This window comes from Martinezella tropici (assembly GCF_008370325.1).
GTDB classification, from domain to species: Bacteria; Pseudomonadota; Alphaproteobacteria; order Rhizobiales; family Rhizobiaceae; genus Rhizobium; species Rhizobium tropici_B.
The window spans coordinates 114153-343793 of the sequence record NZ_VNIP01000008.1; the positions used below are offsets into that span (position 1 = coordinate 114153).

A 229641-nucleotide genomic window follows, 5' to 3' on the forward strand; every position below is an offset into this window, starting at 1 on the left:
GGTCGTGTCGTAGATTTCGGCATTGCGCGAAAAGGCACTTTCGGCCTTGGGAATGACGAAGGGCGCTCGCGACATGCTTTCGACGCCGCCCGCGATCATCAAATCCGCCTCGCCGGCGCGGATGGCGCGAGCGGCTGCGATGACGGCGTCCATGCCCGAGCCGCAAAGCCGGTTGATCGTCGTGCCGGGCACTGAGATCGGCAGGCCGGCCAGAAGGCTTGCCATGCGCGCAACATTGCGATTGTCTTCGCCGGCCTGGTTGGCGCAGCCGTAGATGACATCGTCGATGGCTTCCCAGTCGACCGAGCCGTTGCGCTCGATTAGCGCCTTCAACGGCACGGCACCGAGATCATCGGCACGAACGGAGGAGAGCGATCCGCCGAAGCGGCCGATCGGCGTGCGGATATAGTCACAGATGAAGGCTTCGGTCATGGTCTTCTCCCTACTGCATAACGCGCAAAGGCGGCGAATTACGATGTCGGCATGCGAAATATTATAAGCTTAAAGCATTGCGCGCGAATCTGAAAGATCGCAACGGGCTTTACAGCGTCGGCACGACGAGATCGGCAACGGCACGGTCTGTATGGAGCGGAGCGCCTGTCATCGCCTGCAGCTCGTCCATAGTCATGGCAGCGAGTTTTTCACGCACGATGAAACCTTCCTTTGCAATGTCGATGACCGCATGGCTCGTATAGACCCGGGTGATGCAGCCGACGCCGGTCAGCGGGAAGGTACAGGCCTCCACCAGTTTCGGCTTTCCGTCCTTCGTCACATGTTCTGTGATGACGAAAACCTGCTTGGCGCCGTGCACGAGGTCCATGGCCCCGCCAACGGCAGGCACGCCTTTGGTGCCGACGCGCCAGTTGGCGAGGTCGCCATTCTGCGCCACTTGATAGGCGCCGAGGATCGCGACATCCAGATGGCCGCCGCGCACCATGGCGAAGCTATCGGCGTGATGGAAGAAGGACGCGCCCGGCTTCAGCGTGACAGCCTTCTTGCCGGCATTGATCAGATCCCAATCTTCCTCGCCCTCCGCCGGCGGCTCGCCGAAATTCAGAATGCCGTTTTCGGTGTGGAAGATCGCTTGGCGGCCGGGAGGCTGGTAACGGGCGACCATTTCGGGAAAGCCGATGCCGAGGTTCACATAGGCGCCATCCTGGATATCCTGCGCCGCGCGCCAGGCGATCTGCGCGTTGGAGAGCTTGATGTCTTCGCGTGTGTCGATAGTCATACGTATGCCACTCCGGCTCGAATGAGATTTTCTTCCTGTTGCGGATCGGCGACTTCCACGACGCCATTGACGAAGATGCCGGGGGTAACGATGTGCTCGGGATCGAGCTCGCCGGCGGCGACGATTTTCGAGACCTGCGCGATCGTCTTGGTCGCGGCCATGCACATCAGCGGATTAAAGTTGCGACCGGCCTTGTTGTAGATGAGATTGCCCTGCACGTCGCCGACATGGGCTTTGACAATGGCGAAATCGGCCTTGAGCCAGCGCTCCTGAACATAGTGGCGGCCATCGAATTCCGCTGTGGCCTTGCCGTTGGCGAGTTCGGTGCCATAGGCAGTCGGAGTGTAGAAAGCCGGAATGCCGGCGCCGCCGGCACGGATGCGTTCGGCAAGAGTCCCCTGGGGCACCAGTTCCAGCTCGATGTCGCCCGCCAGATAGCGATCGGTGAAGGCGCGCGGATCCGACGAGCGCGGGAAGGAGCAGATCATCTTCCTGACCATGCCGGCATCGATCATCGCGGCGATGCCGATACGGCCGTTGCCGGCATTGTTATTGATGACGGTCAGATTTCTTGGGCCTTTGTCGATCAGCGCATGAATGAGTTCGATCGGCGCGCCGGAGCCGCCAAAGCCGCCGATCATGACGGTTGCGCCTTCGCCGATGTCCGAGACGGCGGCCGCCGTGCTCGCAATTGTCTTGTCCATGCGGAAACTCCCGTTTGCCGTTGCGGGCGGACTATGGCGCCCCGTCCTCTTCCTTCGAATAGATCAGCATGCACCGGACGGCAATAATTTTGTGCGTTATTTGACATTTGTTCATATATCGCACAAAATGGCATCGAATTGAGGATGTGAGATGCGCGAAACGGATTTCGTCAGCGGCTTTGCCAAGGGATTGAAAGTCATCGAAGCCTTCGGCGAGACACGGCAGCGTCTGACGATTGCCGAAGCATCGAAGCTGACGGCGCTTGATCGTGCCACCGTGCGCCGTTCGCTGCTGACGCTCTCCGAGCTCGGCTATGCTGTTTACGATGGCAAATTCTTCACGTTGACGCCGAAGATCCTGAGGCTCGGCCACGCCTATCTGGCCGCGACGCCGCTACCCACCATCATCCAGCCGCATCTCGATCAGCTTGCCGAACGCGCCGGGCAGAACGCTTCCGCTTCGGTGCTGGATGGAACCGAGGTGGTCTATATCGCCCGCGCCTCCCAGCGCCGGGTGATGTCGATCAACCTGACACCGGGCAGCCGCCTCCCCGCCTTCTGCGCCTCGATGGGCCGCGTTCTGCTTGCCGCTTTGCCGGAAAGCGAGGCGCGTTCGGTGCTTGAGCGGACCGATCTCAAGGCGAACACGCCGAATACCAAGATTGATCCGGAGGAGCTGATGGCGGAATTCCGCCGGGTGAGAGGCCAGGGCTATGCCGTCATCGACCAGGAACTGGAAATCGGCCTCTGCTCGATTGCCGTGCCGGTGGAAAACGATCGCGGCCAGACCGTGGCGGCAATCAATATCGGTGCTCCGGCTGCTTATGTTCCTGGGTCCGACATGGCAGAGAGGTTTCTGCCGCTACTGAAGGAGACGCAGAAGGCACTGCGGCTGGTGCTGCCGTAACCATCACATTCCCAGCCTCTCCCGCTCCTCAATGCGCCAGGCGCGGGGCGTCTGTCCGGTCTGCTTGACGAAGAAGCGGGAAAAATAAGCGGGGTCGGCAAAGCCTAGGCGATAGCTGATTTCCTGCACCGTCGCGAAGGTGAAGACGAGTTCGCGCTTGGCTTCGTCCAGCAGCTTGCGTGTGATCAACTCGTGCGCGCCGTGCCCCGTCCGGCTGCGCACGATGCGGCTGAGATGGGCCGGCGAGATGCCGAGGCTTTCGGCATAGAAGGCGGCCGGCTTGTGCGAGCGAAAGTGGCGCTGGATGAGGCCCTGCAGCATCTCCATCCGGCGTTCGCCCCCATCGCCGGCATTTGATCCCTCATCGGCTTTCTGGGCGATGCGCGCCGTCAGCAGCAAGGCGGACGTCAGATAGGCATCGAGCAGATCGTTGCGGCCGTTGCGGTGGCTGGCGAACTCCTCGCCCAGGCGTTTCAGTGTGCTGGCAACATGGGCGGCATCTTCGTTGCGGGTGTCGAGCAGGGTCAAATGCGGATCGGCAAGCCATGCACCCAGCCGGCTGCGATCGCCCGGCGCCGCCTTCAGGTGCGAGATCAGCACCGTGATGACGAAGCCGTCAATATCGCGCGAAAACCGAAAGCCGTGATTGATCTTTGGCGGTACGGTAATGACGGCAGGCGGTGTAATGGCGTGGGGAATTCCGTCAAAGATTGCGTCGCCGGATCCGGCATCTATGTACAAGATCTGAAAAAAGCTCTCATGCCGGTGCGGGCGGATCTCCCAATGATGAAGGCTGCTGCGGGAGGGGATTGTCTCGCAATGCAGCCAGAAATCAGGCTTTCGGCCGGTATTTTCGCCATAGAGCCCATAGGTCGGCACAGTCTTCGTCACAGCTCTCCTCCCTCGTCATGTTCGATTTGTGCAATTTCATGACCGAAATGTCCATTGCGGACCTGCCACGCGCCGAAGAGACTTGAAGCAAGATAGACGCATGGGAGGAGACGATGCGCACTCAAGTCGCCATTATCGGTTCAGGGCCGTCCGGGTTGCTGCTTGGCCAGTTGCTGACGGAGGCCGGCATCGACAACGTCATTCTCGATCGCGTCGGCAAGGATTACATTCTTGGCCGCGTGCGCGCCGGCGTCCTTGAGGAAGGCACCGTCCGGTTGCTGGACGAGGCGAAGGCGAGTGCCCGCCTGCATGCCGAGGGCTTGCCGCATGATGGCTTCTCGCTGGCCTTCGACGGCCGCGATCACCGCATCGACCTTCATGGTCTCACAGGCGGCAAGCGGGTCGTCATTTACGGCCAGACGGAGATGACCCGCGACCTGATGGCTCGCCGCGAGGAAAGCGGTGCTGCGACCATCTATAGCGTTGCCAATGTCCAGCCGCACGGTTTCGATGGCGATACGCCCCATCTGACCTATGAGAAGGACGGCATTTCCCATCGCATCGATTGCGATTTCATCGCCGGCTGCGACGGCTTTCATGGCGTCAGCCGCAAATCGGTTCCGGAAAAGGCGGTTCGCAGTTTCGAGAAGGTCTATCCCTTCGGCTGGCTCGGCGTGCTGGCCGAGGTGGCGCCCGTCAATCATGAGCTGATCTACGCCAATCATCCCCGCGGTTTTGCTCTTTGCTCCATGCGATCGATAACGCGCAGCCGCTATTACATTCAGTGTCCGCTCGACGAGAAGGTCGAGGACTGGAGCGACGACCGTTTTTGGGATGAGCTGCGGCGCCGGCTGCCGGCCCATCATGCCGAGGCTCTGGTCACGGCACCGTCCTTCGAGAAATCGATCGCGCCGCTGCGCTCCTTCGTGGCCGAACCGATGCGTTTCGGTCGTCTCTTCCTCGTCGGTGATGCCGCGCATATCGTGCCGCCAACCGGCGCCAAGGGTCTCAATCTGGCGGCGAGCGACGTGCACTACCTGTTTTCTGGTCTTGCCGAGCATTATCAGGATCGTTCGAATGTCGGCTTGGATGCCTATTCCGCGCGAGCGCTTGCCCGTGTCTGGAAGGCAGTCCGCTTCTCTTGGTGGATGACGACGATGATGCATCGCTTTCCCGATACCAGCGATTTCGACCAGAAGATCCAGGAAGCCGAGCTTGATTATCTCACCCATTCGCGCGCCGCTTCGACCGCGCTCGCGGAGAACTATGTCGGCCTGCCGTTCTGAAGCAGGGCAATCGCATACGGATAGGTAAGCCCCTCATCCGTCCTCTTACAGTTCGCTCCGCTTCACTGTTCGAGTCCACCTTCTCCCCGCAGGCGGGGCGAAGGGGCTTGGCGAGGTCGCTCCCTCGCCCCGTCAAAACGGGGAGAGGGCTGGGGTGAGGGGCATCTTTCAGTTCATACGAAATCGCCCTGCTTTGTAAGCCCGCGTCAAAGCTTCTTGGCAACCTCGCTTGCCGCTTCCCGGATCGTCTGCATCAGGATCGACAATGGAAGGGTGGGGATGGCGTCGGTACGCATGGTCAATCCCACCGGTCCCTTCGTCTCGCTGGTATCGATCGGCAGGAGCGCCAGCAGCCCGTCATCGACATCGCCGGCAACGACGCCAGCCGAAATGATCCAGATGGCGTCGCTCGCGCGTACGAAAGCGCGGCCGAAGGAATCGGAAACGGTCTCGATCTGGTTGGGCAATCCGCCGGCACCATTGGCGATCAGGAAGCTTTCGACGAAGGGCCGGATGATCGAGCCTCGCGTCGGCATCAGGATCGTGTAGCGATTGAGATCGGCAAACAGTGATCGCCTGTCGGACAGCAGCGGATGGCCTGCCCTGACGGCGAAGACCACCTGTTCGGAATAGAGGTGCTCGAAGGAAAAGCCGGTCATCTTGTCGGGGCTTGCCAACCGGCCGACGACGAGGTCGAGATCGCCGATACGCAACTGCTCAAGAAGCACGGCATTCTCGCCGGTGACGATCTTGATGCGGCTCCAAGTCTCCTCCTTCAGAAACAATTCCATCGCCCGCGGCATGATCCGCGTGGACACCGTCGGCAACGCGCCGACGCGGATCGGCGGCGCTTCGCCGGAGCGCTCCTGCGACACGGAGTCCAGACCTTGCCTAAGGGCTGTGAGTGCCGCGCCTGCATGGCGGAGAAAGACTTCGCCGTAGCGGGTGATGCGGATGCCGCGCCCGTCGCGTTCGAAGACGGCAACGCCAAGCGCCTCTTCCAGCTCGCGGATCGTCTTCGTCACCGCCGGCTGGCTGATATTCAGCAGGCCGGCCGCCTTGATCACGCTTTTCTGGCGCGCAACCTCGACAAAGGTCTGCAGATGGCGGAACTTGATGCGCGCGTCGAGCATGCTCACTCATAACCCCGGAGTTATCGTAGAGCAAAGAAATATCATTTTACCTAACCAGATTATACATCCAATCTCACGGCCGAGGAGATTTCCAGTGCAGTTTGCCCGCATCAACGACGTCACGATCCACTATCAGATCATCGGCGGTCCCGCTGACAAGCCGGTGCTTGTCTTTGCCAATTCGCTCGGCACCGATTTCCGGATCTGGCGCGATGTGATCGTGCGTCTGGCAGGCGATTTTGCCATCGTGCTCTACGACAAGCGCGGCCACGGTCTCTCCGATCTCGGCCAGATGCCTTATTCCATCGAGGATCATGCCACCGATCTTGCCGGCCTGCTCGACTTCCTCTCGGTCAAGAGCGCCGTCATCTGCGGCCTGTCGGTCGGCGGACTGGTCGCGCAGTCGCTCTATCAGCGTCGCCCGGATCTGGTGCGGGCGCTGATCCTCTGCGACACCGCCCATAAGATTGGCACTGCCGAAAGCTGGAATGCCCGTATCGCACAGGTCGAGGCTGACGGCATCGAATCGATCGTCGATGCCGTCATGGAGCGCTGGTTCACGCCCGCCTTCCGCCGCCCGGAAAACATTGGCTTCGCAGGCTATTGCAACATGCTGATCCGCCAGCCGGTCGCAGGTTACGTTGCCACTTGCGCCGCGCTTCGCGATGCCGATCTGACGGAAGCGGCGGCCAAGATTGCGGTGCCCACCATCTGCATCGTCGGCGATCAGGACGGCTCGACGCCGCCCGATGTGGTGCTCTCGACGGCCAAGCTCATTCCGAATGCGCGCTATGAAGTGATCAAGGACGCCGGTCATATCCCCTGCGTCGAACAACCCGAGGCGTTGACTGAAGTCATCCGTGCCTTCGTCGACGTCGTCCTGCGTGGAGAACAAGCCTGATGAATGACCCCACCGCGCCGTCCGAGCGCTATCTGCAGGGCATGGCGACACGCCGCGCCGTGCTCGGCGACGGCCATGTCGACCGCACCCAGCAGGGGTCGACCGAGTTCGATCGGCCTTTCCAGGAACTGATCACCGAAGCGGCCTGGGGGCATGTCTGGTCGCGCCCGACGCTGAGCCTGCGTGAACGGTCCATCGTGACCATTGCCCTGCTCGCCGCGCTCGGTCAGGATGACGAGGTGGCCATGCATGTGCGCGCTACGCGCAATACCGGCGCGACCCGCGACGATGTTTGCGAGGCGCTTTTGCATGTGGCGATCTATGCTGGCGTGCCGGCGGCCAACCACGCGATCAAGATCGCCAAGCAGGTTTTCGAACAGATGGACGCCGAACAGGCGGCATGAAGCGAGGCAGACATGTCCGATAGAAGCAACAGCAAGCCCGAGACTGGCGCCTTTTTCGCGAGAGACCGCGCCTGGCATCCGCCAGCTTTTGCGCCCGGCTACAAGACCTCCGTGCTGCGGTCGCCGCAGCGCGCATTGCTCTCTCTCGACGGCACGATATCCGAGATCACCGGGCCGGTTTTCGGGCATTCCATACTGAATGAGCTCGATAACGACCTGATCCATAATTTCGCCAAGCCCGGTGAGAGCGCCATCGGCGAGCGGATCATCGTCCATGGCCGTGTGCTCGACGAGCGCGGAGGGCCGGTACCGGGCGTGCTGCTCGAATTCTGGCAGGCCAATGCCGGCGGGCGCTATCGCCACAAGAAGGAAACCTATCTTGCCGCCATCGACCCGAATTTTGGCGGTTGCGGCCGCGCCATCACCGATGGCGATGGACACTATGCCTTCCGCACCATCCGGCCCGGCGCCTATCCCTGGCCGAACGGCGTCAACGACTGGCGGCCGGCCCACATCCACTTCTCCGTCTTCGGCCATGGCTTTGCGCAGCGGCTGATCACGCAAATGTATTTCGAGGGCGACCCGATGATCTGGAAATGTCCGATCGTCGGCACGATCCCCGACAAACAGGCGATCGAGCAGCTGATTGCGCCGCTCGACTGGGGCAACACGATCCCGATGGATGCCCGCGCCTATAAATTCGATATTGTGCTGCGCGGTCGGCGGTCGACCCTGTTCGAAAACCGGCTGGAGGGCAATTGATGGTACAGGATCTCGGCTACCTCAAGGAAACGCCGTCGCAGACGGCAGGGCCTTACGTCCATATCGGCCTGACGCCGAATTATAGCGAGATCGGCGGCGTTTACGAAACCGATCTCGGCTCCGTCATGGTCAACGACAAGACGCTCGGCGAGCGCATCACGGTGATGGGAAGAGTGATCGATGGCGCGGGAGCGCCGGTCAAGGATGCCGTGCTCGAAATCTGGCAGGCCGACAGCGCCGGGATTTACAACAGCCCGTCGGAACTGCGCGGCACGGCCGATCCGAATTTTACCGGCTGGGGGCGTTGTCCGACCAGTTCGACCGACGGCGTTTTCCGTTTCGGGACGATCAAGCCGGGACGCGTTCCCTTCAAGGACGGCCGCAAGATGGCGCCGCACATCACTGTCTGGATCGTGGCGCGAGGCATCAATATCGGATTGCACACACGCATGTATTTCCCAGAAGAGACCGAGGCCAACGCCGAGGATCCCTTGCTTGCGCGCATCGAGCACAGGGATCGCCTCGCAACGCTGATTGCCGAGAAGGAAGGCTCCGTCTACACCTTCGACATCCATTTGCAGGGCGACAAAGAAACGGTTTTCCTCGATATATAGGCCATGAGCGTTTCTCCCTTCGACCATCCCTTTCTGTCCGGCCTCCTCGGTGACGAGGAGATCGCGACGTATTTCTCGGCCGAGGCCGATATCCGCGCCATGCTCTCTTTCGAAGCGGCGCTTGCAGAGGTCGAGGCGCAGCATGGCCTGATCCCGCAGGATGCGGCTGCCCATATCACAGAAGTCTGCACCGCCTTCGAGCCCGATCTCCGGAGCCTGAAGACGGCAACGGCATCGGATGGCGTCGTCGTGCCGGATCTTATTCGGCAGCTGCGCAAGGCAGTAGGCGAGGAAGCCGACAAACATGTCCATTTGGGCGCCACCAGCCAGGACGTCATCGACACCAGCCTGATGTTGCGGCTGAAGGCAGCGGTTTTCATCCTGAGCGGACGTCTCTTTGCGGTATCGTCAGCTCTTTCCAAACTGGAAGAGCGTTTCGGATCGAACAGATTGATGGGCCACACCCGGATGCAGGCCGCGATCGCGATCACCGTGTCCGACCGGCTGCGGGCATGGCGCCATCCGCTTGATCAATATCGCGACCGGCTGACGCAGGAGACTTTTCCGCTGCAGTTCGGCGGGGCGGCCGGTACGCTGGAAAAATTCGGGCCGAAGGCGGCCGAAATCAGGAGCTCGCTGGCACAAACGCTTGGGCTGACGGATGAGCCGCAGTGGCAAACCCAGAGAGGACGCATTGCCGAGCTTGCCGGGCTCTTGTCCATGATCTCCGGCAGCCTCGGCAAGATCGGCCAGGATACAGCGCTTCTGGCGCAGGCGGGCGACGAGATAGAGCTTGCCGGCGGCGGCGGATCCTCCGCCATGCCCCACAAGCAGAACCCCGTCGCCGCCGAAACGTTGGTCACGCTTGCCCGCTTCAATGCCGTGCAGCTTTCGGGCATTCATCAATCGCTCGTGCACGAGCAGGAGCGCTCCGGTGCCGCCTGGACATTGGAGTGGCTGCTTTTGCCGTCCATGGTGGTAGCAGCGGCTGCGTCGCTTCGCCATGCGCTGCAATTGATCGGCTCGATCAAGCGCCTGGGAACTGCAGCGGAGTAGGATATTTACAGCTAATCATAACCAGATAAGCATGGATGGGAGCATTTATTTCATTTTACATCACCTTTTCCTATGAGAAATTGGTGATGATCGGAATTTAAACGATCAAGGGCGGCATAAGAAACGGCTGCCGGGAGGAGAAAAATGAAACGGTTTGTCTTGGCCGCGATCGCGGCCGTTGCTCTTGGCGGCGCTGCCTATGCCGACACTATCAAGGTCGGCGTCATCGGTCCGTTTTCCGGTCCGTTTGCGTTGCAGGGCAAGAATTTCAAGGCCGGCATCGACGCCTATATGGCGGTCAACGGCAAGAAGGTCGGCAATGACGAGGTTGAGGTGATCTACCGCGATTTGCCTGCGGCTGATCCCGCCCAATCGAAGTCGCTCGCCCAGGAACTCGTCGTCAAGGAGAAGGTCCAGTATCTCGCCGGCTTCTACTTCACGCCGGATGCCATGGCTGTGACGCCAATCCTGAAGCAGGCCAATGTGCCCATGGTGATCTTCAATGCCGCGACCTCGGCGATCGTCACCAAGAGCCCGCTTGTCGTGCGCACATCCTTCACCACCTGGCAGACCTCGACCCCGATCGCCAAGGTCGCCTTTGATGCCGGCGTGAAGAAGGTCATCTCCGTCGTCAGCGATTACGGTCCGGGAGTCGATGCCGAGAATGCCTTCAAGGCTGGTTTCGAGAAACAGGGCGGCGAAGTGGTGCAGGCGATCCGCATGCCGCTTTCGACCAATGACTTCAGCCCGATCATGCAGCGCATCAAGGACTCCGGCGCGCAGGGCGTCTTTGCCTTCCTGCCGTCCGGTCCGACGACACTCGGTTTCGTCAAGGCCTATAATGAGAATGGTCTGAAAACGGCTGGCATCAAGCTGTTCGCGCCGGGCGACCTGACGCAGGAATCCGATTTGCCGGCGCTCGGCGACGCAGCTCTCGGCATGCAGACGACCTTCCACTATGCTGTCTCGCATGACTCGCCGGAAAACAAGGCCTTCGTCGCGGCCGCCGGCAAGGCGATCGGCAATCCCGCTGAGCTGACCTTCCCGGCCGTCGGCGCTTTCGATGGCATGCATGTCATCTACAAGATGATCGAAGCGACCGGCGGCAAGCAGGATGCGCAGAAGGCTGTCGATGCCGTGAAGGGCCTGTCCTGGGTCAGCCCGCGCGGGCCTGTTACCATCGATCCGGAAAGCCGGCATATCACGCAGAACATCTATCTGCGTGAAGTCGCCAAGAGCGATGACGGTAAGTATTACAACAAGGAAATCCAGACCTTCGAAAAGCAGGGCGATCCAGGCCTTGCTGCTGCGAAGTAAGCGTTCCAAGCTTCACACGCCTGAGTGGAGACACCCGTTCAGGCGTGTGACGACGGCGGTCGCGCTACAACAACCGGACCAGCGATTTCAATGCAAACCGTGCTCAGCATAGCAGTCGATGCCCTCGCTTATGGCATGGTGCTGTTCGTCATCTCCATTGGCCTCTCCGTCACCATGGGGCTGATGCGCGTCGTCAATCTGGCACACGGCGCTTTTGCCATGATCGGCGGCTATATCGCCTCCTATGCCGCGCATGATCTGGGACTTGGCTATGCTGCCGCCGTATTGCTGGCCGTGGTCGGCACCGTCATCATCTCGATCCCGATCGAGCGTCTGCTTTACCGGCGCATCTATGGTGCGCCTGAGTTGACGCAGGTGCTGATGACGATCGGGATTACCTTCTGCATCATCGGTATCGCCAATTATGTCTTCGGCCCGACCTTGAAGACCATTCCCTTGCCAGGCAGCCTACAAGGCTCCGTCGATCTTGGCTTCCGTACCATCGGCACGCATCGCATCTTCGCGATCGTCTGCGGCCTCATCGTCGCTCTGGCCTTGTGGTACACGATCGAGAAGACTTCCTTCGGCGTGAAGCTGCGCGCTTCGGTCGATAATGCCGCGATGGCGGCCGCGCTCGGCGTCAGGACGGAAATCGTCTATGCGGTCAGCTTCGCCATTGCCGTTGGGCTGGCCGCCTTTGGCGGCGTCGTCGGTGCGGAGCTTCTGCCGGTCGAACCCTATTATGCCCTGCGCTATATGGTGACGTTCCTTGTTGTCGTTTCCGTCGGCGGTGCCGGCTCGATCTCCGGCGCATTGCTTGCCTGCCTCATCCTTGGCTGCATCGATACGACGGGGCGTTATCTCATGCCGGAATATGGGGAATTCTTCTTCTATCTGGCCGTCATTGCCATCGTCTGCGTCTTCCCGCGCGGCTTTGCCGGGAGAATGAAGTAACATGGCTTTGACCCTTGAAAGAGAGGCCGCACCGATCGTGAGCAGACATCGTACATTCGGGCAGGATCTGATTGCAGTTGCGGTCATTATTCTCGTGGCTGCCGCCGGCTACCTGTTGTTTCCGGATAACCTCGCTCTTCTCACCCGTCTGATCGCGATCGCGCTTCTCGTTCTGTCGCTCGATCTCGTCACCGGTTATTGTGGCGTGGCGACCCTCGGCCACGCGGCGCTGTTCGGTGCCGGTGCCTATGCCGCCGGCATCGCATCCGCCCATTACGGCATCAACGATCCATTGCTGATGACGCTTGCCGGTATCGTCGCCGGAGCCGTTGCCGGCCTGATCTGCGGCGTCGTCATATTGCGAGCGCATGGACTGCCGCAACTCGTGCTGTCGATCGCGCTGGTTTATCTCTTCCACGAATTCGCCAACAAGGCATCGAGCTGGACGGGCGGCAGTGACGGGTTGTCGGGCATTTCAGCCGATCCACTGTTCGGCACGTTCGAGTTCGATCTTTACGGGCATACGGCCTACCTCTATGGCGTCGCGCTGCTGCTGATCGCGCTCGTGCTGCTGCGCTTTCTCGTGCGTTCGCCCTTTGGCATGCTCTGCCGCGGCATCCGGCAGGATCCCTTGCGCATCCGCGCCATGGGTGCTTCACCGAAAGTGGCGTTGATCAAGATGTACATGATCTCCGGCGCCGTTGCAGGCATCGGCGGCGCCTTGGCCGCGATCTCGACGCAGGTCGTCGGCCTCGACAGTCTCTCCTTCACGCAATCGGCCGAGGCGCTTGTCATGCTTGTCCTCGGCGGCACCGGTTCGCTGTTCGGTGCGCTTGTCGGCACGCTGATCTTCATGCTCTTCGAGGATTACGTCTCCGCCGCCAATCCCTTCCACTGGCTGACCATCGTCGGCGCGCTTCTGATCCTCGTCGTTCTCTTCGCGCCCAAGGGTATTTACGGCACGGCCGCCGCCTATGTCGCCCGCCGCAGGGAGGCGCGGACATGAGCGCGATTTTCGAGGTCAGCAATCTGAAAAAGGCGTTCGGCGGTCTGACGGTGACCAACAATGTCAGCCTGTCGATGGCGCCGGGAGATCGCGTGGCCCTGATTGGCCCGAACGGCGCCGGCAAGACCAGCTTCGTCAACCTCGTGACGGGCAATCTGCCGGCGGATTCCGGCGAGGTCCGCATCAGCGGGCAGAACGTCAACAAGGTCAATGCCATCGGCCGTGTCAGGCGCGGGCTGGTGCGCTCGTTCCAGGTGACACGGCTATTTCAGGATATGACACCGGCCGAGCATGTCGGCATGGCGGTGCTGCAGCGGACCGGCCGATCCGGCCGCATGTTCGGCAACTTCCTCGCCATGCGCGACGTCATGGCCGAGACGGAGGAATTACTCAGCACGCTCGGTCTCGCATCTCTCGCGCATCGCAAGGTCAGCGAGATTGCCTATGGCCAGCAGCGATTGCTCGAGATCGCCGTCGCCATGGCCCTCAAGCCGAAGGTGCTGCTGCTGGATGAACCCGCCGCCGGCGTGCCGCAGAGCGATACGGGCCGCATCGAGCAGGCGCTGGCCGATCTGCCCGCCGATCTCGCGGTGCTGATGATCGAGCACGACATGGACCTCGTCTTCCGCTTCGCCAAGCGCGTGGTGGTACTGGCTGCCGGCACGATCATATTCGACGGGTCGCCGCAAGACGTGACACAGGATGCGCGTGTGCGCGAAGCCTATCTCGGGAGCTACGCCAATGCCGGCCACGCCGCTTGAAGTGGAAAATCTATCGGCCGGCTATGGACCGACGCGGGTGCTGGAAGGGGTTTCCTTTTCCGTGCCGGCCGGCGGCCGGCTGGCCGTGCTCGGCCGCAACGGCATGGGCAAGAGCACGCTGCTTGCGACGCTTGCCGGCCAGACCCGACGCTATGATGGCCGCATCCGGCTGGGCTCTGCCGATATTGCCGGCCTGCCGAGCGCCCGGCGCGCCCATCAGGGGCTCGGCTACGTGCCGCAGACGCGGGATGTGTTTCCGACGCTGACGGTGGAGGAAAATCTCTCCGTTGGGCTGAAGGGGCGGCCGAAGAGTGCCTTGCAGGAAGCCTATGACATGTTCCCGCGCCTGAAGGAGCGTCGCAGAAATTTAGGCAGCCAGCTTTCCGGCGGCGAGCAGCAGATGTTGTCGACGGCCCGCACGATCCTCGGCCGCCCTTCCGCCCTGCTTCTCGACGAGCCGCTGGAGGGGCTCGCGCCCGTCATCTGCGAAGAACTGATGGCCGCCTTCGCCAAGCTTGCCAAGTCAGGCGACATGACGATCCTGCTGGTGGAGCAACGCATCCAGAGCGCACTGGATTTTGCAAGCGATGTGATCATTCTGGAGCGCGGTCGGCTTGCTTGGAAGGGGACGCCCGAAGCTCTGGCGGCGGATCATGGCGCGGTCGAGCGTCTGCTCGGCGTCGGTGGATTGCATTAGCGCATCTACTCCGGCTGTGCTCCAATGGAGCGCGGCCTTATAATGAAACCCTATATCTTCTCCACCAGCCGCCTGCGGTTGCGGCGACTGTTCCGCTTGTCGTAAACAGTTCTCCTGCTTGTTTTGAGGAGGTGCAAGATGGACCGATTTACCGGCGGCTGCTTGTGCGGCAAGGTGCGGATTGTCGCATTGGGGCGCCCCTATCGGGTCGGCATTTGTCATTGTCTCGACTGCCGTAAGCATCACGGCGCGCTTTTCCATGCCTCCGCGATCTTTCCCGAGGATGCGGTGACGATCGAAGGCGAGACACGCGACTACGCCGGCCGATTTTTCTGCCCGCACTGCGGCTCGCCCGTTTTCTCGCGAAGTGCGGACGAAATCGAAGTGAACCTCGGGTCTCTCGATGCTCCTGATCAGTTGAAGCCGACCTACGAACTCTGGACCGTCCGCCGCGAATCCTGGCTGCCGCCGTTTCCGCTGGCGAGACGATATGATCACGATCGCGAGGGAACGGGCCGCTTCGAGGATTAGATCGGGCTCGCCGCAGGTGTTATGCTGACAAAAATCGTACCCGGCCGCCGGCACCGGTAATTCATGTTGACGACAAAACGTTGACGATTTATCGATATATTATCATCGTTATTCTGCTGGAGGCGGATTTGTCGGAGAACATTTCGGGTCGTTGGGATTTCTGGATCGACCGCGGCGGTACCTTCACCGACGTCGTCGGGCGTGATCCGTCCGGCGCTCTCCATGCCCGCAAGGTCCTCTCGGAAAATCCTGAGGCCTATCGTGATGCGGCCGTTCATGGCATTCGTCTTCATCTCGGTCTCGGCAAGGGTGAGCCGGTTCCCGAAGGTGCGATCGGCGAGGTTCGCATGGGCACCACCGTCGCCACCAATGCGTTGCTTGAGCGCAAGGGCGAACGCCTTGCGCTGGTGACGACGAAGGGGTTCCGTGATGCGCTGCGCATCGGCTATCAGGAGCGCAAGAAGATCTTCGCGACCGAGATCGTCAAGCCGGAAGCGCTTTATGAAGATGTCGTCGAGATCGAGGAACGGGTGCTTGCCGACGGCACCGTCGAGCTCGCTCTGGACGAAACGGCCGCCGAAACGGCGCTGCGTGACCTCCTCGCCAAGGGCTATCACTCCGTCGCCATCGTCTTCATGCATGCCTATAAATTCCCGGCGCACGAGGCTGCCGTTGCCAGGATCGCAAGATCGATCGGCTTCGAGCAGGTCTCTGTCAGCCATGAGGTCTCGCCGCTGATCAAGCTCGTCGGCCGTGGCGATACGGCCGTCATCGACGCCTATCTGTCACCCGTGCTCGGCCGCTATATCCGCCAGGTCTGCGATGAGCTCGATGTCGAGCGCACCGGCGCGCGCGTCATGTTCATGATGTCGTCGGGCGGATTGACGGCGGCCGATATGTTCCAGGGCAAGGATGCGATCCTCTCCGGTCCGGCCGGCGGCGTGGTCGGGCTTGCAAAGACCGGTGAGCAGGCAGGCTTTGCCAATGTCATCGGTTTCGACATGGGCGGCACCTCGACCGATGTGGCGCATTTCGACGGCGAATACGAGCGCGCCTTCGAGACGGAGGTGGCCGGTGTTCGCGTTCGTGCGCCGATGATGCTCATCCATACCGTGGCCGCAGGCGGCGGCTCGATCCTGCATTTCGATGGCGAGCGTTTCCGCGTCGGCCCGGATTCCGCCGGCGCTTTTCCGGGGCCGGCCTGCTATCGCAACGGCGGGCCGCTGGCCGTCACCGACGCCAATGTCATGGCCGGCAAGCTGTTACCGGAATTCTTCCCCTCGATCTTCGGTCCCAACCAGGACCAGCCGCTCGATGTCGAGACGGTGCGCGCCAAGTTCGCCGCCCTTGCAGCCGAGATCGGCGATGGCCGCAGCCCGGAAGACGTCGCCGATGGCTTCATCCGCATCGCCGTTGCCAACATGGTCGAGGCAATCAAGAAAATCTCGGTGCAGCGCGGCTATGACGTGACGCGCTATGCGCTCAATTGCTTTGGCGGTGCCGGCGGGCAGCATGCCTGCCTGGTGGCCGATGCGCTCGGAATGAAGAGCATACTTTTGCATCCGATGTCCGGCCTTCTGTCCGCCTATGGCATGGGGCTTGCCGATATCAGGGCAACGCGCCAGAAGGCGCTGGGTGTTTCCCTTGATGACGCCGCACCTGCCGCCATCGCGGTACTCGGCAACGAATTGCGCGGCGAATGCGTGCCCGAGCTGGAAGCGCAGGGCGTCGCAACGAGCGACATCAAAACGGTCCAGCGCGCCCATATCCGCTATGCTGGCACCGATACGCTGCTGGCGGTCGAGACGACCTTTCCGGAAGCCGACGATCCCTCGCGACTGCGCAGCCAGTTCGAAACGCTGCACAAGCGTCGTTTCGGTTTCGTTGCCGAAGGCAAGCCCTTGGTCGTGGAGGCCGTGGAAATTGAAACGATCGGCGGCGCGGCTGCCGATATCGCAGTGGAACTCGAGGCCGCTGCCGAAGGTGAGGCACAAGCCGCACGGCGCACCTCCTTCTACTCAAGCGGCGAAAGCCACGACGCGGCCATCGTCCTGCGCCAGGCGATCAAGCCCGGCCAGACCGTGACCGGCCCGGCCATCATCATCGAGCCGAATCAGACGATCGTCATCGAGGACGGCTGGCAGGCGCAGCTGACGATCAAGGATCATATCGTCCTCAAGCGCATCAAGGCGCTGCCGGAGCGCAACGCCATCGGCACCAAAGCCGATCCTGTCATGCTGGAGATCTTCAACAACCTCTTCATGTCGATCGCAGAGCAGATGGGCATGACGCTGCAGAACACCGCCTATTCGGTCAATATCAAGGAACGGCTGGATTTCTCCTGCGCCGTCTTCGATGCGGAAGGCAATCTGGTTGCCAACGCGCCGCACATGCCGGTTCATCTCGGCTCGATGGATGCGTCCGTCGCGACCGCGATCCGCGAAAACGCCGTCATCCATCCCGGCGACGTCTTCCTCATCAACGCGCCCTATAATGGCGGCACGCATCTGCCCGATCTCACGGTCTGCACCCCGGTCTTCGACGACGCGGGTGAGAAGATCCGTTTCTGGGTCGCCAGCCGCGGCCACCATGCCGATATCGGCGGCATTTCGCCAGGATCGATGTCGCCGCTTGCTACCCATATCGAGGAGGAAGGCGTCTATATCGACAATTTCAAGCTGCTCGATCGCGGCCGTTTCTGTGAGGAAGAGCTTACCAAGCTGCTGACGGGAGCGCGCTATCCGGTGCGTACGCTCGCGCAGAACATCAACGATCTCAAGGCACAGGTCGCCGCCAATGAGAAAGGCGTGGCCGAGCTGAAGAAGATGATTGTCCACTTCGGCGAAGATGTCGTCGATGCCTATATGGGGCATGTTCAGGACAACGCGGCGGAAAGCGTGCGCCGTGTCCTCGACCGTCTGTCGGATGGCGAGTTCAGCTACGAAATGGATCAGGGCTGCAAGATCGTCGTCAGGATCTCGATCGACAAGGACAAGCGCGAGGCGACGGTCGATTTCACCGGTACGTCGGCGCAGCGCCCCGACAATTTCAATGCGCCGCGGCCGGTGACCCGCGCTGCCGTGCTCTATGTCTTCCGCGTTCTCGTCGAGGCCGATATTCCAATGAATGCTGGTTGCCTCAGGCCGATCCGCATCATCATCCCCGAAGGTACGATGCTGACGCCGGAATATCCGGCCGCCGTCGTTGCCGGCAATGTCGAGGTCAGCCAGGCCGTGACCAATTGCCTGTTCGGCGCGGTCGAGGCACTCGCAGCAGCCCAAGGGACGATGAACAATCTGACCTTCGGCAATGATGCCTATCAATATTATGAGACGATCTGCTCCGGCGCGCCAGCAGGGCCAGGCTTCAATGGCGCTGATGCGGTTCATACGCATATGACCAATTCGCGCCTGACCGATCCTGAAATCCTCGAGACGCGGTTTCCGGTCGTGCTGGAGGATTTCCATATTCGCCCGAATTCCGGCGGGCGCGGCAAGTGGAATGCCGGCAGCGGCACGCAGCGCACCATCCGCACCCGCGAAAAGCTGGAATTCGCCATTCTATCGGGCCATCGGCGCGTAGCGCCCTTCGGCGTCAAGGGCGGCGAAGCCGGACAGACAGGCCGCAACTATGTCCGTCGCAACGATGGCAGGATCGAGGAGCTAATCGGCTCGGCCCATACGGTTCTCGAGGCGGGCGAGGCCTTCACGGTCGTCACCCCCACGGGTGGCGGGTATGGAAAGCGAGACGAATAGCAATGTAATGCTGGAGCCGAGCGTCAATCGACCGCTCGGCCTGTTGATCTGCAGGGCCTTGATCCGGTTCGAAGGAGTTTTCAGGTGACGTCCGAGGAAAAGAGTGAACGACGCGAATTGATCGTCTCGTCAGCCCATCTTGCCGGCGGTAGCTCGCCGGCCCTGTCGGAGCTGGAATACGGGTCGATCCTCTTTTCCCATGCCTTCAATCGATGGCTGGTGCGGTGCATGGCCGCGGCCGGCGTGCCCGGCCTTTCGCCGGTCGAGATCCTGATCATTCATTCCGTGCGGCATCGCGACCGGCCGAAAACGCTCGCAGATCTTTGCCTCGTCCTCGATATCGAGGACACGCATGTCGCCAACTACGCCATCAAGAAACTGGAGGCGGCGGGGCTTGTCAAAAGCGGCAAGGCCGGCAAGGAAAAGACGATCCGGGTCACCGACAAGGGCCTGGATGCACTGAAGCGCTATACCGAAATTCGCGAGCGCTTGCTGGTGGAGGCGACGAAGGTCTCCGGCCTGTCGCAGGATGGCCTGTCCGATATCGCCTCGCATCTCAGGGCATTGTCCGGATATTACGAACAGGCGGCGCGGTCGGCCGCAACGCTGTAAGCAGACGACCGCCGCGATTCTTGGTCCTTTCAAAGGCCTCTTTCCGTCAAGATCACGATCATGTGCCTGACCCTCGAACCGGAGCGTCAAGCCCGGCCCCTTATCTATTCTGTCAAGCCATACCTATATTAGGTCTATCCGATCCGTCGGCGGTGTTCGTTCGCCCAACGATCTGTATCGATCGAACGATATTAGATCCAGTTTTTACCACCGCACGACTTTTGGAAATTGCTGGCTTCGCACAATAGCAAAAGTGTGCTTTTTTTGACCGAAAGGGGAATGGTGTAAAAACTTCCATGAACAACGATAGTTTCGAGCTGAAATTTTGGGGCGTGCGGGGAAGCATCCCTGTATCGGGACCGGAATTTGAGCGGTACGGCGGCAATACGTCGTGCATTGAGTTACGGCATGATGGCAGGCATATCTTATTCGACGCCGGGACGGGGTTGCGCGAAGCGGCGGCCTATCTGGCCAAGGAAGGGGTCCGCGACATCGATCTCTTCTTCACGCATTCGCACTATGACCACATCATCGGCCTGCCCTTCTTCAATGCCATCTATGATCCGAGGGTCAGTGTCGATCTCTGGTCTGGCCATCTTGCCGGCAAGACGACGACCCGGCAGTTGATCGGCCAGTTCATGCGGCCGCCATGGTTCCCCGTCGAACCCGATATCTGTCGTGCCGAGATGAGCTTTCGTGATTTCGCCGCCGGTGATACGCTGAAGCCGCATCCCGGCATCGTGATGCACACGGCCAGGCTGAACCATCCGGGCGGCTGCATCGGCTACCGCATCGAATGGTCGGGCCGGGTCATCGCCATGGTCTACGATACCGAGCATATGGCCGGCAAGCTCGATGAGGCAGCGCTCGCCCTGATGGCCGATGCCGATCTCGTAATCTATGACGCGACCTATCTCGAAGCCGAGATGCCCAAATATCTGGGCTTCGGCCATTCCACCTGGCAAGAGGGCATCAAGCTCGCCAAGAAGGCCGGCGCGAAGCGGCTGGCCCTGTTTCACCATGCTCCCGGCCGCACCGACCGCGAGCTGGACGACATGCAGCGCGATGCGCAGCAGAGCTTCCCCGGCGCATTCGTCGCCTTTGACGGGCAGTCGCTGCAGCTCTGAAGCTTGCCGCGACGGCTGCGCTCGCTGGAATTGCGCTAGAGCTTTTCCGCTTTTCTTCGAATCGCGGAAAAGCTCTATCTTATTGTTCCTTTACGCATTCCGGACGGAAAACCGGTGCGCACTTTTCCTGGAAATGCTCTAACTGATGAAATTGCCGACCGGCCGCCATTCGATGGCGGCATGGCCGGCCGTTTCAGCAAACAATGCCTCGACGAAATCCCAGGCGAGATCATCGTGGGCGAGATGGTGGGTCATCACGCCGATCGGTTCGTCATTGCCATCGAAGCGGTTCTGAAGCTCCTCCACCAGGCGTCCGATCACTTCAGCATGCGGCAAGCCTCCACGCACGTCATGCCATCGCATGATGTCGATATGCGTGTTGATTAGGCTGATGGGCGCCTGCCTCGCCAGCCCGAAGACCGAGACGGCACGATAGCCGAAAGGTTCGAGATGCGGCAGCAGCGCATCGTCGATCCGGTTCCATGGCGGCACCAGCAGCGGAACAAATTGTGAGGGGTACAGGGCTTTCAGCTTGTCGAAGCCGCGATGAAGCTCATCAAGCACGATAGCCTTTGGCCGGTGCAGGCCGAGCTCCTGCTTCTTGGTATCATCGGGAGCATAGTTCTGGTGCGTCCAGCCATGCACTGTCGCTGTGATGCGGCTTTCGCCCTCCAGCCGTTCGGCCAGAGCCTCGCCTGTCGGTCCCGGAATGATCGCGAGCGCCATGGGCACGTCGAACCGATTGGAAAGTGATAGAAGCCGATCGAGGGCAGGGGTCGGCTCGATGGCGTCGTCGTCGCGGAACCATAGCTTTGCCTTTCGCCCGGCAGCGCTCCAGCGCCGCAACTCCTCGCGCAAGGGCTGCCACTCGGCTCTATCGTTCATAATGAATATCTCCCAGATAGTTTCGAAGAATGGTTTCTAGCCGCTTCGATGCGGCGCTCAAGGAACGTTCCTGGTGAACGAAGCTGTAGGCTGCGTCCGCCATGGCCTGTCGCTGATGCTGATCGCCGAGAAGCTGCGAAATCGCATCGGCATAGGCCTCCAGATCGCCCTCGGGCGTCAGCAATCCGGTTTTGCCCGCCATCACCACTTCCGGCACGCCGGCCGTCGCCTGCGCGATCACGGGTAGGCCCGCCGCCTGTGCCTCGAGATAGGCAAGGCCATAGGCCTCATTGCAACCGGGCCAGACATAGAGGCCGGAGCTCGCAAGCTCCTCGGCGATCTCCAAGGTGGAGCGTTCCCCGCGCCACTCTATCCGTCTCTCCTCGAACGTGGAAAACAGTGATCTCACCTCGGTCCGCATCGGCCCATCGCCGATGATGGTCAAGGTCCAATCCTGATCGCGGATGAGATCTAGCGCTTTAGCAAGTATGGTGTAGCTGTCGAACTTGTCGCCCTTGCGCAGCATTGCCACGGTAATCAGCCGTCGCGGATCGGAGGACGAGCGGGCGAAGGGCGCGGTATCGATGAAGGGCAGGAAACGTTCGTAGCGGCCATCCGGGATCGCATCCTCAAGGCCGATCCGATCCCTTTCGGTAAAGCAAAGATTGACGGCGGCAAGCCGTACGGCATCGGCGATGAGGCGCTGGTTTTCACCCCAGCCGTTTTCATCATGGCGGCGGGAATAGGATGCCTCCGCCGTGACATAGGGAATGCCGAGCCTTCTCGCGATCGATGGGCCGATAAGGTCGGGGGTCTTGTAATAGGGATGGTAAGTGAACCAAAGGTCGGGCGCCCTCTCGTCCTGCCAGCGCTCGAGCAGGCAATCTACTTCGCCTTCCGCCTGCCGGGCGATCTCCATGCGTGGATCGGCTTCCGGCGTCGGTGTGAAGCTTCGCAATTCGGAAGCGACGTCGACCTGATGTCCTGCGATTTCCAGCGCCGAGATGATCTGGCGCGCCATCAGCCGATCGCCTGACGGAACCGGGTGGCCGGGGGATTTCAAGGGGGCGTAAAAGGCGATTTTCATACTGCCGGCACGTGGTTGACGATTAAGTGATGGTACGAGCCCGAATTGTGAGAGAATTGCCCGAATTCCGACCGGTTGCGTGACAATAAGGTCCCTGCTTCAAAAAGCCGCATCCTCGACAGTGTGCGGCGTTGCGGCTACTGCATAATTCCTTAAATCGGAATCGATTTGAGGATAAAATTATGCAGCAGATTAAAAGTGCTACAGCGACCTTTGCGCGTCATATATGACGGGCGGCGCTGTAGATGAATAGGCGATAGCCGTTTTTCCACCTGTTGTGAACGGGCAATATACATTGGGTTTGATGACCATCGAGGCAAGAAAGCCAATAATGTCCGATCGCCTCGTGCGAAAGCTGCGCCTTGGCTCCGGTTTGATCGTGTTCGCCTTCGTGATCATGCATCTGGCCAATCACGCCCTCGGGCTGATTTCACTCGGCGTGGCAGAACACGCACAGCACTGGTTCATGGCCGTCTGGCGCAATCCCGTGGGAACCGTGCTTCTTTATGGAGCCCTGATCGTCCACATTCTGCTCGTGCTGCGGATGCTTTACGGGCGCCGCACGCTCGTCATGCCTGCCGGCGAGGCCTTCCAGATGGTCACGGGCCTGCTGGTGCCGCTGCTCCTGATCGATCACATCGTCGGCACCCGCATCGTGCATGAGGTTTACGGCTATCACGACACCTACAGCGCCATCGTGCGCAGCCTCTGGGTAACATCGCCGGTCAACGGTGTGCGTCAGTCGCTGTTGCTTCTGATCGTCTGGCTTCACGGCTGCATCGGTGTTCATTTCTGGCTGCGCTACCGTGCCTGGTACATGGCGATTGCGCCCGTAATGCTGTCGCTCGCCATCGTCCTGCCGGTTCTTGCCCTGCTCGGCTTTGCCGCAATGGGCAAGACCGTGACGCACGAGGCTGCCCGGGAAGACGAACGCGGCTACCGAGGCGGCTACTATAGCGACATGCGAAGCTATGGCGAGAAGGGGTCTGTGCCGGGCAGTCAGATGGCCGAGACCCTATGGCCTTACCGTGCCGGGTTCTATGGGGTCTTCAGCCTGTCGATCGTCGCTCTCTTCGGCTTCCGCGCGCATCGCAGATTGCGTGAGCGGCAATATCAGATCGCCATCCGCTATGCGGGCGGCGAGGTCGTGCATGCGCCGCGCGGCTTCAGCGTGCTCGAGGCAAGCCGCCTTGGCGGCATCCCGCATTATTCCGTCTGCGGCGGCAAGGGCCAATGCTCCACCTGCCGTGTTCAGATCATCGAGGGGGCGGAAAACCTGCCGCCGCCGGAGCCGCTGGAGCAGAAGACATTGAACCGGATCGGCGCCACGCCGGATGTCAGGCTTGCCTGCCAGCTGCGCCCCACCGGCAATGTCAGCGTCCTCCCGCTCCTGACACCGATGGCCGAGGCGACGATCCCCGTCTATAGCCAGACCGCCAGCCCCGGCCGCGAGCGCGAGATCGTCGTCTTCTTCTGCGATCTGCGCCATTTTACCTCGCTGACGGAATCGCGTCTTCCCTTCGACATCGTCTTCCTGCTCAACCGCTATTTCGCCATCGTCGGCCGCATCATCGAGGAGAATGGCGGCCGTATGGACAAGTTCATCGGCGATGGCGCCATGGCGCTCTTCGGCCTGCGCACCACGCCGAAGGAGGCAAACCGTCAGGCATTGAAGGCCGCGGCCGCGATCATACAGGAGATCGACAAGCTCAGCGCGGAATTGGCCGACGAACTGGCCGCTCCACTTGAAATCGCCATCGGGCTTCATAGCGGCTCGGCCGTAGTCGGCTCGATGGGGTATGGCAGCGTCAAGAACGTGACCGCGATCGGCGACACGGTCAATGTCGCCAGCCGCCTGGAAAGCGCCGCCAAGGAATTCAATAGCGCGCTCGTCTTTTCCGAGCCGGTGGCCCGACTTTCGGAGGTCGATATGGAGGGCATCGAAAGCCGCGAGATTGCCGTGCGCGGCCGCGGCGAGCCTCTGCGGGTCTATATCGTTTCGAAGGAAACGAGCGGCCGCTTTGCCTGACGTTCCGGACAGGGCACCGGCAGCGCATCGGCCGATCTTCTCCGTTTGCAACGGAACGGTCCTGGTGTAGGGATGCTCGACATGTTCGACCGCAAGATGCTCACAAGAAAATACTGGCGCCGCGCCCTTCGCAGGAAACGGGATCAGATCGCCACTCGCCTGTTCGACACGCGCCTGGGTCGGGACATTCTCGTCAGCGCGCTCGGTCCGCGCGTCAAGACGATGACGGTGGACTGCGGCGACCATGTCCTGAGCTTCTCGCCGGCCGATTACATCGGCCGCAAGGTGTTTCGCAAAGGGCATTTCGAGCGCGATCATGTCGACCGGCTGCTGAGCGTGCTGCGCGAGCACGGCCTGGTGCGCAAAGGCTCTGTTCTTCTGGAGCTCGGCGGCAATATCGGTACGCAAACCTGCTATTTTGCCCTCAGCGGCGCCTATGACCGCATTGTCAGCGTCGAGCCGGATCCGCGCAATTTCCGGCTGCTGACGATCAACATCGCCGATAACGGCCTGCAGGAGATGGTAACGGCGGTCAATTGTGCCGCTGGCGATCGCGGTGGGCAGCTCGACTTCTATCTTAATCACAAGAATCACGGCAAAAGCAGCGCGTTGCGCCAAAGCGCAAGCGACGAGAAAATCTCGGTTCCCGTCCTGCCCGTTCCCGATATTCTGGAGCAGGCCGGTATCCATCCCGCCGATATCGGCCTGATCTGGATGGATATCGAAGGCTATGAGCCGGTTGCCTGCCGGTCGATGCAGGCACTGATGGCACGCAAGGTGCCGCTCTATATGGAATTTACCCCTACCTTCTATGGCAAGGATCAGGCCAAGGCTTTCGTTGCCGATCTCGCCAGGCACTACGGCGAATGCCTTGCATTTTTCGAAGATGGCGAGCAGACCATGAAAGTCGTCGAACTGCCCAGCGAAGGCGAGCAGTTCGATGTTCTGTTTCTGCGCTGAAATTAGCGACGCCGATAGATGAAATAGCGCCCTTGCTTGACGGCCGCGGGCAGGGGCAGTGCCTGAAGATCCGGATGATCGAGAGGAAGTCCGCTGACGGCAATCCCGCCTGCAGCGAGCACACCGGCCATGATCCCGGGCAGCCAGGTCAATGTCACCGCATCCTTGTCCTCGTAGCCAGTGCCGATATCGGCATGGGCAAGCGAGGCCCTCGCGCCGACGAAGCCTCTGGCCGTATCCTTGATTTCACCGAGGATGAGGTTGTCGGCCGACGGCATGGACGGGCCGTAGGCATTGGCCGCCCGATCGAATGCGATGATGCGGCGATCGGGGAAAAGTTCGCGCAGGTGGTCGAAGGTGCGGCCATTGCCGAGGCCCAGTTCCAGCACGGGACCATCAAGCGTTCTGACCTCGTCGGCAACGGCATTGAGGATGTCGCGCTGTGCGCTCAGGCGGCGAATGAAACTATCCAGGCGGCTCATAGTATTTCAAATATCCTTGGCGTCTTGTGCCTCTTCCTCGACCGGAGTAGCACGGCCCGCATCGCGGCGTCGACGGCCCGCTGGTTTTTCGGCGCTTTTGCTGTAGGGATAGATTGTCGCGGCGCTCACTGAAGGGGGAAATATCATGGTCGAGCCACCCAAAGATGATTTCTTCCATAAACTCACGGGCTTCACTCGTTTCGAGGGCGTGACTGACAGCGCCAATTATCAGCCGCTGCCGGACGACTGGATGATTGCGATCGCCGATATCGTCAGCTCGACGAAGGCGATCGCCGCCGGCCATTACAAATCCGTCAACATGGCGGGCGCCAGCGTGATATCAGCCGTGCTCAACGCAATGGAGAGAGGCGATTATCCCTTCGCCTTCGGAGGGGATGGTGCATTGGTGGCGATCCCCCCGTCGGGCGAGGAGCGGGTTCGCCGTGCGCTGGCGGCCGTCCGGGCCTGGGTGATGGAGGAATTGCAGCTCGATCTGCGCACGGCCCTGGTGCCGATGACGGTGATCCGCGGCGAGGGCCTGGACGTGCGGGTCGCACGCTTCAGCCCGAGCGACCATGTTTCCTATGCCATGTTTTCCGGCGGCGGGACGAGCTGGGCGGAACAGCAGATGAAGGCGGGGCAATTCATCGTCGAGGCGCTGCCGACAAAGGCGGAGCCGGATCTGACCGGCCTTTCCTGCCGTTGGAACCCGATCAAGGCGCAAAATGGCGAGATCGTCTCCATCATCGCCATTCCCGGCGATGCCGGCAACGACGTAAGGTTTCAGCGGCTGGTCGCCGATATCATTGCCATTTCCGCAGAGCAGAACCGCGACGGCCATCCTGTGCCGGTCGAAGGACCGACGCCGGTATTGAGGTTCGGCGGCGCGGATATCGAAGCGCGCGCCGTGGCCGCTCCCGCCGATCGCTGGTGGCGGAAGCTGGCCATCGATGCGCAGATCGTCCTCGTCTGGATTCTCGACAGGTTCGGCATCAGGGCCGCGACCTTCGATGCCAAGATCTATCGGCGGGACCTTGCGGCAAATTCCGATTTTCGCAAATTCGATGATGGGCTGAAAATGACCATCGACGTCGATGCCGGGCATCTCAAGCGCATCGAGGCGCGTCTGCTGCAGGCGGAGGCCGAAGGTGTCTGCCGCTTTGGGCTACACCGGCAGGACAGCGCGCTGATGACCTGCTTCGTGCCGACCCCACTCATGCGCGACCATATGCATTTCATCGACGGTGCGAGCGGCGGGTATGCAATGGCGGCAATGGCCCTGCGTGAAAAGAGGCCGCCCGCGCTTGCTGCGGGTGGGTGATTTTCGCGCGATGGAGCGGTGACGCGACTGGCGGGCTCAGGTCGCAGTCGCGATTTTTATCGATCCGCTTCGTTTTTACCCATTGTTTCAGCGTCGTATGCGCCTTATCTCAAAGAGAACAAAACGAGAGTCGTTGCTTGCGGCGATTGTCTTTTGCTGCATTTCATATGCGGGGGCGCGGGAGAAATGCAGCCGAACTTTCTGGCGTTGACAAGACCTGACGAAGGAAAGCATCGACGCTGTCGCATGATGATTTTGTCCGACCTCAAGCCGATAGGCCGGGGGTTGCGGAGATGGCGGCATTCCATGGCCGGGACGAAACATCAGGCATTTCAAGATGGACCGCGGGGATAATGACTATTCATTCGAGTGTTTCCGATATTCTTCTCGATAAAGTGGCGGAATGGCTGACGCAGGCGGCGCTGACCGGCGAAAACCTGGAGACCATCGTGCGGGGCTTCTGCGAGCGCATGGCGGCGACGGGAATGCCGCTCATTCGCGTGCATCTGACCTTTTCCATGCTGCATCCGCTTTATGACGCTCTCGGATTTACCTGGCGACGCGCCGGCGGTCTGACGATCGAAGGCTATCGCCATGTAAACGATAAGCCGGAACGCTTCGTGCAGAGCCCCTATTACTATCTCCTCTCCAATAATCTCCTCCATCTGCGTCGTCGGATCGATGTGGATGGGGCGGTGGAGTTTCCGATTTTCGAGGACCTGCGCAAGGAGAAAGTGACCGACTACATGGCCTTCGTGCAGACCTTCGGAGCGGGCTCTGTCCAGGGCATGATGGGCTCCTGGTCCACCGACAGCATCGGCGGCTTCAGCGAGGAGATGATCGGCGCGCTGATGCGCATGCAGAATCATCTCGCCATGGCGGCCAAGATGGCGGTTCTGGGTAAGCTCGCCAACAACATGCTGACCACCTATCTCGGCGGCGATGCCGGCAAGCGCGTGCTGAACGGGCAGATCCGCCGCGGCGACGGCGAGACGATCCGCGCGGCGCTGGTCATGGGCGACATGCGGCAATCCACTGTCTATGCCGAGAAGGAAGGGCGGCAGGCCTATATCGATACGCTGAACGAGTTCTTCGACGCGATCGCAGCGCCCTTCAACCGCAATGGCGGCGAGATCATGAGCTTTCTCGGCGATGGATTCCTGGCGGTCTATCCCTGCGGCCGCCATAAGGATCCGTCCAAGGTGGCCTGCGAGGCGGCGCTATCGGCCGTCTTCGAGGCGCAGCGCCGCGTTGCTGCCCTCAACAAGGATCGCCAGTCGCGCAATTTGAGCGAGGTGCGTTACGGAATAGGCCTGCACGTCGGCAACGTCATGTTCGGCAATGTCGGATTGAAGGACCGGTTGACGTTCTCGGCCTTCGGTGCCGCCGTCAACGAGGTGGAGCGGCTGCAGTCCCTGACCAAGAAATATGGAACGGAGGTTGTCGCAAGCCAGGCCTTTTCCGGCTACACCGACTGCGAGTGGGGAACGCTCGGCGAAGAGAAGCTGCGCGGCGTTCGTCAGCGCTTTACCGTCGTCTCTCCGATGGCAGCCGCCATTGCCAACGGTACGGTGGAAGTTTTCCACGATACTGCGGCCGATGGGCTCTCCGAAGCCGAGCAGGTTATCCTCTTGCACAGGGATGCCAAGAAGTTCGAAGGCCGTGTTCAAGTCGAAAATCTGACGCAGTGACCTCGGCCGCCGCCTGGTTCAGCATAGGCCGATATATCACTGGAAAGACGACAGATTTTTTACAGTCTTTGTAGCGCTTTGACCAGCTAGACACCCGTTATGCCCTACGTTAGTGTGCCGCTTAAGGCCACAAAGGTCATGTGAGCGGGAAGTAATATGTATGGCGTCAGGGACTGATCTACTGCGTATTGAGAACCTCGACGTCTCATTTTCCCTTTACGGGGACAATCTGCGTGTCGTCAAAAACGCCGGTTTGAGGGTGCTTCCCGGCAAGGTCACGGCGCTCGTCGGCGAGTCCGGCTCCGGCAAATCCATTATCAGCCAGTCGATCATGGGCATCCTGCCGACGCCGGCAACGGCGACGGGGCGGATCCTTTTTACCGACCCGCTCGACGGCGAGACCACCGATCTTCTCCAACTACCGCGTGACGGCGTCGCCATGCGCAGGCTGCGCGGCGCGCGCATGGCCAAGATCTTCCAGGAGCCGATGACGTCGCTGTCGCCGCTGCATACGGTGGGCAACCAGATCAGCGAAGTGCTCCGCATTCACAGCCCCGGCATCAGCAGGTCGGAGCAGCGCGAGAAGACTGAGGAAATGCTGAGCCTCGTCGGCTTTCAGGATCCCTACCATACTTTCGACATGTATCCTTTCCAGCTCTCCGGCGGCATGCGCCAGCGTGCGATGATCGCCATGGCGCTGATCTGCAATCCGGCGCTTCTGATTGCCGATGAACCGACGACCGCGCTTGACGTCACTATCCAGGCGCAAATTCTCGGGCTGCTGCGCAACCTCCAGCAGACCTTCAACATGGCAATGCTCCTGATCACCCATGATCTCGGCGTTGTCGCCAACATGGCCGACGAGGTCGTCGTCATCTATCACGGCGAAATCATGGAGGCCGGGCCGGTCGAAACGATCTTCCGCCAGCCGCAGCATCGCTATTTGAAGGCCCTGATGTCGGCGGTGCCGCATTTCGACATGAAGCCGGGCGAACGGCTGAAGTCTCTTCGGGATGTCCCTGTCAATCTCGGCACCTTCTCCGGCAAGAAGAAGCTGATCGCCCACGGTGCGCCGGCTGCCGGCACGGCACCCGATGTTCTGCTCAGCGTGCGCAACCTGACCAAGACCTATACGTCGAAGGCCGGCGGCCTGTTCGGCCGGCGGGACAGCACGAAGTTCCGTGCGGTCGATAATGTCAGCTTCGATATCCGCCGCGGCGAATGTCTTGGCTTGGTCGGCGAAAGCGGCTGCGGCAAGACGACGGTGAGCAAGATCCTCATGCGCGGTGTCACCGCCGACAGCGGTTCCGTCAGCTTCGACGACGGCAGCGGCAAGATCGACGTGCTGTCCGTCAAGAGCGACGAGTTGATGGATCTGCGCACGAAGATACAGATGGTCTTCCAGGATCCGGTTTCGTCCCTTTCTCCGCGCATGACGATCCGCAATATTCTGAGCGAGCCCCTGGAGATCCATGGGCATGGCGACAGCGCCGAGCGCAAGGAGAAGGTCGAGGCGCTGATGCAGGCGATCGGCCTCGACAAGCATTTTCTCAGCCGCTACCCGCACAGCTTTTCCGGCGGCCAGCGCCAGCGCATCGGCATTGCGCGCGCCTTGGCACTTGGGCCGAAGCTTCTCATCCTGGATGAGCCGGTCTCGGCGCTCGATGTGTCCGTTCAGGCGCAAATCCTGAACCTCCTCAAGGATTTGCAAAAGGAACTCGGCCTGACCTACCTGTTCATCTCGCACAATCTTGCCGTGGTCGATTACATGGCCGACAGGATCGCCGTCATGGCGCGGGGGCGCATCGTCGAAATCGCGCCGCGCGAAATCATCCTGCGCGATCCCGTTCATCCCTATACGCGCTCGTTGCTTGCCGCCGTCCCGTTCCCCGATCTCGACAGGCCTCTGGATTTCTCCGCCCTGAACAGCGAGGGACCGGCCGCCAAACAGAAATGGGGGCCGCAGTTCTCGGAAAGCACGGACGGGGAGCTTGCCTATGCGGATCTGGGCGGCGGCCATTTCGTTCGCGCCCGCCGGGGCGTCGAAGCCCAGGAGCTGCGCAAATGGTAACGCGGCGAACCTTTCTCGGCCTGCTGGCTTCCACCATGTTGCCGCCGCCTCTTGCCGCGGCGGAAGTCGACAACGAGCCGGACTATCTCGCCGATTGGCTGCGGGCCGGTCAGATGCCGCATCTTGCGAAGCGGCTGCCGAAATTTCCGCGCGTCGTCAACGTCGCCGCCATGGGGCGCACGCCAGGCCGCTACGGCGGCTCCATCCGCACCATCATCGGAAGTCAGAACGATATCCGTCTCATGACGATCTACGGCTATACGCGCCTTGTGGGTTATGATCGCACCCTGACGCTGCAGCCGGATATTCTGGAATCCTTTTCCGCCGTCAACGATACTGTCTTCACCTTCAAGCTGCGTGACGGACACAAATGGTCCGATGGGCATCCGTTTACCGCCAACGACTTCCGTTACTGGTGGGAGGACGTCATTCTCAACAAGGAGCTGACGCCGGGCGGTGGCGCGCTCGAATTGCGTCCGCATGGAAGCCTGCCGAATTTCGAGATGCTCGACGAGCTGACCGTGCGCTACACCTGGGATGATCCCAATCCGGATTTCCTGCCGATCCTTGCCGCTCCGCAGCCGCTCGTCATTGCCGGGCCGGCCCACTATCTCAAGCAGTTCCATAAGAAATACCAGGACAAGATTCGTCTTTCCTCGCTGATGCAGGAGAACAGGGCGAAGAAATGGCAGGATCTGCATATCAAGATGGGCCGCTCGTACCGCCCGGAAAACCCCAATCTGCCGGTGCTCGATCCCTGGAAGAACACGACGCCGCCGCCGGCCGAGCAGTTCGTGTTCGAGCGCAATCCCTATTTCCACCGTGTCGACGAGAATGGCCGGCAGCTGCCCTATATCGATCGCATGATCCTGGACATTAGCTCGTCATCGATCATTCCGGCCAAGACCGGCGCTGGAGAAAGCGACCTGCAGGCGACCGGCATAGATTTCAACGACTATACCTTCCTGAAGGAGGCGGAGAAGCGCGATCCGAGCAAGCTCAAGGTCAATCTCTGGAAAGCGGCGCGTGGGTCGCGTGTCGCCCTGTACCCCAATCTGAACAGCGCCGACGCTGTCTGGCGCGACCTCTTGCGCGATATTCGGGTGCGCAGAGCGCTGTCGCTTGCGATCGATCGTCACGAGATCAATATGGCTGTCTTCTACGGTCTCGGAACAGCAAGCGCCAACACGGTATTGCCCGACAGCCCGCTTTTCAAACCTGAGTATGCCTCTGCCTGGATCGAACATGATCCCGACCAGGCCAATGCTCTTCTGGACGCTGCCGGCCTTGGCAAGCGGGATGAAGACGGTGTCCGCTTGCTACCAGATGGCCGGCGAATGGAAATCACTGTCGAGACACCGGGCGAAAGTACGCTCGATACGGACGTCTTGGAATTGGTTACCGATCATTGGCGCAAGGTCGGCATTGCACTTTTCACGCGCGTATCGCAACGCGATATTTTCCGCAGCCGCGCCATGGGCGGCCGCATTCTGATGTCGCTGTGGTACGGCCTCGACAACGGCGTGGCAACGGCCGACATGAATCCGGGCGAGTTGGCACCGACGACCAACGACCAGATGCAATGGCCGCTCTGGGGCATGTACTATCTGTCGCGCCAGACGCAAGGCGTGGCTCCGGACCTGCCGGAGGCAGCCGAGCTGATCAGGCTGCTGGGCGAATGGGAAGAGGCTGCCTCCTCCTTCGAGCGGGCCGAGGTCTGGCACAAGATGCTGAAGATCTATACGGACCAGGTTTTCTCCATCGGTCTGGTCAACGGCACTTTCCAGCCGATCGTGCATTCGGCCCGCATGCAGAATGTGCCGGAAAAGGCGCTCTACGGCTTCGATCCGACCTGCCTGCTCGGCGTCTACATGCCGGACACCTTCTGGATGAAGGAGGATCGTCCGAATGCTTAGATATATCCTCTGGCGCATCGCGGTGATGCTCCCGACCCTAATCGTCATCTCGATGCTGGTCTTTACGATCATCCAGCTGCCGCCTGGCGACTTCTTCGATAGCCAGATCGCGGAACTGCGCGCTCAGGGCGACACCGCGAATCTGCAGGACATGGAGAATCTTCGCCACGAATACGGGCTCGACCAGCCCTTGCCGCTTCAATATCTGCACTGGGCCGGAGGCATGCTGCACGGCGATTTCGGCTATTCCTTCGAATATCAGCTGCCGGTCTCGGAGGTCGTCGGCGACCGGCTCTGGCTGACCATCCTCGTGTCGATGACGACGATCCTTTTGACCTGGTTGATCGCCTTCCCGATCGGCATCTATTCCGCCACTCATCAGTATAGTTGGGGCGATTACGGGCTGACCTTCTTCGGGTTGCTCGGTATCGCCATTCCGAACTTCATGCTGGCGCTGATCCTGATGTATTTCGCCAATGTCTGGTTCGGCGTATCGATCGGCCATCTGATGGATCAAAAATATCTGTCGCAGCCGATGAGCTGGGAAAAGGCCCGCTCGATCCTGTCGCACCTGTGGATTCCGGTCATCATCGTCGGCACGGCCGGGACGGCGGGCATGATCCGCCGCCTGCGCGCCAATCTGCTCGACGAGATGCAGAAGCAATATGTGGTCACCGCCCGTGCCAAGGGGCTGCATCCGTTAAGGGTGCTGGTGAAATATCCGTTGCGCATGGCGCTGAATTTCTTCGTCGCCGATATCGGGTCGATCCTGCCGTCGATCATTTCAGGCGCTGAGATCACCGCCATCGTGCTGTCTCTGGAAACGACCGGCCCGATGCTGATCCGGGCCTTGCAGAGCCAGGACATGTATCTCGCCGGCTCTTTCCTGATGTTCCTGGCCTTCCTCAACGTCATCGGCGTACTGATCTCCGATATCGCCCTTGGCTTTCTCGATCCCCGCATCCGCTTGCAAGGCAGGAGCACAAAGTGAGCGTATCCCTGCCAAAGCCCGGTGCCCCTCTGGAGCACTATGTCTCGAATGCGGATTTCGATCCGGATCAGTTCGAAGCCATGTCCGCAGGCCAGCAACGCTATTACATGGCGTCGCAAAAGAAACTGATGTGGTGGAAATTCAAGCGCCACAAGCTTGCCCTGGCATCCGGCATCTTCCTTTTGCTGGCCTACGGCATGATCGTGATTGCGGAATTCCTGGCGCCCTACGAGCTGCATACTCGCAATGTCGACTATATCCACTCGCCGCCGCAGATGATCCACCTGTTCGACAAGGGCAATTTTGTCGGCCCCTTCGTCTACGGCCGCAAGATGACGCTCGATATCGACACGCTGCGTCGGATCTACACCGACAATCCTTCCGACGTGCAGCCGATCCGCTTCTTTTGCCGTGGCGATGCTTATCGCTTCTGGGGACTGGTGGATTCGAACTTTCATTTGGTTTGCCCGGCCGTCGGCGGCCAAATGTACCTGCTCGGCACGGACAGGCTGGGTCGCGACGTGTTGTCGCGCATCATCTATGGCGCGCGCATATCTCTGACGATCGGTTTGATCGGTATCACGATCAGTTTCGCGCTCGGCATCGTCATCGGGGGGCTCGCCGGCTATCGTGGCGGTCTTTTCGATCTTCTCGTGCAGCGTGTGATCGAGGTGCTGCAGTCGCTGCCGAGCCTGCCATTGTGGATGGCGCTGGCGGCGATCATGCCGGTGAGCTGGAGCCCGATCATCGTCTATTTCGGCATCACGATCATCCTCGGCATCCTGGACTGGACCGGCCTTGCGCGCGCCGTGCGCTCCAAGCTCTTATCCCTGCGCGAGGAGGACTACGTGCTTGCCGCGCAACTGATGGGTGCAAGCACGCCTCGGATCATCGGCCGTCACCTCGTCCCCGGCTTCATGTCGCACCTGATTGCTACTGCGACGATTTCGGTTCCGAGCATGATTCTCGGCGAAACTGCCCTAAGTTTCCTTGGATTGGGCCTTCGGCCGCCGATCACGAGCTGGGGTATCCTGCTGACCGAGGCCAAGAACGTCAGCGTGATCGCCTTCTATCCATGGCTTCTTTTTCCGATGATCCCCGTGATATTGGTTATTCTGGCGTTCAACTTTTTAGGAGACGGGTTGCGCGATGCCGCCGATCCCTACAAATAGCAGGGTGAATGGCGAAGACAGGATTGCAATTCGAGGAGCGGTCGCGGATGTCGTTTGCCGACAAACCGCGTATGACTTTTACCCCCAGAGGTTTTGCCAATGAAGCGGCGCTTAGAAGATGCTCGAATCCTCATGTACAGCCACGATACGTTCGGTCTCGGCCACCTGCGGCGATGCCGGACGATCGCGCATGCGCTCGTGGAGGATTATCGCGGGCTGAACGTGCTGATTATCTCCGGCGCGACGATTGCCGGGGCGTTCGATTATCGGTCTCGCGTGGATTTCGTCAAAGTTCCGAGCGTAATCAAGCTGCGTGACGGCGAATATACGTCGATGGCGAGCCATGTCGCGCTGCAGGAAACGCTGAAGATGCGGCAGTCGATCATCCGCCATACGGCGGAAACCTTTCAGCCGGATGTTTTCATCGTCGACAAGGAGCCTTTGGGCCTGAAGGGCGAGGTCGAGGAGACGCTGACCTATCTCAAGGCGCGCGGCACGACACTCGTCCTGGGCATGCGCGATGTCATGGATGCGCCGCACCTGCTGGAGGCGGAGTGGAAGAAAAACAACGTGCTGCAGAAGATCGATCAGTTCTATGACAGCGTCTGGGTCTACGGTCCGCCGGATTTCCATGACCCGCTTATCGGGCTCGACGTGCCCACGGGCGTGCGCCGGAAGATGGAATTTGTCGGCTTCTTGCAGCGCAGCGTTTCCACCCTGGGCACGAAATCCGAACATGTGCCCGACGAGGACTATATCCTGGTGACAACGGGCGGCGGCGGCGATGGCGCCGATCTGGTCAGCGATGTCGTCGGCGCTTTCGAACAGGACAGCTCCCTGACGCAGAAGACGCTGATCGTCCTCGGTCCCTATATGCCGGCCAAGGAGCGCGGCCAGCTCCTGGAGCGCGCCAGCAAGATCGACTGTCTGCAGGTGATCGAGTTCGACAACAAGATGGAAGAGCTGATCGCCGGCGCCAAGGCCGTCGTCGCCATGGGCGGTTACAACACCTATTGCGAGATCCTGTCTTTCGACAAGCCGGCGTTGATCATTCCGCGCACCCGCCCGCGCGAGGAACAGTTGATCCGCGCCCAGCGTGCCAGCGAGCTCGGCCTCGTCGATATGCTGCTGCCGGAGGAATCCGCCGATCCGAGGCAGCTTGCCGCCGCCCTGAAGCGCCTGCCGAACCGCGCGCCGCCTTCGGCGAGCAGCAGCAACATGCGCCTGGAAGGATTGGTGCATATTTCGCGCACCATCGGCGAGTGGTTCGATGATCGCGAGCGCTATACGCCGCTGTCGATCGTTGCCGAATAGATCATCGGAAGCTGTCGATGCGGAAGAAAATACTGGTGGTCCTCAAGGGCTATCCTCGCCTGTCTGAAACCTTCATTGCGCAGGAACTGCTTGGCTTGGAAGAGGCCGGCTTCGACCTGACGCTGATTTCGATGCGCAAGCCGACGGACAAGAAGCGCCATCCCGTCCATGACGAGATCAAGGCGCGTGTCGTCTATCTGCCGGAATATCTGCGCAACGAACCGCTAAGGGTGCTGCGGGCCTTCTTTGCAGGCATCGGCAAGCCGGGCTTCAGGCCGCTCGTGAAGCAATTCTGGGCCGACCTGAAGCGGGACATCACCCCAAACCGGGTGCGGCGCTTCGGCCAGGCATTGGTTCTGGCGCATGAATGGCCCGATGGCGGCGAATGGCTGCATGCGCATTTCATCCATACGCCGGCTTCGGTAACTTCCTATGCCAGCATCATGACAGGCATTTCCTGGACTTGCTCGGCGCATGCCAAGGATATCTGGACGTCGCCGGACTGGGAGCTTTCGGAAAAGCTCGGTCGAGCCCGCTGGACGGTGACCTGCACGCGCACCGGTTTCGAGCACATGCGCGATCTGATCCAGACGGATGACAAAGTCTATCTGAGCTATCATGGCCTGGATCTCGATCGCTTCGCTCCCTTCGCCGGCGATCATTCCGATCGGGATGGCACGGACGCCTCCGATCCCGCCCTCATTCTCAGCGTCGGGCGCGCAGTGGAGAAGAAGGGATACGACGTCTTGCTGAAGGCGCTGGCGCTGTTGCCCGGCGATCTCAACTGGCGCTTTACCCACATCGGCGGCGGCGATGGGCTGGCAAAGCTGAAGACATTGGCCGACACGCTCGGTATTGCCGATCGCCTCACCTGGAAGGGCGCGCTGGCACAGGAGGATGTGCTTGCCCATTATCGTCAGGCCGATATCTTCGCGCTTGCTTGCCGCGTTGCGGCCGATGGCGATCGCGACGGCCTGCCGAACGTGCTCGTGGAAGCGTCGAGCCAGCGTCTTGTCTGCGTTTCCACCAATGTCTCTGGCGTTCCCGAATTGATCGAGGATGGCGAGAACGGCCTTGTCGTTCCATCCGAGGATCCGCAGGCGCTCGCCGTGGCGCTGGAAACGGCCATTCGCAACCCGGCGCTGCGCCATAAGCTCGCGGAATCGGCCGAAAGGCGGGTGCGCGAGCATTTCGACTATCATGCCAGCATCCGGCAATTGACGCGGCTATTCGAGGAGCAGTGGCAAAGGGAAGATCAATGGCGGAAATCCGCATGACGGCCCCGCATTCCCAACCCTTGCGCGTTTTCTTCTACGTTCAGCATCTGCTCGGCATCGGCCATCTGGCGCGTGCCAGCCGCATTGCCAGTGCCTTGGCGAAGGATGGCTGCCATGTGACCGTCGTCACCGGCGGCATACCGGTGAATGGCTTCCCCGCAGCGGATGTCACCTCGGTCACATTGCCTGCCGTCGTCGCCAGCAGCGCCGGGTTTTCCGGCCTGGCCGATCAGGCTGGCAATCCCGTCGGCGAAGATTTTCTGTCGCGCCGCCGCGATCTGCTGCTGGATGCGTTCCGGCAGGCTGCACCCGATGTCGTCGTCATCGAGGCCTTTCCCTTCGGCCGCAGACAGATGCGTTTCGAACTCCTGCCGCTGCTCGACGCCGTTGCCAAGGCAGATCCGAAACCGAGGCTTTACACCTCGGTGCGCGATATTCTGCAGCAACAGAAAAAGCCGGGCCGGGACGAAGAGACGGTCAGCCTGCTTCGCGATCACTTCGATGGCGTGCTCGTTCACGGCGACCCGCATTTCGTCCGGCTGGAGGAAACCTTTCCCTTGACCGAGGCGATCGCCGATAAGATTGCCTATACCGGCCTTGTCGCGCCTGCCTTGCCGCCGGAGCCTGCCGAAACCTTCGATATCGTCGTATCGGCCGGCGGCGGCGCCGTCGGGCGTGATCTCATCCGCTCATCGCTGGAGGCGGCGAGCCGCGTGGCGACCGATCGCCGCTGGCTTTTGATCGCCGGGCCGAACCTGCCCGAACAGGATTATGACGATCTCGCCAGGAACGCGCCCGGCAATGTCGAGCTTGTTCGCTTCCGCAAGGATTTTCCATCTCTGCTGCGGGGGGCGGCGCTGTCGATCTCGCAAGCCGGCTATAATACGGTCGGTGATCTTCTCGTCGCCGGTTGCCGCGCCATTCTGGTTCCCTTCACGGCTGGCGGCGAAACGGAGCAATCCGTCAGGGCCGAGCGGCTGGAAAGACTGGGCTTGGCATTGGCCCTGCCGGAGGCGGGGCTGACGACCGAATTGCTGGTCGCAGCCGTGAAGACCGCGCTGTCGCGGCCCAAGCCGAGCAGCCCGGACATCGATCTCGGCGGTGCCGCCAGAACCTCGGCTATCCTGCGCCAAATCACATAGAGGAAGGCGCGGCTGATATCGGAGGCATCCTGTCGTTTTATCCTCCTGGATTCCTGCAATCTTGTGATATAAATCGAAAAATCGATGAATCGGGAGGAGCGTGGACGAAGGACCGGGCGGTTCCCCTTTTCACAATGGGGCCACGTATCCGCAACGAAATCTTCCCGCATCTCTGCAACATCGGTGCCGGCATCAGGCCGGCGCTGGGCGTTGAATCTGAAAGCCTGCAGTAAGCAATGGAAAAAAGCCTAGCGCGTTACATTTGGTCGAACACCCGGCTGGAGCAGATCTGGATACTGCTGGTCGTTGCGGCGTCGATGATCCCGTACTTTCTGTCCTTCGACCTGCCCAAGCAGATCGTCAACGGGCCGATCCAGGGCAAGGGTTTCGAGCATCCTGGCGAGACCCAGACGTTCATGCACATCGCTTTCGATGTGCCGCTGCTCGGCCATATCGAGGTTTTTCAGGGCATTCAACTGACCCGCATGTGGATGCTCGTTGCGCTGAGCATGGTGTTCCTGGCGCTCGTCGTCCTCAACGGCCTCTTCAAGCTCTATATCAATACCTATAAGGGGCGGCTGGGCGAGCGCATGCTGCGGCGCATCCGCTTCGAGCTGATCGATCGCGTGCTGCGGTTCCCCCCGATCCATTTCAAGCGGGTGAAACCGGCGGAAATCGCCACCATGATCAAGGACGAAGTGGAGCCGATGGGCGGCTTCACCGGCGATGCCTTCGTGCAGCCCGCCCTTCTCGGCGGCCAGGCAGTGACGGCGCTCGTCTTCATCATCATGCAGAATTTCTGGCTCGGTATGATCGCCGCCGCCATTGTCGCGGTGCAGGCAATCGTCATTCCCCGCATGCGCAAGCGGCTTCTGGAGCTTGGCCGCCAGCGCCAGCTGACGGCGCGCGAGCTTTCCGGCCGTGTCGGCGAGATCGTCGATGGCATCGGCACCATCCATGCCAACGACACCACCAATTTAGAGCGCGCCGATATCGCCCATCGGCTCGGATTGATCTTTTCGATCCGCTACGATCTCTACCAGTGGAAGTTTTTGGTGAAATTCATCAATAATTTCCTCGCGCAGGTCACGCCCTTCCTGTTCTATCTGATCGGCGGTTTCCTCGCGTTGCAGGGCCGATTGGACATCGGTCAGCTCGTCGCCGTCATCAATGCCTACAAGGACCTCCCCGGACCGCTGAAGGAACTGATCGATTGGGACCAGTCGCGTCAGGACGTTCAGGTCAAATACAATCAGGTGGTCGAGCAGTTCAGCGTCGACCATTTGATCGATCCGAAAATCCAGGTCCTCTCGCATGCGCCCGCCGGGCGTATCACTCATTCCCTCGTTGCCACCAACGTGACCGTCGTCGACGATAGCGGCGCGCGCGTGCTCGATCATGTTTCGGTCGAAATCAATCCCGGGGAAAGGGTAGCGATCGTTGGCGACAGCGGTGCGGGCGGCGAATATCTGGCAGAGGCATTCGGGCGCCTGATCTGGCCGGACAGCGGCCGCGTCTCGATCGATGGCCGCGATATCCTCGAATTGCCGGAATCGATAACCGGGCGACGCATTGCCTACGCCTCGTCGGAGACTTTCTTCTTCCATGGCACCTTGCGCAGCAATCTGCTTTATGGCCTCAAGCATGCGCCACTCATCGCTCCCGTCTATACCGACGACGAGGCTACCAAAGCCAAATGGCGTGTGATGGAAGCGCGCCGTGCCGCCAATCCGGAATTCGATCTCAACGGCGACTGGGTCGATTATGCGGCTGCTGGCGCCACCGGGCCGGATGATATCTATTCGGTGATCCGCCCGGTTCTCGATGCTGTTGCCATGTCTCAGGATATCTTCGACATGGCGCTGCGCTCGAATGTCGATGCGGCAGCACACGAAGATCTGACGTCGCGCATCGTCGAGTTGCGTCAGGCACTGCGGTCGCGGCTTGAGGAAGAGAAGCTCGAGGACCTCGTCGTCCCCTTCCAGTTCGACGCGTACAATCCGCAGGCGACGGTCGGCGAAAATCTGCTGTTCGGCACGCTGAAGCGGCCGCAGATGACCAATCGCAAGCTGGCTGCACATCCTTATTTCCGGCAGATATTCGCCGAAACCGGGCTCGTGTCAGACCTCTACGACATGGGCCTGGAGATTGCCGAAAACGCGGTCGAGCTTTTCACCGACCTGCCGCCGGATCATCCGTTCTTCCAGCAGCTGACCTTCATGACGGCGGAGGATATTCCGACCTACGAGGCACTGCTTCAGAAGCTGAACGGCAAGGGATATGAGGCGGCGACCGACGATGAACGCGCGGCCATCATCCGCCTGAGCTTCTCCTATATCGAACCGCGTCACCGCTTCGGTCTTCTGACCCAGATTCTGATGGAAAAAATCGTCCAGGCGCGGGCGAAGTTCTACGAGAACATCCCGGCCGATCTTACCAAGGTCATCGAGCGCTATGATCCGGAACGCTTTACCGCGTCGGCGACCTTGATGGACAACGTGCTGTTCGGCCGCATCGCCCATCAGCAGGCCAATGCCCCGGAGCGCATCCACCAGATCATGTATGATGTCTTTGGCCGCCTCGGCATGCATGACAGCGTCCTGTCGATCGGCCTGGATTTCGATGTCGGCTCGGGGGGCAAGCGCCTGACGAATGTGCAGCGCCAGAAGCTCAATCTCGGCCGCGCGCTGTTGAAACGTGCGGATTACATCATCTGCAACCGTCCGCTGCCGGCGCTCGATCATCGCGTTCAGGACCAGATTGCGAGAGCCATCCTGGGCGAATTCGACAGCGACGGATACGCGCCGGCAATCATCTGGGTATTGTCCAATCCGAGCTTTGCCGAATTGTTCGACCGTGTTCTGGTCTTCGATCATGGGAGCCTTGTCGAAAGCGGCTCTACAACCGATCTTTTAGAGAAAAACGGTATGTTCAAAGAACTGTTATCGTAATATCCTATCTCGACAGTGGCGTCTGGGGCCGAACACTGGGGGTACCGAAGCTCATGCTTCTAAAAGACGAAGTTGAAATGCTGAAGCGAGTGCCGATTTTTTCGCGCATCGCGCCCGCGAAATTGAAACTATTGGCGTTTACGTCCGATCGCGTCAGCTATAATGCTGGCCAAACCCTGTTTCATCAGGGTGATCAGGGAGATGCCGCCTACGTTGTTCTTTCCGGAACTGCTGATATTCTCGTCGATAGCCCGGCCGGCGAGATCAAGGTTGCCGAAGTCGACGTGAATTCCATCGTCGGCGAAATCGCTATCCTCTGTGACGTCTCCCGCACCGCCACGGTAAAGGCTACCTCCAGGCTTGAGGCATTGAAGATCAGCAAGGAGCATTTTCTGAAGCTGCTCAGCGATTTTCCGGAAATGGCCGTCGAGATCATGCGCGTGCTTGCCGACCGTCTCAACCATACGACCTCGGAACTGACCGCCGTCCGCAGCCGCCTCAACCAGCCGCAGTCGATGGCCACGCATTGAGATCGAGGTGTCGAGCGGCTCGACCTATGGCGTCGCGTCCTTGACGAGGCCGTAGGTCTCCCGCCGGCCTGTGGCTTGCGCCATGGCTTGGTCGATCTCATGATGACCCAGCCTGCCTCTGATCCTGGTCCAGAGCAGTTGCTTCACGACTCACAAAGCAACATCTAAGGCGAACGGTGGGCTTGCTCATCCGTCCAGGCAAAGTCGACCTTATTTCAAGGATGATGGTTGGCAGATGGTGCTGGGCACGCTACGGACCGGCGCCGAAAAAGGCGAGCCGGGTAAGCGCCGTATAGTGCGATTCCGACACCATCAGAGCGACGAAGACAAGCACCAGGACCGGCGGAACCAGGATGGCGTAGATCAACGCCAGCCGTTCCCAGGCCATGTGCATGAAAATGGCGACGATCAGCCCCGCTTTCAGGATCATGAACAGCAGGATCAGGGACCATCTGAGATAGCCCTGAATGCCGAGATAGTCGACAAGGTAGGAGAAAGTGCTGAGGACGAAAAGCAGTCCCCAAACCACCATGTATAGTTTTATCGGATGCTGCTGCCCGGAATGTGCCTGCGCCTGTGTCATGATGCCATCCTCACCACAGATAGAAGAACGCAAAGATGAATACCCAGACCAGATCGACGAAGTGCCAGTATAGTCCCGTGATTTCGACGATCTCATAACTGCCCTTGCGGCTGGTGAAGAACCCCCGCCTTTCCTGGTCGAAATCTCCCCTCCATACCTTGCGTGCCATGATCAGAAGAAAAAGGACTCCGATCGAGACGTGGGTGCCGTGGAAGCCGGTGATCATGAAGAAGGACGAACCGAACTGCGCCGCTCCCCATGGGTTTTCCCAGGGGCGGACTCCCTCCCTGATCAGCTTGGTCCATTCGAATGCCTGCATTCCGACAAATGTCGCGCCGAGAGCCGCCGTCGCCAACATCAATGCGGCGGTCTTGCGGCGATCGCGGCGGTATCCGAAGTTGACGGCCATGGCCATCGTGCCGCTGCTGCTGATGAGGACGAAGGTCATGATGGCAATCAGGATCAGCGGGATTTCCTTGCCTCCGATCGTGAGCGCAAAAACCTCGCTGGGATTGGGCCAGGCGACGATGGTCGACATGCGCGCCGTCATATAGGCCAGCAGGAAGCAGCCGAAAATGAAGGTATCGCTCAGAAGGAAGATCCACATCATCGCCTTGCCCCAGGAGACGTTCTTGAACGCTCGCTGGTCCGACGACAGGTCAGCCGCGACGCCGCGCAGTCCCACGGGCGGCAGAAGTGGATCACTTGTCGGTCTTTCTATGGATTCGGTCATCATCGAGGCTCCTCAACTGACCAATTGACGGCAGAGATCGACGAAACTATTTGCCCAGCCGGCAAAGAGCGCAAAAAGGATCAGCCAGACAACGAGCATGAAATGCCAATAAATGGTGCAGAGATCCACGCTCAGGCGGACTTTCGCCACCGCGGTGCTGGTCCGGGCGCGGATCGTCGTCCGCCCGAGCACGAAAAGCCCGCCCAGAATGTGCAGGCCGTGCAGTCCGGTGATCATGTAGAAGAAGCTGTTCGATGGGTTATCGGCGAGCACGTAGCCTGCCGCAACCAATTGCCGCCACGCCAGAACCTGTCCAGCCAGAAAGAGAACCGCCAGTGCGAAGGCCACCGCAAGAGCAGTGTTCAGCATCTCGCTGCGGTCGAGGCGGGCTTCGGTTTTCGCCCACTGCAGCGCGACGCTGCTGGCGGCAAGGGCGGCCGTATTCACCCAAAGCAGCCGAGGGATCGGAATGCTCCACCAGTCGGTGCCGCTGAGGCGCGTAAGATAGGCGCTGATGAGCAGCGCGAACAAGGCGCCGACGACGGCAAGAAAGATGCCGAGCCCGACTTTCGCCGTGGTCGCCGATGATCCACGCATGTCGGGCGCATCGCCTGCCAGGCCCGTTTCCAGCCAGGGCTTCGAGGTCAGCCGCTGCCTTGCCATCCACCAGGCGATGATGCCGGCAATCCCCGCCATGAAGATGAGAATGGCGCTCATGACAACGCCCTTTCTGACGGCCCGCTCGAGGCCGGCTGGTTTTGCGGCAGGAAGTCCTGATCCGCTCCGGGAACACTGTAGTCATACGGCCAGCGGTAGACGATCGGCAGCTCCTTGCCCCAATTTCCGTGGGCTGGCGGCGTTTGCGGCGTCTGCCATTCCAATGTCGTTGCCCGCCATGGATTGCCGCCCGCCTGCCTGCCCCAGCGAAGACTCCAGGCGAGATTGAACAGGAACAGAAGCTGCGCGGCGCCGACGACCAGCGCAGCAACGGTGATGAACATATTCAGCGTATGCGCCGACGGCGGAATGAAGGCCGTTTCGCCCAGCTCATAATAGCGGCGCGGCACGCCCATGAGGCCAAGGTAGTGCATCGGGAAAAAGATCGCATAGGCGCCGAGAAAGGTGATCCAGAAGTGGATTTGGCCCATTGTTACGTTCAGCATGCGACCGGTGATTTTCGGATACCAATGATGAATTGCGCCGAAGATCACCAGGATCGGCGCAACCCCCATCACCATATGGAAATGAGCAACCACGAACATGGTGTCGGATAGCGGCACGTCGACGACGACGTTACCGAGAAAGAGGCCGGTCAGTCCGCCATTGATGAATGTGACGATGAATGCCAGGGCAAACAGCATCGGCAATGTCAGATGGATATCGCCGCGCCAGAGCGTCAGCACCCAGTTATAGACCTTGATCGCCGTCGGGATGGCGATGATCAAGGTCGTGGTCGCAAAAAAGAACCCGAAGTTCGGGTTCATGCCGCTGACATACATATGATGGGCCCACACGACGAAGCTCAGGGCCGCAATGATGACGATCGCCCAGACCATCATCCGGTAGCCGAAGATGTTCTTGCGCGCATGGGTGCTGATCAGATCCGAGACGATGCCGAAGGCAGGAAGGGCAACGATATAGACCTCCGGATGCCCGAAGAACCAGAACAGATGCTGGAATAGGATGGGACTGCCGCCTCCTTGCTGCAACTGCTGGCCCATCTCGACGATGGCGGGCATGAAGAAGCTTGTGCCGAGCAAGCGGTCGAATAACATCATGACAGCGGCGACGAAGAGCGCCGGGAAGGCAAGAAGCGCCATGACGGTCGCGGTAAATATACCCCATACCGTCAGTGGCATTCGCATCAGCGTCATGCCGCGGGTGCGTCCCTGCAGCACCGTGACGACATAGTTCAACCCGCCCATGGTGAAGCCGATGATGAACAGGATCAGCGATGACAGCATCAGAATGATGCCCCAGTCGCGCCCTCCCGGTGTACCCGACAGAAGAGCCTGCGGCGGATAGAGTGTCCAGCCGGCGCCCGTCGGCCCGCCGGGCGCGAAGAAGCCAACGACCAGCACGATGACCGCAAGCAGATAGAGCCAGTAGCTCAGCATGTTCGCATAGGGAAACACCATGTCGCGCGCGCCGAGCATCAAGGGGATCAGATAGTTGCCGAAGCCGCCGAGGAACAGCGCCGTCAGCAGGTAGATCACCATGATCATGCCGTGCATGGTGATGAACTGATAATAATGCTCCGCATCGATGAAGGAGAAATAGCCGGGAAAGCCGAGCTGCAGCCGCATCAGCCAGGACAGCACCAGCGCCACCATGCCGATCGAGATGGCGGTCAAAGAGTACTGAATAGCGATGATCTTGGCATCCTGGCTGAAGACATATCTCGTCCACCAGCTTTTCGGATGATAAAGCTCTACATCCTCGACTTCAGCAGGCCGGATGACCTGCTCGATGCCGGAACCAATCTCGACCATATTCCTTCCTCCCTGTTTCCTCCGATGCGGTATTCCTCCTCAGCTGCGCATGGCACTTACTTTTGCGCCGAGGCCAGCGATTTCGAGAAAGTCGGCTGTTGCTGCAGCCAGGCTTGATAGGCTGTGTCGGTATCGACGATGACGGTGCCGCGCATCTGCGGATGACCAACGCCGCACAACTCCGCGCAGAGAACCTCGAAGGTTCCCGTTCGCGTCGGTGTGAACCAAAAATAGGTCACCGTGCCGGGAATCATGTCCATCTTTGCCCGGAATTCCGGTACGTAGAAATCGTGCAGAACGTCGATCGAGCGCAGAAGCATCTTCACCGACTTGCCGGCCGGTATATGCAACTCACCGCCTTCGACGATGACGTCGTCCAAACCCGCAGGATCATTCTTGTCCAAACCGAGCGGGTTGTCCGGAGTAACATCGCGCGTGTTCGCGCGCCCAAGGCGCCCGTCCGCGCCCGGCAGCCGGAAACTCCATTGCCATTGCTGACTGACGACTTCGACCTCGCTGGCACCGGCCGGGACCGTGACGAACTGATTCCACACGAACAGGCCCGGTGCGAGCATCGCAGCCACACCGATTGCGGTTCCTCCGGCGAGCCACCATTCCAACCGCTTGTTTTCGGGCTGGTATGCCGCCTGGCTTCCTGTGCGGTGTCTGAAACGGAAGACACAATAGGCTATGAACAGCACAACGGCTGCGAAAACGAAGCCGGTGATCCAGAACGTGATGACAATCGTGTTGTCGATATAGCTCCAATTCGACGCGATCGGCGTCCACCACCAGGGGCTCAGCAGATGGAATGCAATTGATCCCACCACCAGCAGAACGAGAATCAATACGACAGCCATCGTCTCCTCCCTGACTCGGCCGAGAACGTTTCCACAATCTGATCGCGAAACGTTTTAGTATTATCTCATGAACAAATCACCCGGGCAATTGCGGCAAAAGTAGTGGTTTAATCCAGCGGAACCGCATGGAGTGCACCAACGCCGCGGCCGGATGGTGGCAACTCGCTATTTGGAGTATTGCTTCAAATAGGCGATCAGATTGGTAATCTCGGTATCGTCCTTCAGCCCGACGAAGGTCATTTTCGTACCCTTCACCTTCGCCTTGGGGTCGTGCAGATAGTCGCGGAGCGAGGTCTCGTTCCAAACAAGGCCGCCCTTGCCCGCCTCCTGCATGGCCGGCGAATAGGCAAAATTAGGGTGTGTTCCAGCCGTCCTGCCGAACAGACCGTTGAGCGAGGGGCCGATCTTGTTCTGGTCCGTTTCGGCGATATGACAGATGGCGCATTTCTTGAAAACGGTGGCTCCCGCCGTGACGTCACCTTCCTGTGCAAAGGCGACAACTGGTAAAGCAACGGCGGGAAGCAGACAGTTCAGAAGAAAACGGTAAGACATGGCAATCCTCTTTCTCTCCATCGCTGTTCCAATCTATACGTCGAACCGCAACCGGTGGTCATAAACCTATCAAATCTCGTTGCCTTTGTCGCCTATTCCTTAAATTAGATAGTCGTCATTCCTTGCGCCGGAGCAATCGACGATTTCGAACGTGGAGATGTTGAAGACGATGCCCGCCCATGGCGGTAAAGTCTTGCCATGGAGGGGCGCGTAGTCGGCTCGTGACGGTGGAACACTGAACCGGGGCTTCCAAGCAGTCTGAAGTGCCTGGAAGCTGACATTGGTTCTATAGAGGTCTGACCCGCTAACATTGATTCACATTAGTGCTAGCGGTGCTCATGATCCATTCTCGATCCGCCTTCTCACCCAGGACGAAGGCGGAACCTGTTTCAAAGCTTGGACTGACACCAGCTGGACGGTCGCTAGATACTGCCGCCTTATGCAGCAGATCTAATCGATATCAGGCTCGTGTCCGTAGTTAAGCGTGGGCATGCGGATGATGAACATCCCAGACTACCCAGAGTGATGCACCGGCAATGAGCACGCCGAGAACGGTATCCGTCCACATCGCGCTTGCATTGGGGGCAAAACTAAGCAGCCAGGGAGATGCAATCAGCCAAAGACCGAGTACCAGACTGGCCCATTCCTCCCATTCAGCGAATACTGAAAGCGCAGCAACCGCAAACACGCCCAACAGGGCGGCAACGATCCATGCGTTCCAAGTGGGTATCATCTCAGCTGTGAAACCGAAGATCCACGGGGAGACAAACAGACACGCCGCCAGGAGCAGGTTTACCCAATCCAGCATTCTTTTTCTTTCCATCAGAGAGATTGCCATAACAACTTCCTCCCAATAAGAAGCCTAGTGTTGGCTACACTTAGCGTGAACTTCACGCCTAAGTATATATGTGGTTACTATCGTTTCAATTTCAAGATAACGCGTGAGCGATACTTTCGGCATTGTGTCCAAAATTTCAGCTGTAATGGATGCTGCCATCTCCAGCTCCGCTTTCAAGAAGCGAACAGGCGGGGAAAAATTCCGCCGTAACGTGACACATGGCCGTGATTTCCTCGCCTGTTGCTCTGGATGACGCAGATCGCTGAATTTTGGATGAACACTGTCTTCAGCATCCGTTCTGGACACGAGGCCTACAAAGGAGCCGTTCAACCGCGGTCACGTCCGCATCGAAGGAGGGGTCAAAATGATCCGCAAGTCCATTATCCGCACGCTTCTTGCTTTCGCCGTCGGCGCTATCGTCATCACCCCGGCAATGGCCAACGACGTGCGCATCGAACAGTATGGCTGGCAGAACTCCGCCGGCGGCGCGCAGAACGGCCACAGGAACCGTGTTCGGTTTTATCAGGATGGACGCTACAATACCGCCATCGGCCAGCAATACGGCAATCGCAATCTGTCGGCCGTCGGGCAAGAGGGCGACAACAACTACGGAGCCACCTATCAGTACGGCAACCGCAACGTGGCCGGCATCGGACAGTTTGGCTCAAATCATACCGCTATTCTGACGCAGGATGGCAACGGCAACATCGCAGCCGGTGTCCAGGTCGGGCATGGTTGCAATGCCGATGTGAGCCAAGGCGGCAACGGGAATGTTGCCGCGTTCGTCCAGACCTGCCCTTGACCTTTACGCAACGGGCCGGGACCTGTGGTTCCCGGCCTCGTTCTTGCCACGACAAGGAGGCAATCCATGGTTAACTCAGGCAGACGCTTTCCCATCACCGCAGCGATGACGCTCGCCGGATTGATCGCCGCTGGCGCGAGCGCTGCCGTTCTCGATACCGACAGCTCGGGCACGGCGCCAATTCGCTGCGAAATTCGCGAGAAGATTCAAGGTGATACAATATTCTTGGAGCCGCTTGTACATTCCGACAGGGAAATAAGCGGCACCTACGATATCAGCGTATCCGGCGGAGGGGAGGGAGGCTCCTCGAACGTCCAGCAGGGCGGTGAATTTTCAGCGGTGGCCGGCCGCACGACGTCGCTCGGTCGAATAAGTGTCAGCGCGGGCGGCGCCCTTTACGATGTGAAGCTCAAGGTGACGGCCCCTGGCGCGAATGTCAGCTGCAGCAAACAGGTGACTGGCGTCTTTTAAAGATATTCTAGGAAAAGCGCGCAGCGGCTTTCCGTCCGGAATCGCGCGGGAGTATGCAGTGGAGCCATTCAGCGATTTCCTGAACCGCTGGATGGTTCTTTTTGTCTGGTTGCTGCAATCGAACCCCAAGCCCATGGATGGTTTGGGCTCCTTCCGTCTTCCTTTATCTGCGCAGTTAAATGGCTGCTGAACAATGTCTTCTGACCTGGTTCAGCTTGGTTTTGCCAGAGTGGCGCATCGGCTGATGACGGCCGGATCAGGAGAGGCAATCATGAATAGCAAGCTCGCCAACACTCTAGGAATCGCCACCGTTGCTGTATTGCTTGGCATTTCGGCGCAGGCAAGCCCTGCCATGGCTGGCGGCTCGATCGCATTTTACCTTTCGCCTCGGACGACACAGGATGCCGAAGCGATGGACCTCGGTTTGCGGGCCTATTCGCTCTACAACGGGCTGCGTGGGGGCGCTCATATCCGTCAGCTCGGCCGAAACAATCTTGCCGGCATCGGGCAGAATGGACGAGACAATCTCGGTATCGTCCGCCAGGAAGGCAGTGGTCATTCCGCGACCCTGCAGCAGAACGGCAGCGACAACTCCTATGGCATCTTCCAGTTTGGAAGAAATACCGACACGCAAGTCGTGCAGAACGGCGACAGGCAAAGTGGGGCGGCGCTGCTGTTTGGTTGGTAGAATCTCGTCGATGAACTGCTCTTGTCCCGAACGCCAAGACACGACTTCTCACTGGGGCTTCCCAAGCTCTTCCAAAATCCCGACCGGGCTGACATCAACTTCTGTTCTGGCGTCGTGCCGCTTTATTCTGGGTCACGCTGTGTCTCGGTAGAGAACGCCGATCTTTCAGGAGGTGCAAAAACAGATTCCGTTTTCTCCCGCGCTGAACGAGATCAATGTCACTGACAAGCTTTGCGCCACCCGCGCGTCGCTCCAGGGTGATCTTGCGGCTATGGAAGGCTTCCAGCTCGGCGCGATGCGCCACGCTTATGATGGTGATCTTCGGCAATTCACGGATCACCATCTCCATCATCTTGTCCTGGCTCTTCTCATCGAGTGCCGATGTTGCTTCATCGAGCACGATGATATCGGGATCGTGCAGCAGGAGACGCGCAAATGCGAGCCGCTGCTTTTCGCCGCCCGACAATGTCTGGTCCCATGGGGCCTCTTCCTCGATCTTGTCGTTCAGATAATCGAGTGCCACTTTATCAAGAGCTGTCTTGATCTCATCCATTGTCCAGCTGTCAGCGGCGCGGGGATAGGCGACCGCCCGGCGAAGTGTCCCGGAAGGAATGTAAGGCCGCTGCGGCAGCATGAACAAACGTCTGTCGGCGTGGAAGTTGACGCTGCCGCCACCCCACGGCCAAAGACCTGCGATGGCCCGCACGAGCGTGCTCTTTCCTGTGCCGGATTCTCCGGCTACGAGCACCCGCTCTCCGGGTTCGATCACGACTTGAGTTTCCTTGACCACGGCGGTGCCGTCGTCCAGCGACACGGAGAGATCGTTCAGGCTGAGCATGGCATCGCCTTCGGCTTCACCATGCTTGATGCGGCCCAGCGTGTCGCTCTTTTCCGCGCGCTCAAGCCCGTCGAGCGACATCATCAGCGAAGCGACGCGCCGTGCACAGGCGTTCCAATCGGCGAGGCGTGGGTAGTTGTCGACCAGCCATCCGAATGCGCTCTGAACGATGGCGAAGGCGGAAGCTGCCTGCATGACCTGTCCGAGCGTCATGCTGCCTTCGAGAAATTTAGGCGCGCAAAGCAAAACCGGCACGACAGGCGCGAACAGGCTCGACCCCTGCGACACTAGTGTAGTGCGCATATGTTGGTGCGCAAGGAGCGCCCATTGCCTGAGCACGTTGGCGAAGGTCTTGTCGAGGTCGTTACGCTCCTCCTCTTCGCCGCCGAGCAATGCGATGCTCTCGCCGTTTTCCCGCACATGCGTCAGCGTGTAGCGAAATTCGGCTTCTGCCTGATTTTTGACTTCGGAGACGTGGACGAAATGGCGGCCAATGACCGCCATCGAGCTGGAGGTGATCGCGGCATAGAGCACCGCGGTGATGACGAGGAAGCCAGGAATAGTGATTGTCGAACCTGCGATTGCCAGGGTCAGGGCGCCGCCGATCGTCCAGAGCACCACGATGAAGGTCGAGGCTGACAGAAAGGCGGAAATGACACCGGCGATGAAATCCACCGGCGCTTCCGTGGCAATCCGCAAATCCTCCGCGATGCGCGCCTCCGGGTTCTTGTGATCGCCACCGATAAGGTTCAGCTGATAGTAGCGGCCGTTTGCCAGCCAGCGCGCGATGAGCGCAGTGGTGAGCCAGGACCGCCAGCGGCGCTGAATTGCCATTCGCAGCGATACTTGGACAACGACAAGAGCCACGCTTCCGAGTACGAGGGGCAGGAACATAGCGCTTAGAAAATATACGGTATGGGCGTTGCGCTGCTCTATCGCGTCAAAAATTGCGCGATTCCAGATGTTGATCCCATACTGGAAGCAGACATTGGTGCCGATCAGGATCAATAGGCCCATTGAGCACGGCCACGCGAGCCCATCACCGCCGTGGCCCCAATAACCTCGCGCGCTCATCCAGAAGCGCCTCAGCAAATACCTTTTACGCGCCTGCTCTGCTTCTTCGGGTGTCAACTCCGGATCGGGTTCAATGAAACTTGGTGGGGGCTCGACCTCGATAGTCGATGCCTTCCCTTGGCGCGACCTCTTGGCACCATGCTGTTTGGTACCGTCGACCGATTTCTGTTTGGATTTAGCGCCGGTCATAAGCACGACAACGGCTTAAAAATCAAAAAGTTTCATGAAGGCCAGTGTTGGTTTGGCATCGAAGGGTTCACCGGCAGGCCGTCCCGCAAAATGACAGTGCGGCTGTTTGGCGACCTGGGGGAACCGTCCATCGCAAATGGCGTTTCAGTATCAGGAGGAATTCACCATGTGCCCGCAAAAGCCAATGACTGCACCGGTCTGCGCGCCCGGATTCGGGTTGCCGAACCCCATACAATATTACCCTCAGCAATTGCCCCCTCTCGCCCCTTCAGAAAGCGAGAAAGAGGCGTATGAGCAGGGAATCAAAGCTGGAAAGCGTGAGGCGGAAAACAAAGAGAACCCCTATCCCGCCGGGAGCGAACGGGCCAAAGCTTATGAGCATGGCTACCTTGATGGTCAGAAGATCCGATTCGCAGATATGTTTTAGCGATGGACGATTTAGGGCGCGCTGCACGAAAGGTGAGCATGGAACGGGCACGGCACATCTAAGGCGACTTGCCCGCCGTTCGACGCTTGGTCGTTGCCTCGATTTAGATTTCAGCGATCCGGGAAATCGAACCCGCTAAAGTAGTGTTGGGGCACCGACAGACGCGCTTTGCGGACTCAAAACTATTTTTATCGATACTTGGCGCAGGTTACCATGCTATCAATCACCGTAATCAGGGATTTTACTAGCTTTTCAGAATAGCAATCGGAATCTTTTAACACAGCGCAAAGTTGATTTTGAATACTCTGCTGGAAGGTTGTGAATTTCAGTAAAAGCTGCGAACATGAAAGTAGTTTCTCTTCTGACGGTTTCTTCATGGACAAAAAGCCGGATGCGCTCGATGTTGACGTTGGATCACGCATTCGACTGCGCCGGGAAGAATTGTCCATTGCGCCGGGTGTATTGGCCGAGAGGCTTTGCATAAGTCCTCGGCAGCTAGAGAAATACGAATGCGGCATCGAAAAAATCGGTGCCGATCGCCTTCTGCGCATTTCGGAAGTGCTCGGTATCCCGGTCACGTTTTTCTTCAGAAGCACATCGGATAACGCCCTTCCTTCGACGGAGAGGCTAGCTAATTTTCGTTTTACTAAACATCATGAGAGCGCTCTGCAGACGGCTTTATCCGCGCTTGATGACAAGCGGTTGCGGGCAAGGGTGCTCGCTTTTGTGCAATCAACCGACCGAACCCGACAACGAGCGCTGATCTAGAAGATGAAATTTCATTTAACGACACTCGGCAGTTGCGCCCTTTATGATGAGAAGGGTGATCGCATGAACGTGCCAAAACAGGCGCTGCTCATGCTTGCCTATCTCTACGATTGCCGACGATCGATGCCACGGAAGGATCTGGCGGCTTTTCTCTGGCCTGGCGACCTTCAGGCTGCCGGCGCCAATTTGAGGTCGACCCTTCTGCGTTTGGCGACTGCGACGTCCAAATCATCCAGGCCGCTGGTCAGCGGTGTTGCGACGAGCCTCGCATTGAACGTCGATGCATTGCAGTGCGATCTGGATGCCGTCGAAAATGCGTCGGGCGTTGCCAGGCTTAGCGCGCTCGCCGATGCCGTTGCCAAGAATTTTTTGCCCGCTTACGGCAATGGCTCCGGATCCGTGGCCGTCTGGGTACGCGACGTCCGGGCACGGCTTGCGGGGGAGCTGCGAGCGGAATTCTTCAAAACAATGAGCCAACCCTCCTGGACCCAAAATCGCGGCGAATTGAAGCGCGCAGCCATGCTTCTGCTGGACAGGGACCAGACCGATGATGAGGTCAGGGTGGCGCTCGGCGAGAAAATCACGTCTTACAGTCAGTTGATTGTCGGACCGAAGGATCCGAATTCAAACCATCCGGCTCAAGATATGCTTCCGGTTGCCGCCGACAGCCAAATACCGCGTATCGCCTTGCTTCCGCCTGAGACGCTGGAGGATTCGGAGCGAGCCGGATCGGTCGCAAATGCGGTTATCGAGGACCTGACGATCAGTCTTTGCGTCGATCGAAGCGTATCCGTAGTCGCTCCCTATACCGCCGAGCAGATCCGCTCCTCAAATGACAAGGCCGGGCTCCTCAAGCAGCATAATGTGGTCTACGCGCTCGATACGAAGAGGACAGGCGACAGCCTTTTCGCGCAGCTGATTTTCATGCCGCGGGACGAAATTGTCTGGGCAACGCGCGTCCAGCTGGATAGCGCGGCCATAACGGAACATCGCAACGCGATCGCCACTGCCATCCAGAATTCCCTCATCGAGCGTGTGGGCGCCTTCCACCACATAGTTTCCGATTTTAGCTGCAAGCCTCAGGCCTATTTTGCCTATCTCGAGGGCGTGCAATGCCTATCTCGCTTAGGCCTTCAGAATGTCCGCCGCGCGCGCAAGCATTTCAAGCAGGCTCTCGAGCATGAGCGGGGTTTTGCCGCGGCTCTTGCAGGCATCGCTAGAACCTTGACGATGGAATGGGTCCTGACGGCCCGCGGTGATGGCGAGCTGTTGCATCAGGCGGAGAAAATGGCGGCGGATGCAATCCGTGATGACAGCCAGTTCGCCGGAGGCTTCAAGGAAATCGGCGTAGCCCGGCTCTACCGTGGCAATATCGACGGCAGCCTCGAGGCCTTGTCGAATGCTGAAGACCTTAGCCCGCACTATGCGGATGTGATTTGCAGCCACGCCGACAGTCTCACCCATGGCGCCAATCCGAAAGCGGCATTGGCGAAGGTTGCAACCGCGCTCGATCTCAATCCGCTTGCCCCGGACTACTATTATTGGACCGCAGCAGGAGCCAGCTATTTCCTTGGAGACTATACCGAAGCATTGGCCTATTTGGACAAAATGAGAGATCCAGGACCTGCAAGCAGGCTCGCGGCGGCAAGCTGGGCAATGCAGGGGGATCTTGCGAAGGCCAAGATGTATCGACAGCGCGCCTTGCGCGACAATCCGAATTTCGATCTTGAGGCATGGCTTGCCATGATTCCAAACAAGGAAAAGTGGCAGACGGAGCATTATAGGGAGGGCCTACTGAAGGCCGGTTTTTGAAAGGAAGAGATAATGGCAGGCGCAGTTTTGATTGGGATTAAGGGCGAAAAGGGACTTTGGCTGGTTGACCTCGAAAAAGGGACTGCCGTCCGGTACACGCGGCGGTTGTCTGGCGATTTGGCGAAGGCTGAATCGTGGCGGGCCAAAGGGGTCAGAGTGGAGAAAGATGTCGATTTCGCTGTGGCGTTAAGGTCGGCAAGCTCCGCGGCCTCAGGCCTTTATGAGGGCTAGGCGCTCGTTTAACCGTGTCGAACAATTTTAGGATGTGCCCACCCGACGAAACCTTGTCTAGGGTTTGGCCGTATCTGGAGCGGCTTGGCATAACTCGTGTTGGCCGCCAGACCGAGCTCGATCGCATAGGCATTCCCGTTTGGTGTGCCTACGCCCCGAATTCCAAGGCGATCGTCATCGCTCAGGGAAAAGGTCTGGACGACGTCTCTGCGAAAACATCCGCCGTGATGGAAGCGATCGAGCGATCGGTCGCGACCCGGCCTTTCTGTTCAGCGTTGATGGCAAGTCAGGATGATCTTGCCTCCGGCGGGCATGCGGTTGATTGCTTGGATGATCTGCTGGCGATTGGCGCGGAACCGGTAGAGACCGGTGAACAGATCAGCTGGTCTCAAGCCCGCGATCTGGCGAAGAACGCCCCGATATTCGTACCTTTCGAGGCCATTCATCTTGACCGGACGCATGTCAACCCACGCTTTTGGGTATCATCGGACGGATTGGCGTCGGGGAATACTTGGCACGAGGCAGTCCTGCACGGGTTGCTGGAGCGGGTAGAGCGGGATGCTTGCGTCCTTTGGAACGTCGGCGAGCCGGCGGATCGGTACGCACGCCGGATAGATCCGCAAAGCATCGAAGATGAGGGTATTCGCGAGATGTTGGAGAAGATTTTCTCGGCAGACTTCGATCTCGCCCTTTTCGATGTGACGAGCGATCTAGCCGTTGCCTCCATCGTCGCGTTGCTGCGGCCGAAAGGCGATGACGGCTCGCTGAGATATGTCGACTTGACCATGGGCGCCGGAGCATCCTTGCTCCCCGATGTGGCCGCATCCCGGGCAATTTCCGAGGCCGTGCAGTCGCGGATGACGTTCATCGCCGGTGCCAGAGATGATCTTGTCCCGGAGCTGTTCTCACGCCGCGCCGATCCCGCCCATCTGCAAGCGTTCCAGGCTCGATGCACGACGAAGCTGAACGAACTGCCGACGACGTCGGCCGAGTCTACGCAAGATGCGCTCGACCAGCTTGTCGAAACTCTGTCGGGATGCGGTATTGACCAGCTTTATGCAATCGAGCTGGCACCCGAATGGTTGCCGGCATCGGTCGCAAAGGTTTTCGCGCCGCAACTCGAACATCCGGACGGGGATCGCCGAATTCGTTTCGGCAGCCGCGCATTGTCAAAGGGTTTCCTGTGAAAGTGATCTTCGTAGGTCCGAGCCTGCCCGATGCCAAAGCATATGCCGACAGCACGATGGTCATACGACCGCCGGCATGCCAAGGCGACATCGTTAGAGCACTTGAGGACGGCGCGGCCGCCATCGGCCTTATCGACGGTCAGTTCGAGTTCGTCGCGCCGGTGTGGCACAAGGAGTTACTTTTTGCCCTCTCCCAAGGGATCCCCGTGTTTGGGGCAGCCAGCATGGGAGCGCTCCGCGCCGTCGAGTGCCAGGCTTACGGCATGGTCGGCATTGGCCGGATCTTTGGCGACTATGCTTCCGGGTGCCGCGAGGAGGATGCGGACGTCGCTCTTCTTCATGGCCCAGCGGAATTGGGCTACCCCGCTTTGTCGGTGCCGCTGGTCAATGTCGATGCGACAATCGAAGCCGCGATTGGCCAAGACCTTATCGGCAGGCAAGAAGCTCTGCGGCTCTCTCAGGCAGCCCGGCATATATTCTTCAAGGATCGGACCTGGAAACGCGTTGCCGAAGCCGCCGGTATGGATACAACGCAGGTGAGGGCACTTGTCGCAAAAGCGTGGACCGACCAGAAGCGTCAGGATGCGATCGAGCTTCTGCGCGCAATTGCCGAAGCGCTGTTGCAGGCGCGCGTGCCGGACTGGTCTTTCAATGCGACGCCGCTGTGGCGCAAGCTCTTTCCACAACTTTATCGCATGTAGCTGATTCTGAATACAGTTTTTGCGTGTGCAACGCTTTTGCAACGCCCGTCATCAATCGAAATATGCCAATCTCGCTCTATCAGATCGTTTTGGCGGGGTTTTTAACAGTGAGCGATTTTGGGGAACAGGAACGTCCGGGCGAGATCTTGGCGCTTGTAAAAATGATGCAGTATGCCGGTGGAATCGCGAGTGATCTCAATGCACCGCAGGCCGTGTTCCTAATAAAGGAAGCGCAAGCTGCCCTTCTTTCGATTTTGGAGAGCGAGTTCCCGATGCTCTCCGGCGGGCATCTGAACGGGCTTGTCGGTGATACGCATGGTCACTGCTAGCAGGTTCTCGTCTTTCTAATGTCATTGATTGATACAGCTCTGACACACAGAAACGTCAAGAAAGCCGGCTTGCTCCGAAGAATGCTGACCAGGGTGGGGTGGCCCGCGAGAAAAGTAGGCTCTGCCAACACGGCAGGTATCGTAGCGGATTTCAAGGAACCTCAGGGGAATATGAGGGTCGCACTTATGATGTTTGGAGCAATTATTATTGCATGGCTCGCGATTGCCTGCGGCATCTGCCGTTCGTTGAACTGGCTCTGACTTTGGCCGTGAACAGGCGTTGTGAAATGATCCCGATCACGCCTGCAAAGACAATCGTCTGTCGGGCGTTTATCGGGCTTATCGGCGTCGAGCCTCATAATGCTTCACATTGCCGGGTGGAATGGCCCATTCCACAAGTTCTATGGGCGCACTCGATGGCTGAAAAAGCCTGGAGCAATTCCCAGAAAAGTGCATAGCGGTTTTCCGTCCGGAATTGCGCAGAAACAAAACGCTCTAAGGGAAACTCAACCGGCATTGAGCAGTCTCTGCTCATGCCGAGCTTACGTGGAGCTGCTAGCAGTCTCGCGGTGGAGAGGATCATGGAAAGGTTGAAACGTCTTGCACAAGGCGGTTTGTCGCAAAACGAGCTCGAAGTCATAAAGCGAGTATTTGACTTAGTGACGCGGCAGAGCTGGTTCGACGATACTCAATACAGCCGCGAGGGGTTTGCCGCTGCGCTGGTCAGCTTGTTTCGATGCGGAATGAATAATCCGACGCAGCTGGAAAGGATCGCGATGTTTTGGGCATTGAGCGACTTTTCCAAGAGCATGTCGAACGCCCAACGGACCAAACTGAGGTCGCTCTACGGCCGATACGAGGCAGAGCGGCAAGTCTGCTATTGATTGGATCTGAACTTCGAGGCTCGCTTTGCAAGCTGTAGGTGGAGATCGACAACCGTTCAGCGATGCGGTGTTATTTTCCAGCAATTACAGCATTGCTGTAATTGCTGGATTTTCGTCTCGCGAGACGTTATATTTGCGGTCACCTAACGCGATCGCGGAGAATATCCTTTGGCACGTCAAATCAGTTCTTATACGACGAGCGATCTGTCGCGCAAATCCGGCGACATCATCGCCGAGGCGCTTCGTCATCCCGTCACGATCACACAGCGCAACAAGCCTCGACTCGTGTTGCTCAACATCGAGGATTACGAACGCCTCATGCGTCAGTCCGATGCTCGGGCAGCCGGCACGATCGATACCATGTCTGACACTTTGCTTGCCGAATTCGAGTCCGCCGTCGAAGCTTATGCGGATAGCGACGAGGCGAGCCGGTGAGCGGCTACGACGACATTCAAACCGCAGCCGTTATCCACTATCCCTATCTTTGGAGCCGTGAAGCTGGAAAGGGTGAAAGCGCGGGCCGTAAGACCGCCCGGTTGTCGTAGGCGTGCGCATACCTCGCGGAGACGGTGATCTCGTATTGTTTTTCCCAATCACGACCAAACAGCCCGAGGCTTGGCGCTTCGCCGCCGAGATACCGGCGACGGAGAAACGTCGCGCCGGCCTTGATGTCGACCTCCGTCTCTGGATCATCCTTGAAGAGTTTAACAGCGACGTCATCGGCCGTTCCTTCTATCTCGAACCGGAGCCACCGATCGGTCGCTTCAGCAAGGCTTTCTTTTTGGCCATTCTGCGCGAGTTCATTGCTCGTCGAAAATCCTTGACCGAGGTCAGTCGCTTTCGCTGACGCAATCTTGTCATCTAATCTTCGCGACCTGCAGGTGCGAGTTCTTAAATCCCCGACCCGTCGAGCTGCTGGGTGTCATCACCTTCCCAGGGCGAGGGCATCGAGGTGCGATTGAGATTGGCCGAGGGCATCGGCATCCAGCACTTCAATTCCGGCTCGGCATATTCGACGATGCGGCCGGGCGAGGAATCAGAGGCGCGCCAGCCTTCCGTGCCGAACTGATCGCCATTCGACCAATATGCGAGGTCAACTTCTGCCGGCCCCTGTTCGGACGAGCGGATCGTGACAAGGATCCGACTGCCGTCTTTCGGTGCGCTTGCCATATGGCGCCAGCGGTCTGGCTCGTCCATCGTTTTTCCTCCTGCCTTGCTGCGGGTTGCAAGTGTCGCCTCGCCATCAAGGATGGTCAACTCAAACTTTGCGCAACTAGGGACCTCGAACGATCGCCATGATTGCTCGCTTTCGGTAGGAAAATCTCGTGTCCATCTGACGATGGAAAGAGATGGCTCGGTTCGTCTGAGCGCCCGCTCGGCGAAGCTATCGCAATCACCATGGAGGTGGAAGGCAAGCGATCCGGAACTCTTATCATCACCCGCGCGTGACAGAACGGTTGGATTCGACGCTCGCATGTTCCCATGACTGATCTTCGCGAAACAATCTTCGCGAGATTTCATCTGCTGGGACCGGCTTGCCGACCATATATCCTTGAAGCTGATCGCAGCCGGCGGCGCGTAGTATCGCTGCTTGATTGGCGGTTTCGATACCTTCCGCGGTCACTGGAATTCCGAGCGCCGTCGCAAGGGAGATTGTTGCACGAAGAACGTCAACCCCGTTTCCCCCATCTTCCACGCTGGATACCAGCGAACGGTCTATCTTCATGCGGTCAAACCCAAATTGCCGCAATGCGCCGATGCTGGCATAACCACACCCGAAGTCGTCAAGCGCAAACCTGATGCCGATGCCTTTGAGCTGATTGATCGACCGCCGCGCCTGATCCGGATTGGTAATGAGAACACCCTCCGTGATTTCCAAGGTGAGACGGGTCGGATCGAAAGCAAAGTCCTGCAGGACAGCGATCACCTGCCCACCGAAATCCGGATTGCACAGTTGGATTGGCGACACATTGACCGATAGCGTCAGGCCGCCCCAGTTTTTCGCGCAAGCGATGGAGGTTCGGAGCATATGGATGCCGAGAGCATCGATCAGGCCGGATTTTTCCGCAAGCGGGATGAATATTTCGGGGCTGATGCTTCCCGCCGGACTGCGCCAGCGCGCCAGCGCTTCGAGACCGGTGGTCATGCCCGTTGCCGCGGAGACCAAGGGCTGGAAGACGGGTTCGATTGCGCCGCTGTTGATGGCCTGTCTCAGCATGCCTTCCATTTCAGCGATCCGCTGACGATCCTGATCGAGGCCGGGACTGTATTCGACCGCGTGACCCTTGCCGTTTTCCTTGGCGCGATAAAGCGCCATGTCGGCTCTGCGCAGAAGCTCAAGGGGCGCTACGTTTCCCGCACAGATCGCCGCTCCGATACTGGCGTCCGCCTCGATTGTCCGCCCATCGATCTTGAAGGGTTCCGCAAACAGCGCGAGAATAGATTTCTCTACCTCGCCGCACGTGGCATGCCCAACCTGCACCAGTGCGAATTCATCGCCACCAAGCCTTCCGGCGGCGAGAATTTCGGGGTGGCACGTCGGTAGCGCCTGGGCGATCATGCGGATCAAATCGTCCCCGACGGCATGCCCCCAGGCATCGTTGACCGCTTTGAAGCCATCGAGATCGATTAGATAGAGCGACAGCGGCGTCGTGACCGATGCGTTCATGCTATCCAGCGCGTTAAGAAGCCCATGTCTGTTGAGCAGACCGCTCAGACTATCGTGGCTGGCTTCAAAGTGGGCAGTTTGCGCGAGCTGACGCAGACGCCGCGCCTCAGACGCGCCGGCCAAAAGAACGCCGCCGAGGAAAAGGACAAGAATGACGACGGCCATCGCGATATAAGGGAAAACCTTGGACAGCGCCGCAGTTCCCGGCGCTTTGCCGGGCCAAACGAGATAAGCGATTGCGGCGCCATCCATATCTTTGATCGGCCAGTTGAGGAGGTCGTGTTCGGGCGCGAGCGTAAGATGCAATCCTTCGAGCTCGTGTTCGTCCGATAGCGTGTCCAGGACGTCAGGCGTCAGGTCCTTGGTGAAGCTCAACACGCTTAGCTTCGGAAGCACGACGCCGGGTGTGTACGGTTGGATGGCTTGTGACGCCACGAGAGTAATGCCGTTTTCCGTCTTCACGAAATTCACGATCGGATCCTGGCCCGGGCCGGCGGCGGCTTCGATTTGACGGTCGAACGCATGGCCGAAAAGATCTTGGGGCTGGATCGGTTTGCCCTTGATATAGGCGGAAAGTGCAGCGCTATCCGGGCCGATTACGATCGCGCCATCATATAGCGGATAGTTCGCGCTGACCTTTCCCCAGTTTGCATAGGCCCAGTCAGCGGCGGTTGCAGCGCCGATGGCGTTGTAGGCATCGTCCCATACGGCGTTATCTCTGATGGTAGCGCTAAGGCGCGACACCAGCGCCGCAATTCCGGCTTCGGCCGCGCGGCCAGCCCGGGCATCGTCGATATCATTCATCGAGCGCGTCATGGTTGCAACAACATGCGCCACCAGGCTTGTCAGCAAGAGAGCAACAACAAGGAAGCACGCAGTTACGGCAAATACGGAAGAGGTCTGAGCGCGCACATGCCCAGCCGCGAGATGGAGCGACATGAGAAGTCCGAGATGTGAATAGGGAAAGACCATGTCGGAGGGACTGCAGGAGACATCATGTCCGCAAGGCGCTGCATCACATGAACTATCACGTGATCGTGTAAGCGCGATTAAAGGGCGTGGTTAAAAACATACTGCCGGAATTTCCGCCTGCAACCGACTGATGAAGACGGACATCGTTTCGTATCGGAAATGGAATAAAGACCGGCGAAGCGAAGCACGGCATTGCAAATTCGGATCTATCAACGGCTAGAAAATCCACCTCTTCCCTGGCTAGAGCATTCCCGCTTTTCTTCGAATCGCGAAAACGCTCTATCTTCTTGTTTCCCAACGCATTCCGGACGGAAAACCGCTGCGCACTTTTCCTGGAAATGCTCTACCAGGTCTACCGAGTCCGAGAACTCGGTAGAATATTCAACGTCGTCAGAGCTTCGGGGTCAACATATCGAAGCGGTCGCGAATAGTGGCGCAGGTATCACCTCCGAGCCGGGCGATTGCGTCAATCCCTGCCGGGTCGATATGCAGCCTCTCATCCACAATGCCTTCGGCATAATGGGCGAACAAAATTTCACCCATGATGATCTGCCGGGATTTACCCAATTCCAGTGTCACATGCCGCCGGCACTCGAAAGCGGCCGGAGCCTCCAGAATGTAGGGGGAGGCGACTTTGGTACCGGGCATCGCTGTCAGGCCTGCCTCCTTCAATTCGTCCATCCCCCGCGGAAATTTCGCGCCGCAGACATGCATCGCCTCGGCGATCGCAAAGGAGACGATGTTGACGGTGAAGACCTCGGTCATGCGGATGTTGTGACCAGTGTCTTTGAACGACATGTCGGGATTGTTTTCGACACCGATCGCAAGAATTGGCGGGTCGGCCGACAGGCAGTTGAAGAAGCTGAAGGGCGCGGCGTTGATCCGTCCCTGTTCGTCGACCGTCGTCACGAGCGCGATCGGACGGGGGATGATCGAACCGATCATCAGCTTGTACCGCTCGCGCGCGGACAGCGTGGCAAAGTCGAAGCTTGTGCGGGCCGCGCCGTCGGTCGGCCGTGCATTCATATTCATTCGGTCATTCCTTTGATGCGCGCGGCATAGGGTGCCAGGAGCTCGCGGATATCGTGCTCCGCCCGAGCTTCGAGCATGGCACGGCCTGCGACAGATTCGAGATGATGGTCCATCAGGTGCGATGCTTTCGGCGCATCGCCGCGCTCCAGCGCCGCGATGATCTCAGCGTGTTCGTCAACGCCGCAATCGGCCGAATGCGGCCGTCCATACATGGCAAGGATGAGCGAACAACGCGACACGACCTCGGTGACGTAGCGGATCAGAAGCTGATTGCCGGTCATCCGCGCCAGTAGGAGATGGAATTCGCCCGCAAGACGGATCGACTCCTTCTCGTCCACGCCCGAAACGCTGCGCTCCTTCTCGTTGAAGGCTTTCAGCTGCGTCATCTGGTCGGCTCTCAGCCTGCCGGCCAGCAGGCCGGTGACCGTTTGCTCCAGCCCCCGGCGGACCATGAAGATATCCCGCCCTTCCTCGAGCGTCGGGTTGGCGACGAATGCGCCTTTGTTCGGTTTCAAGTCGACCAGTCCTTCCACGGCAAGGCGGCCCAGCGCCTCCCTTGCAATGGTGCGGCTAGTGCCGAAGGTTTCCCCAAGCGCATCTTCAGGAAGTTTTGCGCCAGGCCTGAGCTTCTGTTCGATGATCGCTTGCCTCAGTGCCTCCTGGACGGCTTCCGTCCGCGACGCGGGCATGGGCTTCACCGTGATGTCCTCAATAGCCGGCGGCCCCTTGCCCTTCGCGGTCGGGTCGTTGACCGACCGCGACGTCGCACCACTCTGCGCATGCTTCATTTCACTGGCCCTTCTTCATTCTTGCCCAGGCTTCGAGGATGCCTGTAGCTTCTTCCTCGAGATGCTGTTCGGACGGCATGTCGCGATCGCCGATCAGGGCGCCCGAGGCGGCGCGCACTTTATCGACGTCGATCGGATGGCGCTCGGTCTTCGTCAGCTTCTCGAATGCCGTTCCGGCCTGCGCCATGGACGATGCGTAGAACAACCGCGAAATGCCTGCAACTTCCATCGTCGCCACGCACATTGCGCACGGCTCGCAGGAGGTGTACATGTCCGCGCCGGTCAGATCGACGGATTTCAGCGTCCGGCATGCGTCCTTGATCGCTTCGATCTCGCCATGAGAGGTCGGGTCGAAATGAGCAAGCGAGTGGTTGAGACCTTCGCCGACGATTTTGCCATCTTTGACGACGACCGCGCCAAAGGGTTCGGTTCCCGGTTCACTCAGGGCGCGGCGCGATATGTCCACCGCCCGTTTCATGAATTCCTCGCGATAACTCATCAGGTATTTTCCTCCTTGTTGTTCATGCATGCTGCGGCAGAACCCAGGCATGGTCGGGTTGCCAGGTAAGAAAGACTTCGCGACCCGGAGCGAGGTCGAGGGCATCGAGTTCGTGCTGCTGTTTCTGCACGCGGAATTCAGAGCCCTCCGCTTCGACGAAGACCGTCTGCGTGGAGCCGAAGAACTCGATGCCGATGACATTGCCCCTGATCTGGTTGGCAATGTCCGGTCGTGCCTTGTTCCGCAACGCTATCCGGTCGGCTGCGATAACAAAACTTGCTCGGCCGGCGGCCGGCAGCGTGCCGGCGGGCACTTCGAAACGCCCCGCGTCCGTATCGATTGCGCCATGGTCGCCGCTGCGTCCCGCGACGGTCCCGGTCAGGATATTGTTCATTCCCATGAACTCGGCAACGAAGGCATTGGCCGGTTCGCGATAGACGTCCTGTGGTCGACCCGATTGCTGGATCAGGCCGTCGCTCATCAGCACGATGCGGTCGGCGAGCGCAAAGGCTTCCGATTGCGCGTGCGTAACGTAGATGAAGGTGATGCCGAGTTCCTTGTGCAGCCGCGAAAGTTCCGTCTGCATTCTGACCCTCAGATGTGCATCGAGCGCCGAGAGCGGCTCGTCGAGCAGAAGGACCGGCGGCTGGGTGACCAGCGCACGAGCGATCGCCACGCGTTGGCGCTGGCCACCGGAAAGCTGGCTGATATCGCGCTCGGCCATGGCCGAAAGCCCCATGCGATCCAGCCATTGCATGGCACGCCTGCGTCGCTCGATCGGGCCGAGCTTCTTCATGCGCAGCGGAAACTCGACATTCTCGACGACGTTCAGGAACGGAAAAAGCGCAAGGCTCTGCCAGACCATCGGTGTCTCGCGCTGGAAGGCCGGAACCCCATTCATCGGCCTGCCGCCGATGGAGATTTCGCCTGACGTCGGCTCTTCGAGCCCGGCGATCAGCCTCAGCGTCGTGGACTTGCCGCAGCCGGACGGTCCCATCAGGGCGATGAACTCGCCGGACCGGATATCGAGGTCGATGCCTCGCACGGCATGATGGCCGGGATACTGCATGTCGAGCTTTTTCAGGGATAGGAAGGCATCCGTCATGGCATCATCCTTCATTATTGGCGCGGCGACCCGGGCGGACACCGACGAAGCGTTGGGCGATGAGCACCAGCGTGATGCTGATGAGGAGAACGATGGTGCCGATGGCATTGATCTTGGGATTAACCTGACCCTGCAGGAGATTGAGGATGCGCACCGGCAAGGTCTCGACCGTCCCGCCCACGAACCAGGCGATCAGGAATTCGTCGAACGAAACGGCTGCAGTCAGGAAGAAGGATGCGATCAGCGCTGGCTTGCAGAACGGCACGACGACGCGAAACAGCGTTACAAACGGCGAGGCGCCGAGGTTCCAGGCCGCGGGCTCCAGATCGCGCGGAAAGTCTCGAAGCTTCAATCGCACGATCGCCATCGAGAACGATGTGGCAATCGCCACATGGCAGGCGACGATCGCCGTCTTGCTGCCGAACAGGCCGAGGCGCGACAGAAAAGCAAGCATGGCCATGCCGAGGATGCTGGCCGGTACGGCCGGCGGTATCGCGACCAGCAGGTCGAACAGAGCCTTGCCGCGGAAGACATAGCGATAGTCGAGATAGGCGGCTGCGAAGCCGAGAAGCGTGGACAGCATGGCGGTCGATACGGCAACCGTCACGCTGTTGAAAAAGGCCGACTGGATCATGCCGTCTTCCAAAGCCGCGCGATGCCATTCGAGGCTGAAACCACCCCAGGGAATGGTCGGGAAACGGTTGTGGTCGAACGAGAAGATGATGATCACCAGCATCGGCGTGGCAATGAATGCGAAGAACATCGCCAGGAAAACATACTGCGCGCCGCGCGATAGCAGGGTCGTGGATCTGGTCGACATCAGCGGGCTCCTTTCCGGCCGCGTCGCTCTCGTCCGAGCCAGTTGAGGGCAAGAAGAACGACAACGAGGATCGCCAGCATGCTGACCCCGATCACCGAGGCGCGCGGCCATTGTGATCCGGATTTTACGGTATCGACGATCAGGATCGAAAGGGTCGGCGGCTTGCTGCCCGTCAGAAAGACCGGGCTGATGTAATCGCCAAAGGACATGAGAAAGGCTGTCGAGGCTGCCAGGAGCACGGCGTTGCGGATCGACGGCAGCAGGACATGCCAGATGATCCGGACGCGCCGACATCCAAGATTGGCGGCCGCCTCGATCAAGGCCCTGTCGACACCGGAAAAGGCGAGGACGAGGATGAGAACCGCAACCGGCAGGGTCGCGGTGAGGAGGCCGATCTGCAGCGAGAACTGCCCGCCGAGCAGCGGCAGCTCGATGCCGAAGACAAGCCGGGTCAGGCTGTTGACAATGCCTCCGGGGCTGAGCACGATCTGCCAGGCATAGATGCGCAGCAGGTAGCTCGAGAAAACCGGGACGACGAGTGCCGCGACCGCAAGGTCCCTGAGCCGGCGGGATAAGCGATAAGCGATCGTATAGGCGACAGGCAGTGCGACCACCAGCGTCAGCGCGGCACAAAGCGCCGAGACCTCGGCCGTATAGACAAGAGCTCTCTGGAAGGGCGTGGACGAAAGCACCTTCTGCCAGTTGTCGAAGGAAAAGGCCGGCTGCAGCTTGAACGATCGCACCGTCCAGAAGGTGACGACCACAAGGAAAACGAGCGGGGCCGCGAAGAACACGGCCTGCCAGGCGATGACGGGAACGCCCAGGATGACGGGCACCGCCGCAGGCGAACCGGCCGTGCGCCGGGCAGGGCTTGCGTCCCCGCCTGACATCGCGACCACTTTCGCTTGGGTTGGACTTAAATGCATCTTGAAGCGCTCCCTTCCCCGGTCAGGCGGACTTGAACTCGCTCCAGACATCGTTCCAGTCCTCGATGGACTGCTGCGTCGGAAGCTGGCGAAGGGCGATCTTCTTGGCCTTGTACTCGTCCATGACGTTCGGCTTGTTCAGTTCGAGGCGCAGGATTTCTGCTTCCTTTGGCATGGTCTTGGCAAGCAGTTCCCAGCCTTTGATCGAGGGGATCGACTTCTTGTTGTCGACCTTTGTCGCCATCTTGACCTGTCCCTCCGGCGAGGTCGTGTACTGGATGAATTTGCGGGCCAGATCCTTCTTCGGCGTGCCCTTGACGATCGAGAGCGATTCCGTCCACTGCAGTCCGCCTTCGTCCGGAATGATCGTGTCGACCGGCACTCCGTTCTGGCGAAGGCCAAGTGTGATCCATTCGCCGATACCCGGGATGAGCTGAGCGCGGCCGTTGGTGAGCGAGGAGAAGATGTCGGCGATGGTGTAGAAGCCGGATGCCTGCGGCTTTAGCGAGAACAGCTTTTCCCTCAGCTTGCCGAAATGGTCCTCGGCAATGTCGAAAGGCGGTCGGTTGCCGTTCGAAAGGCTGATCGCGCCCATCGACGTCAGATACCAGTCGAAAAAGCCGACTTTGCCTTTTGCCTTTTCCGTCCACATCGCCGCGTAGGACTTGACCTCATCGGCGGTAAATTCCTTGATGTTGTAGGAAAGGCCGAGATAGCCGAAGTCGGTCATCACGCCGTAGAGCTTGCCGTCGAACCAGTGCAGCGGGAATTTCTGGAATTCCGGCCAGTAGTCCTTGAGCGGATAATCGTCCGGATTCATCTCCTCGATGAAATCCGCCTCATGCAGCAGATGCATGTATTCGGCGTCGGCAAGCACAACGTCGAATGAGCCGGGCGGCGACTGATTGATGACGGCGAGCATCTGGTCGCCGCCGACATATTCCTTGATCTGGACCTTGACGTTGTTCTCCTTCTCGAAGTCGGCGATCAGATACGGATCGGCATTGCCAGGCCAGGACAGGTAATTCAGGACCTGCGGATCGCTCGCACGCGCCGGCGACCAGGAGTTGGTGGCCGCGAAAGCAGCACCTGCGGCACCAGCCTTGAGGAAACCGCGGCGGCTGATGTCGCGGGACATAAATGAAAAATTGCGCATTTCTGTCTCTCCTTATTGCATGCGATAATCGCATGCAATAACAGAAGCAAGTGCCATGCCAAACTATCAAAATGAAAAATATGATAGCGATTGGAATGGCATAGCGCTATTGAAGCGCTGCTCAAAGATTCAGATTTTCCCATTTGCGCCTGAATATGCGGCACAGGCAATCAAAATATGCATACAATAATTGCATGCACTTTGTTCCATTCAGCTGGCTGATACGGTGTATGGTTGCTTCAACGCCTCGCGCACGGTCGTCGTCGGCTACATTCCTCTTGCCGGTGTTGCGGCCGGGATTGAGATGATCGTGCCGATCAATCTCGATCATACGATGAAAGGAAAGCGGCAAGCCTGCGTGAACGGCCGAACCGCTCCCAATCCGGATTTCTAAGGCCTCAGATCAATCCTCGCTTGGCGAGATTGCGCATCAGATGCGAAGCTCCGAACGTCCAGGGTACGCATTCGGTCGACAGCAGCACGCGGTTGCGCAGCGCGCCGAGCTTGTCGTTGGAAATGGTGACGATGTCTCCGACCTTGTGGGTGAAGCCTTGACCGGGCGTGTCGCGGTCCTCGACGGGCGCAAAAAGCGTTCCCATGAACAGGACGAAGCCGTCCGGATATTGGTGATGGCGGCCGATGGTCTGGGAGACGAGGTCGAGCGGATCGCGGCTGATTTCCTTCATCGATGAGCGCCCATGCAGCACATAGCCGTCCTCGCCTTCGACCTTCAGGTCGAGATCGGCGTTGCGAACGTCGTCGAGAGTGTAGGTTTCGTCGAACAGGCGGATGAACGGCCCAATCGAGCAGGAGGCATTGTTGTCCTTGGCCTTGCCGAGCAGCAGCGCGGACCGGCCTTCGACATCGCGCAGGTTGACGTCGTTGCCGAGAGTGGCGCCCTTGACCTGGCCACGGCTGTCGACGGCAAGCACGATTTCCGGCTCGGGATTATTCCATTTGGAGATCGGATGCAGGCCGACATCCGCACCTTGCCCGACCGAGGACATGACCTGCGATTTGGAAAAGACTTCGGCATCCGGCCCGATGCCGACTTCGAGATATTGCGACCATACGCCCTCCTCGATCAGCGCCGCCTTGACCTTGGCGGCTTCGGGGGAGCCGGCCTTGAGATTGCGCAGGCTATCGCCGATCAGCGCGGTCACCTTGCCGCGGATCGCTTCGGCAAGGTCCGGATTGCCGGCCGCACGCTCTTCGATGACGCGCTCCAGCATCGAACGGGCGAAGGTGACGCCGCAGGCCTTGATCGCCTGCAGATCGATGGGTGCGAGAAGATGGACGGACGAAAGATCGGCGTTGCCGGCCAGCAAGTCGTCGAGCTTGGCGACGGCTTCGCCTTTCTGCGCGCGAAGGAAGGCAACCGGATCGTCCATCTCCAGCAGGTCGCGCATGGTCGGCGCTTCTTTCGACGTGATATCGAAAAGCGTGCCGTTTCGGACGGTGACGAGGGCAGGGCCTTGCGCATCCGGGCGCCAGATGCGGCCGACGAATGTTCCGGTGGTGAATGTATCTGAGCTCGCCATGTCGTTCGTCTCCTCCAAACTGCGAGTGTTTCTACTGCATAATTCCTTAAATCGAAATCGGTTTAAGGATAAAATTATGCAGTAGATTTAAAGCGCTGTAGCGCAGTCGATCATGCTTTTCCATCCGTTATCGCGGTAGCATTCGCTCGCGTTTTGGACTTTCACTTTCTTCAATTCAGCCAAAGACATAAGGCCCCGCGGCAGCGCCGCGGGGCCTTTGGGCCGCAAGCCGGGAGAGAGTAGCTTTAAGCGGCCTGAACCTTGCGATTGCCGCGCGCCCATTCCGGCAGCCAATCGCCATGGGCTACCAGCAGCTCGTCGACCAGCGACCAGATCTGGTCGAGATCGAGCTCGGCTGCCGTGTGCGGGTCCATCATCGCGGCGTGATAGATGTGTTCGCGATTTTCGGTCATCAAGGCTTTGACTGTCAGCTCCTGCACATTGATGTTCGTGCGGATGAGGGCCGTCAGCTGTGGCGGCAGGTCGCCGACATAGGTCGGCTGGATGCCGGAGGCGTCGACGAGGCAGGCAACTTCCGCCGCGCAATTGAACGGCAGCGACGTGATGCAGCCATTGTTGCGGACATTGCCGTAGATAACGGAAGGTTCGCCGGTCCAGACCGAATTGATAATCGACGAGGCATATTCCTTCGATTGCTTGACCTCGATCTTTTCCGCCGTGCGATATTCCTCCGCCTGGCTCTTCCAGCGGGCCACCTGCTCGATGCAACGCTTCGGATACTCGTCGAGCGGGATACCGAACTTCTCGATCAGGTCCTCGCGGCCTTCCTTGATGAAGTAGGGCGTGTATTCGGCGAAATGCTCGGAGCTTTCGGTGACGAAATAGCCGAGCCGGGTCAGCATCTCGTAGCGCACCTTGTTCGGGCAACGCGGGTTCCAGCCCGGCTTCGGCGCGCGTCCTTCGCGATAGGCGCGCACGAGATCGGGATAGAGATTGCGGTAGGAACCATCAGGCTGGCGATGCTCGAATTCGAGATAGAAGGCCATATGGTTGATGCCGGCGGAACGATAGCGGATCTCGTCGTAGGGAATGTCGAGATCGTGCGCCAGTTCCATCGCCGTACCTTGCACGGAATGGCAAAGACCGACCTGCTTGATCGTCGGGTACTTTTCGCCGATCGCCCATGTGTTGATCGCCATCGGATTTACATATTGCAGCATGATCGCGTTCGGGCAGACGGCGAGCATGTCCTCGCAGATCTTCCAAAGGTGCGGAACCGTGCGCAGGCCACGCATGATGCCGCCGACGCCGAGCGTGTCGGCGATCGTCTGGCGTAGCCCATACTTCTTCGGCACTTCGAAATCGGTGACGGTGCAGGGCTCGTAACCGCCGATCTGGAAGGCGACGACGACGAAATGAGCACCGTCGAGCGCCTTGCGCTGGTCGGTAAAGGTCTCGACCGTGGCGGAAGCACCGAGCGTCGAGGCGAGCTTGCGGGCGACGATCGCGCTTTCGTCCAGCCGCTGCGGATTGACGTCCATCAGCGCGATCCTCGCGCCGGCAAGTGCCGGACGCTGCAAGACGTCGCCGATGATATTCTTCATGAAGACGGTCGAGCCGGCTCCGATGAATGTGATCTTGGGAGTGCCTGTCATGTCAAAATCTCCTGAATGCTATGAAGCCACCTCGAACGCCGCTCTGACAAGGCGTTCGGTGTAAGCGGTCTTGGGATGCAACAGAACCTCTTCGACCGGCCCTTCCTCCATGATCTTGCCGTGCTGCATGACGATGACGCGGTGGCAAAGGGCGCGGACGACCTTGAGGTCGTGGGAAATGAATAGGTAGCTCAGACCTTTCTCGTCCTGCAGCTTTCGCAGCAGGTCGATGATCTGGGCCTGGACGGAGAGATCGAGCGCGGAAGTCGGCTCGTCGAGAAGGATGAATTCCGGCTCGAGCGCGATAGCGCGGGCAATCGCAATGCGCTGGCGCTGGCCGCCGGAAAATTCATGCGGAAAGCGCGAGAGAATGTTGGCCGGCATGCCGGCGCTGACGAGCGCTTCCTTGACGCGCTCCAGCCGCTCGGCCTTGTTGGCGCCGAGGTTGTTGACCACCAGCCCCTCGCAAATGATCTGGCCGATGGTCATGCGCGGATTGAGCGACGAGAACGGGTCCTGGAATACGATCTGCATGCGCGAACGCAACGGCCGCATTTCGGCGCGCGAGCGGCCATGGATTGCCTGCCCGTCGAAGAAAATCTCGCCGCTATCGGCATCGATCAGCCGCACCAGCGCTTGGCCGAAGGTGGTCTTGCCGGAACCGGATTCACCGACCAGGCCGAGCGTTTCGTGTCGGCGCAGATCGATATTGAGGCCGTCGACGGCGACGAGTTCGCGCATGTCGGGCTTGAAGAAGCTGCCGTGACGCAGCATGAACGCCACCTTGACGGATTTGCCTTCGAGGACGGTGTCGCAGTTCGGCGGCAGCGGCTTTGCCTGTCCGCGCGGTTCCGAGGTCAGCAGGTGCTGCGTATAGGGATGCTGCGGATTGGCGAAGAGCGCCTCTGTCGTGTTGTGCTCGCGCATTTCGCCATGCTGCATCACATAGACATAGTCGGAGAACTGACGCACGACCGTCAGGTCATGGGTGATCAGGATGACGGCCATGCCGAGCTGCTTCTGCAGATTGCGGATGAGGTTGAGGATCTGTGCCTGGACGGTGACGTCGAGCGCCGTCGTCGGTTCGTCGGCAATCAAGACGTCCGGATCGTTGGCGAGCGCCATGGCGATCATCACGCGCTGGCGCTGCCCGCCGGAGAGCTGATGCGGATATTGCTTCAGCCGCGCTTCCGGATCGGGAATCTGCACCTGTTTCAAGAGGTCGAGAGCCCGCTTCTCAGCGTCGCGGCGGCTGACCTTGCGATGAACCCTTATCGCTTCGACGATCTGGCTGCCGATGGTGTAGATCGGATTGAGCGAGCTCATCGGCTCCTGAAAGATCATCGAGATGCGGTCGCCGCGCAGCTGCCGGCGCGCGCGTTCGGAGAACTTCAGCACGTTCTTGCCGTCGTAATGGACGACGGATTTGTCCGAAACCACGGCGCGCTTGGTCAGCAGCCCCATCACTGTGCGGGCCGTCACCGATTTTCCCGAGCCGGACTCACCAACGATGGCAATGGTTTCGCCGCGATAAAGCTGGAAGGTGATGTCCTTGACGGCATCGACCATGCCGTCCTCGACCTTGAACTTGACGGCGATGTTGCGGGCGTCGATGACAGGCGAGGCTGTCTTGTTCGCGGCATCGAGCCGCGTGTCGGGGGCGAAGGAATTGACGAGTGCAAGAGCCATATCCGTTCTCCTCTCAATAGGGATCGATCGCGTCGCGCAGGCCGTCGCCAAGGGCATTGAAGGCGAAGACGGTGACGAGAACGAAGGCGACGGGGGTGAGGATCCAGGGGTAGGAGCCGATGACGGAATAGGTCGACGTATCCTGCAGCATCAGACCCCAGGAGATCAGCGGCGGTTTGACGGCAAAGCCGAGGAAGCCGAGGAAGGATTCCAGCAGCACTACGCTCGGGATCGCGAGCGTCACGGTCACGATTACGTGGCTCATGACATTCGGGAAAATATGCTGCAGGATGATGCGCCGATCGGTCGCGCCGACCGCCATGGCCGCGCGGACATAATCGATGCGCGCCAGAGCCAGCGTCTTGCCGCGCACCTCGCGTGACATCTGCGCCCAGCCGAGCGCCGACATGACGACGATGACGAAGGCGAGGAAGACATTGGTTGGAGCCGTCACCGGGATCAGCGAGGTCAGAGCCAGGTAGAGCGGCAGCTGCGGGAAGGCCAATACCACTTCGACGAAACGCTGGATCCAGGCATCGAGCGTGCCGCCGAAATAGCCCGATATCATGCCGACCGCAGTGCCGACGACGGTGACGATGGCAACGACCGTCAAGGCGATCATCAAAGAGATGCGCGAACCGTAGATGGTGCGCGACAGCACATCCCGGCCGAATTTGTCCGTGCCGAGGAAATGGACGGGACCGCCGTCCGTGGCGCCGAAGAGATGCCGGTCGCCGGGGATCAGGCCAAAGAGACGGTAAGGGTCGCCCTTGACGAAGAGGCCGAGCAGGCGAGGGTGATCGTAATCCGGTCCGACGATCGGCTGGAAGGTTACGGGATCGAGATCGCTGGTCTCGGCGAGGGCGTAGACCCGAGGCTGGAGGACGAAATTACCATCCTTGTCGTGAAAGCTGATGACCTGCGGCGGCGCGAAGCCGGTGTCCGTCGCCTTCGGATCGAGCGGTGCGACGAATTCCGCGAAGATCGCCATCAGCAGGAGCAGAACGACGAGGGTCAGGCCGCCCATGCCGGTCCAGGAGCGCTTCAGGCGACGCCAGACCAGCGCGATGTAGCTCTCGTTGCCACTCTTCTGCTTGATCTTCTCTTCGGGCGGCGGCGGGGAATTGCTGAAAGCAAGCATCAGTGGATCCCTCCCTGTTGACGCACGCGCGGATCGAGCAGGGCAAGCAGCACGTCAGCGATGATGTTACCGATGATGAGGGTTGCCGAAAGCACCATCATGAAGGTTGCGGTCACGTAGACGTCGCCGACGGCCATCGAACCGACGATCGCCGGTCCGACGGTCGGCAGCGTGAAGATGATCGCGGTCTCGATTTCGCCGGTCAGCATGTAGGGCAGGACGACACCCTGATACATGATCAGGGGATGAAGCGCATTCGGCACAGCATGGCGCATGACGACGGCGCCGCCGGAAAGGCCCTTGGCGCGCGCCGTTTCCACATATTGGGCATTCAGCGTGTCCAGCAGGTTACCGCGCATTATGCGCATATTGTAGGCAAGGCCGCCGAACGTGGCGATCGCAACGACCGGCCAGACATGCTTGACGAGATCGACGAATTTGGCCCAGGACCATGGCGCGCCGCCATATTGCGGCGAGAAGAAGCTGCCGATCTCCGAGACGTTGAGCTGGAAGACGAGGATGTAGACGATGATCAGCGCCATCAGGAAGCGCGGCACCGTCATGCCGAGGAACGAGACGCCGGCGAGCAGATTGTCGATCCAGCTATATTGCCGCGTTGCGGCCCAGATGCCGAAACCGATGCCGAGAATCGATGCCAGGATGTGGCACACGAGCGCCAATGCCAGGGTGCGCGGCAGGCGCTCGCCGACGACATCGGCCACCGGCTTGTTGTAGACCATGCTGTAGCCGAAATCGCCTCTGGTGACGATGCCGCCGATCCAGTTGAAGTATTGGACGACCATCGGCTTGTCGAGACCGTGCTCGCGGCGATAAGCCTGCGCCTGCGCATCTGCCTGTTCGAAGGACGCGCCGCCCTGGTTTATCAGCTGCGAGCGGATGTAATCGGCATAGTCGCCCGGCGGTGCCTGTATGATGGCGAAGGTCACCACGCTCAGGATCAGGAGCACGGGAATGGCGGATGCTATGCGAACGAGCAGGAATCGTAACATCGGACGGTTCGCTTCTCTTGATGCTGTCGACAATCTCGATCCGATGAGGACGATATGTGCCAGCGGTTCATGTTTGCCCGGCGATGGCTGATCGCTGGAATGCTTCAGGTTTCGATGGCAGCCGGGGTCATGCCGGCTGCCATCGGGTCGGTTGGAACCTTATTTGATCGGGCCGGCGCCGCCCGGAGCGCCCGGTAGTTCCTCGGGGAACAGCTCGTATTTGCCCTGCTTGTCTGCCGCCACCCAGAGCCGCTCGCGGATGATGGAATCTTCAGCCCAGTTGAACAGGAAGATCGGCGTACCGGGAGGAACGTTGGAGAAGCGCTTGTTGATGATGAGAGCTCCCGGATATTCGGTCAGACCGATATTGTAGAGATGCTCCGTCGAGATCTTCTGGAACTGCTTCATCAAGGCCACGCGCTCGTCATTGTCCTTCGATGCGGTGAACTTGTTGACGACATCGACCATGTCCTTTTCGAAGGGCATCAGATCCAGCTGTCCGCTTTCCGGGGCGCGGTGATTCCAGCTCGTGCGCGGGCCGACGGGCGCTAGCTGCTCGGTGTTCTGCACGACCGAGGCAAGCTCCGTGGTATTGCGTCGTACCATCCAGTCGAAGCGGCCGCTGTAGTTGGCATCGTCGCGCTTGGGGCCGACCAGCGCATTGATGATGACGCGCAGCCCGAGCTTTTCCATCTGGCTGACGACGCCCTCGGCAAGGCTCTTGTCGGTGGTGTAATCGCTGCTGACGAGAAGGGTGATCTCCACATCCTTGCCGCCATTGACGCCGGCCGGGAAGTTGACGATGCCATTGCCATCGGTGTCCTTCAGCCCGGCTTTTGCCAGTTCGGCCTTCGCTGCGGCGAGATCGAACGGGTAATAGACGGTGGATTTGCGATCATAGAAGCTGCTGCCGGAAGCCAGGCCCCCCGGATAGATCGCCGTGAACGGTCCCTTGACCAGCGACTCCCCGAGCGCCTTGCGATCGAGCGCCATCGTCACGGCCTTGCGGAAGTCCTCGTTGCGGTTCAAGTCACGTACTGCCTGAGCACGGTCGTCCGGATTGCCCCAGCCATTGGCGGAGAAATTCATCTGCAGGTTATAGCCGATGAGGCGGGGACCGAAGGCGAGGCGAGCCGGGGCATCCGGCTGCGCGGCGCGCTTCAGCGAGGCGACGAAATTTTCCGGCTGCTCGAGATTCGACAGGTCGCCGGAGCCGGCAACGGCCTGCACGTCACGGTCCGCCCAGGTCGAGAGCTTGTAATGCAGCTCGTTGAAGTAAGGAAGCTGATTGCCCTTCTCGTCGACCTTCCAGTAATAGGGGTTGCGGCGCAGGACGATGATGTCGTCGGAACGATATTCGACCGGCACCCAGCCACCCATGACTGGCATGTTCATATATTCCGGCGGGAACGCGTTCTTGAACTGATCGTAGGTGTTCTTGGAATATTTCGGGTGCTGCGGCTTCAGGATATGCGACGGGCCTGGGCAGAAGCTCGGATAGGCCATCGTGTAGAGATATTGCTTCGGGAAGGCATCCTTGAAGGTCCATTCGACCGTATAGTCGTCGATCTTCTTCAGCGTCGTTCCCTCGCCGAATGCTTCCGGCGATGCGCCGCCGCCAAGCGGCGAGACATTCGGGTCGATGACCTCGTCATCCCAGTAGAACATGATGTCGTCGGCGTTGAAGGGGGCGCCATCGGACCATTTCGCGCCTTCGATCAGGTGCATGGTGAGCTTGTGGCCGTCCGGCGACCATTCCCAGCTCTTGGCAAGGTTCGGCAGCGGTTCGGTATCCTTTGCCTCGACCTGGAAGAGCGGAGCCGTGCGCGTCAGGCACTCCGAAAGAGCGATGTCGATGCCGCCCCAGCCCTGGGTCTGACCGGCACCATAGTTCCAGCCTTCGGGCCTGCCGCCGATGACATGACGCAGCGTGTCGCCATAGACGCCGATGCCGTCAGGCATATTGCCGGTCTTGAAAACAAGCGGCTCCTTCGGCAGTCGATCCTTGACGGGTGGCAGCTTGCCGGCCTTCACGAACTTCTCCGTGACCCAGGCGGGTTCGTGGTATTCCGGCAGCGCCTTGAATTCCAAAATGGAATTGCGCTCGACATATTTGATCTTTCCTTCCGCCGGAAAGACTGGCGGAACGGGCGGCACTGTCGGTTCGGCCGCGTAGGCGCTGATGGCGATCGCGGATGTGGCAATCGTCAATGCGGCCAGAAGGCCGATCGGTCGAAAATGTCTCATCTTCTTCTCTCTCCCAATATCGCGACCGTTCCAATCGAGGTGTCGCGCTCCTCCGGTAAAACGGAAGACGATTGACCTACGGCGGGAAATATCCCCTGAGATCCCCGCCGCAGTACCTATCTTCCGATCTGTATGTTCGTCAGCCGGCCTGCTTCAGCGCGGCTTTCTCCGCCCGCAGTTCCTCGATCGAACGGACATTGCGGCTTGCCGCACCCTTCCAATCGCGCGTCTTGACCTTGCCGCGCGACAGGCGCTCCTTCGCCTCATCAACGGCATGCGCGTATTGCGGCAGCCAGCGCGCCTCGGCGAGGACCATTTCGTCGACCATCTGCCAGACCTCCTCCGGTGTGGCGATGGCACCGACCAGCGGGTCGTGCAGAACGGCAAGCTTCAGCAGTTCGATATCGCCGCTGATGGCGGCATGGACCGACATGCGCTGGACGTTGATCGACGAAATGCAGGTGGCGGCACACGCCTCGGGCAGCGTGATGCCCGCCACCATGTTGATGCCGAAGCGATCGACGAAGCCGGGCGATTCGATGATGGCATCGCTTGGCAGATTGGTGATGACGCCATTGTTCTTGACGTTGAAATGGCCGCGATAGACGCGGTTGGTTTCCAGCGCCTCGAGAATATGGCTCGCATGCTCGTTCGAGCGTCTGCTAGCGTCGATCGGCTGCGAGGCACTGTCGAGGATCTGCTGGAATTCCGTCTCGAACCAGTTGCGCGTCTCGGTGGAGTGACGCAGGTAGCCGCCGGTCTCGCCATGGATCCAGTCCGACATGTCGATCCACTTGTTGATCTCGTCCGGGCGCTTGCGATACCAGGGCAGGTATTCGGACAGGTGACCGTTGCTTTCCGTCGAATAGACGCCGAAACGCTTCAGCACATCGATGCGCAGCTTTTCCTGCTGCGAATAGACCGGATGCGCCTCGAAGGCCGCAATCAGCTCGTCCTTGCCGATCTTGCGGCCGTTGAGGCGCAGATCGACGAACCAGGTCTGATGGTTGATGCCCGAGCAGATATAGTCGAGCTCGCGCTTGTCCTTGGCGCCGAGCACTTCGGCGATCTGTTCGGCGCCATGCTGGACGCCATGGCAAAGGCCGATCGTATCGACCTTGCCGTATTCGATCGCCGCCCAGGTGTTCATCGCCATCGGGTTGGCATAGTTCAGGAACTTGGCACCGCTCTCGGCGACCTCGCGGATATCCTTGCAGAAGTCGAGAATGACGGGGATGTTGCGCTGGCCGTAGAGAATGCCGCCGGCGCAGATCGTATCGCCGACGCATTGGTCGATGCCGTATTTCAGCGGGATGCGGATATCCTCGGCATAGGCCTCCAATCCACCGACGCGGACACAGCTGATGACGTAGCGCGCGCCTTCCAGCGCCTTTCGGCGATTTGTGGTGGCGGTGACGCGCGTCGGCAGCTTGTTGGCCTCGACGATCCGGTCGAGGATCGCCTTGATCATCGTCAGATTGTGCTCACTCAGATCCGTCAGCGCGAACTCGACATCGCGGAATTCCGGCACGCAGAGAATGTCGGTAAACAGCTTTTTCGTGAAACCGACGCTGCCTGCGCCGATAATAGCGATTTTGAAACTCATGATCCTCACCTTCAAGTCGGTAGAACAAGCAGCGGCAGGGGAGAAAACGGGCATTTCGCCCTATGATCGCAACGGTTGCGAAATAGGCCGAAATCGTGTCTTTTTCTTCAATCGCCGATCCTCAACGGCGGTCAAGCGCTGTTTTCTGGCGGGGATTATGCCTATAATCACCCAGCCGAACAGAGAACTATTATGCTTTCAAGGGTAATTTTGTGCTGCAGGAATTGATCGATAACGGACAGGTTATGCGGACGGTTTCGCTGCCGCGCGGCCGTCACCGGCTGCATGCCATGCCGACCAGCGCCGGATACGAAATCCGGCACGACGAACCCTATGATTGGGACGGCCGCCGGCGCGGCCAGACGCCGTTTACCGTGCTTCAGCACACGATCAGCGGCACTGGTCGATTGCGCTATGAAAACCGCAACTATCGTGTGAATGCGGGCGATACGCTGCTGGTGCTCGTGCCGCACAATCATCGCTACTGGCTGGAGAAGGGTGAGCGCTGGGAATATTTCTGGATCTCGATGAATGGTGAGGAGGCGTTGCGCATCCATCGCCTGATCCTGGCCGCTGCCGGTCCTGTGTTGAAGCTGCAGCAGGCGACCATCGATCAGCTGGCCGATTGCGGCCTGCGGCTCGTCAAGGGCGCCACGACGCCCGCCTCGGCTTCGGCGATCGCCTATGAGGCGGCCATGGCGCTCTATGACGACGTCTTCGGCTCGCATGCCTTTGCTGCCGACCGCTCCGTCATGCAGATTGTCATCGACTACATTAACGCCAATCTCGACAAGCCGCTACCGGTCGAAGAGCTTGCGAAGGTGGGTGGCCTCAGCCGCGCGCATTTTTCGCGCGTCTTCGCCGAGAACGAAGGCGTGCCGCCGGCGGAATTCGTATTGCAGCAGCGCATGCAGCGTGCGGCGAAGCTGCTGACGAAGGCTGCCTTCATCCCGGTCAAGGAAGTCGCGATCATGTCGGGCTTCGATGATGCCAATTATTTTTCCAAGGTGTTTCGCCGCATCTACGGCATCAATCCGACGGAGTTCCGCACCACCGGCATGTATGCCGCGGTGCGCAGCCCGGTCGAGGAGGCGAAGAACGGGCGAAACCGATAAGTCGCGCGCCGGCTGGGGTCGCCGCCGTTTGCCTGCCCGGGAAAAGCGACCTCAGGAAAATCGAAATCCGCCAACCGGTCGCATTGCCTGTCCGTGGCGAGCCTGTATACATATCGCCCCGCGGCGCTTGTGCCTTCCTCGCCGTGCGCCTGATTTCCAAGCAACATCTGTTCGTCCCCGCTGCGACGGGCTAAATCGATAGGATTGAATATGCGTTCTGTTGTCGCCTTCAACGAATCCTGGACGTTTCATGAAGGATTTTCGCCCGGAGATGTCGGCCGCCCGCAGGAAGGGGAAAGCGTCACTCTGCCGCACACGGCAGTCGAACTGCCCCTCAACTATTTCGACGAGAAATCCTATCAGCGCGCCTTCACCTATCAGAAGATAGTGAAGTGGGACGAGACATTTGCCGGGCGCGAGATATCGCTGATCTTCGATGCTGCCATGGCGGACGCCGTCGTCTATCTGAACGGTGAAGAGATCGTCGCGCACAAGGACGGCTATACGCCCTTCGAGGCGCGCCTGACCGGCCGCCTGCATCAGGGCGAAAACCTGATCACGGTCAAGATCGACGGCAGCGAGAACCCGGAGATTCCGCCTTTCGGCGGTCGGATCGATTACCTGACCTATGCCGGCATCTATCGTGATGTCTGGTTGAAGCTGGCCGATCCCGTCTCGGTTGCCAACATCAAGGTCGAGACCGGCGACGTCCTTTCCGACCGCAAATCCGTGACCGTACGCTGCGACATATCCAATCCGCAAAGTCTCGCTTTCAAGGTTACGGTGACCGTTACATTGCGATCCGCCGATGGCGCGGCCATCGCCTCGGGGCAGGCGGTCACCTCCGGCGAAAGCGTAGCGCTCAACTTCGATGGCCTTGCGGACATCTTGCTCTGGGATCTCGACAATCCCGTCCTCTATTCGGCCGAGGTGGCACTTGCGAGTGATCACGGGGCGGATCGTCATGCCACGACGTTCGGCTTCCGCACGGCAAGCTTTACTGCCGAAGGTTTTCTGCTCAACGGAAAGAAGCTGAAGCTGCGCGGGCTCAACCGCCATCAGGCCTTTCCCTATGTCGGCTATGCGATGGGTCGTTCCGCCCAGGAGCGTGATGCCGAAATCATGAAGCGGACGCTGAAGTGTAACATCGTGCGCACCTCGCATTATCCCCAGTCGAAGTGGTTCCTCGACCATTGCGACCGCATCGGCCTTCTGGTTTTTGAGGAAATCCCCGGCTGGCAGCATATCGGCGATGAGGAATGGCAGCAGGAATCGATCCGCAACGTGCGCCGCATGATCGAGCGCGACTGGAACCACCCCTCGATCGTCATCTGGGGCGTACGCATCAACGAGTCCCAGGATTCCCACGATTTCTACGCCGAAACGAACCGCCTGGCGCGCGAGCTCGATCCGACGCGCCAGACCGGCGGCGTTCGTTATATCACCGAGAGCGAGATGCTCGAGGACGTCTACACCATGAATGATTTCATCCTCGGCAACGAGGAGCTGCCGGGTGCCAACCGGCCGCGCATGCCGCTGAGGCCGCAGCAGGAAAATACCGGCCTTTCCAGGGACGTGCCCTATCTCATCACCGAATTCGGCGGCCATATGTATCCGACGAAAATCTACGATCAGGAGCAGCGTCAGGCCGAGCATGTGCGCCGGCATCTGGAGGTCCTGAATGCCGCCTACGGCGACCCATCGATATCGGGCGCCATCGGATGGTGCATGTTCGACTACAACACACATAGCGATTTCGGCTCCGGCGACCGGATCTGCTACCATGGCGTCATGGATATGTTCCGCGAGCCGAAATTCGCCGCTTATGTCTATGCCAGCCAGTGCGAACCCACCGAAGAGATCGTCATGAAGCCGGTGACGATCTGGGCGCGCGGCGAGCGGAATATCGGCGGCGCTCTGCCGCTGATCGTGCTCACCAATTGCGATGAGGTCGAACTGCGTTACGGCTCGCTGACCAAGCGCCTCGGCCCGGACCGGGAGACTTTCCCGCACCTGCCGCATCCTCCCGTCGTCTTCGATCACCGTTCCTTCACACCGGACGAACTCGGTGTATGGGGGATGGAGTGGGAAGACGTGCATTTCACCGGCTATATCGGCGGCAGAAAGGTTGTCGAGCAGCATATGGTCGCCAATCCGCTGCCGACGTCGCTTCAGGTCGAAGCCGATGCCGATACATTGCGCACAGGCGAGCGCGATACGGATACGGTGCGCGTCATCGTGCGTGCGCTCGATCAGGCCGGCTCGCGTCTGCCTTTTCTCAATGAGGCCATCACGATCAAGGTCGAAGGTCCGGCGAAGGTTATCGGGCCGGAAACGGTGGCATTCCAGGGCGGGACCACGGGCTTTTGGTTGCAGGCGACGGGCAAGGCAGGCGCCATCAAGCTCGAGGTTGCCTCACCGCGCTTTGCCAGCCAAAGCCTGAGCTTCATCGCGAAATAAGCAAGCTGCCGGCTCCCGTCGTCATGCGGCGGAGCCGGCAATTTCTCCTGGGATTTGCGGGATCGATTGCAGCAGCGTCTGCCGTGCCGAAGCGAGATGCTGGCGGCAGGCGGCATTGATCCTTTGCTGGTCGCGCGATTGCAGCGCTTCGATATAGTCGAGATGCTCCACTACGGCGCGGGCATTGCGCTCGCGTGCGAAAGCCTTGTTCCACTGATAGTGATAGTGAAAAATGATGGCGATGACGTCGTAGAACTCGGTGATGAAGCGGTTCTTCGAGGCGCGATGGATGAGAAGGTGAAATCTTTCGTCGAGGCGCGAGAAATCGCGATAATGCGCGTCGAAATCTTTGAGTAGCTCGCGGTGTTCCTGCTCGATCGCCTTGAGATCCTCCCAGGCGCGATGATTGGCAGGCAGGCGGCCGAATTCGGCTGCGGAATGCAGCTCGAACATTTCCCGCACGTCAGCAAGTTCGAGCGCGAATTCGCTGGTGAAGCCCTTGAGAATCCAGTGGCTGTTCGGCCGCTTCTCGATCAGGCCGAAGCGGCTGAAACGGATAAGAAATTCACGAACGACCGACGTGCCGGTGCCGATTTCGCGCGCCAGCTCCAGCTCGTTGATCTGCATGCCGGGCTGGGCTTCGTCGGACATTATGCGCACCATGAAGCTGCGCTCGATGATATCGTGCAGTGAATCGGTTTCTTCCTTGGGGAAGAAATCAGCATCCGTCGGCAGGCGCAGCACCGTCTTCTGCCGCTTGTTCCAGAGAATGATGCCAGCGTCGCTGAGACGCATCAGGATCGCCCGCGCCGTGCTGCGGCTGACGCCGAGTTCGGCCGCGATTTCAGGCTCGCTCGGCAGCTCGGTATGGAGCTTCAGGCTGGCCGCATAGCGATTGTAGGCTTCCTTGAAGAGCGTGTTTTGCCTTGCCATTTCCCCCTCGCGTATCATCGCCGCTCTTTACCGGCGGCGCTGTCTGAACCATGTCCCGATGGCAGTCAATTGCAGGAGTTATGTCGAAACTGCTGTTTCCGCCATCTCCCGTGACGGTCCCCATGATTTCCTCGTTGACACCAAAATGTTTATTGTAGATAAAAAACAAAATCAATGGCGATGGATGTCGAGAGCCTCCGTTAATGCCACCGAAATTGAAATGATCGTCATCACAAGGGAGAGGTGATGCAGAGAAGAACAATCGGCAGGACGGGCCTCGAGGTCACGGAGATCAGCTTCGGTGCTGCGGCGCTGGGCGGTCTCTATCGTGCCTGCCCTCGCGATCAGGCGATGAAGACCTTGCAGGCGGCCTGGGATAGCGGCATCCGCTATTTCGACGCGGCACCCTGGTATGGCTTCGGCCTTGGCGAGCGCCATGTCGGCGATTTTCTGCGCGATCAGCCGGAAGACAGTTACGTACTGTCGACCAAGGTCGGTCGCCTCATGCGGCCGGTGCCGAGCGACAAGGTGCCGAATTACGGCTACGTCGATCCGCTGCCTTTCGATGCCGACTATGACTATTCCTATGACGGTATCATGCGCTCGGTCGAGTTCAGCTATGCTCGCCTCGGTCTCAATCGCATCGATATTCTCTATGTCCACGATATCGGCGGCTATACCCACGGCAAGGCACTCAACGAGCGTTACCTCGGGCAGCTCCTGGGATCCGGGTTGAAGGCTCTGGAGGCGCTGAAATCATCCGGCGCGATCAAGGCCTATGGTCTTGGTGTCAACGAGGTGCCGGTCTGCCTGGACGTCATGCATGCGGCCGATATCGACTGCATTCTGCTTGCCGGTCGCTATACGCTGCTGGACCGCTCGGCCGTTGCCGAGCTGTTGCCGCTTTGCGAGAAGAAAGGAACATCGCTGGTCGTCGGCGGTGTCTTCAACTCCGGCATTCTGGCGACTGGCCCCGTGCCCGGCGCGCATTTCGACTATCTGCCGGCAACGCCGGATATCCTGGCCAAGGTTGGGGCTATGGAAGACATCGCCCGCAAGCATGGTGTACCGCTTGCCCAGCCGGCGCTTCAGTTTCCGCTGCGCAGCCCTTGCGTAGCCTCGGTGCTGATCGGCACGGCGAAACCGGAAAGTCTTGTCCGCAACATGCAGCTCGTGGAGCCCCGGCTTCCCGACAGTTTCTATGCGGAGTTCGAAGGATTGACCCTGGTGGCGCCGCCGTTGGGAGACGAGGCGGTCCGGGTCTAGCAATTCCAGGAAAAGTGCGTAGCGGTTTTCCGTCCGGAATTGCGTTGAAATAGCAGGTGGAGCGTTAAACCGCTCCAGCAGATTGGGAGCTTCGAGCCGTCGGAGAGACGGCTTCGTAGAGGAGGAAAGCCTGTTTTGGCGTCGGTGGCTTTTCCGCCGCGCGATGCGTGACGCCGCAAGGCGTCGCGATACCAGCCGTAAGCGTTCAGCGGCAGGTGTGCAGGAGAGAGAGCGCGTTGAGAGGAGAAGCAGATGAAAATTGCCAAGTCACTTTTGTCCCGCCGCAGTTTTGCCGGCCTTGCCGGTGCTGCCGTCATCGCCATGGCGATGCCCATGCAGTCCTTCGCGGCCGACGTGACAATCCCGATCATCGTCAAGGATACGACGTCCTTCTATTGGCAGATCGTTCTTGCCGGCGCTCGCCAGGCAGGCAAGGATCTCGGCGTGAAGGTGCCGGAGCTCGGCGCTCAATCGGAATCCGACATTAACGGTCAGATCAGCATTCTCGAAAATGCCGTTGCCGGCAAGCCGGCAGCGGTCGTGATCGCGCCAACCGAACGCAAAGCGCTCGGCAAGCCGGTGGATGAAGCCGCCAAGTCCGTACCGGTGGTCGGTATCGACTCTGCCGCCGATTCCAAGGCCTTCGTATCCTTCCTGACCACCGACAACGTCCAAGGTGGCCGTATCGCCGCCGATGGCCTTGCCGCCGCGATCAAAGGAATGACTGGCAAGGAAGAGGGCGAAGTCGCCATCATCACCAGCCTGCCGGGCGTCGGCTCGCTCGACCAGCGCCGCCAGGGCTTCCTGGAGGAGCTCAAGAGCAAGTATCCGGGCCTCAAGGTTGTTGCGGATAAATATGCAGACGGCCAGGCAACCACCGGTCTCAACATCATGACCGACCTGATCACGGCCAATCCGAAGCTCGTCGGCGTCTTCGCTTCCAACCTGATCATGGCGCAGGGCGTTGGCCAGGCGATCGCTGAAAACAAGCTCGGCGACAAGATCAAGGTCATCGGCTTCGACAATGACGACAAGACCGTCGGCTTCCTGAAGTCGGGCGTTCTTGCCGGGCTCGTGGTGCAGGACCCCTATCGCATGGGTTACGATGGCATCAAGACGGCGCTCGCCGCTTCCAAGAAGGAAAAGGTCGAAGCCAATGTCGATACCGGCGCCAATCTCGTCACCAAGGCGAATATGAGCGATCCGAAGATCGATGCTTTGATCAATCCTAAGGTCAAGTAAGGCTTGAGGCCGCGCCCGAGAGATCGGGCGCGGCCTTTCGTCCAGCCGCCCTCTAGGCGGTCGCGCAGCGATGCGAGGAAGGAGACCTCATGACGAGCCTTGAAGAAATCAGCCATCGACACGACGACACCGTCAAAACGGAAGCAAACCGCATTCCAGCGGGCTCGCCCATCCTCGAACTGAAAGGGTTGCAGAAGCGCTACGGCTATGTCGAGGCGCTGAAACCGGCGACGATCACGTTTCTGGCCGGTGAAATCCATGCCATCGTCGGCGAAAACGGTGCCGGCAAATCGACGCTCATCAAGCTTCTGACCGGCGTCATCACCAGGACGTCAGGCGAAATCTTCTGGTGCGGCCATCCCGTTGCGCTCGCAACGCCCAATGAGGCGATCGCCCGCGGCATCAATGCCGTGCATCAGGAAGTGGTGCTCTGCCCGCACCTGACGGTCGCAGCCAATCTTTTCCTCGGCGACGAGGTCAATCGTTTCGGCCTGATGCGCAAGAAGCAGATGGTGGCCATGGCGCAGACCGTGCTCGACGATCTCGGTTTCGGGCTGCCGGCCGGCGAACTATTGGGTTCGCTCACGATTGGCCAGCAGCAGCTGGTCGCGACCGCGAGAGCTGCGATGCGCGGCACGCAGTTCCTGATTTTCGACGAGCCGACCGCCTATCTCACACGTCAGGAATCGGCGCAATTATTCAAGCTGATCCGCCGCCTGCAGAGCGAGGGCGTGACGATCGTCTACATCAGCCATCGCATGGAAGAGGTGTTCGAACTCGCCGATCGGGTCTCCGTCCTGCGCGACGGCACGCATGTCGGCACCCGCGCGATTGCCGAAACCAACGAGGACGAGCTGATCAAGCTGATGATCAATCGTTCCATCGAGCAGATCTACCACAAGGAAGAGATTCCGATCGGCGACACTATCCTCGAGACACGCGGCCTCTCCGGCCCCGGCTTCGAGGATGTTTCGCTGACTGTCCGCGCCGGCGAGATCGTCGGGCTCTATGGGCTGATCGGTGCCGGGCGCAGCGAATTCGCCCTCGGTCTTTATGGGCGTCAGCCGCTCTCCGCAGGGGAAATCTACTGGCAGGGGCGCAAGGTCAATATCCGCAGCGAACGCGACGCGATGGAACTCGGCATCGCTCTTGCGCCGGAAAGCCGCCGCGATCAGGGGCTCTGCCTCAACCTGCCGATTGGTCTCAATATCAATCTGCCGGTGTTCAAGCGGCTGAGCCATGGTCCGATCATCAACAACAAGAGCGAGGCTGCGAATGCCGACAAGCAGATCCGCGATCTCAGCATCAAGACACCCAGTAGGCGGGTTCTGGTCTCCGCCATGTCGGGCGGCAACCAGCAGAAGGTCGTCATCGGCAAATGGCTAAGCTACGGCGCCAAGCTGTTTATCTTCGACGAGCCCACGGTCGGCGTCGATGTCGGGACTAAAGCGGAGATCTACCGGCTGTTCGCCAAGCTGCTTCGCGCCGGCGCCGGCATCATCGTCATCTCATCCTATCTGCCCGAGGTCTACGAGCTCGCCGATCGCCTGCACGTTTTCCGCCAAGGCCAGCTGGTCGCCAGCCATGATTTCCATGCGGCAACGCATGAGGAAGTCCTCGGCGAGGCGATCGGCGTCTGAACAACAAACAAGTCGAAAGAGGGAGAACAAGAAAATGGCCGCGAATACGACAGAAGGCCCGACGGTTGCGCCGCGGCGCAAGATGAACATCCTCTTCAGCTTGACGCTGATCCTGCTCCTGCTGGCGCTCTGGATCCTCTTGGGCTTCTGGACCGACAAGTTCTGGACTCCGCTCAACATCACCAATCTGATGCGTCAGGGCTCGATGACGGCCATTCTTGCGCTTGGCCAGACCTTCGTCATCATCACGGCGGGCATCGACCTCTCCGTCGGCGCGATCGTTGGCTTTTGCACCGTCATCATCGCCTGGCTGCTCCAGGCCGGGTTTCCGGTATGGGCCGCGATCCTCATTACCCTGCTATTCGGGGTCCTGATCGGGGCGTTCCACGGCTTCGGCATCGTGCGCATGGGTTTGCCGCCCTTCATCATCACGCTGGCGACACTGACGTCGCTGCGCGGCATCGGCCTGCTGATCACCAACGGTTCGACGATCAATATCGTCAATGACGATTTCACCAATTTCGCCGTTTCGGACTTCCTGGGGATTCCAAGCCTGTTCTGGATGGTGATCCTAGTGGCGATTCCAGCCGTCATTTTCCTGCATCTGAGCCGCTGGGGCCGCTATCTTTTCGCCGTCGGCTCCAATCGCGAAGCGGCCCGGCTTTCCGGTGTCAACGTCAATTGGATGATCTATCTCGCCTATATACTGTCGGGAACCTGCGCCGCCTTCGTCGGTGTTCTGCTTGCCTCGCGCATCGCGATCGGCAATGCCACCCAGGCCGATGGCTGGGAGCTGCAGGCGATCGCTTCGTCGGTCATCGGCGGAACCAGCCTGTTCGGCGCGGTCGGCTCGGTCTATGGCCCGCTGATCGGCGCATTCATCCTGGCGACCATCAACAACGGCGCCAATCTATTGAACCTGAATTCTTTCTGGCAGCGCATCATCACCGGTGCCCTGATCATCGTTATCGTCTATTTCGATCAGCTGCGGCGGCGGCGGCTTTAGAGCAAATCCAGGAAACGTGCGCGGCGGTTTTCCGTCCGGAATTGCGAGACGACAAAGAGATGGAGCGGTTCAGAGATTTCGTGAAAAGCTGAACCGCTCCGGTCCATTGCCACCAATCCGGTGGTCGGTCTGCGATCAGGCTGGCGAGGGGCGGGCCCTTCGCCAGCTGAAGTTCCGCAAGAGGTTGCGCAGCGGCTTTTCGACCAGCTCATAGGCAAATATCCCGAGCACTGTGCCTGCTATAGCGCCGAGGAAGGCGACCACATCGGACGGGATCGGTGTCGATGCCGCGAGCTTTACCACGACCGAGATTGCCAGCGTATGCCACAGATAGATGGAGTAGGAGCCGTTGCCGAGATAGGTGAGCGGCGCAATCTGCGGCAGCCTACCGCTGCGCTCGACCGAGACCATGCCCAGTACCAACGCTATGGCGAGCGGACCGCAGGTTATCTCGTTGAATTCGAGGCTAAGAATTTCAATGGCCGCAAAGCCGCCAATCGCCGCGACCATGAGCGCAAGGCCGAGGCCGAATCCCGGGATATTTCCCTTCAGCCAGAGCTGCCCGAGAACCGCGCCCGCCACAAACTCGAGAATGATCGGTCTCGTATAGGTGACAAGCAACGGCGATTGCGGATGGATGATCACACCGGCGATGACGAAGGCGACAAAGACGCCGATGAGGCTGCCGAGACGCAGGCGCTGAGGCAGGAACAGGCAGGCCGCGAAGATGACATAGAAGAACATCTCGAAGTTCAGGGTCCATCCTTGAACCAAGACCGGCCAGATCTCGTTGCTATCGTTTGGCGAGCGGAGAGGAATGAACAGCAGCGAACCGAAAATATGGCTTGTCGTCAGCTTCAGGTTCGGAAACAGGCCGACGACTGCCCCGCCGATCATGATGGCCGTGACGATCCAGTAGGACGGCGCGATGCGCTGCAGCCGATCCAGCACGAAGCGCAGCGGCGTGACGGGACGGCGTTCGCTCATGGTCCACATGATGAAGCCGCTGATGACGAAGAAGACGTCGACGCCGGCAGCCCCGATGCGAAAATGGCCGCCGCTGCGCTCGGCGGCGTGGAAGAACACCACGGCGAGTGCGGCAAAGGCACGAAGATACTGGATACCGTAGAGCGTTTTCATTGGCCCGTCCGCGGCTCCCAGTTTACAGGCGTCGCGAATTGCATCCGGTCATCGCCGGCGGGCAGTGGCGCGTTTAGGCGCGCTCGCGCTCGCATGGAGAGTTTTCCTGCCGTGAAATAGAACAGGAAGGAGCCGACATGGTACGGATTTAGAATATCGATCTCTACGAAAGAGCGGATCAGTAAGAGGGTAGCGACACCCAGAAGGATGTAGGATTCATCGTTTCTGATGTCGCTCAGGAAGCGGCTGATATGGCCGATGAAGGCCGTCAGCAGGATCGAGGCGAGCAGGAATACGCCGATGAGCCCGGTTTCCACCGCGGTCTCGATATAGGTATTATGGAAATGGAAACCGGCTCGCGAAGCGATGAAAAACTCATCCCATAGTCGCTCGGGCTCGGAGAAGCCCTGGACCCAGTAAGCCTGATAGCCTACCCCAAAGAAGAGGTTCTGCTGCGCGGCGGCGATGCCCTGCTGCCAGAGATAGGTACGTCCGGTGAGCGTGGAATCCTTGCCGAAGGCGCCGAGCACAAGGTCGACCGCGCCGAGATAGACGCCGGCAACCGCGAGGACAACGCCGGAGACGGCCACGGTCACAAACAGCCTTTTGCGCTGTCTGGGCGACAGGTACAGGATTACGCGCAGGCTCACGCATAGGACCACCACCAGCCCGGTCGTCAGCACAGAGGTTGCCGATTGCGAGGCAAGCAGGCAATAAGCGGATAGCAGGCCGGCAATTCCCGCGCCCAGCATCCAGATTCGCCGTTCGCCAAGAACGAAGACGGCGGTAAAGGCGAAATAGATGCCGATCGAGGCATTAAAGCCGAGCTGGTTCTTGGAGTCGAAGGCGCCGACGAAGCTGTAGGTTCCATCGATCGGATCATAGGCATAATAGCCGAACAATATCGAATAGATGAGCACGATGCTGGTGCCGGCGATCGCGCCGCGTGCCAGCGTGCGGATATCGAGCGTGCGCATGGCAACCAGGGCGCAGAAGATATGCGTCATATACTGGATCGCCGCGCGCGCCGTCACGGAGGGCACGACCGACCAGAAGATCGACAGGCAGGTGAAAACACCGAAGGCGAAAAGCCAGAGCTGCTTCTGGTAGCTGCCGAGCACGTTGCGATAGTCCATCATGACCAGCGGGAACCAGAGCGCGTAATAGAGCAGGATCGAAGGCTGGCCGAAACGCGAGGAATAGGCGAAAACGAAGAAGGAGAGAGCAATCGCCACCGTGCCATAGGTGACGTTGCTGCCTGGACGAACAAAGATCGATTTGGCTATCCGCATCGACTTCCCTTATCGCATGGCAAGACCGGTGCTGACCTTGATGAGGTCACCGGGCAATACCTGCGTATTCTCCTGGGCCTGGATTTCCTTCGACTGGCCGTTCTCGTCGCGAATGATCGTGTAGGAGATGCTCACACTCTGGCCGCTAGGATCGAGATTGCTTGCATCCGAGGATTGGGCAAGCGCTTCCTGCATCAGCGACTGGCTGGTCGAGAGCTTCAGCTGCAGGGTTTCCAGCTGCGTATCCGTATCCTGCATATCTTTGGCCAGCGAGCTCTGCCAATCGTTATGCACGGTATTCTCGTCCTGGGTGGCCTTGTTGATGTCCTGCTTGGCTTTCAGCGACGCCGTTTCCGTATCGAGAAGGGTGGCCTCCAGATCGGATGCGCGCTGTTCAGCGGAGATCCGGCGGGAGGCAAGTTCAAGCCCCCGTTCGGCTAGGCTTTCGACCTTGTCGCGGTCGGCCTTTGCCAAGTCCAGCTGACGGCTCTGCGTCTCGTTCTTTTTCGAAAGCGCTTCGACTTCGTTCTGCAGAAGGGTTTTCAGATCTTCCAGGGTCTTCAGCTGGTTCCTCATGCGCTCGGCGCGGGTCTGCATTAGCGCCCGCTCGCTTGCAAGCACACTTTCTGCTTGCGGCGTTTGCTTGAGTTCCGGGGGAACGTCGATTTCGTCTTTGCCGGCCAGTTCGGCCAGCAGGCGCGCCTTGCGCATCAGAAGGCGGCCGCGCTCGGCCATGTAGACGACGGCGTCGCCCTTTGCATTGATGAAATCCCGCGCAAAACGCTGGCCGGCATCGGCGCGACGCATGCCGCCCCCAAGGCTGACGGCCTTGAGCACGGTGAGATTGGGCGCGAAGGGATATTCGCCCGGATTCTGCACCTCGCCTGAAAGATAGATCGGGCGGAACTGGGAGAGTTCGACCGAAGCCGAGGGGCGATCACGCAGGCCGAACTGCTTCTGCAGCCCGAGGCCGATGGCCTCTGCGATCTGGTCCGTGGTCTTGCCCATCGCGGGCATGTCGCCAATGAAAGGAACGGAGATCGAGCCCGAGGGGCCTACTGTGTAGTCGCCTGAAATCGAGGACCAGTCGCGAACGGCGCCTTCTGCGGTCTGCCATTCGGCAACGCGCACATGCAGCTTGTCCATGACGCCCAGATGATATCCGGGCAGATTGTCGGCTGACGCCGAGACGGACGCTGCGCAAAGGCTGAGAGCGACGAAAGCTGCGCATCGAAGAGATGTATTCACGCGAACAAGCCTCTTGAAAGGCCGAAATTCAATCATGCAGGATCTTCCCTGTTAGTGGTTGGCAGCCCCGCCGAGCGCGGGAAAACCGCAGGAGATGACCCGCGGTATCTGCCGGTCATCATCAATAGCTGCCGCGCGAGAGGCAGACCGCAGGAATGGTTTTGGCGATGATCTTCATGTCGCTGCTGAGCGACCAGTTCTTCACATAATGCGTGTCGAAGGCGACACGGCTGGCATAGGAGACGTCGTTGCGGCCGCTGACCTGCCATAGACCGGTCAGGCCGGGGCGGGACTGCAGATAATAGATCGCGGCGGTCTCATAGAGCTCGAGCTCGTCCTCCACGACCGGTCGCGGGCCGACGATGCTCATTTCGCCGCGGATGATGTTGATCAGCTGCGGCAGTTCGTCGAGGCTGAGCTTGCGCAGCACTGCGCCGACGACGGTGACGCGAGGGTCATCCTGCAGCTTGCGCGTTGCGCGCCACTCCTCCATTGCCTTCGGATTGGCTTGCAGATGGGCCTGCAGAACCTTGTCACCGTTGACGACCATGGTGCGGAACTTCAAGCAGCGGAAGCTCTTGCCACTATGGCCGACGCGGCGATGGCCGTAAAAGGCGGGACCCTGGTCTGTAAGTTTCACCAGCAGCATCAGCATCAGGAAGAGCGGGCTGATGAGAACTAGAGCGGTCATTGCGGTAGAGACGTCGAAAACACGTTTCAATACTCCACCAGTTGGCGGAAAGACGTCGCTTTCCGCGGCGCTGAAAAAAGCCGATGTGGCCGATCTCGTCGCAGATTTCATAGAGAAAACTCCATTCATGTTGACGATTGGTCGGGAATGCTCGGACGCGTAACTAGAGCCGGGATGAACGGAGTGTAGGTTGGGAATTGGACTTTTTAAGCCAAACTTTTGTAGCGATATGGCATGGCGGTATATATTTACCGCATCAATGGTGAGTTGGTTTAAATCAGTGATCAAGAATGGATGGGTTGTACTGTATCAAACCTCGTATAATGGCAAGGTTGATAGCTCTGTTGCCCCATAGTCGACAGTTTCTAAGGACATTATAGGTGGTGAAGAGTAAGTTGTTCATTATCATTGGTTTCGAAAGCTTCTGGTCGTTCTCGCTTCAGCTATATGCTATCTTGATGCCATCCTGACTTCTTCACAGGATATATTGCAGTGCAGCAATGTTTTGCGGTGCACATACTGATAGCGGCTTTTCCAGGACTTTGTAATAAAAGTTGATTGAATTGATGAGGAAGCCAGGGGCATATGGCCGACCGCGTCTGTCGCAATAATTGTATGTTGGCGCTACGTATCCATATAATTGCAAAGAGAAAGATGAACAAATTCAATTGTAATTATAATCGAGGCGTAGTTTTAACAGGCGCAGCGTTAGGATCGTCTCAATTCGCAACGGATCACTGTGACTTGGTTGAATCTCAATGAATCATAAAATATATTTGGTGTTAGGGTCTGATAAGGGAGGAAAGACCTTGATCGCATTTTCCATAATAGCTCAGCGGGCGAGGTAAGATTATGTACGCGCCGCGCGTTTTTGTCAGCATGTTGGGCACGCTGATCGTATTTGCCATCGCAACGTACTTTTTGACGAATTCTGTTTGGACCACGCTGATCGAAACGATCATCTGTGCCGTCCTCCTGCAGATCGGCTATTTTCTCGGTGTGCTCTATCTCGTCTGGAAAGAGCGCAGGTCGCGCCATGCCTTCCTGACCGAAGACAAGGGGCTCGCGCCGGGCCAGGAGGATACGAAGGTCGGTAGCCTTTCCCCATCCAATTTCAAGCGCTCCGAGCCGTTCAAACCTTAAGTCGGCCCTAAGTCGAGTTGTCAGGCAGATCTTTTGCCGGTCCGGCGGTTGTCGGATCGAAGCCATGTCCTAAGTCTCCGGCAGAACCATTGGAGGCTGACGTGACCGACAGTGCAGAAAAAGGCGTCTGCGTAATCATCGCCGCAAAAAATGCCAGCGATACCATCGGGCTGGCTATCGCCTCGGCTCTTCGGGAGCCGGAAGTGGCTGAAGTCGTCGTCATCGATGACGGTTCGACGGACGGAACCGCTGCCGCGGCCGCCAGCGCCGACGATAACAGCGGCAGGCTGACAATCCGAAAATTCGAGAAGAACCGCGGTCCGGCGGCCGCACGCAATCACGCGATCGAGATATCCAAGGCTCCGTTGATCGGTATTCTCGATGCCGACGATTTCTTCTTCCCGGGGCGTTTCGCCTCGTTGCTTGCCGCCGACGATTGGGATTTCGTCGCCGACAATATCGCCTTCGTCAATGCCGATACGGTTCCGGATGCCCATGCAAGGCTCGATCACTTCGATGCGAAGCCGCGCTTTCTCGATCTCGTTGCCTTCGTCGAGGGCAATATTTCCAAGCGGGGCGTGCGTCGCGGCGAGATCGGTTTTCTCAAGCCCTTGATGCGGCGGTCTTTTCTGGATGCGCATGGCCTGCGCTATGACGAAGCGTTGCGCCTTGGCGAAGACTACGATCTCTATGTGCGCGCGCTGGCCAAAGCCGCGCGCTACAAGATCATCCATAGCTGCGGCTATGGCGCGGTCGTGCGCAGCGATTCCCTGAGCGGCAGCCACAGGACCGAGGATCTACGGCGGCTCTATGAGGCCGACCGGGCCATCCTTGCCAAGGGCGGCCTTTCTTCGGCGGATGCAGCCGTGATCCGCCGCCACGAGCAGCATATTCGCGACCGCTACGAGTTGCGGCATTTCCTCGATATCAAATCGCAATCCGGCCTGTTCTCGGCTGCGGCCTATGTGCTGTCGCATCCCGTCGCCGTTCCGGCGATCGCCGGCGGCATCCTGGCGGACAAGACGGAGCGTTTCCGCAAGCGTGGCGGTGCGCCCATCGCCCATTCCGGTGCGAACGGCCTGCGCTATCTCCTGCAGGCCGCTCCGGAATAGGGATCGCTCGGAAACTTAGAGCGGTTCAGCGTTTCAGGGAATCGCCAAACCGCTCTATCTCTTTGTTTTTTCGCGATTCCGGACGGAAAACCGCTGCGCGCCTATTCCTAGAATAGCTTTAGAGATAATCGCGTCGCACGCCTTCGATCGCGCCGAGCAGGCGTTCCTTGCAGGCTGCAAGTGTTGCGTCTTTGCTCAGCTGCGGCTTTGCCTTGCTGGCCTGCCAGAGAGCCAGGGCCGAAGGCACGGCAAGCGCCTGCTTTGCCATGACCCGGAACGTGGTCTGCTCGGGATCGGCAAGCATGATATTTTCCCCGTACCGCTGCTTTTCGAGTTCGGCGGCAGCTTGCTTGCTGCGTTCGAAGCCGACGCCCCAGAACTTGGCGCCCTTGGCGATCGCTTCGGCGCGGGTGGAAACGGGGATGTGCTTGGGCGCATAGGTCACGCCGAGTGAGCGTGCCCAGTCGTTCCATTTGAAGCTGTTGATGGATCGCGAAGAGCTGACCGCGATCCACGGAACGCGAAAGGCATCGGCAAGGATGGCGCCGTGCATCGATTCCGCGACGATCAGCTCGGAGGCTGCGATTTCGCGGATCACGGCCTTCGCCTCGCCACGGGGATCGAGATAGGAAAGGCCGACGGTCTTGCAGATCTCGGGCCAGAGGCCGGCGGCAGCCGATTCCCAATGCGGTATGAAGGTGCGCCGGCCGTTCTTGGAAATGTTCTGGAATTCCGGCATTTCCGTCACCAGCACGGCGGGATCGACGATGCCCATTTCGGCTGGCAAGCCGATCTTTTCCGCCGTCAGGGGGCCGCGGACGCTGCGGATGTCCCATTGCGACCTGTCGCGCATGTCGGGAAGGGAACCGTAGCCGAAGCCGCTGCCGATGACGAGCTTGCGTCCGTCGGTTGGCAGGATTTCCGTGTTGAGAACGGTTCCGACGCCGACCAGCAACGTTTCTTCATGAACGTCGCGAAGGCCGGGAAGCAGGAAATCCCAGAGCCAGAGATTGAGATCGTCACCGAAATTGCCATGGGTGGATTCCCAGTGGAACGGCTTCATGCAGGACTCCTTGCTGACCAAACGATAACGGGGACATGCCGATGGCTCTTGGATGCGGCATGCACAGCTTATGCTGCGGTGCAAAATCTAGGGCGCAAGTTTGCCGACGGCAAGCTGCATCGCGCTTTGCAAAATTGCGGGGTCGCGCAAGGCCCATTTCGCGAGCAATCCAAATTGCGGCAGGCGCCGCTGCCGCAGTTGCCGCGCCTGGCTCCAAAGTGCCTGGCGACGGGCGCGATTTTTGTAAAGGCGGATGGCAGCGACATCCTGAGGTCGGCGTGAAAATCGCTGTTCCAGCGTGTTGAGCGCCGTCCAGGTGTTGAACTGCTGACGCAGGAATTGCGGGGAATCATTGTCGATGCTGTGAAAAATGTTCACGCCCTCGCCACGCAGCGCGCCGGCGTTTTCGCATAACAGCACGCGCTTGGCCGCCAGAATGCAGTCGCAGAAATAAAGGACATCCTCCGCCGCCAGCCGGAGCGTAGGCTCGAAGCGCACCTTTTCGAAGAGAGGTCTGCCGATCACCATGCAGGACATATGCAGGAAGCTCCAGTCCTGCAGCATGACGCTGGCGACATTCGGGATCTCGATGACGGCCGGCTTGTCCGACAGCCGCACGATATCGGCTGACTTTGCGAGTTCGGCGATGCTGAAATGATAGTAGAACTCTTCGCCTCCGTCGATGGAATCCCAATAGCAATCGGCGTCATGACGTGTCAGTGCCCCGAATGCATTGCTCAAATGCTCGGGTGCCCATTCATCGTCGGAATCAAGGAATGCGACAAAGCGGCTGGCGGCCGGCACGTTGTCGAGACCGGTATTGCGCGCCCCGCCCGGTCCGGCATTGGTTTGACGAATGACACGGATGCGGGCGCGCTCGTCGGCGCCCAGCGACTGCAGCTCTTTTTCCGCCGGAAGCGGCGATGCGTCATCGACGACGAGAATGTCGAAATCCTGAAACGTCTGCCGGGATATCGATTTCAAGGCGCGCTGCAGAACGCCCGGTTGCTTCTGATAGAACGGAATAACAATCGTGAGAGACGCCATTTTCCCGCCTTTACGGTTTTCAATCCAAGAGTTTGCGGCCTCATCCCCGGGGACGTAACCATCGGCTTCTCGGCTGCATCCATCGCCAATCTTCGGCTGTTTGCCCGGTGATGGATGCCGCCGCGACGCCAACAGGTAGCGTCCATTCGGTAGGGAGCAATGTCGAAGGCGGAGATTTCTCAAACTTTATCCCTGCCGGATGCGCGATGCCGAATTGCCCCCTAGTGATCTATTGTGACACATTGGTTCTCAGGATTGGACGGCATTACACCCATGAGAAGAGCGGTGCGGATCGATATTCCCATATCGATTGCAATAGTGTCGTATTTTGGTCATGCTTCGCACTGCAAACTCTGCTGCGCTGCAAAAAATCTTCACCCTCCGGTAAAAATCTAGCTACGCTGAAAACCTTGCGTGAAGTCGGCATTAAAAAATGCCCAGTTTTCCTTAAACCCTTTTTTCCACACGATTTTTCTCCTGCGCAAAGCAATTGTTTGAGCTTTCGAGCGGTCCAAAAGGGTTGTTCCAACGCGGTGTGGAGTATCATTTTTCGCCCATTTTTGCTGCGCCGCCATATTCCCTTTCCAAAGATCGCCCTAGGTTACGTTTGCGAGCTCTGCAATGCTCTGAACGAAATAGCTGCAAGGGGGGATGCAGCACGAAGAAGAGGTGACAGACATCGTGAATGTGACTGCCAACGTGTCTTCGCGGATAAACCTCATGCGTATCGTGCTCATCTCGGGCATCATCTTTGTCCATATACCGTTCGATATGCGTACCAGCCCGTTCAACGGCGCATATGGCGTTTTCGACTGGCTGCGGGTGTTCCTTCGTGACAGCCTGTTCCGCGTCGGCGTGCCCTGCCTGAGCGCGATTTCAGGTTACCTGTTGTTTCGCCAAGGCACGACATCGCTAGACTATGGGAAGATTATTCGCCGAAAGACAAAGACAGTCATTCTGCCTTTCATGCTGTGGAATAGTGCGTTCTTTGTGTCCGTCCTTATCCTCCAGTACTACGGAATTGGCGATGGATATCTGCCTGACTTGTCGGAATCTACTCCGCATACGCTATCGACTCTTCTGTTTGCGATCGACGGCACGCCGATCAATCTGCCGCTTTACTTCCTGCGCGATCTTTTCGTCTGCATCCTGCTGTCGCCAATCCTTGCTTTTCTCATCAGCCGTGCGCCATTGCTGACACTGGTTTTCCTGCTTCTCATCGCAGCATGGCCGGTATCGATCGGCATCGTGCTGCGGAACTCGATCCTCTTCAGCTTCAGCTTCGGGATTTATCTCAGCCTCTATCGCGTCGACGTGACGGCCATGGATCGCTATGTCGCGCTGATCGGTCCCGGCTTCATTGCGCTTGCGGCACTTCTGGCAACCGCCGCCTATATGGCAGGACCCGGTTTGCCCTTGTGGCTCGAGGTTTGCCGCAATCTGATGGTGATCGTCGGCATTCCAGGGTTCTGGGCGCTATCGTCGATCTTCATCCGCAGCCGTATCGGGCAGAGGCTGGCTGGAACCGGCAGCCTCAGCTTCTGGATCTTCTGTGCCCATTATCCGCTGCTTTTCTGTCTCTGGGTTCTTTGGAAGCGCGGCGGCAGCGAACTTTACCCGATCTTCTATCTTCTGGCGGCAGCGCTTGCCTTGCTGCTGCTGCCCCTGACGAATGGCATGGCGCGTTCCGCCATGCCAAGCCTCTATAACCTGCTGACCGGCAGCCGGACGCGCCCACTGGCCGAAGCCCGTGCCGTCCAGATCCGCGCCGCCGAAGATCGGCGTGCGCGTTCCGAGCAAAGGTGATGCCATGACGACATCGAAGAGCTACGCGCAAAGACTTGGTCTTGTCTCAATCGCCCTTTTGGGTGCCTGCTTCCTGCCGCAGGCCGTGTCCGCGCAGGATGATCAGCCGAAGGCGGGATCCTTCGTCGACAATTTTGAGCGACTGGACACCAGCCGCTGGTACATCTCGGACGGCTGGAACAATGGGCCGTTTCAGAATTGCACCTGGTCGCGCAAACAGGTGAGCATTACGGACGGAATGCTGCAGCTGCAGTTCATCCAGTCCAAGACCGGTCAGCGGGACTACGCCTGCGGCGAAATTCAGACCACCAAGCGCTACGGCTACGGCACCTACGAGGCGCGCTATCGTACCGCTGCCGGATCTGGCCTCAACTCCGCCTTCTTCACTTATATCGGCCCGACCGATAAGAAGCCGCATGACGAGATCGATTTCGAAGTGCTTGGCAAGAATCCCGGTCAAGTCCAGGTCAACCAATATATCTCGGCCAAGGGCGGCAACGAGAAGCTGGTGCCGGTTGCCGGCGGTGCCGATCAGGGTTTCAACGATTATGCCTTCGTCTGGGAAAAGGACCGCCTGCGTTACTATGTGAACGGCAAGCTGGTTCAGGAGGTCACCGATCCTTCGAAGATCCCGACCAATGCCCAGAAGATTTTCTTCAGCCTCTGGGGCACGGACACGCTGAGTGCCTGGATGGGCAAGTTTGCCTATTCCGGCCAGCCGGCCGCCATGCAGATCAAGCGCGTTGCCTTTACCGCAGCGGGCGAGAAATGCCTCTTCCCGGAATCGATCACCTGCAAGATCGATTGAACCTGACCGGTCGCGCGGTGCCTTGCGCGGTCGGTTGCGATGCCAGGATGCAACACCAACCATACCAGGCGCTCGGTTTCGGCCGGGCGCAAAAGCGGATACTTTGATGCTGCATATTCTTTATTTCGTTCACGATCTTGCCGATCCGGCTGTGCGCAGGCGGGTGCTGATGCTGCAGGCCGGCGGGGCGCTCGTGACGCTGGCGGGCTTCCGGCGCGACGACAACGCGCTTGCCGCCATCCATGGCGTCGAACCGATCGAGCTCGGCAAGACGCAGGACGCTCAGTTTGCGCAACGTGTAGCCGCGGTGGCCAGATCGGCGGCGAAGCTGCGCGGCGCATTGCGCTCCGTTGCAAGACCGGATGTCATTATCGGCCGCAATCTCGAGATGCTGACGCTGGCCAATCGCGCCAAATCCGTGTTCGGCGGCGATATGCCGATTGTCTATGAATGCCTCGATATCCATCGGCTGCTGCTGCGCAATGATGTGGTGGGTGGCGCACTTCGCAGCGCCGAGCGCCATTTCGGTTCGCAGGCGGCATTGCTCATCACCAGTTCTCCCGCCTTTGTCGAGCGCTACTTCCGGCCGCGTTCCGGCCTGCGTCTGCCGGTTATGCTGCTCGAAAACAAGGTGCTCGCACTTGAACCTGCGGCAAGCGCCGTCGCGCCGGTTGTCCGCCCGCCGGCTGCAGGCAAGCCATGGAAGATCGGCTGGTTCGGCGCGCTTCGCTGCCGGAAGTCGCTGACCTTGCTCGATGAATTTTCCCGCCGGATGGACGGGCGTTTCGAGATCGTGCTGCGGGGCCGGCCCGCTTATTCGGAGTTTGACGACTTCGATGGCTTCGTGCGCAAAGCGCCGTTCATGCATTTTGCCGGCGCCTACAAGAATCCCGAGGACCTTCAGGCGATCTACAACGATGTCCAGTTTTCCTGGGCGATCGACTTCTTCGAAGAGGGCCTCAATTCGAGCTGGCTGCTGCCGAACCGGCTTTACGAGGGTGGCCTCTACGGTGCCGTGCCCATCGCCATCGAGGGCACCGAGACGGCACGCTTTCTGGCAAGCCGAAAGATCGGGCTTACGCTCGATGCGGCCGACGCCACGCAGCTGGCGGCACTCTTGGGCGGGATGGACGAGCAACGTTACGTTGCCGCCTTCGACGCCGTGGCGTCGCAGGATCGCAAGCAGTGGATGATCGATCGCGCCGATTGTCATGGTCTGGTGCAGCGGCTGGCGTCGCTGACGCGCGCTAACGAACAGATCGCCGAAATAAAGGCCCTCTCACAACTGCATCGCAATAGAGGTGGATTGCAATGACGAACGGAAGTTCAGGGGACACGCGTTGCATAATCGTTATTCCCTGCCTCAACGAGGAAAAACACATCGAGCCGCTGATCGACAAGCTCGGGCAGGCTCTGGACGAACTCGATGCCAGGATCGTGGTGGCTGATGGCGGCAGCACCGATCGCACGCGCGAAATCGTCCGGGAGATTGCCGTGAAAGATCCGCGCATCCTGCTGCTGGACAATCCCAAGCGGCTGCAGAGTGCCGCCATCAATCTCGCCATGGAAACCTTCGGCGACGACTATGATTATTTCATCCGTATCGACGCTCATGGCGACTATCCGGCCGATTACTGCCAGACACTGGCTCAGGAAGCCCGCGCCACAGGCGCTGATTCCGTTGTCGTCGCCATGCGCACCATGGGCTTCAGCGCCTTCCAGAAGGCGACGGCCGTGGCGCAGAACTCCAAGCTCGGCAACGGCGGCTCGAAACATCGCGAAGGCGCCAAGGGCCACTGGGCCGAGCATGGGCACCATGCGCTGATGCGGGTCGCCGCCTTCCGCGCCGTAGGCGGCTACGACGAGACCTTCAGCCACAACGAAGATGCCGAGCTGGACTACCGGCTGCACAAGGCAGGGTTCCGGATCTGGCTCACGGACAAGACGGCCATGACCTACTATCCGCGCGCCAGCGTCCCGACGCTCTTCAAGCAGTATCTCGGCTACGGCCGTGGCCGCGCGCGCAATATCCTCAAGCATCGCAGCCTGCCGAGCCTGCGCCAGATGCTGCCGCTGGCGGTCGTGCCGATCTTCATCGGCGCCTTCCTGGCCGTGCTCAACTGGATTGCGGTCATTCCCGTCGGCCTTTGGGCCGTCGCCTGCATCGCTTACGGCTTCTGGATCGCTCTCGGCCAGAAGAACCCTTACGGCCCGCTCGCCGCCATCTCGGCCATGGTCATGCATTTCGCCTGGTCGATGGGGTTCTGGATGGAAGTCTTCAGCTTCCGCAATCGCAGGATCGCGTCATGACACAAGTCCATCGACGCCCGATAAGGATCGATATCGCTGTTTGCACCTACCGTCGGGCAGAGCTTGACCAGACGTTGCTGTCGCTCGCCGTGCTTGCCATTCCCACCGGCGCGATTGTCCGCATCATCGTCGCCGACAATGATGTCACGCCAAGCGCGCGCGGTCGTGTCGACGCCATGCGTTCGGCCGTGCCTTTTGAGATCGTCTATGTCCATTGCCCGGCATCGAACATCTCGATTGCCCGCAATGCCTGCCTGGATCATGCAAGCGGCGATTTCATCGCTTTCATCGATGATGACGAGACGGCGTCGGAAGATTGGCTGGCGGAATTGCTCATCACGGCCGACACGACCGGCGCCGATGCCGTTCTCGGCCCCGTCCAGGCGGTCTACGCGAATAGCGCGCCCGCCTGGATGCGACGCGGCGATTTCCATTCGACCTTGCCTGTCTGGGTGGAGGGAGAGATTGTCACAGGTTACACCTGCAATGTGTTGCTGCGTCGCGGCGCGCCTTCGCTTGCCGGACGGCGTTTCAACATCGCGCTTGGCCGCAGCGGCGGCGAAGACACCGAGTTTTTCATCCATATGCACAAGGCGGGCGGCAGGATCGCCTATGCCGAGGATGCGCTGGTCTACGAACCCGTTCCCAACAAGCGCGCCACCGTTTCCTGGCTGTCGAAGCGCCGGTATCGGATGGGCCAGACGCATGGGCGCATGTTGCTGGAGGCCGCGACCGGCTTCGGACGCTGGCGCGCGATTGCGCTCGCCGGAACGAAATCCGCCTATTGTTTTGCCGCTGCCGCACTGCTCGCGGCCTCTCCCATCAAGCGGCATCGCTATGGCCTGCGCGGCATCATGCATGCCGGTGTCGTCAGCGGCCTCTTCGGAGTTCGCGAAATCGAGCAATATGGAAGTCTGGAGAAGGCGCCGCAATGACGGATTTCATCCCCGATGTCAGCTTCGTCATCGCTGCCTACAATGCCGAGGAAACCCTCGAGCGCGCCATCGACAGCGCGCTGGCGCAGGGCGCCGTCAGCATGGAAGTGATCGTCGTCGACGATTGCTCGACGGATAGAACGCGGGAGATCGCCGGCAACCATCCCGATCCACGTGTTCGTCTCGTCGCCATGGCCCGCAATGGCGGGCCGGGCGCTGCCCGCAATGCCGGCCTGGACGCGGCTCGCGGTCGCTGGGCAGCCGTGCTCGATTCCGATGACGCCCTGCGGCCGGACCGCATGGCGCGCCTGATCGCCCGGGCGGAAAAGGCCGAGGCGCAGATCGCGGTCGACAATCTCGACGTCATTCGCGAGGACGTCGGAACGACGCTTCCGATGTTCCCCGAGGCGATGCTGGCGCGCATTCCGCTGCTGACGCTGGCGACATTCATCGCCTCGAACATGATTTTCCGTTCGGAACACAATTTCGGCTATATGAAGCCGGTCTTCGAGCGTGCCTTCATCGAGAAGCATCGCCTGCGTTTCGATGAAACCCTGCGGATCGGCGAGGATTATATTTTCCTTGCTTCCGCCCTTGCCCGGGGCGGCGCCTGTGTCGTCGAGCCGATGGTGGGCTACCTCTATTATATTCGCGATGGCTCGATCTCGCGTGTTCTTAAAAAGGAACATGTGGAGGCCATGCTTGCCGCCGATGCCAGGTTCTTCGCCGAACATCCCTTCGGTGCGGCGGCCCTTGCCGCGCAGCGGCGGCGCACGCGCAATCTCAAGGAAGTCATCGCATTCCTGAAGCTGGTCGACAGCATCAAGGAGCGCGAGCTGCAGACCATGCTGAAGATCGCCTGCCTCAACCCTCGGGCGGTGCGCCATCTCAGCATGCCGATCTTTGCCCGTTTTCGTCGCCTGGCAGCATCTCTGCGGAGCGGCGGCCAGGCGACGCCTACCTCCCAACTTACCTCGCCCCTGCCCAATATGGGCGCAGGCCCTCACTCTAACAAAGGATAGAGCCATGGACCCCAAGCATCGTGTGAGAAAAGCAGTCATTCCGGTTGCTGGCAACGGAACACGCTTCCTGCCCGCCACCAAGGCAATGCCGAAGGAAATGCTGACGATCGTCGATCGTCCGGTCGTGCAATATGCCGTCGATGAAGCCATCGAAGCCGGCATCGAGCACATCGTCTTCGTCACCAGCCGCAATAAGTCGGCGATCGAAGATCATTTCGATGACACGCCGGAGCTGATTTCCTCCCTGCAGCGGGCTGGCAAGAGCCATCAGGTTACCGAGCTGGAGCGCCTTCTGCCGCGGGCGGGCGCCGTCAGCTTTACCCGCCAGCAGGCCCCGCTCGGTCTCGGTCACGCCGTCTGGTGCGCCCGCGACCTGATCGGCAACGAACCCTTTGCGCTGCTTTTGCCCGATATGCTGTGCTACGGCATGCGCGGCTGCATGGCCGGCCTGATGGAGCTCTATAACGAGGTCGGCGGCAACATTGTCGCCGTCGAGGAATGCGCTCCGGAAGAGACGTCGAAATACGGCATCATCGGCAAGGGCGCTGCGGTTCGGCACGGCTTTGCCGTGACCAAAATGGTCGAAAAGCCTCACCCGTCCGAGGCGCCTTCAAACTTTTACCTCAATGGCCGCTATATTCTTCAGCCTGAGATCTTCGACATTCTGGCCCGTCAGGAGCGTGGTGCCGGCAACGAGATCCAGCTGACCGACGGCATGCTGCGCCTTTCCGAGACGCAGTCCTTCCATGCCCAGGTCTATAACGGACGCACTTTCGACTGCGGGTCCAAGCACGGCTTCATCGAGGCGAATGTCGCCTTCGCGCTGGCTCGCGCCGATATCGGCGGCTTGGTCTATGACTCGATCCGCAACCTGGTCGTCTCGCACGAAGCGCAGATGACCGCCGCTTAAGCCTGTTCACATCGTGGCCTGCGGCCGAGAAGGCCGCAGGCCTGGCTTATTTTCATTCAGGCTTCTCCGACAAGGTGGTCGCCATGCATCAGAAGAACTTCACTTTCCACAGCGCTCTTCCGCAAGCGGAATCGCAGGATGGCTTCATCGATCTCGATCGGTTGATGGCGGTCATTGGGCGCCGCATCCGCACCATTATTTTCGCCGTGGCCGCTTTCGTCATTCTGGCTGTCGCCTACCTGCTGACCGCCACATCGAGCTACACCTCGATGACGCAGATATTGCTCGACGAAAACATGACGAAATATGCGGAGGATCAGCCGCCCGCGGCCAGCAGCCAGCAGGCGGACATGGAAATCGCCAGCGCGGTCGAAATCCTGAAATCGAACGAGATGGCGCTGCGTGTCGTCGATACGGCCGGTCTTGCCGACAATAACACGTTGCTCAATCCGCCGATGTCGCCTGCGGCGCTGCTCAAATCCGGTATCGGCCTGATCGTCAGCGTCTTTACGCCGGCCCGTCCGCCGATGACACCCGAAGAGCAACGCGAGGCCCAGCGGCAGAAAGTCGCCGCCGTCCTGCAGGAGAGCCTCAAGGTCGAGCGCGTCACGCGAAGCTCGGTCGTCGCCGTCTCCTTTAGTTCAACCAACAAGCGGCTCGCCGCCATGATCACGAGCGCCTATGCAAACGCTTATCTGACCGATCAGCTGAACGCCAATTTCGATGCGACCGAACGTGCATCCGTCTGGCTGCAGGAACGTCTGAACGACCTGCGCCAGCGCGCGCAGGAGGCTTCGCTCGAAGTCGAGAAATACAAGGCCGACAATGGGCTGACCTCGACCGGTGGCGAGCTGATGTCGGAACAGCAGATTTCCGATTTAAACAAGCAGCTGATTATCGCCCAGGCCGATACGGCCAGCGCTGCCGCGCGCTATAATCAATATAAGTCGATCATCGACCAAGGTCCCGACAACGCCGTCAAGAATGCCACCATCTCGTCGAGTTCGACCGACAATTCGGTGTTGCAGGATCTGAAGACGCGTTACCTCGCGGTCCAAAAACGCGAACAGGACATCACGCAGAATTTCGGCGCCACCCATCCGCAGGCCGTTGCGCTTCACGCCGAACGGCAGGACATCACGCGGCAGATCTACCAGGAACTTCAGCAGCTCACCGCGAGCTACAAGAACGAGTATGATGTGGCGCAATCTCGGGCAGCATCGCTGCGCGAAAGCATCGAAAATGTCGTCGGCAAGAATTCCGAAGCCAACAAGTCGCTGGTTCACCTGAACGAGCTGAACCAGAAGGCGACGGCGCTGAAAGGCCTTTATGAATCCTACCTTGGGCGCTTCGAGCAGGCGAGCCAGCAGCGATCCTTCCCGATCGCCAAGGCGCGCGTCATCTCGGTTGCCGGCGTGCCGACAGCGCCGTCGAGCCCGAAGAAGACGCTTGTCATGGCGCTTTCCGTGATCCTCGGGCTGATGGTCGGTTGCGGCGTGGCCGCATTCCAGGAGTTCCGCGATCGGTTCTTCCGCGTCGAAGCCGACGTGCGCTCCGCGCTTGGATTAAAGTTCCTTGGCTATCTGCCATTGCTCGGCCAACAGGCGAGCGGCAAGAAGAAGCGGCGCAAGGGGAATGTCGGTCAGGAGCCTGCGACCGCCGAGGAGGCGGAGCAGGGCGTTACCTTCGAGCGGATGATGCGCATCTCGGTCGAGGCGCCGCGCTCGATCTTCGCGGAGACCCTCAGGAACGCCAAACTCGCCAGCGATGTCATGCTGCAAGGTCGCGCGGACCGCGTGATCGGCGTCGTCTCGGCGCTGCCGGGCGAGGGCAAGTCGACGACAGCAGCCAATTTCGCCGCCCTGCTTGCCAGCAGCGGCAAGCGCACGCTGCTGATCGACGCCGACTTGCGCAATCCGGGCCTCAGCCGCACGCTGAAGTCTCCGCCGCAGGCCGGGCTTATCGAAGCCGTGCTCGGCGAAGTTCCCTGGACGAATGCCGTGAAGGTCGATCCACGCACCAAGCTTGCCATCCTGCCGGTCGTGGTGCGCGATCAGCTGCTGCACACCAGCGAACTGCTGTCGTCGCAGGGCATGCAGCAGCTCATGGAAAATGCGCGCAAGATGTTCGACTATATCGTCGTCGATCTCGCGCCGCTCGGGCCGATCATCGATGCGAAGGCCTTCGCACCACAGGTCGATGCGTTCTTGCTCGTCACCGAGTGGGGTGCGACGCCGACCAATCTGGTTCGCGACGTGCTTGAGCAGGAGCCGCAGATCAACTCACGTATCCTCGGCGTCATCCTGAACAAGACCGACATGTCGGAACTGCCGCGCTACAGTGATTTCGGCGGAACGGAGCGCTATCGGCAGAAATATGTGAGCTACTACACCGAGCCGCAGCCGCGCGCCCAGGTGGACGCGTAGTTCGCTCATACCTAGAGCGGTTCAGCTTTTCACGGAATCTCTGAACCGCTCTATCCCTTTGCTTTCTCGCAATTCCGGACGGAAAACCGCTCTGCACTTTTCCTGGAATTGCTCTAGCCGGCCTTGAGCCGGGCCCTTGCCAAGGCATGTTCACGCCAGATCGTGAATATGCCCGCCGCCACGACGATGAGCGCGCCCAGGATCATGGGCGCGCTCAGTTTTTCGCCGAATATGGCAACGCCGATGATGGCGGAGAAGACGAGCTGCAGATAGGTCAATGGCTGGATCACCACGGCGTCGAGCAGGTCGTAGGCGCGAATGAGGAAATAGTGGCTCGATACGCCCGTCAGGCAGAGTATGCCCATGAAGATCCAGTCATGGGGCGCGAGCGTCGTCCAGAAGAATGGCCCTATGCAGCTCATCGCGACAGCACCGACGACGCCCGTATAGAAAAAGCTGGTCATGGCGCCGTCTTCGCGGCTGACATAGCGGGTGAGGACGACATAGAGCGAAAACAGCAGTGCGCCGAATAGCGGCACCAGGAAACGCGCGTCGAAGACGCCGCTTTCCGGCGTCAGGATCAGCAGAACGCCGACGAAGCCAAAGCAGATCGCCAGCCATCGCCGCCAGCCGACCTTCTCGCCGAGGATCGGTATGGACAGTAACGCCACCATCAGCGGGCCGGATGAAAAGATTGCCTGGGAGTGAGCCAGTCCAACGATGACGAAGGATGAGATGGCGACGACGATCTGTGCCGCGAGCAGTAGGCCGCGGGCAATCTGCAGGATAGGCCGCTTGGTCCTGACGTTACGGCGCAAGCCCCCGGGTGCGCGCGAGGCCATGGCGATGGCGAAAAGCATGAAGGCCCAATAGCGGATCATTGCCACGAGAAGCGGCGGATAGGCGCTGACGAGATGCTTGGATATACCGTCCTGTATGGCGAAGATGCTGATGGCCAACAGCGTGAAGACGTAACCGGCTCTATTGGATTTCATGATTTTCGAAGGAAGAAGATGTGCAAGGCCCCGGAGGCGCCGGAACCCGGCGCCACGGTCACATTAGGCTATTCGCCGTTTCAATCATAGGATCAATATTTGCCTTCCGGTCCCGCCGGATAGCAGCCGTCAGCCTTTCTTGCGATCCGCGATGAAGGCGCTGAAACCTTCGATGAAGGTTGTCAGATTGTGTTTGACCTTCTCATCAATGAGTTCGCCTTCTTCATTGAAGACGCTGCCGGCCCGCGACACCATCAGCCTGCCGCCGAACCATGCATCGGCACCGAACGTACGCAGAACCGTCAGCCAGGCGTTCTGGCTGAGGATCGTGCCGAAATTGCCGGGCGAGGCTCCGAGAACGGCGATCGGCTTTCCGCCGAAGACCTGGGCGATATCGGTAGAGGGGCGGCTCATCCAGTCAATGGCGTTCTTGAATACGCCCGGAAGCGAGTTGTTGTATTCCGGCGTAAACAGGATCAGCCCATCGGCCGATATGGCCAGCTCCTTAAGTTCCCGCACCTTTTCCGGAATGCCGTCCGCTGCCTCGAGATCGGCGTCATAGAGCGGCACGCCATGGATGGTGCGGGCGATCAGCTCGACGCCGCTTGGCGCCAGTTCTACCGCTGCATGGAGCAGGGCCGTGTTGAAAGAGCCTTTGCGTAGGCTGCCTGAAATGCCGAGTATCTTCATTGCTTTCCCCGTTTGCCGTGAGGGGAAGACATTTATGCTTCGGCGTCCTTCGTCAAGGTCCTACGGCGATCTTATGCAGCAAGCAATGACTTCAGCTTGACGGAGCTTGCCGACAGCGCGGTGTGATCCGGATGCGCACGCGCCGCGATCAGCATTTCGGCGAGGCGGATGTCACGCGCGATGGCATTGCCGCGGCCGATACCGCTGGCGGCAAGCAGCCGCCCGTCAACACCAAGATGGAAGAGGATGAAGGCCCCGTCATCAAGGTCGCGCCGCACATGAGTGACCGCCTCATCCGCCAGGCCGGCGATCTGCAATGTCAGGTCATATTGATCGGACCAGAACCATGGCACGGCGGATATTTCCGCGCCTTCTCCCTGCATATTGGCGGCGGCGAGGTTTGCCTGCTCCTGCGCATTGCGCCAGGATTCGAGGCGCACACGCCTTCCGCCGTAAAGCGCCAACGGAAACGAGCAGCAGTCGCCTGCCGCATAAATGTCGGCAACGGAGGTTTCCAGCCGCTCGTTGACGGCAATACCGTTGTCGATCGCAAGCCCGGCTCCGGCTGCAAGCGCGACGTTCGGCAAGGCGCCGATGCCAACGAGCAGCAGATCGGCGGAGATTGTTTCGCCGTTGCTCAGCCTGACCATCGCCTTGCCGGCGTCTTCCTGTATGGCTTCGATGACCTGGCCACAGCGGATATCGGCGCCCTCCTGGCGATGACGCTGCGTAATCGCTTCGGCGATCGCTTCTGGCACCCCCCGCTTCAATACACGCGGCTGGCCTTCGATGACGGTGACGTCTGCACCGCGCGTGCGCGCCGTTGCCGCCAGCTCAAGGCCGATGAAACCGCCGCCGATAACGGCAATATGCTGCCCGGGGTAAAGAGCGGCATGCAAGGCCACGGCATTCGCATGTGTGCGCAGCACGCGGATGCGCTGCGATACACCGTCGACACCGGGAAAGCCGCGTGCCGAGGCTCCGGTTGCAAGCAGCAGCTTATCGTAGCTGAGCGCTTCTCCGTCCGCGAGCCTGATCGTCTTTATGGCGGGATCGATCGCTGTCACCGTCGTGTCGAGCCTCAGGTCGATCGATTGCTCCCGGTAATGCTCCAAAAGGGCGATAAACTTTGGCTCGGGCGGTTCACTCGATCCGCCTTTCGAAAGCGGCGGGCGTTCGTATGGGGCGAGCGGTTCGGTGCCGATAAGGGTGATATCGCCACTAAATCCCTTTTCACGAAGCGCGAAGGCGGCACGTGCACCGCATTCTCCAGCTCCAATAATGACGAAATTCGCCATGCTTGCCTCCTCAGAGCCCGATGAAGACGGTGCCGTTCTCGACCTTGACGGGATAGGTCTGCAAATTAATGCAGACCGGAGCACCCTTGGCTTCGCCGGTGCGATAGTCGAAGCGGCCATTATGCTTGGGACATTCGATGATGTTGTCCATGACCAGGCCGTCCGTGAGATGGATCTTCTCATGTGTGCACAGGCCGTCGGTGGCGAAATAATCGTCTTCGGGGCTGCGATAGACGGCGAAGGTTCGCCCGTCATGGTCGAAGCGGATGACGTCCTCTTCGTCGATCGCGTCAGCGGCGCAGACTTCGATCCAATTGCTCATGTTTTCCTCCCTTTGCATGTCCGGTTTTATTGAGCGGCGGCAGCCGATAGCTCGCCGTGGAATTCCTCGCGATAGGGTCGCGCTGTCGGCGGCAGCTCGCGCTTCAGGAAATAGTCCTCGTTGCGCAATTGCCGCAGGAATGCCGGTATCATCTCGCGATAGCCGGACCATATGGTCGGATTGGCGGCCGGCAGGTCATGCTTGATCATCGCATGCAGCTTCGGCAGCGCGTGGTAGGGCACCATCGGGAACATGTGATGTTCGACGTGGTAGTTCATATTCCAGTAGATGAAGCGGCTCACCGGGTTCATCATGACGGTGCGGCTATTCAGCCTGTGGTCGATGACATTGTCGGCAAGGCCACCATGCTGCAGCAGGCCGGTCAGAACGTGATGCCAGGCTCCATAAAGCCGGGGCAGCCCGATCAGCATCAGCGGCAGGATCGAGCCCATGGCGATCGCGGTTGCAATTGTTACGACATAGATGGCGAGCCAGATACGGGCGATGCGAATGGCCTTCGGCTGCTCCATCTCGGGAATGAAGTTCTTTTCCGCGGCGCTGACAACACCGCTAGCATTGCGCAGCATGTCGACCATCGCGTACCAGGCGTCGAGGATGCCGAAGAAATTCAGGATGAGGCGAAGAAGATCCGGCGGCCGCATGACGGCAATCTCCGGGTCGCGGCCGACGATGACGGTATCGGTGTGGTGGCGCGCATGGCTCCAGCGCCAGGTGACCGGATTGCGCATGATCATGAAGCAGGCGATCTGATAGACCACGTCGTTCATCCAGCGCGTCTTGAAGGCGGTGCCGTGGCCGCATTCATGCCAGCGGCTGTCGGAGGCTGAGCCGTAGAGCACGCCATAGGCGAAGAAAAAGGGAATGCAGATCCAGGATCCCCAGAAGTAGACACCAAGTGCTGCGAAGACGACCATGCTGCCGAGCCAGATGAGGGTGTCGCGGATACCAGGCGCGTCCGAGCGCTGCATCAGCGCCTTCATGTCTTTGCGCGCGATATCCGTGTGATACCATTCGGCAGCCGCAAGTCCGGTCTCCACCGCCAGCCTGCCGCTTGCGCCGAGCAGATCGTAGTCACGCTTGATTATCGTCGTCATTCCTGCCTCCCGCGATGTGCAACAGCGCACCGCCCTCGATGCCGAAAACGATAGATCGACTTTTCGCTTGCCTCAATGCATGAATGATGGAATCTATCAAAACATATCAAACTCTGACGTCATGAATGATGATATATCTCAGGAGTAGCCATGCGTCGCCCTACCATATCGGATCTTGCCAAGGCATCCGGCGTCAGCGTCGCGACGATCGATCGCGTGCTGAACGGCCGCCATCGCGTGCGGGAGGAAACGGCAAGGCGGGTCTACGAGGCGGCGCAGGAAATCGGCTATCACGCCGTCGGTCTGCTGCGTCAGCGTGTCTTCGAGGACCTGCCGCAATATCGATTGGGTTTCGTCCTGCAGAAGCCGGTTCAGGCTTTCTATCAGGCTTTCGCCAAGGAGATCGCCACAGCCGCGCAGGCCGTCACGACCGCGCGCATTAATGCACAGGTCGACTTCGTAACCGCGTCGACGCCGACGGCGATCGTCGAGAAATTGAAGACGATGGCTGCTCGCAGTCAGGCCGTTGCCCTTGTCGCGCCGGATTATCCGGCCGTCACGGCGGCTATCGAAGAGCTCAAGGAAAAAGGCGTTCCGGTCTTTTCCCTGCTGTCTGACTTCTCCACCACGGCACGCCAGGGCTATATCGGCGTCGACAACCGCAAAGTCGGGCGCACGGCGGCCTGGATCATCGCGCGCTCGGCGCGGTGCCCGGGCAAGGTCGCCTGTTTCGTCGGCAGCCATCGCTTCCTCGGCCATGAGCTGCGTGAAATCGGCTTTCGCAGCTATTTTCGCGAAAATGCCCCGGAATTCGAGGTGTTGGATACGCTGATCAATCTCGACACGCCGGAGATCACCCATGAGGCGACGCTCGATCTCCTGCAGAAGCACCCCGATCTCATCGGTTTCTACGTCTGCGGTGGCGGCATGGAGGGCGCCATTTCCGCCATTCGCGAAGAGCGCTTATCGGGCAAGCTGATCGCCGTCGTCAACGAGTTGACGCCGGAATCGAAGGCGGCTCTGGCTGACGACGTCGTCGCCATGGCGATCGGAACGCCATTGCCGGCGCTCTGCAAGGAGCTGATGAGCCTGATGATCAAGTCCGTCGAAAGCGATGAGGCGGCCGTGCCGGGACAAAGCTTTCTGCCTTTTGAAATCTTTGTTTCGGAAAACATCTAGAGCGTTTCTACGCAATTCCGGACGGAAAACCGCTATGCACTTTTCCCGGAATTGCTCTAGCATTTATGATGGAGTTTCATCATTTCGCCGAGAATTCTATCAAGAATGATGGTTGGGGCCGATGGAAGAATGACATGAATGTGGCTAGTCCTTCGAGAAGCAGGCGCGGCTATTTGGAATGTCTCTTGCGGCCGGACGCCTTGAGGAGGAGTGCCCATCATGAGTTCCATTCGCTTCGCGCTCAATCATATGTGCGCGCCGTCCCTAAAGCTGGAAGCGTTCTTCGCCGCTGCGAAAGGGCTCGGCATCGATAATGTGGAGATCCGCAACGATCTTGCCGGAAATGCGATCCTCGACGGCACGCCGGCAACGGCCGTCAAGGAGCTTGCGGCGCGCGAAGGCGTCACAATCATCTCCATCAACGCGCTGCAGCGGTTCAATGAATGGAACGACGAGCGCGCCCGGGAGGCGGCGGAGCTGATCGATTATGCGCGCGATTGCGGCGCCAGGGCACTCGTTCTCGTTCCGGTCAATGATGGCAGCGGCGGCGATCCGGAGGTGCGCCGCGCCAATCTTCGCAAGTCGCTATCGGCGCTGAAGCCGATGCTGGAAGCAGTCGGTATCATCGGTCTCGTAGAGCCGCTCGGCTTCGAGATCTGCTCGTTGCGCCTGAAGAGCGAGGCGGCCGCCGCGATCGAAGAGCTTGGCGCGAAATCCACCTTCTGCCTGGTTCACGATACCTTCCACCATCATCTTGCCGGCGAGGCCGCAATTTTCCCCGAGCTGACGGGTCTCGTCCATATTTCGGGCGTCAGCGATCCCAATGTTTCGGTTGCCGATATGCGCGACCCGCATCGCGTTCTCGTCGACGCCGAAGATCGCCTCGACAATGTCGGTCAACTGCGGGCGTTGATCGCTGCCGGCTATGTCGGTCCGGCATCCTTCGAGCCTTTTGCCCCGACAGTCCATGCCCTGAAGGAGCCGGTTGCCGCTCTCAAGGAGAGCATGGCCTATATTACGGGCCAGCTCTGATCGATGCGGTAGTCCGCGGGCAACTCATATCCGCGGACGACTGGCCCACTCGTTCAATCATGCGAATGCGTTTCGGGGTGCTCCGCGCCATGGTCCGATGGGATGATGTGCAGGTTCCCGAAGCGCACGCCGCGCTGCGTCACCACGCTGTCGGCAAAGGTCATTATCTCCTCCGCCTTGCCCTTCAGCACCGAAACTTCGAGGCAATCATGCCCGTCGATGTGTACATGAAGCGTCGAGATTGAAAGATCGTGGTGATGATGTTGCGCCGTCGTCAGCCGGCGCGACAAGTCGCGGGTTTCGTGTTCATAGACATAGGTCAGCGCCGCATAGCATCTGGCTTCCCTGTCAACCCTCGGCTGCGCGCGCGTGACGGCATCGCGAACGAGATCGCGCAAGGTTTCCGAGCGGCTGGCATAGCCTCGTTGCGCGCTGATCGTGTCGATCGTTTCCAGAAGATCGTCATCGATGGTGATGGTAATGCGCTGCATGTCCTGATCCTCGTTCCCCGCCGTTTGTTGGTATCGACTAGAGGAAATTTCGAGGCGATTTGCAACGGTATCCGGCTTTATTGCCGGCCGCGGAAACGACGCTGGTAGGTCGGGTCGTAAAGCGAGCTTTCGCGGAAATCGCTGGCGCCAAGCGATGGGCCGACGAAGATCAATGCCGTGCGCTCGATCGGTTCGGCGGCGACCTTTGCCTCGATCGTGGCAAGCGTGCCTCGAACGATCCGCTCATCGGGCCAGGATGCCTTGACGACGATCGCAACCGGGCAATTGGCGCCATAAAGCGGCGTCAGATCCTCGACGACCTTTTGAAGTGCGTGGATCGCCAGGTGGATGGCAAGTGTTGCCCCGGTCGCGCCGAATTTTTCCAGCGTCTCATTGTTCGGCATGGGCGAGGCTCGGCCGGAGACCCGCGTCAAAACCAGGCTCTGGGCAACGGCCGGTATGGTCAACTCGCGCCCGAGCGCCGAGGCTGCAGCGGCGAAGGCAGGAACGCCTGGGGTCAGCGTATAGTCGATGCCGTGCTGCTCAAGCCTGCGGATCTGCTCGGCGACAGCGCTCCAGACCGAGAGGTCGCCGGAATGCAGGCGCGCGACGTCTTCGCCGGCGGCTGCGGCTTTCAGATATTCGGCCTCGATCTCATCCAGTGACATCGGCGCGGTGTCGATGATGCGCGCGCCCGGCGGGCAATATTGCAGCAGTTCCGGCGAAACGATCGAGCCGGCATAGAGGCAGACGGGGCATTTTCCGATCAGATCCCGGCCGCGCACCGTGATCAGGTCCGCCGCTCCGGGGCCTGCGCCAATGAAATGCACTGTCATCGCTCTACCTCGTTCTGAATTATGGCTTGGTCCACGACCATTGCGTCACCGGCATGGCCGGCCGCCAGCCGGTCATGCGGCCTACTGGCGCGGCGCGCGCGATATCGATGCGGATCAGCGAGCCGCCCCGGCGTGCCTGTTCGGCGAGCAGGAGGGCTTCCATCTCGGTCGTAACGGCATTGGCGACCAGCCTGCCGCTGCTTTTCAATTGGCCGATGGCGGCATCAAGCACGCCGGCATCGCTGCCACCGCCGCCGATAAAGATCGCATCCGGTGCCGGCAGGCCAGCAAGCGCATTCGGCGCCTCTCCCTCGACGATGATCAGGCTCGGCACGCCGAAATTCGTAGCGTTGCGGCGGATTCGCGCCGCACGCTCCACCGATGCCTCGATGGCAATGGCGCGCAGCGAAGGATCGGCCAGCATCCATTCGATGCCGATCGAACCGGAGCCGGCGCCGATATCCCAAAGCAGCTCGCCGTGGCGTGGCGCGAGCGCCGATAGCGTGATTGCACGCATCTCCCGCTTGGTGATCTGGCCATCATGCTCGAAAAACTCGTCGGCAAGACCGGCGCTCAGCGACAAAATCCGCGCGCCGACGTCGGCTTTGACTTCAATGCCGCAGAGATTGAGATCGTTGATGCCGGATAGGGAAAAATCGGCCGCACTCTGCCGAGAGATCTTTTCATCCGGTCCGCCCAGCGCCTCCAGAACCGTGACGTGAGATTGACCAAACCCTGAGCTTTGCAACAGGGCGGCCAATTCGGCAGGCCCTTTTCCGTCGGATGTCAGCGCCAGGATCTTGCGGCCGGGATGCAGGTGCGGCCGGATGAGGTCGATGGGCCGGCCGTGAAGCGACAGAACCGTGGTGTCCTGCAAGGGCCAGCCGAGGCGCGACGCGGCAAGGCTGAAGGAGGAGGGAGCCGGAATGACGGTCATTTCAGAAGCCGCAATGCGTCGTGAAAGTGTCGCCCCAACGCCGTAGAAGAACGGATCGCCGGAGGCAAGAACCACCGTCGGTTCCCCGCGCCGGGCAAGCAGCGCCTCGACGGATTTTTCGAATGGTGAGAGCCATGTCTGGGTCTCCCCGGTGATGATAGGCCTCATCAATTCGATATGGCGGGCTCCACCGAAGACTACAGGCGCTTCGGCAATCAGCCGTTTGGCCTCGTCGCCGATGCCGGCTGGACCGTCTTCGCCGATGCCGATAAGAGTAAGCCAGCGTTGAACTGAAGGTGTCTCAACCATGGGCAAGGCCCGCATTCTGATCCTCGGCGGTACGACGGAGGCCCGAGCTCTGGCGGCAGCCCTTGCTTCCCGCGCCGATCTGGACGTCGTCCTGTCGCTTGCGGGCAGAACTGCCGACCCAGCCCCGCAGCCCGTTCCGGTGCGCAGCGGCGGTTTCGGCGGAGCGGAGGGCCTTGCTCGCTATCTTCGCGATGAAAAGATTGATCTGGTGATCGACACAACCCATCCCTTCGCGGCGCGCGTCTCCGCCAATGCCGCGCAGGCGGCTACCCAATGCGCTGTGACGGCCTTTGCGTTGCGCCGTCCCGCCTGGCTGCCGGTCGAAGGCGACGACTGGCTGTCGGTGCATAGCGTTTCGCAGGCCATAGCCGCGCTCGGCACAGCACCCTTGCGCGTTCTCCTGGCGACGGGGCGGCAGGAGGCGCATCAGGCGAACGCGGCGCCGCAACACCATTATTGGGTCCGCAGCGTCGATCCCGTCGAGCCGCCGCTGACCGTGCCGCATGTCAGCTATATCCACAGCCGGGGTCCGTTCCGCCTGGAAGACGAGCTGGATGTGCTGCAACGGCATGGAATCGAAATCGTCATCGCCAAGAATAGCGGCGGTGACGCGACTTACGGAAAGATCGAGGCGGCAAGGCAGCTCGGAATCAAGGCGATTATGGTCGAGCGCGCAGAGACCGCCGGCTTGCCGGTGGTCGAAACAGTGGACGCTGCGCTCGATCGGATCGATCATTTCGTCTCTTCCCTGATGAAGCGCGGCGTATAGACCAGATCCGGACGTCCTTCGCGGGCAATGACGCGCGTCTCGGCCGAGCCGATGATGACGCAGGTCGCCATATCGGCCTGCGAGGCCTCAGCGTCGCCAAGTCGCGCCACCGTGATGCGCTCGTCTGGCCGGCCTGCGGCCCGGCCGAAGATGACCGGCGTGTCTGGAGGCAATACGTCCCGCACGATCTCGAAGGCCTTGCCGAGCTGCCAGGGCCGCGCCTTGCTGATCGGATTGTAAAGCGCAATCACAAAGCCTGCCTCGGCGACTGCGCGGAGCCGGTTTTCGATCAGCGGCCAGGGCTTCAGGTTGTCCGATAGCGAAATCGCACAGAAATCGTGCCCGAGAGGCGCGCCGATGCGCGCCGCCACGGCAAGCATGGCCGTAATACCCGGTACGACGACCAGGTCCACCGCGCGCCATTCCGCCGGGCCATGATCGATCGCCTCGCAGACCGCCGCCGCCATGGCAAAGACGCCGGGATCGCCGCCGGAAACGACGCAGACATTGACGCCGCTTGCGGCCCGCTGCAGCGCCACTTTGGCGCGGTCCAGCTCCTCGCGATTGTCGGATGCCTGGCGGATCTGATCGCTGCGAAGTGTCAGGCGGTCGAGATAAGGACCGTAACCGTAAAATTCATGGGCATCGGCAACCGAAGCCAATGCCTCCGGCGTCGTTTGTGCGGGGTTGCCGGGGCCGGTGCCGATCACATAGAGACGCCCGCTCATGGTCTTCCTTCCCAACCGGGCACAAGAACCAGGGAGAAATAGGGTGCCTCGGCATCGTCGCGGCTGGCAAGCGGCGTCATGGCGCCGTTCGCCATCGTGCCGCGTTCGACATAGATCGCTTCCTCAAGCCGGCCGGCGGCATCGAGTGCGCGGCGGATTTTTGGCAGGTTGCGGCCGACCTTCATGATGACGGCCGCCTGGGTGTCGCCAAGCCGGCGGGTAAGTTCGGCTTCCGCCATGGTTCCCGGGAGCACGGAGAGCACGTCGTCTCCTTGCACCATCGGCAATCCGGCCAGCGACCAGCAGCCGGACATGGCCGTTACACCGGGAATGACTTCGGTCGGGAAGCGATCGGCAAGGCGGACATGCAGATGCATATAAGAGCCATAGAAGAGCGGATCGCCTTCGCTGAGCACGGCAACGGTCTTGCCTTCGCGCAGATGAGCCGCCACCATCTCGGCCGAGACGTCATAGAAGGCGGTGATTTGGCCGATATAGTCGGGTGCGTCCTTATCGATCTCGGTCGTGACGGGATAGTAGAGCGGCAGCAGTGTCACGTCCGCTTTCAGCAGGTCGCCGACGATGGCTCGTCCGTTGCCGCCTCTGCCCTGTTTGGCAAAGTAGGCGACGACATCGGCACGCTCCAGCGCCTTGACGGCCTTGACCGTCAGCAGCTCCGGATCACCGGGGCCGGTGCCGACGCCGATCAGGCTTCCATTGGATGGCGCACTCATAGGCCCGGCCTCGCAAGAGCGTTAAGGGCGGCTGCCGTCATGGCACTGCCGCCAAGCCGGCCGCGCACGATGGCAAAGGGGACGCCATAGGAATTCTCGGCAAGGGCATCCTTCGATTCCGCCGCGCCGACGAAGCCGACGGGCATGCCGATGATCGCGGCCGGCTTCGGCGCGCCATCGCGCAGCATTTCCAGAAGGTGGAAGAGGGCGGTCGGCGCGTTGCCGATGGCGACGACCGAGCCGGCAAGCCGGTCGGTCCAAAGTTGCATGGCAGCAGCCGAGCGTGTGTTGCCGATGGTCTTGGCGATCTCGGCCGTGCGCGGATCCTGCAGGGTGCAGATCACCTCGTTTGCGGCCGGCAGGCGGGCGCGGGTGACGCCGCGGGCGACCATCTCGGCATCACAGAAGATCGGCGCGCCAGCAGACAGCGCCTTGCGGGCGGATGTGACGAAATCGGGGGAGAACAGGAAATGCTCTGCCGCTTCCACCAGTCCGCACGCGTGGATCATGCGGACTGCGACATCGGCCTCGGCTTCGGGAAAACGCGTGAGATCGGCTTCGCTGCGGATGATCGCGAAGGAGCGTTCATAGATCGCATCTCCCTCGCGGATATAGTCATAGTCAGGCATTTCTATCCCTGTCGTAAAGCCGTCGCGATTGCGTCCCGGCTGAGCCGTTTAAGACACTGCTGCGCCGATTCGCCAGCAGCTTTGTTGTTCCGTACCAGTTGCCCGAGCGCAGCCAGCGTCGATTTCAGGTCTTCCTTGTGGATGTAAGCCACGGGCTCTGATGATGATGACCCATTTACGACAATAGCATAGCCCGTTGCAGCACCGACGATGGTGAGCATTGCCGGCGAGGGATGGGCGCAGCCTTTTATGCAGCCAGACAGGTGCACCTTGAGCGAGCCGTCAAGCAGGTCAGCTCCCACTTCGACCAGATCGGCGGCGGCCTCTCTCGTTGCATAATACGCGGAAGCGCATGCGCCGGCGCCGGCACAGGGAATTGCATAATTTGCCGGATCACCGGGGCGTGTCTGAAAGCCGCAATCGGCTGCGGCAGCCAGGATACTTTCGATCCGTTCAAGCGGAAGGCCGAGCAGCAGCAGGCTGTGTTCCGATCCTGTCCGAATTTCACGCGCTCCCGCCACCTCCGCCGCGTCGAGAAAGCAAATGAGGTGTTGCGCGGAGATCTGCCCGAAGGCTGGACGTAGTCCGAGCACAGAGCGTTCGTCATCGAGCGGGATGACGCCCACAGGAGGGGCCGGCTGGATGGTTTCATTGCGGGCGAGGTCGGGAGAGAAGGGAAATTGCGCTTGCAGTGACGCGGCGTCCAGATCGCGACCTCGGGCACGGGGTCCGATTGCGGCCAAGGTTTTCAGCAGCGTGATGACACCGGCAATTGCTTGTGCGTCCGGCAGTGCGGCAATTGGTGTTGCTGTTGCCTCCGTTCCCGCGATGGCGAGCGTCCACAGTTGACGGCCGTCACTGACCTTGACAGCCTTCAGCCTGATATCTGCCGAGAGTTCGTCCAGAACGAGTTGACCGCCGCCATCGACGATAATGGCAAGCTTGGCAGCCAGGCGCGGTTTGGGATCGAGTGAATCGATCGCGCTTCGCAGGCGTTCGGCGAGCAAGCGCGCGTCAGCGATTTCCGATGGATCGAGGCCGCTGAGCGGCGGAACTTCGATCGCAACGTCGTTTTCCGGCACGATGCCGGCACGATCAATATCGGCGGCCAGTCCGGCGATGCTTTCCGATGTCATGCCACGGAGCTGAAGATTGCCGCGCGCCGTGATCTCGATCAGGCCGTTCCCGTGCTTTTGAGCAGCCTCGGCCAAAGCGTGAAACTGCGCAATCGTCAGGCCTGGCGTCGATGGCCGCAAGCGCACGAGCAGCCCATCGCCCGTCTGCATCGGTGCGCTCAAGGAGGGGCAGGCACCGCGAACCATGGAAGGCAGGGACGATGCCAAAGGGTCACGATCGGCCGTCTCGTTTGAGAGGCACGCTTGACCCTTTACCGTCTCAGCATCGGCCGCAACCATAAGACTGCCCTTCATAGGGGACATTTCCTTGCACAATCCGGATCGGCGGGCAAACGATTTGGCACCTGGCCGTTAGTCTCGATCGTCGAAATCGTGCCCCTTGCGCATGAGGTAGATATCCATGATCCATCCGTGCCGCGCGCGAGCTTCGGCGCGCGTTGCAAGAATGCGCTCGGAAACGTCGGCCAGCCGGCCGGCGATGATGATCTCGTCCCTGGTGCCGAGATAGGCTCCCCAATAAATGTAGGCGTCGGGATCGTCGATCTTGCTGAAAGCCTGCTCGCCATCGAGCATCACGACGGCCGTTTCGGCAATGCCTGGAAAGCTTTCGCTTAGCCGCCGGCCGGTGGTGATCTGCACCGGCTTGCCGACGAGATTGAGCGGGATGCGATGGCTTGCGGTCAGAGCCTGGATGCTGGTGATGCCGGGAATAACGCTATAGTCGAGGGCAACATTGCCGCGAGCAACGACCCGCTCGAGAATGCGCAAAGTGCTGTCATAAAGGCCCGGATCGCCCCAGACGAGGAAGGCAGCACTTTGGCTTTCCGTCAGATGCTCCAGAAACAGCCGCTCATAGGTCGCGGAAATTGCCTCGTGCCACTCGTCGACGCTCTGTACATAGCTGCGCTCTGCGGTCTGACGTGACGGTACGTCGTAATCAACGAAGCGCGTGGCTGGATTGGTGACATAGCGCTGGCAGATCTCTCGCCTGACGTCGGCAAGCTCGCTCTTGGCCGTCCCCTTGCTGGGGATAAGGATGACATCGGCGGCATTCAGTGCATTGATCGCCTGCACGGTCAGATGTTCAGGGTTTCCCGTGCCGATACCGACGATGTGAATATGCCGCATATGTTTGCCCTCGCTCTTCAGCGCTGTTTGCCGGAAGCGCCGGATCATTTCAAGGGGAGGCTTCAGGCCGATTGCCGCTCAAGGGTCCAGCGATTGGCCATATAGCTGCGCGGCGAGGTGCCGAGCATGCGCCTGAACATGGTCGTAAACGCCGCCACGCTCTCGTAACCCGCTTCGAGCGCGACATTGGTGACCGGCTGACCTTCGGCAAGCTGCGGCAAACAAGCAAAAACGCTCGCCTGCTGGCGCCAGGTCGTGAAGCTGATGCCGGTTTCCCTGCGAAACTGCCGTGTAAACGTCCTGCGGCTCACCGAAAGTTTCTCGGCCCAATCGTCCAGTCTGGCGTTGGGCGACGGATTGGACAGATAGTCGCGGCAGAGCGCGGCCATCCGACGGTCGGACGGGAAGGGGAGGCCGAGGGGCCGTTCCGGCAGCGTCGCTATTTCCTCGACGAGCAGAGACAGGACCAGTCTTGCCTTTCGATGACTGACCGGTGCTTCCCGCAGCCGAATAGCCTCCAACAGCAGGCTGCGGGCGAGATCCGTGACTTCGACGACGCGCGGAGCCTCATCCTTCGACGGCTGGCCGCGTGGCGTCACGTAGACGGATTTCATGCTGACATCGCTCAGGATCTCGATCGAATGTTCCAGCCCGACAGGGATGAACAGGGCATGACCGGGCGGCACCATCCAGCGGCCGCGCGCCGTCACGATCAGGGCGACGCCGGCGAAGATGCAAAGCAATTGGGTGCGGCGATGATGGTGCCACGGAACGGTATAGCCCTGCGGCGGCTCGGCACTATGGACGAGCACATCCGCGGGCGAATCCTCCATCCAGCGCATGTTCTGCACATGATCGTTGTCGAGGGTTGCCAGCAACTGTTTCGATAGCTTTTCCATTTTGGCCCGATCGAGAAACTATTGGACCAGAACACGAAAGAAGGACACACGCAAGCCGTGTTAGAGGCGGAGGAAACAATATGGTCGGCAAGGCAGTCGGCACAGGCAAGGAATCCTCCCATGGTTGCGGCATTTTCGGGTACACAGGCCCGATATGAAAAGACGACGATATCGATCGTTATGGCGGTCAGCACCTGCCATCTGCTGAACGATACGATGCAGTCGCTTTTGACATCGCTCTATCCGATGTTCAGAGAGAATTATGCGCTCGATTTCGTGCAGATCGGCCTGCTGACGATGATGTTTCAGATCACCGCGTCACTGCTGCAGCCGGTAGTCGGCATCGTCACTGACAAATGGCCGATGCCCTATTCGCTGCCTGTGGGCATGGTAAGCACCTTTGCAGGCCTGCTGCTGCTTGGCTATGCCGGCAGTTTCGGCGTTCTCCTGATCGCTGCAAGCTTGATCGGCTTCGGTTCTGCCGTCTTCCATCCGGAGGCTTCGCGCGTTGCCCGCCTGGCGTCCGGCGGGCGCCACGGCCTGGCGCAATCGCTCTTCCAGCTCGGCGGCAATGCCGGCTCGGCAATCGGACCGCTGATTGCCGCATTTTTCGTTCTGCAGCACGGCCAGAAGAGTGTCGCCTGGCTTTCGGTGCTGGCCGTCATCGGCTTCATTGTCCTCAGCTGGGTCGGTAACTGGTTCGTCAATCACCGTCGCCAGCAGTCGGCGCGTCCCGCGCCAAGCCGCGCCTTGCCGATTTCGCGCAACAAGGCGATGTGGGCGCTTGCCATCCTCATCCTGCTGACGGCGACGAAGAACGTCTACATGGCGAGCATTTCGAGCTATTTCACCTTCTACGTCATCGATAAGTTCCATCTCGATGTCCGCGATGCGCAGCTGATGCTGTTCCTCTTCCTCGGCTCCGTCGCCGTCGGAACGATCATGGGCGGCCCGGTGGGCGACCGCCTGGGCGCTCGCTTCGTCATCTGGTTCTCGATTCTCGGGGTCATTCCCTTCGCGCTGATGATGCCCTATGCGAACCTGTTCTGGACCTGCGTCCTGACTGTCGTCATCGGCCTCGTGCTGGCCTCAGCCTTCCCGGCCATCGTCGTCTTTGCGCAGGAGCTGATTCCCGGCCGCGTCGGGCTGATCGGCGGCATCTTCTTCGGCTTCGCCTTCGGTGCCGGCGGACTTGGGGCTGCGGCTCTCGGAGATTTTGCCGACACGCATGGCATCCCCTTCGTCTACACGCTCTGCTCGTATCTGCCGTTGCTCGGCCTGTTCACGATCTTCCTGCCGCGCATTCCAAGGCATTGAGCGAAGTGGGCGGGCGCTGAGCCCGCCATGTCATGCGTAGCGGCTGATCGCGAGATCGGTGGCGTCAATATCAGGCTTGCGGCCGCTAACGAGATCGCTGATGACGCGCGCCGAGCCGGAACTCATCGTCCATCCAAGCGTGCCGTGGCCGGTGTTGAGGTAAAGCCCCTTGATCTTTGTCGGGCCGATGACCGGCGTGCCATCCGGCGTCATCGGCCGCAGGCCCGACCAGAAGGAAGCCTTGGCGACATCGCCGCCGGGAAAGAGATCGGTGACGGAATGTTCGAGCGTCTGGCGCCGGGCAAGACCGAGATCATTGGTATAGCCGGAGATTTCAGCCATGCCGCCGACGCGGATGCGATCGCCGAGGCGGGTGATCGCGATCTTGTAAGTTTCGTCCATGACGGTTGATTCCGGCGCGCGCGATGCATCGGTGATCGGGATCGTCAGCGAGTAGCCCTTGACCGGATAGACGGAAAGACTGATGCCGAGCGGCTTCAGCAAGAGCGGAGAATAGCTGCCGAGCGCTGTGACGATCGCATCGGCATCCATCCGTCCGCGATCGGTCATGACGCCGCGCGTCTGGCCGCCCTCAACGTCGAGCCCCTTGATGGTCGTGCCATACTGGAACTGCACGCCGAGCTCGATGGACTTAGCCGCAAGTGCATTGGTGAACTTGAAGCAGTCGCCGGTCTCGTCCTTCGGCGTCAGCAGGCCGCCGACGATCTTCTCGCGCACATGCTTGAGCGCCGGTTCGACACGAACGCAGCCGTCGCGATCAAGCACTTCATACGGAATGCCGTCGGCTGCAAGAGCCTTGACGTCCTTTGCCGATGCATCGAGCTGCTGCTGCGTGCGGAACAGCTGCAGCGTGCCCTGCATGCGCTCGTCATAGGCGATGCCGGTCTCCTGGCGAAGCTGGGCCAGCGAAATGCGGCTGTAATCGGCAAGGCGCAGCATCCGGCTCTTGTTGATCGCGTAGCGTTCGGAGGTGCAGTTGGACAACATCCTGACCATCCAGGAGAGCATGGCGGTATCGACCTTCGGTCGCAGGATAAGCGGGGCGTGTTTCATGAACAGCCACTTCAGCGCCTTTGCGGGAATGCCGGGTGCCGCCCACGGCGAGCAATAGCCGAAGGAGACTTCGCCGGCATTGGCAAAACTCGTCTCCAGCGCCGGCCCCTGCTGCCGGTCGATGACCGTAACCTCGTGGCCCGCCTTGGCAAGCTGATAGGCGGATGTGACGCCGACGATGCCGGCACCCAGAACGACGACTTTCATGATGTCCTCAGAGAGAAATGAGCATTGGGAAGGTCAGCGGTATTGACGGTGGAAGCGGTGGCCGAGACTGGTCAGGATCTCATAGGAAATCAAGCCGGCGTCCCGCGCAAGATCCTCCAAGCTCTGGTGATCTCCGAGAACCTCCACCATGCTTCCGAAAGAGAGCGCGTCTTCGGGCAGAGCGCTGATGTCGATCGTCGTGCTGTCCATCGACACGCGGCCGACGATCGGCAGCCGCACGCCATCATAGTAAACCGCGCCACGGTCGCTGAGGCTGCGCGGAAGGCCATCAGCATAGCCGGCGGCGATCGTCGCAAGTCGGGTCGGGCCTTTCGTCACGTGCACGCCGCCATAGCCGACACGCGCGCCTTCCGGGACTGTTCGGGTTTGCACCACGGCGACATCGAGCCGGACGACGGCTTCCATGGGATTGGTTTGGCCGCTCGTCGGAGCACCGCCGTAAAGGGCGATGCCCGGCCGTGCCAACACACCGTGAAAATCGCCGCCGAGGAAGATGCCGCCGGAATTCGCAAAAGAGATGTCGTAGCTCGGGAATTCCGATGCGACGCGACACATTTCGGCGAGCTGATCGGCATTTTGCCGGCTGTAGGCTTCGTCGGCGGAGGCGAGGTGGCTCATGACGAACAGGATGTCGAGATCGTCGGATATCCGCAGATGGGCTGCGACGGCGGCGCTGTCTTCCGGCGGTATCCCAAGCCGCGACATGCCGGTATCGAACTGCAGAACCGCCGGCAGCCTGCGCTGGAAGGCGCGTGCGATATCGGCCCATTGCCGCAGCTGATCGAGCGAATTGATCACGGGCACGATGCCGCCATCGGCACAAGCTGCCTCGTTGCCGGGCAGCAGGCCATTCAGCACGAAGATTGTGGCATCGCCGGCCAATTGCGGACGCAGCCGTAGCGCTTCGATGAAGTGGGCGACGAAGAAATGCCGGCAGCCATGCCCATAAAGAGCCCTGGAGACCTGGCTTGCACCAAGCCCATAGGCGTCGGCCTTCACGACTGCGGCTGCGCGCGCCGGCGCAACGACGGAGGACAGTTTGTCGTAGTTCCGGCAGAGGGCCGCCAGATCGATCGTCAGATAACCACAAGCGCCGCTGTCGATCGCCAATTTTGGCGCCTGCAAATCCACTATGCCGCCGTCCATGTCCGCCCTCGTCTTTCAAGGGCAGATTATTGAAATAATCGTGAAATTGCCTATCAAACAGCGATTGATTATTGTGTAATTGCGTTGATATTGAAATGAACTGCGAATTTTTGAAAGAATTCACGTGCCGGCCCTCGATACCATCGACCGCAATATTCTCCGCCTGCTCAGGCTCGATGCCCGTGTCAGCAATGCGAGGCTGGCTGCAGAGGTGGGATTGTCGCCGTCGGCCTGCCTCAGGCGCATCAAACTGATGGAGCAGGCCGGCGTCATCAGGGGTTATACGGCGCTGGTGGATACCTCCCAGGCGGAAGCGACGATCGCTGTCATCATCAATATTACGCTCGAGCGGCAGACGGAGGATCACCTCGATCGTTTTGAGGCGGCGGTGCGCAGGCATCCGGAGATCAAGGAGTGTTTCCTGATGACGGGCGGGTCCGATTATCTCCTGCGCGTCGAGGTTGCCAATCCCGGCGATTTCGAGCGCATCCACAAGGATATTCTTTCGACCATGCCAGGAGTGCTGCGGATCCATTCGAGCTTCTCGATCCGCAATGTGCTTGCGACGCGGCCGAAAAATCCGCGCTGAACAAGCGGCCTGCTCTGCGCATATTCAGGCAGTTCTCTGTCAGGCCTGATCCTGGCCGATGCCTGTCGCGGCATGTACCTCGCAGATCACGCCGCTCGGCTCGTAGCTGATATTGACCTGGCCGTTCAGTTCGGCCGCCAGCAGGCTTTCGATCAACCTGGAGCCAAACCCCTTGCGGGTGGGCGGTTTGACGGTCGGCCCTCCCGTTTCCTGCCAGCGCAGGCTCAGCCGGTTGGTTTCGCCGGGTTCCAGAGACCAGCGGATGGCGACACGGCCATCAGGCACCGACAGCGCGCCATATTTGGCGGCATTCGTAGCAAGCTCGTGCATCGCGAGCGATATGGAGATAACGGTTCGCGGCGCCAGTTTGATCGCCGGACCGGAAATTTCGAACCTCTCCTTAGGGTAGAGCGACAGTGCCTGGCCGATGACGGCCAAAAGGTCTGTTTCCTCCCATTTGCCGTGGATCAGCAAGTCATGCGCGCGCGCCATCGAAGCCAGCCGCGCCTCGAATGTCTCGACGGCCACCTTGTCGATCTCGTCGCGTCCCAATGTCTGGCGTGATATGGCCATGACGGTTGCAAGCACGTTCTTGACGCGATGATTGAGTTCGCCGGCCAGCACCGTCTGCAGGCGTTCGGCTTCCTTCTTCGCACTGATATCATGGGCGGTCTTCGAAGCCCCCACGATCCGGCCGTAAGCGTCATAGATCGGAGAGACGCTGAGCAGGACGTCGACAAGTTCGCCGTTCTTGTTGCGTCGCTTGGTTTCATAGGGTTCGACTTTCTGACCCGCGCGGATCTGGGCGAGGATAGCCGGCTCTTCGTCACTGCGGTCGTCGGGAACGAGCATCATCACCGACGTGCCGATGGCCTCGTCGGCGGAGTGGCCGTAAAGCCTTTCAGCGCCGGTATTCCAGCTTGTGATTATCATGTTGAGATCAATGCTCAGGATGGCGTCGTCCGACGAGGCGACGATAGCCGCTAGACGCTGCTCCACTTCCTGTACGCGTTTGCGTTCGGTGATATCGGTGACGAGGACCGCGACCCGCTGGATGTGTCCCGAGCTGTCGCGCAAGCCAGAAACGGCGTTTGCAACCCATACGAGGCTGCCGTCCTTGCGGATATAGCGCTTTTCGATCTCGAAGTTTTCACCGGTCGCGAGCAGCGTCTCGAACAGGCGCATATTCTCGCGTAGATCGTCCGGATAGGTGATGTCGTCCATCCGCATGCCGAGAAGCTCGGTCTCGGAGTAGCCGATAATCTCGCAGAAGCGTCCGTTCACTTGAACGAAGCGGCCGTCGAGTTCGCATTGGGCTATTCCCGTCGCTGACTGGGAAATGACGGCGCGGATCCGTTCCTCGCTTTCGCGCAATACCTGTTCGGAGCGAACGCGCTCCGTCGTCTCGTTGACGATGCAGAAGACCCCCAACACCTTGCCGTTCGCATCGCGAACGGGCGAATAGGAAATGTCGAAATAGACTGTTTCGGGATAGCCGTGGCGCTCGATGTAGAACGGCCGGTCCTTGGCGGCGACCGTATTGCCATCCTGCAAGACGGAACGCAGAAGCGGTTCCAGATCGCTCCAAAGCTCTGCCCAGTTTTCTCGCGCGGGACGTCCCAAAGCCCGCGGATGTTTGTTGCCTATGGTGACGGCATAGGCATCGTTGTAAAGGGCAACGAAGTCCTCACCCCAGAATACGGCGATCTGGGCCTGTGACGACAGCATGATATCGACTGCGACCGTAAGGCAGGAGGGCCATGCCGATCGAGGGCCGAGACTGGTCGCTGCCCAATCGAGGCCAGAGATGAGCGCTGCCATTTCGCCGGTATGATTTGCCACGATGTTCAGGATGGCCCCTCCCTCGAGCGATAGCCGGGCCTGCAAGAATTGTCCGGTTCGCTCATGCTTGCAAGGATTCATAGCATATTCCCCATGGCGAAGTGCAGAGAGAAAATTCGGCGATTTCAATGTGTTTCAAGCCGGCCCCGATCGGAAACGTCAGGTGTCCGGCCTTGCATGCATTTCGGCCGTCAGCCATCGCTCGAGCGCCAATGCGTCTGGCCTGCCTGCAATATGCGGGGCGATCCACAGCACCATGCGCCTAGGTCCAGGTAGGAAACCGAACGGTGCCACCAGCCGCCCCGAGGCGAGCTGATCGAGCACCAGCATCTGCGGAACAACAGCAATGCCGAGACCGCAGGCGGCAGCCTGGATCAGCAGGTAGAAATGGTCGAATGCGGACTGGGACGCGAGCTGCAGATCCGTCCTACACGCGATCGCCTGCCAGTCGCTCCAGGCCTGCGGGCGCGTGCGTGTGGACAGGAGTGCCGCATTCTCCATGTCGCCTGGGCAACGAATGCCGGAGCGGCTCAGATATTCCGGCGAGCAGACCGGGCCGATCGCCTCGCCGCCCAATTCGCGGATGATCGCATCCTTCGGCGGTTCGATGATGCTCGAGCGGATCGCGAGGCTGATCTTGTCCCGGACGAAATCGACCTGATCGTAGTTCATGTTGAATTGCAGGGCGATGTGCGGATGGTGCTCGTGGAATTGGCCGATGCGGGGAATGATCCATCCCATCATGATCGATGAGGAGCAGGAAAGCGTCAGCGGGCCGGGGCGAACACGCTCGACGCTCGCCTGCATCAGGCCGAAGGCGCTCGCCAGACCCTCGGCCAGCCGCAGCCCTTCAGGCGTCGGCTCGGTGGAATGGGCCCGGCGGTTGACGAGAATGACACCCAACGTCTGTTCGAGACCGCGGATATGCCGGCTGATCGCGCCATGCGTAACGCAAAGCTCGTCGGCTGCCAGCGTCATCGACTTGTGCCGCGCGGTCGCTTCGAAAGCCTTCAAGGCATTCAACGATGGAAGAGGGCCACTCATTGTGCAGTCCTGCGATAGCGTGATGTGATTTTTCCTCACATGACAGGGAGATTAAATCGTTTGCTTGCGGCTTGTCCATACCGCTAGAGATCAAGGTCATTCGAAGGCGCATGCGGCCGAAGGCAGGGACTGGAAGGGAAGTCGGAGTTTCCGTTCTGTCAGCGACGCAAGCGGATCGTTGCGCCGCTGGGTTTCAGGACTGGGGGGAGGATTTCTATTGCAGCCTGCTAATCAGGAAATGTCACAGGTCGAGCGTTCGGCCATCGCCAAGGTATCGAAGCGGCTGGTGCCGTTCATCGCCTTGATGTTCTTCATCAACTTCCTTGACCGTACCGCGATCTCCTTTGCCGGCCCGAACGGCATGACGACGGATCTGGCGCTGACGGCGGCGCAGTTCGGCTTCGCTGCGGGCATCTTCTTCTTCGGCTATATCGTGCTGGAGATCCCGAGCAATCTGGCGCTTCACAAATACGGCGCCCGTCGCTGGCTTGCCCGCATCATGGTGAGCTGGGGCATCGTGGCGCTCTTGTTCACCTGGGTATCGAGCGCGACGGAGCTTTACGTGCTGCGTTTCCTCCTCGGGGTTGCCGAAGCCGGCTTCTTTCCGGGCGCGATCCTTTTCCTAAGCATGTGGGTGCCCGCCAAACATCGCAACAAGATCCTGGCATTGTTCTACCTCGCCCAGCCGCTGACAACGGTCGTTGGCGCGCCCTTTGCGGCGATGCTCATACAGATGCACGGTCTCTTCGGCTTGGAAGGCTGGCGCGTCATGTTCTTCGGCGTTGCCGTTCCCGCCATCATCATCGGCATCGTCGCTTGGTTCTATCTCGCGGATCGGCCCGACGATGCCAAGTGGCTGACGCAGACGGAAAAGGATTGGCTGAATCGGGAGCTTGCCGGTGAGGAAAAGGCCAAGGCGGCCGCTCATGGCAAGATGACCGGTTTCGCGCTAACGGACGGCCGCGTGTGGCTGCTGTCGGTGATCTATTTCGGCCTGATCTATGGCCTCTATGCGCTGGCCTTCTTCCTGCCGACCATCATTGCCGGTTTCGAGACGAAGTTCGGCACCAAATTCGACGTTTTCGACAAGGGGTTGATCACGGCCATTCCCTATCTGCCGGCAGCCATTGCCCTGTTCTTCTGGGGCCGCGATGCCTCCAGGCGCGGCGTGCGGCCGTGGCATATCGGCGTTCCGGCCCTGATCGGCGCATTCAGCATTCCGGCTGCGCTCTACATGGGTTCGCCTGAGGCGACGATCGTCATGATCACGCTGACGGCCTGCGCGATTTTTTCCGCCCTGCCGAATTTCTGGGCCATTCCGTCCCGCTTTCTGACCGGGCCGGCGGCGGCAGCCGGCATCGCCCTGATCAACACGATCGGCAACATCGCCGGCTTTGCCGCGCCCTATATCACCGGCGTCGTCAAGGATGCGACCGGCCTTTACGAACTGCCGATGTTCATCGTCGGGGCGCTGATGCTGTTGTCGGCACTGCTCGCCTTCTCGCTGAGCGGTAGGGTAGAGGAGCCGACACTGATTGCGTCGGGCAGCAAGGGCTGAAAGCATCCGAGGCAATGAAAGGATGAATTCGATGGCGGTCACGAATGCGATCGCCATCGATTTTTTCAGCCGGCCCGCAGCAGCATGCCGAACAGGTCGCGCGGGTCGTCCGGGTCAGCAATAATATCGAGCTTCTGGAAGTAGTCCGTGCCTTTCAGCTTCTCGCGCACATAGCGCAAGGCGGAGAAATCCTCGATCGCAAAGCCGACGCTGTCGAACAGGGTGATCTGCCGCTCACTGCTGCGGCCCTGCGCCTGGCCGGCGACGACCTGCCAGAGTTCAGTGATCGGATAATCCGGATCCATCTGCTGGATCTCGCCTTCGATGCGCGTCTGCGGCGGATATTCGACGAAGGTGTCGGCGCGCAGCAGGATGTCGCGATGGAGCTCGGTCTTGCCCGGACAGTCGCCGCCGATTGCGTTGATGTGCACGCCGGCGCCGACCATATTGTCAGTCAGAATGGTCGCGAACTGCTTGTCGGCCGTGCAGGTGGTGATGATGTCGGCGCCTTCGATGGCGGCCTGGGCCGAGGTGCAGGGCACGAGCCGCAGCCCTGTCTTGCCGAGGTTGCGCACGGTCTTTTCCGTCGCCTTCGGGTCGATGTCGTAGAGGCGGACTTCCTCGATGCCGAGAACCGCCTTCATCGCCAGCGCCTGGAATTCCGCCTGCGCACCATTGCCGATCAGGGCGAGGCGGCGCGCATTGGCCGGTGCCAGGTGGCGGGCCGCCATTGCCGAGGTCGCCGCCGTGCGCAGGGCCGTCAGGAGCGTCATTTCGGTCAATAGTACCGGGTAGCCGGTCGAGACTTCCGCCAGCAGGCCGAAGGCGGTGACGGTCTGCAGGCCTTGAGCCATGTTCTTCGGATGGCCGTTCACATATTTGAAGCTGTAGACCGCCCCGTCGGAGGTCGGCATTAGCTCGATGACGCCGTCATGCGAATGGGAGGCGACGCGGGGAGTCTTGTCGAAGAGGTCCCAGCGACGAAAGTCCGCCTCGATGGCGTCGGTGAGTTCGACCAACATGGTTTCAATGCCGACATGATGGACGAGCCGCATCATATTCTCGACGCTGACGAAGGGAATGAAGGCTTTCTCCGAAGGAAGCGGTGCGGTCATCGCCATGTCCTCAATGCAATTTGTTTCCCATAGGGTAACAAGCGGATCGATTGACTGAAATCGCAAAACTGTGTCAGTTCTGGTATTGCGTTGTACGAATTGCTCAGTATTTTTGGCGGAAAAGGCAAAACGGGATTACGCAATGGCGCTTGCCAAATATATTCCGGACGATCTCGATCGACGCATCATAGCGCATTTGCGCGCCGATGGCCGCGCCTCCCTCTCCAAGCTGTCGGATGCCTTGGGTGTCGCGCGCGGTACAGTGCAGAACCGGTTGGACCGTCTGATCGAGACCGGCACGCTTCTCGGTTTCACCGTACGGGTGCGCGAAGATTATGAAGAGCAGACTGTCCACGCCGTCATGATGATCGAAGTCGTTGGGAAATCGACGACCCAGGTCATCCGCAAGCTGCGTGGCCTGCCCGAGATCTATTCGCTGCATACGACCAACGGAAATTGGGACCTGGTGGCCAATATCCGCGCAACCAGCCTCTCGGACTTCGACCGGGTCCTGCGCGAAGTGCGGATGATCGACGGCGTTGCCAATAGCGAAACCAGCCTGCTGCTTAGCAGCCTGTGACGATGCTGATGTCGTCGAGGTGTCGTGCGAGGATTTGAATTCTCCTTTGCCGAAGATCCTCACGGATTAGCCGCCAACGTGCCGCGACATAATATTCGCATGGATATTTCACCCGTGGATGGCGGGATGCGGCGCCCCGCTTGAAAACTCGCTGCATGTGTTGTTATGATTTCGCATGGACCTCAGTTTGCTCGCCTATGCCCTTGCCTGGACCGTCCTCGGCCTGATTGTTGTGACCACGGTCGTCCCGGTTCGGGCGAGGTATCCCTTCATGACGCTGGCAAATGTCGACAGAATCGTCCCGTTCGGCCTTCTGGGCTTCCTGTTCGTCATGGCTTACCCCGACGACCGTCGCATCGTTGCCTTGGTGTGCCTATCGATCGCAGCGGCAAGTGAAACGCTTGCCCTGGTGCTGCCGAAGAAATGTCTGCGGATCGAGCGTGCGATCCTGAAAGTGCTCGCTACCGTTTCGGGCTTGATTTTAGGTGCTCTGTTCGTGGAGCTTATGCAGCAGATCTCGTAGCTCTGCCTTTTTCAAGCACGCAGGAAGTCGACCGCACCGCTCCTTTCGATAGAAAGAAAGACCTATCTTCCATATACAACTTAGCGGTCCGAAGATCTGCTGCTTTGGCTTTCCAGCCGGTAGCGATTCCCTGGGTAGACCAGCCGCGCCGTAGAAACGACGCCGCGCGCCGACCATGTGCGCCGGCGGATCGTCAGGCAGGGTTCGGTTTTCAGGATGGTCAGCAGCTTGCATTCCCAGGCTTGCGGCATCACCGCTTCGACCACATGCTCCGAGCCGCTCAAGGGCGCGACCGCCGAAAGATAGGCGTTCGGCGTCATGTCGATAAAGTCCTGCTCCAGATAGTCGGGAGCGGCCTCCGGATGGACATGCCGGTCCTCGATCTGGACCGGCACCCCGTTTTCGCTATGAACGATCAGCGAATGAAAAACTGGTGAACCGATGTCGAGTTCCAGCGCATCGGCAACGTCGGGGGATGCGGCTTCCCGAGCCAGCACGATCACCGTTGCCTGGTGAGAATGGCCGCGTTCGGCGATTTCCTCGGCGATGTTGCGCACCTCGAATAAGGCGGATGCGCCCTTGCGTTCGGCGACGAAGGAGCCGACGCCCTGGATGCGAACCAGCTCGCCCTCGTTGGCGAGTTCGCGTAGCGCCCGATTGGCTGTCATCTTGCTGACGCCAAGTTCGGTAACGAGTTCGTTCTCTGAGGGGACGCGATATTTGGGAGGCCACTCGCCGCTATGGATGCGATCGAGTATCATCTGCTTGACCCCGGCATAGAGAGGCGCGGCGTCGTTTTCCGCCAGTTCGCGTTTCATCTCGCCGGAGCGCTTCATTGCCTATTCCCTTTGCACCGAGTGAATCTGCCTCGAAAAACAACTTTCCCACTTGCATATCATAAATTATCTCATATGGTACCCTATACAACCTCGCAATCAATCCTAAAAATAAATTGGGAAAGCGGGCAAGCCGGCGAAGATCGGTAGGAAGTGCTGCAAGGCCTGTTTTCAACCTCAGAGGAGCTCTACACGATGAAATTCAGTGCAATTCTCTTGTCAGGCGTCATGGCTGCCGCCGCGTTTGCGGCACCGGCCGTTGCCAAGGACTGGAAGACGGCGACGATCACCCTGGAAGGTGCCTACGCCCCGTGGAACATGACGAATGCCGACGGCACGCTCGGCGGCTTCGAGCCAGAACTTGCCAAGGTTCTGTGCGAACGCGCCAAGATCGACTGCAAGCTCGTCGCCTCCGATTGGGATGGTATGATCCCGGCGTTGAACGCCGGCAAGTTCGATGTGATCATGGATGCGCTGTCGATCACCGACGAGCGCAAGCAGGTCATCGGCTTTACCGTTCCTTATGCCGCGACGCCCGCTGCCTTCGCGACCGCCAAGGATAGCCCGCTTGCCAATGCCGCAGGTACCGGCACCACGATCAAGATGACCCCCGGCCAGACCGGCGTCAAGGAAATCGACGTCCTGAAGGAAGCCTTCAAGGGCAAGACGATCGGCATTCAGGCCGCAACCGTCTACGCCAAGTTCGTCTATGACAATTTCGGCTCGATCGCGACGATCCGCGAATACAAGACCGGCGCCGATCGCGATCTTGATCTGCAGAACGGCCGTATCGATCTCGGCTTTGACGACGCGGTCTACTTCGCGAACGCCTTTGCAAGCGCAAACGATTCGCTCGCCTTCACCGGCCCGGAAATCGCCGGCTCCATCTGGGGCGAAGGCGAAGGCCTTGGCGTCCGTAAGGCTGATACCGATCTGCGCGACAAGTTCAACGAGGCGATCAAATCGGCGCTTGCCGACGGCACCATCAAGACCCTGTCGATGAAGTGGTTCAAGGTCGACGTCAGCCCGCAATGACGAGCGCGGCCTTCGGGCCGCTATCGGCGGTCTCCGGCTTTGCGGCCGGAGGCCGTATGATATCCTGACGCCTGAAACTGCCACGGACAGGGATTGGATCTATGGCAAGCTTGCAATTGCTGGGCTTCGGCTCGAACGGGTGGGGCGCTCTGCTGCTCGTGGCGGCCTTGATGACGCTCGCCGTCACGGCGACGGCTTTGGCCATCGGGGCCGTATTGGGCGCGATCATCGCTTTCGCCAAGCTCTCCGGAAATCTGGTGCTGAAAACGCTCGGCAACATCTACACCACCGTCTTTCGTGGCGTTCCCGAACTCCTGATCATCTATCTGATCTATTTCGGCGGCTCATCGGCTGTGACGTCGATCGGCAAATGGCTCGGCTATGAGGGCTTTCTCGGCCTGCCGTCCTTTGCTGCGGGCGCGCTTGCCGTAGGCATCATTTCCGGCGCCTATCAGGCGGAAGTTTTCCGCGGCGCCTATCTTGCCATTTCCAAGGGCGAGCTTGAGGCGGCGTCAGCGATAGGCATGCATCGCGGCTTGCGCCTGCGGCGTATCATCATACCGCAGGTCCTGCGCTTCGCCATTCCCGGCCTCGGCAATGTCTGGCAGCTGAGCCTCAAGGATTCCGCGCTGATCTCCGTGACCGGCCTTGCCGAACTGATGCGCACCAGCCAGGTTGCTGCCGGCTCCACCCGCCAGTATTTCCTCTTCTTCATTGCTGGCGGTATTCTCTATCTGGTCCTGACCAGCCTGTCGGATCGCATCTTCAACAGGGCAGAACGACGCGCCAATCGCAGCATGCCGGCTGCGACCATCGGCCAGGCTTGAGGAGGAAGACATGGACTTCGATTTTCTCTCGAGCACAATGGTCACGCTGCTGAAGGCAGTGCCGATGACGCTACTGCTCTTCTCCCTGTCGATCCTCTGCGGCGGCCTTCTCGCTCTCGTCATCGTCGCCATGCGCGTCAGCGGCAACCCGATCCTCTCCGGTTTCGCCAAGGGCTATATTTTCGTGTTTCGCGGTTCGCCGCTGCTGATTCAGATGTTCCTGGTCTTCTACGGCTTGGCACAATTCTCCATCATCCGCTATTCCTTCCTCTGGCCGTTCCTGCGCGAGCCCGTCGTCTGCGCCATCCTGTCGCTGGCGCTCTGCACCGCCGGCTATTCGGCCGAGATCTTCCGCGGCGGCATCCGTGCCGTCTCGCCGAAAGAGATCGAAGCGGCGCGTTCGATCGGCATGTCCGGCCTTCTGCTCGTTCGCCGCATCATCGCGCCGATCGCCTTCAGGCACGCGCTGCCGGCCTATTCGACCGAGATCGTGCTGATGATGAAGTCGACGGCGCTTGCGAGCCTCGTCACCGTCTGGGAGGTCACGGGCGTTGCCCAGCGGCTGATCTCGCAGACCTATCGCACGATGGAAGTCTTCATCTGCGCCGCGATCATCTACCTCGTGCTGAATTTCGTCATTCTGCAGGCCATGGCCCTGCTGGAATATTCCTTGTCCCGTCATCGCCGCGCCATTCCGCCGGCGCTGAAGGCCTAAAGCTTACTGGAGCAGGCAAATCATGCCAGGTGTCACCCGACTTTCCGTCCGCAACATCCGCAAGAGCTTCGGTACCCATGAGGTCTTGCGCGGCATATCGCTCGATGCGCAGGATGGCGATGTGATTTCGCTGCTGGGAGCCTCCGGCTCGGGCAAATCGACCTTCCTTCGCTGCATCAACCTCCTCGAGATCGCCACGGATGGCGAGATCTGGGTGGATGGCGAGCAGATCCGCATGATCCACAAGAACGGCAAAAGCTATCCGGCGAGCCACAAGCAGGTGGATCATATCCGTTCCGAACTCGGCATGGTGTTCCAGAGCTTCAATCTCTGGTCCCACATGACGATCCTGCAGAATGTCATCGAGGGTCCGGTCCACGTTCTGAAGCGTCCCCGCGCCGAGTGCGTCGCCGAGGCCGAAGTGCTGCTGGAAAAGGTCGGCATTGCCGACAAGCGCCATGCCTATCCCGCGCATCTCTCCGGCGGCCAGCAGCAGCGCGCGGCGATTGCCCGCGCCCTTGCCATGAAGCCGAAGCTGATGCTGTTCGATGAGCCGACCTCGGCGCTCGATCCAGAACTCGTCGGCGAAGTGCTGCGCGTCATGCGCTCGCTTGCCGAAGAGGGCACGACGATGCTGGTGGTTACCCACGAGATGAGCTTTGCCCGCAATGTCTCCAATCGCGTCGTCTTCATGAAAGAAGGCCTCGTCGAAAGCAGCGGTACGCCGGACGAGATGTTCGGCGGCGGCGCGTCGCCGGCTTTCCGCCAGTTCATCGGCCATTTCGGAACCGGCAATGACCATCACCATCGATAAGCCGATTTCCTGGCGCGACGTCGCACGGGTCGGTGCCGGTGAGCCCTTGTCTCTCTCCGATGCTGCTTGGGAACGCGTTGCCGAGGCAAGCCGCATCGTCGAGCGGATCGTCGAAACGGGCGTGCGCGCCTATGGCGTCAATACCGGCGTCGGCGCCCTGTCCGATACGGTGGTCGATCGGGATTCCCAGAGCCGGCTGTCGCGCAACATCATCTTGAGCCATGCCTGCGGTGTCGGCCCGCTTTTGCCGGCCCGCGAGGTGCGCTCGATCATCGCAGCGCAGATCGCCAATTTCGCCCATGGTCATTCCGGTGTGCGGCCCGAGATCGTCCGGCATCTGGCTGCGTTTCTCGAACGCGACTGCATTCCGGAAGTTCCTTCCAAGGGCTCTGCCGGCTATCTCACGCACAATGCCCACACCGCTCTCGTCTTAATCGGCGAAGGACGGGCAACCGTAAAAGGCAAATCCATGAGCGGCGCTGAGGCGCTTGCGGCAATCGGTTTGAGCCCTCTGGTGCTTGGTGCCAAGGAAGGTCTGAGCCTCGTCAACGGCACAGCCTGCGCCACCGGATTGTCGGCGCTTGCCATCTCCCGTGCCGAACGTCTGCTTGATTGGGCCGACGCCATCGCCGCCCTGACGCTGGAGGCCGTAGGCTGCCAGATGACCGCTTTCGATGAAAAGGTGCTGGCGCTCCGCCCATCGGCCGGCATCGCCAAGGTCGGGCGCAGGTTGCGCAGCCGTCTGCATGGCAGCGGTCTCGTTGCTGCTGCCCTCGGCCGGCGGACGCAGGATGCGCTGAGTCTGAGGTCGGTCCCGCACGCCCATGGCGCGGCCTGGGACGTCTTCGAACTGACGGCGCGCATCGTCGATCAGGAACTTGCCTCGGTAACGGACAATCCTGCCGTTTCGGGCACGCCGGAGCAGCCGGTTGTCTCCTCCGAGGCGCATGCGGTGGCGCCAGCCCTTGGGCAGGCAGCTGATAGTCTGGCAATCGCTGTTGCACAGATTGCTGCCATGAGCGAGCGCCGGACGGATCGCCTTGTCAATCCGCTGGTCAGCGGCTTGCCGCCGTTCCTGGCGAGCGATGCCGGCAGCCATTCCGGCTTCATGATCGCACAATATACCGCGGCGGCGCTGAGCAATGACAACAGGCGGCTGGCAGCTCCCGCATCGCTCGATGGCGGCCTGACCTCCGGCCTTCAGGAGGATTTCCTTGCCCATCCGACCGCGGCCGCCAACAAGCTGCTCGCGATCCTCGACAATGCCGAATATATCCTGGCGATCGAGCTGATGGCGGCGGCACAGGCGCATGATTTCCTCGTTTCGAAGGGTGCGAGAGCGCCGGGGACGGACCGCCTCTACGCGGCAGTCCGCTCGCGGGTTCCTCTCTATGGCGACGATCGCCCGTTGAATACAGATATGGAAGCCTTGCGGACCATGATCGCTCAGATCGCGCCGCCTGCCGAAAGTGAAGCTGGAGCATAATATGTCTGCGCAATACGACATTGCCGTCGTCGGGCTCGGCGCAATGGGAAGTGCTGCATTGTCCTTTGCCGCCGCTCGCGGCGCAAAGGCAATCGGGATCGAGGCGCATTTCCCCGCCCATGCGCTCAGCTCCTCGCATGGCGACAGCCGTCTGATCCGGCTCGGCTACTTCGAAGATCCATCCTATGTTCCCCTGCTGAAGCGGGCCTATGAAAACTGGCGCTCGCTGGAGGCAAGGCTGCGGGCCGAAATTCTGACCGTGACGGGCGTGCTGCAAATCGGCGCGCCCGACAGCAAGATCGTCAGCGGCACGCGCGCCTCCTGCGACATGCATGGACTGCCGCATGAAATACTTGACCGGGATGCCATGAAGCGCCGGTTTCCGGCTTTTGCGCTGGAGGAAGGCGAGATTGGCCTGCTCGATCCGCAGGGCGGTTATATCAGGCCGGAGGCTACCATTATGGGCTATCTGAGGCTTGCAGCGGAGGATGGTGCGATCCTGCATTTCGGCGAACGCGTCGTTTCCATCGAGCCCGACGATACGGGCGTGACGGTCGTTTCCTCGACGGGACGATATCGCGCCCGCAAGGTGATCGTTGCAACCGGTGCATGGATCGCCGAACTCGTGCCACAGCTGAAGGTGCATGCGCAGCCGATCCGGCAGGTGGTTGCCTGGTATCAGCCGAAGGACGGCTTCGTTGCCGCACCGCAACGCATGCCCTGCTTCCTGCGCGACGAGGGCGCCGGCGGCTCTTATTTCGGCTTCCCCGCGATCGGCGTGGACGGCGTAAAAATTGGCCGCCATGCGCATTTCCGGGAACCGATCGACCCGACCGTGCCCAATCCGCCGGTCAATGACGCCGACACCGATCTGCTCGACAGTTTCGCCAGCAAGCGTCTGCCGGATGCCGCCTCGTTTCGCGTGCGGGCGACGACCTGCCGCTACACCATGCTGCCGAGCGAGGATTTTCTCATCGATCATGTACCGGGACAGCCTGATATCGTCGTGTCTTCGGCCTGTTCCGGCCATGGCTTCAAGTTTACGAGCGTGGTCGGCGAAATCCTTGCGGATTTGGCGCTGGAAGGCGGAAGCACATTGCCGACCGCCTTGTTCTCCTTCGAAAAGCATTTTGGCGCTCTGGGAGCATAGGCCGCCAATCTCGCGGGCAATTCAGCCGATCGTCATGCGTCGCAGCACGTCCGATCGAAAATAGAAGTGCTGGACGAGCGCGCCGAGGATGTGAAGGACGACGACGATCCAGAGAAGGGACTTGATCGGCCCGCCATGAACGAATGCCGCCGTATCGATCCCCAGATAGTAGGCTGCCATACCCGACAGCGGCATCGCAAAGATCAGCACATAGAGCAGGACATGCGTCAGCTGCGCAAGGTAGTGCAGGAAGGCAGGCTGACCATCCGGCGTGGCGGGGACGTTGGACGAAAATCTGACTGCAAGGCGTAGGATGGCGAGCAACAGGACGGCAATGCCGGCATAAGCGTGGATATTGGCGCTGGCAATGTCGGCTGATGAGGGCGTCTGGCCGTTACGGACCAGATGCCGCCACGCATTCATCCCGTCGGGAAACAGGAGGTTAAAAAAGATCAGCAAGGCCATGAGCCAGTGAAGGATGCGTTGCGGGATGGAATAGGCAGATCTGGCAGGCATTGGGTCTCCTTAGATTGGAACTGTTCCAAAGATAGAACGTGATTCTAACGAGAACCTGAACGCCGGGGGAGGCCTTGTTGGCCCGTCAGGTGCTGGTGGGCCAGGACCTTCCACTAGCAGTTCGAGGAAAGCCCGGACGACCTATTAAGGTCCCCTGGGCTCTGTCCCATCAACCCAGCACCGCACGCGGTTCGAGGAATGACTCCAGACCGTAAGTGCCGAATTCCCGGCCGATGCCCGACTGCTTGAATCCGCCGAAAGGAGCAAGCGGTTCGTGCGGTGCGCCGTTGATGACGACGCGGCCGGCTTCGATGCGCTCGGCAATCCGCTTTGCCCTGGCGATATCGGAGGAGAAGACGTAGGCCTGCAGGCCGTAGACCGTATCGTTGGCGATTTCGAGCGCATGTGCCTCATCGCGGTAGGGGACAACGCAAAGCACGGGTCCGAAAATCTCTTCGCGAGCGATCCTCATGTCATTATTGACGCCGGAGAAGATGGTCGGGCGAACGAACCAGCCGCGATCGAGCCCTTCGGGACGTCCTTCTCCGCCTATGATCAGCCGGGCACCCTCCTGCTGGCCGAGGCGGATATAGGATTGGACGCGATCCCACTGCTTCTCGCTGACCATCGGGCCGATTCTGACGGCGGGATCGCCTGCATCACCCACCTTGAACGTCGCAACCGCTTGGGTCAGACGATCATGGATTTCCGCCAGCCGGCTTTCCGGCGCGAGAATGCGGGTGCCGGCAATGCAGGCCTGGCCGCTATTGGTAAATCCGACAGCCAACACTTGCGGGATGACAAGATCGAGATCGGCATCGTCGAGAATGATGTTCGGGCTCTTGCCGCCAAGCTCGAGCGTCACGCGCTTCAAGGCCGCCGAGGCGGCTTGGAGGATTGCGCGCCCCGTCACCGTTGAGCCGGTGAAGCTGATCTTGGCGATATCGCGATGGGCGCTGAGGGCGGCGCCGACCACATGGCCGTAGCCATTGACGATATTAAAGATACCATTCGGCAGGCCAGCCGCGTGCAGGCATTCGGTGATGAGCTGCGTCTGGATCGCGCTCATCTCGGAGGGCTTGATCACCATGGTCGTGCCGGCGGCAATGGCGGTGGCAAGCTTGCTGCAGATAAAGCCATAATTGCTGTTCCACGGCGTGATCGCGGCTGCTACGCCGGCGGGGCGCATTTCGATTTCCGCATGGCCGATGTGACGACGAAACTCATAATTTTCGAGCGTCTTGGCCATGTGGAGAAACGCCGTGGCGGCATGCGTCACCGAGAAGCCGATGAAGGATGCCGGCGCGCCATATTCCTCGCGCATGGCGTCGGTGAGATCGGAGGCTCTTGCCGCGACCGCATCGTGCAGGCTTTGCAGCATGGCAACACGCTCGGCCTTCGAGCTTTGCGACATCGCCGGAAATGCTGATTTCGCGGCGCGAACGGCAGCGTCGACATCCTTCTCGTCGCCAAGGTGCACGGTGCCGATTTGCTCTTCCGTGGCCGGATTGAAAAGAGGGGCTTTCTCCGTGCCATGGGGCTGAACGAAGCTGCCGTTGATATAGATGGTGTCGATGGTGCGCATGAGCGTCTCCTTTGTCTTCACCAGAGAGGTAAGATGCGCTATTTGATCGGTCTAGCAGGACAATGTGGAACAGGCTGATAAGGAAAATCGCGCAATGAAGGCAAGCCTGACGGAGCTCGAGGCGATCGCCGCGGTTGCCCGCCATGGCGGCTTTCGTGCGGCCGCCCGCGAACTCGGCATGTCCTCGTCGGCGCTCAGCCACGCGGTCGCGACGTTGGAGGAGCGTCTGTCCGTGCGGATTTTCAACAGGACGACGCGCAGCGTGACATTGTCTGAGGACGGTGAGCGCTTGGTGGCGGAGATCGGGCCGGCGCTTGCTGCGATCGACAGGGCCATCGAGAATGCTGGCGTGTCGTCAGGATCGGTGTCCGGCACGCTTCGGCTCAACATGGCGCCTGGCGCGGCGCGCATGCTGCTGGTTCCCCTTATCCTCGAATATGGGCGGCGCCATCCGAACGTGGACATTGAAATCGTCACCGACAATGCCTTGATCGATGTCATCGGCAAGGGCTTCGATGCCGGCATTCGGCTTGCCGAGGCCGTGCCAACGGATATGATCGCAATACCCATCGTTCCGACGCTGCGCTCGCTCGTCGTCGGCTCACCCGCCTATTTCAGCGACAGGCCGCGTCCGCTTGTTCCCGGTGATCTTCTCAAGCATCGTTGCATCCGCGCTCGCATGGCCGGCGGCCGGCTTTACCGCTGGGAATTTGAGCGGCATGGTCAGGCCGTGTTGATCGACGCGCCGGGAAGCCTCACTCTCGACGCTTCTGACCTGATGCTGAGCGCTGCCCTCGCTGGGGCGGGGCTCGCCTACATCAGTGAAGCATCCATCGCCGACCATATAGCTGCGGGCAATCTGATCTCCGTGCTGGAGGATTGGAGCCCGCCTTATCCGGGGCTCAGTCTTTATTTCGCGCAGCGGCGCCAGATGCCGGCGCGGCTGCGGGCCTTGATCGATCTGATCCGCGAGCAGAATGCGTCCCGCTGATCGCCGGCGAAAGATTCGTTCTATTGCCTGTCGGCTCCGGGATCGAAGTCAGTCGATACGATCCCATAAAGGCAAGCAGCGGCCCCATTGATGAGGCCGCCGCCAGTCTGACCTTACTTGCCGGCGTCCTTGGCCGCCTTCTCGATTACGGCGGCAACCTTTTCCGGCTGCGAGGCGAAGACGGCATGGCTTGCCTTGATTTCGGTCACGTCGCTGCCGGCGCGCTTTGCCATGTCGCGCTCAAGCTCGGGATTGATGGAGCGGTCGTTGGTTGCAACGATGGCCCAGCTCTTCTTCGCCCGCCAGGCCGGATCGCTGACCTTGGCGGCAAAGGCGGCCTTCGAGGCAAAGACCTGCGATTTCGCCATGAAATCGGCCTCGTCCTTCGGCAGGTCGGCAGCAAAGTCCGCCGCGAAGGCCGCCGGATCGAGATAAAGATATTGGCCGTCCTTGGTTTCGCGGATGTTCATGCCGCCGGCAGGCTTGGAGCTTGCGAGGCTGATCAGGCTTTCGCCCTTGTCCGGCTGGAACGCGGCGACATAGACGAGGCCTGCGACATCCGGCCGGTTGCCCGCTTCGGTGATGACCATGCCGCCATAGCTATGACCGACGAGCAGGCTCGGCCCGTTCTGAAGGTCGAGCACGCGGTTAGTGGCAGTGACATCGTCGGCGAGCGAGGTGATCGGTTCTTGCACGACCGTAACCTTGAAACCGTCCTTTTCAAGGATCTCGGCGGTCTTGCGCCATCCCGAGCCGTCGGCAAGGGCGCCGTGGACGATGACGATGTTCTTGATCTCGGCTGCCTGCGCCGCAAAGGCAAAAGTGCTTGCGGCAAGGCCAAGGGCAGCGATGGAGAGAAAACGAGTATTCATTGGTGTTACTCCTGTTAGTTGAGGTTCATGCTTGGGGGTAAGAGGAAATTTCAGCCGAAGGTGAACGCGTAGGCCTGGACCCCAGGGTCGAAGAAACGGATCTCGAAGTTGTGTGCGTTGACATCACCGGATTGACGAACGAGCTGGTAGAGCTTGGTTTCGGTCACGGTGCCATTGCCGCCGGCGTCGATATCGGAGCCGTGGTCGGCGCCGGGCGCCCTTCCGTCTACGGTCACCTGGAAGCGGATGGGCTTTCCGTCTGCCGACGGCCCGAGGACGAGATGCAGGTCGCGGGCGCTGAAGCGATAGCTGATGCCGCCGCCTGCCTTGTCGAGCGTTGCCTCTTCCGGACCCACCGTCCATGTGCCTGCCAGTCCCCACTGATTTAGGTCGGGATTGGCAATCGAATAGTCGGCTGCGGCGTCCGCTTTTACGCTTTCCGGAGAAGCAAAGCCTGTTGCCTGCTTGTAGCCGACATAGGTCTCGCCCGAGCGGATATGGCTGAGGTCGGGGCTTGCTTCCGCACCTTTTGCATCCGGAACGACCGGGCCGCTTTGGGCCATGTTGCTGCCCGCCTCGCGCAGAAGGTCCTGGATCGCCTGTTCGGTCTGGCGATAGTTGCCTTCGCCGAAATGCTGGTAGCGGACCTGCCCCTTCGCATCGATCATGTAAAGGGCGGGCCAGTAGTTGTTCTCGAAGGCGCGCCAGATGCGGTAGTCGTTGTCGATCGCGACCGGATAGCCGATCTTGAAGTCGGCGATCGCCTTCTTGACGTTGTCGACATTCTTCTCGAAGGCGAATTCGGGAGAATGGACGCCAATGACGACGAGGCCTTGATCCCTATACTTTTCCGCCCAGGCACGAACATAGGGAATGGTGCGGATGCAGTTGATGCAGGAATAGGTCCAGAAATCGACGATCACGACCTTGCCGCGAAGCTCGGCCGTGGTCAGCAGCTCAGAGTTCAGCCAGGTCACGGCGCCGTCGAGCGAGGGGGCGGTGCCTTCGATGGGAAGATCACTGTGGAACGGACGTGCCGCGTCTGTCGCAACCTTCATGGTGCCGTTGCTCGCAACCTCGGTCTCCGGCGCTGAGGTCTTAGGGTGCAGCTTTTCCAGCACGACCTGTTCGAAGGAGCCGGTGCTTGCATAGGAGAGGCGAGCCAGCAGGCCGGTATCGAGGCCGAGCGCGATGGCGGCAACGCCGGCGAGAACAGCGAAACCTGCGATCTGCCGGATGCGTTCGCTGAGGCCGAGTGATTGCTTCATGCGGGCAAAGATCTTGCCACCGGCAAAGAGTGCAACGGCAAGCGAGGTGGCAGCACCGGCGCCATAGGCAAGTAGCAGAAAGGTCGTCTGCAGATTGGCGCCTTTCAATGCAGCACCTGTCAGGACCAGCCCAAGGATCGGGCCGGCGCAAGGTGCCCAGAGCAGGCCGGTCGCAATGCCGAGCACAAAAGAGCTTCTGGCGTTCGACGTTGCGCGATGCGCGCCGGCGGCGTTCAGGAGATTGTTGCCGAGATCGACGGCCGGCCGCGACAGGGCGCTCGCGATGCGCGGCGAGATCAGGCTCAGGCCGAAGAGGCCGAGCAGCACGATTGCCGCAAGGCGTCCATATTCATTAGCGCGGATCGCCCATGCGCCGCCGATCGCGGCAAGAGTTGCGACAAGGGCAAAGGTGAGCGCCATGCCGGCAAGCATGGGCAGCGTGCTCCTGACGAAGGGCTGGCCGGCGCGGGCAAAGACGAAGGGCAGGATGGGCAGGATGCACGGACTGAAGATTGTCAGCGCACCGCCGAGATAGGCAATGATGAGAAGCGTCATCGTCTTGTTCCTTTAGAAACGATTGACCGGCTGCTAACGGCGACGGGCCGTGCTCAGCAGTGACGCCATCTGCCGTTGGCGACGTATCTCGAATGTGTCCGACTAGATGGGAGAATGTACCGAAACGTCGATGTCTTCGGCTTCGATACACTGCGATACAAACTGAAGGATGCCGATGTGATCTTTACCGGCGCTTCAGGGGCGTCCGGACATTGCTCGATCAAAGGAAGTGGATTGTATCAGACTGTATCTCCGCCTTCGGAAGCTACATAGTCATTCAAAACCATGCGACCGGCGACACATCGGCGATACATGCGGCTGGTTTTCTCAGCCTCACGATCCAATCGACAGGAGAGACAGATGTCTGAGGAAATCAATCACAATCGCCGCCGCTTCTTTGGTATTGCCGCCGTCGCCGTTGCAGCCGCCGAATTCGGCCTGCCCGCGATCGCTGGTGCTGAGGAAAAGGCTTCCGCTTCGACCCTGCCGGCGATCAAGGCCGGAAGCCATACTTCCTTTGACGCGCTGAAGCAGATCAATGCCGGCGTGCTCAATGTCGGTTACGCCGAAGCCGGCCCGGCCAATGGTCCGGTCGTCCTGCTGCTGCATGGCTGGCCCTATGACATTTACAGCTTCGTCGATGTCGCGCCGCTTTTGGCCGGGGCCGGCTACCGGGTCATCATTCCCTATCTTCGCGGCTATGGAACCACCCGCTTCCTGTCGAAGAAGACCCCGCGCAACGGCCAGCAGGCAGCTCTTGCCGCCGACATGATCGCGCTTCTCGATGCGCTGAAAATCGAAAAGGTTGTCGTTGCCGGTTACGACTGGGGCGGCCGCACCGCCGACATCATGGCCGCACTTTGGCCCGAGCGCTGCAAGGCGTTGGTGTCGGTCAGCGGCTATCTGATCGGCAGCCAGGAGGTCAACCGCAAGCCCTTGCCGCCGAAGGCCGAGCTTGCCTGGTGGTACCAGTTCTATTTCGCCACCGAGCGCGGCCGCCTCGGCTACCAGGAAAACCGGCACGATTTCGCAAAGCTGATCTGGCACACCGCCTCGCCGCAATGGGCTTTCGATGATGCCACCTATGATCGCTCGGCGGCCGCTTTTGACAATCCCGATCATGTCGATATCGTCATCCACAATTACCGCTGGCGGCTTGGTCTCGTCGAAGGCGAGGCGAAGTTCGATGCCTATGAAAAGAAGCTCGCCGCCGGCCCGGTGATTTCGATCCCGACCATTACCATGGAAGGTGACGCCAACGGTGCGCCGCATCCGGAACCTTCGGCCTATCGTGGCAAGTTCTCGGGCAAGTACGAGCATCGTACCATCACCGGCGGCATCGGGCACAATCTGCCTCAGGAAGCCCCGCAGGCTTTCGCCCAGGCTGTGATAGATGTTGATCGTTTCTAGTTCGGCGATAGTGTGCGAAAGGGGCGCTGGCGCAAGCTGGCGCCCTCGGTCGCTGGCTCCATCAGGGAATGAATATTCGTAGCTTGATGCTTACGATGATGAGTGGGAAATCGAAATGGATCATGTCGACCATATCCTGATCGTGGATGACGATCGGGAAATCCGCGAACTGGTGTCGAGCTATCTGAAGAAGAATGGCTTGCGGGCGACGACGGCCGCCGACGGCCGGCAGATGCGCAGTTTCCTCGAGGCCAATTCGGTCGATCTGATCGTGCTCGACGTGATGATGCCTGGTGACGACGGTCTGGTGCTGTGTCGCGAGCTTCGCGCCGGAAAGCACAAGGCGACGCCCATCTTGATGCTGACGGCGCGTGACGACGAGATGGACCGCATTCTCGGCCTGGAAATGGGCGCGGACGATTATCTGGCAAAGCCTTTCGCCGCCCGCGAGCTGCTTGCACGCATCAAGGCGGTTTTGCGCCGCACCCGCATGCTGCCGCCCAACCTGCAGATCAGCGAAGTCGGCCAGATGCTGGTGTTCGGGGATTGGCGGTTGGATACGGTCGGCCGCCATTTGCTCGACAAGGACGGCACCGAGATCACGCTCAGCGGCGCCGAATATCGGCTGCTGCGCGTCTTCATCGATCACCCGCAGCGGGTGCTCAATCGCGACCAGCTCTTGAACCTGACTCAGGGCCGCGACGCTGATCTCTTCGATCGCTCCATCGACCTGCTCGTCAGCCGTCTTCGTCAGCGGCTCGGCGATGATGCGCGTGAGCCGATCTACATCAAGACGGTTCGCAGCGAAGGTTATGTCTTCTCGGTTCCGGTCGAAATTACGGAGCTTCGCTCATGACCGTGGCGGACCTGTCAGGTCACCGGCCATGGTGGCCCCGCACCCTGCGTTCGCGCATTTTTCTGATCCTGCTCGCCGGCCTGGCGATCGCCTACGGCCTGTCCTTCAGCGTGCTCTACATCGAGCGTTACATGTCGGCAAAGGCCGTCATGCTCGGCACGCTGGAGAACGACGTCGCGACGTCGATCGCGGTGCTCGATCGCCTGCCGGCGGATGAGAGGGCGAATTTCGTCGATTGGCTCAGCCGCGGCAATTATAATTTCGAGCTGGGCAACGGTCTGCCCGGTGTACCTGATACTTCCGCGCACGGCGCGGAGATCGCCGCCAAGATAGAGGAGGCGGTCGGCCATCGCTTTCCCATCCGCATGGAATCGATCCCGGGGCCAGTCATGCGCCTGCAGGCGCATCTCAATTTGAGCGATGGCAGTCCGCTGACGATCGATGTCACGCCGAAGGGCGTCATGCCGATCGCGGCATGGCTGCCATATGTCTTCATCGTCCAGATGCTGCTTATCGTCTTTTGTACCTGGTTTGCCGTTCGCCAGGCGATTCGTCCGCTTGCCGAGTTTGCCGCTGCGGCCGATGCGCTGGATCCCAACAAGAAGAGCCAGGCACTGAGCGACCGTGGACCGAGCGAAGTGGCCCATGCCGCCAAGGCCTTCAACGCCATGCGCGACCGGATCGCGCATTATCTCGAGGAGCGTGTGCAGATTCTCGCCGCCATCTCGCACGACCTGCAGACGCCGATCACACGCATGCGCCTGCGCGCCGATATTGCCGATGATTCGCCCGAGAAGACCAAGCTGCTGCAGGATCTCGGCGAGATCGAGCGTCTGGTGCAGGATGGGATCGCCTATGCGCGCAGCGCTCACGGCAATGGCGAGAAGAGCGCGCGAATCGATCTTGCCTCCTTCATCGAAAGCATCTGCTACGACTATCAGGACACCGGCAAGTCCGTCGAGATTCTCGGCCTGATCCACGGAACGGCGGCGACGAAGCCACATGCCCTGCGTCGCATTCTCACAAATTTCATCGACAATGCCCTGAAGTTTGCCGGTGCGGCGGAAATCGCCGTGGAGCGGCGGGATACGGGCCAGGTTGCGATCACCGTTCTGGATCGCGGTCCCGGCATTCCGCAGGACCAGATAGAGGCGGCGATGCAGCCCTTCTTCCGGCTGGAGCAGTCGCGCAACCGCAACACCGGCGGCACCGGGCTTGGTCTGGCGATTGCCCAGCAGCTCGCCCAGACGCTCGGCGGCTCCGTCAGGCTCTATAACCGTGAGGGCGGCGGTCTGGCGGCCGAAGTCGTCATTTCCTGATCGGCCCAAAAGATTTTTGGGCGATTTGTAAGCAAGTGTATCCAGGCTGCATGGGCCTACGTTCTGTAACACTTCCGGCGATTCCGGAAACATGCCGGATACCTCGATCCATCAAAAACAACTCCGTCAACAGACGGTGCCCCACACCACAACAGGGCGGGCAACGCAACAAAGGAGTGTTCCATGACCAAGATCGACAAGGTTCTCTACACCGGCAAGACCCACACCATCGGCGGCCGTGACGGTTTCGCGCGCAGCGATGACAACCAGCTGGATATCAAGCTTTCGCCTCCCGGCAGCGCTCATGCCGGCACCAATCCCGAACAGCTCTTCGCCGCCGGCTGGTCGGCCTGCTTCATCGGCGCAATGGGCCTTGCTGCGGGCAAGCGCAAGATCAAGCTGCCGGCCGATCTCGCCGTCGATGCCGAAGTGGATCTCGGCACCACGGAAGGCGCCTATTTCCTGCAGGCACGCCTCACCATCAGCATGCCCGGCATCGAGCCTGAGCTGGCACGCACGCTGGTGGAAGAAGCTCACCAGACCTGCCCCTATTCGAAGGCTACCCGCGGCAACATCAATGTCGAGCTGAAGCTCGCCTGAGAATCGCTCAAGCGTCGATATTGCGCGCCGCTCCGGAAGGTGCAGCGCGCCGAATCGTTAATTTTCATCACATCGGATATCAAGCAAAGCAGCCTCTGCTTTGCGCGTGGAGGATCACATGAGACCGATCATTCTTCTCCTTGCAGGAGCTGCGATTTTCGCTGCTCCATGCATCTATGCCCCCAGTTCCAGCGAGCCTTCGGCGCTTGCGAGCATCGCCGTTTTGTGGGGCGGTTCGGGCTCGAACGGAAGCCCGCGTTAACCACTTGTTAACCATATCAACGGTACACAGGATCAACGATTTATTCACATAGATGACCAAAGTGCTAACAGACGCTCGTTCGATCCGTATCAAGGGCCGCTCCTTTCTTGCGGTCATGCTTTCGCCGGATCTTCCGCTTGACCAGTGGTTGATCAGGCTTGACGACCTCGCAGCCCGTTCGGCCGGCTTCTTTCTGGGGCGGCCGGTCGTGCTTGATATCACCGACCTGCCGATCGACAAGGCGCAGCTCAAGGAGCTGATCGCAGAGCTTTCGGCCCGCAATGTCAGCATCATGGGCATCGAGGGCGGCCGTCCGTCGATCGCCGGGCCTGGCATGCCGCCGATCCTGAAGGGTGGGCGTCCGGCTGCTGATTTCGAAGTCAACGAGGCCGATCCGGTCGTAGAGCGCCGCAATAGCGAGCCCAAGGCGCCGCCTCCGGAAGTTCGCGCGGTTACGCAATCCCTGATCATCCGCGAGCCGGTGCGATCCGGCCAGTCGGTGATCTTTCCGGAAGGTGACGTAACCGTCATCGGTTCGGTGGCGTCCGGCGCGGAAGTCATCGCGGGCGGATCGATCCATATCTATGGCGCCCTTCGCGGTCGCGCCATGGCGGGCTCGATCGGTAATGCCTCGGCGCGAATCTTTTGCCGCAAGCTCGAGGCCGAGCTGCTGGCGATCGATGGCATCTACAAGATGGCGGAAGACATATCACCCGGCCTCAGGGGGCAGGCCGTTCAGCTCTGGCTGGATGGCGAAACGATCATGGCCGAAAAACTAATCTGAGCCGAAGCCGGCCAAAACAGGAGAGCGAGATGGGCAAGGTAATCGTCGTCACATCAGGCAAGGGCGGAGTTGGAAAGACAACTTCGACGGCCGCACTGGGAGCGGCTCTGGCACAGAGAGGCGAAAAGGTCGTTGTGGTCGATTTCGACGTCGGCCTGCGCAACCTCGATCTCGTTATGGGTGCTGAACGCCGCGTCGTCTACGACCTTGTCAACGTCATCCATGGCGATGCCAAGCTGCCGCAGGCGCTGATCCGCGACAAGCGGCTGGAAACGCTCTTCCTGCTGCCGGCTTCGCAGACCCGCGACAAGGACAATCTGACGCCCGAGGGTGTCGAGCGTGTCATCAACGAGCTCAGGAACTATTTCGACTGGGTCATCTGCGACAGCCCGGCGGGCATCGAGCGCGGGGCAACCCTTGCCATGCGCCACGCCGATGTCGCCGTCGTCGTCACCAATCCGGAAGTCTCCTCGGTGCGCGATTCCGACCGTATCATCGGTCTGCTGGACTCCAAGACGCTGAAGGCGGAGCGCGGCGAGCGCATGGAAAAGCACCTGCTGCTGACCCGCTTCGATGCCGGTCGCGCCGAACGCGGCGACATGCTGAAGGTTGACGACGTGCTGGAGATCCTCTCCATCCCGCTGCTCGGCATCATCCCGGAAAGCACCGACGTCCTGCGCGCCTCCAATCTCGGCTCGCCGGTTACGCTTGCCGATGCGCGCTGCGCGCCGTCGCTTGCCTATTTCGATGCCGCACGCCGTCTTGCCGGCGAGCAGGTGCCGATCACCATCCCCGGCGAGAAGCGGGGTATCTTCGGCAAGATCTTCGCAAGGAGGGCCGCATGAGCATTTTCGGACTGTTCCGCAAGCAGAGATCTGCACCCATGGCGCGCGAGCGTCTGCAGATCCTTCTTGCCCATGAGCGCGCCTCTGTGGGCTCGGATCTAGTATCCGTGCTGAGGGAGGAAATCCTCGCCGTCATCGCCAAGCATGTCCAGGTCGATCGCGACAAGGTGCAGGTGAAGATGGATCGCGACAAGGACGTCTCCATGCTGGAGATCGATGTCGAGATCCCGCGCGATGCGGCCTTGAAGGCCGCCTGAGGCAAGCCTCAACACCGCGCATGTGTGCGAATGATGCCACATGGTCTTTCCATGTGGCAGAGCTGCGAAGTTTTTCGAAGCTTGCCCTTGCAAAGGGTACGATTCGCGATTATCTGCAGCCCATCACCTGTATCGATGGCCTGCCGCTGACATTTCCGTGTCGAGCCGGTGTTCGCTGTCCGGGTTAAAAAGCAAGGGCGCTCCCCAGAAATGGGTAGAGCGCCCTTTGCTTTTGTCGTGTTCGCGGCACGGCACTTTTCTTGGCCGATGCGATATGCCAGTTTGCGCCGATCATGCGGGGAGGCGATTGGCTTGGGCGGATTGGACAATCAACGGAATGCCGTGTTCTCATGGCTGCTTGCCGGCATCTTCCTCGCAGCATGCGCCATCGGTGCCCAGGCGGCCGACAAGACGATTTATCTCACATTCGACGACGGCCCCTTACCGGGAACGAAGAACATCCTCGCCGTGCTGAGCGAGGAGAAGGTTCCGGCGGCCTTGTTCATGGTCGGCCTGCATGTCGAAACCATTCCGTCCGGGCGCGATCTGCTTGCCGAAGCCAAGGCCATGCCGCTCGTGACCATCGGCAACCACAGCTATAGCCACGCCAACAATCGCTACAGGAAATATTACTCCGATACCCAGGCAGTGGTTGCGGACATGCGCCATGCCAACCAGGTACTCGGCCTGACGCCGGTCGTGCATGCGCGGCTGCCGGGCAGGGACGTCTTTCGGCTTCCCACGGTCGCGAGAGAGGATCTGTCCATCAACGTCGCGCAATGGGAGCGCGAGTGGCTGGATTATGAGCTGGTCGCCGAAGCGGGCTTCTATCTCTATGGCTGGGATTTCGAGTGGGTGCACAGCGACGATGGCAAGCCGGTCCAATCGGTGGACCATCTCGTCAGCGAAATCGATCATCTCTTCCAATACGGCCGCTACACGCAACGGGGAAAGATGATCCTGCTGATGCACGACGAAATGTTCCAGGATCAGTTCAACGGCCAGGATAATCTGAGAACGTTGATCCGTTCGCTTCGTGAACGTGGCTATGCCTTCGGCGATATCAGAACCTACGCGCCGTCGAATCCCTGAACCCACCTGAATTTGCTTAGGCCTGTCTCGCCGCGGCTCCTGTCGCAACCGTCAGGATGAAATCGTCCAGCTCCCGTTCCAGGCTTTCGACCGGCAGGCCGACGAAACGGCCTTCGAGGCTGATGCTGACGACACCATGCACGGCGCCGAACAGGGTTCTCGCGCGGATGGCACGCGCCGTCTCCGGCATGGTCGGCTGCAGTTCCGCGAGTGGCTCGGCGATGACACCCATCAGGAACATATGCTCTTCCAGATGCCATTCAGGGCTGGGGCGATCATCCGGCGGCCGGTGGTCGAAGAGCGCCTTCCATAGATTGCGGTGGGCGACCGCGAACCGCAGATAGCCGCGCGCCAGATTCCGTAGCTGGTCCGTCGGCGTGTGATCTTTGACTTCGGCCAGCGTCAGGGACGCCTCGAGTGCCTTCAGCGTCGCGGAATTGACGTGAATGACGAGATCGTCGAGATCGGCAAAGACCGTATAAAGGCCGCCAAGGGCGCAGCCGACATCCTGAGTGACATCGCGCGCCCGGAGGTTGGAAAGGCCGTCGGCCGCGATGCGATTGCGCGCGGCCTCGATCAATCGCTGCTTCAGATCCTCGCGCTTTTCCAGGGTTTTTCTCGCCATTATCAATTCCAATCCGATTTTTGAACGTTGTTCAAAATTTTTCTTGAACGTCGTTCATGATTCTGGCATACATCAGTTCATGAACATCGTTCATAAATGGGAGACGACAAATGTTCAATTCAATTCTGACGCTCATTCGCGGCCGGGCTTATGATGCGGAACAGGCGTTCATCGATCGCAATGCCGTGCCCCTGCTTGCACAGCAGATCCGCGAGGCGGCCAGCGCCATTCAGTCGGCGCGGCGTGCGGTCGCGATCGCGGTTGCACAGAATGAGCAAGAAAAGATCCAGCATGCGGCGATCGTCGCTCGCATCAGCGACCTGGAAAACCGCGCGGTTGCCGCGCTTCAGAAGGACGGTGATGAGCTTGCCCGGCAAGCGGCCGAGGCAATCGCCCAGCTCGAAGCCGAGCGGCATGCTTCCGAGAAGGCCCAGGCGCAATTCACTCAGACGATCGGCAAGCTGAAGGCCACGGTTCGCGCGTCCGAAACGCGGCTGCAGCAATTGCGGCGCGGCGAGCGCTTGGCGCGTGCCACCGAGCAGACGCAGAAGCTCAATGCCGCGTGCGACGATAATTCCGGATTGGCAACGCTCGATGAGGCTGAGGAAACGCTTGCCCGCCTCCAGGCCTATCAGAACCGCTGCGAGGTCGCAGCCTTGGCCATGAAAGAAATGAACGCCGCGAGCCGGCCCGAAATCGTCATCGAAAAACTCGCTAATGCCGGTTTCGGCGCACCGCTCGGCTCTTCGGCCGACGACGTGCTCGCCCGCCTGCGCGAGCGCATGAATTCAGCAGCCTGAAACCGAATAGACCAGACACATCAGAGAGGATACGGTCATGAACGACAGCTTCCAGAAACATTCCCAGGCTTGGGTCAGCTTCTCCTACATCTCCTTCGGCGCGGCCGCCTTCATGCTGTTCGTCGGTCTTTACATGATGCCGATCGATCTTTGGGGTAAAGGTTATCTCGCCATGGGCATCCTGATGCTGGTGCAGACGGCGGTCAACGTCACCAAGACGATCCGCGATAACAGCGAAGCCGACAAGTTGATCCGCAAGGTGGAGGATGCCCGTACGGAGAAGCTCTTGGTTAAGTTCAATCGCGACGGTCAGGACTAATCTTTGTTAACGACGCTGCAGGGTTGAATTCGCGCTCAATCTTTGCGTAACAACTCTGTGGCGTCTTGTTGGCTGAATGAGGGATACGCCATGCAAAAACACCTGATGAGATCGAGGAAGTTCGCGCCGCTGTTCTGGACGCAGTTCCTTACCGCCTTCAATGATAATTTTCTCAAGCAGACTCTGGTCTTTGTTATTCTCGCGCAGATGGCAACAGAGGGTGCGGCGCTGGTGACGCTTGCCGGCGGCATCTTCATCGTGCCGTTTTTGCTGCTATCGGCGATTGCCGGCGAACTCGCCGACAAATACGACAAGGCCAAGATGGCCGAGCTTCTGAAGCGATGCGAGCTTGGCGTGGCGGCGATCTCGGTCGTCGGCATCGCCTTCTCCTCCATCTGGATCCTGATGCTCGCCCTCTTCGGCTTCGGCGTCATTTCCTCGCTCTTCGGGCCGATCAAATACGGCATCCTGCCGGATCATCTGCAAAGCCGGGATCTTCCGAAGGCGAATGCCTGGATCGAGGGCGGCACCTTTATCGCCATTCTCACCGGCACCATGGTTGCGGCGGTCGCCTTCCGCGAAGGCGAAAATGTCTGGATCTTTGGCCCGATGATGATGGGGCTTTCCATCCTCTGCTGGTTTGCGGCGCGCATGATCCCGTCGACCGGTTCCAAGGCGCCTGATCTCATCGTCGACACCAATGTCGTGCGCTCCAGCTACAGGCTGGTCAACGAACTTCGTGCCGATAGCCGCATCTGGCGTGCCTCGCTGATGAACTGCTGGTTCTGGTTCGTCGGCGCCTTCATCATGTCGATGCTGCCGGTCATGGTGACCGACATTCTCGGCGGCTCGGAAATCGTCGTTCCCGCCTATCTGGCGATCTTCGCCGTGTCCGTCGCCATCGGCTCTGCCATTGCCGGCTGGATGGCCGCCGGCCGCATCGTGCTGCTTCCCGCACCGATCGGCATGCTGATCGTCGCGCTCTTCGGTCTCGATCTTGCCTGGAACCTCTGGGGCCTTCAGTCGACCGCCCATGCCGAAACCATCCTCGCCTTCTTCGCCGGGCCGAAGACCATCCGTGTCGCCATCGACCTCGCCGGCATGGCGATCGGCGGTGCCTTCCTGGCCGTTCCGACTTTCGCGGCCATGCAGAGCTGGGCGCACGAGGATCGTCGCGCCCGCGTCATCGGCGCCGCCAATGTGCTGTCGGCTCTGTTCATCGCCGTCGGCCTGGCGCTCGTGGCCGTGCTGCAGGCCGTTGGCCTCTCGGTTCCGGTTGTCATTCTCAGCATCTCCGCCCTCAACATCGTCATCGCCTGGCTCATGCTGAAAATGCTGCCGACCAATGCCTTCCGCGATCTCATCTCCATCATCTTCCGCGCCTTCATGCGGCTGGAGGTCGAGGGCCTTGAGAACATCCGCAAGGCCGGTCCCGCGCCGATCATCGCGCTCAACCATGTGAGCCTGCTCGATGGCGCCCTGGCGCTCGCCATCACCGAGGAAGAGCCTGTCTTCGCCATCGACTATGCCTTCGCGAGGAAATGGTGGGTGCGGCCGCTTTTGACGATGTGCAAGTTCCTGCCGCTCGACCCGACGAAGCCGATGGCGACGCGCTCGCTGATCAAGGTCATCCAGGACGGCAGCCCGGTCGGCATCTTCCCCGAGGGTCGCCTGACCGTCACCGGCACACTGATGAAGGTCTATGATGGCGCCGCCATGGTCGCCGACAAGACCGGCGCGATGATAGTGCCGGTTCGCATCGACGGCCTGGAAAAGAGCTATGCCTCCTATCTGACCTCGAGCCATGTTCGTCGCCGTCTCTTCCCCAAGGTCAAGGTGACGATCCTCGAGCCGGTCAAGCTCGACGTTCCGGCGGAGCTGAAGGGCAGGAAGCGTCGCGTCGCCGCCGGTGTCGCTCTCTACCAGATCATGTCGACGCTGATGTTCCGCACGGCCGATACGAACAACACCGTCCTCGGCCGCGTCATCGAAAGCGCACACGAATTCGGTGGCAAGAAACTCGCCGTCGAGGATCCGATTGCCGGCAAACTCTCCTATGCCAAGCTCCTGACCGGTGCTGCTGTGCTCGGTGCGAAGTTCCGTAAGATGTTCCCGAACGAGAAGACGCTTGGCGTCATGCTGCCGAACGCCAATGGCACGGCTGCGACCGTGCTTGGCGTCATGTCGGCAGGCAAGGTTCCGGCCATGCTGAACTTCACCGCCGGCACTGCCAATATCCTGTCTGCCTGCCGGACGGCAGAGGTCAAGCATGTGCTTTGCTCACGCGCCTTCATCACCCAGGCCAAGCTCGGCCCGGTGGTCGAAGAGCTTGAAAAACAGGTGACGTTCGTCTGGCTCGATGAGCTGCGCACGCAGATCACTTTCCTGAACAAGATCGCCGGCCTCCTGCGCAAATACCGGCCGCTGGTCAAACGCAGCGCCGATGATCCGGCCGTCATCCTTTTTACTTCCGGTTCGGAAGGCGCGCCGAAAGGCGTCGTGCTGACCAACCGCAATATCCTGTCGAACGCCGCCCAGGCGGCTTCACGCATCGACTTCCACCCCGGCGACAAGGTGTTCAACATCCTGCCGATGTTCCACTCCTTCGGCCTGACGGCGGGCACGATCCTGCCGTTGGTCTCGGGCGTGCCGGTGTTCCTCTATCCGTCGCCGCTGCACTACCGCATCGTGCCGGAGCTGATCTACGTCTCGAACGCAACCATCGTCTTCGGCACGGACACGTTCCTGAACGGCTATGCACGCACCGCCCATCCTTATGACTTGAGGTCGATCCGCTACATCTTCTCGGGCGCCGAGCCGGTGAAGGCGTCGACCCGCGAGGTCTATATGGAGAAGTTCGGCCTGCGCATCCTGGAAGGCTATGGCGTGACCGAGGCAGCCCCGGTGATTTCGCTGAACACGCCGATGTACAACCGCACAGGAACGGTCGGCAAGATCATGCCGGGCATGGAATGGAAGCTCGAGCCGGTTCCCGGCATTGACGAAGGCGGCCGGCTTCTGATCCGCGGTGCCAACATCATGGCCGGCTACCTGCGCGCAGACAATCCCGGCGTCCTCGAGCCGCTGCCGGAAGGCTGGCACGATACCGGCGACATCGTCACCATCGACGAGGACGGTTTCGTCAAGATCCGCGGCCGGGCCAAGCGCTTCGCCAAGATCGGCGGCGAAATGATCTCGCTTGCCGCGGTGGAGACCCTTGCCGCGCAGCTCTGGCCCGGTGCGCTGAGCGTCGTCTCGGCCGTGCCGGACGCCAAGAAGGGAGAGCGTCTCGTGCTCCTGACCGATGCGCCGGATGCGGCTCGTAGCGATTTCCTGACATTCGCCAAATCGAAGGGCGCCACGGAAATGATGGTTCCAGCCGAAGTCATCGTCGGCAAGGTGCCGGTCCTCGGCTCCGGTAAGATCGATTTCGTGACGGCGCGCGCCATGGCCGTGGAGGCCCAGTCGCAGTCACAGGCGGCGTAAGCTCGCGCTCCTGAAAGACAAAGCGGTCGATGGTTTCAGCCATCGGTCGCTTTTTGCTGTCGCCGCTAGATCATTGCAGATCGCTTCAATTCCGTTTCAGGCGATTTGCGGCAGGACGATCTGAAACGTTGTGCCCTCCTTGCTGCTGTCCAGCAATTCGATGCTGCCGCCATGAGAGGCGAGCATGGCCCGGACGATGCCGAGGCCCATGCCGGTGCCGCCATCATCTCGCCGCGTCGAAAAGAAGGGCTCGAAGATGCGCTCCCGATTGCCATCGGCAATGCCGCGCCCATTGTCGCGCACTTGGATCGTCATCCTTCGCCCTTCGTCGCTTGCCTTGATCGCAAGTTTTGTGGCGCCGTTCTGAGAGGCGTTCTCCGCCAGATTGGCAAAGATGATGCCGGCGGCCTCGCCGGGCAGAGCCAGCACCTCGTCGGCGCTTCCCTCATCGATAACGGACAATTGGCGAAGCTGCGTTTTAAGCTGGCTTATGATGTCGCGAAGGCTGCTTGACCCCGGTTCGGATGGCAGCTCGGCTTTCGCCAGCTCCCGCAGGCGCGACAAGAGCCTGTCCAGCCGTTCGGTATCGGCGATGATGTTTTCGAGGAAGCGGTTGCGCTGCTCTAAGCTCATCGGATCGCTGTTGTCATCGTCGCGCAGCAGCTCCGCCGCTCCCTTGATCGAGGTTAAGGGAGATTTCAACTCATGGGAGACATGGGCGGCAAAGGAGCGAACATAATCGGAATGGTCGACCAGCTTGCCGGCAAGGTCGAGAAAGCTCTGCGAGAGGGTGGCGACTTCGCGCGTGCCATAGATTTCAAGCGGCCGGATTGCCGACCGTCCACCGCGGGCGATCTCGTCCGTGCGGGCGATCAATGCGTTGATGGGCACGGTCAGCGTGCGTGTCAGGACGTAGGCGACGAGCAAGGTCAGGATCAGAACAGCGGCAAGTGTCGCAATCTCGGCCGGCGCCATGGCGCCGGAGGCGGCCCGCACGACGCGAAACCAGATGACGGTCATAACCGGCAGCGTCATCACCGTCAGAAGCACGGCGTAGACGATGAGGGCGAGCGGCGGCCGCCATTTCGGCTTCACCTGTGGTGCGCGCATCAGGCGCTTCCTTCCATGCCTAATGTCAGCTTGAAGCCGATGCCGTGCACCGTCGCGATGATGCCTTTGCCGCCTGCCGCTGAAAGCTTGGCGCGGATATTGCGGATATGGCTGTCTATGGTGCGGTCGGCGACCTGCATGTCAGCGCCATAGGCCGCTTCCATCAGTTGATCGCGGCTGAAGACGATCTCGGGGCGCGACAGCAGCGTATCGAGGATCGAGAATTCGAGCGCCGTCAAGGTAAGCGGCACATCGGCGAAACTGGCGGTGCGGCCACCGCGATTGAGCCGCAGAGATCCAACGGAAACGGCACCGTTGGTCGCATCCGGCTCCGAGCCATGGCCGCTTCGCTTCAAGATGGTGCGGACCCGGGCAACCAGCTCGCGCGGGCTGAAGGGCTTGGTGACGTAATCGTCGCCACCGATCTCCAGGCCGAGGATCCTGTCGATTTCCTCGTCGCGCGCCGAGAGGAAGAGGATCGGAAGACTCGATGTCTTGCGGATGCGCCCGCAGACCTCCAGCCCATCCATTTCAGGCATACCGACATCAAGCACGATCAGATCGAGACCGCCTTTGTGAAAGGCCATCATGGCCTCCGTCCCGTTGCGAGCGGTCGTCGTCTTCATACCGGCGCGATCGAGCGCGAAGCAGATCACGTCGCGAATGTTGGGTTCGTCGTCGGCGACGAGAATGCGCTGGGCCATGCGATGCGGGTCCTGGTTCACTTGCACGTTTTCTTCGTTTCGCGCTCATCTTGCAAGTACCGCATGATTCTTGAGGTAGTCGTCGAGGCGGGCGGAGCGATATGTCCAGCTTCGCCAGTCGAGCGAGCGACCCTCATGCTGCCATCGAAGCACGTCGCGCACCCTGCGGACAGCCATAGTCTGTTCGCTGTCGGCAGGCAGTGATGCCAGATAGGTATCGAGTGCCGGGATGGCTGCCGGGCCGAGAGCTGCGAGATAATTAAGGTCGAGCACCATGCCTTCGCCCGATATTTCGCGGCTATGGGCGACATTGAAGCGGGCGATGAAGGCGGGGATATCGGTAAACGCGGCGGCGTAAAGCGTGATGCCCAGCATCGCAGAACTGAGAGCGATCAGCCATTCGTTGGAGCGGTGAAACAGGATGCGCAGGAATATGAGGAAGAGGCCGATCGCGACAAGACCCATCCATATGCCGGCCGCGACGCGCAGCTCCGTCAGCGAATAGATCTCGACATAGAGGTCGAGACGCCGGATGGAGGAAAGGCAGAGCAGGATATTCTGCGCGATCCATAGATGCACGAGCGTGCGCAGCAGAGCGCTTCTGTCGCCCGGTCCGCCGCGGCGCATCGCCACAAGCACGAAGATGGCAGCGAGGATTGCGGTGACCATCAGCGGATAGGCACCGCGATGGGCGTATTCGGCATGGCTCATGCCGTCGGGCAGGCTGGCCCCGCCCCAGAGATAGGTGAGATCGAGTAGCGTCTGTACAGCAAACAGCGCGTTGAATACGAGAAGCGAACGCAGCAAGGCGCCATGACCGAACAGCCCATCCTCGGCTCCTGTGACGATATCAGGCATTTCGCGTCGATGAGGGCGGCGCGGCGCCAGGCGTGGATAAAGCAGCAGCGACACGAAAGCTGCGACGACAAGCCAGAAGCCGATGTGCCACAGGTTCAGCAATTGCAGAAGGAAGGTGAGGTCGATGTTGCGCAGCGTCTTGTCGATCAGTGGATTGGCCATTGCGAACAGGGCAAGAAAGCCCGCGGCAAAACCCAACGGCATAATCCAGCCGCGAAGGTGATGCCGCACGCCTTGCGATGACGGTTTCTGCAGGTGTTGTAGCCAGCGATAGCTTGCTCGACGGAAAGGCCGTGCCGGCACGTCCAGGAGGAAGCGAAGCAGGACGAGCGGCAAGTGCGTCCATTGCCGAGGAAACAATCTGCTGGCGCCAAGCGAGACGCAGGCAAGAGCGAGCAGACAGACGGCGACGCCCATCCAGGAAGTGGTCTCGATGAGCGGCATCGATGCAGCGAGGCTGAGCAGCAAGAGCCCGGCAGCCTTGTGAAGGGACAGGGATTTTGGGGGGCGGATCAGCAGAGCCGTGCCGACGATATTGGCAAAAAGGAAAAGGTTGAGGCCGGGCTTTTTCCCGAAAAGAAAAAAGTCGGCGAATACTAGGAGAACAAGAAGTATCAGGAATTTTCGATTGGAGTTGCTTGCGGAATTGGCGGGAAGGGTCGAGGCGCCGGATAAGCTCATCGGTATCGCCTCTGTGCAAGGGGTTCGGTTGTGGCTAATGCTATGATCTTGGCGCACGGAAGGGACGGGTCGGACTGAGGGGGATGATCAGCCACCAACCACCAGCCTTCCTTGAGGAGGCTATGCGGCAGGCGGACGGGCGGGGCGGTGGAGGTAAGGGTCGTGTTGTTCATGGCGCGACGCTGCCATCGACCCTTGCAGAAACTGTGCAGGGCGCTAGGAGCTATTCAGGAAAATTGGTTAAGTTCGAAAGTCGATTTCATCGACACTGTGCGAGATCTGAACAACAATTGCTTCAGGTGCGGCCAACCTTGGCCAGGATGCACCTGAACTTTTTGCGATGGATGTCCCAAAACAGGGCAGTTACTTGTGGAATTTAACCTTGTGTTTTCCACCTTCCAGCCACTCTATGGATTGCTGGTTTGAAAGTCGATTTGTTGTCGGCGCTGTCGTACTCACCCCTGACGACAGCCGGGAGTCTCGGAGGCGGCCCTCAGCTGCAACCGAGATTCCCGTCAGAGGATACCAATGCCGATCGGCCGGTGCCCAAAAGAGTGAGAGAGCGGCTTGAAAATATTGGGGTGTCGGAATCCGGCCATTCGCCATGGTCGTGGATTGGATTGGCGGGGATGTGCATTCCAGAGGTCCGCATTAGGCTTTCTTCGCCGCTTATTCACGCTTTATCATAGAGGCTGACGTCATAACTGAAGGCTCGACGACAGGAGTACTTCGGGAATGCATGAGCGAGGCGCAGGGAACGGCAGATGAGAATTACGACGATTACGAATTGGGCCTACGGCATCACCGTCGTCCTGACCGTGCTGTCTGCCGTGGCATTCATCCTCTCGGCCCGAAGCGCTATCCAGGAAAGGCAGGCAGTGGAGCAGCATCTGCTGTTGACCAGCATGGGCGAGGAACTTGCGCTCGCAGCCGAGGAAACGACGGACGAGGCTCGTCTCTACGTGATGCGCGGGGAGGCGAGACATCTCGATGCTTTCACAATCGACGAGGGCGAGGAGCGGCGGCGCGATACGGCGCTCAATGCCCTGCGCGGCTTGGGCATTCCCGACGCCGAGCTTCAGGTTGCCGAGCAGGTGGCAACCAATGCGGAAGCGCTCGATAAGATCGAGGAAGCGGCGGTAGCTGGCTATACCGGCGGAAATCAGACAGGTGCGCGCGACGCCCTGTTCGGCCCGGAGCATGAACGCATCCAGATGGCGCTCCTCAACAGCGTCAGCCAATTTCGCGCCATGGCAACAGCGCGCACGGAAGCGGCTGTGCGCAGCGCGCAGGCACGCAGCGATTTCTGGGCCGATGTCGCCAAGGTGATGCTTGCCTTGACTGCGGCGGTGTTTCTCGGCGTGCTTTATTTCATCCTGCGGCGCCGGGTTGCCCTGCCGCTGATCCGCATGACCGGTATCGTCAATCGGTTGGCCAAGCAGGACTATGCCGTCGAAGTGCCGACAGACCGCCGCCGCGACGAAATCGGCGAGATGAACGATGCCATACAGATCTTCCGCGAGAATGGTCTCGAGCGGAACCGGCTGGACGCCGAACGCAAACGCGACCTGGAGACGAAGGATCTCATCCTGCAGATGATGCATCGCCTGCAGGCCTGCTACGCTCAGAACGAGCTTGCCGAAGTCGTCGCGCTGTTCGTGCCGCAGATCTTTCCGGGCATCGCCGGATGCCTCTACACGATGAACGAAAGCAGGACGGCGCTGACGGAGGTCAGCCGGTGGCTGGAGCCGGTCCATACCGAGACTTCCTTTCCGGCTTCGGCCTGCTGGGGGCTGCGACGCGGCCGGCCGCATGCCAGCCATGTCGAGGACAATGATATTCCCTGCCAGCATCTGGATGGTTCCGGCGTACCCGGCCTTTGCGTGCCCTTGACTGCGCTCGGCGAGGCGATCGGCCTGCTTTATTTCGAAGATCGATCGAAGGATGCCACTGCGGCCGACGCGCCGCGGCTCTACCTGGAATTGATCGCCGAGAATATCGGCCTTGCCATCGCAAACCTGCAGCTGCGCGACAGGCTGATCAATCTTGCCGTGCGCGACGCGCTGACGGGCCTGCTCAACAGGCGCTCCCTGGATGAAATGCTGAACAATCTTTACCGGGATCATTCAGCCCGCACGGTCATCTGCATGATGATCGACATCGATCACTTCAAGCGCTTCAATGACGAGTTCGGCCACGATGCCGGCGACGAAGTGTTGCGCCATGTCGGACAGATCGTTGCCGACACGGTCGCCGAAGCCGGCATGGTTTATCGTTTCGGCGGAGAGGAGCTGACGGTCATTGCCACCGATATGGCCGACGAGGTGGGCTTGGCGCTTGCCGAGCGACTGCGCGCACGCGTCTTCGCCACGCCGTTTTCCTATCGCGCACGCATCGTCGGACCGCTCTCCGTCTCCGTCGGCATCGCCTCATCCCCGGCTTCCGGACCTGCCAAGACATTGATCAACCGCGCCGACGGAGCTTTGCTGAAGGCAAAGCTCGACGGGCGCAACAGGACTGTGGCGGCCTTTGCGATGGAGCCGGGGGAAGAACTGAAGAGAGGGTAGAGCTGATCTTAAAGGGCGCGAATATGGCGTCGAAATCCGGTTTTGACGCCTTGTCGAACACGCGTCTCGATTGTAGCTTGGGGCTGGAAATCGCATAAATGGAGGGCGCGATTTATGGGCATGACGCAGAATACTTCGGATAGCGAGATCCTGCAGTCGATAGGCTTTGATCCGGCCCTTCACCGCAAGTTTGCGGCTGGCATCGAATCCGGCTTGTTGCGCGATCTGCATATCGTACTCGCCGCTCGTTCCCAGCAGGTCTTCATGGAGTATTACGGTGTTGGTTCCGATGAAGATTGGGGCACTCCGCTCGGTAGCGTCGCATTCGATGCGAACACGCTGCACGATCTCCGCTCGGTGACCAAGAGCATCGTCAGTCTCCTTTACGGCATCGCGCTGGACAAGGGATTAGTGCCGCCGCTGGACGCACCCCTTTACGAGCAGTTTCCGGAATATGGCGATCTCGCCAAGGACGCCGTACGCACCAAGATCACCATCGGCCACGCACTGACGATGACGCTGGGGATGGAGTGGGACGAGGATCGTCCCTACACCGACCCGTTAAACAGCGAAATGGCCATGGAAAACGCGCCGGATCGCTATCGCTTCGTTCTGGAGCGCCCGATGATCGCAGAGCCGGGAACACGTTGGGTTTATTCCGGCGGCAGCGTCGCGCTGGTCGGCGCCATCATCGAGCGGGGTACCGGCAAGCGCTTGCCTGATTTCGCGCGAACCGCCCTTTTCGAGCCGCTGGATATTTCAAAGTTCCACTGGTCGTCGGGATATGACGGCGTGGCATCGGCGGCGTCCGGATTACGCCTGACGGCGCCCGATTTGTTGAAGATCGGCATGCTGCTTCTGCAAAAGGGCATGTGGAGCGGCCAGAGGATCGTTTCGGAAGAGTGGATCGCGCGATCCTTCATGCCGGCGATTTCGACCGGCGATGGTTTGGACTACGGTATGTTGTGGTTTTGCGGGGATGCGCCCGCGCCGGCATTTGCCAATCCACGCCCCTGGCGTGCGGGTTTCGGGAACGGCGGTCAGAGGCTCTGGCTGATGCCCGATTCGGGAATTGCCGCTGTTATCTATTCCGGCAACTACAATGCATGGGATGCCTGGATAACGCCCACACGTGTCTGGCGCGAGATCATTCTCGCCAACTTCCTGAAAGACTGAAGAGTGGTTCCGCCAAAAGACAAGTTTCCCACACTTGTGACCGACCGGCTGCGGCTTCGCGAAGCGAGCATGGATGATTGCGACGACTTTCATGCGATGATTTCGATTCCGGAGGTCACGCGGTTCTCGAACTGGGTCGATACGCCGAAGAAGGCGCAGATCGAGCGCTCCCTTCGATGGATGATCAAAATCTTCCCCAAGGGCGCGGGCTGTACATGGATCATCGAGGATCGGGCTTCCGGCCATTTGCTCGGGGCCATCCGCTTCAACAGCATCGACCGGCGCGCCAGATGTGCCGAGCTCGGATACGAGCTGCATCCCTCCGCCTGGGGCAAAGGGCTCATGAGTGAAGCGGCAAGGGCTGTCGTCCAATGCGGCTTCGACGTTTTGTCGCTCAATCGCATCGAGGCCTGGACATTGCCGGGAAATGCGGCCTCCGATCGGGTTCTTGAAAAGGCAGGGTTCCAATATGAAGGCACGCTTCGGCAGAAGGCGCGGTTCAAGGAGGCCTTTCATGATTTTCGCATGTTCGGCTGCCTGGCGGGCGATCGCTAGAGATCGTCCTGCCTGAATAGGCCAACAGGTTTCGCGTGCACTATCGTCCGCGAATTGGCCGGTTGGGTCAATCGATTGGCTGCTGCCCGCACCGATAGTGAACGGCTGGATACGCGCCGAACCCACCATAGCCGCCGAAGACGATGATCTTTTTCAAAGGATGCGGCTAGCCTGCTCAGGTGTCGGCAGCCAACATGTCTTACGCTTGCCGAAGATGCGATAGCGATTGCGGGCAAGCCAATGATAGATCGGGTCGCGCAGCATGCGAGGCACAAGGCGCAAGACGGACGTTGCCTTCCAGGGCCAGCCGAGGCCGGCATAGATCGAAAGCACGGCGTCGCTGTCTCGCAGCACCTTCGCACCATCCACGATGAGCAGGCTGTCCGGATTGGCAGGGTCTATCCCGCAGCGGCGATAAAGAGCAGCGCCGGTTTCATTCTGCATGGAGGTAAGGCGGAAGCGGCCGATGCGATCGTGGCGAAGCACGAACTGGGCATTGGCGGTACAGAGCACGCACATGGCGTCGAAGACGATGATCGGCCCTTGATGCTCGCTGATATTGCTTTTGCTCATGCTGGCGTCGCGTTTTCCGTGCCCCGGTCCATTCGCAACTTTGTCCGGTTGAGCGACCGTCGTCAATTGCACGTTTCGGGGTGCTGCCATGCCAAACCAACACAAGAGCGTGAGGTTTGTATCGCAGAGCAGGCTACAGGAGGATCGGAAGGAGAAAGGCAATCGAGGTGCCGGTCGATATGCGGCCCGGCCTTCATGACCCGGCCGCACTTTCAGGGGAAAAGGGCTCAGCGATAGCGCCAGCCGCCATGCCACCACTCGCGGTGCACCCAATAGCGGTGCCCGTCCCAGTAGCCGCGGCCGGGATAAAACACGCCATAGGCCGGAACCATAGGCACGACCACAACCGGCCGTCCATTCGGGCGGCAATAGCCATAGGGGCCGCGATGGAAGCCGATGCCGCATCCGTCGCGAGCCTCGGCCGGCGAGATCGCGGCGAAGCAGGCGGTTGCTGCAAAAGCCAGCAAGATGATCTTTTTCATGATGTCCTCATTCGTCATGGAGGTGATTGACGCTGTTATCCCTTCAGCGCTTAAACGGCTGCGATCGGTAAATCCGTCGCTGCGTTCGATCATTTTGCATTCAGATGAGGAAAGCAGGGCATTTGCAGCGTGCCGGTCTGCGGGCCTGCCAGCCATGCCGAAGAACTGCGTTTCCTTGGGGTCAGGACCGAATTTCAAAGGTTTGGGGTGCGGGGCGGGACTGTGACGGACATGTCTTTGCCGCGGGTGTCGCCTTTTTGCCGACCATCGGTATGCGCCGTATCAAAGCCCGCCGAACGGCCAGGATTGCCTTGTATTGCTCTCCGAGGCGCAGGCGGCCATTGGAATCATAGGCAAAGAGGAGACGCCGCCGCGCGAATGCATGCGCCAGCCACAGTGCGAAGGCGACGCCAACGCCCCAGCCCATCAGCGTATCGCTTGCCCAGTGCGCACCGACCCATTGGCGCGACAGGCAGATCAGCACGCCGACCGGCATGAATATGGGGCGAAGGCGGGGGAAGACGAGCGCCAGCGACATCGCCATGGCGCCGGCGGTTGCCGAATGTCCGGAGGGAAAGGATGCGAAGTCGGCGTGAAAGGCAAAGGGTCGAAAATAAAAGGCGCCGTTCGTCTGCAGAAGTTCCGGTCTGGCGCGGCCGATGATGTTCTTGGCGAGCGAAGCGACGATGCCGCCACCGGCCACCGCCAGGAAGACGAATGCAGCGGCGGTGGCGATGAGATCTGCGCCGGTTCGCACCGATTTCCGCAATTTATGCGCGGGGGCGAGGATGGCGAACATCAGCAAGGCGCCGCTGAATGAGAGCACCAGCAGCCCCGTGCCGAGGCTGCTGATCCATTTCGCCATCCCGCGTAATTGCTCGGGGAAAGACTTCATCCAGACGCCCAAGGGGTAGTCTGAAGTCACCATCACGAGCAATGACAGGGCAAGGAAGAGGGCGATGATGGCGATTGGGCGTTCGAGAAATGCGCGATTTTCGGGAGGCGCGATGGCAGGGGTGCTGAGGAAACATCGGACGCCCCCGATCAGGCGCCTGCGACAGGTTTTCGCGGAATGCTCCAGCGCCTCTTTCATGACCTCCTGCTTCCGTTGCCATGCCTGCATAAAGCCGACTTCCCATTGCTGCCGATCATTCGCTGATGCTCGCGAAGACGGCCTTACGCTGTGTTTCCCTTGGTGTAAGGCTGCTACAGCAACACGCTGACAGGTGCCTGAAAGCCGTCATGCCACGTTGCTCTAGCGTCGAGCGGCACGCATTTCGGGCGCTCGGGCGAAAGGCGAGGACGCTGGACATCCTGCGGCCCGGTTTCACTTTCCTGAATATCGTGATGGCGGCAGAAGAGGCGAGCGGGGCTAAAAAAGACTTTTTACCAATGAGATAGCGGCGGAATTTCGCAGCCGCGCTCGCAAGGCGAGGGGAGGATTGCTTCGGCTGCTTTTTTTAGCGACAATCGAGGCAGCGTTCGGTGGGAGGAGCCAGATGCACGAATATTCCGCGCATGCGGATCAGGTCTACGCGTCCGCGCAATCGGCCGCGGCAAGTTCTTCGGTCGTAGCCTCCTGGCGGCGCTGCATGACTATGCATCGTCTTGCACCGGAAGATAAGCGTTTGCCGATGCGCCTCGCCGGTTGGGAGTTCCAGGCGGCGCTGGAGCGTTCGCAGCGGTTGGCCGCCGAAGCCTCGAACGAACTGGACCGTCTTTTCCTTGCGGTCGGCAAGGCCGGTTGCTGCCTCCTTCTGACCGATCGTGACGGCATCGCGCTCGAGCGCCGTGGTGTTGCCGGCGACGACAAGGAATTCCACGACCTTGGCCTGTGGACCGGCTCCGTGTGGACCGAGGCCAGCATTGGCACCAATGGCATCGGGACGGCGCTTGCCGATGAGCGGGCCGTTGCGATCTTTCGCGATCAGCACTTCTTTTCCTCCAACATCAATCTAAGCTGCACGACGGCTCCGATCCGCGATCACCGTGGCCAGCTTGCCGGCGCGCTCGACATTTCCACCTGCCGCGACGATGTCAACGATGCGACCTTGGCGATCCTCTCGCAGACCGTGCGCGATGCGGCGATGCGGATCGAGCTCAATCTTTTCCGCAGCGCTTTCGCCGGCGCACGCTTCGTCATGGTGCCGACGGATACGGCTTCCACCTCCGCGCTGCTCGCCGTCGACCGCAACGATCTCGTGCTCGGCGCGACGCGGGCGGCCCGCCTTGCGCTGAAACTCGACGATCATCGCATTGCGGCGGGAGTTCCCGCATCCGATGTTCTGCGCGAGCAGGGGGCCGGGAATGAGGATCTCCTGGAGGCCGAACGCGCCGCCCTGCTCAGGGCGCTTTCGCGCGCCAATGGCAATGTCTCGCAGGCGGCCGCGGCGCTTGGCATGAGCCGCTCGACGCTGCATCGGAAGATGAACCGGCTCAATCTGCACTGACCTTTAAGGACGGAGCATTTGATCGGGCAGATGTCGCAGAGTTGCGACACTGTGCGCTGCAGCATGATACGAAGGGACTACCGTCCGAAAGCATATGCACTCAGACTTCTCCCATTGGGTTCGTTGACCGGACCTGCCGACCAAGGGAGGATGGCATGCTGCATCAGAAGATCGTCGAATCTCCGTTCAAGCTGAAATATGGCAACTACATCGGCGGCGAGTGGCGTGAGCCGATCGGCGGCAAGTATTTCGACAACATCACGCCGATCACCGGCGGTAAGATCTGCGAGATACCGCGTTCCGACGAAAAGGATATCAACGCCGCCCTCGATGCCGCCCATGCGGCGAAGGATAAATGGGGCAGGACGTCGACCACCGAGCGTTCCAATATCCTGATGAAGATCGCCCAGCGCATGGAAGACAAGCTGGAAGTGCTGGCGCAGGCGGAAAGCTGGGACAACGGTAAGCCGATCCGCGAAACCATGGCGGCCGACATTCCGCTCGCCATCGATCACTTCCGCTACTTCGCTTCTTGCATTCGCGCCCAGGAAGGCTCGATCGGCGAGATCGACCACGATACCGTCGCCTACCATTTTCATGAGCCGCTCGGCGTCGTTGGGCAGATCATTCCCTGGAACTTCCCGATCCTGATGGCGGCCTGGAAGCTTGCGCCGGCACTGGCCGCCGGCAACTGCGTCGTCATCAAGCCGGCCGAGCAGACACCGGCCTCGCTGCTAGTCTGGGCCGAGCTCATCGGCGATCTCCTACCGCCCGGCGTTCTCAACATCGTCAATGGTTTCGGCCTTGAGGCCGGCAAGCCGCTGGCGACCAGCCCGCGCATCGCTAAGATCGCCTTTACCGGCGAGACGACGACCGGCCGGCTCATCATGCAATATGCCAGCCAGAACCTGATCCCCGTCACGCTCGAGCTTGGTGGCAAGTCGCCGAACATCTTCTTTGCCGATGTCGCGGCCGAAGACGATGATTTCTTCGACAAGGCGCTCGAAGGCTTTGCGATGTTCGCGCTCAATCAGGGCGAGGTCTGCACATGCCCCAGCCGCGCGCTGATCCAGGAGTCGGTCTACGATCGGTTTATGGAGCGGGCCGTCAAGCGCGTGGAAGCCATCAAGCAGGGCAACCCGCTGGATTCCGCGACCATGATCGGCGCCCAGGCGTCGAGCGAGCAGATGGAGAAGATCCTTTCCTATCTCGATATCGGCAGGCAGGAAGGCGCCGAAGTGCTGACGGGCGGCGGTCGCGCCGATCTCGGCGGCGAGCTGTCGAGCGGCTATTACGTCAAGCCGACCATCTTCAAGGGCCACAACAAGATGCGGGTCTTCCAGGAGGAAATCTTCGGCCCGGTCGTCTCCGTCACGACCTTCAAGGACGAGAAGGAAGCGCTCGAAATCGCCAACGACACGCTCTACGGCCTTGGCGCCGGCGTGTGGACCCGCGACGGCAACCGCGCCTATCGCTTCGGCCGCGAAATCCAGGCCGGCCGCGTGTGGACGAATTGCTATCACGCCTATCCGGCTCACGCAGCCTTTGGCGGCTACAAGCAATCGGGCATCGGGCGCGAGACGCACAAGATGATGCTCGATCACTACCAGCAGACCAAGAACATGCTGGTCAGCTACAGCCCGAAGGCGCTCGGCTTCTTCTGAGACCTCCCAACGAAGCCATCAAGGCTCCCAGCGGAAGCTGGGGGCCTTCAAGCATCCGCATATCGACGATGGAGGATCATCATGGACGATAATGGATCCGAGCCGCGGGTGCTTGCGACCGACAAGGCGCTCGAGCTTATCCGCGAGATACAGCAAGACCATCCCAATATCCTGTTTCATCAGTCGGGCGGTTGCTGCGACGGCTCGTCACCGATGTGCTATCCGGCAGACGAATTCATAGTCGGCGACAACGACGTCAAGCTCGGCGAGATCGGCGGCGTGCCGGTCTACATCAGCGGCAGCCAGTTCGAGGCGTGGAAGCATACGCAACTCATCATCGACGTCGTGCCGGGGCGCGGCGGCATGTTCTCGCTCGATAACGGCCGGGAGAAGCGGTTTCTGACACGCTCCCGCCTCTTTGGCGGCGGCGAAGCCTGCACGATCCCGGACATCAGCTGATCGCCGATGCCGCAAGCAAGGTCATAAACTGCGTGTAGTATTCGCCTAATACCCGCGACCGCAGATGCTTTGATAGAGTGCCATCCGTTGGTTTTGAGGGAGGAAGACGATGCCAGCAGCGAAGATCTTGATGATAACAGGTGATTTCACCGAAGACTATGAAACCATGGTGCCGTTCCAGACGCTGCTTGCCTGTGGCTATACGGTTCATGCCGTTTGCCCCGGCAAGAATGCCGGCGAGACGGTGGCAACCGCCATTCATGATTTCGAAGGCGATCAAACCTATTCCGAAAAGCGTGGTCATAATTTTGCACTGAATGCGACTTTTGCCAGCATCCATGCCGAGGATTACGATGCGCTTGTCATTCCCGGCGGTCGTGCGCCGGAATATCTGCGTCTGAACCCCGATGTCATCAAGGCTGTTCAGCACTTCTTCGAGGCGGACAAGCCGGTTGCCGCCATTTGCCACGGCGCGCAATTGCTGACCGCCGCGGGCGTCCTCAAGGGGCGCACCTGCTCGGCTTATCCCGCCTGCCGCCCCGAAGTGGAGCTTGCCGGCGGCATTTATGCCGATATCGCCATCAACGACGCAGTCGCCGACGGTAATCTCGTCACCGCACCGGCCTGGCCGGCGCATCCGGCATGGCTGCGGCAGTTCATGGCCGTGCTCGATGCCAACGCACTGTCGGCAGCAAACGCCGCCTGAAATTTTGAGGGGAGACGCGCATGTGCGAATTGTTCATCAAGGCCGACGCCAGGCTCTGGGAAAGCACTACGCGCTCCCTGCGCATCGACGGCATGGTGACCAGCGTGAGGCTGGAAAACTTCTTCTGGTCGAAGCTGGAGGAAATCGCCCAGCGTGACGGCATGAACGTGGTGCAGCTCATTACCAAGCTGCACCATGAATCGATCGATGCTGGCCACGATCTCGGCAATTTCACCTCGTTCCTGCGTGTCTGCTGCGCACGATATCTCGACCTGCAGCTGGCCGGCGACATTTCGAGCGATCTCTCCCAGCCCATTGCCGGTGTCGACGCGCCTGCCATTCTTGGACGGGAACGGCTGAAGTATCATTGATCGTGGTTGCCTATGCCGCGCCTAATCGGTCGGCAATAAGTCGCTCCACGGCATCCGCGGCAGTTTCCATATAGCTTGGATCGCGATGGAGCAAGACCACGGCAAATGAACCGTCGAGAAGCAGCATGATCTGGCGCGCGAGCGGCAGGGCATCATTGCCGGCTCCAGCCTCCATGAAAGTCGAACCCAGCCAATCCTCGACGCGCTTCTTGTGGGCGCGGGCAACCACAAGGGCCGGATGGCCGGGAAGATTGATGAGTTCCACCGAGGTGCGCAGGAAGCCGCAGCCCTTCCATTTGGCGCTGCGCGCCGATTGTGCCAGATGACGAAAAATGCCGGCGACCTTCTCGGCAATGTCGCCGTCCGTTTCCTCGAACCAGCGTTTGAAGAGAGCCAGATTCGGCTCGTCGCGTGCCTGCAGATGGGCGGCGATCAGGTCGTCCTTGCTGCGGAAATGATAATAGAGCGTGCGTTTGGTGACGCCTGCCTTTTCGGCGATGGCGTCGACGCTGATGGCGCGGATTCCGTCGCTGTGGAAGAGCTTTCCGGCGGCCTGAAGAATACGGTCGCGTGTCGGCTGGGATCTGTCTCTCATGGCCCAACGTATACCGAGTAGTGAATATACACAACGCAGCGATCACCCCATCTTGGCGGTCATGAGCGAACAAGTAATTCCATCTGCGGATGCAAGCAGCTTGCCGATTTCCATTCCCTGCCGGGATGGTGTCGCTCTCGGCGGCCATCTCTGGCTGGCCGGGACGAACAGGCCGGAAGGCAGCGTCATTATCAATCCCGCCACCGGCGTTCTGGCGCGCTACTATCATCGTTACGCGCAGTTTCTGGCCGGGCATGGATTCGATGTGCTGACTTACGATTATCGCGGCATCGGTCAGTCACGCCCGCAGCGGATGCGGGATTCAGGCTATCGTTGGCGGGATTGGGGTCAGCGGGATTTTGACGCCGCGCTTTTGATGATGGCTGCTTATCGACGCAGCGGCCCGCTCATGGTGGTCGGTCATAGCGTCGGCGGTTTCCTGCCGGGATTGGCCGAAAGTGCCCCGATGATCGACAGAATGCTGACGGTCGGCGCCCAATATGCCTGGTGGGGCGATTACATGCCCGGCAGGCGCGCCGCCCTGTTCCTGAAATGGCATGTCGCCATGGCCGCAATGACTGCGATCTACGGCTATTTTCCCGGCCGTCGGCTTGGCTGGCTGGAGGATTTGCCGAAAGGCGTGGCAAATGAATGGAGCTTCCGCGGGCGCCGGTTCGAGCGCAGCCATCCGAAAGCCGAGCGCGAGGCCGTGCTGCGTCGCATGGTGGCGGTCAAAGCTTCGATTTTGGCGGTTGCGGTTTCGGACGACGAACTCGGCACGATGCCGGCCATCCGCCGCGCGCTGAGTTATTATACCGGCGCGCAACGCGTGTCGGTGCTGCTGAGGCCGGCCGATTTCGGTCGCGATGCGATTGGCCATTTCGGCCTGTTTCATGATCGTTATGCCAGCAGCTTCTGGATCGATACGCTTTTCTGGCTGCGGGAAGGCCGCAATCCCTGGCCTTCCCGCGCGCTGCCGTTGGAGAAATCCTCGCACCCTTGAAAGTTGAGTCCAGCGTGGCAAGCGCTCTGAGAGCGCAACCGACCCCATTATCCGGATTCCCGAATTGTAAAATCGCAAATTGCGGCTTAATTCCTTTGTTCGGCAATCTTACATATCGTAACGAATATGTATCGGCTTGCGCCGGTGGGGGATAATGCATGCATCTTGGTGATTACGCCGCGCTCGGGCATTCGGAGTTGCGCGTCAGTCCGCTTGCACTCGGAACTATGTCGTTCGATGACCATTTCGCCGGGCATTCGCGCGATAAGGCTGCGGTGATCCTCGATCGCTATCTCGATCTCGGCGGCAATTATCTCGACACCGGCAACGGCGATCTGAAAGCGGGTGGCCAGATGGTTGTCGGCAACTATTTTGCGCAGAACTCGGTCAGGCGCGATCGGCTTGTCGTTGCTGCCAGGTTCAATGCCGATCGGAACGGCGAAACATCAGGCCGCAAAGCGGTGATCGATGGTTTCGAACAGGCCCTGCGGCGGCTTCGCACAGACTATCTCGATCTCTATTGGCTGAACAATTGGGACATAGAGGCTCCGTTGGAGGATATACTCGCGGCGCTGCACGATCTCGTTCAATCGGGAAAATTGCGCTATTTCGGCATCTCCGATGCGCCGGCTTGGAAGGTGGCGCATGCGCATCTGCTCGCACAATCCCACGGCTGGCCTCCGTTCATCGGCCTGCAGATTGAATATTCGCTTGCTGCAAGGCTCTTCGAGGTCGAGCTCATCCCGATGGCGCGCGGATTGGGGCTCGGTGTCGTATCGCATTCGCCGTTGAACGGTGGGCTCATCAGCGGAAAATATACGCGCACCGACAATGCGCGGCTGAGGTCGGGTCAGGCGGCGCAATTGGCGCAGACGCCCGGCGAGGAGGATTTCGAAATCGTCGATGCCCTGATCCGCGTCGCCGGCGAGCTTGGCACGAGTACTGCTCGCGTCGCCCTTGCCTGGGTCATGGCGCGTACAGCCGTGTCGTCCACCGTTATCGGCGTGCGGAGCATGGAGCAGCTGGAGGAGGATATTGGCGCACTCGATGTCCGCCTGTCGACAGAGCAGACGGTGACCCTTGATGCGCTGACGATTCCGAGTCATTCGCTTGCCCCATCGCTATTGCTGCGCGAAGCCGCTCCTGCCTGCGCGTGGATAACGCCCCGGTAAGCCTCGGCTTCTCTTATCGATCATTCCTCCAATCTAAGTTGCCAATAGCGAGACGAGGAATGGCAACGGTAGGCGCGTCGCAGTCGCCGAATGTGAACCGGAACGCCCTGTCTGGGCAGTTCTGGCCTCAAAAAGGCTTTTTTCTACTAGTAGTTTGGTCGTTTCTGCTCTACACGCGCAGGCGTTGCCGCCCTACTTCATTGTTCATGGTTTCGGGGAATGCCCGCGCTGCCTCTTTTGAAACAGCTCTAGGAGACAGGAAATGGACAAGAACCGTGTCAAAGGCGCAGTCAAGGATGCAGCCGGAAAGCTGACCGGGAACGCGCGCCGTTAACGCCATATGGCGGGCAAACACTTGTTCTTGCGATTTGTCGAGGCTTCCGATGCTCTTCCTGGCCAAGTTTTCATCGCTGACGACGTCACCGGATCGAGGTGCGATCTGCGCGGCGATCCGGTGCCTCATTGCTTATGCCGAGGGACTGGAAGATTGCCGCATCGAGGTTGGCGCCGCGGAGGGAGCGATCGTCCTGTCCGGAGTTGCACCGTCCGATCGGGCACGGCAGCAAGCCATTGCGATCGCCGGCGAATATGCTGGGACCCGCATCATCAACAACATCGTTATCCAGGCTGATCGCGGATCTTCCATCGAGATCGGCTCGTCGAGTTCCCCTGCGCCGTCCGGGTCGACCGCGGCGCCCAAACCGCCGAAGGAGACGTCATGAAAAAGATCACCATCGCGGCTGCGGCCATTGCCGTGGCTTTCGGTTCCGCCGCTTCCGCCGCCAGCCACCAACACCATCCGAAAAGGCAATCGGCGCAAGTCGCCTCCGAGCCCCGGCAACGCCTTGGAACGCTTTCCTGCGAAGTGGCAGGCGGCGTCGGCATGATCATCGGTTCCAACAAGCAGGTCAGCTGCACCTTCAAACAGCGAACCGGCAAGGTCGAACGCTATACGGGCGCGATCGGCAAGCTCGGGATCGATATCGGCGTGACCCGCAAGACCTATCTGAGCTGGGTCGTCATCAACACCGCGCCCACGCGTGTCGGCGATGGTGCCCTGGCAGGCACTTATGTCGGTGCATCCGCCGGTGCTTCCGTCGGCCTCGGTCTCGGAGCCAACGCGCTGGTCGGCGGCAATTCCAAGAACTTTGCACTGCAGCCGCTGAGCGGCGAGGCCGGAACCGGCCTGAATGTCGCAGCCGGCGTTTCCCGGCTGCAATTGCGCCCAGCCAGCTGACATGGCGATAGCCCGCCGGCGTATGGGAGCATGCTGCCAACATGATGTCCTCGCTGCGCGGCCGCGCACGGAGGTCATTCGTCAACCGGACGCGACCTGAAGCTGGTCGCGTCCGGAACTATTTTACTTCACTTCAAGCGATGTCGAAGCGGTCGGCGTTCATCACCTTGGTCCAGGCAGCAACGAAGTCCTGCACGAACTTCTTCTCGGCGCCGGCCTGGCCGTAGACCTCGGCGAGCGCGCGCAGCTGGGAGTTCGAGCCGAAAACAAGATCGGCACGCGTTGCGGTCCACTTGACGTCGCCGGTTGTACGGTCCCGTCCCTCGAAGACGTCCTTGGCATCGGAAACCGCCTTCCACTCCGTGCCCATGTCGAGCAGGTTCACGAAGAAGTCGTTGGTCAGCGTTTCCGGACGCTCGGTGAAGACACCGTGCTGGCTCTGGCCGACATTGGCGTTCAGCACACGCAGGCCACCGACGAGAACCGTCATTTCCGGAGCAGTCAGCGTCAGCAGCTGTGCCTTGTCGATCAGCAGCTCTTCCGAAGAGACGGTATAGGCCCGCCGCTGATAGTTGCGGAAACCGTCGACGATCGGCTCGAGAACGGCGAAGGCCTCGGCATCGGTCTGTTCCTGCGATGCATCGGTACGGCCCGGAGCGAAGGGGACAACCACGTCATGGCCGCCCTTCTTTGCCGCCTGTTCGATAGCGACCGAGCCGCCGAGAACGATCAGATCGGCAATCGATACTGTCTTGCCGCCGGTCTGGGCATCATTGAACTTCTTCTGGATGCCTTCGAGCGTTGCCAGCACGGACGCTAGCTGGGCCGGCTGATTGGCCTCCCAATCCTTCTGCGGAGCAAGACGGATGCGGGCACCGTTTGCACCGCCGCGCTTGTCTGAGCCTCGGAAGGTGGAAGCCGAAGCCCAGGCGGTCGAAACCAGCTGCGGGATGGTGAGACCCGATGCGGCAATCTCGGCCTTGAGGGTAGCGACATCGCTGGGATCGATCGATGCGGGACCGGCAGCCGGAATCGGGTCCTGCCAGATGAGCTCTTCGCTCGGCACTTCCGGGCCGAGATAACGGACGCGCGGGCCCATATCGCGATGGGTCAGCTTGAACCAGGCGCGGGCAAAGGCATCGGCAAACTCGTCCGGGTTTTCGAAGAAGCGGCGAGAGATCTTCTCATAGGCGGGGTCGAAGCGCAGGGCGAGGTCGGTCGTCAGCATCGATGGCGCGTGACGCTTGGACTTGTCATGTGCATCCGGGATCGAGCCGGCGCCGGCGCCATGCTTCGGCACCCATTGATGCGCGCCGGCCGGGCTCTTCGTCAGTTCCCATTCATAGCCAAAGAGGTTCCAGAAGAAGTTGTTGCTCCACTTGGTCGGCGTCGAGGTCCAGGTGACTTCGAGACCGCTGCCGATCGTGTCGCCGCCCTTGCCGCTGCCGAAGCTGCTCTTCCAGCCGAGGCCCTGTTCCTCGATGCCGGCTGCTTCCGGCTCGGGGCCGACATGGGCGGCATCGCCTGCACCATGGGTCTTGCCGAAGGTGTGGCCGCCGGCAATGAGGGCAACGGTTTCCTCGTCGTTCATTGCCATGCGGGCGAAGGTTTCGCGGATGTCGCGTGCGGCTGCGAGCGGGTCCGGATTGCCGTTCGGCCCCTCAGGATTGACGTAGATGAGGCCCATCTGCACGGCAGCGAGCGGGTTTTCCAGATCGCGGTCGCCGCTATAGCGCTTGTCGCCAAGCCAGGTTTCTTCCGCGCCCCAGTAAATGTCCTCTTCCGGTTCCCAGACGTCTTCGCGGCCGCCGCCGAAGCCGAAGGTCTTGAAGCCCATGGATTCCAGCGCGACGTTGCCGGTGAGGACCAGGAGATCGGCCCAGGAGATGCTGTTGCCGTATTTCTGCTTGATCGGCCACAGCAGGCGGCGGGCCTTGTCGAGGTTGACGTTATCCGGCCAGCTGTTGAGCGGCGCAAAACGCTGCGTGCCGGAAGAGGCGCCCCCGCGGCCGTCGCCGGTGCGGTAGGTACCGGCACTGTGCCAGGCCATGCGGATGAAGAGCGGACCATAATGACCGAAGTCGGCCGGCCACCAGTCCTGCGAATCCGTCATGAGGGCGGTAAGGTCTTTCTTCAGGGCCTCCAGATCGAGCTTCTTGAATTCCTCGGCATAGTTGAATGCCTTGCCCATCGGGCTGGACAGCGCGGAGTTCTGATGAAGGATCTTGAGGTTCAGCTGGTTCGGCCACCAGTCACGGTTCGAACGGGCCGAAACGCTTGTGTTTCCGTGCGGAAACGGACACTTGCCGGCAGTTTCGACTTTTGTATCCATAATAGTCTCCCTTACGATGATTTGGGCTGTGACGACCGGAGGATAGTTTTTATGACCCTCTCGGGAAGTCGTTTGGTTTTATGACAAGCGTGACGGCGGCATGTCCGACGCATGAAAATCTCTCGTTGTACTGACCTCGCATAGAGCGGATTCGCGGAAAACCGACAAGCCTGATGCCCCGCTTTCCCAACAGTCCGCGCATCGATGAACTGAACGCAGTCAATGCTCTCAATATGAGCTTCGTATGACAGGCGGCCGCATCTCATCTCTGCCGCGGCACTATAGCCAAGGCTTTCCATTAATTTAAGTTGGATTTCCTGATTGGCACGATAAGATGAGCTTATGGCAAATTTCACGCTCAAGCAGCTCCGCTATTTCGAAGCCCTGGCCAGGCACGGCCATTTCGGGCGCGCGGCCGACGTATGTGCCATCTCCCAGCCCGCCTTGTCGATGCAGATCAAGGAATTGGAGGAGCAGCTCGGCACCGACCTTTTCGAAAGAGGTGCGCGCCAGGTACGTCTGACCAATTTCGGAGAGGCGTTCGCGATCCGCGTGCGCGATATCCTGCGCTCCGTCGATGAGCTGGGAGACCTTGCGCGCGCATCGCACAACCAGCCTGTCGGCCGGCTGCGAATCGGTATCATTCCGACGGTCGCCCCGTATCTGCTGCCGAGCATCATCGGCAATCTCTCCCGCATATATGACGGGCTCGATATCCATGTGCGCGAGACCTTGACGTCGAAACTGGTGGAGGAACTGGAGGAAGGTCGGCTCGACACCGCCATTGTCGCCTTGCCCGTATCCGAGCCGTCGCTGACGGAAATACCGCTGTTTGCCGAAAACTTCGTGCTGGTGCGGCCCAGCGAGGATGAGGGCAAGCCGGTGCCCAACCGGGAGGCGCTTCGCGAAATGCGGCTATTGTTGCTGGAGGAGGGGCATTGCTTCCGCGATCAGGCACTGTCGTTCTGCAACATACAGTCGGCCGTTCCTCGGGAGCTCATGGATGGCAGCTCGCTATCGACGCTGGTGCAGATGGTCAGCGCCGGCATCGGCGTCACTCTGATACCGGAGATGGCCGTCGCGGTGGAAACGCGTTCGGCTTCGGTCTCGACCGTGCGCTTCCAGAGCCCGCAGCCGTCGCGAACGATCGGCATGATTTGGCGCAAGACGAGCCCCTTGGCCAGGCAGCTCATACAGATTTCCGAGGTGGTCCGGGACGCTGCCGACGCAATGCGCGAGCAGCACGATTCGATTTGGCGTGCGCGGGATCTGGAGTTTGACGCTCATTTGAAGCTGCCGGCAATCAGCCGAGACGGCCGGTGATCCCTCGCAAACCGATCATCTTTGCACGCGCATGTTAACGCTGTTCCGTTCTTTTCCACAGGTGAAGATATTTCAAACGATTAAAATAATTTCAATCGTTTAAATAATTTAATACCTTGATTTACAAGGAAACTCTTCCATGTCATGCAAAGAACGCATGGCAATGGAGGTCGTGATGCAAGAGTTTGAAAACGTAAGAGATGAAATTCCTACGTATGTGATTGATCGCCTGGAAAATGAATGGCGGCTGATGCAAGCTCAAAGCGTGCCGTCGAAGACCGGACTTGGGGCTGAAACGCCCATGAATACTGCGCCGGCAACCTCCGATAGTCTCGGATCTCTCGACAAGTAATCGTTTCGGGGCCGGGTCGCGCCACACCAGCAGGCTGTGAGGCCCGCGATGAAGGCCCCGGCATTCCCGCTCTTCCTGTCACAGAAAAAAAGAACCAGCCCCGATCTATAGCCGGGGCCGTCGTTTCTATCGCTTCAGGCGTCGAGATAGCGTTCCGTCAGCCGTGCCCACATGGCAGCCCCCACGGTGAGGCTCTCATCGGCGAAATCATATTTGGCACTGTGAAGGATGGCGGAGTCGATGCCGTTGCCGAGGCGTAGGAAGCTGCCTGGCTTGTGCTCGAGATAATGAGAGAAATCTTCGCTGCCGGGGATCAGGCCACAGGTAGTGACCTTGTCGGCGCCGACCAGTTCTTCGGCCACCATGCGCGCGAATTCGGTTTCCTTTTCCGAGTTCACGACCACCGGATGACCGTGGGTGTAGTCGATCTCGAAGCTAGCGCCGTAGCCTTCCGCAACTGATTGCGTCAGCTTACGGATGCGAGCTTCAAGCAGCCCGCGCACCTTCGGGTCGAAGGAGCGGACGGTGAGCAACATCTTGGCGCTTTCCGGAATGACGTTCGAAGCCTCGCCGGCATGGATGGCGCCGACAGTGACGACTGCGGTCTCAGTCGGATCGACGCTGCGGGCAACGATGGTTTGCAGGCTGACGACGAGATTGCAGGCAACGACGACCGGGTCGATGGTCAGATGTGGCCGCGAGGCGTGGCCACCCTTGCCTGTGATGGTGATCTCGACGGTGTCGGCGGCGGCCATCAGCGGGCCGGAGCGCAGTAGCCAGGTGCCTTCCGGGGCACCCGGATGATTGTGCAGCCCGAAAATGACGTCGAAGGGGAAGCGTTCGAAGAGGCCATCCTTGATCATCGCTGGAGCGCCGCTCACCGCGCCTGCCTCCTCGGCCGGCTGAAAGATCAGGTTGACCGTACCGCTGAAGCGGCGCGTGCGGGCGAGATATTCGGCCGCGCCTAGCAATATGGTCGTGTGGCCGTCATGTCCGCAGGCATGCATCTTGCCCAGCACCTTGCTGGCATAGGGGCGCCCGGTCTGCTCGGTGATCGGCAGGGCGTCCATGTCGGCGCGGATCGCGATGCTCTTCTTGCCTGCCCCGACCGTCATGCGCGCGACGACGCCATGGCCACCGACATTGCGCGTCACCTCATAACCCCAGGCTTCCAACTTTTCCGCCACGAAACGCGCGGTTTCCGCTTCCTCGAAGGAGAGCTCGGGGTTGGCGTGGAGATGCTGTCGGATGCCGGTCAGTTCGGCCTTCATCGGTTCGAAATCGGAAAGGCGGGCGAAATCGTTGTCGAGGGTCATGGCTATTCCAATGGTTCGCTTGAGCCGCCATCCGCCATAGAGCGTGCGGGCTTCACTAATGATATATGTGTCGCGCTAGATGAAGCGCGACAGGAAGCTTCTGGTGCGCGGATGCTGCGGATTGCCGATCACATCCTCCGGCTTGCCCTGTTCGACAATCTTGCCGCCATCCATGAAGACGACGCGGTCGGCCGCCTCGCGGGCAAAGCCGATTTCGTGGGTGACGACGATCATCGTCAGGCCCTGTTTGGCAAGGTCGCGCATGGTCGACAGCACCTCGCCGACAAGCTCTGGATCGAGTGCCGAGGTCGGCTCATCAAACAGCATCAGCTTTGGCTTGATCGCCAGCGCGCGGGCGATCGCAACACGCTGCTGCTGGCCGCCGGAAAGCTGGCGCGGATAGTTGTGAGCCTTGGCCGAAAGGCCGACGCGATCGAGCAGTGCCAGCGCGTTTTCGGTCGCCTGCTTCCGGCTTTCGCCATGGATGCCGATCGGCGCTTCGATGACATTCTGCAGCGCCGTCATATGCGGATAGAGATTGAACTGCTGGAACACCATGCCGATCTTGCGGCGCTGCAGCGCGATCGCATGGCTGGACAGTTTGACCAGCCTGCCCTTGGCCAGCCGATAGCCGATCTGCTCGCCATCGACTTCGATCGAACCGCGATTGATCGCTTCCAGGTGATTGATGCAGCGCAGGAAGGTCGATTTGCCGGATCCGGAAGGGCCGAGGATGACGACCACTTCGCCCGGCATCACATCGAGGTCGATGCCTTTCAAGACTTCGAGATCTTCGAAGGATTTATGGACGTTGCGCGCCTGCACCAGCGGCGCCACGTTGGCAACAGTGTTTGTGGCGACGTTCATTGGCCCGCCTCCTGTGCCGGCACGAGCGCTGGCGCGCTCTCGGTTGCCACTTTCGTCCCGCCGGTGCGGCGGTCGGCGCGGCTGTAGTAGCGCTCGATATAGCTCTGGCCGATATTCAGCACCGAGGTGATTAGCAGGTACCAGATAACGGCGACGAGCAGCATCGGGACGACTTCGAATGTGCGGTTATAGATCGATTGCACGGAGTAAAGCAGATCGGCCATGGCAATGACGCTGACGAGCGAGGTCGCCTTGATCATGCTGATAAGCTGGTTGCCCGTCGGCGGCACGATGGAGCGCATGGCCTGCGGGATGATGATACGGCGCAGCGCGCGGATGCGCGTCATGCCAAAGGCTTCAGCGGTCTCGAACTGGCCCCTGTCGACCGAAAGCAGGCCGCCGCGGATGATCTCGGCCATATAGGCGGCCTCGTTGAGCGCCAGGCCGGCAATCGCTGCCGTCATAGGGCTGATGACCGAATTGGTGTCCCAGCTGACGAAGGTCGGCCCGAAGGGGATGCCGATCGACAGCGTCGGGAAGAGCGTCGAGAGATTGTACCAGAAGATCAGCTGCACGAGCAGCGGCGTGCCGCGGAAGAACCAGATGAACAGGGAGGCGAGCGAGCTTGCCAGCCTATCCTTCGACATGCGGGCGATCGCCAAAAGCAGGCCAAAGGCGATGCCGAGCGCCATGGCGACAACCGTCAGGCCGAGCGAGACATAAAGGCCGCTGATGACGACCGGATCGAAGAAATACTGGGCAACGACATGCCAGCCGAAGTTTTCATTGTGGGCGACCGACCAGCCGCAATAGGCAGCGATCAATAGCGTTGCGATCCAGGCTGCCACGCGGCCCTTGGGGAACGGTGTATGGGCATTCGCCACGTCCCGTTCGGACGCATCGCCGGATGGCGATGCGATGTTTCCGGCGTTGCTACTCATTTCGGCAATGTCCCGCCAAGATTGACACCCGGTTCCTTGATCATGTTGTTCTCAAGGCCCCATTTCTTCATGATGGCGGCATAGGTGCCATTGTCCATAAGAAGCTTGACGGCATCCTTGAGGATGGGTCCGAGCGGCGAGCCCTTCGGCACGACGGCGCCCTGATAGAGATCCTCGAAACCGTTCTTCTGGCCGACGCCGGTCAGTTCCAGCTGGCCGTTGGCCTGCGACACGAAGTAGGTGAGCGGCGCCTGCGAGGAGAAGAAGGCGTCGGAACGCTTGGAGCGGACGGCGAGGATCGAGCTCGGCTGATCGGTGAAGGACTGGACCTCGATCGCACCCTTGCCGTCGGTCTTGCACTTCTCGGCCTGGACCTGGATGACCTTTTCTGCCGATCCGCCGGCCATGACGGCAATGCGTTGGCCGCAGGCGCTATCGAGCGAGGTAATGCCCTTCGGATTGCCCTTCTGGACAGCGAAGACAACGAATTCCTGCACCCAGTCGACGAAGTCATTGGCCTCCTCGCGGCTCTTGAAATCGCCGATCGGGCCGAAGGCGAACTGGTAGCGGCCGGAATTGATGCCGGCGAGGATGGCGGGCAGGCCGCTGACGCTCTCATGCTCGATTTTCACGCCAAGAACTTCGCCGATCGCATCGGTGAGATCGGCGCTGGCGCCAGTCAGCTTGGTGCCGGTGACGATTTCATAGGGAGGGAAGGAGCCGTTGTTGACTGAGATCATCTTGCCTGATGTGCGGATCGCCTCCGGCAGCTTGGCTTGCAGATCCTTGCTGACCGAAAGTTTCGGCAGGCCCGCATCCTCAGCGAAGGCTGCGCCCGACATCATCAGGCTTGCGAGGGCGAGGTAGGTCATTTTCTTCAGCGACATGGTCATTCCCCTTTTTGCTTTGTGTCTCTGATTTGAAGCGATGGTCAGGCGGCGCTTGTCCTGCTGCCGTCGACGTCGAAGGGAAAGAGTTCCTCCGGCGTCATCAGGCGCGGCAGGATGCCCTGTATGTGCAATTCCCCAGCGAAATCGGCGATCATCTTGCGGTTGGCGGCAAAGCCGCTCGCATCCCAACCCTCCGGTAGCTCGACCGCCGATTTCAGCAGTTCGTCGAGCATGAAGGGCGTGGTGTCGGCATATTTGCGCCGCTTGCCGAGCCAGACGCGCTGCGATTCATCGATGAGAGCGCTCAGTTCGGCCATGACCCAGGGATGCTCGGCGACAAACTCCGCCTTGAAACCGATCAGGTGCATGCCCGGTACATAGCCCACGTCGGCAAAATAGCGATGCTCGGCTGCGCGGAAATCCGGCAGGAGCTGGCGGAAGCCGGAATTGCCGGCGAAATAGCCGTCCGGCATGAAGGGCGTGAAAATCGCGTCAAGCAACCCTTCCTTCAGCAGGTCCACCATCGGCCTTTCTCCGGGTGCCGGTTCGATGCGGCCGGGACGACCAAAGCCGTCGAGGCGATCGGTGATCGGATGGGCTTCGGTGAGACGACCGGCATACCACATGGCATCCTCGACCCCCACGCCCTCGCGCCGAAGGGCTGCGCGCGTCCAGGTATTGCCGGAGTCGCGCCAGCCGGTGACGCCAATCCGTTTGCCTGCCAGCTGGGCGAAGCTCGTGATCGGGCTGTCCCTGGTGGTGATGACGCAGCGGTGGCGGAAGCCGCGCATGATGAAGTTCGGAATGCCGACGACGCTCTCGTCGCCGTCGATGCGCATCTGCGTGTAGCGGCTGAAGGAGGTTTCGGCCGCATCATAGGCGTCGCTCCTGCCGACATGCGAGACCAGCGTTCCGACCCGGTCGACCTTGATGTCGAGCTTGGGGGAGGAGACGTCACCCAGGACCAATGGTGTCATATAGTCCCAGTCACGGAGGGCAAGGCGAAGAGTAAGGGCCATGAAATTCACTCGCGGGAAAACTTGTTTTCTCAACGAGTAAATGTTCAATATAAGTCGATCAAATGTTATTACGTTATTGAACATTAAAAATGGTGCGAAAATGAGCGAAGACCGGGACGCGGAATGGTTTGCCGAAAAATTGAGCGATCGGACCATTCGTGGTATCGCGCTGGAGACAAGCGCGCTCATTCGCGCCGGCGCATTGCCGGTCGGCACCAAATTGCCGCCCATCCGCGACCTTGCCTTTGCCCTTGGCATAAGTCCGGCGACCTTGTCCGAAGCCTGGAGCGAGCTCAGGCGCCAGAAGATCATCAGCGGACGCGGCAGGAACGGCACATGGGTCAGCGGCGATCGCTTCGTCGCCAAGCCGGCTCGGCTTGCAAGCGTCGGTGACTATGGCTCCGACGCCCTGAACCTGACCGCCGCCGTTCCCGACGTGCGATTGCTGCCGAAGCTGGAGGCGGCGATGGCCTATGGGGCGTCGGCTGAAAATCTCAACAGCTACGAACGCAGCCGGATCTTGCCGGAGCTGGAGGAGCAGGTCAGGAAGACGTGGCCTTACGAGCCGGAGGCGTTCCTGGCAACCAATGGCGGCTATAATGCCGTCTATACCGTAATCAACGCCCTGGTCATGCCCGGTGCTGCCGTTGCGATCGAAGACCCCACAGGCATGCGCCTTCTCGATATTCTCGAGGATCGCGGTGCGCGCATCATTCCGGTGAAATGCGACGAGGAGGGGCCGCTGCCTTCGTCACTGGAGGAGGCGCTGCGGTATCGCCCGGTCGCTTTCATCTTCCAGCCGCGCATCCATTCGGTCACCGGCCAGAGCGTGAGCGCGGCGCGCATGGGAAGGATCGCCGAAATCCTTCGCGACAAGGATACATTGATCGTGGAGGACGATGGTATCGCCGATATCTCGACGGCGCCGCGCCATTCGATAGGGAATCTTTTTCCCGATCGAGTCATCCATATCCTGTCGTTTTCCAAAACGCATGGGCCGGATCTGCGCCTTGCCGTATTGTCGAGCTCACGGGCGATCATCGACCAGATCCAATCCTATCGCAGCTTCAGTTCTGGTTGGACCAGCCGTATTCTGCAGGCGGCCGCCGCCTGGCTGCTGCGCGATCCGGCGACGGCTGCCTGTCTCGATCATGCCCGGCAGGCTTATCGGCAGCGCCGGGCCGGCCTCATCGACGCGCTTGGCGAGCGCGGTGTCAATGCGCGCCATGGTGAGGGGTTATGCGCGTGGATACCGGTCTCGTCGGAGCCTTTTGCAATGGTAACGCTTGCCGCCAGGGGCATCGCGGTGCATCCGGGCGCCAAATTCTCCATTCTGCCCAGCAGCCATTTGCGCGTGGCGACGGCCAATCTCTCGGAGCGGCGCGAGGAGGTTGCGGATGCCATTGCACTCGCTGCCGTCCATGCGTGACGGGGAATGTTATCGGCTCGAAGTCGCGCCTATGCTTTTAGGTGCGTCTTTCCAGGGTGACGCATACTTTACCAGGATCGCGGCAAGCTTTGCCGAAAGGAGCGCAATCACGGAAATCGCGACGAGATAGATCGCGATGTAGATCGGCTGCGGCAGATGGATGTCGCGCATCAAATGCCCGTAGATCTCCGTAAAACCGCGATGGCACATGTAGATCGGGTAGGAGAGATAGCCGAGAAAGATGCCGAGCCGCTGCAGGCTGGCCGGCAATTCGAGCATCGTGCCCGCAAGGACGATGAGCGGCGAGATCAGGATGCAGAAGACGAGCGCATATTTCAGCGAATAGGTCGGAAGAAACAGCAAGGCTGAGATCGCCGCGATCGGCAGCAGGGCCGCATAGCTGTTCATGGTCCAGCCAAGCGCCGTGCCGTTTCGCAGCCGATAGATGATCATTCCAAGCGTGAAGGAGAAGAAGACGCGGGCAAAGCCGCCGTCCACCGAGCGCCATTCCCAGCCGAGATCGAGCGATTTATGGTAGAAGGCCGAGCCGATCAGCAGCGCCAGAGATGCGGCGGCAATGAGGATGAGGCTTCGCGTTTTCAGCCTGAACAGTGCGAGCGCGAATACGAGGTTGGCAAGCAATTCCCAGAAGAGCGACCAGGCCGGACCATTCAGCGGATAGAGCGCCCAGATGTCACCGGCCGATCGGGTCAGAAAGCTCGGCGAAGGCAGCATGAAAACCGTCGTGAGGATGCTTGCGGCAAGATCGGCACGCCCGACGCCTGCCGCCTGCCAATGCAGCAGCAATTGCACAAGGCCGTAGACACTGCCGATGAGGAAGAGCGGATAGAGGCGGGCATAGCGCGCCTTCATGAAGGCAAGAACGGTCATGCCGTCGGCGAGCTTTTCGCCGTAGGCTCTGGCGATCACGAACCCGCTGAGTACGAAGAAGAAATCGACCGCGATATAGGCCGATGGAGCATAGGGCCGATCGAGGTGGTAGACGACAACGGCGAAGGCCGCCAGGCCGCGCATCGCATCCAGGGCGGCGTATCTATGTTTCGTTGCGTCAGCCGGCATTGATCGAAACCTCGTTGAGCGGAAGGATTGCGCCGCAGCTATCCGGCGGCGCGCACGCCAAAGAACTCGCTTCTCAAGTTTCGATCGAGCGGACGCACCCGCGAAAGATTGCCCAAGAATTGACGGGGACTTGTGAGGACCGACCGGTTCAGGAAATGGGTCCTGATCAGGCCGGAGGATTTGCTGTGGGCGCCGGCATGGCCGACCCGATAGATCGCACCACGGAAGGGGAGGGATCCGAGCGGAGAGCCGGCATCGGCCAGCACCTTGCCGATGCGCACATGGCTGCCGAGCATGGTTTTGATGTAGTCGACCTCGGCGTCTGCGAAACTTGCCGGCAATCGGTAGAGATCCGAGCGGATGATCAGCGACGTGCCGCAGTAATTGGCGAAGTCGTTATGGTGCAGCAGCAGCCGGCCGCCTTCATTCCAGAGATAGCCGCGATCGATCTTCCAGCCGTTGGCGTTGGTATTTTTAGCGGCGAAGTCGACGATGTTGGCGCTGACGAAATCATCGTCGTCGACGATCATGAAGAAGCGGGTGTCGCGCGCCGAAAGCATGCCGCTCAGAACGCGGCGGCCCTTGTCCAGCCGGAATGCGTCATAGACCTTCTCCCGGTCGGCGCCATTGATGTCGTGGAGCTGGTTCGGCGGGAATGTGACGCGCTCCGCCGAGAAATTCGGCGGCAGATCGGGCAGATCGGCGCCCTCATTGGCAACCACGACACCGCGCCAGTTGCTGTTGGATTGTCCGGAGATCGAGGCGATCGTTTGTGACAGCCGCCGTTTCAGCGCGGGCCAATCATTGGAGTTGGCCTGGTGGCGAACGGGAATGATGAACGTAACCAATGTCATGATGCGCCTTTCCGACATTTGCCATTGCTATTGCGGTAACCGAAAATATCCATCCGGGATTTGCCGGGCTTCGATGTGCCGTTCGCCATGGCTTGCTACTATGCCTTTGCGCGGCGACCTTGCAGTGTCGTCCGCGCGAGGAAGAGGATCCTCTCCTTGCACAGGAGGAGGATAAGGCTCGAATAGGTAAGGCCGCCAACCAGGACTTCGCAGATGAGACGGGCTGCAAGCGACCAGTCGTACAAGGCCGACGAGGTTGCCAGCACCGCGACGAGCATGCCGAGATAGGCGGCTATCGGCCGCAGGAACTGGCCGAAATATTCCGCAATGCTGAGGCCGATCAATCGCGAGACCATCCACAGTGTCACCGGCCACAGCATCAGCACGCCGACCATGAGCCCGAAGACGACGGTCGCCACGCCATATTTGTGGAGAAGAAGAACGGTGAGGATCGAGACGACGTTGCGCACAAGCTGATAATAGAACCACCAGTCGGACCTGCCCTGGCTCGTGATCAGTGAGGCCTGGATGACACCTATCCCGGCCATCAGGCCGATCACGCAGAAGAAACGGACCGGCCAGATGGCGGCCGCCCAATGCGGTCCGAAGATCAGGGGAATGGCATCGTCGGCAACGGCTGCAAGTCCCATGAAGGCCGGGAAGGATACCAGAGAGCAACCGAAAGTCGCCATGAGGAAGGCTTCGCGCACCTTTTCCTTGTCGTGCTGCAGGGAGGAGAGAAGCACGTGGCTGACTGAATTCAGCCCGCCCGACAAGACATTATTGAGCATCTCGTAGAGCCGCCGGGCGAAATTGTAGATACCGAGAGCGGCAGGGCTCACCAAGGTGCCGATAATCAGCTGGTCGAGATTCATGGTCTGCAGGAAGCGGTTGCCCGAAGCATAGATGCCGTAATGCAGCAATTCGCGCAGGCTCGAGAGCTTGATCCTGAAACCCGGCAGCCATCTTGCCCCCCAGAATGCCGCGACGCAGGCGGCCGCCGGAGCTGCGATCTGGGCGATTGCAAGCGCCCATAGACCGAAGCCCGCGAAGATCAGCGCGAGACAGATGGACGCCGAGACGATCGTGGCGATCGCGGTCCGCGCCGCCGCCAGATGAAAGGACATCGTCCGGCCGATCAGGGCATTGGGGACGATGATCATCATGTCGAAGAAGATTTTCAGCCCGATGATCAGCAGCAGGGTGACGATCTCGTCATGTCCGACCCAATGGGCAAGATGGGGTGAAAGCAGGAACAGCGCGGCATAGAGGATGACCGCGGAGAGGAAGGAAAGCCAGAAAACCGTGTCGAGATGGCTACGCCGAATGGATTTTTGCTGGATCAATGCCTCGCCGAAGGCCGTCGGCCCGAAGCCGGCGGCAAAGCTGACGATGGCGAAGGCGAGCGCGACCAGGCCGAAATCCTGCGGCAGAAGAAAGCGCGACGTGACAATGAAGACTAGGCTGTTGAGGGCCGTCGGGATCATCGTGTCGAGTGCCGACCAGAAGGCGCCCCTCAAGGCGGCCCGCGACCGGTTTTCGCTCAAATGTTCAAAGACGATTTCATCCGCTTCGGAAATCAGCAAACATATACCTCGTCGTCCAGATCTCGGAGCCGGGATTCCGACGTCCGCAAATTGCCGTGCCGCTATTGCCCGATCGGCAGGACGGCTTACGGATGCTTGATCTAGGCCAGCCCCTCGATTTGTCTAGGGACGATTGTTGCATTGCAACATTGTGTTGCCAAAATGATCGCACCATCAAGGCAAACGCGAAATCCGCCCCTTCGGGACGACCCAAAAAGCACCATTGCTACTGTGCGGCGGAGCGGACCTGGGGCTCGTCCCATTCGATCTCGGGTGCTGCATCGAGCTCTTCTCGAGTTTCGTCCATCACGTAGAGATAGCCTTCGAGCATGTCGCAGGCACGTTCGCTGGCGCCGATCTTCGCTTCCGTTTCGCTGATGGCGGTCGCGATCGCCTTGATGCGGGCGCGCAGCATGTGGCCGACCACATCCTTGCCTGGACGCTTGCCAAGCCGGTCGAGGTGGAGGCCGATGCGGCTGGAATGACGCTCAAGCTCGCTTTTGCTGAAATTCGCCTTGCGAATTTCTTCGAGAAGACTGGCGCGCATCTTGGCGACCGGGTCGAAGGTTCCCGGTTCGCGCTCGTCGAGCACCATCTCGGTAATGAGTTTTTCGATGGCGACCAGCGCCTGCAGGTCGACGGCGTCGGTCAATTCCACATCATAGCCGGTATCGTCGAACACTTTGCGGCGCACGGGATCGAGAAGCAGCTGGTAGGCCTTCTGCAGCTTGGCAAAGGCCTCCGCGTCGCCGCCGGAATCCGGATGGGCTGCCTTCGCGCGCTTGCGATAGGCAACCTTGATCTGCTCTTCGCTCGCATCGCGCGCAACGCCGAGAATATCGTATGGATCAGTCACTCCAACTCCTGCCGCCGCTTATTCCTGTTTCGAGGCTCCAGCCGCTGATCTTGCCGGCGAGGTTTAAACTTGCCGCTGGGCTGTTTCAACCGGCCCCGGCGCTATTTGTACCATCAGAAAGGCAGAGTTTGGACAAAAAGAGTCCTATGTCAAAACCGAGCTGCCTCTTCTGTGGAAATTCAGCGTTTCAGATCGTTCGGCCGAAGAAGACGGTCGAGCATGCCTGCTTGAGCCGGTAGAGCGGGCAACGATAGGCCTTATGGAACGTCAGGGTCTTTTGATGACGCAACGGCAATCGGCCCGCTCCCTGGGAGGAAGCGGGCCGATCAGAAAATGCTTCAGCTTTTCAAGCGGCCGAGAACGGCACGGCAACGAAGGTCTTGTTACCATCGCGCTCGATCAGGAGCAGGACGGACTTGCGACCATCCTTGCCGGCCTTGGCGACGGCCGTCTGCACCTCATGGGCGTTGCGGACCGGCTGATCGTTGACCGAGACGATGATATCGCCGGTCTGGATGCCGGCTGCGGCAGCCGACTTGTCCGGGTTGACGCTGGCAACCACGGCGCCCTCGACGCCATGCGGCAGGTTCAACTGTTCACGAACATCGGGCGTCAGGTTGGCAAGACCGACCCCGATGCTCGGCTGGTTGGAGGGCTGCACCTTGCCGTCGCCATTGTCGTTGGCGGCCTGCTTGCTGTCGTCATTGCCGCCGATGGTGACATTGACGTCCATGCTCTTGCCATCGCGCCACAGCGTGACCGAGCGCTTGTCGCCGGGGGCGAGATCGGCGACGAGCCGCGACAGGTCCTTCGGTGTCTTGACGGCCTCGTTGCCGACCGCGGTGACGATATCGCCGCTCTTGATACCGGCGCGGGCAGCCGGCGTATCGTCATTGACGCTGGCGACGAGCGCGCCCTGGGTCTGAGAAAGGCCCATGGCGTTGGCGACATCGGAGGTCACGGGCTGGATCGCGACGCCGAGATAGCCATGATCGATCGAGCCGTTCTTTTCCAGCTTGGCGACGATGGCCTTGGCCTCGTCGGACGGAATGGCGAAACCGACGCCGACGCTGCCGCCGTTCGGCGAGTAGATGGCGGTATTGATGCCGACGACATTGCCTTCGCGGTCGACCAGCGGCCCGCCGGAATTGCCGTGATTGATCGGAGCGTCGATCTGGATGAAGTCGTCATAAGGGCCGCTGTGCAGGTCGCGGCCACGGGCCGAGACGATGCCGGCGGTGACGGTCGTGCCGATACCGAAGGGGTTGCCGATCGCCAGAATCTGGTCGCCGAGCTTCAGCTTGTCGGAATCACCCCAGGCAATGGTCGCGAGCGGCTTCGGGGCCTGGATCTTCAAGACCGCAAGGTCGGATTTGGCGTCAGCGCCGAGCAGCTTGGCGGGCAATTCGGTACCGTCATCGAGCGTCACCTTGATGTCGACGGCGTTCTGGATGACGTGGTTGTTGGTGACGATGACACCATCGGGGCTGATGATGAAACCGGAACCGAGCGCCATGGCGCGCTGGCTCTGCTGCTGATGCGGCGTCTGCTTCGGGAAGGGGATGCCCTGGTTTTCGAAGAATTGCCGGAACTGCTCGTCCATCGGCGAATTGCTGCCGTCGGCGCTGGTATCGGTCGCCTTCATCGTGGTCGTGACGGTAACGACAGCCGGCTTGTCGGCGTCGACGATCGGAGCGAAAGAGCCGCCGGGCGCGATGATGCCGGCAGGCTCGGCTGCAGCGGCGACGGTAGCGGACGTGCTGAAGGCAAAGGGCAAAGCACCGGCGCCGACGATAATGGCGGCGCCTACGAGGGCGGCAGTGCGATGTTTGCGGAGAAGAGATGACATGGCAGAAGTCCCTTGCGAGGTCGTTGGCGAATTGGCGTCTTGTCCATGTCCGGGACAGGCGTCGGATTGGGCCGCGCCAATTCGTTTCGGGAGCCTTTGTTTCCCTTTACTCCGGGATGCAAAGTATAAATCTGAATTGGCGCTGACGAGTAATATGATCCGCCAACTAACTTTTACAAATTAAATATTGATCATGTTTTTATTGCAAAAATTTTAGACATTACATAAATTTAATTTTGTTCAGCCGGAATTTTTCCACATTCAGCTTTGCTGTGCCGGCCATCTCTTGAGGGCTTCTGCTCCCAGTTCCGTTAGCGCGTAAATGCCGCGGTCGATGCGCTCGAACCAGCCATAGACGTTATCTCTCAGAATTTGCGGCGCTTTCGGTGCTGCTTCCCGCATGTCCTTGGGGCGCTGCATACCGTTTTCGATCGCGGCGGCGCAGGCAAGCGCCTGTTGCCTGTAGGCGGTCATGATCGGCTTGCGCGTGCTGCCGCCAAGGGCCGGGTCGCCCTTGCGCCGGCGATGTTCCTCGACAAGGCGTGACCTGCGGCGTACATTCTTGCGGGGCATCGGCGAGACGGGGCTGACGACGATGTCCACGACATCGCTGTCCGATACGGCGAGCATGCCGAAGCCGAGCCGGCGGCAAAGATCGCGGAAGCGGCGGTCGCCCTCACGTCCCTTGCCCCTTGCCGAAACGCGCGCGGCGATCCAGACCTCATCGCTGGCCGCAGCCCGATCGACGGCCTGCAGGATGAGTTCGAGATTGAAGCTCATCTTCAGCTCGCAGATGACGACGACAGGCGGCTCGTCGTCATTCAGTCCCACGAGGTCGCAGCCGCCGATCTCGCCTTTCACGGCATAGCCGGCCGCTTCGAGAAATGACTTGATCGGGAGATAGAGCGCCGTTTCCAAATCCGCCTCCGGCCTTTGAATATCCGGCCTGTTCTATCCGATTCGGTTAACCAGAAAGTCGATAAAGGCGCGGATGCGGGCGGCCAGATGCTCATGGCCGGCATAGACGGCATGGATATGCTCGATGTCTTCTGGATTGAAATCTTCGAGGACGGGCACGAGCCTGCCGGCATCGAGATCCGGCTGGACGTGGAATTGACCGACGCGGGCAAGGCCCATTCCCGCAACGCAAAGGCTGCGAACGGTCGGGCCGTTGTTTGCCTGGAGGTTGCCCTGCACGGTTTTGACGAAATGGTTGTCGCTCTGCGGATCGCGAAAGGGCCAGCCTTCGGCGGTCGGGCGAAAGTTGAAAGTCAGGCAGTTGTGATGATCGAGCTCATCCGGCGTTGTCGGCCGGCCGTTTTGCTCGATGTAGGAGGGGGCCGCGACGATGATGCGGCGGCTGTCCATGAGTTTGCGAGCTTTGAGCGAGCTATCCCGCAAGATGCCGGCGCGAATAGCAACATCGGCCCGCTCGCCGACGATATCGATGACGCTGTCGGTGAGTGAGATGTCGAGTTCGATCTCGGGATAGCACTCCAGAAAATCGGGAATGATCGGCACCAGACAACAAACCCCGAAGGCGACGGAGGCGCTGACACGCAGCGGGCCGCGTGGCACCGTGGCGCCGCCTGATGCCACGATCCGCTCCGCTTCCTGAATATCGGCCAGGATCGTTCGTGCCTTTTCGAGATAGATTTCTCCCTCGGGCGTCAATTGCAGCGAGCGGGTGGTGCGAACCAAGAGGCGAGTGCCCAGCCGCTCTTCCAGCCGGGTGACGAGCTTGCTGACAGCCGAGGGTGAAAGGCGCAGCTTGCGGCCAGCCGCCGAAAAGCTGGCGAGGGTGGCCACCTGAACGAAGACATCCATCTCGCCGGCGCGATTGTCCATTTGCAACTCATTCTTTTGAATTCAATTCACAAGTGTTGAGTTGATATAGCCGATTATCGTTCGAATGTCGCTACGCCATATTCTTCCCGAACAAGAACTCGCGCATCCGCAGCTACCGGGTGCCATTTGATCGGATGATCTCATGCCTCTGGCTCTCTTTGCCTTGACGATCGCTGCCTATGCGATCGGCACAACCGAATTCGTCATCGTCGGCCTTTTACCCACCGTGGCGAACGACCTTCACATCAACCTGCCGCTCGCCGGCCTCATCGTCAGCGTCTATGCGCTCGGCGTCACTTTCGGCGCGCCGATCCTAACCGCGCTCACCGGCCGCATCGAGCGCAAGCCGCTGCTGCTCGGTTTGATGGCGCTGTTCATTGTCGGCAACGGCATGGCGGCCTTGAGCCCGGGCTATGCGCCGCTGCTCGTTGCGCGCGTGCTTTCGGCCTTTGCCCATGGCGTGTTCTTCTCTGTGGGATCCACGATTGCCGCCGATCTCGTGCCGGAAAACCGCCGCGCTTCCGCAATCGCCATGATGTTCATGGGCCTGACCGTCGCCATCGTCACAGGTGTTCCGCTCGGCACCTTTATCGGCCAGACTTTCGGCTGGCGCGCGACCTTTGCAGCCGTCGCAGGCCTTGGCATCATCGCCTTTATCGCCATCCTGCTGCTTCTGCCGTCCAGCCTGAAGAAGGCGCCGCCGGCAAGCATCGGTGAGCAGGTGCGCGTACTTGCAAGCGGCCGGCTGCTGATCGTCTTTGCCATGACGGCGCTCGGCTATGGTGGCACCTTCGTCGCCTTTACCTTCCTCGCCTCGATCCTGCAGGAAGTGACCGGCTTTGCCGCCTCCGCCGTGAGCCTCATCCTCGTGCTCTACGGTATCGCTATTGCCATCGGCAACGTCGTGGGTGGCCGTCTTGCCAATGGCAATCCGGTCCGCGCGCTGACGTGGCTCTTTGTCGCTCAGGCTCTCGTGCTTGTCCTCTTCAGCTTTACGGCAGTCTCGCCCTGGCTTGCCATCCCGACGCTTGCGGCGCTTGGCTTCCTGTCCTTTGCCAATGTTCCGGGCCTGCAGCTCTATGTCGTCCAGCTGGCCCGGCAGGTTCGCCCCGCCGCCGTCGATGTCGCCTCGGCGCTCAATATCGCTGCCTTCAATCTCGGCATTGCCGCTGGCGCCTGGATCGGCGGTCTGGTGGTGGAATCCTCTCTTGGCCTTAGCGCCACGCCCTGGGTCGGCGCGATCCTGGTCGTCGCTGCCCTGGTGCTGACCCTCTGGAGCGGCGCGCTCGACCGCCGCTCGACTGCCGTGACACAGGCGGTTTCCTCCGCCGCCTGATCAAACCTTCAATCGAAAGGATCATTCATGAAAATCGTCAGCGCCAATGGCGCATCCATTCCGGCCCTTGGTTTCGGCACCTTCCGTATGCCGGGTCCTGATACAGAACGCATGGTCGCGCATGTTCTGGGCAATGGCTATCGTCACATCGATACCGCCCAGATCTATGGCAACGAGGCCGACGTCGGCGACGGGATCCTTCGTTCGGGCATTGCTCGCGGCGATTTGTTCCTGACCACCAAGGTCTGGATCGAAAGTTATCGGCGCGATGCTTTCATTGCCTCGGTGGATGAAAGCCTGAAGAAGCTGAAGACCGACTATGTCGATCTCCTGCTGCTGCACTGGCCGAACGACGCGGTGCCGCTGGCCGAGCAGATCGGCGCATTGAACGAGGTCGCAAAGGCAGGCAAGGTTCGCCATATCGGCGTTTCCAACTTCAACCGGGCCTTGATGCGCGAGGCGGTTCGGCTCAGCGACCTGCCGCTCGCCACCAACCAGGTGGAATATCACCCCTATCTCGACCAATCGCCTATCCTCGAGACCGCCGCCAGCCTCAGCATGTCGGTGACCGCCTACTACGCCATGGCGGATGGCAACGTGCTTTCCGATCCGGTGCTGCAGGACCTTGCCGGCCGGCACGGCAAATCGATCGCCCAGATCGTTCTGCGCTGGATCGTGCAGCAGGGGTTGATCGTCCTCTCTAAAACCGTGTCGGAAGCCCGCGCAGCGGAAAATGCCGCCATCTTCGACTTTGCGCTTTCGCAGGATGAAATGGCTGCTATCCACGCACTCGCACGGCCGAGCGGCCGCATCGTCAGCCCCGACGGTCTGGCGCCGGTCTGGGACGAAGCGGCTTAACGCTCACAGCTCAGTGAAAAAGGGAGCCGCTCGGAAAGGGCGGCCGCTTTCCAGGCGGCGTTAAATACGGGCTCTTCGAGATTCTCTGAGGAACAGAAAAATGGTCGGGAGCCAGGCCTCCTCATGAGAATAGGATTCCTTGTTCCAAAGTCGTCCTAGCGAAATGCCTGTCCGCGATTTTTGGCCCCAAACACCTCATTCGGGCAATCAGTTTGGCGGCGACCGCTTGTCGCGCGAAATTGCCCAGAGGCCTCGGCCGTTGGCGCATAGCGGACCGCGACAAAGCTCGTCTCGACCAGTATCGGTCACCGCGATGCGGCCGGCATGACATTAGCACCATCCATGACATAAGTCGCATAACGATGGTCGCGGATCAGGCTTATCTTTTGCCCCCGCCATTCGAGCAGCATGAAATAGGAAGGACCGCCCGACGGCTCGGCCGATACAAGCAATATTTCCCGGCCTTCCAGCCAGGCCGGTTCGATCCTGACCGGCGGATATTCGGCATAATAGGTAAAAAATCGACCGACGTCGGCGGCACCCGAGATTTCCGGCCGTCGCGCCTGGCGAAGCCGAACGTCGTCGGCCAGCAAGCGACGCAACGCGTCCCAGTCTTGGGCGTTGAAGAGCGCTGCAAAGTTCAGGGCTTCGGGACTTGGCAACGGCGCAACCTCGGACCGCACGTCGGAGATCGCGCGCAATCTTGCCCGACCGCGCGACAGATGGGCCTTGACGGCATCGACACTCAGTTCCAGCAGCGCTGCGATATCCGCAAGCGACTCTCCCAGCACATCCTTGAGGATCACCGCGCTGCGTTGCGGCACCGGCAATTCTGCAAAATGACCCAGGGCAACCCGCACCGTGTCCTGCCGAATCAGCGCGTCCTCCGGGCCGGCGGCGCTGATATCGGCCAGATCAAAGGCCATCTCAAGCGGCTCCGACCGGCGCGTACTGCGCTGGCGCAGGGTATCTATGGCTCGATTGTGGACGATGCGAAATAGCCAGGGTCGCAGCGGCGTGCCCGGCGGGATCGAGCCAGCCGTCGCAAATACCCTGGCAAACGCGTCCTGAATCACGTCTTCGCCGTCGATCACCGAACCCACCAGACGAGCAGCATAGCGATGCAGCTGTGGGCGAAGCGCATCCGCTTCCCTGGCCAGGTCTGCGAGCAGAGTTTTCCTCTCTTCGGCCCCGGGAGCTGCATCTTCCGTCATTCGATGACCGTCACACCCGTATCCCCACGCACGGCATAGACCATGGCCTCAGCGAGGCCCGTCTTGCCGATCAGTTCGGCGACCGTATCACCGAAAGCCCGCGGCGTCATGTGCGGCCAGGTGGCGGCCTGTTCGGCAAATGTCCGACCCGCCTTCGCGGCATAGGCCCGGATGCCGGTATCGCCCACACCGGTTCCAACGAACATCTGCCGGGGAACGATGACCCTGAACCGCAAACCCAGGCCAAGTTCCGCCGACAAGCCATCGGCATATTTTGCAATGAACCACTGCGCGCGCTTGGCGCCGGCATAACCTCCCGATAGCGGCGACCCCTGCACGGCGGCTCCGCTGGAGACCAGGGCGACGAGCCCACCCGGCGCCATTGGCAAGGTCAGGGCCGCCTGTACCCAATGCAGCGCGGCCTTGACGTCTACATTCCAGTTGGTCGTGAATGCCTCCCAGCCAATGCGGTCGATCCGCTCCATGGGCGGTTCCGCACCGGCATTCATGATGACGACATCAGGTCGCGTCTGCTCCATGATCCGCCGCGCCGCGTCGACATCAGTTGCATCAGCCGATATGGCGGTGACGGCCGCTTGCTCAGCCGGCCCCTGCACGGCCGTCGCGTTTCGGGCAACCACGGTGACTTCGGCGGCGCGAGCAACGAATGCCTCGGCGAGCCCTCTTCCCAAGCCGCGGCTTCCGCCGACGACCACAATTCGCTTTCCTTCCAGATCCATTTCTCAATCCTCGTTCGGGTCGGTTTCGACCGCACGACGACGGTCGCAACAACGACGTTTCAAGGAGGTGAAAAGAGTCATCGCCATCTGCGATTCGTGGAAAGCCGGCGTCAAAAAAGTCTGACTAGACCGAATGCCGCCGTGATTGCTGTCGTCAGCCTCGTGCACGAACTGTCTGATCCTCCACATCTGCGGGGGATCCCGGAGTTCGGGCAATGCGGGTTCTTGCAAAAGCTGACGTTCACTCCCCGGAAGGGTTGGGGCAATAGAAGCTGCCTTGGATCGTCCGAAGAAATCTGCGGCACGAGCAATACTCCCGATAACCGGCGTTATAAGGAGTATCGCTAAAGATGGTTCTCACGATCCCACATTTACTTTAGTGGCTGGGCTCGGAGGCTCCCTTTTGTTTGTTTTGATGAGGTCAAGCCTAGAAGTCCAGCTTGACCTCGCAGGCGCCGATCGAAGCTGGCAATAGTGGCTTGCGGATACGCTGGCCGAATTGCCGCTTGAAGCCGAAGACATTGCCGATCAGGCTTTTGGTATAGAGACCGGGACCGCTCGAATAGATGCGCCAGCCGCCGTCGACGGCGATATCGCTGGCCTTGACGCGCGCCCATTCCGACGATGCGTGATAGCGGTCGTCGAAGGCCGCGTCGCTGCTGCTGAAATAGGTGTTGCGCTGGCGGAGCGACGCATGTTCCAGCCGGCCGCTGACGGCGATCGGGTTGGCGAGTGCAAGCGCCTGCCACACGGCCTCCGCATCGTCGTCGAGGGCAAGGGCCTCGCAGTAGCGCAGATGCGCGTGCACATACATGAGCCCGATCTCGCGACCGAAGAAGGACGAGGACTCGGCGCGGCGGAAGAGCTTTTCCGGACCGCCCGAGTAAGTCGCCGGCTTCTCCATCAGCCGGACGCCGTCCGGGAACAGCAGGTTCTCGCGGATGAGCTTCATGTGGGCATGGCGCTGATCCGGCGTGAAGAGGCCGCCGATCATCGGCTGCGTCATCGCGATCAGCGAATAATGCAGGCCCGTGCGGGTATCCTCCGGATGCAGCAGCAACTCGACGCCGTCATGGCTTGGATCGAAGACGCCGTAGCCGGCAACAATGCCGTCGCGCATCAGGAGTCGGTTGAAATCGGCGCGCATGGCGACGGCGGTCGCCTGAAGTGACTGCGCTTCCTCGTTGCGGCTGGCGAGCGTCAGGATGTTGGCGTAGCGCACCAGCTGCTCATAGAGCAGCGATACCGTCCAGCTGCTCACCATCCAGTCGCGCAAATGCGGATCGGCCGGCTGCAGGCTGTCGTTCCAATCGCCTTCGCCGTAGCGAATGAGGCTCGTGCCCGGCACGAAACGGCTACGCACCGTTTCCAGCAGCTTTTCGACATGATCGGAGATCGTCGCGTGCTCCGAGGTCAGCTGCATCGTGTCGTCGGCGCGCCACGGAACCGTTTTGGAGAGGAAGGTGATGTCGCCGGTCGCCTCGATATAATCGCAGAGCGCCTTCAGCGGCCAGACGACGATGTCGCCATGCGCTTCGCCGGCACGGATGTTGGCATAGGGCTCCAGCATGAACCATTGCGGCCAGTCGCCGCGATCGCGATACTGCTCGGAAAAGAGCGTCGAGAGGATCTGCCGGACCTCTTCGTCATGCTCGTAGGCAAGCAGGAATTCGATCGGCCCCTGGCAGACGTCGCGCGTTCCCCAGGCAGCACCCGTATATTGTTCGAGCCCATGCGGCACGCTCAAATGGACGATGGCGTCATGCGCGATCCAGGGCAGCATCACTGCTTGCGCCGCCACATCGCGGCCATCGCCTTCGATGCGCGCGTTACGCGTTACATGGCTCCAGAAGCGTCCTGCCGGTGCCAGCATCTCCTCGCTTTCGACGCCGGCGCTATAGCGCGCAGCAAGGGCTTCGGCCGCATCCGGATCGGTCATCGAACCTGTGACGGCAAAGCGCAATGCCTTCGTCGGGCGCGATTTCAGCGCGACGAACGGACCGTTGCGGGCCACGCCGTCGCTATAGAGCAGTTCGTCGCCGCCAACGGCTTCGAACGCATCCGGGGTCGAAGTGACGAGGTGATAGCCGGCCTTCGGGTAACGATCCCAGAGCCAGGATGGCTGCGGCCGGAAGGAGATGCGCTTGCCCGCCGTATCGACGGCGATGTTCGCCACGGCCTCATAGTCGCGTTCGCCGAGGACGATGTGGCCGAACACGAGGAAGCGGCAGGCCTCGCCTTCCACCGAAACGCTCCATTGTATCGCCGGATCGTCGCCGGAGGCGATTGCCGATACTGAAATGGTGCGTCCGGGAAGGCGGTAGATCCAACGTGTATCGCTCAAGCCCATCTCGAATGCCGCAGGTACACCAAGCAGGCGCCAGCCATCACCGAGATCGACGAGGATGCGCAGGCCGCTCGACCGCGTCAGGTTGTATGGGTCGCGGGAAACGGAGAACAGCTTGTGGAAGGACGTGTTGCCGATGGTCAGCTGCGCGGCGAAGATGCCCTGCATCCAGCAGGTGGCAGCCAGCGTCTGATCGTCGAGCAGCATGTTCTGCCCGCTGCGGACGATGGCGCCATGGCGGCGGGCCACAAGCCGCTCCTTTTCACGGAGAACAACGTGTCTGTTGTGCGGCCCATCCTGCACGAAGAAAGAGATGAGTTTTCCGTCCGCATGTTCTTCCAGCATCCGCTCGGGGTAGAGCGTATCGATCGTGGCTTGATCGAGGTCGTCGCTTTCGGCAAGGGGCGCGTCCTGCAAGAGACTGCGCGCGGACTGCGCGGCCGATATCGTGTCTACCACGAGCTCGTTCCGAAGCTTCGGCAGGCCATCGAGATGGGCGAGGTCGGCATCGCTGGACGCGGCCGGATGATCGGCGATGAAGAGACCGAAGAAGGTCGTCGTGGTGGTGTCGCCGGCTGCGAGCGCAAGCGGCTTCGACTGGATCGCCGGGCAAGCGACCTCGTGCTGGCGGCGTGTGCCGGGCAGGCTGTCGCCAAAGTCTGGCACCATGACGCCGTCGTCGCGCTTGGAGGGCACGAGGAGCTGGATTGCATCGGTCGCGTAAGCCGCCACACCCTCGAGGCAACCCTGTGCGAGCCAAGGATTTCGCCCGCCACCCTGCTTGAGGTTCTGGCGGTTCATGATGACGGGACCGAAGGCGGCGTGGCTGGCGATGTGATGATCGATATATTGCGAGGCATAGGCTTCGCTGTTCATCAGGAAACCGCGATCACCGAGACCGACATCCTGGAGAAGGACGAGATCGGCCGAAATGGTGGCGCTCGTGCTGTTCAGCAGCGACACCTGCCAGAACCATGCGGTCTCACTCGGGTGCAGCCGCAGGCTGACCGTATGCTTCACACCGGCCGTCTCGCCGCTCCACGAAAAGCCACTCTCGCCGTGGCCGAACTGCACTGCAGCCTTTGGCCCTACGATTTCGGCCGTCTCCGGCTTCGCACCGCCGATACGCAGATAAAGCCGGCCGATGCCACCATAGATGGGCGAACCGAGCACCTGGTTGATCATGACGCCACCCTGCTGGTCGGCAAAATCGATCGAAAACAGCGTGCCGTTCGGCAAGACCGAGGCCGAAAGGCCGGCGGTGTTGCCGAGCGTGATAAGGCCGAGTTCTTCGCGACGGGGCGTTTGAAAGCTACGATTGGAGTCCGAGGACATAAGCGGTGTCTCGCTGATTCATGGATCGGATGAGGGGCACTAGATCATATGGCGGCGCCTGATCATAGGAGGCAATTCGTCATTCACCCGTGCAATCTTTTGTGACGGTTTACAGCAGATGCGAGGTCCGATCCGGCGCGATGCGCCGGATCTTTTCCGTGGGAGAGCGCCCGGTTTCAGTGGTGCGGAGGCTCGGCGACCTGGTTGGCCGTGCGGAGGACGGCCGACAGATCGGCGTCGTCGAAGGCTTCCTTCGAGATGCCTTTGATCTTGAACGTCCTGCTTTCGCCGGGCGCGAGATTGATCAGCATATCGTCGACTTCGGCATTCGGGCTGATGCGATCGACGAACAGGCAGATATCGCGCAGGAGCGACTGCGCCGTGATGGTGACCGTAATGCCGTCCGTCGTCTGGGTGCTCTCGATGTCAAAGCGGGGCTGTGGATATTGCAGCTTCATATCCTTCTCGAAGAACCACCAGGCTTCGGCATCGCCAAGGCGCGCGCGCAGATATTCGCGGCGCGGATCGCCCGGTGTCGCGACCTCGGCCGGGATCTCGATATCGGTATTCTCGAAGCGATCGCAAAGGATGCGCCAGACGTGATGGCGGGCAAGCAGTGTGCCGTTGAAGTCGAAGCGTTCGACCGTGAAGGGCACGCGCCAGAACAGGGTTGCGTCATTGGCTGCGACTGCGGCCAGGCCATCGCCGCGCGGCTGGATGGTGAGAAGATGCGGCGCATAGCTATGCTTCAAGGCATACCAGAGCGGCTTCTTCCTGCCGGCGCCGTCGATGGCCGCCCAGGAGGTCACCGGCCAGCAATCGTTGAGCTGCCAGACGATCGTGCCCATGCAGGTTGGCCGGTGCGAGCGCATATGGCCGATGCCGTAGCTGATCGCGCGTGCCTGGTTCAGCTGAGTGACGAAGAGCCAGTCATCGAAGTTTTCCGGCGGTGGGAACCAGCCCTCCAGCCCCATCAGCAGCTTGTCGTTGCCGGTTGTTGCCTTTTGATGATGCAACACGCCCGGCGAGGCCGGCGCCCGATCCTTCTCACGAACGGATTGGGCAAGGGTTGCGAAGGTCGGCGGTGCCTGCCATCCGAATTCGGAGCAGAAGCGCGGAATATAGTCGCGGTAGGCCTCGTAGCCCACCTCGTTCCAAACATCCCAGATGTGCTTGCAGCCATGCTCGTCCGCGTTCGGCGCGATCTCCATGGAACCGGAATAGGGGCTGCCCGCCCAATAGGGCCGGGTTGGATCGATCTCGGCGACCAGCTTCGGCAGGAGGTCGAGGTAGTAGCCGGCGCCCCAGGGGCGATTGCCGAGCACATCCTGCCAGCCCCAGTCGAAATAACCCCAGATATTCTCGTTATTGCCGTTCCAGATGACCAGCGAGGCGTAGGGCATGAGCCGTGCGATCGCCTCGCGCGCTTCCGCCTCGATCTCGCTGTAGACGGGCTCTTCTTCGGGATAGGTGGCGCAGGCAAAGAGGAAATCCTGCCAGACCATGATGCCGGCGGCATCGCATTCCTCGTAGAACGTATCGGTCTCATAGATGCCGCCGCCCCAGACGCGCAACATGTTCATGTTGGCATCGCGGGCCTGGGCAATCCTGTCGCGATAGCGCTCGCGCGTCACGCGCGGCAGGAAGCAATCGTCGGGGATCCAGTTGGCGCCGCGGGCAAAGACGGGCACGTCGTTGACGACGAGAGTGAAGGCGGAGCCGATCTCATCGGCTGTCGTATCGAGCCGCACGGAACGGAAGCCGACGCGCCGTTTCCAGCCGTCGAGTGATGCACCATCCGAGCCGAGCAGCTGCAGGTCGAGATCGTAAAGCGGCTGGCCGCCCATGCCATGCGGCCACCAGACCTGCGGATTGTCGATGCGGCATTCGATCAGCGCGTGGGTCTCGCCTTGTGCGACGCGCACTTCCACGCGCTTGCCGCCGATGGAGAGGACGAGCGCCACGCTATCCGTGCCCTTGTCGGCCCATTCGATCTCGACATGCAGGCGGGCAACGCCCTGGCTGCCTTGCAGCGTGATTTCCGGGCGGATACTGCCGAGGCGCGCCTTCGACCAACTCTCGATATGGATTGGCTTCCAGATGCCGGAGGTAACGACGGTCGGACCCCAGTCCCAGCCGAAATTGCAGGCCATCTTGCGGATGAGATTGCCTGGGCCGGGATAATTTTGCGGGATATCAGCGGCGCTGCCGAGCTGCTTGCGTACCTCCTCGCCATGCTCGTAGGCCGATTGGAAATCGACGATCAGCTCGTTGCGACCGTTTTTCAGGTGGTTGCCGATATCGAAGCGGTAGCTGCGATGCATGTTGCGGGTTTCGCCAAGCGGGGCGCCATTCAGCTCCAGGCGTGCCGCCGTGTCGAGCCCGAGGCAGGCAAGATCCACGCACTCGGCATCCTCGCCGTCCCAGTCGAAGGCCAGACGATAGCGCCAGGCTGAGCGGCCGATCCAGTCCTGCGAGATTTCGTTGACGTCGAGATAGGGGTCGGTGATCAGCTGTGCCGCCATCAGGTCGAGATGCACGTTGCCCGGCACTGCGGCGGGGACCGAATTGGGCAGGGCCGGTGCGCTTGAGGGTGCGCGAGGGCGCGAGAGCGTCCAGCCGGTGTCGAGCGTCTGTCTTTTCATGTCATGCGTCCGTTATGAAATGGATGTCTCAAACAGCCTTTGGCGTGATGAATTGCCGGCCTGCCTGCGGATGGCGGTTCATGCGATAGACGTAGGCGATTCGGTCGCGTTGTATCAACGCCTTGATGATCTCACTGTGTTCAATATAGGCGCCGTCTATGGCCCTGCGAGAGCGCTTTGCCCTCCATGAGCCGCTGCAACAATGGCCGCAGAATGCCATAGGCTTGTGACAGGGTCCGATTGCCGGTTAAGCAGTTGAGACGTCAATGAGGCTCGAAGCTGAGCTTCTATCTTTTGATCGGCAGCGAACGATATGGTTCTGATCCTTCAAGGCGATGTTTGCGGGACCTTTCGTCTGTCGGTCGGCATCCGATAAGGGAAAGTGATCGGTTGCATATTTGATGGGCTGTTTGCTTAAAGTTTAAGCTGGCTTAGGATTTTGATTTTATTTAAGTTTTTCGGTCATAAATCGTCAATTCGCAGATCTTAGAACACGAATTGGCAAGGTCGATCTTCCTATGAACTCCGTTTGGCTCGATGCCCCGAACGACGATTTTCGATCGCTTTTCAAGACGCATCCGTCGCCGATGTGGGTCTATGACCCGCAGACGCTGAGATTCCTGATCGTCAACGATGCCGCCCGCGATCTCTATGGCTATAGTCACGCTGCGTTCGCGGTTATGACCGTACTCGACATCCGGCCGTCCGCGGAGCGGGAGCGCATGCTGGACGCGGTGCATCAGCGCACCGACATGGAGACAGCGCAGCGCTGGACGCATCTGAAGGCCGATGGCGAGACATTCGAAGTTCTGACCTACGGGCGGGAAATCCGCTTCAACGGCAGGGTGGCAATCCTGGCGATCGTGCAGGATCGCACCGAGGTCAATGCCGCGCGACGGCAAGTAGATGCCACCCAATCGCTGCTCGACAGCATCGTCGACAATCTCCCCGTCGGCGTCTTTGTCAAGGACATGGAGAGGGATGGCCGCTTTATTCTGTTCAACGAGGCATGTGGCAGCATTGTCGGTCACTTGGCACAGCATGTGCTCGGCAAGCCGGAGGGAGCCATATTTTCCGATGAGCAGGCGGCGATTTTCCGGGAGCAGGACAAGCTTGCCTTCGAGACCGCGGCAACCGTCTACTTTGAGGAAACCATTCACACGATGGATGGTGCCTTGCGCATCCTGAAGACCGCGAAGCGGGCGCTTCCCGCGCCGACGGGGCAGGCACCGCGCTATATTCTCGGCATTTCCCAGGATGTGACCGAGGAACGCAGCGTCGAGGCGAGGCTTGCGCATCTCGCCATGCACGATTCCCTGACCGGCCTTCCAAACCGGGCCTTCTTCTCCGAGAACATCGTGCGGCAGGTGGCGGCTGCTACGCCAGAAAAGCCGATTGCGCTGCTCTACATCGATGTCGATCATTTCAAACATATCAATGACAGCAAGGGACATGCTGCGGGCGATATGCTTTTGCGCCAGGTTGCCGAACGCCTGCAGCAGCTTGCGGAGAGAAACGATCTGGTGGCGCGCCTGGGTGGCGACGAGTTCGCGCTGGTTCTGCGGATGACGGATGTCGGGCGCGCCCAGCGCTTCGCCGATTTGCTGCTGCTGTCGCTTTCGGCACCCTTCGACCTTGATGGTGTCCGCGAGCACGTGACATGCAGTATCGGCATTGCCGTGGCGCCAGAACATGGCAGGGACGCCGATGTCCTTATGCGGGATGCGGATTTGGCGCTCTATGCGGCCAAGAGCAGCGGCCGCTCGACCTACCGGTTCTACCAGACCGAGATGCGGCTTGAAGCGGAACGGCGCCACCAGCTTACTCTGGAGCTTCGGGAAGCCCTGCAGAACAATGAGTTCGAACTCCACTATCAGCCGATCATCCGGCTGGACGAAGATATTCTCTCAGGATTCGAGGCGCTGATCCGCTGGCGTCATCCCAGGCGCGGGCTCATCTCGCCGGCCGAGTTCATCCCCGTTGCCGAGGAGACGGGATTGATTGTGCCGATCGGCGACTGGGTGCTGCGGGAAGCTTGCCGGACTGCAGTGGAATGGCCCGAAAAACTGAAGGTGGCCATCAACTTGTCCGTCTATCAGTTCCGTCATGCGAACCTGCTGGCCACCGTCGTCTCGGCACTTGACGAGACCGGTCTTCGCCCCGGGCGTCTGGAGATCGAGGTTACGGAATCCATCCTGCTCTCCGAGGTCGAGCAAAGCCTGTCGCTGTTGCGCGCGCTGAAGGAGCTTGGCATTCGCATCGCCATCGACGATTTCGGCACGGGCTATTCGTCGCTCAGCTATCTGCGCGCTTTCTCCTTCGACAAGATCAAGCTCGACCGCAGTTTCGTCGCCGGCATGGAGGCCGATCCCGGCAATCTCGCGATCGTGCGGGCCGTGGTCGGCATAGCCTCAGGCTTCAATGCGGTAACGCTTGCCGAAGGCATCGAGACGCAGGCGCAATTGGCGAAATTGCGGGCCGAAGGCTATGATGAGGTGCAGGGCTTCCTGCTGGGGCGTCCGATGTCGCGCGAGGATGCTCTGATGCGAATTCTCGGTGAGACCCGGCCCAGGCGCGCTTTGTACCCCCGAAAGCCGGCGCATGGATGACGCGCGAGAGGGCTGAGCAGACCAAGCCCAGAAAAATAAAAAACTTCAACAGCCACTGTCGGAAGCCGTGATTGCGCAACGTCCTTGGAACAGCCCATCGATAAGGGCGGATATGCAAAACCGTTCCCAAGGAGACTTATATGACCGATGCAACAGAACAATCGCAATCCCAGCAGCCTCGCGTGCCGGTTCGTGGCGGCGTCGTGGCCTATCTGACGGTGGACGGCGCCACGAAGGCTGCCGAATTCTACAAGCGCGCCTTCGGTGCGGAGGAAGCCTTCATGTTTCCGGTCGACGAAAAAGGCCGGACCATGCATATCCATCTCTATATCAACGGCAGCTCGGTGATGTTGGGTGACGCCTTTCCCGAGTACAGCCATGCGCTGGAGAAGCCGCAGTCTTTCGTGATGCAGCTCGTCGTGGACGACCTCGATAGCTGGTGGAAGCGCGCCGTCGATGCCGGGGCCGAGGTTGTTGTCGAGCCGCAGGTCATGTTCTGGGGTGATCGCTGGGGCCAGCTGCGCGATCCATTCGGCGTTCTCTGGGCGATGAATGCGCCCGTCGAAGGCTGACAATACAATGCCCTCGGCTTCGAGAGTGTCGAGGGCATTTCCCGCGGAAACCGGAAGATTGCTATTCCGCAAGCAGGGTTCGCGTCAGCGGATGATCGGCGTCGATAAGGCCGTCCAGGATCGAGTAATGGTGCTTGTCCGGCTCGACTACGACCGCCGTTGCCGCCCCGAGCCCGGTCCAGATATTGGCGAGGAGCGCATTCTGGCGGATGAATTCCGCGCGCTCGGCACCCCCGACCCAGCAGGTGAGGCGGACGGTCTCAAGCGGCTCCAGCAGGGCTGGGCTTTCGGCTCTTGCCTCATCGACATCGATGCGAAGCTGCTCGTTCATGGCGCGCTTCATGATCGGGCGCAGGTCGTGCACGCCGGAAATGGCAAGTACGTGGCGGACGCGCCTGAGGGTGGCCTCGCTGAGCGGCGATGTCGTCGTCATCATGCGGGCGACAAGCTGGCCGCCGGCCGAATGGCCCGTCAAAATAATGGGGCCGTCGACCAGCTGGGCAGCAGCCGTAATCGCTGCCGCGATCTCCCTGCCGATCTCGCCGATGCGATTTTCCGGACAAAGCGTGTAGGAAGGGAATGCGACGGCATAGCCGGCCGCAATCGAGCCCGCGGCAAGATGCGACCAATAGCTCTTGTCGAGCTGGAGCCAATAGCCGCCGTGGACGAAGACTACCAATCCCTTCGGCCGGCCTTCGGGCAGGAAGAGATCGAAGCGATTGCGCGCCGACGGGCCATAGCCAAGATCGAGCTTTGCCCGTCCGGTCGAGGCTAGGCTGTCGCGGAAGACTTTGGCCGGCTCGACCCAGGCAGTCGGCCATCTGTCACCGTCGACGATATAGGCGCCGTTGGTATAGGCGCTGTCCCAATCGGTGACCTTGAAATAGCTCATGTCCAGTTCCTCTTTCCGGCTGTCGGCCACTGCGGCTCAGGTCACCGCCGAACGCACGGCAAAGCGCGCATCCTTCCACGATCCGCTGCTCAGGATCTCCTCCAGCACCGTCGCGGCGCGCCAGACGTCGCGATAGCCGACGTAAAGCGGTGTGAAGCCGAAGCGCAGGGTCGATGGCGCCCGGAAGTCGCCGATGACGCCACACTCGATCAGCGCCTGCATGATCTCATAGCCGTTGTCGTGCTTGAAGGAGACCTGGCTGCCGCGCTTGTTGCTGTCGCGAGTCGTCTCCAGTTCGACGCCATATTGGCCGCATTTGGCTTCGACCAACCGGATGAAGAGCTCCGTGAGCGCGATACTCTTCGCGCGCAAGGCCGTCATGTCCACGTCATCCCATATGGCCAGCGCACCCTTCAGCGCTCGCAGCGACAGGATCGGCTGCGTGCCGCACAGGAAGCGCTTGATGCCGGCGTCACCGTCAAAGCTTCGCTCGAAAGCGAAGGGGCGCGCGTGGCTCCACCAGCCGCTGAGCGGCTGGACGATCGACGCATGATGGCGCTTTGCCGCATAGATAAAGGCTGGCGCGCCCGGGCCGCCATTCAGATATTTGTAGGTGCAGCCCACGGCGAAATCGGCGCCTGCACCGTCGAGATCGACGGGCAGAGCGCCGGCGCTATGGCACAGATCCCAGATGACCAGCGCGCCCGCCGCCTGAATGCGCTTCGTCAGCGCCGCCATGTCGCGCAGCTCGCCGCTCTTGTAGTTGACGTGATTGACGAGGACGACGGCGACGCTGTCGTCGATCAGTTCCTCGATGCTTCCGGCATCGCGGCCCTCGAGGCGGAGCGTTAGGGCAGGGCGTGTCGAAGCCACGCCCTCCGCCATATAAAGGTCGGTGGGGAAACTATCGCCCTCCGCAACGATGACGTTGCGGCCAGGCCGCATCGCGAGCGCTGCATGCAGGGTCTTGTAGATGTTGATCGACGTGGAGTCTGTGACAACGGTCTGGCCTTCGGCTGCGCCGATCAGCCGGCCGATACGGTCGCCAAGTTCGAGCGGCAGATGAAACCACCCGGCACTGTTCCAGCTGCGGATCAGGCCGTTGCCCCATTCCTCCATGGCAGCCTGGCGCACTTCGGCAAAGACCTCGTGCGAGGCCGCGCCGAGCGAATTGCCGTCGAGATAGATGATGCCGGCCGGCAGGGCAAAGCGGCTGCGAAAAACGCGCAGCGGATCGGCCTCGTCCATGGCCTCGACGGCCGCGAGATCGGGAAGGCTGTCCATAGGTCGTTGCCTCGTAACTTATTCGCGAATGGTTTCTCGGGTGGCCGCTCCGCCGCGGCTGCGGCGGATGCTCGGCAGCGCCAGCATGATGAGCACGAACAGGCCCGTGGCGAGCTTCAGGTTCGGCGGCGGCATGCCGGCCGCGAGGCAGAGCGAGACGAGCTGGTAGTAGATGATCGAGCCGACGAAGGGCGCCAGCAGTTGACGCAGCACCGTCTGCTTGCCGGTAAAGGCTTCGCCGATCATCAGGGCGGCAAGCCCGTTGATCAGGATGCCGATGCCCATGTTGACGTCGGCAAAGCCCTGCGATTGGACCATCAGTGCGCCACTGGCGGCGGAAAAGGCGCTGGCAATGCCGACGCCGCCGATGGTTGCGGCCCAGACATTGATGCCCTGCGCCTCGGCCATGTCGGGATTGGAGCCGACGGCACGCATGGCGGTACCCTTTTCCGTCTTGAAATAGAGATTAAGGGCGATCAGGACGATAACAGCGAGGATGCCGGCGACCACGATCTTGCTCGCCGGGAAGCCCGGGATCGTGAACGGCACCCAGTCGAATACCGTCGGTGAGCCGAAGACGGAGAGATTCGATTTGCCCATGATGCCGAGATTGACGCTGTAGAGCATGGTCGACATCAGGATGCCGGCAAGCAGCGTATGAATGCGGAAGCGTAAGTGAATGATGGCCGTGCAGCAGCCGGCGGCCAGCCCGACGACGAAGGCGACAACGATGGCGAGCGGCGGCGCGATGCCGGCGGCCAGCAGAATGCCACAGACGCAGCCGCCGAGCGGAAATGCGCCTTCGCTCGTCAGGTCCGGAAAGCTCAGCATCCGGAAGGGGATCATGATGCCGAGGACGACGAAGCTTAAGATGAAGCTCTGCGCCAGGGTGACAGGGATGAGCGAGACGAAGCTCGAAACGGTTGTCTGAATGAAATCCATCATGTTGTCAGCTCACCAGCAGCATTCGGTCGGTCTTGACGGCGAAGTGGCCGATCAGTTCGGGCACGGTGATGCGCCGTTTGCCTTCCCCGGCAATTTCGAGATGCACGCGGCCGGCATCGAGCATGATGATGCTGTCGCCGAAATCGACGGCGTGCTGCATGTTGTGCGTCACCATCAATGTCGTCAGCTTCAGCGCCTCGACGGTGCGCACCGTCGCCTGCATGACGATATCGGCCGTGCGCGGGTCGAGCGCTGCGGTATGTTCATCGAGCAGCAGCACATCGGGCGAACCGCCAACCGCCATGATGAGGGACAGCGATTGACGCTGGCCGCCCGAAAGCAGCTCGACCTTCGTATCCAGGCGGTTCTCCAGGCCGAGGCCGAGAACAGCGAGACGCTCCTTGTAGGCGGCAAGACGGGCGGGATTCAGGCCGGGGCGAAATCCTCTGGCTTTGCCGCGCAGTTCCGCCAGGAGCATGTTTTCGCCGACAGTCATGCTGGCGGCGGTTCCCTTCATCGGATCCTGGAACACGCGGGCCAGGCGCGCGGCGCGCTTGTGGACCGGCATGCCCGTGACGTCATTGCCATTGATGAGGATCTGCCCGGAATCGAGGCTGAGGGCGCCCGAAATCGCGTTCAGCATGCTGCTCTTGCCGGCGCCATTCGAGCCGATGACGACGCCGAATTCGCCAGTCTTGAGGGAGAGCGTCAGGCCGTTGAGCGCGACTTTTTCGTCGGGCTGGCCTCTGTAGAAAACCTTGCGCGCGGATTTGATATCAAGCATCCGTGCCTCCCCTGCAGTATAGGGTTATGAAATGGCGGCGTCCTTGACGCCGCCATGGATCGGATTGACCCTACAGCGCCGCGCGTCACATGTGACGCGCAAAGGTCGCTGTAGCACTTTTAATCTGCTGCATAATTTTTTCCTTAAATCGATGTCGATTTAAGGAATTATGCAGTAGAAGATGCCGCCTATTACTTCGTGAAGCAATTGCAATCGGCAAGCGAAGCCGGAACCTCGGCGCCGAAGGCTTTCAACACGGTCTTGTTGATCAGCGGCGCGTGGTCCTTATAGGCGGGAACGGAGGGCTTGATCGTCTTCGGATCGGCACCCTTCAAGATCTGCGCGGCGATCTTGCCGGCGTTTTCGCCAACCTGCTCGTAGTTGACGGCAAAGCTTGCCGGAACGACGCCGTTGCGAACAGCCGCGTCGTCGGAGTTGACGATCGGGATCTGTGCCTGGCGGGCGGCGGCGGCAACGGCGGGGATTGCCGGCTGCAACAGGTTGGAAGCGGGCGTGTAGATGACATCCGCCTTGCCCGCGAGCGAGGCGATGCGCTGCTGGATGTCGTTAACATTGTCGACGCCGACGGGAACCACTTCGAAGCCGGCTGCCGGAGCGGCGGCCTTGACCTTGTCGAGCAGCGCCACGTCGTTGGCTTCGCCCGGATTGTAGGGAATGCCAAGACGCTTGGCATTCGGAAGCAGCTTCTTGGTAAAGGTCAGGATCGCGGAGATGTCCTGCAGATCGCTCGAGCCGGTGATGCCAGCGTCGCCTGCGTCCCAGGACGGCACGAGCTTCGCGGCGACTGGATCGGTGACGGCCGTAAAGACGATCGGAATGCCGGAGCCGGCGAGCGCCTTCTTGGCGATCTGCGACACGGGCGTGGTGACCGTGTATATCAGCTTCGGATGTTCGGACTGTAGCTTGGCGATCATCTGCGGAACGAGCGAGGCGTCGAAGCTCGTATTGCTCTCGGAGTAGACGACATCCTTGCCTTCGACGAAGCCGTTGTCGGCGAGCGCCTTCTTGAAGCCGGCGATCGAAGCATTGAGCTGCGGATGTTCGCCGAAATTGGCGATTGCGATCTTGATCGGTTCGGCCGATGCCGTCGCAACACTGGCAACGAACGCGCCGGCAACGACGAGGCCGGAGAGCCATTTAGATGTAGATCTCAGCATATTTTCCTCCCGGATGTGACGAGGAGCCGTGTTCCTTCGGCTCTCTTGGCAAGGGATCATAGCGACTGCTGCAAGCCTGTCAAATTCAGATATATGATGTGCACTATCCACGCCTTTGATATATATATTCCTGCATTGGGGAATTTTATATATAATTCGGACTTCGCGGAGGAAAGGCAGGCCGCATGCAGGACATGGATGCGTTGAGCAAGACCGAGGCGGCCTATTGGCTGTTGCGACGCGATATCCTCAATACCAAGCTCAGGCCCGGAGCATCCTTGCGGCTCAGCGCCTTGCGGGAGGCCTACGGTGTCGGCTGGACTCCGCTTCGCGAGGCGCTGTCGCGGCTGGAAGCCGAGAAGCTGGTGACGGCCGTCAGCAATCGTGGTTTCGCGGTCGCTCCTGTTTCCAGGGCGGAACTGGAAGATCTGATGCGCGCGCGAATGGTCATCGAACTGCCGTTGTTCATGGAAGCGATCGAAAAAGGCGGCCCGGATTGGGAATCTGCCGTTGTCACGGCGCACTACCGCCTGTCGCGCTGCAAGATCGTGCCGGATTCCGCTTCCGAGGAGATGGCCGACGAGTGGGATGAGAAGCATTCCGCTTTCCATGCTGCGCTGGTAAGCGCTGCGACATCAAATTGGCTCAAGCGCTTCCAGTCCACCATCACGGATCAACTGCGGCGCCACCACCGTTTCCTCGGTCTGGCGCCGACACAGCGCGCGACCGCCGGCCTTTCCGCCGGCTATGAGAAGGCGGTGGCGGCGCTCAAGGACGCCATGGCGATCGAACATCACACGGCGCTGATGGAAGCTGCCCTCGACCGCGATCTCGAACGTGCCAAGGCACTAATGACCGAGCATATCGGCTACACGCTGCAGGTCTATATCCGCTCGGAAAACGAATCCTAGCAGCGCCATTGCCGGGGATGGGTGGCACACAGGCGGCGCCATAGCTTCCTGACTATTCCAGCTGAAGCCTCTCATGTCGTGACGGCAGGCCGATATGGCGCTGGTTTCCGTAGACGCTGCCACGGCTGTTTTTCATCGATGAAAAATACCCTGCAGATTTGGCTGTTTATCACGCGGCCATCTCTCCCTATTTCTGTCTGCAACGTCAGACGATCGCGGAGGATGACATGCTGACCAAAGCCGGTAGCGCGACCACAATGGCTCTCTGGAACGGCCGAGAAATTCCACGCCTGGGCATGGGATGCTGGGCGATTGGCGGTCCGTTTTATGCCGGCGACGTGCCACTTGGCTGGGGCGAAGTCGATGATAATGAATCGGTTCGCGCTATCGAGCGGGCGGTGGATCTTGGCATTCGCTTTTTCGACACCGCCTCGAACTACGGCGCTGGGCATTCCGAAGAGGTCGTCGGCAGGGCGATCGGCGATCGAGACGACATCATCATCGCCACCAAATTCGGCTTTGCTACAGACGAGAAGACCAAACAAGCGACAGGCGCCTTCGCCGATCCCGCTTTTATCCGTCAATCCGTCGAGACGTCTTTGCGCCGTCTGCGCCGCGAGCGTTTGGACCTGCTGCAATTCCATCTCAACGATTTTTCGCTCGAAGCCTCGGATGAGGTTTTTGCGACACTCGAAATGTTGAGGGCCGAGGGTAAGATCGATGCTTTCGGCTGGAGCACGGACTATCCGGATCGCGCCGCACGTCATGTGCATCGGCCAGGTTTCGTGTCGATCCAGCATACGATGAACGTCTTCGAGCCGGTTCCGGCGATGATCGAGATTGTCGAGCGTAATGACCTGATTTCCATCAATCGCGGTCCGCTCGCCATGGGCCTGCTCAGCGGCAAGTTCACCCCGGATAAAAGCATCGGTGAGAAGGACGTGCGTGGTGCAAGTCTCGATTGGATGGTCTACTTCAAGGATGGTAAGATCGCTCCTGAATTTGCTGCGCGCCTGGAGGCGGTCCGAAAACTACTGACTGAAGACGGCCGCACGCTCACGCAGGGTGCGCTTGGATGGCTATGGGCGCGCTCACCGCGCACGCTGCCAATTCCCGGCTTTCGCACGGTTGCCCAAGTTGAGGAAAATGCCGGCGTCCTGGCGAAAGGCCCATTGCAAGCAGATGTGATGGCGAAAATCGATCAAGCGCTGTCCGAATTTCACTCAAGCTAACCGGATCCGGTTGCTTTCACCCTTTCGACGTCTTCGCCAGCATCTCGCTCAGCGTTGCCGCTGAGAGCATGGCTTCGGCCAGAAGCTTCTTGAGCTTCTGGTTCTCTTCCTCCAGTGCTCTCACTCTTTTGGCATCGAAACCGGCATTTCCGAACTGCAGGGATTGCCACCGATAGAAGGTTGGCTCGCTGATGCCGTGCTTGTGGCAAACATCTGCCACCTTCACCCCGGCCTGGTGTTCCATCAGAATGCCCGTAATCTGGTCGTCGTCGAATCTTCTTTTGCCCATCACCGCTTCAGTCCTCACGAAATGCTCTGTTGAAGCTGTCGAGGAGCGGTCTGATGGCATAGAACGCCACGCTGCTTTTGCCCGTTTCGATCAGCGTCTGTGCGGGCATGCCCGCGATCAGTTCGACATCGCTCATTTTCGCCAACCGCTCGTCCGTTACACGGATTATCGCGGCAAAGTAGGGCTGGCCGCTCTGCGTATCGGTGAGACGGTCCGCCGATACATACTCGACCCGACCTTTCAGGAGTGGAACACGCCGCTGATTGTATGGAAGGAGGTGAACCCGTGCCTCGAGCCCCGCATGGACGAGATTGATGTCTTCCGGTCTGATATGGGCAGATACGACAAGGCGATCGGCGCGTGGGAGAAGATCCACGAGCGGTTCGCCCGCGCCGATCACCCCACCGGCTGTGTGGATGCGCAGGTTCATGATTGTTCCATCGTCGGGAGCACGGATATCGGTCCTTGAAAGTTGGTCGTCGATCATCCGCAAGCGCTCGCGCAGTTGCATGATCTGGCCTTCCGTATCGCGCATGCCTTGTGCGACTTCGCTCAACCGGTCGCTCTGGAGCTTTGCGAGATCGGCCTGTGACTCGCTGATCACCTGATAGGCGCGCGAGATCTGCGCATCTACTTGACCTTGCTGGCCATCCAGATCCGCTTTTTCCCGCTGGAGGTTGAGAAGTCTGCTCTTTCTTTCCAGTCCTTTGGCGTTGAGGAGCGTAACCTGATCCAATTCTTCCTGCGAGATTGCGGCTCTGTCGGCCAGCGCTGCCTTCTGCGCGCCAAGTCCGACGATTTCCTGCCGCACCTGCGCGATTTTTTCATTGGTGATCCCGACTTCCGCCTGCATGACCTGGCGCCGCGCTTCGAAGATTTTCTGTTGCCCGGTCAAAATCGCACCGACCGAAGGATCTCGGTCCATTGCCGCCCCGAGGTCCTGCGGATAGGCGACATGGTCACCGCCCGTCTGCTCCACAAGCAGACGGGCGCGGCTTGCTTCGGCGTCCCAAAGCTGCCCTTGAATGCTGTCGCGCTCCGAGCGAAACTTCGTATCGTCGAGTGCTATAATGATTTGCCCGGCCGTGACCGCATCGCCGTTTTTGACGAGTATCCGTCGCACGATTCCGCCTTCCAGATGCTGAATGGTCTTCCGGCTGGACTCCGGTTCGATAACGCCCGGTGCAATCGCAGCACTCTTCAGTGGTGCCAGAACCGACCAGATTCCCAATCCGACTATAAAGAAGCCGATCAACAGGTTACCCGTCCAAACAACGCCTCTGAGCCTCGGCATGGGCGAAGGAGGGGCGGGGCCGCGCTGTTTCGCGTCGATCACCGGCGAATAGGCCTGTTGCTTGGACGTCGCCGTCGATCGTTGAGCGAACCGCTGGCCTGTCCTTGACGAATTTGAAAACCTCGCCAGCATCGCGTCCAGGTGAACAAGGGTCATGGCAGCGTCCCTCCCTACGTTCCCGTTCGAGATGGTGGTTGAAGATAGGTGTCGTAAATCTGCTCACTGTCGCCGAAGGCAGCCACCGTCCCGCCGCGCATGATGGCAATCTTGTTGGTGACCGGCAGGATCCCCATCCGGTGCGTTATGATAACGACGGTCATCCCCCTGGATTTCATGCGTTCAATTGCCCTGAACAGCATGCGTTCGCCGTCATAGTCCAGGCTCGAGTTCGGATCGTCGAGAACGATAAGGGATGGGTTTCCATAGGCCGCCCGTGCCAGTCCCAACTGCTGGCGCTGAGCTCGAAGGAGCAGGTTGCCGCCTTCGCCGATATCGGTCTCGTAGCCCTGAGGCAGCCGCATGATCGCTTCGTGCAATCCAACCAGCTTCGCGGCATCGATCGCTTTGACGGGATCTCCTCCGTCAAGCCGGCCTATCACATCCTTGATTGCTCCGCCGAAGAGTTCGATGTCCTGCGGCAGGTATCCGACATGGTGGGTCCCTCCGCAAAGGCGCAGAGCCGAGATATCGACCCCACCAAGAAGAGCACATCCGCTCGTTGCCTGCACCACACCGGCTATGACGCGACCTAGTGTCGATTTTCCCGACCCCGATGGGCCGATGAGCGCTACGCAATCGCCCGGCGCAAGGCGCAATGTGATACCGGTCAATATCTGCCTGTTGGCGAATGGCTGTGTATAGCCGACGTTATCGAGAACGAGGCCATTGGGTTCGGGTTGCGGCACCGTTCGGGGATCGCGTTCCGCTGCAACGGCGATCAGCATCCTGTTCAAGCGATTGAAGGCATTCCGCGCAAACGTAAAGGAGCGCCATGCCCCGATTGCGCCTTCGATTGGTGCAAGCCCGCGCCCGAGCAGCAAGCTCGCGACGAAGATGATTCCGGGACTGCTACTGCTCGCGAGCACCAACCATGTAGCGGATCCCATCATGAGGATCTGCGCGAGCGTGCGGATTGCTTTGGAGAAACCGAGAATGATCTCCGTGCGATGCATTGCGATGTCCTGCGCCCTTCTTGCCGTTTCCGCATCGCGATAGACGGCCAGCGCCGCGCCATACTGCATGCCCATGGCCCGGATCACCTCGATGTTCTTGAGGGCGCTCGCAAATCGCATATAGCTCCTCGAAAGGGCAAGATTGGCGCGGGCAAGCGGCCCTTGCGTCGCCAGTTCCGTCAGGAACGCAAACAGCAGAAGTGCAACTGCGCTTAAGAGACCGATGGTCCCAAGCAGCGGATGAACAAGAAAGAGCAGCAGCAGGAAGACCGGCGCCCAGGGAACGTCGAAAAAAAGCGAGCTGGCCGGTGAATCGAGGAACTGGCGCAGTACGGCGAGGTCCCTGTAGCACTCCGTGGCGGATCCTGCATCGGCGCGAGCGGCATATTCGAATGATGCGGTGAGCACCATCGGCCGCAACCTGTGATCCAGCCAGCTGCCGATGCGCGAAAGAGCCGCCCTGCGCACGATATCCAGCGTGGATCCGACCAGCACGGCAACAGCGATGATCATCGTCAGCATCAGGAGCGTGTCGGCGCTTCGGCTCGACAGGACCCTGTCATAGATCTGCAGGAGATAGATGGAAGGCGCCAGAAGAAAGAGATTGTAGCCGCAGCTGTAGAGGAAAACCAACCCGAAGGCTCCGGCGCAAGCCCGGAGCGCAACAACGAGCTGTGTCTGTGGGCGCGATAGCTTCATGGAAAGCGTTACCATATCAGATCTCGCTGCACTTGATACTGACAAGAAAAGGCTGCCGGCTGGCTTTGCAACCTATGAGGTCGCCGGCCGGAGCCGGCGACCCTCAGGATCTGGGTTTCATGAGCCAAGATGGCTGAGATCGATATGGCCGAAGTCGTTTACGAAATGATCGAGAGCATTGTTCACCGTCGTCGTTTCAGGATCCGTGTGAACCAATGCTGACGAGATATCACCGCCTCGAGCGATGTTTCCGTTACCGCCATTGCCGCCGACGCCCGCGAGGATGGTGGCATGCTGATCAGCCAGAAGCTGCGTATATTGTGTCCCGGTCGTCGCCGCGCTCACCGCCGCCACGTCGCCGCCACTCGAGCTTCCTTGACTGCCGTCGGAGTGGGAATCTCCCCCCGCGCCGCCGGCGCCAGTGTTCGTAACCGCCGCCAGGAAGCCGTTCTGAGCTTGAGTGAAGCCACCACTTCCGCCACCGCCGGCGGTCCAATCCGCCGTCTGCCAAACATGATCGCCGTTGTGCAGATCGGTCGATGCTCCATCGACCGTTTGGACATTGGCGACATACGCAACCGGGTTGTAGTCGATATTCCCATGGCTGTAGCCACCGCCGCCATTACCGGCACTGGCATCGCCCGCATTTGGATCGTTGAGTTGAATCGTGTCAGACATTTGTGGAATAGGCATTGATGTCCCTCCTTCTACTTCGTTTCGTCCGAGTTTGTTCTACGGCGTGGGTATCCAGCATCTCATCGCCAGCCAATACAACCGCAGGTAAATATTATCCGCGATTTGATCTGCGAGCTATCTAGCTATTCGGCGACGTTCCTTCGGGCGTATGGTTGGAGGTGGCGGAGCGTTATTCTGGCTTAGTTGGTTCGTGAGTTGGCGTTGGGTGGCATGATCATGATGATGTCTGCGACCTGGTCGAAGCGACGCTCTTCTTCGAAGCAAAGGCCATCCGGCAAAACGGCTAAATTCTGGGAGTTCCGATCAGACTGCGCTTGGCGAGAAGATCCTGTTCGATGACTGAAAAACGAGTGTTTTCCGCCGCGAAAGATGGTTTGCGCGACGTCGAACCTATCATCCAAAGGTGGATTTAGTGCTTTTAAACGCGCATAGCGGGTGCCGCATCCATGACAGCCAAATGGCTACGGAACTAGCCGATGGGATGTAGACGAATTGCAGGCTCTGTTTTTCTCACCTTCAGATGCACAATGCCCTGAACAATTCAGGCTGCATATGCTGCTTGCTTGGTGGACGTGCGGTTGATCGCGGAATGGAGACGGTAATGACGGAAGTTCGTCCCATATCGGAAGACTTGCCCAAAACAGGCACCGATCAAAACCTCGCCCCCAGTTTGGCCGCGGGGCATCTGGCGCTGGTGCCGACCTGGCTTCCATTGGATGTTGCTTCTGGTCCGAGCTACAATTCAGCCGGCAGCGGTGGTGACGGGATCAGCGAGGGTGTGATCGATAGCAACGCTTTGGCCGTTTTCATGCCCTCCAATGCCGCTATTGCAGGACCTCATTCGAGTGCCGACGCCTTCCAGGGCAACGATGCGCTCATCAATCAGCATCCGACCGAAATGGCTGGGATAGGCGGGAATGGCGGAAGCGGCAATGTTGCCATCGGCGGCGGTGACGCCAATCATGCGGGCACCGGGGGTAATGGTCTCTTCTACGGCGGCCTCGTAAGTTCAGAAGTCGCACTGTTTGCCCCCGTGAATGCCGCCGTTGCCGCAGGCCCGGGCTCGGTGGCTCACGCTGACCAATCGAACAATGCCTTGTTTCTGCAGGGCGCAACCCAGATTGGCGGCATCGGCGGCTCGGGCGGGGACCATAACATCGTAAGCCATGATGCGTCGATGAGCCCGGGAACGGCACTTACATTTACTGGCGACAATTATGCGGGCCACGGCGGCAACGGATTTTTCGTCGGCAGCATGGTCGACGTCAGCGTGGCCATTTTTTCACCGATCAACATCGCCGTGGGCGCGGCAGGCGGCTCGGCGGAGGCTCATCAGACAAACAACGCAATTTTTGATCAGGGCACCATGCAGATTGCAGGCATAGGCGGCGACGGCGGTGGCTTCAACATGTCGTCAGGGACGATCTTTACCGGCAGTCATGAGGGTGGCGGCGGCGGGATCGGATCGTCAACCGGCAGCATGGTGGACGTCAATCTCGCCTATTTCCATCCCATTAACATTGCCGTTCCCGCCGGTGGGACGGCGGACGCCCAACAGATCGATCATGTTCTCTATGATCAGCATGCGCTTCAGCTGGCCGGCATCGGGGGCCACGGCGGAGGCGGCAACCTCACGGACGCCCACTCGGCTCTCGTGGACGACATTCTGAGCTTCATGCACACCTAGCGGATAGAATTCCCGCTAGCATTGCGCAGACTCGATTGCGCGAAACCGTTCTTCCCGCCATTTTTCAGCCACATACTGGATCGCTTCGTCTGCTCAGGCTTTCGCCTCTTGGACCGATATGGCGCGGAACGCGCTTCACTAAGGTAGCGAACATTCGACCATGCTCTTATCCGCATTGTCGTCGATCACCGCTGCTTTGGGTTGAGATAGGGAATCAAACCCAGGTTGATCGGCAGCTTGTTATATCCAACGACCCTTCCTGTATGCGTCTGTAGTAGATCGATTGTCTTTTCAGTGTGTTTGAAAGCTTTGTTGACTTGCTTATAGCACGCGAATTCCGCGAAAGTATGTGATGCCTACAGCGACAGGTCGACTCCGCATGTCCTCATAAATAGCTATTTCAACGTGTTCTACAGGCGTTGGTTGTCTCTCGTTGAGGTCTCGTAGACTATGAGAATTATCGTGAGAGATAAGACTATTGATATCGAGAATACCTCTTTTTTCTGTCATGACATGAAGCGAGAGCAGGAATAATATGCGTTACTGTTGGTCTGCAAATATTCCGGGGAGCGCGCAGGTGTCCAACAGTGCAAAAATTAAGCGCCAGGTGCGGCGCAATGTACCAACTATTGTCGTTATTCAACATTCTACACTGGCGCGGACGACCGTGGTGAAGCTTCTTGAGCATGAACTCGCCGGGTGGAATTTTATCGATATGATCTCGACCGAGAGTCTCGATAGGGCCCTTGGAGCTGAGGTGCGTTTGATTGCACTAGATCTGGCCGGCAGAGGCGTTGAGAGCGCAAGCCTGCGCGATGATCTCGCCGCAATTGCTATACGTTTTCCTGAGGCTCCTATCACGTTGCTCTTAGGTACGGATGACGTCAACATAGCTCATCAGGCGCTCAAGATGGGCATCCGCGGCTTTTTTTCGACGTCACTTCCCATTGACATTGCCCTTGCCGGTCTCCGCCTCGTTCTGGCGGGAGGAACATTCTGTCCGCAGCTATTGGGAGCTGTTACAAACGGTTCAAACGAGCATATTCCGGCCAGAAACGAGGCCGAAAAGAGTTTGGACGATAGGACACAGTATCTGGCGATTGCCGATTTCACTCCCCGGGAGGCGGATGTCCTCGCGGAGTTGCAATGCGGCTGCTCAAATAAGGTCATTGCAGGAAAACTCAATTTGTCCGGGCATACTGTGAAGATGCATCTGCAACACATAATGCGTAAGTTGCAGGCGCAGAACCGTACTGAAGTGGTTGCCCGCTTGGTTCAAAGAGCCGCCGGCGGCCCTGACGTCTCACCGAGTTAGGTGAAGGTCTCGACGTGCAAGACTTTGAGATCTTATATGCTGCGGCGCTAGCGTGGTATCTCGGTGACATCTTGAATAACGTTAGGCTGGAGTGATCCGAGACCCTTGCAATCCGGTCCAAGGCGGCAGAACCAGCGATAGGTGAGGTTGAGATGGGCTTGCTCCCAGAGCCGCCTCGCCGAACGGATGCCATGAAATGGCCGATGACACCCCCACGAGCTAAAGCGATCCTAATTTTTTCCAAAGATCGGGATCGATAGTCCTGATTTCGTCGTTCAGAGCACGGTCGATGGCATCGATCTGTCTTTGAGCGTCTATAATGTTGTCTATTGTCTATAATGTTGTCTATTTTGGAGAAGTCGTTTTCGGCCACCGTCGATGAGGCAATCTCTTGGCGCAGAGTGACCAACCAGTCGCGGATTTTTCTGAGATTTTCGATATTCGGATTCGAGTTCCACATGGATCCGCCGTGGTCCGTTGAAGCTTAAACTAAGATCCTGAATGCCTTTTTGAATTCTGCGTGCAAGAAAACATCTGCACTGTTGGCCTTTGGTCGACATTTTGTGGAGGTTTCGTGAAGGCGGGCGCGGGAGCGTTGACGCGGAGGCCTTGTCTGGCGTTTCTTCTTCGGGAAGGAGGTGCGGATGGAAAATGCACTGATACTGATCGTCGAGGACGAGGCGGAAATCTCGGACATTCTCGAGCGCTATTTCGAGCGCGAGGGTTTTCGCGTGCTGACGGCGGCCGATGGCGAGATCGTGCTCTCGCATCACCAGCGGCTGAGACCGGACCTGGTCGTCCTCGATGTCAAGCTGCCGAAGCTCGACGGCCACACGGTGCTGGCCACCATCCGCCAGCGCGGCGACACGCCGGTCATCATGGTGACCGCGCTTGCCGACGATCTCGACAAGCTGCATGGGCTGCGCTCCGGCGCCGACGATTATGTGGTCAAGCCGTTCAATCCCGTCGAGGTGGTGGCGCGGGCGCGCGCCGTTCTGAGACGCAGTTCGGGCAATGCGAGCAACAAGGTCTTGCGGATCGGCAGGCTGGCGATCGATCCGGTGGCGCATATGGCGGTGGTCGAGGACGGCAAGAGCCGCGTTCCGCTGAGCCTGACGCGGACCGAGTTCCGCATCCTCGAATATATGGCGGGCTTTCCCAATAGGGCTTTCGAGCGGGGCGAGATCGTCGATGCCTGCCTGCCCGAGGGCGATGCGCTCGACCGAACCGTCGACAGCCATATGAGCAAACTGCGCAAGAAGCTGGATGCCGCCGGCGTCGGCGATCTCCTCAACGGCGTCAGGGGAGTGGGATACCGCCTTGGCGATTTCGGTTAGCAACAGCCTCAATCGGCAGATCATCTGGTCGACGACGATCGTGGCCTTCGTCGCCCTGTCGGTCATGTTCTTCGGATTCTTGATCTATGGCTGGGTCTACGACTGGCTGTTCAAGAATTCCGGATATCCCGACGACTGGGCAGTGAGCGATTTCATTGTCCTGGGTATCAATGTGGCGATCGGTCAGGCGATCGGCGCCTATGTCGGATGGCGGCTTGCCAGGCGCCTCGTAAAGCCCCTGACGGCGGTGACGGAGGCGGCGCGCCTCATCGCGGACGGAGACTTTGCCGGCCGTGCGACGGGCGAAGGCAATTTCGGCGAGGCAGATCGGCTGATCAGCGACTTCAATCGCATGGCGGAGCAGTTGCAGAAGGCGGAGAAGGAGCTGCAATATTCGAATTCGGCCATCGCGCATGAACTGCGCACGCCTTTGACGATCCTGCGCGGCCGCGTGCAAGGGCTGGCAGACGGGATATTTGAACCGAGCCAGGAGGTGTTTCGCGGACTGATCGGACATATCGATGCCTTGACCCGTATCGTCGACGATCTCAGGACACTTTCGCTGATGAATGCCGGACGCATGGAGCTGCAGCAGTCGCGTTTCGATGTCGGGGAGGAGATCGGCGATATCGTCGATTCCGTTTTACCGACGCTCGCCAGCGCGGGTATCGAAATCGACGCCGATTTGCAGAGCATCGTGGTGGAGGCAGATCGGGCGCGCATCCGCCAGGCCGTGCTCGCACTCCTCGACAATGTCACGCGCTACGCTCCCAGGTCGCAATTGCGCCTGACCTCGCAGGGGATCGAGGGCCTGTGTGTCATCATGATCTCGGACAATGGACCGGGCATGACGACCACTGAGAGCGAGCGGGCATTCGAGCGCTTCTGGAGAGCTGACGACGCCAGGACAAGAAGGGGCGGGGGATCCGGCCTTGGTCTTGCCGTCGTCAGGGCCATAGCCGAGGCACATGGCGGCCACGCCACGATCGACAGCCGCAAGGGCGGAGGCACGACGGTCGTTCTCACGATCCCGCATTGTTAGAGGTCCACGATCGAAAGCCGTCGGGTTCGGAAGGGTGACGCCGCGGAACGAAAAGCCCGCAGCACGGTTCTCACATGAGAGAATTGCGCCAAGGTCTTTTTCCGGAGAATACCGTGCCGAATCTGATGGATAATATGCCCCTCGATCCGAGCTGGCTCGATATCGTCGTTCGGCTCGCATTGGTGACGGCAGCCGGTGCCTTGGTTGGCATAAACCGCGAGGCTGGCGGCCACGCGGCAGGATTCCGCACGACGATCCTGGTGGGATTGGCAGCCTGCCTGACGATGATCCAGGCCAATCTCCTGCTGTCGACATTGGGTAAGACACCGCAGTCATTCGCCGCGATGGACGTGCTGCGCTTTCCCCTCGGCGTACTGACCGGGGTCGGTTTCATCGGCGGCGGCGCCATCCTCAAGCGCGGGGATCTGGTGACCGGCGTGACGACGGCGGCGACCCCGTGGATCATGACCGCGATCGGCCTGTGTATCGGTGGCGGACAACTGGTCGTCGGTTCCGCCGGCGCCGTCATTGCCTTTATCGTGCTATCGCCCCTCAAATGGTTCGACAAGCTGATACCGCGCCGGCAAAAGGCGCGGTTCGTGATCGAGCTTCCGCGTGATGCCGGCGTTGCGGTCACCGACATGCAAACGGCGCTCGAGCCGCGCGGATATGCCTTCGCCTTTCTCGCCGAGACGATGGGGCCGACGGAGGCCACCGCGCATATTTCCTACGAGGTGCGATGGAGGCAGGCTGGATTGGATGCCGGCGGTGCGCAACTGCTTGCGTCTCTCCGGGAGCATCACAGGATCGTATCCTTCGAGATGCTGACGACAGGCACGTGACCATCGGCATCAAGATCGGAACATTCCCGGGCGATAAAGGTTTTTCCCTATCGAACATGGGAGAAAACAATGACCGAGATCAAGAATACGAAAAAGGCAAGGGATCCTCCGGATCGCGCCGATATTCGCACCCTGCAAGCGCTCGATCAGGCGGCCGGCGGCTCCGGAGACGTTATGGAGAGCGGCGCAGCCGGAACATGGGCGGCACAGGATATCCCGCCGCAACCGGGCACGGACGATGCACGCTGCGAGGATTCGGCCGAATGCGATCGGCGCCGCAAACAGGAGGTCGATGAAGTTTTCTTCAGGATTTCCGAGGTGCAATCCGGCCCCCAATCGCAGCAACTCGATGATTTGGCGCTGAAGGTTGAGGAGGGCGCATCTTCAGCACGGCAACATGAAAGGGCCGATGCCGAAATTCGCGCGGAAATCGAAAGCAGGCTGAAAGCGGATGGGCTGCTCGATACCGCAGGCATTTTCGTCACCGTAAGCCGCGGACGAGTCATCATCGAAGGATCCGTCGAAAATCACGAAGCCAAGCAGCGCGCGGAAGCGATCTCCCGTCAGGCGGGCGGCATCGTCGGACACGACAGCAACCTTGCCGTTCGCAAGGCGCGATAGATGGAAACGCCGAGATGCGCATGTTATTGATCGTAGTCTTTGGCCTGATGATCGCATCGGTACTGGCCATTCTCGTCATCAAGCCATTTACCGCCGGCGACAGCCGGGATTCGACCGTGACCAGTGGGCCGATCGAACAACCGGAGCCGAAGCCGTAGGGATGCATCCTCATTTGCTGGGCTGTTGACTGTTCTGCTGGCCATTTCGCGGATCGCTCGGCTTGATGACGAGAGTATTGCCGACCTTTGGCGCGGGCTTTTCCATTTGGCTATCGCCGACGGCCGGCGGCTTGAGAACGCCGTCGCAGTCCGCCAGCTTCTGACTTGGATTGCTGTCCGGCGTTGGAGTTGCCTGCGCGTCGCCGGTCTGCTTGTTTTCGGTCTGTCGATTGGTGTCCGTAGCCTTGCATCGGTCGTCGTTCGGCCCTTGTTGTGCGAGTGCGAAGGTCGAGGAAACGGCAACCGCTATCGCCGTCGTCAGCAGGACGCGGCGGCATCTGGGCAGGGTCCAGCTATTCAAATGGCGCGGCCAATCGAACCTGCGTTGAAACAATGGTGTCGAAGTCGATGAGGTAGCCGTCGACGACATTGCGTTGGTGATATTCTTTGCCATTGTTCACCTCGATGACGATATGAAGTTCTCGTGGCGAAAAACGTTTCCGATTGGGGTCGTCGTCCACTGCGATCGAAAACCAGCCGGCTTGAGAGGTCCATCACTCTTCGACCTCCCAGATGCCGGGAAGGCTGCGGATCGGATGGGTGGGAAGCTCGCCTGCCGTTTCGTTGGCTATGGAGAGAAAGCGGAAAAATCTCCATATTCTTCAGCACCATCGCGTCCGCTTGGCACGATCTGCAGCCTCATAAGGCTAACGTCCGGCTATGCGCATTGTTCCGGCCGATGCCGAGCGGATGCGGCGCCGCGCGATGGAACCATCTGGCAGCGCTGAGGTTAGGC

210 protein-coding genes and 2 pseudogenes (1 of these 212 cut by a window edge) are annotated in these 229641 nt (G+C 60.1%); 112 read left to right on the forward strand and 100 right to left on the reverse strand.

Annotation, left to right across the window (positions count from 1 at the left end):
- The 3 genes from pcaF to FP026_RS13645 form a co-directional block, all read right to left on the reverse strand.
- Positions 1-432, reverse strand: the beginning of a protein-coding gene (gene pcaF / locus FP026_RS13635) for a 3-oxoadipyl-CoA thiolase (RefSeq protein ID WP_149635165.1). Its footprint begins 774 nt before the window's first position; only the first 432 of its 1206 coding nucleotides appear in the window; the start codon lies at positions 430-432; its stop codon lies off the left edge, out of view.
- Between the two features lie 109 nt (positions 433-541).
- Positions 542-1231, reverse strand: coding sequence for a CoA transferase subunit B (locus FP026_RS13640; protein ID WP_188112577.1), 690 nt, complete (start codon positions 1229-1231; stop codon positions 542-544).
- On the reverse strand, positions 1228-1935 hold the full coding sequence (locus FP026_RS13645) for a 3-oxoacid CoA-transferase subunit A (protein ID WP_149635166.1): 708 nt from the start codon (positions 1933-1935) through the stop codon (positions 1228-1230). The genes FP026_RS13640 and FP026_RS13645 overlap by 4 nt, the downstream gene beginning before the upstream one ends.
- Positions 1936-2086: 151 nt before the next feature.
- Between FP026_RS13645 and FP026_RS13650 the strand changes: the two genes are divergently transcribed.
- The gene (locus tag FP026_RS13650) at positions 2087-2842 is read left to right on the forward strand and encodes an IclR family transcriptional regulator (protein ID WP_149635167.1); all 756 of its coding nucleotides are present in this window, start codon (positions 2087-2089) and stop codon (positions 2840-2842) included.
- 3 nt (positions 2843-2845) lie between these two features.
- Here FP026_RS13650 and FP026_RS13655 read toward each other — a convergent pair whose 3' ends face one another.
- Positions 2846-3733 carry a helix-turn-helix domain-containing protein gene (locus tag FP026_RS13655; RefSeq protein WP_149635168.1) on the reverse strand — a complete coding sequence of 296 codons (888 nt, stop codon included), beginning with the start codon at positions 3731-3733 and terminating at the stop codon, positions 2846-2848.
- A 113-nt stretch (positions 3734-3846) separates the two neighbouring features.
- Between FP026_RS13655 and pobA the strand changes: the two genes are divergently transcribed.
- The gene (gene pobA / locus FP026_RS13660; protein WP_149635169.1) at positions 3847-5019 is read left to right on the forward strand and encodes a 4-hydroxybenzoate 3-monooxygenase; all 1173 of its coding nucleotides are present in this window, start codon (positions 3847-3849) and stop codon (positions 5017-5019) included.
- Between the two features lie 206 nt (positions 5020-5225).
- Here pobA and pcaQ read toward each other — a convergent pair whose 3' ends face one another.
- Positions 5226-6152: a pca operon transcription factor PcaQ gene (pcaQ, locus tag FP026_RS13665; protein WP_149635750.1), complete on the reverse strand. Its 927-nt coding sequence runs from the start codon at positions 6150-6152 to the stop codon at positions 5226-5228.
- Between the two features lie 94 nt (positions 6153-6246).
- Between pcaQ and pcaD the strand changes: the two genes are divergently transcribed.
- The 14 genes from pcaD (at position 6247) to FP026_RS13735 (ending at position 20649) form a co-directional block, all read left to right on the forward strand.
- The gene (pcaD, locus tag FP026_RS13670) at positions 6247-7053 is read left to right on the forward strand and encodes a 3-oxoadipate enol-lactonase (protein WP_149635170.1); all 807 of its coding nucleotides are present in this window, start codon (positions 6247-6249) and stop codon (positions 7051-7053) included.
- Positions 7053-7457: a 4-carboxymuconolactone decarboxylase gene (pcaC, locus tag FP026_RS13675; RefSeq protein ID WP_149635171.1), complete on the forward strand. Its 405-nt coding sequence runs from the start codon at positions 7053-7055 to the stop codon at positions 7455-7457. The genes pcaD and pcaC overlap by 1 nt, the downstream gene beginning before the upstream one ends.
- Before the next feature lie 12 nt (positions 7458-7469).
- Positions 7470-8219: a protocatechuate 3,4-dioxygenase subunit beta gene (gene pcaH / locus FP026_RS13680; protein ID WP_149635172.1), complete on the forward strand. Its 750-nt coding sequence runs from the start codon at positions 7470-7472 to the stop codon at positions 8217-8219.
- Positions 8219-8833, forward strand: a complete 615-nt coding sequence (gene pcaG / locus FP026_RS13685) for a protocatechuate 3,4-dioxygenase subunit alpha (RefSeq protein WP_149635173.1) — start codon at positions 8219-8221, stop codon at positions 8831-8833. Before pcaH ends, pcaG begins: the two co-directional genes overlap by 1 nt.
- A gap of 3 nt (positions 8834-8836) precedes the next feature.
- Positions 8837-9889: a 3-carboxy-cis,cis-muconate cycloisomerase gene (locus tag FP026_RS13690; RefSeq protein WP_149635174.1), complete on the forward strand. Its 1053-nt coding sequence runs from the start codon at positions 8837-8839 to the stop codon at positions 9887-9889.
- A 144-nt stretch (positions 9890-10033) separates the two neighbouring features.
- On the forward strand, positions 10034-11206 hold the full coding sequence (locus tag FP026_RS13695) for an ABC transporter substrate-binding protein (RefSeq protein ID WP_149635175.1): 1173 nt from the start codon (positions 10034-10036) through the stop codon (positions 11204-11206).
- A 90-nt stretch (positions 11207-11296) separates the two neighbouring features.
- Positions 11297-12160 carry a branched-chain amino acid ABC transporter permease gene (locus FP026_RS13700; protein ID WP_149635176.1) on the forward strand — a complete coding sequence of 288 codons (864 nt, stop codon included), beginning with the start codon at positions 11297-11299 and terminating at the stop codon, positions 12158-12160.
- A 1-nt stretch (position 12161) separates the two neighbouring features.
- Positions 12162-13166, forward strand: coding sequence for a branched-chain amino acid ABC transporter permease (locus tag FP026_RS13705; protein WP_149635177.1), 1005 nt, complete (start codon positions 12162-12164; stop codon positions 13164-13166).
- Positions 13163-13927 carry an ABC transporter ATP-binding protein gene (locus FP026_RS13710; protein ID WP_149635178.1) on the forward strand — a complete coding sequence of 255 codons (765 nt, stop codon included), beginning with the start codon at positions 13163-13165 and terminating at the stop codon, positions 13925-13927. Before FP026_RS13705 ends, FP026_RS13710 begins: the two co-directional genes overlap by 4 nt.
- Entirely contained in the window at positions 13908-14624 is a 717-nt protein-coding gene (locus FP026_RS13715; RefSeq protein ID WP_149635179.1) for an ABC transporter ATP-binding protein, read from the forward strand. The genes FP026_RS13710 and FP026_RS13715 overlap by 20 nt, the downstream gene beginning before the upstream one ends.
- A 138-nt stretch (positions 14625-14762) precedes the next feature.
- Positions 14763-15155, forward strand: a complete 393-nt coding sequence (locus FP026_RS13720) for a GFA family protein (RefSeq protein WP_149635180.1) — start codon at positions 14763-14765, stop codon at positions 15153-15155.
- 128 nt (positions 15156-15283) lie between these two features.
- A complete protein-coding gene (locus tag FP026_RS13725) occupies positions 15284-18910 on the forward strand; it encodes a hydantoinase B/oxoprolinase family protein (protein ID WP_149635181.1) in 3627 nt (1208 codons plus the stop codon).
- Positions 18911-18994: 84 nt separating this feature from the next.
- Positions 18995-19522: a winged helix DNA-binding protein gene (locus tag FP026_RS13730; protein WP_149635182.1), complete on the forward strand. Its 528-nt coding sequence runs from the start codon at positions 18995-18997 to the stop codon at positions 19520-19522.
- Between the two features lie 296 nt (positions 19523-19818).
- Positions 19819-20649, forward strand: coding sequence for an MBL fold metallo-hydrolase (locus tag FP026_RS13735; protein ID WP_149635183.1), 831 nt, complete (start codon positions 19819-19821; stop codon positions 20647-20649).
- 138 nt (positions 20650-20787) lie between these two features.
- Here the strand turns inward: FP026_RS13735 and FP026_RS13740 are convergent, their stop codons facing one another.
- Together FP026_RS13740 and FP026_RS13745 are read right to left on the reverse strand one after the other, a co-directional pair.
- Entirely contained in the window at positions 20788-21534 is a 747-nt protein-coding gene (locus FP026_RS13740) for a polysaccharide deacetylase family protein (protein ID WP_149635184.1), read from the reverse strand.
- Positions 21524-22621: a glycosyltransferase family 4 protein gene (locus FP026_RS13745; protein WP_149635185.1), complete on the reverse strand. Its 1098-nt coding sequence runs from the start codon at positions 22619-22621 to the stop codon at positions 21524-21526. The genes FP026_RS13740 and FP026_RS13745 overlap by 11 nt, the downstream gene beginning before the upstream one ends.
- A 304-nt stretch (positions 22622-22925) precedes the next feature.
- Here FP026_RS13745 and FP026_RS13750 point away from each other — a divergent pair, with 304 nt between their 5' ends.
- Positions 22926-24650: an adenylate/guanylate cyclase domain-containing protein gene (locus tag FP026_RS13750; protein WP_149635751.1), complete on the forward strand. Its 1725-nt coding sequence runs from the start codon at positions 22926-22928 to the stop codon at positions 24648-24650.
- Positions 24651-24731: 81 nt separating this feature from the next.
- Positions 24732-25610 carry an FkbM family methyltransferase gene (locus FP026_RS13755; RefSeq protein ID WP_149635186.1) on the forward strand — a complete coding sequence of 293 codons (879 nt, stop codon included), beginning with the start codon at positions 24732-24734 and terminating at the stop codon, positions 25608-25610.
- Between the two features lie 2 nt (positions 25611-25612).
- Here FP026_RS13755 and FP026_RS13760 read toward each other — a convergent pair whose 3' ends face one another.
- Positions 25613-26092: a class I SAM-dependent methyltransferase gene (locus FP026_RS13760; protein WP_149635187.1), complete on the reverse strand. Its 480-nt coding sequence runs from the start codon at positions 26090-26092 to the stop codon at positions 25613-25615.
- Positions 26093-26237: 145 nt separating this feature from the next.
- Between FP026_RS13760 and FP026_RS13765 the strand changes: the two genes are divergently transcribed.
- The 11 genes from FP026_RS13765 to FP026_RS13815 all read left to right on the forward strand — a co-directional run bounded on the left by FP026_RS13765 (position 26238) and on the right by FP026_RS13815 (position 42468).
- Positions 26238-27413, forward strand: coding sequence for a DUF3095 domain-containing protein (locus FP026_RS13765; RefSeq protein ID WP_149635188.1), 1176 nt, complete (start codon positions 26238-26240; stop codon positions 27411-27413).
- Positions 27414-27766: 353 nt separating this feature from the next.
- Positions 27767-29104 carry an adenylate/guanylate cyclase domain-containing protein gene (locus FP026_RS13770; RefSeq protein ID WP_149635189.1) on the forward strand — a complete coding sequence of 446 codons (1338 nt, stop codon included), beginning with the start codon at positions 27767-27769 and terminating at the stop codon, positions 29102-29104.
- 160 nt (positions 29105-29264) lie between these two features.
- Positions 29265-31175 (forward strand): ABC transporter ATP-binding protein, encoded by a 1911-nt coding sequence (locus FP026_RS13775; RefSeq protein ID WP_149635190.1) that lies wholly within the window; start codon positions 29265-29267, stop codon positions 31173-31175.
- The gene (locus tag FP026_RS13780; RefSeq protein ID WP_149635191.1) at positions 31169-33091 is read left to right on the forward strand and encodes an ABC transporter substrate-binding protein; all 1923 of its coding nucleotides are present in this window, start codon (positions 31169-31171) and stop codon (positions 33089-33091) included. The genes FP026_RS13775 and FP026_RS13780 overlap by 7 nt, the downstream gene beginning before the upstream one ends.
- A complete protein-coding gene (locus FP026_RS13785) occupies positions 33084-34082 on the forward strand; it encodes an ABC transporter permease (RefSeq protein WP_149635192.1) in 999 nt (332 codons plus the stop codon). The genes FP026_RS13780 and FP026_RS13785 overlap by 8 nt, the downstream gene beginning before the upstream one ends.
- Entirely contained in the window at positions 34079-35254 is a 1176-nt protein-coding gene (locus FP026_RS13790; RefSeq protein ID WP_149635193.1) for an ABC transporter permease, read from the forward strand. The genes FP026_RS13785 and FP026_RS13790 overlap by 4 nt, the downstream gene beginning before the upstream one ends.
- Before the next feature lie 99 nt (positions 35255-35353).
- A complete protein-coding gene (locus FP026_RS13795) occupies positions 35354-36568 on the forward strand; it encodes a glycosyltransferase family protein (RefSeq protein ID WP_149635194.1) in 1215 nt (404 codons plus the stop codon).
- Positions 36569-36579: 11 nt separating this feature from the next.
- On the forward strand, positions 36580-37845 hold the full coding sequence (locus FP026_RS13800; protein WP_188112598.1) for a glycosyltransferase family 4 protein: 1266 nt from the start codon (positions 36580-36582) through the stop codon (positions 37843-37845).
- Positions 37842-38987 carry a glycosyltransferase family protein gene (locus tag FP026_RS13805; RefSeq protein ID WP_149635196.1) on the forward strand — a complete coding sequence of 382 codons (1146 nt, stop codon included), beginning with the start codon at positions 37842-37844 and terminating at the stop codon, positions 38985-38987. The genes FP026_RS13800 and FP026_RS13805 overlap by 4 nt, the downstream gene beginning before the upstream one ends.
- Before the next feature lie 236 nt (positions 38988-39223).
- The gene (locus FP026_RS13810; RefSeq protein WP_149635197.1) at positions 39224-41938 is read left to right on the forward strand and encodes an ABC transporter ATP-binding protein; all 2715 of its coding nucleotides are present in this window, start codon (positions 39224-39226) and stop codon (positions 41936-41938) included.
- A gap of 53 nt (positions 41939-41991) precedes the next feature.
- On the forward strand, positions 41992-42468 hold the full coding sequence (locus FP026_RS13815) for a cyclic nucleotide-binding domain-containing protein (RefSeq protein ID WP_112342423.1): 477 nt from the start codon (positions 41992-41994) through the stop codon (positions 42466-42468).
- A gap of 250 nt (positions 42469-42718) precedes the next feature.
- Here FP026_RS13815 and FP026_RS13820 read toward each other — a convergent pair whose 3' ends face one another.
- From FP026_RS13820 to FP026_RS13850, 7 genes are all read right to left on the reverse strand, one after another.
- Positions 42719-43051 carry a cytochrome C oxidase subunit IV family protein gene (locus FP026_RS13820; RefSeq protein WP_149635198.1) on the reverse strand — a complete coding sequence of 111 codons (333 nt, stop codon included), beginning with the start codon at positions 43049-43051 and terminating at the stop codon, positions 42719-42721.
- A 10-nt stretch (positions 43052-43061) separates the two neighbouring features.
- Complete coding sequence (locus FP026_RS13825) at positions 43062-43784, reverse strand: heme-copper oxidase subunit III family protein (protein WP_149635199.1); 723 nt, start codon at positions 43782-43784, stop codon at positions 43062-43064.
- Between the two features lie 12 nt (positions 43785-43796).
- Complete coding sequence (locus tag FP026_RS13830) at positions 43797-44501, reverse strand: cytochrome c oxidase subunit 3 (RefSeq protein ID WP_149635200.1); 705 nt, start codon at positions 44499-44501, stop codon at positions 43797-43799.
- Positions 44498-46276 (reverse strand): cytochrome c oxidase subunit I, encoded by a 1779-nt coding sequence (locus FP026_RS13835; protein ID WP_149635201.1) that lies wholly within the window; start codon positions 46274-46276, stop codon positions 44498-44500. The genes FP026_RS13830 and FP026_RS13835 overlap by 4 nt, the downstream gene beginning before the upstream one ends.
- 56 nt (positions 46277-46332) lie before the next feature.
- Positions 46333-47136 (reverse strand): cytochrome c oxidase subunit II, encoded by an 804-nt coding sequence (locus FP026_RS13840; RefSeq protein WP_149635202.1) that lies wholly within the window; start codon positions 47134-47136, stop codon positions 46333-46335.
- 165 nt (positions 47137-47301) lie between these two features.
- Positions 47302-47688 carry a c-type cytochrome gene (locus FP026_RS13845; protein WP_149635203.1) on the reverse strand — a complete coding sequence of 129 codons (387 nt, stop codon included), beginning with the start codon at positions 47686-47688 and terminating at the stop codon, positions 47302-47304.
- Between the two features lie 478 nt (positions 47689-48166).
- Positions 48167-48526: an SPW repeat protein gene (locus FP026_RS13850; RefSeq protein WP_149635204.1), complete on the reverse strand. Its 360-nt coding sequence runs from the start codon at positions 48524-48526 to the stop codon at positions 48167-48169.
- A gap of 364 nt (positions 48527-48890) precedes the next feature.
- On the opposite strand from FP026_RS13850, the gene FP026_RS13855 reads away from it, so the two are divergent.
- The 3 genes from FP026_RS13855 to FP026_RS13865 all read left to right on the forward strand — a co-directional run bounded on the left by FP026_RS13855 (position 48891) and on the right by FP026_RS13865 (position 50487).
- Entirely contained in the window at positions 48891-49328 is a 438-nt protein-coding gene (locus FP026_RS13855; RefSeq protein ID WP_149635205.1) for a curlin, read from the forward strand.
- A 66-nt stretch (positions 49329-49394) separates the two neighbouring features.
- Positions 49395-49799 (forward strand): curli-like amyloid fiber formation chaperone CsgH, encoded by a 405-nt coding sequence (csgH, locus tag FP026_RS13860; RefSeq protein WP_149635206.1) that lies wholly within the window; start codon positions 49395-49397, stop codon positions 49797-49799.
- Positions 49800-50070: 271 nt separating this feature from the next.
- On the forward strand, positions 50071-50487 hold the full coding sequence (locus tag FP026_RS13865) for a curlin (protein ID WP_149635207.1): 417 nt from the start codon (positions 50071-50073) through the stop codon (positions 50485-50487).
- Between the two features lie 94 nt (positions 50488-50581).
- Here the strand turns inward: FP026_RS13865 and FP026_RS13870 are convergent, their stop codons facing one another.
- On the reverse strand, positions 50582-52588 hold the full coding sequence (locus tag FP026_RS13870; protein WP_149635208.1) for an ABC transporter ATP-binding protein/permease: 2007 nt from the start codon (positions 52586-52588) through the stop codon (positions 50582-50584).
- 166 nt (positions 52589-52754) lie between these two features.
- Here FP026_RS13870 and FP026_RS13875 point away from each other — a divergent pair, with 166 nt between their 5' ends.
- From FP026_RS13875 to FP026_RS30850, 9 genes and pseudogenes are all read left to right on the forward strand, one after another.
- Positions 52755-53015, forward strand: a complete 261-nt coding sequence (locus FP026_RS13875; protein WP_149635752.1) for a hypothetical protein — start codon at positions 52755-52757, stop codon at positions 53013-53015.
- 318 nt (positions 53016-53333) lie between these two features.
- A complete protein-coding gene (locus FP026_RS13880) occupies positions 53334-53783 on the forward strand; it encodes a helix-turn-helix domain-containing protein (protein WP_246665336.1) in 450 nt (149 codons plus the stop codon).
- Positions 53784-53846: 63 nt separating this feature from the next.
- A complete protein-coding gene (locus tag FP026_RS13885) occupies positions 53847-55595 on the forward strand; it encodes a hypothetical protein (RefSeq protein ID WP_246665337.1) in 1749 nt (582 codons plus the stop codon).
- Positions 55596-55858: 263 nt separating this feature from the next.
- A complete protein-coding gene (locus tag FP026_RS13895) occupies positions 55859-57013 on the forward strand; it encodes a YcaO-like family protein (protein WP_281408592.1) in 1155 nt (384 codons plus the stop codon).
- Positions 57010-57714, forward strand: coding sequence for a TfuA-like protein (locus FP026_RS13900; protein WP_149635753.1), 705 nt, complete (start codon positions 57010-57012; stop codon positions 57712-57714). Before FP026_RS13895 ends, FP026_RS13900 begins: the two co-directional genes overlap by 4 nt.
- On the forward strand, positions 57678-58043 hold the full coding sequence (locus FP026_RS30580) for a hypothetical protein (RefSeq protein WP_246665339.1): 366 nt from the start codon (positions 57678-57680) through the stop codon (positions 58041-58043). Before FP026_RS13900 ends, FP026_RS30580 begins: the two co-directional genes overlap by 37 nt.
- A gap of 581 nt (positions 58044-58624) precedes the next feature.
- Positions 58625-58927 (forward strand): hypothetical protein, encoded by a 303-nt coding sequence (locus tag FP026_RS13910; RefSeq protein WP_149635213.1) that lies wholly within the window; start codon positions 58625-58627, stop codon positions 58925-58927.
- A gap of 168 nt (positions 58928-59095) precedes the next feature.
- Positions 59096-59362 (forward strand): type II toxin-antitoxin system prevent-host-death family antitoxin, encoded by a 267-nt coding sequence (locus tag FP026_RS13915; RefSeq protein WP_149635214.1) that lies wholly within the window; start codon positions 59096-59098, stop codon positions 59360-59362.
- A pseudogene (locus tag FP026_RS30850) lies at positions 59359-59774 on the forward strand (hypothetical protein). The gene FP026_RS13915 and the pseudogene FP026_RS30850 overlap by 4 nt, the downstream one beginning before the upstream one ends.
- A gap of 44 nt (positions 59775-59818) precedes the next feature.
- On the opposite strand, the gene FP026_RS13925 reads toward FP026_RS30850, so the two are convergent.
- The 9 genes from FP026_RS13925 to FP026_RS13965 form a co-directional block, all read right to left on the reverse strand.
- Entirely contained in the window at positions 59819-60124 is a 306-nt protein-coding gene (locus FP026_RS13925; protein ID WP_149635216.1) for a hypothetical protein, read from the reverse strand.
- Positions 60125-60362: 238 nt separating this feature from the next.
- The gene (locus tag FP026_RS13930; RefSeq protein ID WP_149635217.1) at positions 60363-62534 is read right to left on the reverse strand and encodes a bifunctional diguanylate cyclase/phosphodiesterase; all 2172 of its coding nucleotides are present in this window, start codon (positions 62532-62534) and stop codon (positions 60363-60365) included.
- A gap of 423 nt (positions 62535-62957) precedes the next feature.
- On the reverse strand, positions 62958-63593 hold the full coding sequence (locus tag FP026_RS13935) for a flavin reductase family protein (RefSeq protein ID WP_149635755.1): 636 nt from the start codon (positions 63591-63593) through the stop codon (positions 62958-62960).
- Between the two features lie 2 nt (positions 63594-63595).
- Positions 63596-64288 carry a GntR family transcriptional regulator gene (locus tag FP026_RS13940; RefSeq protein WP_149635756.1) on the reverse strand — a complete coding sequence of 231 codons (693 nt, stop codon included), beginning with the start codon at positions 64286-64288 and terminating at the stop codon, positions 63596-63598.
- 100 nt (positions 64289-64388) lie between these two features.
- Complete coding sequence (locus tag FP026_RS13945) at positions 64389-64991, reverse strand: nucleoside deaminase (RefSeq protein WP_246665341.1); 603 nt, start codon at positions 64989-64991, stop codon at positions 64389-64391.
- On the reverse strand, positions 64909-65991 hold the full coding sequence (locus FP026_RS13950) for an ABC transporter ATP-binding protein (RefSeq protein WP_149635218.1): 1083 nt from the start codon (positions 65989-65991) through the stop codon (positions 64909-64911). The genes FP026_RS13945 and FP026_RS13950 overlap by 83 nt, the downstream gene beginning before the upstream one ends.
- A gap of 4 nt (positions 65992-65995) precedes the next feature.
- Positions 65996-66811: an ABC transporter permease gene (locus tag FP026_RS13955; RefSeq protein WP_188112578.1), complete on the reverse strand. Its 816-nt coding sequence runs from the start codon at positions 66809-66811 to the stop codon at positions 65996-65998.
- Positions 66811-67701, reverse strand: coding sequence for an ABC transporter permease (locus FP026_RS13960; protein WP_188112579.1), 891 nt, complete (start codon positions 67699-67701; stop codon positions 66811-66813). Before FP026_RS13960 ends, FP026_RS13955 begins: the two co-directional genes overlap by 1 nt.
- A gap of 58 nt (positions 67702-67759) precedes the next feature.
- Positions 67760-68893: an ABC transporter substrate-binding protein gene (locus tag FP026_RS13965; protein WP_149635220.1), complete on the reverse strand. Its 1134-nt coding sequence runs from the start codon at positions 68891-68893 to the stop codon at positions 67760-67762.
- A 226-nt stretch (positions 68894-69119) separates the two neighbouring features.
- Between FP026_RS13965 and FP026_RS30230 the strand changes: the two genes are divergently transcribed.
- Positions 69120-69287: a hypothetical protein gene (locus FP026_RS30230; protein ID WP_188112580.1), complete on the forward strand. Its 168-nt coding sequence runs from the start codon at positions 69120-69122 to the stop codon at positions 69285-69287.
- Positions 69288-69291: 4 nt separating this feature from the next.
- On the opposite strand, the gene FP026_RS13970 is transcribed toward FP026_RS30230, so the two are convergent.
- The 7 genes from FP026_RS13970 to FP026_RS14000 all read right to left on the reverse strand — a co-directional run bounded on the left by FP026_RS13970 (position 69292) and on the right by FP026_RS14000 (position 79743).
- Positions 69292-70434 carry a fumarylacetoacetate hydrolase family protein gene (locus tag FP026_RS13970; RefSeq protein WP_149635221.1) on the reverse strand — a complete coding sequence of 381 codons (1143 nt, stop codon included), beginning with the start codon at positions 70432-70434 and terminating at the stop codon, positions 69292-69294.
- 245 nt (positions 70435-70679) lie between these two features.
- Entirely contained in the window at positions 70680-72050 is a 1371-nt protein-coding gene (locus FP026_RS13975) for an alpha-glucosidase/alpha-galactosidase (protein WP_149635222.1), read from the reverse strand.
- 18 nt (positions 72051-72068) lie between these two features.
- Positions 72069-73739: an ABC transporter ATP-binding protein gene (locus FP026_RS13980; protein ID WP_149635223.1), complete on the reverse strand. Its 1671-nt coding sequence runs from the start codon at positions 73737-73739 to the stop codon at positions 72069-72071.
- 13 nt (positions 73740-73752) lie between these two features.
- Complete coding sequence (locus FP026_RS13985) at positions 73753-74880, reverse strand: ABC transporter permease (protein WP_149635224.1); 1128 nt, start codon at positions 74878-74880, stop codon at positions 73753-73755.
- Entirely contained in the window at positions 74880-75890 is a 1011-nt protein-coding gene (locus tag FP026_RS13990; RefSeq protein WP_149635225.1) for an ABC transporter permease, read from the reverse strand. The genes FP026_RS13985 and FP026_RS13990 overlap by 1 nt, the downstream gene beginning before the upstream one ends.
- A 159-nt stretch (positions 75891-76049) precedes the next feature.
- Positions 76050-78137 (reverse strand): ABC transporter substrate-binding protein, encoded by a 2088-nt coding sequence (locus FP026_RS13995; RefSeq protein ID WP_149635226.1) that lies wholly within the window; start codon positions 78135-78137, stop codon positions 76050-76052.
- A gap of 139 nt (positions 78138-78276) precedes the next feature.
- A complete protein-coding gene (locus FP026_RS14000) occupies positions 78277-79743 on the reverse strand; it encodes an alpha-glucosidase/alpha-galactosidase (protein ID WP_149635227.1) in 1467 nt (488 codons plus the stop codon).
- Positions 79744-79988: 245 nt separating this feature from the next.
- On the opposite strand from FP026_RS14000, the gene FP026_RS14005 reads away from it, so the two are divergent.
- Together FP026_RS14005 and FP026_RS14010 are read left to right on the forward strand one after the other, a co-directional pair.
- Positions 79989-80858 (forward strand): AraC family transcriptional regulator, encoded by an 870-nt coding sequence (locus FP026_RS14005; RefSeq protein WP_246665342.1) that lies wholly within the window; start codon positions 79989-79991, stop codon positions 80856-80858.
- Positions 80859-81068: 210 nt separating this feature from the next.
- Complete coding sequence (locus FP026_RS14010; RefSeq protein WP_149635229.1) at positions 81069-83318, forward strand: glycoside hydrolase family 2 protein; 2250 nt, start codon at positions 81069-81071, stop codon at positions 83316-83318.
- Positions 83319-83339: 21 nt separating this feature from the next.
- On the opposite strand, the gene FP026_RS14015 is transcribed toward FP026_RS14010, so the two are convergent.
- Positions 83340-84251 carry a GntR family transcriptional regulator gene (locus tag FP026_RS14015; RefSeq protein WP_149635230.1) on the reverse strand — a complete coding sequence of 304 codons (912 nt, stop codon included), beginning with the start codon at positions 84249-84251 and terminating at the stop codon, positions 83340-83342.
- 246 nt (positions 84252-84497) lie between these two features.
- On the opposite strand from FP026_RS14015, the gene FP026_RS14020 reads away from it, so the two are divergent.
- The 4 genes from FP026_RS14020 (at position 84498) to FP026_RS14035 (ending at position 89405) form a co-directional block, all read left to right on the forward strand.
- On the forward strand, positions 84498-85517 hold the full coding sequence (locus FP026_RS14020; protein ID WP_149635231.1) for an aldo/keto reductase: 1020 nt from the start codon (positions 84498-84500) through the stop codon (positions 85515-85517).
- 252 nt (positions 85518-85769) lie between these two features.
- Positions 85770-86759 (forward strand): ABC transporter substrate-binding protein, encoded by a 990-nt coding sequence (locus tag FP026_RS14025; protein WP_149635232.1) that lies wholly within the window; start codon positions 85770-85772, stop codon positions 86757-86759.
- Between the two features lie 89 nt (positions 86760-86848).
- Complete coding sequence (locus FP026_RS14030) at positions 86849-88399, forward strand: sugar ABC transporter ATP-binding protein (RefSeq protein ID WP_149635233.1); 1551 nt, start codon at positions 86849-86851, stop codon at positions 88397-88399.
- Between the two features lie 34 nt (positions 88400-88433).
- The gene (locus tag FP026_RS14035; RefSeq protein WP_149635234.1) at positions 88434-89405 is read left to right on the forward strand and encodes an ABC transporter permease; all 972 of its coding nucleotides are present in this window, start codon (positions 88434-88436) and stop codon (positions 89403-89405) included.
- Positions 89406-89540: 135 nt separating this feature from the next.
- Here FP026_RS14035 and FP026_RS14040 read toward each other — a convergent pair whose 3' ends face one another.
- The 4 genes from FP026_RS14040 to FP026_RS14055 form a co-directional block, all read right to left on the reverse strand.
- A complete protein-coding gene (locus tag FP026_RS14040) occupies positions 89541-90545 on the reverse strand; it encodes an acyltransferase family protein (RefSeq protein ID WP_149635235.1) in 1005 nt (334 codons plus the stop codon).
- Positions 90542-91837, reverse strand: coding sequence for an O-antigen ligase family protein (locus FP026_RS14045; RefSeq protein ID WP_149635236.1), 1296 nt, complete (start codon positions 91835-91837; stop codon positions 90542-90544). The genes FP026_RS14040 and FP026_RS14045 overlap by 4 nt, the downstream gene beginning before the upstream one ends.
- A 9-nt stretch (positions 91838-91846) precedes the next feature.
- Positions 91847-93121 (reverse strand): polysaccharide biosynthesis/export family protein, encoded by a 1275-nt coding sequence (locus FP026_RS14050; RefSeq protein WP_149635237.1) that lies wholly within the window; start codon positions 93119-93121, stop codon positions 91847-91849.
- An 85-nt stretch (positions 93122-93206) separates the two neighbouring features.
- Positions 93207-93887 (reverse strand): sugar transferase, encoded by a 681-nt coding sequence (locus FP026_RS14055; RefSeq protein WP_149635238.1) that lies wholly within the window; start codon positions 93885-93887, stop codon positions 93207-93209.
- Positions 93888-94628: 741 nt separating this feature from the next.
- Between FP026_RS14055 and FP026_RS14060 the strand changes: the two genes are divergently transcribed.
- Together FP026_RS14060 and FP026_RS14065 are read left to right on the forward strand one after the other, a co-directional pair.
- Positions 94629-94919, forward strand: coding sequence for an exopolysaccharide production repressor protein (locus tag FP026_RS14060; RefSeq protein ID WP_149635239.1), 291 nt, complete (start codon positions 94629-94631; stop codon positions 94917-94919).
- 101 nt (positions 94920-95020) lie between these two features.
- A complete protein-coding gene (locus FP026_RS14065; protein WP_149635240.1) occupies positions 95021-96031 on the forward strand; it encodes a glycosyltransferase family 2 protein in 1011 nt (336 codons plus the stop codon).
- A gap of 118 nt (positions 96032-96149) precedes the next feature.
- Here the strand turns inward: FP026_RS14065 and FP026_RS14070 are convergent, their stop codons facing one another.
- From FP026_RS14070 to FP026_RS14080, 3 genes are all read right to left on the reverse strand, one after another.
- The gene (locus tag FP026_RS14070; protein ID WP_149635241.1) at positions 96150-97094 is read right to left on the reverse strand and encodes a polysaccharide pyruvyl transferase family protein; all 945 of its coding nucleotides are present in this window, start codon (positions 97092-97094) and stop codon (positions 96150-96152) included.
- An 87-nt stretch (positions 97095-97181) separates the two neighbouring features.
- Complete coding sequence (locus FP026_RS14075) at positions 97182-98141, reverse strand: glycosyltransferase family 2 protein (RefSeq protein WP_149635242.1); 960 nt, start codon at positions 98139-98141, stop codon at positions 97182-97184.
- Positions 98142-98533: 392 nt separating this feature from the next.
- The gene (locus tag FP026_RS14080; RefSeq protein ID WP_149635243.1) at positions 98534-98716 is read right to left on the reverse strand and encodes a hypothetical protein; all 183 of its coding nucleotides are present in this window, start codon (positions 98714-98716) and stop codon (positions 98534-98536) included.
- Positions 98717-98861: 145 nt separating this feature from the next.
- Between FP026_RS14080 and FP026_RS14085 the strand changes: the two genes are divergently transcribed.
- From FP026_RS14085 to FP026_RS14120, 8 genes are all read left to right on the forward strand, one after another.
- Positions 98862-99947 carry an acyltransferase family protein gene (locus FP026_RS14085; protein WP_246665343.1) on the forward strand — a complete coding sequence of 362 codons (1086 nt, stop codon included), beginning with the start codon at positions 98862-98864 and terminating at the stop codon, positions 99945-99947.
- A 4-nt stretch (positions 99948-99951) separates the two neighbouring features.
- The gene (locus FP026_RS14090) at positions 99952-100755 is read left to right on the forward strand and encodes a glycoside hydrolase family 16 protein (protein WP_149635244.1); all 804 of its coding nucleotides are present in this window, start codon (positions 99952-99954) and stop codon (positions 100753-100755) included.
- A gap of 106 nt (positions 100756-100861) precedes the next feature.
- Positions 100862-102070, forward strand: coding sequence for a glycosyltransferase family 4 protein (locus FP026_RS14095; RefSeq protein WP_149635245.1), 1209 nt, complete (start codon positions 100862-100864; stop codon positions 102068-102070).
- Positions 102067-103065, forward strand: coding sequence for a glycosyltransferase family 2 protein (locus FP026_RS14100; protein ID WP_149635246.1), 999 nt, complete (start codon positions 102067-102069; stop codon positions 103063-103065). The genes FP026_RS14095 and FP026_RS14100 overlap by 4 nt, the downstream gene beginning before the upstream one ends.
- The gene (locus FP026_RS14105) at positions 103062-104000 is read left to right on the forward strand and encodes a glycosyltransferase (protein WP_149635247.1); all 939 of its coding nucleotides are present in this window, start codon (positions 103062-103064) and stop codon (positions 103998-104000) included. Before FP026_RS14100 ends, FP026_RS14105 begins: the two co-directional genes overlap by 4 nt.
- Positions 103997-105022, forward strand: a complete 1026-nt coding sequence (locus FP026_RS14110) for a glycosyltransferase family 2 protein (protein WP_149635248.1) — start codon at positions 103997-103999, stop codon at positions 105020-105022. The genes FP026_RS14105 and FP026_RS14110 overlap by 4 nt, the downstream gene beginning before the upstream one ends.
- 4 nt (positions 105023-105026) lie before the next feature.
- Entirely contained in the window at positions 105027-105932 is a 906-nt protein-coding gene (gene galU, locus FP026_RS14115) for a UTP--glucose-1-phosphate uridylyltransferase GalU (protein WP_149635249.1), read from the forward strand.
- An 83-nt stretch (positions 105933-106015) separates the two neighbouring features.
- Positions 106016-108358 carry a polysaccharide biosynthesis tyrosine autokinase gene (locus tag FP026_RS14120; protein WP_149635250.1) on the forward strand — a complete coding sequence of 781 codons (2343 nt, stop codon included), beginning with the start codon at positions 106016-106018 and terminating at the stop codon, positions 108356-108358.
- A 113-nt stretch (positions 108359-108471) separates the two neighbouring features.
- On the opposite strand, the gene FP026_RS14125 is transcribed toward FP026_RS14120, so the two are convergent.
- The 5 genes from FP026_RS14125 to FP026_RS14145 form a co-directional block, all read right to left on the reverse strand.
- Positions 108472-109353, reverse strand: a complete 882-nt coding sequence (locus tag FP026_RS14125) for a DMT family transporter (protein WP_149635251.1) — start codon at positions 109351-109353, stop codon at positions 108472-108474.
- Between the two features lie 129 nt (positions 109354-109482).
- Positions 109483-110043 carry an NADPH-dependent FMN reductase gene (locus FP026_RS14130; RefSeq protein ID WP_149635252.1) on the reverse strand — a complete coding sequence of 187 codons (561 nt, stop codon included), beginning with the start codon at positions 110041-110043 and terminating at the stop codon, positions 109483-109485.
- Positions 110044-110114: 71 nt separating this feature from the next.
- Entirely contained in the window at positions 110115-111341 is a 1227-nt protein-coding gene (locus FP026_RS14135; protein ID WP_149635253.1) for an NAD(P)/FAD-dependent oxidoreductase, read from the reverse strand.
- Between the two features lie 10 nt (positions 111342-111351).
- A complete protein-coding gene (locus FP026_RS14140; RefSeq protein WP_149635254.1) occupies positions 111352-111663 on the reverse strand; it encodes a MocE family 2Fe-2S type ferredoxin in 312 nt (103 codons plus the stop codon).
- A gap of 26 nt (positions 111664-111689) precedes the next feature.
- Positions 111690-112778, reverse strand: coding sequence for a fatty acid desaturase family protein (locus tag FP026_RS14145; RefSeq protein WP_149635255.1), 1089 nt, complete (start codon positions 112776-112778; stop codon positions 111690-111692).
- Positions 112779-112928: 150 nt separating this feature from the next.
- Here FP026_RS14145 and FP026_RS14150 point away from each other — a divergent pair, with 150 nt between their 5' ends.
- Both FP026_RS14150 and FP026_RS14155 read left to right on the forward strand, forming a co-directional pair.
- Positions 112929-113957, forward strand: a complete 1029-nt coding sequence (locus tag FP026_RS14150; RefSeq protein ID WP_149635256.1) for a LacI family DNA-binding transcriptional regulator — start codon at positions 112929-112931, stop codon at positions 113955-113957.
- A gap of 219 nt (positions 113958-114176) precedes the next feature.
- Entirely contained in the window at positions 114177-114989 is an 813-nt protein-coding gene (locus FP026_RS14155; RefSeq protein WP_149635257.1) for a TIM barrel protein, read from the forward strand.
- A gap of 53 nt (positions 114990-115042) precedes the next feature.
- On the opposite strand, the gene nikR is transcribed toward FP026_RS14155, so the two are convergent.
- The 3 genes from nikR to cbiE all read right to left on the reverse strand — a co-directional run bounded on the left by nikR (position 115043) and on the right by cbiE (position 117562).
- A complete protein-coding gene (gene nikR / locus FP026_RS14160) occupies positions 115043-115480 on the reverse strand; it encodes a nickel-responsive transcriptional regulator NikR (RefSeq protein WP_149635258.1) in 438 nt (145 codons plus the stop codon).
- Between the two features lie 77 nt (positions 115481-115557).
- On the reverse strand, positions 115558-116316 hold the full coding sequence (cobM, locus tag FP026_RS14165) for a precorrin-4 C(11)-methyltransferase (protein WP_149635259.1): 759 nt from the start codon (positions 116314-116316) through the stop codon (positions 115558-115560).
- Positions 116317-116335: 19 nt separating this feature from the next.
- Positions 116336-117562 (reverse strand): precorrin-6y C5,15-methyltransferase (decarboxylating) subunit CbiE, encoded by a 1227-nt coding sequence (cbiE, locus tag FP026_RS14170; protein WP_246665344.1) that lies wholly within the window; start codon positions 117560-117562, stop codon positions 116336-116338.
- On the opposite strand from cbiE, the gene FP026_RS14175 reads away from it, so the two are divergent.
- The gene (locus tag FP026_RS14175) at positions 117561-118331 is read left to right on the forward strand and encodes a cobalt-precorrin-6A reductase (protein WP_149635261.1); all 771 of its coding nucleotides are present in this window, start codon (positions 117561-117563) and stop codon (positions 118329-118331) included. The two genes, cbiE and FP026_RS14175, sit on opposite strands and share 2 nt — an antisense overlap.
- Here FP026_RS14175 and FP026_RS14180 read toward each other — a convergent pair.
- From FP026_RS14180 to FP026_RS14205, 6 genes are all read right to left on the reverse strand, one after another.
- Positions 118295-119059 carry a precorrin-3B C(17)-methyltransferase gene (locus tag FP026_RS14180; RefSeq protein WP_149635262.1) on the reverse strand — a complete coding sequence of 255 codons (765 nt, stop codon included), beginning with the start codon at positions 119057-119059 and terminating at the stop codon, positions 118295-118297. The genes FP026_RS14175 and FP026_RS14180 overlap by 37 nt on opposite strands.
- The gene (locus FP026_RS14185; protein ID WP_149635263.1) at positions 119056-119793 is read right to left on the reverse strand and encodes a precorrin-2 C(20)-methyltransferase; all 738 of its coding nucleotides are present in this window, start codon (positions 119791-119793) and stop codon (positions 119056-119058) included. The genes FP026_RS14180 and FP026_RS14185 overlap by 4 nt, the downstream gene beginning before the upstream one ends.
- Positions 119790-120422 carry a precorrin-8X methylmutase gene (locus tag FP026_RS14190; RefSeq protein ID WP_149635264.1) on the reverse strand — a complete coding sequence of 211 codons (633 nt, stop codon included), beginning with the start codon at positions 120420-120422 and terminating at the stop codon, positions 119790-119792. The genes FP026_RS14185 and FP026_RS14190 overlap by 4 nt, the downstream gene beginning before the upstream one ends.
- Positions 120423-120424: 2 nt before the next feature.
- Positions 120425-121852, reverse strand: a complete 1428-nt coding sequence (gene cobG, locus FP026_RS14195; RefSeq protein ID WP_149635265.1) for a precorrin-3B synthase — start codon at positions 121850-121852, stop codon at positions 120425-120427.
- Positions 121853-121909: 57 nt separating this feature from the next.
- Positions 121910-122686 (reverse strand): precorrin-6A synthase (deacetylating), encoded by a 777-nt coding sequence (cobF, locus tag FP026_RS14200; RefSeq protein ID WP_149635266.1) that lies wholly within the window; start codon positions 122684-122686, stop codon positions 121910-121912.
- A 62-nt stretch (positions 122687-122748) separates the two neighbouring features.
- Positions 122749-123585, reverse strand: a complete 837-nt coding sequence (locus FP026_RS14205) for an AraC family transcriptional regulator (RefSeq protein ID WP_149635267.1) — start codon at positions 123583-123585, stop codon at positions 122749-122751.
- 120 nt (positions 123586-123705) lie between these two features.
- Between FP026_RS14205 and FP026_RS14210 the strand changes: the two genes are divergently transcribed.
- The gene (locus FP026_RS14210) at positions 123706-124902 is read left to right on the forward strand and encodes an MFS transporter (protein WP_149635268.1); all 1197 of its coding nucleotides are present in this window, start codon (positions 123706-123708) and stop codon (positions 124900-124902) included.
- Positions 124903-124932: 30 nt separating this feature from the next.
- On the opposite strand, the gene FP026_RS14215 is transcribed toward FP026_RS14210, so the two are convergent.
- Positions 124933-126183, reverse strand: a complete 1251-nt coding sequence (locus FP026_RS14215) for a D-amino acid dehydrogenase (protein ID WP_149635269.1) — start codon at positions 126181-126183, stop codon at positions 124933-124935.
- A gap of 33 nt (positions 126184-126216) precedes the next feature.
- Positions 126217-127350 carry an alanine racemase gene (alr, locus tag FP026_RS14220; protein WP_149635270.1) on the reverse strand — a complete coding sequence of 378 codons (1134 nt, stop codon included), beginning with the start codon at positions 127348-127350 and terminating at the stop codon, positions 126217-126219.
- Positions 127351-127474: 124 nt separating this feature from the next.
- Here alr and FP026_RS14225 point away from each other — a divergent pair, with 124 nt between their 5' ends.
- Positions 127475-127939 (forward strand): Lrp/AsnC family transcriptional regulator, encoded by a 465-nt coding sequence (locus FP026_RS14225; RefSeq protein WP_149635271.1) that lies wholly within the window; start codon positions 127475-127477, stop codon positions 127937-127939.
- A 39-nt stretch (positions 127940-127978) separates the two neighbouring features.
- Here the strand turns inward: FP026_RS14225 and FP026_RS14230 are convergent, their stop codons facing one another.
- Both FP026_RS14230 and FP026_RS14235 read right to left on the reverse strand, forming a co-directional pair.
- Positions 127979-129760, reverse strand: a complete 1782-nt coding sequence (locus FP026_RS14230) for a PAS domain S-box protein (protein WP_188112599.1) — start codon at positions 129758-129760, stop codon at positions 127979-127981.
- Between the two features lie 180 nt (positions 129761-129940).
- Positions 129941-130825, reverse strand: coding sequence for a LysR substrate-binding domain-containing protein (locus tag FP026_RS14235; RefSeq protein WP_149635273.1), 885 nt, complete (start codon positions 130823-130825; stop codon positions 129941-129943).
- A 238-nt stretch (positions 130826-131063) separates the two neighbouring features.
- Here FP026_RS14235 and FP026_RS14240 point away from each other — a divergent pair, with 238 nt between their 5' ends.
- A complete protein-coding gene (locus FP026_RS14240; protein ID WP_149635760.1) occupies positions 131064-132383 on the forward strand; it encodes an MFS transporter in 1320 nt (439 codons plus the stop codon).
- A gap of 65 nt (positions 132384-132448) precedes the next feature.
- Here FP026_RS14240 and FP026_RS14245 read toward each other — a convergent pair whose 3' ends face one another.
- Complete coding sequence (locus tag FP026_RS14245) at positions 132449-133498, reverse strand: ornithine cyclodeaminase (protein ID WP_149635274.1); 1050 nt, start codon at positions 133496-133498, stop codon at positions 132449-132451.
- 142 nt (positions 133499-133640) lie between these two features.
- Between FP026_RS14245 and FP026_RS14250 the strand changes: the two genes are divergently transcribed.
- Together FP026_RS14250 and FP026_RS14255 are read left to right on the forward strand one after the other, a co-directional pair.
- Positions 133641-134078 carry an Lrp/AsnC family transcriptional regulator gene (locus tag FP026_RS14250; protein WP_149635275.1) on the forward strand — a complete coding sequence of 146 codons (438 nt, stop codon included), beginning with the start codon at positions 133641-133643 and terminating at the stop codon, positions 134076-134078.
- 175 nt (positions 134079-134253) lie between these two features.
- Entirely contained in the window at positions 134254-134601 is a 348-nt protein-coding gene (locus tag FP026_RS14255; protein WP_149635276.1) for a hypothetical protein, read from the forward strand.
- An 80-nt stretch (positions 134602-134681) separates the two neighbouring features.
- Here FP026_RS14255 and hutC read toward each other — a convergent pair whose 3' ends face one another.
- Entirely contained in the window at positions 134682-135437 is a 756-nt protein-coding gene (gene hutC / locus FP026_RS14260) for a histidine utilization repressor (RefSeq protein ID WP_149635277.1), read from the reverse strand.
- A gap of 195 nt (positions 135438-135632) precedes the next feature.
- On the opposite strand from hutC, the gene FP026_RS14265 reads away from it, so the two are divergent.
- From FP026_RS14265 to solA, 6 genes are all read left to right on the forward strand, one after another.
- On the forward strand, positions 135633-136472 hold the full coding sequence (locus tag FP026_RS14265) for a transporter substrate-binding domain-containing protein (protein WP_149635278.1): 840 nt from the start codon (positions 135633-135635) through the stop codon (positions 136470-136472).
- Positions 136473-136573: 101 nt separating this feature from the next.
- A complete protein-coding gene (locus tag FP026_RS14270; protein ID WP_149635279.1) occupies positions 136574-137299 on the forward strand; it encodes an ABC transporter permease in 726 nt (241 codons plus the stop codon).
- 10 nt (positions 137300-137309) lie between these two features.
- The gene (locus FP026_RS14275; RefSeq protein ID WP_149635280.1) at positions 137310-138014 is read left to right on the forward strand and encodes an ABC transporter permease; all 705 of its coding nucleotides are present in this window, start codon (positions 137310-137312) and stop codon (positions 138012-138014) included.
- Between the two features lie 22 nt (positions 138015-138036).
- Complete coding sequence (locus FP026_RS14280; protein WP_149635281.1) at positions 138037-138828, forward strand: ABC transporter ATP-binding protein; 792 nt, start codon at positions 138037-138039, stop codon at positions 138826-138828.
- Positions 138809-140314: an HAL/PAL/TAL family ammonia-lyase gene (locus tag FP026_RS14285; protein WP_149635282.1), complete on the forward strand. Its 1506-nt coding sequence runs from the start codon at positions 138809-138811 to the stop codon at positions 140312-140314. Before FP026_RS14280 ends, FP026_RS14285 begins: the two co-directional genes overlap by 20 nt.
- Before the next feature lies 1 nt (position 140315).
- On the forward strand, positions 140316-141464 hold the full coding sequence (solA, locus tag FP026_RS14290) for an N-methyl-L-tryptophan oxidase (RefSeq protein WP_149635283.1): 1149 nt from the start codon (positions 140316-140318) through the stop codon (positions 141462-141464).
- A 21-nt stretch (positions 141465-141485) separates the two neighbouring features.
- Here solA and FP026_RS14295 read toward each other — a convergent pair whose 3' ends face one another.
- Positions 141486-141980, reverse strand: a complete 495-nt coding sequence (locus FP026_RS14295) for a cytochrome b (RefSeq protein ID WP_149635284.1) — start codon at positions 141978-141980, stop codon at positions 141486-141488.
- 169 nt (positions 141981-142149) lie between these two features.
- A complete protein-coding gene (locus FP026_RS14300) occupies positions 142150-143565 on the reverse strand; it encodes an aldehyde dehydrogenase family protein (protein ID WP_149635285.1) in 1416 nt (471 codons plus the stop codon).
- Positions 143566-143659: 94 nt separating this feature from the next.
- Here FP026_RS14300 and FP026_RS14305 point away from each other — a divergent pair, with 94 nt between their 5' ends.
- On the forward strand, positions 143660-144556 hold the full coding sequence (locus tag FP026_RS14305; protein ID WP_149635286.1) for a LysR family transcriptional regulator: 897 nt from the start codon (positions 143660-143662) through the stop codon (positions 144554-144556).
- 113 nt (positions 144557-144669) lie between these two features.
- On the opposite strand, the gene FP026_RS14310 is transcribed toward FP026_RS14305, so the two are convergent.
- Both FP026_RS14310 and FP026_RS14315 read right to left on the reverse strand, forming a co-directional pair.
- Positions 144670-145428 (reverse strand): alpha/beta fold hydrolase, encoded by a 759-nt coding sequence (locus FP026_RS14310; protein WP_149635287.1) that lies wholly within the window; start codon positions 145426-145428, stop codon positions 144670-144672.
- Between the two features lie 50 nt (positions 145429-145478).
- On the reverse strand, positions 145479-147251 hold the full coding sequence (locus FP026_RS14315; protein WP_149635288.1) for a cytochrome c biogenesis protein DipZ: 1773 nt from the start codon (positions 147249-147251) through the stop codon (positions 145479-145481).
- Positions 147252-147611: 360 nt separating this feature from the next.
- Between FP026_RS14315 and FP026_RS14320 the strand changes: the two genes are divergently transcribed.
- The 8 genes from FP026_RS14320 to FP026_RS14355 all read left to right on the forward strand — a co-directional run bounded on the left by FP026_RS14320 (position 147612) and on the right by FP026_RS14355 (position 154676).
- Positions 147612-148661: an alpha/beta fold hydrolase gene (locus tag FP026_RS14320; RefSeq protein WP_149635289.1), complete on the forward strand. Its 1050-nt coding sequence runs from the start codon at positions 147612-147614 to the stop codon at positions 148659-148661.
- A 115-nt stretch (positions 148662-148776) separates the two neighbouring features.
- A complete protein-coding gene (locus FP026_RS14325; RefSeq protein WP_149635290.1) occupies positions 148777-149517 on the forward strand; it encodes a response regulator in 741 nt (246 codons plus the stop codon).
- Entirely contained in the window at positions 149514-150836 is a 1323-nt protein-coding gene (locus tag FP026_RS14330; RefSeq protein WP_149635291.1) for a sensor histidine kinase, read from the forward strand. Before FP026_RS14325 ends, FP026_RS14330 begins: the two co-directional genes overlap by 4 nt.
- A gap of 183 nt (positions 150837-151019) precedes the next feature.
- Positions 151020-151436, forward strand: coding sequence for an organic hydroperoxide resistance protein (locus FP026_RS14335; protein ID WP_149635292.1), 417 nt, complete (start codon positions 151020-151022; stop codon positions 151434-151436).
- A gap of 314 nt (positions 151437-151750) precedes the next feature.
- Positions 151751-152482: a septum site-determining protein MinC gene (gene minC, locus FP026_RS14340; protein WP_149635293.1), complete on the forward strand. Its 732-nt coding sequence runs from the start codon at positions 151751-151753 to the stop codon at positions 152480-152482.
- 29 nt (positions 152483-152511) lie between these two features.
- Entirely contained in the window at positions 152512-153327 is an 816-nt protein-coding gene (minD, locus tag FP026_RS14345; protein ID WP_149635294.1) for a septum site-determining protein MinD, read from the forward strand.
- The gene (gene minE / locus FP026_RS14350) at positions 153324-153584 is read left to right on the forward strand and encodes a cell division topological specificity factor MinE (protein WP_112344625.1); all 261 of its coding nucleotides are present in this window, start codon (positions 153324-153326) and stop codon (positions 153582-153584) included. Before minD ends, minE begins: the two co-directional genes overlap by 4 nt.
- 312 nt (positions 153585-153896) lie before the next feature.
- Positions 153897-154676, forward strand: coding sequence for a polysaccharide deacetylase family protein (locus FP026_RS14355; protein WP_149635295.1), 780 nt, complete (start codon positions 153897-153899; stop codon positions 154674-154676).
- 16 nt (positions 154677-154692) lie between these two features.
- Here the strand turns inward: FP026_RS14355 and FP026_RS14360 are convergent, their stop codons facing one another.
- Positions 154693-155301: a TetR/AcrR family transcriptional regulator gene (locus FP026_RS14360; protein ID WP_149635296.1), complete on the reverse strand. Its 609-nt coding sequence runs from the start codon at positions 155299-155301 to the stop codon at positions 154693-154695.
- Positions 155302-155411: 110 nt separating this feature from the next.
- Here FP026_RS14360 and FP026_RS14365 point away from each other — a divergent pair, with 110 nt between their 5' ends.
- The 3 genes from FP026_RS14365 (at position 155412) to FP026_RS14375 (ending at position 159906) form a co-directional block, all read left to right on the forward strand.
- Positions 155412-156101 (forward strand): PspA/IM30 family protein, encoded by a 690-nt coding sequence (locus tag FP026_RS14365; protein ID WP_149635297.1) that lies wholly within the window; start codon positions 155412-155414, stop codon positions 156099-156101.
- A gap of 37 nt (positions 156102-156138) precedes the next feature.
- Positions 156139-156420, forward strand: a complete 282-nt coding sequence (locus FP026_RS14370) for a YiaA/YiaB family inner membrane protein (RefSeq protein WP_112798622.1) — start codon at positions 156139-156141, stop codon at positions 156418-156420.
- 90 nt (positions 156421-156510) lie between these two features.
- Positions 156511-159906, forward strand: a complete 3396-nt coding sequence (locus tag FP026_RS14375; RefSeq protein WP_149635298.1) for an acyl-[ACP]--phospholipid O-acyltransferase — start codon at positions 156511-156513, stop codon at positions 159904-159906.
- A 96-nt stretch (positions 159907-160002) separates the two neighbouring features.
- Here the strand turns inward: FP026_RS14375 and FP026_RS14380 are convergent, their stop codons facing one another.
- Genes FP026_RS14380 through FP026_RS14390 form a run of 3 tightly spaced genes read right to left on the reverse strand, consistent with a single transcriptional unit; the run spans position 160003 to position 163259 of the window.
- Positions 160003-161016, reverse strand: a complete 1014-nt coding sequence (locus FP026_RS14380) for a HAMP domain-containing sensor histidine kinase (RefSeq protein ID WP_149635299.1) — start codon at positions 161014-161016, stop codon at positions 160003-160005.
- Positions 161016-161720, reverse strand: coding sequence for a response regulator (locus tag FP026_RS14385; protein WP_149635761.1), 705 nt, complete (start codon positions 161718-161720; stop codon positions 161016-161018). The genes FP026_RS14380 and FP026_RS14385 overlap by 1 nt, the downstream gene beginning before the upstream one ends.
- A 45-nt stretch (positions 161721-161765) precedes the next feature.
- Positions 161766-163259, reverse strand: a complete 1494-nt coding sequence (locus tag FP026_RS14390) for a DUF4153 domain-containing protein (RefSeq protein ID WP_149635300.1) — start codon at positions 163257-163259, stop codon at positions 161766-161768.
- Positions 163260-164023: 764 nt separating this feature from the next.
- On the opposite strand from FP026_RS14390, the gene FP026_RS14395 reads away from it, so the two are divergent.
- From FP026_RS14395 to FP026_RS14405, 3 genes are all read left to right on the forward strand, one after another.
- Positions 164024-165826: a diguanylate cyclase gene (locus FP026_RS14395; protein ID WP_149635301.1), complete on the forward strand. Its 1803-nt coding sequence runs from the start codon at positions 164024-164026 to the stop codon at positions 165824-165826.
- Between the two features lie 120 nt (positions 165827-165946).
- Positions 165947-167002, forward strand: coding sequence for a serine hydrolase domain-containing protein (locus FP026_RS14400; RefSeq protein ID WP_246665345.1), 1056 nt, complete (start codon positions 165947-165949; stop codon positions 167000-167002).
- Positions 167003-167005: 3 nt separating this feature from the next.
- Positions 167006-167557, forward strand: coding sequence for a GNAT family N-acetyltransferase (locus FP026_RS14405; RefSeq protein WP_149635303.1), 552 nt, complete (start codon positions 167006-167008; stop codon positions 167555-167557).
- 153 nt (positions 167558-167710) lie between these two features.
- Here FP026_RS14405 and FP026_RS14410 read toward each other — a convergent pair whose 3' ends face one another.
- The 3 genes from FP026_RS14410 to FP026_RS14420 all read right to left on the reverse strand — a co-directional run bounded on the left by FP026_RS14410 (position 167711) and on the right by FP026_RS14420 (position 169705).
- Positions 167711-168130 carry a thiol-disulfide oxidoreductase DCC family protein gene (locus FP026_RS14410; RefSeq protein ID WP_149635304.1) on the reverse strand — a complete coding sequence of 140 codons (420 nt, stop codon included), beginning with the start codon at positions 168128-168130 and terminating at the stop codon, positions 167711-167713.
- 227 nt (positions 168131-168357) lie between these two features.
- The gene (locus tag FP026_RS14415) at positions 168358-168612 is read right to left on the reverse strand and encodes a GCG_CRPN prefix-to-repeats domain-containing protein (RefSeq protein ID WP_149635305.1); all 255 of its coding nucleotides are present in this window, start codon (positions 168610-168612) and stop codon (positions 168358-168360) included.
- 181 nt (positions 168613-168793) lie between these two features.
- Complete coding sequence (locus FP026_RS14420; RefSeq protein WP_246665346.1) at positions 168794-169705, reverse strand: phosphatase PAP2 family protein; 912 nt, start codon at positions 169703-169705, stop codon at positions 168794-168796.
- A gap of 406 nt (positions 169706-170111) precedes the next feature.
- On the opposite strand from FP026_RS14420, the gene FP026_RS14425 reads away from it, so the two are divergent.
- From FP026_RS14425 to FP026_RS14445, 5 genes are all read left to right on the forward strand, one after another.
- A complete protein-coding gene (locus FP026_RS14425) occupies positions 170112-171062 on the forward strand; it encodes a GAF domain-containing protein (RefSeq protein ID WP_149635307.1) in 951 nt (316 codons plus the stop codon).
- Between the two features lie 155 nt (positions 171063-171217).
- Positions 171218-172726, forward strand: coding sequence for an aldehyde dehydrogenase (adh, locus tag FP026_RS14430; protein WP_149635308.1), 1509 nt, complete (start codon positions 171218-171220; stop codon positions 172724-172726).
- An 81-nt stretch (positions 172727-172807) separates the two neighbouring features.
- Positions 172808-173185 (forward strand): DUF779 domain-containing protein, encoded by a 378-nt coding sequence (locus tag FP026_RS14435; RefSeq protein ID WP_149635309.1) that lies wholly within the window; start codon positions 172808-172810, stop codon positions 173183-173185.
- A 109-nt stretch (positions 173186-173294) separates the two neighbouring features.
- Entirely contained in the window at positions 173295-173891 is a 597-nt protein-coding gene (locus FP026_RS14440) for a DJ-1/PfpI family protein (RefSeq protein ID WP_149635310.1), read from the forward strand.
- 20 nt (positions 173892-173911) lie between these two features.
- Positions 173912-174262, forward strand: a complete 351-nt coding sequence (locus tag FP026_RS14445) for a ribbon-helix-helix domain-containing protein (RefSeq protein WP_149635311.1) — start codon at positions 173912-173914, stop codon at positions 174260-174262.
- A gap of 10 nt (positions 174263-174272) precedes the next feature.
- On the opposite strand, the gene FP026_RS14450 is transcribed toward FP026_RS14445, so the two are convergent.
- Positions 174273-174857 carry a TetR/AcrR family transcriptional regulator gene (locus FP026_RS14450; RefSeq protein ID WP_149635312.1) on the reverse strand — a complete coding sequence of 195 codons (585 nt, stop codon included), beginning with the start codon at positions 174855-174857 and terminating at the stop codon, positions 174273-174275.
- A gap of 61 nt (positions 174858-174918) precedes the next feature.
- On the opposite strand from FP026_RS14450, the gene FP026_RS14455 reads away from it, so the two are divergent.
- The 4 genes from FP026_RS14455 to FP026_RS14470 all read left to right on the forward strand — a co-directional run bounded on the left by FP026_RS14455 (position 174919) and on the right by FP026_RS14470 (position 178269).
- Positions 174919-175860 carry an alpha/beta hydrolase family protein gene (locus tag FP026_RS14455; RefSeq protein WP_149635313.1) on the forward strand — a complete coding sequence of 314 codons (942 nt, stop codon included), beginning with the start codon at positions 174919-174921 and terminating at the stop codon, positions 175858-175860.
- A gap of 158 nt (positions 175861-176018) precedes the next feature.
- On the forward strand, positions 176019-177032 hold the full coding sequence (locus tag FP026_RS14460) for an aldo/keto reductase (protein ID WP_149635314.1): 1014 nt from the start codon (positions 176019-176021) through the stop codon (positions 177030-177032).
- A 383-nt stretch (positions 177033-177415) separates the two neighbouring features.
- A complete protein-coding gene (locus tag FP026_RS14465) occupies positions 177416-177754 on the forward strand; it encodes a BON domain-containing protein (RefSeq protein WP_149635315.1) in 339 nt (112 codons plus the stop codon).
- A complete protein-coding gene (locus FP026_RS14470) occupies positions 177751-178269 on the forward strand; it encodes a DUF992 domain-containing protein (protein WP_149635316.1) in 519 nt (172 codons plus the stop codon). The genes FP026_RS14465 and FP026_RS14470 overlap by 4 nt, the downstream gene beginning before the upstream one ends.
- Before the next feature lie 133 nt (positions 178270-178402).
- Here FP026_RS14470 and katG read toward each other — a convergent pair whose 3' ends face one another.
- Positions 178403-180601, reverse strand: a complete 2199-nt coding sequence (gene katG, locus FP026_RS14475; RefSeq protein ID WP_149635317.1) for a catalase/peroxidase HPI — start codon at positions 180599-180601, stop codon at positions 178403-178405.
- A 342-nt stretch (positions 180602-180943) separates the two neighbouring features.
- Here katG and FP026_RS14480 point away from each other — a divergent pair, with 342 nt between their 5' ends.
- Positions 180944-181924 (forward strand): hydrogen peroxide-inducible genes activator, encoded by a 981-nt coding sequence (locus FP026_RS14480; protein WP_149635318.1) that lies wholly within the window; start codon positions 180944-180946, stop codon positions 181922-181924.
- Positions 181925-182063: 139 nt separating this feature from the next.
- Positions 182064-182276 (forward strand): hypothetical protein, encoded by a 213-nt coding sequence (locus FP026_RS14485; protein WP_149635319.1) that lies wholly within the window; start codon positions 182064-182066, stop codon positions 182274-182276.
- Positions 182277-182410: 134 nt separating this feature from the next.
- Here FP026_RS14485 and FP026_RS14490 read toward each other — a convergent pair whose 3' ends face one another.
- The 5 genes from FP026_RS14490 to FP026_RS14510 form a co-directional block, all read right to left on the reverse strand.
- Complete coding sequence (locus FP026_RS14490) at positions 182411-183592, reverse strand: M20 aminoacylase family protein (protein ID WP_149635320.1); 1182 nt, start codon at positions 183590-183592, stop codon at positions 182411-182413.
- A gap of 75 nt (positions 183593-183667) precedes the next feature.
- Positions 183668-184459, reverse strand: coding sequence for an amino acid ABC transporter ATP-binding protein (locus FP026_RS14495; RefSeq protein ID WP_149635321.1), 792 nt, complete (start codon positions 184457-184459; stop codon positions 183668-183670).
- On the reverse strand, positions 184456-185400 hold the full coding sequence (locus FP026_RS14500) for an amino acid ABC transporter permease (RefSeq protein ID WP_149635322.1): 945 nt from the start codon (positions 185398-185400) through the stop codon (positions 184456-184458). Before FP026_RS14500 ends, FP026_RS14495 begins: the two co-directional genes overlap by 4 nt.
- Positions 185397-186287 carry an ABC transporter substrate-binding protein gene (locus FP026_RS14505; protein ID WP_149635323.1) on the reverse strand — a complete coding sequence of 297 codons (891 nt, stop codon included), beginning with the start codon at positions 186285-186287 and terminating at the stop codon, positions 185397-185399. Before FP026_RS14505 ends, FP026_RS14500 begins: the two co-directional genes overlap by 4 nt.
- A 44-nt stretch (positions 186288-186331) precedes the next feature.
- Entirely contained in the window at positions 186332-187309 is a 978-nt protein-coding gene (locus FP026_RS14510) for a nitrate ABC transporter substrate-binding protein (protein ID WP_149635324.1), read from the reverse strand.
- A gap of 100 nt (positions 187310-187409) precedes the next feature.
- Here FP026_RS14510 and FP026_RS14515 point away from each other — a divergent pair, with 100 nt between their 5' ends.
- Positions 187410-188738 (forward strand): PLP-dependent aminotransferase family protein, encoded by a 1329-nt coding sequence (locus tag FP026_RS14515; RefSeq protein WP_149635325.1) that lies wholly within the window; start codon positions 187410-187412, stop codon positions 188736-188738.
- Positions 188739-188747: 9 nt separating this feature from the next.
- On the opposite strand, the gene FP026_RS14520 is transcribed toward FP026_RS14515, so the two are convergent.
- The 7 genes from FP026_RS14520 to FP026_RS14550 all read right to left on the reverse strand — a co-directional run bounded on the left by FP026_RS14520 (position 188748) and on the right by FP026_RS14550 (position 196811).
- Positions 188748-189818, reverse strand: a complete 1071-nt coding sequence (locus FP026_RS14520) for an acyltransferase family protein (protein WP_149635326.1) — start codon at positions 189816-189818, stop codon at positions 188748-188750.
- 38 nt (positions 189819-189856) lie between these two features.
- Positions 189857-190672, reverse strand: coding sequence for a galactosyl transferase (locus FP026_RS14525; RefSeq protein WP_149635327.1), 816 nt, complete (start codon positions 190670-190672; stop codon positions 189857-189859).
- 98 nt (positions 190673-190770) lie between these two features.
- Positions 190771-192258, reverse strand: a complete 1488-nt coding sequence (locus FP026_RS14530; protein WP_149635328.1) for a lipopolysaccharide biosynthesis protein — start codon at positions 192256-192258, stop codon at positions 190771-190773.
- 226 nt (positions 192259-192484) lie between these two features.
- Positions 192485-193114, reverse strand: coding sequence for a J domain-containing protein (locus FP026_RS14535; protein WP_149635329.1), 630 nt, complete (start codon positions 193112-193114; stop codon positions 192485-192487).
- A gap of 346 nt (positions 193115-193460) precedes the next feature.
- Positions 193461-194963 carry a DegQ family serine endoprotease gene (locus FP026_RS14540; protein WP_149635330.1) on the reverse strand — a complete coding sequence of 501 codons (1503 nt, stop codon included), beginning with the start codon at positions 194961-194963 and terminating at the stop codon, positions 193461-193463.
- Between the two features lie 261 nt (positions 194964-195224).
- The gene (locus FP026_RS14545; protein WP_149635331.1) at positions 195225-195881 is read right to left on the reverse strand and encodes a DUF2161 domain-containing phosphodiesterase; all 657 of its coding nucleotides are present in this window, start codon (positions 195879-195881) and stop codon (positions 195225-195227) included.
- A 33-nt stretch (positions 195882-195914) separates the two neighbouring features.
- Positions 195915-196811, reverse strand: coding sequence for a LysR family transcriptional regulator (locus FP026_RS14550; protein WP_149635332.1), 897 nt, complete (start codon positions 196809-196811; stop codon positions 195915-195917).
- 142 nt (positions 196812-196953) lie between these two features.
- Here FP026_RS14550 and FP026_RS14555 point away from each other — a divergent pair, with 142 nt between their 5' ends.
- Together FP026_RS14555 and FP026_RS14560 are read left to right on the forward strand one after the other, a co-directional pair.
- Positions 196954-198147 (forward strand): MFS transporter, encoded by a 1194-nt coding sequence (locus FP026_RS14555; RefSeq protein WP_149635333.1) that lies wholly within the window; start codon positions 196954-196956, stop codon positions 198145-198147.
- Between the two features lie 27 nt (positions 198148-198174).
- On the forward strand, positions 198175-199005 hold the full coding sequence (locus FP026_RS14560; RefSeq protein WP_149635334.1) for an aldo/keto reductase: 831 nt from the start codon (positions 198175-198177) through the stop codon (positions 199003-199005).
- Positions 199006-199310: 305 nt separating this feature from the next.
- On the opposite strand, the gene FP026_RS14565 is transcribed toward FP026_RS14560, so the two are convergent.
- The 4 genes from FP026_RS14565 to FP026_RS14580 all read right to left on the reverse strand — a co-directional run bounded on the left by FP026_RS14565 (position 199311) and on the right by FP026_RS14580 (position 207286).
- Positions 199311-200219: a sigma-70 family RNA polymerase sigma factor gene (locus FP026_RS14565; protein ID WP_149635335.1), complete on the reverse strand. Its 909-nt coding sequence runs from the start codon at positions 200217-200219 to the stop codon at positions 199311-199313.
- Positions 200216-200959, reverse strand: a complete 744-nt coding sequence (locus FP026_RS14570; RefSeq protein ID WP_149635336.1) for an SDR family NAD(P)-dependent oxidoreductase — start codon at positions 200957-200959, stop codon at positions 200216-200218. Before FP026_RS14570 ends, FP026_RS14565 begins: the two co-directional genes overlap by 4 nt.
- Before the next feature lie 427 nt (positions 200960-201386).
- Positions 201387-204641, reverse strand: a complete 3255-nt coding sequence (locus FP026_RS14575; RefSeq protein ID WP_149635337.1) for a GH36-type glycosyl hydrolase domain-containing protein — start codon at positions 204639-204641, stop codon at positions 201387-201389.
- 176 nt (positions 204642-204817) lie between these two features.
- Positions 204818-207286 carry a glycoside hydrolase family 2 protein gene (locus FP026_RS14580; protein ID WP_149635338.1) on the reverse strand — a complete coding sequence of 823 codons (2469 nt, stop codon included), beginning with the start codon at positions 207284-207286 and terminating at the stop codon, positions 204818-204820.
- A 518-nt stretch (positions 207287-207804) separates the two neighbouring features.
- On the opposite strand from FP026_RS14580, the gene FP026_RS14590 reads away from it, so the two are divergent.
- Both FP026_RS14590 and FP026_RS14595 read left to right on the forward strand, forming a co-directional pair.
- The gene (locus FP026_RS14590; RefSeq protein WP_149635339.1) at positions 207805-209895 is read left to right on the forward strand and encodes a putative bifunctional diguanylate cyclase/phosphodiesterase; all 2091 of its coding nucleotides are present in this window, start codon (positions 207805-207807) and stop codon (positions 209893-209895) included.
- Positions 209896-210035: 140 nt separating this feature from the next.
- Positions 210036-210467 (forward strand): VOC family protein, encoded by a 432-nt coding sequence (locus FP026_RS14595; RefSeq protein ID WP_149635340.1) that lies wholly within the window; start codon positions 210036-210038, stop codon positions 210465-210467.
- A 61-nt stretch (positions 210468-210528) separates the two neighbouring features.
- Here the strand turns inward: FP026_RS14595 and FP026_RS14600 are convergent, their stop codons facing one another.
- The 5 genes from FP026_RS14600 to FP026_RS14620 all read right to left on the reverse strand — a co-directional run bounded on the left by FP026_RS14600 (position 210529) and on the right by FP026_RS14620 (position 215550).
- A complete protein-coding gene (locus FP026_RS14600; RefSeq protein WP_149635341.1) occupies positions 210529-211359 on the reverse strand; it encodes an alpha/beta hydrolase in 831 nt (276 codons plus the stop codon).
- Positions 211360-211395: 36 nt separating this feature from the next.
- Positions 211396-212643 carry a kynureninase gene (gene kynU, locus FP026_RS14605; protein ID WP_149635342.1) on the reverse strand — a complete coding sequence of 416 codons (1248 nt, stop codon included), beginning with the start codon at positions 212641-212643 and terminating at the stop codon, positions 211396-211398.
- Between the two features lie 18 nt (positions 212644-212661).
- The gene (locus FP026_RS14610; RefSeq protein ID WP_149635762.1) at positions 212662-213585 is read right to left on the reverse strand and encodes an ABC transporter permease; all 924 of its coding nucleotides are present in this window, start codon (positions 213583-213585) and stop codon (positions 212662-212664) included.
- Positions 213586-213592: 7 nt separating this feature from the next.
- Positions 213593-214372, reverse strand: a complete 780-nt coding sequence (locus tag FP026_RS14615; RefSeq protein ID WP_149635343.1) for an ABC transporter ATP-binding protein — start codon at positions 214370-214372, stop codon at positions 213593-213595.
- A gap of 191 nt (positions 214373-214563) precedes the next feature.
- Positions 214564-215550, reverse strand: a complete 987-nt coding sequence (locus FP026_RS14620; RefSeq protein WP_149635344.1) for an ABC transporter substrate-binding protein — start codon at positions 215548-215550, stop codon at positions 214564-214566.
- 185 nt (positions 215551-215735) lie between these two features.
- Between FP026_RS14620 and FP026_RS14625 the strand changes: the two genes are divergently transcribed.
- Both FP026_RS14625 and FP026_RS14630 read left to right on the forward strand, forming a co-directional pair.
- On the forward strand, positions 215736-216461 hold the full coding sequence (locus FP026_RS14625) for a GntR family transcriptional regulator (RefSeq protein WP_149635345.1): 726 nt from the start codon (positions 215736-215738) through the stop codon (positions 216459-216461).
- 227 nt (positions 216462-216688) lie between these two features.
- Positions 216689-217693: an aldo/keto reductase gene (locus tag FP026_RS14630; protein WP_149635346.1), complete on the forward strand. Its 1005-nt coding sequence runs from the start codon at positions 216689-216691 to the stop codon at positions 217691-217693.
- Between the two features lie 16 nt (positions 217694-217709).
- Here the strand turns inward: FP026_RS14630 and FP026_RS14635 are convergent, their stop codons facing one another.
- The 4 genes from FP026_RS14635 to FP026_RS14650 all read right to left on the reverse strand — a co-directional run bounded on the left by FP026_RS14635 (position 217710) and on the right by FP026_RS14650 (position 221840).
- Complete coding sequence (locus tag FP026_RS14635; protein ID WP_188112581.1) at positions 217710-217982, reverse strand: transposase; 273 nt, start codon at positions 217980-217982, stop codon at positions 217710-217712.
- 7 nt (positions 217983-217989) lie between these two features.
- On the reverse strand, positions 217990-219432 hold the full coding sequence (locus FP026_RS14640; RefSeq protein ID WP_149635348.1) for an HlyD family type I secretion periplasmic adaptor subunit: 1443 nt from the start codon (positions 219430-219432) through the stop codon (positions 217990-217992).
- Positions 219433-219446: 14 nt separating this feature from the next.
- Complete coding sequence (locus FP026_RS14645) at positions 219447-221162, reverse strand: type I secretion system permease/ATPase (RefSeq protein WP_149635349.1); 1716 nt, start codon at positions 221160-221162, stop codon at positions 219447-219449.
- A 102-nt stretch (positions 221163-221264) separates the two neighbouring features.
- Positions 221265-221840, reverse strand: coding sequence for a PE-PGRS family protein (locus FP026_RS14650; RefSeq protein ID WP_149635350.1), 576 nt, complete (start codon positions 221838-221840; stop codon positions 221265-221267).
- Between the two features lie 604 nt (positions 221841-222444).
- On the opposite strand from FP026_RS14650, the gene FP026_RS14655 reads away from it, so the two are divergent.
- Together FP026_RS14655 and FP026_RS14660 are read left to right on the forward strand one after the other, a co-directional pair.
- On the forward strand, positions 222445-223530 hold the full coding sequence (locus FP026_RS14655; RefSeq protein WP_149635351.1) for a hypothetical protein: 1086 nt from the start codon (positions 222445-222447) through the stop codon (positions 223528-223530).
- Positions 223531-224065: 535 nt separating this feature from the next.
- A complete protein-coding gene (locus FP026_RS14660; RefSeq protein ID WP_149635352.1) occupies positions 224066-224845 on the forward strand; it encodes a LuxR family transcriptional regulator in 780 nt (259 codons plus the stop codon).
- 110 nt (positions 224846-224955) lie between these two features.
- Here FP026_RS14660 and FP026_RS14665 read toward each other — a convergent pair.
- Positions 224956-225036 (reverse strand): annotated as a pseudogene (locus FP026_RS14665) (transposase); the annotation flags it as partial.
- Between the two features lie 453 nt (positions 225037-225489).
- Here FP026_RS14665 and FP026_RS14670 point away from each other — a divergent pair.
- The 5 genes from FP026_RS14670 (at position 225490) to FP026_RS30235 (ending at position 228845) form a co-directional block, all read left to right on the forward strand.
- Positions 225490-226182 carry a response regulator gene (locus tag FP026_RS14670; protein WP_149635353.1) on the forward strand — a complete coding sequence of 231 codons (693 nt, stop codon included), beginning with the start codon at positions 225490-225492 and terminating at the stop codon, positions 226180-226182.
- On the forward strand, positions 226166-227224 hold the full coding sequence (locus tag FP026_RS14675; RefSeq protein ID WP_149635354.1) for a sensor histidine kinase: 1059 nt from the start codon (positions 226166-226168) through the stop codon (positions 227222-227224). Before FP026_RS14670 ends, FP026_RS14675 begins: the two co-directional genes overlap by 17 nt.
- Before the next feature lie 113 nt (positions 227225-227337).
- Positions 227338-228066: an MgtC/SapB family protein gene (locus FP026_RS14680; protein ID WP_149635355.1), complete on the forward strand. Its 729-nt coding sequence runs from the start codon at positions 227338-227340 to the stop codon at positions 228064-228066.
- A 69-nt stretch (positions 228067-228135) separates the two neighbouring features.
- Entirely contained in the window at positions 228136-228687 is a 552-nt protein-coding gene (locus FP026_RS14685; RefSeq protein WP_149635356.1) for a BON domain-containing protein, read from the forward strand.
- Between the two features lie 20 nt (positions 228688-228707).
- Positions 228708-228845: a hypothetical protein gene (locus FP026_RS30235; protein WP_188112606.1), complete on the forward strand. Its 138-nt coding sequence runs from the start codon at positions 228708-228710 to the stop codon at positions 228843-228845.
- Between the two features lie 10 nt (positions 228846-228855).
- Here the strand turns inward: FP026_RS30235 and FP026_RS14690 are convergent, their stop codons facing one another.
- Positions 228856-229299: a hypothetical protein gene (locus tag FP026_RS14690; RefSeq protein WP_348642315.1), complete on the reverse strand. Its 444-nt coding sequence runs from the start codon at positions 229297-229299 to the stop codon at positions 228856-228858.
- Positions 229300-229641 lie beyond the last annotated feature (342 nt).

Bases quoted from the DNA above. Each gene is read 5' to 3' on its own strand.
- FP026_RS13795 (WP_149635194.1), top strand. From the start codon at position 35,354: ATGAAGCGGCGCTTAGAAGATGCTCGAATCCTCATGTACAGCCACGAT.
- FP026_RS14480 (WP_149635318.1), top strand. From the start codon at position 180,944: ATGGCAAATTTCACGCTCAAGCAGCTCCGCTATTTCGAAGCCCTGGCC.
- FP026_RS14550 (WP_149635332.1), bottom strand. From the start codon at position 196,811: ATGGACAATCGCGCCGGCGAGATGGATGTCTTCGTTCAGGTGGCCACC.
- FP026_RS14690 (WP_348642315.1), bottom strand. From the start codon at position 229,299: ATGGCAAAGAATATCACCAACGCAATGTCGTCGACGGCTACCTCATCG.
- FP026_RS13960 (WP_188112579.1), bottom strand. From the start codon at position 67,701: ATGTCAGGCGGGGACGCAAGCCCTGCCCGGCGCACGGCCGGTTCGCCT.
- FP026_RS14305 (WP_149635286.1), top strand. From the start codon at position 143,660: ATGAAGGCAAGCCTGACGGAGCTCGAGGCGATCGCCGCGGTTGCCCGC.
- FP026_RS14620 (WP_149635344.1), bottom strand. From the start codon at position 215,550: ATGCTGAGATCTACATCTAAATGGCTCTCCGGCCTCGTCGTTGCCGGC.
- FP026_RS14650 (WP_149635350.1), bottom strand. From the start codon at position 221,840: ATGCCTATTCCACAAATGTCTGACACGATTCAACTCAACGATCCAAAT.
- FP026_RS14400 (WP_246665345.1), top strand. From the start codon at position 165,947: ATGACGCAGAATACTTCGGATAGCGAGATCCTGCAGTCGATAGGCTTT.
- hutC (WP_149635277.1), bottom strand. From the start codon at position 135,437: ATGAAGCGCTCCGGCGAGATGAAACGCGAACTGGCGGAAAACGACGCC.
- FP026_RS14455 (WP_149635313.1), top strand. From the start codon at position 174,919: ATGAGCGAACAAGTAATTCCATCTGCGGATGCAAGCAGCTTGCCGATT.
- FP026_RS14445 (WP_149635311.1), top strand. From the start codon at position 173,912: ATGTGCGAATTGTTCATCAAGGCCGACGCCAGGCTCTGGGAAAGCACT.
- FP026_RS14435 (WP_149635309.1), top strand. From the start codon at position 172,808: ATGGACGATAATGGATCCGAGCCGCGGGTGCTTGCGACCGACAAGGCG.
- FP026_RS13885 (WP_246665337.1), top strand. From the start codon at position 53,847: ATGAACGTGCCAAAACAGGCGCTGCTCATGCTTGCCTATCTCTACGAT.
- FP026_RS14310 (WP_149635287.1), bottom strand. From the start codon at position 145,428: ATGAATACTCGTTTTCTCTCCATCGCTGCCCTTGGCCTTGCCGCAAGC.
- FP026_RS14640 (WP_149635348.1), bottom strand. From the start codon at position 219,432: ATGACCCTTGTTCACCTGGACGCGATGCTGGCGAGGTTTTCAAATTCG.
- FP026_RS13980 (WP_149635223.1), bottom strand. From the start codon at position 73,739: ATGGCTCTTGCACTCGTCAATTCCTTCGCCCCCGACACGCGGCTCGAT.
- FP026_RS14525 (WP_149635327.1), bottom strand. From the start codon at position 190,672: ATGACATTGGTTACGTTCATCATTCCCGTTCGCCACCAGGCCAACTCC.
- FP026_RS14630 (WP_149635346.1), top strand. From the start codon at position 216,689: ATGCTGACCAAAGCCGGTAGCGCGACCACAATGGCTCTCTGGAACGGC.
- solA (WP_149635283.1), top strand. From the start codon at position 140,316: ATGTCTGCGCAATACGACATTGCCGTCGTCGGGCTCGGCGCAATGGGA.
- FP026_RS14450 (WP_149635312.1), bottom strand. From the start codon at position 174,857: ATGAGAGACAGATCCCAGCCGACACGCGACCGTATTCTTCAGGCCGCC.
- FP026_RS13865 (WP_149635207.1), top strand. From the start codon at position 50,071: ATGAATAGCAAGCTCGCCAACACTCTAGGAATCGCCACCGTTGCTGTA.
- FP026_RS30235 (WP_188112606.1), top strand. From the start codon at position 228,708: ATGTTATTGATCGTAGTCTTTGGCCTGATGATCGCATCGGTACTGGCC.
- cbiE (WP_246665344.1), bottom strand. From the start codon at position 117,562: ATGGTTGAGACACCTTCAGTTCAACGCTGGCTTACTCTTATCGGCATC.
- FP026_RS14050 (WP_149635237.1), bottom strand. From the start codon at position 93,121: ATGATTGAATTTCGGCCTTTCAAGAGGCTTGTTCGCGTGAATACATCT.
- FP026_RS14040 (WP_149635235.1), bottom strand. From the start codon at position 90,545: ATGAAAACGCTCTACGGTATCCAGTATCTTCGTGCCTTTGCCGCACTC.
- FP026_RS14285 (WP_149635282.1), top strand. From the start codon at position 138,809: ATGACCATCACCATCGATAAGCCGATTTCCTGGCGCGACGTCGCACGG.
- FP026_RS14270 (WP_149635279.1), top strand. From the start codon at position 136,574: ATGGCAAGCTTGCAATTGCTGGGCTTCGGCTCGAACGGGTGGGGCGCT.
- FP026_RS13910 (WP_149635213.1), top strand. From the start codon at position 58,625: ATGGAAAGGTTGAAACGTCTTGCACAAGGCGGTTTGTCGCAAAACGAG.
- FP026_RS14645 (WP_149635349.1), bottom strand. From the start codon at position 221,162: ATGGTAACGCTTTCCATGAAGCTATCGCGCCCACAGACACAGCTCGTT.
- cobF (WP_149635266.1), bottom strand. From the start codon at position 122,686: ATGCGGCATATTCACATCGTCGGTATCGGCACGGGAAACCCTGAACAT.
- FP026_RS13970 (WP_149635221.1), bottom strand. From the start codon at position 70,434: ATGGCGAGCTCAGATACATTCACCACCGGAACATTCGTCGGCCGCATC.
- FP026_RS14320 (WP_149635289.1), top strand. From the start codon at position 147,612: ATGTCTGAGGAAATCAATCACAATCGCCGCCGCTTCTTTGGTATTGCC.
- FP026_RS14505 (WP_149635323.1), bottom strand. From the start codon at position 186,287: ATGTCGCTGAAGAAAATGACCTACCTCGCCCTCGCAAGCCTGATGATG.
- FP026_RS14540 (WP_149635330.1), bottom strand. From the start codon at position 194,963: ATGTCATCTCTTCTCCGCAAACATCGCACTGCCGCCCTCGTAGGCGCC.
- FP026_RS14265 (WP_149635278.1), top strand. From the start codon at position 135,633: ATGAAATTCAGTGCAATTCTCTTGTCAGGCGTCATGGCTGCCGCCGCG.
- FP026_RS13875 (WP_149635752.1), top strand. From the start codon at position 52,755: ATGTGCCCGCAAAAGCCAATGACTGCACCGGTCTGCGCGCCCGGATTC.
- FP026_RS14070 (WP_149635241.1), bottom strand. From the start codon at position 97,094: ATGAAGCCGTTCCACTGGGAATCCACCCATGGCAATTTCGGTGACGAT.
- FP026_RS14335 (WP_149635292.1), top strand. From the start codon at position 151,020: ATGACCAAGATCGACAAGGTTCTCTACACCGGCAAGACCCACACCATC.
- FP026_RS13955 (WP_188112578.1), bottom strand. From the start codon at position 66,811: ATGTCGACCAGATCCACGACCCTGCTATCGCGCGGCGCGCAGTATGTT.
- FP026_RS14470 (WP_149635316.1), top strand. From the start codon at position 177,751: ATGAAAAAGATCACCATCGCGGCTGCGGCCATTGCCGTGGCTTTCGGT.
- FP026_RS14615 (WP_149635343.1), bottom strand. From the start codon at position 214,372: ATGCTTGATATCAAATCCGCGCGCAAGGTTTTCTACAGAGGCCAGCCC.
- FP026_RS14175 (WP_149635261.1), top strand. From the start codon at position 117,561: ATGGGCAAGGCCCGCATTCTGATCCTCGGCGGTACGACGGAGGCCCGA.
- FP026_RS13825 (WP_149635199.1), bottom strand. From the start codon at position 43,784: ATGACCGAATCCATAGAAAGACCGACAAGTGATCCACTTCTGCCGCCC.
- FP026_RS13750 (WP_149635751.1), top strand. From the start codon at position 22,926: ATGACCATCGAGGCAAGAAAGCCAATAATGTCCGATCGCCTCGTGCGA.
- FP026_RS14185 (WP_149635263.1), bottom strand. From the start codon at position 119,793: ATGAGTGCGCCATCCAATGGAAGCCTGATCGGCGTCGGCACCGGCCCC.
- FP026_RS14245 (WP_149635274.1), bottom strand. From the start codon at position 133,498: ATGACCGCACCGCTTCCTTCGGAGAAAGCCTTCATTCCCTTCGTCAGC.
- FP026_RS14010 (WP_149635229.1), top strand. From the start codon at position 81,069: ATGCGTTCTGTTGTCGCCTTCAACGAATCCTGGACGTTTCATGAAGGA.
- FP026_RS13815 (WP_112342423.1), top strand. From the start codon at position 41,992: ATGCTTCTAAAAGACGAAGTTGAAATGCTGAAGCGAGTGCCGATTTTT.
- FP026_RS14380 (WP_149635299.1), bottom strand. From the start codon at position 161,016: ATGCGCGCACCACAGGTGAAGCCGAAATGGCGGCCGCCGCTCGCCCTC.
- FP026_RS14030 (WP_149635233.1), top strand. From the start codon at position 86,849: ATGACGAGCCTTGAAGAAATCAGCCATCGACACGACGACACCGTCAAA.
- FP026_RS14460 (WP_149635314.1), top strand. From the start codon at position 176,019: ATGCATCTTGGTGATTACGCCGCGCTCGGGCATTCGGAGTTGCGCGTC.
- FP026_RS14370 (WP_112798622.1), top strand. From the start codon at position 156,139: ATGAACGACAGCTTCCAGAAACATTCCCAGGCTTGGGTCAGCTTCTCC.
- pcaG (WP_149635173.1), top strand. From the start codon at position 8,219: ATGGTACAGGATCTCGGCTACCTCAAGGAAACGCCGTCGCAGACGGCA.
- FP026_RS14125 (WP_149635251.1), bottom strand. From the start codon at position 109,353: ATGAAATCCAATAGAGCCGGTTACGTCTTCACGCTGTTGGCCATCAGC.
- FP026_RS13845 (WP_149635203.1), bottom strand. From the start codon at position 47,688: ATGTCTTACCGTTTTCTTCTGAACTGTCTGCTTCCCGCCGTTGCTTTA.
- FP026_RS14155 (WP_149635257.1), top strand. From the start codon at position 114,177: ATGAGTTCCATTCGCTTCGCGCTCAATCATATGTGCGCGCCGTCCCTA.
- FP026_RS14360 (WP_149635296.1), bottom strand. From the start codon at position 155,301: ATGGCGAGAAAAACCCTGGAAAAGCGCGAGGATCTGAAGCAGCGATTG.
- FP026_RS13810 (WP_149635197.1), top strand. From the start codon at position 39,224: ATGGAAAAAAGCCTAGCGCGTTACATTTGGTCGAACACCCGGCTGGAG.
- FP026_RS13965 (WP_149635220.1), bottom strand. From the start codon at position 68,893: ATGCGCAATTTTTCATTTATGTCCCGCGACATCAGCCGCCGCGGTTTC.
- alr (WP_149635270.1), bottom strand. From the start codon at position 127,350: ATGGACGGCGGCATAGTGGATTTGCAGGCGCCAAAATTGGCGATCGAC.
- FP026_RS14560 (WP_149635334.1), top strand. From the start codon at position 198,175: ATGAAAATCGTCAGCGCCAATGGCGCATCCATTCCGGCCCTTGGTTTC.
- minD (WP_149635294.1), top strand. From the start codon at position 152,512: ATGGGCAAGGTAATCGTCGTCACATCAGGCAAGGGCGGAGTTGGAAAG.
- FP026_RS14255 (WP_149635276.1), top strand. From the start codon at position 134,254: ATGGACCTCAGTTTGCTCGCCTATGCCCTTGCCTGGACCGTCCTCGGC.
- FP026_RS13770 (WP_149635189.1), top strand. From the start codon at position 27,767: ATGACTATTCATTCGAGTGTTTCCGATATTCTTCTCGATAAAGTGGCG.
- FP026_RS13820 (WP_149635198.1), bottom strand. From the start codon at position 43,051: ATGACACAGGCGCAGGCACATTCCGGGCAGCAGCATCCGATAAAACTA.
- FP026_RS13850 (WP_149635204.1), bottom strand. From the start codon at position 48,526: ATGGCAATCTCTCTGATGGAAAGAAAAAGAATGCTGGATTGGGTAAAC.
- FP026_RS14090 (WP_149635244.1), top strand. From the start codon at position 99,952: ATGACGACATCGAAGAGCTACGCGCAAAGACTTGGTCTTGTCTCAATC.
- FP026_RS14325 (WP_149635290.1), top strand. From the start codon at position 148,777: ATGGATCATGTCGACCATATCCTGATCGTGGATGACGATCGGGAAATC.
- FP026_RS14315 (WP_149635288.1), bottom strand. From the start codon at position 147,251: ATGACGCTTCTCATCATTGCCTATCTCGGCGGTGCGCTGACAATCTTC.
- FP026_RS13745 (WP_149635185.1), bottom strand. From the start codon at position 22,621: ATGAAAATCGCCTTTTACGCCCCCTTGAAATCCCCCGGCCACCCGGTT.
- FP026_RS14670 (WP_149635353.1), top strand. From the start codon at position 225,490: ATGGAAAATGCACTGATACTGATCGTCGAGGACGAGGCGGAAATCTCG.
- FP026_RS13805 (WP_149635196.1), top strand. From the start codon at position 37,842: ATGACGGCCCCGCATTCCCAACCCTTGCGCGTTTTCTTCTACGTTCAG.
- FP026_RS14240 (WP_149635760.1), top strand. From the start codon at position 131,064: ATGTCACAGGTCGAGCGTTCGGCCATCGCCAAGGTATCGAAGCGGCTG.
- FP026_RS14500 (WP_149635322.1), bottom strand. From the start codon at position 185,400: ATGAGTAGCAACGCCGGAAACATCGCATCGCCATCCGGCGATGCGTCC.
- FP026_RS14020 (WP_149635231.1), top strand. From the start codon at position 84,498: ATGCAGAGAAGAACAATCGGCAGGACGGGCCTCGAGGTCACGGAGATC.
- pcaH (WP_149635172.1), top strand. From the start codon at position 7,470: ATGTCCGATAGAAGCAACAGCAAGCCCGAGACTGGCGCCTTTTTCGCG.
- FP026_RS14575 (WP_149635337.1), bottom strand. From the start codon at position 204,641: ATGTCCTCGGACTCCAATCGTAGCTTTCAAACGCCCCGTCGCGAAGAA.
- FP026_RS14005 (WP_246665342.1), top strand. From the start codon at position 79,989: ATGCGGACGGTTTCGCTGCCGCGCGGCCGTCACCGGCTGCATGCCATG.
- FP026_RS13785 (WP_149635192.1), top strand. From the start codon at position 33,084: ATGCTTAGATATATCCTCTGGCGCATCGCGGTGATGCTCCCGACCCTA.
- FP026_RS14045 (WP_149635236.1), bottom strand. From the start codon at position 91,837: ATGCGGATAGCCAAATCGATCTTTGTTCGTCCAGGCAGCAACGTCACC.
- FP026_RS14660 (WP_149635352.1), top strand. From the start codon at position 224,066: ATGCGTTACTGTTGGTCTGCAAATATTCCGGGGAGCGCGCAGGTGTCC.
- FP026_RS14205 (WP_149635267.1), bottom strand. From the start codon at position 123,585: ATGGAAAAGCTATCGAAACAGTTGCTGGCAACCCTCGACAACGATCAT.
- FP026_RS13780 (WP_149635191.1), top strand. From the start codon at position 31,169: ATGGTAACGCGGCGAACCTTTCTCGGCCTGCTGGCTTCCACCATGTTG.
- FP026_RS13775 (WP_149635190.1), top strand. From the start codon at position 29,265: ATGGCGTCAGGGACTGATCTACTGCGTATTGAGAACCTCGACGTCTCA.
- nikR (WP_149635258.1), bottom strand. From the start codon at position 115,480: ATGCAGCGCATTACCATCACCATCGATGACGATCTTCTGGAAACGATC.
- FP026_RS14410 (WP_149635304.1), bottom strand. From the start codon at position 168,130: ATGAGCAAAAGCAATATCAGCGAGCATCAAGGGCCGATCATCGTCTTC.
- minC (WP_149635293.1), top strand. From the start codon at position 151,751: ATGACCAAAGTGCTAACAGACGCTCGTTCGATCCGTATCAAGGGCCGC.
- FP026_RS13985 (WP_149635224.1), bottom strand. From the start codon at position 74,880: ATGCTTGCTTTCAGCAATTCCCCGCCGCCGCCCGAAGAGAAGATCAAG.
- FP026_RS14600 (WP_149635341.1), bottom strand. From the start codon at position 211,359: ATGAGCTATTTCAAGGTCACCGATTGGGACAGCGCCTATACCAACGGC.
- FP026_RS14190 (WP_149635264.1), bottom strand. From the start codon at position 120,422: ATGCCTGACTATGACTATATCCGCGAGGGAGATGCGATCTATGAACGC.
- FP026_RS14075 (WP_149635242.1), bottom strand. From the start codon at position 98,141: ATGGCGTCTCTCACGATTGTTATTCCGTTCTATCAGAAGCAACCGGGC.
- FP026_RS14425 (WP_149635307.1), top strand. From the start codon at position 170,112: ATGCACGAATATTCCGCGCATGCGGATCAGGTCTACGCGTCCGCGCAA.
- FP026_RS13935 (WP_149635755.1), bottom strand. From the start codon at position 63,593: ATGAATGCACGGCCGACCGACGGCGCGGCCCGCACAAGCTTCGACTTT.
- FP026_RS13975 (WP_149635222.1), bottom strand. From the start codon at position 72,050: ATGACAGGCACTCCCAAGATCACATTCATCGGAGCCGGCTCGACCGTC.
- FP026_RS13895 (WP_281408592.1), top strand. From the start codon at position 55,859: ATGTGCCCACCCGACGAAACCTTGTCTAGGGTTTGGCCGTATCTGGAG.
- FP026_RS14375 (WP_149635298.1), top strand. From the start codon at position 156,511: ATGCAAAAACACCTGATGAGATCGAGGAAGTTCGCGCCGCTGTTCTGG.
- FP026_RS14610 (WP_149635762.1), bottom strand. From the start codon at position 213,585: ATGGATTTCATTCAGACAACCGTTTCGAGCTTCGTCTCGCTCATCCCT.
- FP026_RS14465 (WP_149635315.1), top strand. From the start codon at position 177,416: ATGCTCTTCCTGGCCAAGTTTTCATCGCTGACGACGTCACCGGATCGA.
- FP026_RS14385 (WP_149635761.1), bottom strand. From the start codon at position 161,720: ATGGCCCAGCGCATTCTCGTCGCCGACGACGAACCCAACATTCGCGAC.
- FP026_RS14570 (WP_149635336.1), bottom strand. From the start codon at position 200,959: ATGGATCTGGAAGGAAAGCGAATTGTGGTCGTCGGCGGAAGCCGCGGC.
- FP026_RS14580 (WP_149635338.1), bottom strand. From the start codon at position 207,286: ATGAAAAGACAGACGCTCGACACCGGCTGGACGCTCTCGCGCCCTCGC.
- FP026_RS13930 (WP_149635217.1), bottom strand. From the start codon at position 62,534: ATGTCGCTCCATCTCGCGGCTGGGCATGTGCGCGCTCAGACCTCTTCC.
- FP026_RS14555 (WP_149635333.1), top strand. From the start codon at position 196,954: ATGCCTCTGGCTCTCTTTGCCTTGACGATCGCTGCCTATGCGATCGGC.
- FP026_RS13940 (WP_149635756.1), bottom strand. From the start codon at position 64,288: ATGCCCGCGTCGCGGACGGAAGCCGTCCAGGAGGCACTGAGGCAAGCG.
- FP026_RS13705 (WP_149635177.1), top strand. From the start codon at position 12,162: ATGGCTTTGACCCTTGAAAGAGAGGCCGCACCGATCGTGAGCAGACAT.
- FP026_RS14295 (WP_149635284.1), bottom strand. From the start codon at position 141,980: ATGCCTGCCAGATCTGCCTATTCCATCCCGCAACGCATCCTTCACTGG.
- FP026_RS14595 (WP_149635340.1), top strand. From the start codon at position 210,036: ATGACCGATGCAACAGAACAATCGCAATCCCAGCAGCCTCGCGTGCCG.
- FP026_RS14495 (WP_149635321.1), bottom strand. From the start codon at position 184,459: ATGAACGTCGCCACAAACACTGTTGCCAACGTGGCGCCGCTGGTGCAG.
- FP026_RS14000 (WP_149635227.1), bottom strand. From the start codon at position 79,743: ATGAGTTTCAAAATCGCTATTATCGGCGCAGGCAGCGTCGGTTTCACG.
- FP026_RS13950 (WP_149635218.1), bottom strand. From the start codon at position 65,991: ATGACGGATGCCTTCCTATCCCTGAAAAAGCTCGACATGCAGTATCCC.
- FP026_RS14110 (WP_149635248.1), top strand. From the start codon at position 103,997: ATGACGGATTTCATCCCCGATGTCAGCTTCGTCATCGCTGCCTACAAT.
- FP026_RS14685 (WP_149635356.1), top strand. From the start codon at position 228,136: ATGACCGAGATCAAGAATACGAAAAAGGCAAGGGATCCTCCGGATCGC.
- FP026_RS13715 (WP_149635179.1), top strand. From the start codon at position 13,908: ATGCCGGCCACGCCGCTTGAAGTGGAAAATCTATCGGCCGGCTATGGA.
- FP026_RS14235 (WP_149635273.1), bottom strand. From the start codon at position 130,825: ATGAGTGGCCCTCTTCCATCGTTGAATGCCTTGAAGGCTTTCGAAGCG.
- FP026_RS14230 (WP_188112599.1), bottom strand. From the start codon at position 129,760: ATGGCAGCGCTCATCTCTGGCCTCGATTGGGCAGCGACCAGTCTCGGC.
- FP026_RS14520 (WP_149635326.1), bottom strand. From the start codon at position 189,818: ATGCCGGCTGACGCAACGAAACATAGATACGCCGCCCTGGATGCGATG.
- FP026_RS14515 (WP_149635325.1), top strand. From the start codon at position 187,410: ATGAGCGAAGACCGGGACGCGGAATGGTTTGCCGAAAAATTGAGCGAT.
- FP026_RS14395 (WP_149635301.1), top strand. From the start codon at position 164,024: ATGAGAATTACGACGATTACGAATTGGGCCTACGGCATCACCGTCGTC.
- pcaC (WP_149635171.1), top strand. From the start codon at position 7,053: ATGAATGACCCCACCGCGCCGTCCGAGCGCTATCTGCAGGGCATGGCG.
- FP026_RS14440 (WP_149635310.1), top strand. From the start codon at position 173,295: ATGCCAGCAGCGAAGATCTTGATGATAACAGGTGATTTCACCGAAGAC.
- FP026_RS14080 (WP_149635243.1), bottom strand. From the start codon at position 98,716: ATGGCGGCGCAGCAAAAATGGGCGAAAAATGATACTCCACACCGCGTT.
- FP026_RS14420 (WP_246665346.1), bottom strand. From the start codon at position 169,705: ATGAAAGAGGCGCTGGAGCATTCCGCGAAAACCTGTCGCAGGCGCCTG.
- FP026_RS13835 (WP_149635201.1), bottom strand. From the start codon at position 46,276: ATGGTCGAGATTGGTTCCGGCATCGAGCAGGTCATCCGGCCTGCTGAA.
- FP026_RS14330 (WP_149635291.1), top strand. From the start codon at position 149,514: ATGACCGTGGCGGACCTGTCAGGTCACCGGCCATGGTGGCCCCGCACC.
- FP026_RS13640 (WP_188112577.1), bottom strand. From the start codon at position 1,231: ATGACTATCGACACACGCGAAGACATCAAGCTCTCCAACGCGCAGATC.
- FP026_RS13870 (WP_149635208.1), bottom strand. From the start codon at position 52,588: ATGACCGGCGCTAAATCCAAACAGAAATCGGTCGACGGTACCAAACAG.
- FP026_RS14060 (WP_149635239.1), top strand. From the start codon at position 94,629: ATGTACGCGCCGCGCGTTTTTGTCAGCATGTTGGGCACGCTGATCGTA.
- FP026_RS14415 (WP_149635305.1), bottom strand. From the start codon at position 168,612: ATGAAAAAGATCATCTTGCTGGCTTTTGCAGCAACCGCCTGCTTCGCC.
- FP026_RS13690 (WP_149635174.1), top strand. From the start codon at position 8,837: ATGAGCGTTTCTCCCTTCGACCATCCCTTTCTGTCCGGCCTCCTCGGT.
- katG (WP_149635317.1), bottom strand. From the start codon at position 180,601: ATGGATACAAAAGTCGAAACTGCCGGCAAGTGTCCGTTTCCGCACGGA.
- FP026_RS14365 (WP_149635297.1), top strand. From the start codon at position 155,412: ATGTTCAATTCAATTCTGACGCTCATTCGCGGCCGGGCTTATGATGCG.
- FP026_RS13710 (WP_149635178.1), top strand. From the start codon at position 13,163: ATGAGCGCGATTTTCGAGGTCAGCAATCTGAAAAAGGCGTTCGGCGGT.
- FP026_RS13765 (WP_149635188.1), top strand. From the start codon at position 26,238: ATGGTCGAGCCACCCAAAGATGATTTCTTCCATAAACTCACGGGCTTC.
- FP026_RS14655 (WP_149635351.1), top strand. From the start codon at position 222,445: ATGACGGAAGTTCGTCCCATATCGGAAGACTTGCCCAAAACAGGCACC.
- FP026_RS13720 (WP_149635180.1), top strand. From the start codon at position 14,763: ATGGACCGATTTACCGGCGGCTGCTTGTGCGGCAAGGTGCGGATTGTC.
- FP026_RS14105 (WP_149635247.1), top strand. From the start codon at position 103,062: ATGACACAAGTCCATCGACGCCCGATAAGGATCGATATCGCTGTTTGC.
- minE (WP_112344625.1), top strand. From the start codon at position 153,324: ATGAGCATTTTCGGACTGTTCCGCAAGCAGAGATCTGCACCCATGGCG.
- FP026_RS14055 (WP_149635238.1), bottom strand. From the start codon at position 93,887: ATGAAATCTGCGACGAGATCGGCCACATCGGCTTTTTTCAGCGCCGCG.
- FP026_RS13945 (WP_246665341.1), bottom strand. From the start codon at position 64,991: ATGCCCTCGACCTCGCTCCGGGTCGCGAAGTCTTTCTTACCTGGCAAC.
- FP026_RS13695 (WP_149635175.1), top strand. From the start codon at position 10,034: ATGAAACGGTTTGTCTTGGCCGCGATCGCGGCCGTTGCTCTTGGCGGC.
- FP026_RS13840 (WP_149635202.1), bottom strand. From the start codon at position 47,136: ATGGCTGTCGTATTGATTCTCGTTCTGCTGGTGGTGGGATCAATTGCA.
- FP026_RS14120 (WP_149635250.1), top strand. From the start codon at position 106,016: ATGCATCAGAAGAACTTCACTTTCCACAGCGCTCTTCCGCAAGCGGAA.
- cobM (WP_149635259.1), bottom strand. From the start codon at position 116,316: ATGACAGTGCATTTCATTGGCGCAGGCCCCGGAGCGGCGGACCTGATC.
- FP026_RS13990 (WP_149635225.1), bottom strand. From the start codon at position 75,890: ATGTTACGATTCCTGCTCGTTCGCATAGCATCCGCCATTCCCGTGCTC.
- FP026_RS14025 (WP_149635232.1), top strand. From the start codon at position 85,770: ATGAAAATTGCCAAGTCACTTTTGTCCCGCCGCAGTTTTGCCGGCCTT.
- FP026_RS14275 (WP_149635280.1), top strand. From the start codon at position 137,310: ATGGACTTCGATTTTCTCTCGAGCACAATGGTCACGCTGCTGAAGGCA.
- FP026_RS13830 (WP_149635200.1), bottom strand. From the start codon at position 44,501: ATGAGCGCCATTCTCATCTTCATGGCGGGGATTGCCGGCATCATCGCC.
- FP026_RS14180 (WP_149635262.1), bottom strand. From the start codon at position 119,059: ATGAGCGGGCGTCTCTATGTGATCGGCACCGGCCCCGGCAACCCCGCA.
- FP026_RS13855 (WP_149635205.1), top strand. From the start codon at position 48,891: ATGATCCGCAAGTCCATTATCCGCACGCTTCTTGCTTTCGCCGTCGGC.
- FP026_RS13755 (WP_149635186.1), top strand. From the start codon at position 24,732: ATGTTCGACCGCAAGATGCTCACAAGAAAATACTGGCGCCGCGCCCTT.
- FP026_RS13735 (WP_149635183.1), top strand. From the start codon at position 19,819: ATGAACAACGATAGTTTCGAGCTGAAATTTTGGGGCGTGCGGGGAAGC.
- FP026_RS13740 (WP_149635184.1), bottom strand. From the start codon at position 21,534: ATGAACGATAGAGCCGAGTGGCAGCCCTTGCGCGAGGAGTTGCGGCGC.
- FP026_RS14015 (WP_149635230.1), bottom strand. From the start codon at position 84,251: ATGGCAAGGCAAAACACGCTCTTCAAGGAAGCCTACAATCGCTATGCG.
- adh (WP_149635308.1), top strand. From the start codon at position 171,218: ATGCTGCATCAGAAGATCGTCGAATCTCCGTTCAAGCTGAAATATGGC.
- galU (WP_149635249.1), top strand. From the start codon at position 105,027: ATGGACCCCAAGCATCGTGTGAGAAAAGCAGTCATTCCGGTTGCTGGC.
- FP026_RS14625 (WP_149635345.1), top strand. From the start codon at position 215,736: ATGCAGGACATGGATGCGTTGAGCAAGACCGAGGCGGCCTATTGGCTG.
- pobA (WP_149635169.1), top strand. From the start codon at position 3,847: ATGCGCACTCAAGTCGCCATTATCGGTTCAGGGCCGTCCGGGTTGCTG.
- FP026_RS14565 (WP_149635335.1), bottom strand. From the start codon at position 200,219: ATGACGGAAGATGCAGCTCCCGGGGCCGAAGAGAGGAAAACTCTGCTC.
- FP026_RS13650 (WP_149635167.1), top strand. From the start codon at position 2,087: ATGCGCGAAACGGATTTCGTCAGCGGCTTTGCCAAGGGATTGAAAGTC.
- FP026_RS14485 (WP_149635319.1), top strand. From the start codon at position 182,064: ATGTCATGCAAAGAACGCATGGCAATGGAGGTCGTGATGCAAGAGTTT.
- pcaQ (WP_149635750.1), bottom strand. From the start codon at position 6,152: ATGCTCGACGCGCGCATCAAGTTCCGCCATCTGCAGACCTTTGTCGAG.
- csgH (WP_149635206.1), top strand. From the start codon at position 49,395: ATGGTTAACTCAGGCAGACGCTTTCCCATCACCGCAGCGATGACGCTC.
- FP026_RS13760 (WP_149635187.1), bottom strand. From the start codon at position 26,092: ATGAGCCGCCTGGATAGTTTCATTCGCCGCCTGAGCGCACAGCGCGAC.
- cobG (WP_149635265.1), bottom strand. From the start codon at position 121,852: ATGAAGGGCAGTCTTATGGTTGCGGCCGATGCTGAGACGGTAAAGGGT.
- kynU (WP_149635342.1), bottom strand. From the start codon at position 212,643: ATGGACAGCCTTCCCGATCTCGCGGCCGTCGAGGCCATGGACGAGGCC.
- FP026_RS13700 (WP_149635176.1), top strand. From the start codon at position 11,297: ATGCAAACCGTGCTCAGCATAGCAGTCGATGCCCTCGCTTATGGCATG.
- FP026_RS14215 (WP_149635269.1), bottom strand. From the start codon at position 126,183: ATGAAAGTCGTCGTTCTGGGTGCCGGCATCGTCGGCGTCACATCCGCC.
- FP026_RS14635 (WP_188112581.1), bottom strand. From the start codon at position 217,982: ATGGGCAAAAGAAGATTCGACGACGACCAGATTACGGGCATTCTGATG.
- FP026_RS14145 (WP_149635255.1), bottom strand. From the start codon at position 112,778: ATGACGACGATAATCAAGCGTGACTACGATCTGCTCGGCGCAAGCGGC.
- FP026_RS13645 (WP_149635166.1), bottom strand. From the start codon at position 1,935: ATGGACAAGACAATTGCGAGCACGGCGGCCGCCGTCTCGGACATCGGC.
- FP026_RS14280 (WP_149635281.1), top strand. From the start codon at position 138,037: ATGCCAGGTGTCACCCGACTTTCCGTCCGCAACATCCGCAAGAGCTTC.
- FP026_RS13925 (WP_149635216.1), bottom strand. From the start codon at position 60,124: ATGGACGAGCCAGACCGCTGGCGCCATATGGCAAGCGCACCGAAAGAC.
- FP026_RS14390 (WP_149635300.1), bottom strand. From the start codon at position 163,259: ATGAGCTTATCCGGCGCCTCGACCCTTCCCGCCAATTCCGCAAGCAAC.
- FP026_RS14510 (WP_149635324.1), bottom strand. From the start codon at position 187,309: ATGGCCCTTACTCTTCGCCTTGCCCTCCGTGACTGGGACTATATGACA.
- FP026_RS14095 (WP_149635245.1), top strand. From the start codon at position 100,862: ATGCTGCATATTCTTTATTTCGTTCACGATCTTGCCGATCCGGCTGTG.
- FP026_RS14035 (WP_149635234.1), top strand. From the start codon at position 88,434: ATGGCCGCGAATACGACAGAAGGCCCGACGGTTGCGCCGCGGCGCAAG.
- FP026_RS14135 (WP_149635253.1), bottom strand. From the start codon at position 111,341: ATGGCGAATTTCGTCATTATTGGAGCTGGAGAATGCGGTGCACGTGCC.
- FP026_RS14130 (WP_149635252.1), bottom strand. From the start codon at position 110,043: ATGAAGATACTCGGCATTTCAGGCAGCCTACGCAAAGGCTCTTTCAAC.
- FP026_RS14150 (WP_149635256.1), top strand. From the start codon at position 112,929: ATGCGTCGCCCTACCATATCGGATCTTGCCAAGGCATCCGGCGTCAGC.
- FP026_RS14300 (WP_149635285.1), bottom strand. From the start codon at position 143,565: ATGCGCACCATCGACACCATCTATATCAACGGCAGCTTCGTTCAGCCC.
- FP026_RS14100 (WP_149635246.1), top strand. From the start codon at position 102,067: ATGACGAACGGAAGTTCAGGGGACACGCGTTGCATAATCGTTATTCCC.
- FP026_RS14250 (WP_149635275.1), top strand. From the start codon at position 133,641: ATGGCGCTTGCCAAATATATTCCGGACGATCTCGATCGACGCATCATA.
- FP026_RS13995 (WP_149635226.1), bottom strand. From the start codon at position 78,137: ATGAGACATTTTCGACCGATCGGCCTTCTGGCCGCATTGACGATTGCC.
- FP026_RS14085 (WP_246665343.1), top strand. From the start codon at position 98,862: ATGCGTATCGTGCTCATCTCGGGCATCATCTTTGTCCATATACCGTTC.
- FP026_RS14590 (WP_149635339.1), top strand. From the start codon at position 207,805: ATGAACTCCGTTTGGCTCGATGCCCCGAACGACGATTTTCGATCGCTT.
- FP026_RS14140 (WP_149635254.1), bottom strand. From the start codon at position 111,663: ATGAGCAATTGGATCGAAGTCTGCGCCGCTGACGCGATCGACGAAGAG.
- FP026_RS14490 (WP_149635320.1), bottom strand. From the start codon at position 183,592: ATGACCCTCGACAACGATTTCGCCCGCCTTTCCGATTTCGAACCGATG.
- FP026_RS14210 (WP_149635268.1), top strand. From the start codon at position 123,706: ATGGTTGCGGCATTTTCGGGTACACAGGCCCGATATGAAAAGACGACG.